Source organism: Mycobacterium sp. SMC-14 (assembly GCF_046250075.1).
GTDB lineage: Bacteria > Actinomycetota > Actinomycetes > Mycobacteriales > Mycobacteriaceae > Mycobacterium.
This window is the reverse complement of the sequence record NZ_CP176429.1, coordinates 1,303,399-1,534,084: the sequence shown is the minus strand read 5'-3', so window position 1 is coordinate 1,534,084 and position 230,686 is coordinate 1,303,399. Positions and strand designations below refer to the sequence as shown.

General features: G+C 67.1%; 185 protein-coding genes, 5 tRNA genes, 3 rRNA genes and 2 pseudogenes (2 of these 195 running past the window's edge). 72 read left to right on the top strand and 123 right to left on the bottom strand.

Translation table 11 applies throughout. The annotated features are described in order from the left end of the window. A protein-coding gene (locus ACKY0W_RS07285) for a nitroreductase family protein (RefSeq protein ID WP_409437003.1) crosses the window boundary here: on the top strand, positions 1-627 show its 3' portion. 114 nt of this gene lie to the left of the window's left edge; 627 of the gene's 741 nt are visible here — the last part of the coding sequence; its start codon lies beyond the left edge, outside the window; it ends in the stop codon at positions 625-627. On the opposite strand, the gene ACKY0W_RS07280 is transcribed toward ACKY0W_RS07285, so the two are convergent. Then, the gene (locus ACKY0W_RS07280; RefSeq protein ID WP_409437002.1) at positions 589-1,419 is read right to left on the bottom strand and encodes an SDR family NAD(P)-dependent oxidoreductase; all 831 of its coding nucleotides are present in this window, start codon (positions 1,417-1,419) and stop codon (positions 589-591) included. The two genes, ACKY0W_RS07285 and ACKY0W_RS07280, sit on opposite strands and share 39 nt — an antisense overlap. Before the next feature lie 114 nt (positions 1,420-1,533). Between ACKY0W_RS07280 and ACKY0W_RS07275 the strand changes: the two genes are divergently transcribed. Further along, on the top strand, positions 1,534-2,112 hold the full coding sequence (locus ACKY0W_RS07275) for a TetR/AcrR family transcriptional regulator (RefSeq protein WP_409437001.1): 579 nt from the start codon (positions 1,534-1,536) through the stop codon (positions 2,110-2,112). 19 nt (positions 2,113-2,131) lie between these two features. Here ACKY0W_RS07275 and ACKY0W_RS07270 read toward each other — a convergent pair whose 3' ends face one another. The 4 genes from ACKY0W_RS07270 to ACKY0W_RS07255 form a co-directional block, all read right to left on the bottom strand. Then, positions 2,132-4,144 (bottom strand): cytochrome c oxidase assembly protein, encoded by a 2,013-nt coding sequence (locus ACKY0W_RS07270; RefSeq protein ID WP_409437000.1) that lies wholly within the window; start codon positions 4,142-4,144, stop codon positions 2,132-2,134. Positions 4,145-4,211: 67 nt separating this feature from the next. After that, the gene (locus tag ACKY0W_RS07265) at positions 4,212-6,566 is read right to left on the bottom strand and encodes a glycerol-3-phosphate 1-O-acyltransferase (RefSeq protein ID WP_409436999.1); all 2,355 of its coding nucleotides are present in this window, start codon (positions 6,564-6,566) and stop codon (positions 4,212-4,214) included. Further along, on the bottom strand, positions 6,563-8,218 hold the full coding sequence (locus ACKY0W_RS07260; protein WP_409436998.1) for an HAD-IB family hydrolase: 1,656 nt from the start codon (positions 8,216-8,218) through the stop codon (positions 6,563-6,565). Before ACKY0W_RS07260 ends, ACKY0W_RS07265 begins: the two co-directional genes overlap by 4 nt. Next, positions 8,215-9,663, bottom strand: coding sequence for a wax ester/triacylglycerol synthase family O-acyltransferase (locus ACKY0W_RS07255; protein ID WP_409436997.1), 1,449 nt, complete (start codon positions 9,661-9,663; stop codon positions 8,215-8,217). Before ACKY0W_RS07255 ends, ACKY0W_RS07260 begins: the two co-directional genes overlap by 4 nt. A gap of 320 nt (positions 9,664-9,983) precedes the next feature. On the opposite strand from ACKY0W_RS07255, the gene ACKY0W_RS07250 reads away from it, so the two are divergent. From ACKY0W_RS07250 to ACKY0W_RS07240, 3 genes are all read left to right on the top strand, one after another. Further along, positions 9,984-10,057: transfer RNA gene (locus ACKY0W_RS07250), tRNA-Arg, on the top strand. Positions 10,058-10,114: 57 nt separating this feature from the next. Beyond that, complete coding sequence (locus tag ACKY0W_RS07245; protein WP_409436996.1) at positions 10,115-10,489, top strand: HNH endonuclease; 375 nt, start codon at positions 10,115-10,117, stop codon at positions 10,487-10,489. A gap of 317 nt (positions 10,490-10,806) precedes the next feature. Next, positions 10,807-11,565 carry an enoyl-CoA hydratase gene (locus tag ACKY0W_RS07240; protein ID WP_409436995.1) on the top strand — a complete coding sequence of 253 codons (759 nt, stop codon included), beginning with the start codon at positions 10,807-10,809 and terminating at the stop codon, positions 11,563-11,565. A 10-nt stretch (positions 11,566-11,575) separates the two neighbouring features. Here ACKY0W_RS07240 and ACKY0W_RS07235 read toward each other — a convergent pair whose 3' ends face one another. The 19 genes and pseudogenes from ACKY0W_RS07235 to ACKY0W_RS07145 all read right to left on the bottom strand — a co-directional run bounded on the left by ACKY0W_RS07235 (position 11,576) and on the right by ACKY0W_RS07145 (position 34,106). Then, entirely contained in the window at positions 11,576-12,763 is a 1,188-nt protein-coding gene (locus ACKY0W_RS07235) for a dihydrolipoamide acetyltransferase family protein (RefSeq protein ID WP_409436994.1), read from the bottom strand. Beyond that, complete coding sequence (locus ACKY0W_RS07230; protein ID WP_409436993.1) at positions 12,760-13,809, bottom strand: alpha-ketoacid dehydrogenase subunit beta; 1,050 nt, start codon at positions 13,807-13,809, stop codon at positions 12,760-12,762. Before ACKY0W_RS07230 ends, ACKY0W_RS07235 begins: the two co-directional genes overlap by 4 nt. Beyond that, complete coding sequence (gene pdhA, locus ACKY0W_RS07225; protein ID WP_409436992.1) at positions 13,809-14,903, bottom strand: pyruvate dehydrogenase (acetyl-transferring) E1 component subunit alpha; 1,095 nt, start codon at positions 14,901-14,903, stop codon at positions 13,809-13,811. The genes ACKY0W_RS07230 and pdhA overlap by 1 nt, the downstream gene beginning before the upstream one ends. A 232-nt stretch (positions 14,904-15,135) precedes the next feature. Then, on the bottom strand, positions 15,136-17,721 hold the full coding sequence (locus ACKY0W_RS07220; RefSeq protein WP_409436991.1) for a multicopper oxidase domain-containing protein: 2,586 nt from the start codon (positions 17,719-17,721) through the stop codon (positions 15,136-15,138). 80 nt (positions 17,722-17,801) lie between these two features. Continuing rightward, entirely contained in the window at positions 17,802-18,863 is a 1,062-nt protein-coding gene (locus ACKY0W_RS07215) for a zinc-binding dehydrogenase (protein ID WP_409436990.1), read from the bottom strand. Between the two features lie 11 nt (positions 18,864-18,874). Beyond that, positions 18,875-20,122 carry a sulfotransferase family protein gene (locus ACKY0W_RS07210; protein ID WP_409436989.1) on the bottom strand — a complete coding sequence of 416 codons (1,248 nt, stop codon included), beginning with the start codon at positions 20,120-20,122 and terminating at the stop codon, positions 18,875-18,877. After that, complete coding sequence (locus ACKY0W_RS07205) at positions 20,119-21,183, bottom strand: DUF1214 domain-containing protein (RefSeq protein WP_409436988.1); 1,065 nt, start codon at positions 21,181-21,183, stop codon at positions 20,119-20,121. The genes ACKY0W_RS07210 and ACKY0W_RS07205 overlap by 4 nt, the downstream gene beginning before the upstream one ends. After that, positions 21,176-21,793 (bottom strand): TetR/AcrR family transcriptional regulator, encoded by a 618-nt coding sequence (locus ACKY0W_RS07200; RefSeq protein WP_409436987.1) that lies wholly within the window; start codon positions 21,791-21,793, stop codon positions 21,176-21,178. The genes ACKY0W_RS07205 and ACKY0W_RS07200 overlap by 8 nt, the downstream gene beginning before the upstream one ends. Before the next feature lie 92 nt (positions 21,794-21,885). Then, on the bottom strand, positions 21,886-22,707 hold the full coding sequence (locus ACKY0W_RS07195; protein ID WP_409436986.1) for a class I SAM-dependent methyltransferase: 822 nt from the start codon (positions 22,705-22,707) through the stop codon (positions 21,886-21,888). Positions 22,708-22,776: 69 nt separating this feature from the next. Further along, positions 22,777-23,700 (bottom strand): ketopantoate reductase family protein, encoded by a 924-nt coding sequence (locus ACKY0W_RS07190; RefSeq protein WP_409436985.1) that lies wholly within the window; start codon positions 23,698-23,700, stop codon positions 22,777-22,779. Positions 23,701-23,704: 4 nt separating this feature from the next. Then, positions 23,705-24,880: an enolase C-terminal domain-like protein gene (locus ACKY0W_RS07185; RefSeq protein WP_409436984.1), complete on the bottom strand. Its 1,176-nt coding sequence runs from the start codon at positions 24,878-24,880 to the stop codon at positions 23,705-23,707. A gap of 23 nt (positions 24,881-24,903) precedes the next feature. Beyond that, positions 24,904-25,701 carry an HpcH/HpaI aldolase/citrate lyase family protein gene (locus tag ACKY0W_RS07180; protein WP_409436983.1) on the bottom strand — a complete coding sequence of 266 codons (798 nt, stop codon included), beginning with the start codon at positions 25,699-25,701 and terminating at the stop codon, positions 24,904-24,906. Further along, positions 25,698-26,284, bottom strand: a pseudogene (locus tag ACKY0W_RS07175) (MaoC family dehydratase). Before ACKY0W_RS07175 ends, ACKY0W_RS07180 begins: the two are co-directional and overlap by 4 nt. Further along, a complete protein-coding gene (locus ACKY0W_RS07170) occupies positions 26,284-27,444 on the bottom strand; it encodes an acyl-CoA dehydrogenase family protein (protein ID WP_406758456.1) in 1,161 nt (386 codons plus the stop codon). The pseudogene ACKY0W_RS07175 and the gene ACKY0W_RS07170 overlap by 1 nt, the downstream one beginning before the upstream one ends. Next, entirely contained in the window at positions 27,441-29,429 is a 1,989-nt protein-coding gene (locus ACKY0W_RS07165; RefSeq protein WP_409436982.1) for an acetyl/propionyl/methylcrotonyl-CoA carboxylase subunit alpha, read from the bottom strand. The genes ACKY0W_RS07170 and ACKY0W_RS07165 overlap by 4 nt, the downstream gene beginning before the upstream one ends. Positions 29,430-29,435: 6 nt before the next feature. After that, a complete protein-coding gene (locus ACKY0W_RS07160; protein ID WP_409436981.1) occupies positions 29,436-31,007 on the bottom strand; it encodes a carboxyl transferase domain-containing protein in 1,572 nt (523 codons plus the stop codon). After that, positions 31,004-31,645 (bottom strand): 3-oxoacid CoA-transferase subunit B, encoded by a 642-nt coding sequence (locus tag ACKY0W_RS07155; protein WP_409436980.1) that lies wholly within the window; start codon positions 31,643-31,645, stop codon positions 31,004-31,006. Before ACKY0W_RS07155 ends, ACKY0W_RS07160 begins: the two co-directional genes overlap by 4 nt. Beyond that, a complete protein-coding gene (locus ACKY0W_RS07150; protein WP_409437678.1) occupies positions 31,642-32,391 on the bottom strand; it encodes a CoA transferase subunit A in 750 nt (249 codons plus the stop codon). The genes ACKY0W_RS07155 and ACKY0W_RS07150 overlap by 4 nt, the downstream gene beginning before the upstream one ends. A gap of 74 nt (positions 32,392-32,465) precedes the next feature. Then, positions 32,466-34,106 carry an AMP-binding protein gene (locus tag ACKY0W_RS07145; protein WP_409436979.1) on the bottom strand — a complete coding sequence of 547 codons (1,641 nt, stop codon included), beginning with the start codon at positions 34,104-34,106 and terminating at the stop codon, positions 32,466-32,468. Positions 34,107-34,207: 101 nt separating this feature from the next. Between ACKY0W_RS07145 and ACKY0W_RS07140 the strand changes: the two genes are divergently transcribed. Together ACKY0W_RS07140 and ACKY0W_RS07135 are read left to right on the top strand one after the other, a co-directional pair. Further along, positions 34,208-34,861 (top strand): TetR/AcrR family transcriptional regulator, encoded by a 654-nt coding sequence (locus tag ACKY0W_RS07140; protein WP_409436978.1) that lies wholly within the window; start codon positions 34,208-34,210, stop codon positions 34,859-34,861. A 66-nt stretch (positions 34,862-34,927) separates the two neighbouring features. Continuing rightward, positions 34,928-35,695, top strand: a complete 768-nt coding sequence (locus tag ACKY0W_RS07135; RefSeq protein WP_409436977.1) for an MmpS family transport accessory protein — start codon at positions 34,928-34,930, stop codon at positions 35,693-35,695. Between the two features lie 42 nt (positions 35,696-35,737). Here the strand turns inward: ACKY0W_RS07135 and ACKY0W_RS07130 are convergent, their stop codons facing one another. Continuing rightward, positions 35,738-37,048, bottom strand: a complete 1,311-nt coding sequence (locus ACKY0W_RS07130) for an MFS transporter (protein WP_409436976.1) — start codon at positions 37,046-37,048, stop codon at positions 35,738-35,740. A gap of 23 nt (positions 37,049-37,071) precedes the next feature. Between ACKY0W_RS07130 and cmrA the strand changes: the two genes are divergently transcribed. Beyond that, a complete protein-coding gene (gene cmrA, locus ACKY0W_RS07125; RefSeq protein WP_409436975.1) occupies positions 37,072-37,878 on the top strand; it encodes a mycolate reductase in 807 nt (268 codons plus the stop codon). Between the two features lie 8 nt (positions 37,879-37,886). Here the strand turns inward: cmrA and ACKY0W_RS07120 are convergent, their stop codons facing one another. Further along, the gene (locus tag ACKY0W_RS07120) at positions 37,887-39,455 is read right to left on the bottom strand and encodes a helicase HerA-like domain-containing protein (RefSeq protein WP_409436974.1); all 1,569 of its coding nucleotides are present in this window, start codon (positions 39,453-39,455) and stop codon (positions 37,887-37,889) included. 75 nt (positions 39,456-39,530) lie between these two features. Here ACKY0W_RS07120 and orn point away from each other — a divergent pair, with 75 nt between their 5' ends. Both orn and ACKY0W_RS07110 read left to right on the top strand, forming a co-directional pair. Then, positions 39,531-40,187 (top strand): oligoribonuclease, encoded by a 657-nt coding sequence (orn, locus tag ACKY0W_RS07115; protein WP_409436973.1) that lies wholly within the window; start codon positions 39,531-39,533, stop codon positions 40,185-40,187. 35 nt (positions 40,188-40,222) lie between these two features. Further along, positions 40,223-40,298 (top strand) — tRNA-His (locus tag ACKY0W_RS07110). A 112-nt stretch (positions 40,299-40,410) separates the two neighbouring features. Here ACKY0W_RS07110 and ACKY0W_RS07105 read toward each other — a convergent pair. Together ACKY0W_RS07105 and ACKY0W_RS07100 are read right to left on the bottom strand one after the other, a co-directional pair. Further along, the gene (locus ACKY0W_RS07105; protein WP_409437677.1) at positions 40,411-41,001 is read right to left on the bottom strand and encodes a class I SAM-dependent methyltransferase; all 591 of its coding nucleotides are present in this window, start codon (positions 40,999-41,001) and stop codon (positions 40,411-40,413) included. A gap of 108 nt (positions 41,002-41,109) precedes the next feature. Continuing rightward, positions 41,110-42,549 (bottom strand): alkaline phosphatase family protein, encoded by a 1,440-nt coding sequence (locus ACKY0W_RS07100; RefSeq protein WP_409436972.1) that lies wholly within the window; start codon positions 42,547-42,549, stop codon positions 41,110-41,112. Positions 42,550-42,797: 248 nt separating this feature from the next. Between ACKY0W_RS07100 and ACKY0W_RS07095 the strand changes: the two genes are divergently transcribed. Next, positions 42,798-43,580 (top strand): hypothetical protein, encoded by a 783-nt coding sequence (locus ACKY0W_RS07095; protein ID WP_409436971.1) that lies wholly within the window; start codon positions 42,798-42,800, stop codon positions 43,578-43,580. Between the two features lie 14 nt (positions 43,581-43,594). On the opposite strand, the gene ACKY0W_RS07090 is transcribed toward ACKY0W_RS07095, so the two are convergent. Further along, entirely contained in the window at positions 43,595-44,824 is a 1,230-nt protein-coding gene (locus ACKY0W_RS07090; protein ID WP_409436970.1) for an Ig-like domain-containing protein, read from the bottom strand. A 154-nt stretch (positions 44,825-44,978) separates the two neighbouring features. On the opposite strand from ACKY0W_RS07090, the gene ACKY0W_RS07085 reads away from it, so the two are divergent. Then, positions 44,979-45,051: transfer RNA gene (locus tag ACKY0W_RS07085), tRNA-Lys, on the top strand. 459 nt (positions 45,052-45,510) lie between these two features. Further along, entirely contained in the window at positions 45,511-46,494 is a 984-nt protein-coding gene (locus tag ACKY0W_RS07080) for a hypothetical protein (RefSeq protein ID WP_409436969.1), read from the top strand. 74 nt (positions 46,495-46,568) lie between these two features. On the opposite strand, the gene ACKY0W_RS07075 is transcribed toward ACKY0W_RS07080, so the two are convergent. Together ACKY0W_RS07075 and ACKY0W_RS07070 are read right to left on the bottom strand one after the other, a co-directional pair. Continuing rightward, the gene (locus ACKY0W_RS07075; RefSeq protein ID WP_409436968.1) at positions 46,569-48,905 is read right to left on the bottom strand and encodes an amino acid permease; all 2,337 of its coding nucleotides are present in this window, start codon (positions 48,903-48,905) and stop codon (positions 46,569-46,571) included. Between the two features lie 65 nt (positions 48,906-48,970). Further along, positions 48,971-49,198 (bottom strand): DUF3618 domain-containing protein, encoded by a 228-nt coding sequence (locus ACKY0W_RS07070; RefSeq protein ID WP_409436967.1) that lies wholly within the window; start codon positions 49,196-49,198, stop codon positions 48,971-48,973. Between the two features lie 92 nt (positions 49,199-49,290). Between ACKY0W_RS07070 and bcp the strand changes: the two genes are divergently transcribed. The 3 genes from bcp to ACKY0W_RS07055 all read left to right on the top strand — a co-directional run bounded on the left by bcp (position 49,291) and on the right by ACKY0W_RS07055 (position 51,476). Further along, positions 49,291-49,764 (top strand): thioredoxin-dependent thiol peroxidase, encoded by a 474-nt coding sequence (gene bcp / locus ACKY0W_RS07065; protein WP_409436966.1) that lies wholly within the window; start codon positions 49,291-49,293, stop codon positions 49,762-49,764. Between the two features lie 41 nt (positions 49,765-49,805). Further along, on the top strand, positions 49,806-50,279 hold the full coding sequence (locus tag ACKY0W_RS07060) for a VOC family protein (protein WP_409436965.1): 474 nt from the start codon (positions 49,806-49,808) through the stop codon (positions 50,277-50,279). Positions 50,280-50,438: 159 nt separating this feature from the next. After that, positions 50,439-51,476 carry a pyridine nucleotide-disulfide oxidoreductase gene (locus ACKY0W_RS07055; protein ID WP_409436964.1) on the top strand — a complete coding sequence of 346 codons (1,038 nt, stop codon included), beginning with the start codon at positions 50,439-50,441 and terminating at the stop codon, positions 51,474-51,476. Positions 51,477-51,488: 12 nt separating this feature from the next. On the opposite strand, the gene ACKY0W_RS07050 is transcribed toward ACKY0W_RS07055, so the two are convergent. The 6 genes from ACKY0W_RS07050 to ACKY0W_RS07025 form a co-directional block, all read right to left on the bottom strand. Further along, positions 51,489-52,433, bottom strand: a complete 945-nt coding sequence (locus ACKY0W_RS07050) for a LysR family transcriptional regulator (RefSeq protein ID WP_409436963.1) — start codon at positions 52,431-52,433, stop codon at positions 51,489-51,491. A 40-nt stretch (positions 52,434-52,473) separates the two neighbouring features. Then, on the bottom strand, positions 52,474-53,268 hold the full coding sequence (locus ACKY0W_RS07045; protein WP_409436962.1) for an aminoglycoside 3'-phosphotransferase: 795 nt from the start codon (positions 53,266-53,268) through the stop codon (positions 52,474-52,476). After that, on the bottom strand, positions 53,268-54,605 hold the full coding sequence (locus tag ACKY0W_RS07040) for a dipeptidase (RefSeq protein ID WP_409436961.1): 1,338 nt from the start codon (positions 54,603-54,605) through the stop codon (positions 53,268-53,270). Before ACKY0W_RS07040 ends, ACKY0W_RS07045 begins: the two co-directional genes overlap by 1 nt. Before the next feature lie 104 nt (positions 54,606-54,709). Next, complete coding sequence (locus ACKY0W_RS07035) at positions 54,710-55,099, bottom strand: holo-ACP synthase (protein WP_409436960.1); 390 nt, start codon at positions 55,097-55,099, stop codon at positions 54,710-54,712. Positions 55,100-55,126: 27 nt separating this feature from the next. Continuing rightward, a complete protein-coding gene (locus ACKY0W_RS07030; RefSeq protein WP_409436959.1) occupies positions 55,127-64,372 on the bottom strand; it encodes a fatty acid synthase subunit beta domain-containing protein in 9,246 nt (3,081 codons plus the stop codon). Between the two features lie 434 nt (positions 64,373-64,806). Beyond that, positions 64,807-65,517, bottom strand: a complete 711-nt coding sequence (locus ACKY0W_RS07025) for a DUF1906 domain-containing protein (protein ID WP_409436958.1) — start codon at positions 65,515-65,517, stop codon at positions 64,807-64,809. Positions 65,518-65,635: 118 nt separating this feature from the next. Between ACKY0W_RS07025 and ACKY0W_RS07020 the strand changes: the two genes are divergently transcribed. Next, entirely contained in the window at positions 65,636-66,892 is a 1,257-nt protein-coding gene (locus tag ACKY0W_RS07020) for an MFS transporter (protein ID WP_409436957.1), read from the top strand. Between the two features lie 5 nt (positions 66,893-66,897). On the opposite strand, the gene ACKY0W_RS07015 is transcribed toward ACKY0W_RS07020, so the two are convergent. Both ACKY0W_RS07015 and ACKY0W_RS07010 read right to left on the bottom strand, forming a co-directional pair. Next, positions 66,898-67,269, bottom strand: coding sequence for a DUF732 domain-containing protein (locus ACKY0W_RS07015; protein ID WP_064890255.1), 372 nt, complete (start codon positions 67,267-67,269; stop codon positions 66,898-66,900). 85 nt (positions 67,270-67,354) lie between these two features. Continuing rightward, a tRNA-Leu gene (locus ACKY0W_RS07010) sits at positions 67,355-67,438 on the bottom strand. A 218-nt stretch (positions 67,439-67,656) separates the two neighbouring features. Here ACKY0W_RS07010 and ACKY0W_RS07005 point away from each other — a divergent pair. Genes ACKY0W_RS07005 through ACKY0W_RS06995 form a run of 3 tightly spaced genes read left to right on the top strand, consistent with a single transcriptional unit; the run spans position 67,657 to position 69,006 of the window. Continuing rightward, entirely contained in the window at positions 67,657-68,262 is a 606-nt protein-coding gene (locus ACKY0W_RS07005; protein ID WP_409436956.1) for a hypothetical protein, read from the top strand. A 34-nt stretch (positions 68,263-68,296) separates the two neighbouring features. Then, positions 68,297-68,668, top strand: a complete 372-nt coding sequence (locus tag ACKY0W_RS07000; protein ID WP_409436955.1) for a hypothetical protein — start codon at positions 68,297-68,299, stop codon at positions 68,666-68,668. Then, positions 68,665-69,006, top strand: coding sequence for a DUF3817 domain-containing protein (locus tag ACKY0W_RS06995; protein ID WP_409436954.1), 342 nt, complete (start codon positions 68,665-68,667; stop codon positions 69,004-69,006). The genes ACKY0W_RS07000 and ACKY0W_RS06995 overlap by 4 nt, the downstream gene beginning before the upstream one ends. A gap of 110 nt (positions 69,007-69,116) precedes the next feature. Here ACKY0W_RS06995 and ACKY0W_RS06990 read toward each other — a convergent pair whose 3' ends face one another. From ACKY0W_RS06990 to clpS, 8 genes are all read right to left on the bottom strand, one after another. Then, complete coding sequence (locus ACKY0W_RS06990; RefSeq protein ID WP_409436953.1) at positions 69,117-69,725, bottom strand: non-canonical purine NTP pyrophosphatase; 609 nt, start codon at positions 69,723-69,725, stop codon at positions 69,117-69,119. 8 nt (positions 69,726-69,733) lie between these two features. Continuing rightward, positions 69,734-70,513 carry a ribonuclease PH gene (gene rph / locus ACKY0W_RS06985; protein ID WP_409436952.1) on the bottom strand — a complete coding sequence of 260 codons (780 nt, stop codon included), beginning with the start codon at positions 70,511-70,513 and terminating at the stop codon, positions 69,734-69,736. Between the two features lie 22 nt (positions 70,514-70,535). Next, on the bottom strand, positions 70,536-71,312 hold the full coding sequence (locus ACKY0W_RS06980; protein ID WP_409436951.1) for a cyclic nucleotide-degrading phosphodiesterase: 777 nt from the start codon (positions 71,310-71,312) through the stop codon (positions 70,536-70,538). Between the two features lie 80 nt (positions 71,313-71,392). Beyond that, complete coding sequence (gene murI / locus ACKY0W_RS06975; RefSeq protein WP_409436950.1) at positions 71,393-72,199, bottom strand: glutamate racemase; 807 nt, start codon at positions 72,197-72,199, stop codon at positions 71,393-71,395. Further along, positions 72,196-72,855, bottom strand: coding sequence for a rhomboid family intramembrane serine protease (locus ACKY0W_RS06970; RefSeq protein ID WP_409436949.1), 660 nt, complete (start codon positions 72,853-72,855; stop codon positions 72,196-72,198). Before ACKY0W_RS06970 ends, murI begins: the two co-directional genes overlap by 4 nt. A 1-nt stretch (position 72,856) precedes the next feature. Beyond that, positions 72,857-73,927, bottom strand: a complete 1,071-nt coding sequence (locus tag ACKY0W_RS06965) for a P1 family peptidase (RefSeq protein ID WP_409437676.1) — start codon at positions 73,925-73,927, stop codon at positions 72,857-72,859. Positions 73,928-73,932: 5 nt separating this feature from the next. Further along, the gene (locus ACKY0W_RS06960; RefSeq protein WP_406760074.1) at positions 73,933-74,520 is read right to left on the bottom strand and encodes a DUF2017 domain-containing protein; all 588 of its coding nucleotides are present in this window, start codon (positions 74,518-74,520) and stop codon (positions 73,933-73,935) included. A gap of 29 nt (positions 74,521-74,549) precedes the next feature. After that, positions 74,550-74,864 carry an ATP-dependent Clp protease adapter ClpS gene (gene clpS, locus ACKY0W_RS06955; RefSeq protein WP_409436948.1) on the bottom strand — a complete coding sequence of 105 codons (315 nt, stop codon included), beginning with the start codon at positions 74,862-74,864 and terminating at the stop codon, positions 74,550-74,552. A 55-nt stretch (positions 74,865-74,919) separates the two neighbouring features. Here clpS and ACKY0W_RS06950 point away from each other — a divergent pair, with 55 nt between their 5' ends. Continuing rightward, a complete protein-coding gene (locus ACKY0W_RS06950; RefSeq protein ID WP_409436947.1) occupies positions 74,920-76,230 on the top strand; it encodes a nicotinate phosphoribosyltransferase in 1,311 nt (436 codons plus the stop codon). Between the two features lie 8 nt (positions 76,231-76,238). On the opposite strand, the gene ACKY0W_RS06945 is transcribed toward ACKY0W_RS06950, so the two are convergent. Further along, positions 76,239-76,502 (bottom strand): YdeI/OmpD-associated family protein, encoded by a 264-nt coding sequence (locus ACKY0W_RS06945; protein ID WP_409436946.1) that lies wholly within the window; start codon positions 76,500-76,502, stop codon positions 76,239-76,241. A 71-nt stretch (positions 76,503-76,573) separates the two neighbouring features. On the opposite strand from ACKY0W_RS06945, the gene ACKY0W_RS06940 reads away from it, so the two are divergent. The 3 genes from ACKY0W_RS06940 to ACKY0W_RS06930 all read left to right on the top strand — a co-directional run bounded on the left by ACKY0W_RS06940 (position 76,574) and on the right by ACKY0W_RS06930 (position 80,615). After that, positions 76,574-76,948: a nuclear transport factor 2 family protein gene (locus tag ACKY0W_RS06940; protein WP_409436945.1), complete on the top strand. Its 375-nt coding sequence runs from the start codon at positions 76,574-76,576 to the stop codon at positions 76,946-76,948. A gap of 44 nt (positions 76,949-76,992) precedes the next feature. Continuing rightward, on the top strand, positions 76,993-78,975 hold the full coding sequence (locus ACKY0W_RS06935; protein ID WP_406760070.1) for an ATP-dependent DNA helicase: 1,983 nt from the start codon (positions 76,993-76,995) through the stop codon (positions 78,973-78,975). A gap of 269 nt (positions 78,976-79,244) precedes the next feature. Beyond that, positions 79,245-80,615 carry a neutral zinc metallopeptidase gene (locus ACKY0W_RS06930; RefSeq protein WP_409436944.1) on the top strand — a complete coding sequence of 457 codons (1,371 nt, stop codon included), beginning with the start codon at positions 79,245-79,247 and terminating at the stop codon, positions 80,613-80,615. A 121-nt stretch (positions 80,616-80,736) separates the two neighbouring features. On the opposite strand, the gene glgP is transcribed toward ACKY0W_RS06930, so the two are convergent. After that, entirely contained in the window at positions 80,737-83,319 is a 2,583-nt protein-coding gene (gene glgP, locus ACKY0W_RS06925; protein ID WP_409436943.1) for an alpha-glucan family phosphorylase, read from the bottom strand. A 121-nt stretch (positions 83,320-83,440) separates the two neighbouring features. Between glgP and ACKY0W_RS06920 the strand changes: the two genes are divergently transcribed. After that, positions 83,441-85,477: an alpha-1,4-glucan--maltose-1-phosphate maltosyltransferase gene (locus ACKY0W_RS06920; RefSeq protein WP_409436942.1), complete on the top strand. Its 2,037-nt coding sequence runs from the start codon at positions 83,441-83,443 to the stop codon at positions 85,475-85,477. After that, positions 85,477-87,693, top strand: a complete 2,217-nt coding sequence (gene glgB / locus ACKY0W_RS06915; RefSeq protein ID WP_409436941.1) for a 1,4-alpha-glucan branching protein GlgB — start codon at positions 85,477-85,479, stop codon at positions 87,691-87,693. Before ACKY0W_RS06920 ends, glgB begins: the two co-directional genes overlap by 1 nt. Positions 87,694-87,707: 14 nt before the next feature. Here glgB and ACKY0W_RS06910 read toward each other — a convergent pair whose 3' ends face one another. Together ACKY0W_RS06910 and ACKY0W_RS06905 are read right to left on the bottom strand one after the other, a co-directional pair. Further along, positions 87,708-88,619 carry a tetratricopeptide repeat protein gene (locus ACKY0W_RS06910; RefSeq protein WP_409436940.1) on the bottom strand — a complete coding sequence of 304 codons (912 nt, stop codon included), beginning with the start codon at positions 88,617-88,619 and terminating at the stop codon, positions 87,708-87,710. 142 nt (positions 88,620-88,761) lie between these two features. After that, positions 88,762-89,943 carry an acetyl-CoA C-acetyltransferase gene (locus ACKY0W_RS06905; protein WP_409436939.1) on the bottom strand — a complete coding sequence of 394 codons (1,182 nt, stop codon included), beginning with the start codon at positions 89,941-89,943 and terminating at the stop codon, positions 88,762-88,764. A gap of 80 nt (positions 89,944-90,023) precedes the next feature. On the opposite strand from ACKY0W_RS06905, the gene mce reads away from it, so the two are divergent. Then, positions 90,024-90,515 (top strand): methylmalonyl-CoA epimerase, encoded by a 492-nt coding sequence (gene mce / locus ACKY0W_RS06900; protein WP_409436938.1) that lies wholly within the window; start codon positions 90,024-90,026, stop codon positions 90,513-90,515. Positions 90,516-90,534: 19 nt separating this feature from the next. On the opposite strand, the gene ACKY0W_RS06895 is transcribed toward mce, so the two are convergent. Genes ACKY0W_RS06895 through nucS form a run of 3 tightly spaced genes read right to left on the bottom strand, consistent with a single transcriptional unit; the run spans position 90,535 to position 92,670 of the window. Beyond that, on the bottom strand, positions 90,535-90,831 hold the full coding sequence (locus ACKY0W_RS06895) for a hypothetical protein (RefSeq protein WP_409436937.1): 297 nt from the start codon (positions 90,829-90,831) through the stop codon (positions 90,535-90,537). Between the two features lie 24 nt (positions 90,832-90,855). Next, on the bottom strand, positions 90,856-91,950 hold the full coding sequence (locus ACKY0W_RS06890) for an NADH:flavin oxidoreductase (RefSeq protein WP_409436936.1): 1,095 nt from the start codon (positions 91,948-91,950) through the stop codon (positions 90,856-90,858). Positions 91,951-91,995: 45 nt separating this feature from the next. After that, on the bottom strand, positions 91,996-92,670 hold the full coding sequence (gene nucS, locus ACKY0W_RS06885) for an endonuclease NucS (RefSeq protein ID WP_409436935.1): 675 nt from the start codon (positions 92,668-92,670) through the stop codon (positions 91,996-91,998). A gap of 47 nt (positions 92,671-92,717) precedes the next feature. Here nucS and ACKY0W_RS06880 point away from each other — a divergent pair, with 47 nt between their 5' ends. Then, entirely contained in the window at positions 92,718-94,322 is a 1,605-nt protein-coding gene (locus tag ACKY0W_RS06880; protein ID WP_409436934.1) for an adenylate/guanylate cyclase domain-containing protein, read from the top strand. Positions 94,323-94,328: 6 nt separating this feature from the next. Here ACKY0W_RS06880 and glsA read toward each other — a convergent pair whose 3' ends face one another. Beyond that, positions 94,329-95,606, bottom strand: coding sequence for a glutaminase A (glsA, locus tag ACKY0W_RS06875; protein WP_409436933.1), 1,278 nt, complete (start codon positions 95,604-95,606; stop codon positions 94,329-94,331). 94 nt (positions 95,607-95,700) lie between these two features. On the opposite strand from glsA, the gene ACKY0W_RS06870 reads away from it, so the two are divergent. Further along, a complete protein-coding gene (locus tag ACKY0W_RS06870; protein WP_409436932.1) occupies positions 95,701-97,197 on the top strand; it encodes an AlkA N-terminal domain-containing protein in 1,497 nt (498 codons plus the stop codon). Next, positions 97,194-97,685: a methylated-DNA--[protein]-cysteine S-methyltransferase gene (locus ACKY0W_RS06865; RefSeq protein ID WP_409436931.1), complete on the top strand. Its 492-nt coding sequence runs from the start codon at positions 97,194-97,196 to the stop codon at positions 97,683-97,685. Before ACKY0W_RS06870 ends, ACKY0W_RS06865 begins: the two co-directional genes overlap by 4 nt. Positions 97,686-97,753: 68 nt before the next feature. Here ACKY0W_RS06865 and ACKY0W_RS06860 read toward each other — a convergent pair whose 3' ends face one another. From ACKY0W_RS06860 to murA, 5 genes are all read right to left on the bottom strand, one after another. Then, on the bottom strand, positions 97,754-98,845 hold the full coding sequence (locus ACKY0W_RS06860) for a PE-PPE domain-containing protein (RefSeq protein ID WP_409436930.1): 1,092 nt from the start codon (positions 98,843-98,845) through the stop codon (positions 97,754-97,756). 281 nt (positions 98,846-99,126) lie between these two features. Continuing rightward, positions 99,127-99,239: ribosomal RNA gene (gene rrf, locus ACKY0W_RS06855) — 5S ribosomal RNA — on the bottom strand. 149 nt (positions 99,240-99,388) lie between these two features. Beyond that, a 23S ribosomal RNA gene (locus ACKY0W_RS06850) occupies positions 99,389-102,507 on the bottom strand. Between the two features lie 357 nt (positions 102,508-102,864). Further along, positions 102,865-104,399, bottom strand: a 16S ribosomal RNA gene (locus tag ACKY0W_RS06845). The 16S, 23S and 5S rRNA genes sit together here, the layout of an rRNA operon. A gap of 276 nt (positions 104,400-104,675) precedes the next feature. Continuing rightward, the gene (gene murA / locus ACKY0W_RS06840) at positions 104,676-105,929 is read right to left on the bottom strand and encodes a UDP-N-acetylglucosamine 1-carboxyvinyltransferase (protein ID WP_409436929.1); all 1,254 of its coding nucleotides are present in this window, start codon (positions 105,927-105,929) and stop codon (positions 104,676-104,678) included. Between the two features lie 99 nt (positions 105,930-106,028). Here murA and ACKY0W_RS06835 point away from each other — a divergent pair, with 99 nt between their 5' ends. After that, positions 106,029-106,619, top strand: a complete 591-nt coding sequence (locus ACKY0W_RS06835; RefSeq protein WP_406760003.1) for a cob(I)yrinic acid a,c-diamide adenosyltransferase — start codon at positions 106,029-106,031, stop codon at positions 106,617-106,619. Positions 106,620-106,643: 24 nt separating this feature from the next. Here the strand turns inward: ACKY0W_RS06835 and ACKY0W_RS06830 are convergent, their stop codons facing one another. The 21 genes from ACKY0W_RS06830 to argS form a co-directional block, all read right to left on the bottom strand. Further along, positions 106,644-107,087 (bottom strand): DUF2550 domain-containing protein, encoded by a 444-nt coding sequence (locus ACKY0W_RS06830; protein ID WP_409436928.1) that lies wholly within the window; start codon positions 107,085-107,087, stop codon positions 106,644-106,646. A 14-nt stretch (positions 107,088-107,101) separates the two neighbouring features. Further along, positions 107,102-107,467: a F0F1 ATP synthase subunit epsilon gene (locus ACKY0W_RS06825; protein WP_409436927.1), complete on the bottom strand. Its 366-nt coding sequence runs from the start codon at positions 107,465-107,467 to the stop codon at positions 107,102-107,104. Between the two features lie 34 nt (positions 107,468-107,501). Further along, on the bottom strand, positions 107,502-108,932 hold the full coding sequence (atpD, locus tag ACKY0W_RS06820) for a F0F1 ATP synthase subunit beta (RefSeq protein ID WP_406760000.1): 1,431 nt from the start codon (positions 108,930-108,932) through the stop codon (positions 107,502-107,504). A 24-nt stretch (positions 108,933-108,956) separates the two neighbouring features. Beyond that, on the bottom strand, positions 108,957-109,880 hold the full coding sequence (locus tag ACKY0W_RS06815) for a F0F1 ATP synthase subunit gamma (RefSeq protein WP_409436926.1): 924 nt from the start codon (positions 109,878-109,880) through the stop codon (positions 108,957-108,959). Between the two features lie 7 nt (positions 109,881-109,887). Next, entirely contained in the window at positions 109,888-111,537 is a 1,650-nt protein-coding gene (gene atpA / locus ACKY0W_RS06810) for a F0F1 ATP synthase subunit alpha (RefSeq protein WP_409436925.1), read from the bottom strand. Between the two features lie 69 nt (positions 111,538-111,606). Continuing rightward, a complete protein-coding gene (locus ACKY0W_RS06805; protein ID WP_409436924.1) occupies positions 111,607-112,944 on the bottom strand; it encodes a F0F1 ATP synthase subunit B/delta in 1,338 nt (445 codons plus the stop codon). Positions 112,945-112,952: 8 nt separating this feature from the next. Further along, a complete protein-coding gene (locus tag ACKY0W_RS06800; RefSeq protein ID WP_406759996.1) occupies positions 112,953-113,474 on the bottom strand; it encodes a F0F1 ATP synthase subunit B in 522 nt (173 codons plus the stop codon). A gap of 9 nt (positions 113,475-113,483) precedes the next feature. Beyond that, entirely contained in the window at positions 113,484-113,744 is a 261-nt protein-coding gene (locus ACKY0W_RS06795; protein WP_019735417.1) for a F0F1 ATP synthase subunit C, read from the bottom strand. 61 nt (positions 113,745-113,805) lie between these two features. Further along, positions 113,806-114,561 carry a F0F1 ATP synthase subunit A gene (gene atpB / locus ACKY0W_RS06790; protein ID WP_406759995.1) on the bottom strand — a complete coding sequence of 252 codons (756 nt, stop codon included), beginning with the start codon at positions 114,559-114,561 and terminating at the stop codon, positions 113,806-113,808. Then, the gene (locus ACKY0W_RS06785; protein WP_046285343.1) at positions 114,554-115,000 is read right to left on the bottom strand and encodes a hypothetical protein; all 447 of its coding nucleotides are present in this window, start codon (positions 114,998-115,000) and stop codon (positions 114,554-114,556) included. Before ACKY0W_RS06785 ends, atpB begins: the two co-directional genes overlap by 8 nt. Positions 115,001-115,115: 115 nt before the next feature. After that, positions 115,116-116,294: a glycosyltransferase family 4 protein gene (locus tag ACKY0W_RS06780; RefSeq protein WP_406782903.1), complete on the bottom strand. Its 1,179-nt coding sequence runs from the start codon at positions 116,292-116,294 to the stop codon at positions 115,116-115,118. Further along, positions 116,291-116,950 (bottom strand): L-threonylcarbamoyladenylate synthase, encoded by a 660-nt coding sequence (locus ACKY0W_RS06775; RefSeq protein WP_409436923.1) that lies wholly within the window; start codon positions 116,948-116,950, stop codon positions 116,291-116,293. Before ACKY0W_RS06775 ends, ACKY0W_RS06780 begins: the two co-directional genes overlap by 4 nt. Continuing rightward, positions 116,947-117,795 (bottom strand): peptide chain release factor N(5)-glutamine methyltransferase, encoded by an 849-nt coding sequence (prmC, locus tag ACKY0W_RS06770; RefSeq protein ID WP_409436922.1) that lies wholly within the window; start codon positions 117,793-117,795, stop codon positions 116,947-116,949. Before prmC ends, ACKY0W_RS06775 begins: the two co-directional genes overlap by 4 nt. A gap of 60 nt (positions 117,796-117,855) precedes the next feature. Further along, positions 117,856-118,932, bottom strand: coding sequence for a peptide chain release factor 1 (gene prfA / locus ACKY0W_RS06765; protein WP_409436921.1), 1,077 nt, complete (start codon positions 118,930-118,932; stop codon positions 117,856-117,858). A gap of 72 nt (positions 118,933-119,004) precedes the next feature. Beyond that, a complete protein-coding gene (rpmE, locus tag ACKY0W_RS06760) occupies positions 119,005-119,247 on the bottom strand; it encodes a 50S ribosomal protein L31 (protein ID WP_024442333.1) in 243 nt (80 codons plus the stop codon). 222 nt (positions 119,248-119,469) lie between these two features. Beyond that, the gene (rho, locus tag ACKY0W_RS06755; RefSeq protein ID WP_409437675.1) at positions 119,470-121,248 is read right to left on the bottom strand and encodes a transcription termination factor Rho; all 1,779 of its coding nucleotides are present in this window, start codon (positions 121,246-121,248) and stop codon (positions 119,470-119,472) included. Between the two features lie 490 nt (positions 121,249-121,738). Next, on the bottom strand, positions 121,739-122,686 hold the full coding sequence (gene thrB, locus ACKY0W_RS06750; RefSeq protein ID WP_409436920.1) for a homoserine kinase: 948 nt from the start codon (positions 122,684-122,686) through the stop codon (positions 121,739-121,741). Then, positions 122,686-123,768 (bottom strand): threonine synthase, encoded by a 1,083-nt coding sequence (thrC, locus tag ACKY0W_RS06745; RefSeq protein WP_409436919.1) that lies wholly within the window; start codon positions 123,766-123,768, stop codon positions 122,686-122,688. The genes thrB and thrC overlap by 1 nt, the downstream gene beginning before the upstream one ends. Next, positions 123,765-125,084 carry a homoserine dehydrogenase gene (locus ACKY0W_RS06740; protein ID WP_409437674.1) on the bottom strand — a complete coding sequence of 440 codons (1,320 nt, stop codon included), beginning with the start codon at positions 125,082-125,084 and terminating at the stop codon, positions 123,765-123,767. Before ACKY0W_RS06740 ends, thrC begins: the two co-directional genes overlap by 4 nt. A gap of 18 nt (positions 125,085-125,102) precedes the next feature. After that, positions 125,103-126,485 (bottom strand): diaminopimelate decarboxylase, encoded by a 1,383-nt coding sequence (gene lysA / locus ACKY0W_RS06735; protein ID WP_409437673.1) that lies wholly within the window; start codon positions 126,483-126,485, stop codon positions 125,103-125,105. Between the two features lie 50 nt (positions 126,486-126,535). Further along, complete coding sequence (argS, locus tag ACKY0W_RS06730; protein WP_409436918.1) at positions 126,536-128,182, bottom strand: arginine--tRNA ligase; 1,647 nt, start codon at positions 128,180-128,182, stop codon at positions 126,536-126,538. 112 nt (positions 128,183-128,294) lie between these two features. Between argS and ACKY0W_RS06725 the strand changes: the two genes are divergently transcribed. From ACKY0W_RS06725 to ACKY0W_RS06710, 4 genes are all read left to right on the top strand, one after another. Further along, positions 128,295-128,367: transfer RNA gene (locus ACKY0W_RS06725), tRNA-Arg, on the top strand. A 318-nt stretch (positions 128,368-128,685) separates the two neighbouring features. Further along, a complete protein-coding gene (locus ACKY0W_RS06720) occupies positions 128,686-129,120 on the top strand; it encodes a hypothetical protein (RefSeq protein ID WP_409436917.1) in 435 nt (144 codons plus the stop codon). 29 nt (positions 129,121-129,149) lie between these two features. Further along, a complete protein-coding gene (locus ACKY0W_RS06715) occupies positions 129,150-129,554 on the top strand; it encodes a LysM peptidoglycan-binding domain-containing protein (RefSeq protein ID WP_409436916.1) in 405 nt (134 codons plus the stop codon). A gap of 231 nt (positions 129,555-129,785) precedes the next feature. Further along, the gene (locus ACKY0W_RS06710; RefSeq protein WP_409436915.1) at positions 129,786-130,235 is read left to right on the top strand and encodes a hypothetical protein; all 450 of its coding nucleotides are present in this window, start codon (positions 129,786-129,788) and stop codon (positions 130,233-130,235) included. A gap of 126 nt (positions 130,236-130,361) precedes the next feature. On the opposite strand, the gene ACKY0W_RS06705 is transcribed toward ACKY0W_RS06710, so the two are convergent. Then, positions 130,362-131,753: a serine/threonine protein kinase gene (locus ACKY0W_RS06705; protein WP_409436914.1), complete on the bottom strand. Its 1,392-nt coding sequence runs from the start codon at positions 131,751-131,753 to the stop codon at positions 130,362-130,364. A gap of 238 nt (positions 131,754-131,991) precedes the next feature. On the opposite strand from ACKY0W_RS06705, the gene ACKY0W_RS06700 reads away from it, so the two are divergent. Further along, a complete protein-coding gene (locus ACKY0W_RS06700) occupies positions 131,992-132,558 on the top strand; it encodes a hypothetical protein (protein WP_409436913.1) in 567 nt (188 codons plus the stop codon). Between the two features lie 3 nt (positions 132,559-132,561). Next, the gene (locus ACKY0W_RS06695; RefSeq protein WP_409436912.1) at positions 132,562-133,419 is read left to right on the top strand and encodes a DUF2971 domain-containing protein; all 858 of its coding nucleotides are present in this window, start codon (positions 132,562-132,564) and stop codon (positions 133,417-133,419) included. 36 nt (positions 133,420-133,455) lie between these two features. On the opposite strand, the gene ACKY0W_RS06690 is transcribed toward ACKY0W_RS06695, so the two are convergent. From ACKY0W_RS06690 to ACKY0W_RS06670, 5 genes are all read right to left on the bottom strand, one after another. After that, complete coding sequence (locus ACKY0W_RS06690; RefSeq protein ID WP_409436911.1) at positions 133,456-133,818, bottom strand: HAD family hydrolase; 363 nt, start codon at positions 133,816-133,818, stop codon at positions 133,456-133,458. 609 nt (positions 133,819-134,427) lie between these two features. Next, on the bottom strand, positions 134,428-136,377 hold the full coding sequence (locus ACKY0W_RS06685; RefSeq protein ID WP_409436910.1) for a M48 family metallopeptidase: 1,950 nt from the start codon (positions 136,375-136,377) through the stop codon (positions 134,428-134,430). 13 nt (positions 136,378-136,390) lie between these two features. Beyond that, complete coding sequence (locus ACKY0W_RS06680; protein ID WP_220696066.1) at positions 136,391-136,993, bottom strand: LemA family protein; 603 nt, start codon at positions 136,991-136,993, stop codon at positions 136,391-136,393. A 290-nt stretch (positions 136,994-137,283) separates the two neighbouring features. Then, the gene (locus tag ACKY0W_RS06675; RefSeq protein ID WP_409436909.1) at positions 137,284-140,961 is read right to left on the bottom strand and encodes a PE family protein; all 3,678 of its coding nucleotides are present in this window, start codon (positions 140,959-140,961) and stop codon (positions 137,284-137,286) included. A 583-nt stretch (positions 140,962-141,544) separates the two neighbouring features. Beyond that, positions 141,545-142,255: a DUF732 domain-containing protein gene (locus ACKY0W_RS06670; RefSeq protein ID WP_409436908.1), complete on the bottom strand. Its 711-nt coding sequence runs from the start codon at positions 142,253-142,255 to the stop codon at positions 141,545-141,547. 253 nt (positions 142,256-142,508) lie between these two features. Here ACKY0W_RS06670 and ACKY0W_RS06665 point away from each other — a divergent pair, with 253 nt between their 5' ends. Continuing rightward, positions 142,509-143,423, top strand: a complete 915-nt coding sequence (locus tag ACKY0W_RS06665; RefSeq protein ID WP_409436907.1) for an LLM class F420-dependent oxidoreductase — start codon at positions 142,509-142,511, stop codon at positions 143,421-143,423. Between the two features lie 67 nt (positions 143,424-143,490). Here the strand turns inward: ACKY0W_RS06665 and ACKY0W_RS06660 are convergent, their stop codons facing one another. Both ACKY0W_RS06660 and ACKY0W_RS06655 read right to left on the bottom strand, forming a co-directional pair. Beyond that, positions 143,491-144,930, bottom strand: a complete 1,440-nt coding sequence (locus ACKY0W_RS06660) for a DUF4185 domain-containing protein (RefSeq protein WP_409436906.1) — start codon at positions 144,928-144,930, stop codon at positions 143,491-143,493. A 131-nt stretch (positions 144,931-145,061) separates the two neighbouring features. Further along, positions 145,062-145,952, bottom strand: a complete 891-nt coding sequence (locus ACKY0W_RS06655; protein ID WP_409437672.1) for an LLM class flavin-dependent oxidoreductase — start codon at positions 145,950-145,952, stop codon at positions 145,062-145,064. Between the two features lie 58 nt (positions 145,953-146,010). Here ACKY0W_RS06655 and ACKY0W_RS06650 point away from each other — a divergent pair, with 58 nt between their 5' ends. Beyond that, on the top strand, positions 146,011-146,394 hold the full coding sequence (locus ACKY0W_RS06650) for a VOC family protein (protein ID WP_409436905.1): 384 nt from the start codon (positions 146,011-146,013) through the stop codon (positions 146,392-146,394). Between the two features lie 4 nt (positions 146,395-146,398). Here ACKY0W_RS06650 and ACKY0W_RS06645 read toward each other — a convergent pair whose 3' ends face one another. The 5 genes from ACKY0W_RS06645 to ACKY0W_RS06625 form a co-directional block, all read right to left on the bottom strand. After that, positions 146,399-146,875 carry an Rrf2 family transcriptional regulator gene (locus ACKY0W_RS06645; protein WP_406760004.1) on the bottom strand — a complete coding sequence of 159 codons (477 nt, stop codon included), beginning with the start codon at positions 146,873-146,875 and terminating at the stop codon, positions 146,399-146,401. Between the two features lie 25 nt (positions 146,876-146,900). After that, positions 146,901-147,629, bottom strand: a complete 729-nt coding sequence (locus tag ACKY0W_RS06640) for a 3'(2'),5'-bisphosphate nucleotidase CysQ (protein ID WP_409436904.1) — start codon at positions 147,627-147,629, stop codon at positions 146,901-146,903. Then, the gene (gene cysC, locus ACKY0W_RS06635) at positions 147,626-149,479 is read right to left on the bottom strand and encodes an adenylyl-sulfate kinase (protein WP_409436903.1); all 1,854 of its coding nucleotides are present in this window, start codon (positions 149,477-149,479) and stop codon (positions 147,626-147,628) included. Before cysC ends, ACKY0W_RS06640 begins: the two co-directional genes overlap by 4 nt. Further along, a complete protein-coding gene (gene cysD, locus ACKY0W_RS06630; protein WP_409436902.1) occupies positions 149,479-150,417 on the bottom strand; it encodes a sulfate adenylyltransferase subunit CysD in 939 nt (312 codons plus the stop codon). The genes cysC and cysD overlap by 1 nt, the downstream gene beginning before the upstream one ends. Positions 150,418-150,653: 236 nt before the next feature. Continuing rightward, positions 150,654-151,145, bottom strand: coding sequence for a beta-class carbonic anhydrase (locus tag ACKY0W_RS06625; RefSeq protein WP_409436901.1), 492 nt, complete (start codon positions 151,143-151,145; stop codon positions 150,654-150,656). A gap of 216 nt (positions 151,146-151,361) precedes the next feature. On the opposite strand from ACKY0W_RS06625, the gene ACKY0W_RS06620 reads away from it, so the two are divergent. The 7 genes and pseudogenes from ACKY0W_RS06620 to ACKY0W_RS06590 all read left to right on the top strand — a co-directional run bounded on the left by ACKY0W_RS06620 (position 151,362) and on the right by ACKY0W_RS06590 (position 158,985). Then, entirely contained in the window at positions 151,362-152,339 is a 978-nt protein-coding gene (locus tag ACKY0W_RS06620; RefSeq protein WP_409436900.1) for an ABC transporter permease, read from the top strand. Further along, on the top strand, positions 152,336-153,220 hold the full coding sequence (locus tag ACKY0W_RS06615; RefSeq protein WP_409436899.1) for an ABC transporter permease: 885 nt from the start codon (positions 152,336-152,338) through the stop codon (positions 153,218-153,220). The genes ACKY0W_RS06620 and ACKY0W_RS06615 overlap by 4 nt, the downstream gene beginning before the upstream one ends. Then, a complete protein-coding gene (locus ACKY0W_RS06610; protein ID WP_409436898.1) occupies positions 153,217-155,037 on the top strand; it encodes a dipeptide ABC transporter ATP-binding protein in 1,821 nt (606 codons plus the stop codon). Before ACKY0W_RS06615 ends, ACKY0W_RS06610 begins: the two co-directional genes overlap by 4 nt. Beyond that, positions 155,034-156,758: an ABC transporter family substrate-binding protein gene (locus ACKY0W_RS06605; RefSeq protein ID WP_409436897.1), complete on the top strand. Its 1,725-nt coding sequence runs from the start codon at positions 155,034-155,036 to the stop codon at positions 156,756-156,758. Before ACKY0W_RS06610 ends, ACKY0W_RS06605 begins: the two co-directional genes overlap by 4 nt. After that, positions 156,758-158,208, top strand: a pseudogene (locus ACKY0W_RS06600) (FAD-dependent monooxygenase). Before ACKY0W_RS06605 ends, ACKY0W_RS06600 begins: the two are co-directional and overlap by 1 nt. 106 nt (positions 158,209-158,314) lie before the next feature. Further along, on the top strand, positions 158,315-158,566 hold the full coding sequence (locus ACKY0W_RS06595) for a FitA-like ribbon-helix-helix domain-containing protein (RefSeq protein WP_406759969.1): 252 nt from the start codon (positions 158,315-158,317) through the stop codon (positions 158,564-158,566). Further along, entirely contained in the window at positions 158,563-158,985 is a 423-nt protein-coding gene (locus tag ACKY0W_RS06590; protein ID WP_409436896.1) for a type II toxin-antitoxin system VapC family toxin, read from the top strand. The genes ACKY0W_RS06595 and ACKY0W_RS06590 overlap by 4 nt, the downstream gene beginning before the upstream one ends. 13 nt (positions 158,986-158,998) lie before the next feature. Here the strand turns inward: ACKY0W_RS06590 and ACKY0W_RS06585 are convergent, their stop codons facing one another. Beyond that, on the bottom strand, positions 158,999-161,614 hold the full coding sequence (locus tag ACKY0W_RS06585) for an AAA family ATPase (RefSeq protein WP_409436895.1): 2,616 nt from the start codon (positions 161,612-161,614) through the stop codon (positions 158,999-159,001). Beyond that, positions 161,611-162,756 carry an exonuclease SbcCD subunit D gene (locus tag ACKY0W_RS06580; RefSeq protein WP_409436894.1) on the bottom strand — a complete coding sequence of 382 codons (1,146 nt, stop codon included), beginning with the start codon at positions 162,754-162,756 and terminating at the stop codon, positions 161,611-161,613. Before ACKY0W_RS06580 ends, ACKY0W_RS06585 begins: the two co-directional genes overlap by 4 nt. A gap of 218 nt (positions 162,757-162,974) precedes the next feature. Between ACKY0W_RS06580 and ACKY0W_RS06575 the strand changes: the two genes are divergently transcribed. Together ACKY0W_RS06575 and ACKY0W_RS06570 are read left to right on the top strand one after the other, a co-directional pair. Beyond that, entirely contained in the window at positions 162,975-163,475 is a 501-nt protein-coding gene (locus ACKY0W_RS06575; protein ID WP_409436893.1) for a SixA phosphatase family protein, read from the top strand. Between the two features lie 70 nt (positions 163,476-163,545). Next, complete coding sequence (locus ACKY0W_RS06570) at positions 163,546-164,016, top strand: MarR family winged helix-turn-helix transcriptional regulator (RefSeq protein WP_409436892.1); 471 nt, start codon at positions 163,546-163,548, stop codon at positions 164,014-164,016. Between the two features lie 102 nt (positions 164,017-164,118). Here ACKY0W_RS06570 and ACKY0W_RS06565 read toward each other — a convergent pair whose 3' ends face one another. From ACKY0W_RS06565 to ACKY0W_RS06555, 3 genes are all read right to left on the bottom strand, one after another. Beyond that, entirely contained in the window at positions 164,119-166,854 is a 2,736-nt protein-coding gene (locus ACKY0W_RS06565; RefSeq protein ID WP_409436891.1) for a PGRS repeat-containing protein, read from the bottom strand. Between the two features lie 73 nt (positions 166,855-166,927). Continuing rightward, entirely contained in the window at positions 166,928-168,079 is a 1,152-nt protein-coding gene (gjpA, locus tag ACKY0W_RS06560) for an outer membrane porin GjpA (protein ID WP_409436890.1), read from the bottom strand. Positions 168,080-168,631: 552 nt separating this feature from the next. Next, positions 168,632-169,804 (bottom strand): acyl-CoA dehydrogenase family protein, encoded by a 1,173-nt coding sequence (locus ACKY0W_RS06555; RefSeq protein ID WP_409436889.1) that lies wholly within the window; start codon positions 169,802-169,804, stop codon positions 168,632-168,634. Positions 169,805-169,940: 136 nt separating this feature from the next. Between ACKY0W_RS06555 and ACKY0W_RS06550 the strand changes: the two genes are divergently transcribed. Both ACKY0W_RS06550 and ACKY0W_RS06545 read left to right on the top strand, forming a co-directional pair. After that, on the top strand, positions 169,941-170,462 hold the full coding sequence (locus ACKY0W_RS06550) for a TetR family transcriptional regulator (protein ID WP_409436888.1): 522 nt from the start codon (positions 169,941-169,943) through the stop codon (positions 170,460-170,462). A gap of 150 nt (positions 170,463-170,612) precedes the next feature. After that, complete coding sequence (locus tag ACKY0W_RS06545; protein ID WP_409436887.1) at positions 170,613-171,101, top strand: MarR family winged helix-turn-helix transcriptional regulator; 489 nt, start codon at positions 170,613-170,615, stop codon at positions 171,099-171,101. 75 nt (positions 171,102-171,176) lie between these two features. Here the strand turns inward: ACKY0W_RS06545 and ACKY0W_RS06540 are convergent, their stop codons facing one another. From ACKY0W_RS06540 to ACKY0W_RS06520, 5 genes are all read right to left on the bottom strand, one after another. Next, positions 171,177-172,973, bottom strand: coding sequence for a fatty acyl-AMP ligase (locus ACKY0W_RS06540; protein ID WP_409436886.1), 1,797 nt, complete (start codon positions 172,971-172,973; stop codon positions 171,177-171,179). Positions 172,974-173,060: 87 nt separating this feature from the next. Beyond that, entirely contained in the window at positions 173,061-176,717 is a 3,657-nt protein-coding gene (locus ACKY0W_RS06535; RefSeq protein WP_409436885.1) for a PGRS repeat-containing protein, read from the bottom strand. A gap of 73 nt (positions 176,718-176,790) precedes the next feature. After that, entirely contained in the window at positions 176,791-177,900 is a 1,110-nt protein-coding gene (gjpA, locus tag ACKY0W_RS06530) for an outer membrane porin GjpA (RefSeq protein ID WP_409436884.1), read from the bottom strand. 574 nt (positions 177,901-178,474) lie between these two features. Next, a complete protein-coding gene (locus ACKY0W_RS06525; RefSeq protein WP_409436883.1) occupies positions 178,475-178,984 on the bottom strand; it encodes a MarR family winged helix-turn-helix transcriptional regulator in 510 nt (169 codons plus the stop codon). A 1,820-nt stretch (positions 178,985-180,804) separates the two neighbouring features. Continuing rightward, positions 180,805-181,299: a MarR family transcriptional regulator gene (locus ACKY0W_RS06520; RefSeq protein ID WP_409436882.1), complete on the bottom strand. Its 495-nt coding sequence runs from the start codon at positions 181,297-181,299 to the stop codon at positions 180,805-180,807. 441 nt (positions 181,300-181,740) lie between these two features. On the opposite strand from ACKY0W_RS06520, the gene ACKY0W_RS06515 reads away from it, so the two are divergent. The 3 genes from ACKY0W_RS06515 to ACKY0W_RS06505 all read left to right on the top strand — a co-directional run bounded on the left by ACKY0W_RS06515 (position 181,741) and on the right by ACKY0W_RS06505 (position 184,048). Then, positions 181,741-182,145, top strand: coding sequence for a TetR/AcrR family transcriptional regulator (locus tag ACKY0W_RS06515; protein ID WP_409436881.1), 405 nt, complete (start codon positions 181,741-181,743; stop codon positions 182,143-182,145). 180 nt (positions 182,146-182,325) lie between these two features. Next, positions 182,326-182,835 carry a MarR family winged helix-turn-helix transcriptional regulator gene (locus ACKY0W_RS06510; protein ID WP_409436880.1) on the top strand — a complete coding sequence of 170 codons (510 nt, stop codon included), beginning with the start codon at positions 182,326-182,328 and terminating at the stop codon, positions 182,833-182,835. Positions 182,836-183,238: 403 nt separating this feature from the next. After that, positions 183,239-184,048, top strand: a complete 810-nt coding sequence (locus ACKY0W_RS06505) for a sulfotransferase family protein (RefSeq protein WP_409436879.1) — start codon at positions 183,239-183,241, stop codon at positions 184,046-184,048. Between the two features lie 333 nt (positions 184,049-184,381). Here ACKY0W_RS06505 and ACKY0W_RS06500 read toward each other — a convergent pair whose 3' ends face one another. From ACKY0W_RS06500 to ACKY0W_RS06480, 5 genes are all read right to left on the bottom strand, one after another. Continuing rightward, a complete protein-coding gene (locus ACKY0W_RS06500) occupies positions 184,382-187,054 on the bottom strand; it encodes a PGRS repeat-containing protein (RefSeq protein ID WP_409436878.1) in 2,673 nt (890 codons plus the stop codon). 184 nt (positions 187,055-187,238) lie between these two features. Then, entirely contained in the window at positions 187,239-188,486 is a 1,248-nt protein-coding gene (gjpA, locus tag ACKY0W_RS06495) for an outer membrane porin GjpA (RefSeq protein WP_409436877.1), read from the bottom strand. A 732-nt stretch (positions 188,487-189,218) separates the two neighbouring features. Continuing rightward, positions 189,219-189,743 (bottom strand): MarR family winged helix-turn-helix transcriptional regulator, encoded by a 525-nt coding sequence (locus ACKY0W_RS06490; RefSeq protein ID WP_409436876.1) that lies wholly within the window; start codon positions 189,741-189,743, stop codon positions 189,219-189,221. A 442-nt stretch (positions 189,744-190,185) separates the two neighbouring features. Continuing rightward, the gene (locus ACKY0W_RS06485; protein WP_409437671.1) at positions 190,186-190,692 is read right to left on the bottom strand and encodes a MarR family winged helix-turn-helix transcriptional regulator; all 507 of its coding nucleotides are present in this window, start codon (positions 190,690-190,692) and stop codon (positions 190,186-190,188) included. A 329-nt stretch (positions 190,693-191,021) separates the two neighbouring features. After that, positions 191,022-191,435: a MarR family winged helix-turn-helix transcriptional regulator gene (locus ACKY0W_RS06480; protein WP_409436875.1), complete on the bottom strand. Its 414-nt coding sequence runs from the start codon at positions 191,433-191,435 to the stop codon at positions 191,022-191,024. A 287-nt stretch (positions 191,436-191,722) separates the two neighbouring features. Here ACKY0W_RS06480 and ACKY0W_RS06475 point away from each other — a divergent pair, with 287 nt between their 5' ends. Genes ACKY0W_RS06475 through ACKY0W_RS06460 form a run of 4 tightly spaced genes read left to right on the top strand, consistent with a single transcriptional unit; the run spans position 191,723 to position 193,200 of the window. Further along, positions 191,723-191,992 carry a hypothetical protein gene (locus ACKY0W_RS06475; RefSeq protein WP_409436874.1) on the top strand — a complete coding sequence of 90 codons (270 nt, stop codon included), beginning with the start codon at positions 191,723-191,725 and terminating at the stop codon, positions 191,990-191,992. Continuing rightward, positions 191,989-192,381, top strand: coding sequence for a type II toxin-antitoxin system VapC family toxin (locus ACKY0W_RS06470; RefSeq protein WP_409436873.1), 393 nt, complete (start codon positions 191,989-191,991; stop codon positions 192,379-192,381). Before ACKY0W_RS06475 ends, ACKY0W_RS06470 begins: the two co-directional genes overlap by 4 nt. Before the next feature lie 58 nt (positions 192,382-192,439). Further along, on the top strand, positions 192,440-192,709 hold the full coding sequence (locus tag ACKY0W_RS06465; RefSeq protein ID WP_409436872.1) for a DUF1778 domain-containing protein: 270 nt from the start codon (positions 192,440-192,442) through the stop codon (positions 192,707-192,709). Then, the gene (locus tag ACKY0W_RS06460) at positions 192,706-193,200 is read left to right on the top strand and encodes a GNAT family N-acetyltransferase (protein WP_409436871.1); all 495 of its coding nucleotides are present in this window, start codon (positions 192,706-192,708) and stop codon (positions 193,198-193,200) included. The genes ACKY0W_RS06465 and ACKY0W_RS06460 overlap by 4 nt, the downstream gene beginning before the upstream one ends. A 17-nt stretch (positions 193,201-193,217) precedes the next feature. Here ACKY0W_RS06460 and ACKY0W_RS06455 read toward each other — a convergent pair whose 3' ends face one another. Beyond that, on the bottom strand, positions 193,218-193,763 hold the full coding sequence (locus tag ACKY0W_RS06455; protein ID WP_409436870.1) for a DUF3558 domain-containing protein: 546 nt from the start codon (positions 193,761-193,763) through the stop codon (positions 193,218-193,220). Further along, a complete protein-coding gene (locus ACKY0W_RS06450) occupies positions 193,760-194,260 on the bottom strand; it encodes a DUF3558 domain-containing protein (RefSeq protein ID WP_046285706.1) in 501 nt (166 codons plus the stop codon). The genes ACKY0W_RS06455 and ACKY0W_RS06450 overlap by 4 nt, the downstream gene beginning before the upstream one ends. 172 nt (positions 194,261-194,432) lie before the next feature. On the opposite strand from ACKY0W_RS06450, the gene ACKY0W_RS06445 reads away from it, so the two are divergent. Both ACKY0W_RS06445 and ACKY0W_RS06440 read left to right on the top strand, forming a co-directional pair. Continuing rightward, entirely contained in the window at positions 194,433-196,181 is a 1,749-nt protein-coding gene (locus ACKY0W_RS06445) for an ABC transporter ATP-binding protein (protein ID WP_409436869.1), read from the top strand. Beyond that, positions 196,178-198,064, top strand: a complete 1,887-nt coding sequence (locus ACKY0W_RS06440; RefSeq protein ID WP_409436868.1) for an ABC transporter ATP-binding protein — start codon at positions 196,178-196,180, stop codon at positions 198,062-198,064. The genes ACKY0W_RS06445 and ACKY0W_RS06440 overlap by 4 nt, the downstream gene beginning before the upstream one ends. Positions 198,065-198,394: 330 nt before the next feature. Here ACKY0W_RS06440 and ACKY0W_RS06435 read toward each other — a convergent pair whose 3' ends face one another. Both ACKY0W_RS06435 and ACKY0W_RS06430 read right to left on the bottom strand, forming a co-directional pair. Then, positions 198,395-199,372, bottom strand: coding sequence for an Acg family FMN-binding oxidoreductase (locus ACKY0W_RS06435; RefSeq protein ID WP_409436867.1), 978 nt, complete (start codon positions 199,370-199,372; stop codon positions 198,395-198,397). A gap of 97 nt (positions 199,373-199,469) precedes the next feature. Next, a complete protein-coding gene (locus ACKY0W_RS06430; RefSeq protein ID WP_409436866.1) occupies positions 199,470-200,582 on the bottom strand; it encodes an adenylate/guanylate cyclase domain-containing protein in 1,113 nt (370 codons plus the stop codon). Positions 200,583-200,614: 32 nt separating this feature from the next. Between ACKY0W_RS06430 and ACKY0W_RS06425 the strand changes: the two genes are divergently transcribed. The 4 genes from ACKY0W_RS06425 to ACKY0W_RS06410 all read left to right on the top strand — a co-directional run bounded on the left by ACKY0W_RS06425 (position 200,615) and on the right by ACKY0W_RS06410 (position 206,826). Beyond that, a complete protein-coding gene (locus ACKY0W_RS06425) occupies positions 200,615-201,766 on the top strand; it encodes a MalY/PatB family protein (RefSeq protein ID WP_409436865.1) in 1,152 nt (383 codons plus the stop codon). A gap of 17 nt (positions 201,767-201,783) precedes the next feature. Continuing rightward, positions 201,784-202,209 (top strand): HIT family protein, encoded by a 426-nt coding sequence (locus ACKY0W_RS06420; RefSeq protein WP_409437670.1) that lies wholly within the window; start codon positions 201,784-201,786, stop codon positions 202,207-202,209. 17 nt (positions 202,210-202,226) lie between these two features. Beyond that, a complete protein-coding gene (locus ACKY0W_RS06415) occupies positions 202,227-202,682 on the top strand; it encodes a nitroreductase family deazaflavin-dependent oxidoreductase (RefSeq protein ID WP_409436864.1) in 456 nt (151 codons plus the stop codon). A 64-nt stretch (positions 202,683-202,746) separates the two neighbouring features. Next, positions 202,747-206,826 carry a PecA family PE domain-processing aspartic protease gene (locus ACKY0W_RS06410; RefSeq protein ID WP_409436863.1) on the top strand — a complete coding sequence of 1,360 codons (4,080 nt, stop codon included), beginning with the start codon at positions 202,747-202,749 and terminating at the stop codon, positions 206,824-206,826. A 4-nt stretch (positions 206,827-206,830) separates the two neighbouring features. Here ACKY0W_RS06410 and ACKY0W_RS06405 read toward each other — a convergent pair whose 3' ends face one another. From ACKY0W_RS06405 to ACKY0W_RS06380, 6 genes are all read right to left on the bottom strand, one after another. Further along, positions 206,831-207,862: an LLM class flavin-dependent oxidoreductase gene (locus ACKY0W_RS06405; protein ID WP_409436862.1), complete on the bottom strand. Its 1,032-nt coding sequence runs from the start codon at positions 207,860-207,862 to the stop codon at positions 206,831-206,833. Positions 207,863-207,883: 21 nt separating this feature from the next. Then, positions 207,884-208,702 carry a uracil-DNA glycosylase gene (locus ACKY0W_RS06400; protein ID WP_409436861.1) on the bottom strand — a complete coding sequence of 273 codons (819 nt, stop codon included), beginning with the start codon at positions 208,700-208,702 and terminating at the stop codon, positions 207,884-207,886. A gap of 67 nt (positions 208,703-208,769) precedes the next feature. Beyond that, positions 208,770-209,207 (bottom strand): MarR family winged helix-turn-helix transcriptional regulator, encoded by a 438-nt coding sequence (locus tag ACKY0W_RS06395; RefSeq protein ID WP_409437669.1) that lies wholly within the window; start codon positions 209,205-209,207, stop codon positions 208,770-208,772. Positions 209,208-209,437: 230 nt separating this feature from the next. Continuing rightward, positions 209,438-209,932 (bottom strand): nucleoside deaminase, encoded by a 495-nt coding sequence (locus ACKY0W_RS06390; protein ID WP_409436860.1) that lies wholly within the window; start codon positions 209,930-209,932, stop codon positions 209,438-209,440. 71 nt (positions 209,933-210,003) lie between these two features. Next, complete coding sequence (gene cynR, locus ACKY0W_RS06385; protein ID WP_409436859.1) at positions 210,004-210,891, bottom strand: transcriptional regulator CynR; 888 nt, start codon at positions 210,889-210,891, stop codon at positions 210,004-210,006. Between the two features lie 92 nt (positions 210,892-210,983). Further along, a complete protein-coding gene (locus ACKY0W_RS06380) occupies positions 210,984-211,874 on the bottom strand; it encodes a helix-turn-helix domain-containing protein (protein WP_409436858.1) in 891 nt (296 codons plus the stop codon). A 162-nt stretch (positions 211,875-212,036) separates the two neighbouring features. Between ACKY0W_RS06380 and ACKY0W_RS06375 the strand changes: the two genes are divergently transcribed. The 5 genes from ACKY0W_RS06375 (at position 212,037) to ACKY0W_RS06355 (ending at position 219,197) form a co-directional block, all read left to right on the top strand. After that, on the top strand, positions 212,037-214,040 hold the full coding sequence (locus tag ACKY0W_RS06375) for a hypothetical protein (protein WP_409436857.1): 2,004 nt from the start codon (positions 212,037-212,039) through the stop codon (positions 214,038-214,040). A 77-nt stretch (positions 214,041-214,117) separates the two neighbouring features. After that, on the top strand, positions 214,118-215,851 hold the full coding sequence (locus ACKY0W_RS06370) for a hypothetical protein (RefSeq protein ID WP_409436856.1): 1,734 nt from the start codon (positions 214,118-214,120) through the stop codon (positions 215,849-215,851). Positions 215,852-215,890: 39 nt separating this feature from the next. After that, positions 215,891-217,258, top strand: a complete 1,368-nt coding sequence (locus ACKY0W_RS06365) for an FAD-binding oxidoreductase (RefSeq protein ID WP_409436855.1) — start codon at positions 215,891-215,893, stop codon at positions 217,256-217,258. A gap of 113 nt (positions 217,259-217,371) precedes the next feature. Continuing rightward, on the top strand, positions 217,372-218,592 hold the full coding sequence (locus tag ACKY0W_RS06360) for a cytochrome P450 (protein WP_409436854.1): 1,221 nt from the start codon (positions 217,372-217,374) through the stop codon (positions 218,590-218,592). Then, a complete protein-coding gene (locus ACKY0W_RS06355; RefSeq protein ID WP_409437668.1) occupies positions 218,592-219,197 on the top strand; it encodes a TetR/AcrR family transcriptional regulator in 606 nt (201 codons plus the stop codon). Before ACKY0W_RS06360 ends, ACKY0W_RS06355 begins: the two co-directional genes overlap by 1 nt. Before the next feature lie 54 nt (positions 219,198-219,251). On the opposite strand, the gene ACKY0W_RS06350 is transcribed toward ACKY0W_RS06355, so the two are convergent. Beyond that, positions 219,252-220,391 (bottom strand): acyltransferase family protein, encoded by a 1,140-nt coding sequence (locus ACKY0W_RS06350; protein WP_409436853.1) that lies wholly within the window; start codon positions 220,389-220,391, stop codon positions 219,252-219,254. Next, on the bottom strand, positions 220,388-222,139 hold the full coding sequence (locus tag ACKY0W_RS06345; RefSeq protein ID WP_409436852.1) for a DEAD/DEAH box helicase: 1,752 nt from the start codon (positions 222,137-222,139) through the stop codon (positions 220,388-220,390). Before ACKY0W_RS06345 ends, ACKY0W_RS06350 begins: the two co-directional genes overlap by 4 nt. Positions 222,140-222,260: 121 nt before the next feature. Here ACKY0W_RS06345 and ACKY0W_RS06340 point away from each other — a divergent pair, with 121 nt between their 5' ends. After that, the gene (locus ACKY0W_RS06340; RefSeq protein WP_409437667.1) at positions 222,261-222,830 is read left to right on the top strand and encodes an LppP/LprE family lipoprotein; all 570 of its coding nucleotides are present in this window, start codon (positions 222,261-222,263) and stop codon (positions 222,828-222,830) included. Between the two features lie 9 nt (positions 222,831-222,839). Here the strand turns inward: ACKY0W_RS06340 and ACKY0W_RS06335 are convergent, their stop codons facing one another. Further along, positions 222,840-224,750 (bottom strand): MFS transporter, encoded by a 1,911-nt coding sequence (locus ACKY0W_RS06335; RefSeq protein ID WP_409437666.1) that lies wholly within the window; start codon positions 224,748-224,750, stop codon positions 222,840-222,842. 297 nt (positions 224,751-225,047) lie between these two features. Here ACKY0W_RS06335 and ACKY0W_RS06330 point away from each other — a divergent pair, with 297 nt between their 5' ends. The 3 genes from ACKY0W_RS06330 (at position 225,048) to ACKY0W_RS06320 (ending at position 230,626) form a co-directional block, all read left to right on the top strand. Then, complete coding sequence (locus ACKY0W_RS06330; protein ID WP_409436851.1) at positions 225,048-225,827, top strand: hypothetical protein; 780 nt, start codon at positions 225,048-225,050, stop codon at positions 225,825-225,827. Between the two features lie 138 nt (positions 225,828-225,965). Further along, the gene (locus tag ACKY0W_RS06325; RefSeq protein ID WP_409436850.1) at positions 225,966-229,664 is read left to right on the top strand and encodes a multifunctional oxoglutarate decarboxylase/oxoglutarate dehydrogenase thiamine pyrophosphate-binding subunit/dihydrolipoyllysine-residue succinyltransferase subunit; all 3,699 of its coding nucleotides are present in this window, start codon (positions 225,966-225,968) and stop codon (positions 229,662-229,664) included. A gap of 137 nt (positions 229,665-229,801) precedes the next feature. Then, positions 229,802-230,626: an SDR family NAD(P)-dependent oxidoreductase gene (locus tag ACKY0W_RS06320; RefSeq protein WP_409436849.1), complete on the top strand. Its 825-nt coding sequence runs from the start codon at positions 229,802-229,804 to the stop codon at positions 230,624-230,626. Positions 230,627-230,632: 6 nt separating this feature from the next. Here ACKY0W_RS06320 and ACKY0W_RS06315 read toward each other — a convergent pair whose 3' ends face one another. Then, a protein-coding gene (locus ACKY0W_RS06315) for a glycine betaine ABC transporter substrate-binding protein (RefSeq protein ID WP_409436848.1) crosses the window boundary here: on the bottom strand, positions 230,633-230,686 show its end. The gene runs 804 nt beyond the window's last position; 54 of the gene's 858 nt are visible here — the last part of the coding sequence; the start codon falls outside the window, past its right edge; the stop codon is at positions 230,633-230,635.

The following is a 230,686-nucleotide window of genomic DNA, read 5'->3' as shown; positions in this document are numbered from 1 at the left end:
CGGCTGCACTTCGACCCTGTCGACGAGGAGCTACTGCGCGAAGTGCTTGCGCTCGCGCTCAAGGCTCCCACCAGTTCGAACAGCCAGGACTGGGCATTTGTCGTGGTCAACGACCCCGGGCAGAAGCGCCGCCTGGTGCGCAGCTACCAACGGGCGTTCAGGCTGTTCGGCTGGTTTGCCCGGCGCGCTGCCACCGATGAGCCGACGCGGCGCCAGTTGTGGGTGTCCGAATGGCAGCGTGAGCATTACCACGAACTGCCCACCCTGGTAGTGGCCTGCTACCGGCGTACCCTCAAGCACCAGCCGGTCGGGTGGCCGCAGATCAGGGTTTCGTCGTTCTACGGTTCGGTCTATCCCGCGGTGCAGAACCTGCTGCTGGCATGCCGAGCCGTGGGCTTGGGCGCCTCATTGCAGACGCTGCCGTTGTGGTTGGTCCGCAGTACGCGCCGCGTGCTGGAGCTGCCGCCCGAGATGGTGCCGGTGTGCATCATCCCGATCGGCTGGGCTCGCGGACGGTACGGCCCGACCCAGCGTCCGCCGATCGAGGAAGTGGTGCACGTCGATCGATTCGGCCACCAGCCGTGGCGATCAGCCCAGCCCGACGAGATCGGCGGAGACACTCCATAGCCCGTCGATGAGCTTGGGGTCGTGGGCTTGCCGATTCTCGCGGCCGTTGGCGCGGTGGCGGTCGAAGTAGACGCCGTTGATCTCGGGGTCGGCGCCGCGGTTGGCCAGTTCGATCAACGGCGTGGCGCCCTGGGCCGGGGTGATGGTCGCGAGGTGGCGCAGCGGGGTGCGGTAGAGCAGGCCCACAAACCACGAGTCTCGACCGAAGCTGGTCGCGACCGGACCGGGATGCACTGCGGCCGAGACTATCCCGTCGCCAGCCCAACGCTGGGCGATGCCGCGGGTGAACAAGATGTTCATCAGCTTGCTGGTCCCGTAGGCCCGCGTCTCAAAGGCACGCCGGCGCCGATAGTCCAGGTCATCGAGGTCGACGTGCCCGAACCGGTTGCCGACGCTGGAGGTGTTCAGCACCAGCGCGCCACCGGCGGCGGCCAGCCGATCGCGCAGCAGGTTGGTCAGCAGGAAGGGCGCGAGGTGGTTGATCCCGAAGTTGGGTTCATGCCCCTGGGCGGTACGCAGACCCGGGGCGAACGTTCCGCCCGCGTTGTTCAGCAGGACATCGATGGCGCCGACCTGTTCGCGGATCTGTTCGGCCAGTGCGCGAACCTGGTCCAGATCGGCGAAATCAGCGGTCAATGCGGTGGCGCCGGCGTCGGCGGCGACCGGCGCCAATTTCTGGGCCGAGCGGCCTACGACAACGAGGTTGACCTCCGGCCCAGCCAAGGCGCGCGCTGCGACGGCGCCGATGCCGTCACTGGCGCCGGTGATCACGATCGTTCGGGGTGAGGTCACTGCAAGGTCTCCTTCGATTCGTCACCGCAAGCCGCCAATGTTAGCGGCGCTTACAGACGCATGCTGCTAACATTAGGAGCTCATGTAAGCGGCGTCAACACGGGGTAGCCACAGATGTCAGCGTCCACCAAGACCTACCACCACGGCGACCTGCCCGGAACCCTGCTACGCGCGGCTATGGATCTCCTTGAGGAAAACGGCGCCACGGAGTTGTCGCTGCGTGCCGCCGCTCGCCGCGCCGGCGTATCGACCGCGGCGCCCTACCGCCATTTCGCCGACCGGAACGCGCTGCTGTCGGCGATCGCCGCGGTGGGCTACCGCGAACTGGCCACCGACCTGGTCGCCGCGCATCCCGCACCGAAGACGGCGAACGACCTCGCTGCGATTGCCATCGCCTACGTCCAGTTCGCGCTCGACCGGCCCGGACTGTTCCGGGTGATGTTCACCGAGCAGTGCGACCCCAGCAACGCCGAGCGGGTGGATGCAGTCACCGCGATCCAGGAGTATCTGAACTCCATTGTGCGGCAGGTGTTTCCGTCAGCTGAGTCAGAGGCGATGGCCATCGCCGTGTGGGGATTGGTGCACGGCCTGGCGTTCCTGCACCTCGACGGCAAGCTCGACACCTCGTCGGCAGAGGTCGTTGCCGACCAGGTGCGCGCGGCGGTGCGCGCCGCAGCCGGTCAGAGCGGCTAGGCGGGTCGTCGCGCTGTGCTCAGTGCTGCACAGTCCCGTCGCGGCGGGCCATCTCGGCCAGCATCGCGTTGTAAGCGGCCAAGTCGGCGTCGTCGTCTCGGTCAGCGGCGCGGTCGAGTCGCTTCGCGGTGCGCCGGTCACTGCGATGCCACTGCACCAGTAGCGCGATCATCACCATGAGCAGGGGCAATTCGCCCGCCGACCAGGTGATGCCGCCGCCCAGGTGCTGGTCGCCGGCCAAGTCGGTGTGCCAGGGCAGACCCAGCGCACCGTAGAACCACTCCCCGAGCACCTTGTGCATCCCCATCAAGAAGACCCCGAAGAAGCCGTGCAGCGGCAGCGAGGCGAACACCACCGCCAGTTTGGCCAGCGGTGAGATGGGCCGGGGGGTGGGATCCACGCCGATCACGACCCAATAGAAGAGGTAGCCGCTGAGGATGAAATGGATGTTCATCGCGAGGTGTCCGGCGTGGCTGCCGGCGATCGAGTCGAACAGGCTGCTGAAGTAGAGCCCGTAAAAGCCGACCACGAAGATCACCGCCGCGATGATCGGGTTGGTGAGGACCCGCGAGACCCGGCTGTGCAGCGCCGCCAGCAGCCATTCCCGCATGCCGGGCGGCTCGCCGCGACCGGCGACCGGCAGCGCGCGTAGCGCCAGCGTTGTCGGCCCGCCGAGCACCAGCAGGATCGGCACCAGCATCGACAGCAGCATGTGCACGGCCATGTGCATGCTGAACATCGCCGGCATGTAGCGACCGGTTCCCGACGAGGTGGCGAACAACAAGGTCAGACAGCCCAGCATCCAGGCGGTCGTGCGGCCCGCCGGCCAGAGGTCGCCACGGCGGCGCAGCCGCACCACACCGGCCAGATACACCCCGGCCAGGACTATCGCGGCGGTACCGAAGACGACGTCGAATCGCCAGTCGAACAGGATCCGCGCCACCGTCGGCGGGCCGGCGAAGTCGTAGCCGATCTTGACCATCGGGACCGACGGGTTGAGCACCGTCGGCGGCGGTGGCGGGGTGCGGCCCAGCCCGACCGCGACGCCGAAGGTGGCCGCGAAGATGACGGCCTCGGTCAGCGCCAGCCGGATGAGTGGGGCGCGCCTGTTCGGGTCTTCCTGCAGCGCGGCCACCCCGCGGCGGCGCTGCCAGGCACCGAGGGCGCCGAGCGCACACAGCGCAACGAACTTAGCCACCACCAGTTGGCCGTACGGGGTGGTCAGCAGGTCGGCAGGGGCCAGCCGAACCAGCGCGTTGAGCACTCCCGACAGGCCCATCGCCACGAAGCACCACAGCGCCACGGTGGAGAATCGCCGTGCTGCCAGGTCGGCGTGTTCTCCGCCGCGAATCGCGTGCACCAGCAGCGCCAGCAGGCCGCCGGCCCACAGGCCCGCGGCGATCAGGTGGATGAGCAGGCTGTTGGTGGCCAGGTCGTGGGACCCGCCGGCGGCCGAATGCCCGGTCAACCCCAACGGGATCAGGGTCAGCAGCGAACCCGCCAGCAGCACCGGTGTCCAGGACCAGCGCAGCACGGGCAGACTCACCAGCATCACCACCCCGGCCAGCAGCGCGGTCCACCGCCAGGCCGACGCGGTGTCGACCAGCCCGGCGAACGACCAGGCCGTCGCCGGGTCGAGGAACTCGGTCAACGGGTGGCCGGAGACATCGGAGATCGTCAGCGGAACCAGCAGCGCGGCGCACAGCGCCCAGGCTCCCGACGCCATGGTGCCCAACCGCAGCGCACGGTAGCCGGCAACATCGAGTACCCCGCTTTGCTGCGGCGGCACCAGGAACGCCGCGAGCAGAAACGATCCCACCGCCAGCACTGCGGCCATCTCGCCGGCCGCCCGCACGAACGGCAGTCCCAGCGTGGTCACCGGTCCTGGGTCGGGCAGACCGGTCGCGGTCAGGGCGTCGGCCAACGACAGCGCCCCGATCCCGGCGGCGATACACCCGGCCAGGATTGCCAACCCGGCCAACATCGGCACCAAGATCGCCGCGCGGCCGCGGGTCGCCGAAAGAGCCGTCATGGCTTCCAGCGTATGGTGCGCGCCCGCCGCGCCGCATACCAGGCGGGCGACGCCGCAGCCCGCCCCGCTACCTGTTCAATCCCCGCCAATGCCGCCGCACCTCCACGTCCCGGGCGGCAAACGCCTCCCGGGCGATGCGGGCGATGTGGTCGGAGTCCTGCAGGATCGCTCGCAGTTCAGCCCGGAACGCCTTGCGGCGGCCTGCCAGATCCGGCGCGGGTTCCAGCAGGCCCTGATCTGCGACCACCTGGCATGCGGTTGCGAACAGCAGGGTGGACACCGATTCACTGCTGCGGACGCGCCCCTGCGCCACGTACTGGCGGCCGACCCCCAGGGCCAACTGCGTCAGTTCGTTCTCGCCGATGTCCTCTGGCGCGTCGCAGAGCACGTCGGCGACGATCGCGTAGGACTCGAAGAACACCCGCAGCATGACGTCGGAGGTCACCGGAGTCTTCTCGGACAGAATGCCGTCGATCTCGGCGCCACCCGCGCCCACCCGCGCCTGCCAGTCACCGAACCAGGACATCTCCTCGGCGATGTTGTCGCGGAACGACGCGGAGTCGGCGAAGTAGAAGTCGAACTTCAGCAGGTCCCGCAGCCGCATCGCCTGCGTCCAGAACGCGTCCAGCCGGTCGCCTTCGCCGCGGCCGGCGTGCGCCAGGGCCAGCTCGACGATCGAGGTCTCAAGGAAGGCGTGGATCACCGAATTGCGGTAGAACGACGCGGCGTGCTCGTCTTCGGGGGCGATCCGCCACACCGACTCCCGCCCCCCGTCGACGCGGGTGACCGGATGCCCGTTGGACAGCGCATCCACCGCCGCGCGTACCCCGTCACGGCTGCGCAGCCGCAACGCGCTGGTGGAGATCGGAGTCTGCTTGCGTTCCAGGTAATCCAGGCCGGCCTGCAGCGAATGGTGAATCTGGTCCAGCGTCAGTGCCAGCCCATGCGTGGTCAGCAACAGCGCCGACACCAGACCGGTCGCGCTGATCGGGGTGACGCGCTGGATCCGCCAGGCCACCTCGATGGCCATCTTCTGCATGGCCAGCCGCTTGGCGTCCGGATCGGTCGCGGTCTGACTGTCGGGGGCACCAAGGTACTGGCGCATCGACACGGCCTCGGGGAAACGCACGTAGATCTTGCCGTAGTTGCGTTCGCCCTGCGCCTTGATGAAGTGGTAGAGCCAGCGGATGCCCTCCGGGGTCTTCTCTCCGCCCCGGGCATAGGCGGCGTACTCGTCGGTCTCGTGCAGCTGATCGAAGCTGATCGAAACGCCCTGCAGGAGAACATCTTCAGTGCGGTCGTCCAGGTAGGCGTCAGCCACGTAGGTCATCAGACCGAGCTTGGGCGGCAGCATCTTGCCGGTGCGCGACCGGGTGCCCTCAATGGACCAGCTCAGATTGAATCGCTTCTCCATCACATAGCCGACGTACTCCTTGAGCACATATTTGTAGAGCGGGTTGTTGCCGATGCTGCGGCGGATGAAGATGACCCCCGAGCGGCGCAGCAATGGCCCCATCAATCCGAACGACAGGTTGATGCCGGCGAAGACGTGGACCGGCGGGAGCCGGTTCTCCTGCATCGCCACCGGCATGACGGCGCCGTCGATGTAGGACCGGTGCGAGAACAGCAGCACCGCGGGATGGTTCTCCAGCGCGGTGCGCAGCGCAGCGACCTGGTATTCGTCGTAGTCGATGTCGGGGTCGAAGCCGCGGCTGAGCATCCTGGTCAAGACGGCGACCATGTCTACCGAGACCCGGCTCCAGCCGGTGGACAGCTCATCGAGCATCTTGCCGGCCTCGTCGACGGTGGCGCCCGGAATGGCTTCCAGTCCCTCGCGAAATCGGGTGGACGCCAAGATCTCCGGTTTCACCAGCCGTGGCGACTTGTACTGCGGGCCCAGGATCCGGTTCTCGGCGCGCTCCAGCGCCAGCACCGCCCGACGCGTGACAAAATGCGCGAAGTCCCGGGGATTCTCGCCGACGGTGTTCTCACTCCACTGACTGCGCAGGTCGGCGACGCTGGCGGGCTCACCGACCACCACGCGGGCCAGCGACGACTCGGTACGCAGGATCTGGCGCTGTTGGCGTTCACTGGGCCGATAAGGATTACGGCCGGGAAGCAAGGCGGCCACCCGCTTCAGTGCAGAGGCTCCGGCACGGGGCATCCAGAAGACCCGCACCGGCAGGATCGACCGCCGCTCGTCGCGTTCGAGGTGCCCCACCAACCGAGCCATCGCCCCGGGTGAGCGCTGCGACGGGTCGAGCTCGAGCAGTTCGATACGGGCGCCGGGCCGGCCGTCCCGGTACCGTTCCAGCCACTCGTGAACGAGGTCAGCCTCCACCGGCGACGACACATAGGCCAAGACCAGCGTGTCAGCGGTTGTGGTGGCCCCCGAGGGGTCAGTGGCCGGTGATGTCGTCACTGCTCCTCCTTTGAGACCGGCGGCTTCTTGGCCGGAGCTTTCTTGGCGGGAGCTTTCTTGACGGCCGCCTTCTTGGCCGGAACTTTTTTGGCCGGAGCCTTTTTCGCCGGCGCCTTTTTCGCCGGCGCCTTCTTGGCGGCCGCCTTCTTGGCCGGGGCAGACGGCTTGGGCGACCAGGCCGGCAACTCGTCGACCGGCCAGTCGGCCAGCGTGTCCAGATACAGCTGGCGGACCTGTTCGATCCGCTCGGGCAGCGAGTCCACCGTCCAGTCCTCGACCGAGATCGCCGGGAAAACCGCGACGTCCACGGTGCCGGGGTGAGCGCTGATCGAGTCCCGGGCGGCGACCACCTCGGCATTGCGGATGATCACCGGCACGATCGGAATCCCGGCCGCCATCGCGAGCCGGAACGGCCCCTTCTTGAAGGGGCCCACCCCGGTGGTGTCCACCCGAGTGCCTTCCGGCGCGATCACCACCGACAGACCCCGCTTGGCGCGTTCCTCGACCTGTTGCAGGGACTCCACGGCCGCCGCCGCGTCGTCGCGGTCGATGAACACCATCTCGGTCAGCTTCCCCAGCGGACCGGCGATCGGGTCTCTCTCCAACTCCCGTTTGCCGACACTGATCCAGTTGTCACGCACCAGTGAGGCAGTGATCACCGGATCGACCTGGTTGCGGTGGTTGAAGATGAACACCGCCGGCCGGGTTGCGGTGAGGTTCTCTTTGCCGATCACGTTGAGCCGCACACCATTGAGGCCCAACAGCACCTGCGGGAACAACGCGGTGAAGAAGTTGACGCCCCGACGCCGGCTGCCACTCAACAGGCCCAGCCCAATCGCTCCGGCGCCCACCGGGACAATCGAGCTGAGTCCGGCCAGGTTCCGCAGTTGGCCGACCACGCCACTGCCGCGGCTGCTGAACTGCAGGATCGGCCAGCCACGCTTGCGGGCCACCGAGGCCATCTTGCCCTCGGGGTTCGTCGGTCGCGGGTTGCCGACCAGATGCATCAGCGCGACATCTTCATCCCCGTCGGCATAGAAGTAACTGTCCTGCAGGTCGATGTCGTGTTCGGCGGCGAACTTCTGCACCGCGGCAGCCTTGCCCGGCCCCCACAGGATCGGTTCGACCACCTCGCCGGTGAGCGCCCCGTCCTCATCGGTCACGAAAGCGTTGGTGAGTGTGTTGGTGATGCCCAGGAACCGCGCCACCGGTTCGACCTGGATGGTCAGCGCCGACGAACTCAGCACCACCGTGTGCCCGCGCGCCTGATGGGCCCGCACCACTTCGCGCATCTCCGGGTAGATGCGTTTGGCGATCTTCTGAACGAACAGCCGCTCACCGATCTCGTCGAGATCGGTGATCGAGCGGCCACGCAGTGCCGACGATGCCGTGGTGATGAGCTGTTCGAACTCGATGCGGCCCAGCTGATGGTTGAGTCCGGCCTGGATCATGCCGAACAACTCCCCCAGCCCCATATCGCGGCTGCGGAAGCGCTCTCGGGTGAGGATGACGGCGGTAAAGCCGGCCACCAGGGTGCCGTCGAGATCGAAGAACGCGCCGATCTTGGGTCCGGGCGGGCTGGCGGCGATCTCGGCCACCGAGCCGGGCAACCGCATGTCGCGCGGCGGCCGAGAATTCGCGTCGCCGGTCATGACTCACCACCGGTGGCGAAGGAGGCCGGCACGCAGCGCGGCGCCGGGTCACCGGCAAGCGCGAGCACTTCGTCGAAGCCCTCCACCAGACACGCGGTGAACAGCTTCTCGTCGCGGACGGCTGCGCGGTCATAGCGGACCGTGATGGTGCACTCACCACCACGGGAGATCAGCACCACCATCATCGCGACGCCCGGCAACGGACCGATTCCGTAGTGCCGCAGCACCTTCGCTCCCGCGATGTAGGTTTCGCCGGGATAGAACGCCACGTTGCTGGCCTGCACGTCGGCACTGACCACCGACTCGGTCATCTTCTCCAGAACCGGAGACGGGACGACGCTCAGCAGTGGAGCGATGGAACCGATCACGTCCATCGCGGGTTCGTCGCGGCGCTGGGTCATCTGCGCCCGGATCCGTTTGATCCGCTCCACCGGGTCGGCCACCCCGACCGGGGCGGCCAGGTTCACCCCGGTGAACCGGTTGCCCCCGGCGGGATCGGCATCGGCGCGCAGGTTCACCGGGATCGCCATCGGCAGGGTGGCGATCGGCACCCCCAATGCCCGGTGGTAGCGCCCGAGCGCCCCGGACAGGGCAGCCAGGTAGGCGTCGTTGATGGATCCGCCGCCGGCCTTGGCGGCCCGGTGCAGGTCCGCCAGCCGGACGTCGATCGCCTGGGTCCGGCTGGTCAGACTGCGTCGGCGCAGCAGCGGCGAGGGTTCGGCGGCCTGGCTCATCACTCGCGCGCCCGACCGGGCGTAGGTGATGGCGCCGGTGACCGCCGACAACGGGTCACGCACGGTGCGGGTCGCCATCGACAGCGCCCCCAACAGCACATCGCGGGTACTGCCGAGCATCGCGATCGGCAGGTGGTTGATGCCGTCGCGCATCAGATCGTTGGCCGACAGGTCCTGCGGTACCGGTTGCGGCGGCATCGACCGGGCTGGCGGATCACGTTCCAAGTCGTAGATCCGGCCGAACATCGCGGCACCCCCGACACCGTCGGTCACCGCATGACTCAGATGCATCAAGGTGGCGGCACGCCCGTCGGCCAGCCCCTCCACCAGCGTCGCCGACCACAGCGGGCGCTGAATGTCCATCGGTGACTGCAGGGCGACCTCGGCCAGATCGAGCACCTCGCGCAAGCCCCCGGGTTCGGGCACCCGGACCCGCCGGACATGAAAATCGAGGTTGAAGTCGGGGTCCACCACCCACCGCGGCGCCGCCGTCGGCAGCGTGGGCACCACCACCTTCTGGCGCAGCCGCAGCACTTTCCGCGAGACGTTCTCGAACAGGCTCCGGAAGCGGTCCCAGTCCGGTGTGGTGTCGAGCAGCTCTAGACCCATGATCCCCGAGCGGGTACGCGGATTGGCCTCCCCGCGGTGCAACAGGTAGTCGAGAGCACCGAGTTCGGTGGGCAGGCCGTCGGCGTCCACGAGGTCACCCACGCCGAACTCCCCATGCCGCAGCGCGGCCCCGCCCTGCCCGGCACACCACGGCTGTCACCACACACCACTCCTGATTCACAGACGTCACGGCCATCATTCAACGCTAATTGCTTACCCAGGGCGACGGGTGTCGATTGGCCCAGATCAGGATCCCTGCCGACAAATCGAAATACTGTGTTGGCCGGTTGAATTGGAAACCGGCGGTTTAGCGAGGCTCGACGAAGGACCGGCGAAGCTGGAAGCGCCGCGTGAGTCCGGTCTGCGGCTTTGCTCGGTCGGCGCGGATCCACCCCTACCAGCGGATAAACTGGACCCGCATTGCCTCCGTAGCTCAGGTGGATAGAGCACATGACTTCTAATCTTGTGGTCGCAGGTTCGAGTCCTGCCGGGGGCGCGTCAGCCGGGGGCGAAGCGCTCGAGCAGAGGCGATCGGCCCGGCTACCGTTACCGGATGCCACCTCGACGCAGGTTTCCGTCTGCCAAAACCTCGGGGGCGGCCCGCGCGCGCTACGCGACGCGACGACGACGACGGCTCGCTCGCGTCGACAATGACCTCACCGCAACCCAGTGGGACACCATCCTCGACGCGTGGGGCGGCTGCGCGTACTGCCAAGTGACGAGCCCGGCATTGCAGCGCGACTGCATTGTTCCGATCTCGCGTGGCGGCCGCTACACCCTCGACAACGTGGTCCCTGCCTGCGCCTCCTGCAACGCAAGCAAACACAACGGCGAGGTCACCGAGTGGCTTCGTCGCAAGAAGCTTGACGAACGCACGTTCCTGCTACGCCACGCGACCATCTTGCGGGCCCTGCACCACAGCGATTAGCACCGGGGATTCGGCAAGCAGCCGGGCTAGCCACTACTCTGGAGCGTCAACGATCAACCAAGGACGATCCGTCAACGCATCGACCGCCGCCGAACAGCGGCGCGTCAGCCGCAGCGGAACTCCAAAAGCCCGGTTCGCATGACATCGCGTCGCGCGGAACGACAAGGAGACCGGGCAAATCGCGAAAGGCAGATCCATGAGCCACGAACGGGCGCTCATCTTCTTCACCATGTTCATGATCGCGATGGTGGGGGTGACCGCAGGGGTCGTCACCTGGATCGGCTGATCGCTCCCCACCGCGGTAGCGTCATCGCCCTATGACACGTCCCGATCTCGTCTTATACAGCGTCACCGACCGCGTAGCGCTGATCACCGTCAACGATCCGGACCGGCGAAACGCCGTCACCGGCGCGATGTCGGTGCAGCTGCGGGCCGCTGTGGAGCGGGCCGAAGCCGACCCCGATGTGCACGCGGTGGTGGTGACCGGCGCGGGCCGGGCGTTCTGCGCCGGCGCTGACCTGTCGGCACTCGGTGTGGCGACTGAGGACGGGCTGTTGGCGCTCTACGACGGTTTCATGGCGGTCGCGCAGTGCACGTTGCCCACGATCGCCGCCGTCAACGGCGCCGCGGTGGGTGCGGGCCTGAACCTGGCCCTGGCTGCCGACGTGCGTATCGCCGGTCCTGCGGCACTGTTCGATGCCCGTTTCCAAAAGTTGGGTCTGCATCCCGGCGGCGGCGCCACCTGGATGTTGCACCGGGCAGTGGGGCCCCAGGTGGCCCGGGCCGCACTGTTGTTCGGCATGCGTTTCGACGCCGAGGCCGCGGTACGGCACGGCTTGGCGCTGCAGATCGACGACGACCCGGTCGCCGCGGCGATGGCGCTGGCCGCCGGGCCGGCGTCGGCACCTCGGCAGGTGGTCTTGGCGACCAAGGCGACGATGCGCGCCACCGCCAGCCCGGGTGCGCTCGAGGGCGACCAACACGAGTTCGCCAAGCAGACCGAGCTGGGTCCGCAGGCGGCCACCGTCGAGTCGCCGGACTTCGCCGCACGGCTGGCCGCGGCGCAGCGCAAGTAGCTGCACCCGCCTAGAGATCCAATAGCGCGATCTCGGGTTGTTCGATCAGATCGCGAAGCGCGCACAGGAATGCGGCGGTCTGCGCGCCGTCGACGACGCGGTGGTCGAATGCGCACGTCAGGGTCAGTTGCGGACGTACGACGACGGTGTCTCCCACCGCCACCGGCCGTGGTTTGAGCGAACCGATTCCCAAGATGGCCGCCTCCGGGTAGTTGATCACCGGAACCCCGTCGTCGAGGCCGAGCGCCCCGAAGTTGGACACCGTGAACGTCGACCCCTGCAACTCGGCCGGCTTGAGTGTGCCGGCCCGCGCCTCGGCGATCAGCCGCGCAACAGTGTCGGCAAGTTCTCGGGTGGTCTTGCGGTGCGCGTCGAACACCACCGGCACCAGCAGGCCGCGGGGAGCGGCCACCCCGAAGCCCAGGTGCACGCCGCGATAGGTGCGGATCATCGGGCCCTCCGGTGCTTCGACCCATGTCGCGTTGAGCACCGGGTGGCGGGACAGGGCGATGACCAGCAGGCGCAGCATCAGCACGAACGGAGTGATCGTCGCGCCGCCCGTCTCGACGAGCCGATCCCGCAACAGCAAAAGGTTGGTGCCGTCGACCTGCACGCTGCCATGCGCGTCGGGGATCCTGCTGCGGGACAGTGTCATCCGCTCGGCCATGGCCACCTGCACCGGGCTGGGCGAACGAAGTTCGTCGTCGGGAGCCGCTTCGCCGGCGGCCGCTCGCACACCATCGGGAGTGATAACACCGTTCGGGCCGGGCGGCACTGCACCCAAGTCGACACCCAACTCAGCGGCAAGTTTGCGCGCCCCCGGCTTCGCCTTGGGCCGTCCGGTCGTGGACGTGCAGGCGCGGCGGCTGGTGTCGAAACTGTCGTCGGCGCCATAGCCGACCAGCACCGGTGCGTGCCCGCCGGGCTCGGCCGGGCGCTCGGCCGATGTACGTGTGTCGATGCGCACCAGCGGTGCCCCGACCGCGAGCACGTCTCCCACCGCGCCGCCCAGCTCAACCACCCGCCCGGCATACGGGCTGGGGATCTCCACTTCGGCTTTGGCCGTCTCCACCGAGCACAGCGCCTGGTTCAGTTCGACCAGATCGCCGACCGCGACGTTCCAAGTGGTCACCGTCACCTCTTCGAGGCCCTCCCCGAGATCGGGGACGCTGAAGGTCTGGACCGTCTCGGTACTCACGGCGCCTCCAACACGCGCTGAACGCAGTCCAGCAGCCGATCGGGGCCGGGCAGCCACAGCCGTTCCAGCCGGGCCGGTGGATAAGGGGTATCGAATCCGCTGGCGCGCAAGACCGGTGCCTCCAGCTCGTAGAACAGTTCCTCCTGTATTCGGGCGGCCAGTTCGGCGCCGTAGCCGAGGTTGCGCGGGCCCTCGTGCAGCACCACGCATCGCCCGGTGCGCCGCACCGACGCCGCGACCGTGTCGAAGTCGAGTGGGACCAGCGAGCGCAGGTCGACCACCTCCAGGCTCCACCCGTGGTGTTGGGCGCCGATCTCGGCCGCGGACAGCGCGGTGGCCACTCCGCCGCCGTAGGTGAGCACCGTGACGTCGGTGCCGGCCCGGCGTACGGCAGCGCACCCGATGCCCGGCGCGGGGTGTTCGGTGTCGACGGGTCCGCGGGCCCAGTACCGCCGCTTGGGCTCCAGGAACATCACCGGGTCGGGGGCGGCGATCGCGTGGCGCAGTAGCCAGTACGCGTCCGACGGGTCGGCGGGCACCACCACCTTCAGTCCGGCGGTGTGCGCCCAGTAGGTCTCGGTGGATTCCGAATGATGCTCGGCCGCACCGATTCCGCCGAACGACGGGATGCGCACGGTGACCGGCATCGATACCGCGCCGCGGGTGCGGGTCCGGTACTTGGCCAGGTGGCTGACCACCTGGTCCAAGGCCGGGTAGCTGAACCCGTCGAATTGGATCTCCGGAACCGGCACGAAGCCACGAATGGCCAACCCGATGGCGATGCCGATCACCGCCGATTCCGCCAGCGGAGTATCGAAACAGCGTTGCTCACCGAAGGTTTCGGCCAGGCCCTCGGTCACCCGGAACACCCCGCCCTGCACGCCGACGTCGGTGCCGAACACCAGGACCTTGGGCTCGACGTCCATCGCATCGCGCAGCGCCCGGTTGAGCGCCGCCACCATGGTCAGCTCCTCGGTGCGGGTGCTGGAGCCGGCCGCCGCAGTGGGGGTCGCTGCGCGGGTCGGCGGTTCGAGGATCTGGGTCATCAGCGCCCCCTGCCCAATTCGGCGCGCAGCGCGGCGCGCTGCTGCTGCAGATCCGGGGTGATGTCGGTGAAGACGGCGGTGAACACCTCGTCGATGTCGGCATCGGCGGCCCCGACGGTGGCGTCTCGCAGCTCGCTGCGTACGCGCTTGGCCCGAGCCTCGACCCGGTCCTCTAACCGCTGCGACCACACGCCGATATTGCGCAGGTAGGTACGGTAGCGCGGGATCGGGTCGAGCGCCGTCCACTGGTCGACTTCGGCGTCGCTGCGGTAGCGGGTCGGATCATCGGAGGTGGTGTGCGGCCCGAGCCGGTAGGTGACGGCCTCGATCAAGCTCGGGCCATCACCGTGTCGCGCCCGCTCGGCGGCTTCGGCCATCACCGCGTAGCAGGCCAGCGGGTCGTTGCCGTCCACCCGGATACCGGGCATGCCGTAGCCGATCGCCTTGTGCGCCAGCGAGACAGCGGCGGTCTGCTTGCTCAGCGGCACGGAGATGGCCCATTGGTTGTTCTGCACGTAGAACACGCACGGGGCACTGAACACGGCGGCGAAATTGAGTGCCTCGTGTACGTCACCCTCGCTGGTGGCGCCGTCGCCGACAAAGGCGACGGTGACGGAATCCTCGGCCAGGCGTTGGGCGGCCATCGCCGCGCCCACCGTGTGCAGTGCCTGGGTACCGATCGGCACCGAGATCGGCGCGCAATTCTTCTCGGTGAACTCCAGCCCGCCGTTCCAGGTTCCGCGCCAAGCGGCCGCGACATGCCACGGCGGGATTCCCCGGGTGACGAAGACGCCCAGCTCGCGGTACTGCGGGAACATCCAGTCGGTCTTGCGCAGGCACGCGGCGGCGCCGACCTGGGCCGCCTCCTGGCCTCGGCACGACGCGTAGAGCCCCAACTCGCCCTGGCGTTGCAGATTGACCAGTTCGGTGTCGAGTTCACGGGTGAGCACCATCAGCTCGTAGAGCCAGCAGAGGGTTTCTTCGGGCAGGTCCCGGCTGTAGCGATTCTCGGCGGTCGGCGCCCCGTCCGGCCCGATCAGCTGCACAGGCTCCAGGGCGACCTGGGGACCGGTAATGCCTGGCAGCTGGCCCATGTGAGCCTCCTTGTGACGCTGATCTCATTATGCCAGCGAATGCACCACACACCGGGATCGCCGCGCTCGGCTGCACCACCTCAGCTGGCGGTGAACGCGTCGACGTCGCAGCTCCGCCCAGCGTGAAGGTAGGTGCACGTTCGGGCTCCGAAAGTGAAGCCAACTTCACGCTCGGCGGGGCGGCTTGGCGGCGGGGTTGGAGGGGCGACCGGGGTCGAGGTACGGGTCTGGGCTAACCCGTCACCTCGAAGACACCGTGCGCCCCGTTCTCGGCATGCCGCATGTCGTGGTCCATGAACGGGTAATGGCCCGGTTCGGGGAAGGTGAGCTCGACGAAGCCGCCCTGGGCGGGCGCCAGATCGAGGACCTGCGATCCGCCCGCCGGGGCCGACAGATCATTGGGCCGCAGCAACCAGGCTCCCTCTTTGTAGACGGTGTCGAACTGGGACCCGACGACGTGGAATGCGATCGAGTCGCTCGGACCGGCGTTGACCACCCAGACGCGCACGCGTTCGCCGGTGCGCGCCGGCAACGGGACGTGCATGTACTGAGCCGCGGTGCCGTTGAACATCCAACCGTCGGGCTGGCCGGCGCGGATGGCCGTGGTTTGGGCGTCGGAATCCGGTGCGCTCGCGTAGAGCTGGGCGCCGACCAGGGCGTACTCCCGGTCCACCGTCGGCAACCCGGGTGGGTCGATGATCACCGCCCCGTACATGCCGTTGGCGATGTGCAGCGCCATGGGCGGGGTACTGCAGTGATAGAGCCAGGCGCCGGCCCGGTGCGCCGTGAACCGGTAGACCAGCCGCTCCCCCGGCGCCAAGGTGCGCATCGGCTGGTCCGGGGCGAGCGCTCCAGCGTGAAAGTCGATTCCGTGGCCCATGGTCGCGTCGTTGATCAATGTGATCTCGAAGGTGTCCCCGACCCTGCCGTGCAGCGTCGGCGCCGGTTCGACGCCGCCGAAGGTCCAGCGGATCTCCCTGCGGCCGGGCGCGATCTCCAGTTCCCGGTCGACGGCGCGTAGTTCCACCCGATGCACGCCCGGGGTCGCCGGTGCGAGCACCGCGTCGCGCGGTGTCCAGCCCGGGGACGGATCGGCGGCCAGGTCCAAAACGGTCGGCGCGGGCAGCCCACCATGCCCCGCGCCGGTGTGCTCATGGCGGGGGGCACCACCGATGGCGTGGATCGTCATCGTCATGCCCGCAGCCCGGTGACCGGGTACGTCGCACCACGCCTCGCGGTCCTGTTGCACCGCACCGAGATCCAGCACCGCGGTCTGGCCGCGGCTCAACCGCGGGGTGTGTTCGCCGGTGTCGACGTACAAGTCGTGCGGCAATCCGTCGATGTTGGTGACTCGCAGCACCAGTCGGGTTCCGGCCGGCACATTGATCACGTCCGGGGAGAACCGCATGTTCTTCAGCGTGACGTCGACGGTGCGTGCCTCCCCGGTGATACCGGCGGCCCCCGAGGGTGCGGGGCCGCCGATCCCGAGCCCCAGCGCGGCGGCCACCGCGGCCACCGCGGCAACGGTGACCGCCCCGGTGACCGCCCGAGAATGCGGCGCGATCGCGTCGATGTCGAGCGGGCCGCGCAGCGCCACGGGCAACGCTAGCCGCAGTGCCAACAGGACGAAGCTGGCGACCGCGACCGCGGCCAGCACCCAGCCGATCAACGGCAGCGGCGGCTGCCACGGCCCGGCGACCAGTGGTACGGCGATGTTGATCGCGCACACCCGGGCCTGCCAGCCCTGATCCAGATAGCCGATGACGGCTTTGCGAACGGGTGGGCCGTTGGCCACCAGGATCGGCAGCAGCTGGCTCAGGGCACCCAACAGGATCTGGGCAACGAATCCGACCGCCAACAGCGGCAGCAGGGTGTTCTCCACGAACGCCGGCAGCACATCGACGGAGCGGCCTGCGATCAGCCGGATCGTCTCGATCAGGACGGCAACACCGAGCCAGGCCGTCGCGCCGACCAGCATCCAGGCCGCGGGCCCGGTGAAGCTGCGCCCCGGCCACAACCCGACGATGGACAAGCCGACTCCGACCGCATAACCCAGCAGTCCTACCGCGGTCAGCCACCAGCTGTTGGTAAGCAGACCGGCAGCCGTGACGGACAGGCCCACCGTCAGCGTCGGCAGCGCGCGTTGGGCCATCGCAAAGCTACGAGGGGTGATCTTCTCCCGGATTGTGGTGGGCCACAGGGTGAACAAGGTGCCCACCACCGTCAGGCCGATCCACCCGTAGAGCATCACGTGCACGTGAGTGGTCCACAGCCGTGCATACCACCGGGCCACACCGAAGGCCATGGCAGCACCGGTCGCCGATCCGGCCAGCAGCGCTGCGATGGCGGCCAGGTAGAAACCGACCAGGTAGTCGAAGCGCGCCGACAGGGCACGCTTCTTCATCGCGATCAACTCGACACCGTGGGCGACGGCGACCACGGCCACGGCCGTGCCACCCATCCCGGTCAGGGCCTCGGTGCCCAAGGCCACTCCGGCCAGGGTCGCGATCGCGGCGAGGTTGAGCACGGACAACTTGGCCACCAGGTGCCATTGCGGCGGGTCGGGAACCCGGCACAGCGTGGTGGTGAAGTGTCCCGACCAGATCACGATCGCGTTGGTGGCCGCGCCGAGCAGCAGCGCGTGCACCGGCAGCCAGATCGGGTGCGCAACGACGTTGTGCGCAACCAGCAACGTGACCGCGACGACCAGCCAGCCCAGCACCACGATGTTGGCGCCGAGGAAGACCAGCCCGCGCGGTCCACCCCGCCGGCGGGGTTTGACGACCGGCGCCGGGGGCGGCGGCCCCAACTCAATCATGTTCGCCAGGCTACGGTGGCCGCGCGCTCAGCCGGAAGTGACCTTAGACATCGAAAGCCATCGGTTTTGATCCGGGCAAGTTACCCGTGATGGCCGGTGCTGACCACCAGGCGGCCGGTGGTCTGGCGGGCGGCCATGCGCTCCAAGGCATTCGGCAGGTCGGTCCAAGGGACCTCTGCACCGACGACGGTACGGATCTTCCCGGTACGCAGCAACTCCAGGATCTTCGCATGGGCTTCCAGTCCCTCCGAGCGTGCCGGCCAGTTGAAGCCCAGGGTGCGCCGGATCGCCACCGGGTCGTTGACATAGACCAGGCATACCCCGCACACGTCGAAGTTGCTGTAGGCGATGGGCCGTGGCGAGAGGTAGTCGCCGTCCTCCAAGGCGATGTCCTGGGCGAACCCGGCCATCAGGTACCGGCCGTTCAAACCCATGGCGCGGAAGGTCTGTACCGCCACGTCCCCGCCGACCGCGTCGAACGCGACGTCGACACCACGGCCGTAGGTCAGTTCCATGACCTGCTCGACCCAGTCACCGTTGCGGTAGTTGATCGCATGGTCGGCGCCGAGTTCCTTGCAGAACGCGACCTTCTCGTCGCTTCCCGCGGTGGCGATCACCCGTGCTCCCAGCGCCTTGCCGAGCACCAAGGCACCGGATCCGGTGCCGCCCGCGGCGGCGTGCACCAGCAGGGTCTCCCCCGGCTGGAGGCGACCACGTTCCCGCAATGCGAACCAGCCCAGGTGGAACGGGTAGTGCAAGGCGGCGCCGTCGACATCGCTGACCCAATCCGGCAGGTCCAGCGCGGTCGCCGCGTCGACGATCGCGTAGGAGGCGTACCCGCCGAAGGCCATCACCGGGATGCCGACGATGCGCCGGCCGACGAGGTGTTCTGCGCCCTGGCCGGCGCTTTCCACGACTCCGACCGTCTCCATGCCGGGTACGAACGGCGGCTGCAATGGCAGCGTCGTGTAGCGGCCACCGATGATGTCGATGTCGTTGAAATTGAGGCAGAACGCGTTTACGGCGACCCGGATTTCGCCGGGTCCGGGCGCGCGCACCTCGACGCTCTGGCGGGCCAGCACTTTGGCCGGGTCACCGAGTCCGGTCGCGACCCAGGCGTCCGCGGTGATCGGTTGATTCATGGTTTCTCCCATTAGTCGTCGACGAATTGGTTTCGGTAGGCGCGCAGTCGGTTTGCCACCTCGTCTGCATCCAGCCCCAGATCCGCCGGCTGGTAGTCGACCGCGCCGTAGCGCCCGCGTGGGTGCTCGACGCAGAACTGCGTCATCGCGTCTTTGGCCCGGGTGTCCAGCGGCTGGCCCGCGAGCTCATAGATGGCGGCGACGGTTCCGTCCTCGTCGGCCATGAAGTCCTCGAACCGCACGTCGACGGACTGCGCCGCCGGCAGCACGTCGCGGTCGCGCAGGCATCCGGTGAGCAGGTCGTCTGCCCGGTCCAGCCAGTACTTCGAGATCTTGACAGGGTCCGGTTGGTCGCAGGCCATACGTGCCGCGTAGCTGATCATGGTGGCCATCGATCGCGTCACCTCAACCGGATCCCGATGGGTGACAACGAAGGTGGCGTCGGGGAAGGTCGCATACAGCGCGGGGAACTGCTCCAGATGCTGCGGCGATTTGAGCACCCAGCGGGTCCCACCGCGTAGCCATTGCAGCGCCTGCAGGGTGCGCTTCATGTATGCGTACGACGCGGTCTGATCGTGTGCCTTGTAGTGCTGCGCGAATGTCGGGAGGTAGTAACTACATTCGAAGAGCATTCCGGAGATGTCGTTGCCCAGCAGCTGGATCTCTTCGTGCGCGTGGTCGACGGTCATGTCATGCATGCGCTTGAACTCGGGCATCGAGGTGTTGATCAGATCCAGGCCGACGGCGCAGCGGTCACGCCTGGCCTGCGGATCGGGTTCGCCCGGTGTGGCAACCGGCTCCATGCTCTCCCAGTACGGCAGGTAGCGCAGTGCCGGGTCGGCGGCGATCAGGTTGTGTAGGTGGGTGGTGCCGGTGCGTGGCAGCCCGCAGATGATGATCGGGCGTTCGATCTCAACGCTCTCGACCTCGGGATTCGCCGCGATCAGATCTTCCAGTCGAAGCCGGTTGACCAGGTGGCCCACCAGTTGTTCGAACGCCATCGCTCGCCCGACGCCGGACAGGCCGGCCTCGGCGACCAGCGATTCGCACAGCACGTCGAGCCGTTCGCGGAACCCGTTGTCGCCCCAGCTGTCCAGGCCTGTTCGTTCGGTTGCGGCCTGCAGCAGAGCTTCCGGCGTGAGTTGCAGGACCGCGCCGTAGCCGGCCAGGCCTTCGCGCATCGGGGCCGCGGCCTCGGGAAAGACCGGGTTGGCGAGGTCTTCAAGCCGGATGGCGCCCGGACGAGTGGCGGCGCTCATGAGGCCAGCTCTGCGACGTCGACGACCCGGCAGCTCAGTGGGTCGGGGGTAGCCTCGGGTAGGAACCAGCGCAGCCAGATCAGGCCTTTGGACCGGCCCGCGGTGGACACCCAGTTCGGATGCCCGGGATCGGATTCGCTGATCACGATCTGCCAGGACCCGTTGGGGGCGTATGTGACGTGTGCGCCGTTGATGGTGACCCGCTCGCGGGTGTAGTCGTAGGTGTGCAGGAACGGATTCCACAGGCACAGATTCCAGAACACACACTCCGGCGATGTTCCTTCGATGACCAGCGCCTGTCCGGGTTCCAGTTCGTAGGCGCCCATCGAATAGGCGGCGTCACCGGCGGCCCAGCCCACGGTGCGGCTGGGAACCGGGTAGGGCTCCTGCAGCACATTGGCCGGCAGCCGCACGGGCGCCATGGCGGCCTGTTCACGAATCCAGGTGCGCGCCGCGCGCATCCGCCGGCTCAGGTCGGCCGGGGTGTCGGGGCGCCGCGGAGTGTCATCGAGCGCCTCGATCTTCCACTGCACGCGCCGATCGGTCCCGGGGTCGGTGAGGTAGTCGCGGGTCAGGATGAACACGGCGTCGGGCTCCAGTTTGAGCCAATTGCCCTGCTGCTCTTTCGCACTGATGACGAATTCGAAGTTACCGTCGGCGTCCGGGCCGAGGTCGCGATCGTTGATGGTGTCGATGATGCGGTCGCTGTAGCGGCCGTCGTCGGGCCCGCCGTAGACGGTCATGGACAGATAGACCGCGTCGCCGCGGTTACCGGTGACCCGGTAGCTGCGGCTCGGGTCGACCGGCGCCAGCTGATAGAAGGCATCCGAATTGTCGCCGCCCCATTTGAGATAGGGACCGATCACGTCGACCAGGATCGGCTTGTCCGCATCGCCCCAGATGTAGGCCTCGGAAGCGACGCGCAGCAGGCTCAACGCCCATCGGTAGCCGTCGAGGACATCGGGCTCCTCCAGCGGCGGATCGGCATTCAATAGGCGCTGCTCGACGGCACGGACCTCGTCGAGCAATTCGCCAAACGCGACCGACAACTCGTCACTCATCCCGGTTCTCCTTCTTTCTCATTCCCTGCAGCAGCAGGGTGCACAGCCTGTCGGCAGCGGCATCGACGGTTTCGGTGGCCAAGACTTGGGCGACGTAGAAGCTGGTACCCACCAATGCGTCATAGGCGATCTCGATATCGATGTCGGCATCGAGCACGCCTTGGTCAATGCCGGCGCTCACCAGAACCCCGAACGCGGTGCGGGTCGTCTCGTCAAGCAGCTGTTGAGTGCGGATGAACAGTTCCGGATCGCGGTGGCGATCGGCCAGGATGCCCAGTGCCGCGGCAGCCACGTCCGGTGCGCGCCAGAACTCGAACACGCCGGCAACGAATTGACGCAGGTCGGCTTCGAAATCGCCCGAGCTGGTCAGCACGTCACCGACCTCGGCGGCACCGAAGACCGCGTCGAACACCAGGTGGGTCTTCGATGGCCAACGCCGGTAGACGGTGGGTCGGCTGACGTCGGCCTCGCGGGCGATCGCCTCGATAGACACCTGGTCGTAGCCGTCGCGGGCCAGCAGCCGCCGGGTGGCCTCGATGATGGCCTGCTCGGTGCGCGGATCACGCGGGCGTCCGCGACCGGCCGGGGCCTGGTCCGGGCTCGCCGTCACTGTGGCATCCGTTGGGAACGACTCACGCCCTAAACAATTACATTACGTAACGTAATTCGTCAATGGGTTGTTGTCCGCCCCGCCTGCGCAGGTCAGAAGGCGTAGCGGTGGTACTGCGACATGTTCGCCACCGCCGGAATCAACGACATCGCCTTGCCCAGGGCCCGGTAGGCGCGCGGCAGTTGGGCGAAGGTCGCCGACTCGAACCAGCGCTCCCATTGCAGGAGCCGGGTGCCCGGCACCGCGGCAAGAATGTCGTCGGGCCCGTTGATCACCCAGTGCAGCGTCGCCCCGGATTTGCGCACCACCGCGTTGGACCATTGCGACTTGATGCCCAGCCAGTTGAAGGCGTCGAACTGCAACTCCCCACCAGGGGCGTGCTCGACGACCCGGCGCAGCAACGCTACGCCGTCCGATTCGGTGAGGTACATGGTCAGGCCTTCGCCCAGCATCAATGTCGGACGGCCGGTGGGGATTTCAGCGAACCACGCCGGGTCGGTGACCGACGCCGCCACCACATGGTTGTGATGTCGCTCGGGAAGCAGCTGCCGGCGCAGGGCGGCGACATCGGGATAGTCGATGTCATACCAGTCGACTCCGTCGCCGGGTTGCAACCGGAAGTAACGGGCGTCGAGCCCGCAGCCCAGGTGCAGCACTACGGCGTCGGGGTTGGCCGCCAGAAATCGGCGGGCCCAGCTGTCGAAGTGCGCCGCACGGGTGGTCACCGACGGTGATCGAGCCGCGGTGATGGTGGTCTTGCTCCAGTCGTAGTCGATACGTTCGACCACGTCCTTGGCGTAGTGATCTCCGAGAATCGGGGCCGGCAGATCGGCATCCAGCGCCTTGGCGTACAGCGTCGCGAGCATGGTCTGCGGGGACCCGCTCAGGTCCACCCGCGCCTTGTCATCGGTCATGCCAATCCACGCTAGCGCCGTCGGAGGAAACCGGGCAGAGCTGAACGCCGGTCGGCGTGGTGTTCAGCCCTAGGGCGTTAACCACTGACGTTCAACCGCTTTGACCAGCGCGGTCAGCGTGGTGTTCACCGGAACCTGCTCCCCCACCTGCGCGGCTGTGCGCACCACGGCGCCGTTGATGACGTCGATCTCGCTGACTCGGCGGGCCAAATGATCCAGCAGCGCAGACGGTTTGGCGTTCGGCATCTGTGCGCCGAAGGCCCGGACATGCGCGACCGGGTCTGCCACATCAATGCCGATTCCGGCGGCGCGGGCCACCGTCCAGGCCTCGGTTGCGGTGGTGCGGCTGACCGGGCCCATGTCTGCGTCGTCCATGACTTGGCCCACGGTCATACCGGTCAGCGCGCACGGCGCGCTGTAGGCGGCGTTGCAGATCAGCTTCTCCCACTGCATTGCGGCGATGTCGGCGACCGCGGCCGCGTCGAATCCCGCCTCCGACCACACCCGAGCGATCTGATCGACAGTCGAAAACGGCAGCGCCGCATAGGCGCCGAATCGGACGGCGCGCATCGCGTTGTGGTGCACATGCCCCGGGGCGGGACGAGAGGCCCCGAATCCGCTGGCGATGCCCACCGCCACCCGGGCTGCGCCGACGATATCGGCGACGATGTCGGCCGACCCGAGTCCGTTCTGGATGGTCAACACCGAGGTGTTCTCGCCGAGCAGCGGCAGTGCCTGATTGGCCCCGGTGGCGACGTCGGCGGCCTTGACCGCCAGCACCACCAGATCCATCGGCTCATCCGGCGCGGTGGTGGCCGCGCGCATGGGAACCACCTGGTCGGGCTGAGGCCCGCTGATCCGCAGGCCGCCCGCGGCGATGGCCTCGACGTGCTGGGGTGACCGGTCCACGGCCAGCACGTCATTGCCGGCCGCCGCCAGCTTGGCGGCGTAGATGGAACCCATGGCGCCGCAACCGATGACCGCGATCTTCATCTGCTCATCCCACCAGGTCGGCGATCACGGCGGCCAGGTCGGGCTTCTCCTCCAGCCCGAAGCCCGGGGCGTCGGTCGGCGCGATGGTGCCCTCGGCCAGCACACAACCCGGCGCGTAGCCGCCGAACGGTGCGAACACCCCGGGGTAGGACTCGCAGCCGCCCAGGCCCAGCGCGACCACGATGTGCAGATTGATCAGGTGGCCGCCGTGCGGGAAGGCGAAACGGCGATCGAAGCCGTGCGCCTCGAGGACCTCGATCATCCGGGCATATTCGGTCAGGCCGTAGCTGAGTCCGGCGTCCATCTGGAAGATGTCGATGCCCGGCCGCATCGCGGCGTAACGAACCAGGTTGGTCGCGTCACGCACCGAGAACAGGTTCTCGCCGGTCGCGATGGCACCGTCGTAGGCCGCGACGACCGCGGCATTCAACGCGAAGTCGAGGGGATCACCGGGCTCTTCGTACCAGCGCAGGCCATAGGGGCTAAGCGCCTTCGCCCACTGCACCGCGTCGGCCTCGTCGAATCGGCCGTTGGCGTCGACCGCGACCCGGGCGCCGCTGCCGACGATGTCGATCACGGCCTCGATGCGCGCCAGGTCCTCGCTCGTCGACGCGCCGCCGATCTTCATCTTGACCGCGTCGTAGCCCATGTCGAGATAGCCGCGGATCTCGCTGCGGAGCCGATCCAGGCCGGCGTCCGAGTCGTCACCCGGGTAGTAGTAGCCGCCGGCGGCATACACCGGGACGGCGGCGGGGACGGTGTCGCGGCCGAAATACCCGGCAATGGTGCGGTAGGCGGGCTCGTCGGCGAGTTTGGCATTGAGGTCCCAGCAGGCCAGCTCCACGGCGGCCGCCGCGCCGGCCCGGTCGCCGTGCCCACCGGGCTTCTCGTCGGCCAGCGCAGCGCCCAGCACCCTCACGGGATCGATCCGGCCGGCGTCGTCAAGCAGCGACTCGGGGTTCGCGCGCAGTACCCGCGGGATCATCCGGTCGGCCAGGATGCCGCTCTGGGCGAATCGGCCGATCGAGTTGAACGCGATCCCGGTCACCGGCTTCCCGTCGCGGATCTGATCGCTGACCACCGCGACCAGTGACACCGTGTGCCGGGAGAAATCCACCAAGGCGTTGGCGACCTCGCCGCGCAGTCGCACCGGTGTCTCGATGATCTGGGTGATGCGCATGCGGTGTCAGTCCTCCTGGTGCGTCAATCCGCTCGCCGCAGGATGGCTTCCGCGTGCCGCAGCACCGGGGAGTCGACCATCTGTCCTTCGAACGCGAACACCCCGCGCTCGGTCTGCGCCGCGGCGAGCACCCTGCGCGCCCAGTCAACCCGTTCCGGGGCGGGCCGATAGGCGTCGCGGACCACCGCGATCTGGCTCGGGTGGATGCACACCGTAGCAGCGAATCCGACCGCGGCGCCATCGAGTGCTTCGGCTTTGAGCCCGTCGAGGTCGCCGATGTTGAGGTAGACGGCGTCCAATGCGGCCCGGCCGAACGTCGATGCGGCCAACAGCACACTCGAGCGCACGTGGCGGGCCACATCGCGATACCGGCCGTCAGCGTGCCGGCTGGAGCCGCCGCCCATCGCCGCGACCAGATCTTCGGCGCCCCACATCATCGCGACGCATTGCTGTGCGGCGGCGATCTGCGCGCAGAACACCGCGCCGCGCGGCGTCTCGATCAGGGCCACCACCTGCCGCGGCGCCAGCGCGGCGACCTGTGCGGCGGATTCGGTCTTGGCCAGCATCACCGTGGTGTAGGCGGTGTCGGCCAGGGCCTCCAGGTCGCGGGCCTGGTCCTCGGTCCCGGCCGGGTTCACCCGCACCACGGTCCGCTCCGGGTCAAGGGGCGTGCTCCGCAGCGCTTCCCGGGCGGCGGGCCGATCCGCCGCAGCCACACCGTCTTCCAGGTCCAGGATCACCACGTCGGCGACCGCGGCCGCTTTGCCGTAGCGCTCCGGGCGATCCGCCGGGCAGAACAGCCAGGCCGGACCGGCGCTCACTGGTCCCCCGCGGGCTTCTTGCGCACCAGCGTGGTGCGTACCGCGCGGGCGACGATGTCGCCGTTCTGGTTACGCCCGACGTGCTCCAACGTCACGATGCCCTCACCGGGACGACTCTTGGACTCCCGCTTGTCGGTGCAGACCGTCTCGGCGTACAGGGTGTCGCCGTGAAACACCGGCTTGGGGAACGACACCTCCGAGAAGCCCAGGTTGGCCACGATGGTGCCCAGCGTCAGCTGCGCCACCGACAGGCCGACCAGCGTGGAGAGGGTGAACATCGAATTCACCAGGCGCTCACCGCGGAAGCCCGGTTGCTGGGCCGCCCACGCCGCATCCAGGTGCAGCGATTGGGTGTTCATAGTCAGCGTGGTGAACAGCACGTTGTCGGCTTCGGTGATGGTCCGCCCGGGCCGGTGGGCGTAGATGGTGCCGATCTCGTACTCCTCGAACCACAGCCCACGCTGCTCGACCGTCTTGCTCACGCCGCTTCCCCTCCGCTCTTTCTGGCGCCGAGTGTGAATCCTGCGACGCGACACGCCGACGCGGCGTCGCAGGATTCACACTCGGCGGAGGACGTCCCCATCACAGCCCCAACGATCGCGCGATGAGCATCAGCTGCACCTCGGTGGTGCCCTCGCCGATCTCGAGGATCTTGCTGTCGCGATAGTGCCGGGCCACCGGGTATTCGTTGATGAACCCGTAGCCGCCGTGGATCTGGGTGGCGTCCCGGGCGTTGTCCATCGCCGCTTCCGAGGAGATCATCTTGGCGATCGCCGCCTCCTTCTTGAACGGCTTGCCCGCCAACATCTTCGCGGCGGCGTCGTAGTAGGCGGTACGGGCGACGTGGGCGCGGGCCTCCATCCGGGCGATCTTGAAGCTGATCGCCTGGTAGGAGCCGATCGTCTGGCCGAACGCCTCACGCTCGCCGGCATATTTCACGCTTTCGTCCACGCAGCCCTGCGCGACCCCGGTAGCGACCGCGGCGATCGCGATACGGCCCTCATCGAGGATGGACAGGAAGTTGGCGTAGCCCCGGCCCTCGTCACCAAGCAGGTTGGCTTGGGGAACGCGGGCGTCGGCGAAGGTGAGCGGGTGGGTGTCCGAGGCGTTCCAGCCGACCTTGTTGTAGGCCGGTTCCACGGTGAATCCCGCTGTGCCGGACGGCACGATGATGGTGGAGATGTCCTTCTTGCCGTCGGGCCGGGTTCCGGTGACGGCAGTGACGGTCACCAGTGAGGTGATGTCGGTGCCGGAATTGGTGATGAACTGCTTGGTGCCGTTGATCACCCACTCGTCGCCGTCGCGGCGCGCGGTGGTCCTGGTGCCGCTGGCATCGGAGCCGGCGCCCGGTTCGGTCAGGCCGAACCCCGCCAGCGTGCGACCGCTCACCAGATCCGGCAGCCAGGTCTGCTTCTGTTCTTCGGAGCCGAACCGGTAGATCGGCATCGCCCCCAGGCCCACCCCGGCCTCCAGGGTCATCGCCACCGACTGGTCGACCTTGCCGAGTTCCTCCAGAGCGAGCGCCAGGGCGAAGTAGTCGCCGCCCATCCCGCCGTACTCCTCGGGGAACGGCAGGCCGAACAGCCCCATCTCCCCCATCTTGGCGATGACTTCGTAGGGGAAGCTGTGCTCTTCGTCGTGCTTGGCCGCCACCGGAGCGACGACGGTGCGGGCGAACTCGGCGACGGTGTCGCGCAGGTCCAGGTAGTGGCTCGGCAGGGTTCCTGCCTCGATGGTGGTCATGATTTCGCTTCCTCGGTCTCTTCCTCCGGGATCAGCCGCGCCAGCACCTGATCCACCTTCACTTGATCGCCCACCGCTACCAACACCTGCACCCGGCCGGAAATCGGGGCGGTCAGGGTGTGCTCCATCTTCATCGCCTCGACCACGACCACCGGATCACCTTCGCCGACAGTCGATTCCGAGGCGGCACTGACAGCGATCACGGTGCCCGGCATCGGGCTGGCGACCTCTGCACTGCGGGCTCCGCCGCCGCGGTGCACACGCACCACTTCAGCCTCTCGCAGCTGCCAGCTTCCGCGTTCGTCGCAGATCCACAGTTGACCGTCGTCCTCGGCGAACAGGTAGCGGCGTTGCCGCCCGGCCACCGTGGCGATCAGCTGGTCGCCTTCGACATGGGCGCTGGCGCTCTGGATCTCGCCGTCACCGATCTGCACCTGCGCGGCGTCGGGCAGACCCCACACCGACACCGTCTCGGTGCGCAGCGGGGTGTGCATCTCGGTACGCACGGGCGCCGCCGCGCCGATTCGCCATCCGCTCGGGGCCGCCCACAAATCCGTGCGGCCGAGCTGGGCCAGCGCCCACTGGCGATAGAGGCCACCGGCGGCCAACACATCGTCGGGGGCGGGCACCGGCGCGAAATCACCCGACCGCGCATCCAGCAGTTCGGTGTCCAGGTCCCCGGCGACCACCCGCTCATCGGCCAGCAGAAACCGCAGGAACTCGACGTTGGTCTGCACGCCGAACACCGCCGTGCCGGCCAGCGCCGCGTCGAGGCGCGCCAGTGCCTGCGCCCGGTCGGCCCCGTGCGCGATCACCTTGGACAGCATCGGGTCGTAGTCGCTGCCGACGACGGTGCCGTCCTGCAACGACGAGTCCACCCGGACCCCGGGACCGGTGGGTTCGTGCACCGCCAGCACCCGCCCGCCGGTAGGCAAGAAGCCGCGAGCCGGGTCCTCGGCATATACCCGGGCCTCCATCGCGTGCCCGGTCAAGGTGATGTCGTCCTGGGTGACGGACAGCTTCTCCCCGGCGGCCACCCGCAGCTGCCACTCGACCAGGTCCAGGCCGGTGATCGCTTCGGTGACGGGGTGTTCCACCTGCAACCGGGTGTTCATCTCCATGAAGAAGAACTCATCGGGGCGATCGGCGGAGACGATGAATTCCACCGTGCCGGCGCCGACGTAGTCCACGCTGCGGGCGGTGTTGCAGGCCGCCGTACCGATCCGATCGCGGGTGGCGGCGTCCAGCAACGGCGACGGAGCCTCCTCTATCACCTTTTGGTGGCGCCGCTGCAGGCTGCATTCGCGTTCGCCGAGATGCACCACATTGCCCTGGGTGTCGGCGAGCACCTGCACCTCGATGTGGCGCGGCCGCAGCACGAAGCGCTCCAAGAACAGCGTGTCATCACCGAACGCCGAGGCCGCCTCGCGTCGCGCGGTGGCCAGTGCCGCACGCAGCTGGGCGGGCTCTTGCACCAGGTGCATGCCTTTGCCGCCGCCGCCGGCCGATGGCTTGATCAGCACCGGGTAGCCGATCTCGCCGGCCGCGGCCACCAGGTCGTCATTGGAAAGACCGGGTTTGGCGATGCCCGGAACCACCGGCACCTCGAAGGCGGTGACGGTGTTCTTCGCCGAGATCTTGTCGCCCATCACCTCGATGGCCCGGGCGGGCGGCCCGATGAAGACCACGCCGGCCCGCTCGCAGGCGGCCGCGAATCCGGCGTTCTCGGAAAGGAATCCGTAGCCCGGATGAATGGCCTGGGCGCCGGTGGCCGCGGCGGCCTCGAGCACCTTGGGTATCGACAGGTAGCTCTCCAGCACCGGTGCGGGCCCCAGGCGCACCGCGGTGTCGGCTTCGCGCACATGGCGCGCCCCGGCGTCGGCGTCGCTGTAGACGGCTACTGATCGAATGCCCATCCGGCGCAGGGTGCGGATCACCCGTACCGCGATCTCACCGCGGTTGGCTATCAATACGGTTTCAAACATCTCCGCTCACATCCGGAATACGCCGTAGGAGACCGGGTCCAAAGGCGCGTTCGAGCAGACCGAAAGCGCCAGGCCCAGCACTGTTCTGGTGTCGGCCGGGTCGATGATCCCGTCGTCCCACAACCGCGCGGTCGAGTAGTACGGGTTGCCCTGCACCTCGTATTGCTCACGGATCGGAGCTTTGAAGGCCTCCTCGTCGGACGCCGACCAGGGCTTGCCGGCGGCATCGAGTTGATCGCCGCGCACGGTGGCCAGCACCGACGCCGCCTGCTCACCACCCATCACCGAGATCCGCGCGTTGGGCCACATCCACAGGAACCGCGGCGAATACGCCCGACCACACATGGAGTAGTTGCCCGCCCCGTAGGAGCCGCCGATCACGACCGTCAGCTTGGGCACCCGCGCGCAGGCCACCGCGGTGACCATCTTGGCTCCGTGCTTGGCGATACCACCGGCCTCGTAGTCGCGGCCGACCATGAACCCGGCGATGTTCTGCAGGAACACCAGTGGGATCGAGCGCTTATCGCACAGTTCGATGAAGTGCGCCCCCTTGAGCGCGGATTCACCGAACAGCACCCCGTTGTTGGCGATGATCCCGACCGGGTGGCCATGGATGCGCGCGAACGCGGTCACCAAGGTTTTGCCGTACTCGGCCTTGAACTCGCTGTACTCGCTGTTGTCGACCAGCCGGACGATCACCTGCCGCACGTCATAGGGCACCCGTGGATCCGGCGGAACTACGTCATAGAGCTCGGCCGGGTCATGCTGAGGCTCAGCGGAGTCGCTGATCTCCCACGGACTTTCGGGGCGCGGCCCGAAGGTCGCGGCGATCTGGCGCACGATGCGCAGCGCGTGCTCGTCGTCGTCCGCCAAATAGTCGGTGACCCCGGAGACCTTGGAGTGCAGGTCGCCGCCGCCGAGTTCTTCGGCGGTCACCACTTCGCCGGTAGCGGCCTTCACCAGCGGCGGTCCGCCCAGGAAGATGGTGCCCTGCTCGCGGACGATGACGGCCTCGTCGCTCATCGCCGGGACGTAGGCGCCGCCGGCGGTGCACGAGCCGAGTACGGCCGCGATCTGCGGAATACCCTGAGCGCTCATGGTCGCCTGGTTGTAGAAGATGCGCCCGAAGTGCTCACGGTCGGGGAAGACTTCGTCCTGGCGTGGCAGGAACGCTCCCCCGGAGTCCACCAGGTACAGACAGGGCAGCCGATTGCCCAGTGCCACCTCTTGGGCGCGCAGGTGCTTTTTGACCGTCACCGGGTAGTAGGTGCCGCCCTTGACGGTGGCGTCATTGGCGACGATCACACATTCGCGACCTGATACCCGACCGATCCCGGTGATGATCCCGGCCCCGGGGCACTCGTTGTCGTACATCCCGTCGGCGGCCAGCGGCGCCAATTCCAGGAAGGGGCTGCCGGGGTCCAGCAACCGGTCGACCCGGTCGCGCGGCAGCAGCTTGCCGCGCGCCACATGGCGCTGCCGGGACTGCTCGTTGCCGCCCAGGGCGGCCGTCGCCAGCTTGGTGTTGAGTTCCGCGACCAGACGACGGTGTTCGTCAGCGAATGCCGGTGCCGTCATGACAGTGCCGAAAGATCCAGCGGAGCGTCGGTTTTCGCGATAACCTCGTCGACGGCGACACCCGGGGCTGTCTCGATCAGCTTCAGACCTTGCTCGGTGACGTCGATGACGGCCAGGTCGGTGATAATCCGGTCGACGCAGCGGGCACCGGTGAGCGGCAACGTGCACTGCTCGACGATCTTGGCGCTGCCGTCTTTGGCGGCGTGTTCCATCATCACGATCACCCGGCGCGCTCCGTGCACCAGGTCCATCGCCCCGCCCATACCTTTGATCATCTTGCCGGGGATCATCCAGTTGGCCAGGTCGCCGGCGGCCGAAACCTGCATGGCGCCCAGGACGGCCACGTCCAGGTGGCCGCCGCGGATGACTCCGAACGACGCCGACGACGAGAAGAACGAGGCGCCGGGCAGGGTGGTCACTGTTTCTTTGCCGGCATTGATCAGGTCGGCGTCGAGGTCTTCGCGCAGCGGGTAGGGGCCGACCCCGAGGATTCCGTTCTCCGAGTGCAGCACCACGCTGACGCCGTCGGGGATGTGGTTGGGAATCAAGGTGGGCAATCCGATGCCCAGGTTGACGTACTGCCCATCGCGCAGCTCGGCGGCCACCCGTGCGGCCAGTTCATCTCTTGTCAGGGTCATGACGCGCGCACCGTCTCCCGCTCGATTCGCTTGATCGGATCAGGCACGTGCACCACGCGGTGCACGAAGACTCCCTGGGTATGTACCTCGGCGGGGCAGATCTCGCCGGGCTCGACCAGGTGCTCGACCTCGGCGATGGTGATCCGGCCTGCCGCAGCGCATTCCGGGTTGAAGTTGGCGGCGGCCTCGCGGTAGACGAGGTTGCCGTGCCGGTCGCCCTTCCAGGCGTGCACCAGTGCGAAGTCGGTGCGGATCGCTCGCTCCAAGACATAGGTTCGGCCGTCGAACTCCCGGGTCTCTTTCGGCGGCGAGGCCACCGCTACCCCGCCGGCCCCGTCGTAGCGCCACGGCAGGCCGCCGTCGGCAACCTGGGTGCCCACACCGGTGGGCGTGTAGAACGCCGGGATGCCGGCGCCGCCGGCACGCAGCCGCTCGGCCAGCGTCCCCTGCGGGGTCAGTTCCACCTCGAGCTCACCGGACAGGAACTGCCGGGCGAACTCCTTGTTCTCACCCACGTAGGAACTGACCGTGCGGCGGATGCGCTTGTGCTCCAAGAGCACTCCCAGCCCGACTCCGTCGACACCGCAGTTGTTGGACACCGTCTCCAGATCGGTGACCCCGAGCCACAGCAGGGCCTCGATCAACGCCTCCGGTATGCCGCAGAGTCCGAACCCGCCTACCGCCAGTGACGCGCCGTCGGTCACGTCGGCCACGGCCTCTGCCGCCGTCGCCACGACCTTATCTATCGCCACGCGCGCCTCCTCATTTCAGTTAATGTTCATTAACTGATGCCAGAGAATACCATTCTCGAGCAGCCTTGTCAGCCGCCGCCCAAATGCTCGATTGCCTGCTGGCGCATCTGGTCCTTGCGGACCTTCCCGGTGACCGTCATCGGGAACTCGGCCACGACCCGCACGTAGCGCGGCACCTTGAAGTGTGCGAGCCGGCCGGTGCAAAACTCCCGCAGCTGCTCGACGGTCAACGGCGGCGCCCCGTCGCGCATCATCACCACCGCCATCAGCTCCTCGCCGTAGGTTTCGTCGGGCACGCCGATGACCTGGGCGTCGCGGATGTCGGGATGGGTGTAGAGGAATTCCTCGATCTCGCGCGGGTAGATGTTCTCCCCGCCGCGGATCACCATGTCCTTGATCCGGCCGGTGATTCGGACGTAGCCGTCGCCATCCATCACGGCCAGATCGCCAGTGTGCATCCAGCCGCCCGCGTCGATGGCCGCCGCGGTCTTGTCCGGGTCATTCCAGTAACCGGTCATCACCGAGTAGCCCCGGGTGCACAGCTCGCCGACCTGCCCACGCGGCACCGTCGCACCGGTGACCGGGTCGGTCAGCTTGATCTCCAGGTGGGGGCCGACCTGCCCGACGGTCTCCACTCGCTGCTCCAGCGAGTCCTCACTGCGGGTTTGGGCCGAGACCGGGGAGGTCTCGGTCATGCCGTAGCAGATCGCGACCCCGGCCATGTGCATGTCGTCGATGACGCGTCGCATCACCTCGGCCGGGCACGGCGATCCCGCCATGATCCCGGTACGCAGGCTGGTCAGGTCATACTCGCCGAAGTCGGCCAGACCGAGTTCGGCGATGAACATGGTGGGCACCCCATAAAGGCTGGTGCACGCCTCATCCTGCACCGCTCGCAGCGTGGCCACCGGGTCGAAGCCGGGACCCGGCAAGACGATGGTCGCGCCGTGACTGGTCGCCGCCAGGCTCCCCATCACCAGACCGAAGCAGTGGTAGAGCGGCACGGGAAGGCAGATCCGGTCCGCTTCGGTGTAGCCGAGCAGCTCACCGACCAGGTAGCCGTTGTTGAGGATGTTGCGATGGCTCAACGTCGCGCCCTTGGGGTAACCCGTTGTACCCGAGGTGTATTGGATATTGATCGGGTCATGGGCACTCAGTGTCGCGGCCACCTGCGCCAGTGCGGTCGCATCGATCGACGTGCCGGCCAGCTCCTGCCACCGGGGACCGCCGATGAACACCACCTCGCGCAGGTCCAGGCATTCGGGGGCCACCTCCCCCAGCATTCCGACGTAGTCGGAGGTCTTGAAACGCGAAGCCGAGATGACCATCGCGGCCCCGGACTGCTTGAGCGCATAGGCCAATTCGTGGGAGCGGTACGCGGGATTGATGTTGACCAGAATCGCGCCGATCTGGGCGGTGGCGTACTGGGTCAACACCCATTCGGCACAGTTGGGCGCCCAAATTCCCACCCGCTCCCCCGTGCCGATACCGGCCTGCAGCAGCCCGGTTGCCAGTCGCCGTACATCGGCTAAGAACTCGGCGTAGCTCCAACGCCGACCCGACGCAATGTCAACCAACGCTTCGTGATCGGGGAAAGTGCTGGCGATCGCCGCGAGTTTGGAGCCGATCGTCGCCTCCAACAGCGCGGGCTCGGCCCCGCCGCGGGCGTAGGACAAGTCGTCCTGTGCCGCGGGTACCGCAGTTGCCATCGAGCCTCCACCGATGTCGCCCGAAGCCAGATGTGTTCCCAGGCGACGGGTGTTACGTTAGTGGCCATTAACTGAGATGTCCACGATGGAGCGGAGGTGCGATGGCTTCTTCGATTCCGAAGTCCATCTCGGCCGACTCGGCGGGCGACGACGAGCCGGCCAACCGGCGCAGCCGGTTGAAGTCCGACCGGCGTAGCCAGTTGCTCGCAGCCGCCGAACGCCTCTTCGCGCAGGGCGGCTACCCCGCAGTGCGGTTGGAGGACATCGGTGCGGCCGCAGGAGTCAGCGGTCCGGCCATTTACCGACACTTCGCAGGCAAAGAAGCACTGCTGGTCGAACTGCTGGTCGGTATCAGCACCCGGTTGCTCGCCGGGGCGCGCGCCGTCGAAGCGGGTGGACAGGGACCGCAGGAAGTGCTGGACGGCTTGGTCGACTTTCACCTTGACTTCGCCCTCGGCGAGCCGGATCTGATCCGTATCCAGGACCGTGACCTAGCACATCTTCCGGCCGCCGCCCAGCGCCAGGTGCGCAGCGCCCAGCGGCAGTATGTCGAGGTGTGGGTGAGCGTGTTGCGCACGCTGCACGCGGGTCTGGCCGAAACCGATGCACGGCTGATGGCCCATGCCGCGTTCGGCTTGCTGAACTCGACCCCGCACAGCATGAAGCCCAACGGCGCCAAGTCAGCGGGCCCGGAGCGGTCGCGAGCGGTGTTGCGGGCGATGACGATCAGCGCGCTGGGCGCGGCCGCAATTTAGGCCGGGCACGCCGACGTCCCGGCCGCCGACGCCCGCCGCAGGTACCCTGCAACCCATGAGGTGGGCATGACCGATCCGTACCGACCGGAGGGCTCTAACCAGCCGTGGCAGCGCGGTGGAACGTCTGAGCCGCCGACTTCCGGCTATCCGCCCTACGTCGACCCGGCCTACGCCGGGCAGCTCCCGACGTACCCGCCCGGCTATCCGCCACAGGCTCCGCACCCCACCGAGCAGCTGCCGCGGCAGCACTGGGAGGCGCCCCAGCCCCCGCCGGGTGGGCCGGTAGGCGGCGGCGAGGGTGGACCGCCGGAGCCCCCACGGTTCCCGAACTGGCTGTTCCTGGTCGCCGGTGCCGCGGTGCTGCTAGTGGTCGGCATGGTCATCGCCCTGGTGATCGCCAATGGCTCGCAACGCAATTCGGCCACCGTCACACCGGTGACCCCGTTGCCGACAGCCCCCAGTACGCCGGTTCCCAAGCGCGTTCCCACCACCACACCCCCGTCGCGGACGCCGGCGCCCAGCACCACACCGACCACGCCTCCGCCGACGACGTCGACCACCGCCGGGGTGCCCGAGACGATTGTCTACAGCGTGAGCGGGACCGGTCGGGCGCTCAGCATCGCCTACATCGATTCCGGCGGTATTTTGCAGACCGAGTTCAATGTGTCCCTGCCGTGGACCAAGCAGGTGACGCTGACGCCGCCGGCGACGACGGCTGCGGCGGTCACGGTGGTCAATTTCGGCGAGCAGGTCACCTGCTCGGTATCGGTGGACGGCGCCCAGGTCCGTCAGCGCACCGGTTCTATTCTCACGGTGTGCGCGGCAGCTGGCTAAGGCGATCGCAAGCGCGGCGAAGTCGGGCGAAGCGGGTCGCCGTCAAACCCTGCGGACCCGCACCGGCAGCAGCGCCAGCAGACCGAGCAGCAGGACGGTGCACAGCCCGCCCATGCCCGCCCGGTCGGTGCCGAAGGCGTCGACGAAGACCGAGAACAGCCATGGCGCCAGGAACGACACCGCCCGACCGGTCATCGTGTAGAGGCCGAACGCCACCCCTTCGAACCCCTCCCGGCCTTCTTGGGCCATCCGCAGCAGCAAGGTGCGCGCCGAGGATTGGGTCGGCCCGATAAACAGACACAGCACCAGCCCGCAGGCCCAGAACGCCCCCGGCCCCGACAGCGTCATCAGCGTGGTGCCGGCAGCGATCATCACGACCAGGGAGCCCACGATGACGGTCTTGGACCCGATCCGGTCGTCGAGCAGGCCACCGGCGATCGCCCCGAGTGCGGCCACCACACTGGCGGCCACCCCGAAGATCAGCACGTCGCCGGCTGAGATGCCGTAGACGTTGACGCCGAGCACCGCGCCGAACGCGAACACCCCGGCCAGTCCGTCGCGGAAGATCGCGCTGGCCACCAGATAGAAGACCAAGTTGCGGTCGCGGTGCCATTCGGCGGTGATGTCGCGCCACAGCCGGCGGTAACCGCCGAAGAAGCCCAGCCGCGGCGCAGGCGGCTCACCCTCGCCGGCCAACCGGTGCGCGGTGAGCAGCAACGGCAACGCGAACACCGTCAGCCAGGCCGCCGCCATCAGCATCGCCACCCGAACGTTGTGGCCGCCTTCGGTGGACAAGCCGAGCAGGCCGCGCGTCGGACCGCTGCCGGCGATGCAGCCCACGTAGACCAGCAGCAGCAACACCACGCTGCCGGCATAGCCGGCCGCCCAGCCGAAGCCGGAGATCCGGCCGGAGTTCTGCGGGGTCGACAGCTGCCGCAGCATGGCGTTGTAGGGCACGCTGGCCAGGTCACCGCACGCGGCGGTGAGCGCCAGCAGCAGCAGGCCCGGAGCCAGATAGGCCGGCTCGTCACGGATCAGGCTCATCGAGGCCGTCAACACCGCCGCGGTACCGGTGAGCACCGCCAGCGTCACGCGACGACGGTGCGGGGCGGCCACCCAGACCCCGATCACCGGCGCCACCGCGGCCACGGTCAGCCCTGAGAGGGCCAGGGTGCGGCCCAGCCAGCTCGCCGGGGACACCTCTCCGGGTAGCTCACGACCGACACTGCTGGTCAGATACACCGAGTAGACGAACGTCACCACGATGGCGCTGACGCCGGCCGCACCGGTGTCCCACAGGGCCCACGCCACGATCCGGGATCGCCCCGGCTTGTCCGCCCCAGGCTCACCCATGACTGGCACTCTACGATTGCCCCATGCCGATTCCTGCTCCCAGCCCAGATGCCCGCGCCGTCGTCACCGGAGCGTCCCAGGGGATCGGTGAGGCGTTGGCCACCGAGCTGGCCGCCCGCGGCCACGCCCTGATCATCACCGCGCGCCGCGAAGACGTGCTCAACGACGTGGCGGCGCGGTTGCGGGACACGTACCGGGTCGCGGTGGAGGTCCGGGCGGTCGACCTGGCCGACCCGCCGGCGCGTGACGCGTTCTGCGCTGAGTTGGCCGAGCGGGACATCTCGGTGCTGTGCGCCAATGCCGGAACCGCGACGTTCGGGCCGATCTCCGGCCTGGACCCGGCAGCGGAGAAGGCTCAGGTGCAGCTGAACGCGGTGGCGGTGCACGACCTGGTCCTGGCGGTGCTACCCGGCATGCTCGAGCGCCACGCCGGCGGCATCTTGATCTCCGGTTCGGCGGCGGGCAACTCACCGATCCCCAACAACGCCACCTACGCCGCGACCAAGGCGTTTGCCAACACGTTCAGCGAGTCACTGCGCGGCGAGCTGCGGGGGTCCGGGGTGCACGTGACCTTGTTGGCGCCCGGGCCGGTGCGCGCCGAGATGCCTGATGCCACCGAGGCCTCGTTGGTCGACCGGCTGATCCCCGACTTCTTGTGGATCTCCACCCAGCACACCGCGAAGCTGTCGCTGGATGCGCTGGCGCGCAACAAGATGCGCGTGGTGCCCGGGATCACCTCCAAGGCCATGTCGATGGCCAGCGGCTACGCGCCACGCGCCATCGTCACGCCGATCGTGGGGGCGGTATACAAAAAGCTCGGCGGGGACTAACGCTCCAGTTACCGCCGACGCCGGCCGGTGCCCATCATGCCCCGGGTGATCTCGCGGCCCATCGCTGTGCCCGCCGAACGGGCAAAGCTCTTGGCCGCCGGGCTGGCGAAGATGCCCTTGATCCAGCGTCCCAGTCGCGTCCACCAGTGCAGCTTCGGCGCCGGCGGCAGCTCGTCGTAGCCCCGGGCGTCCGACGGCGGCGCACTGCCCTCCCCCGATGTGAGCTTGCCGGACAAGATCTCATAGGCCGACTCGCGATCCACCGTCTCGCTGTAGACGGCGTGCAGCGGGCTTGCGGTGGCTGCGGCGGTGATCGCCGCGTCACCGACGGAGGCCATCAGCGATCGCGGTGCCCGCAGCCGCGTCCAGGCGACCGGGGTGGGGGCGCCCTTCTCCGACAGGACGGTGACGATCGCCTCGCCGATCCCCAGCGACGTCAGCGCCGACTCCAGGTCATAGACCTTCGTTTTCGGGTAGGTCCGCACCGTTTTGCTCAGCGCCGCCTGGTCATCGGGGGTGAACGCGCGCAGCGCATGCTGGATCCGGGCGCCCAGCTGCGACAGCACGCTGTTGGGCACATCGGTGGGCAACTGGGTGCAGAAGAACACCCCGACGCCCTTGGAGCGGATCAGCTTCACGGTCTGCTCGACCTGCTGCAAGAACGCCTTCGACGCGTCGGTGAACAGCAGATGCGCCTCGTCGAAGAAGAACACCAGCTTGGGCTTGTCGACGTCGCCGACCTCGGGAAGCAGCGTGAACAGGTCGGCGAGCACCCACATCAAGAAGGTGGAGAACAACACCGGGCGGGCGGCTTGATCGCCCAGTTCCAGCAGCGAGATGATGCCGCGGCCCTGACTGTCGGTGCGCAGCAGGTCCTCCGGTTTGAGCTCCGGCTCACCGAAGAAGGTGTCGCCGCCTTCGGCCTCCAGGTTGACCAGGGCACGCAGGATCACCCCGGCGGTCTGAGCCGATACCCCGCCGAGGTTCTTCAGTTGAGGTTTGCCGGCGTCGCTGGTCAAAAACGTGATGACCGAACGCAAATCCTTCAGGTCCAGCAGCAGGTAGCCATTCTGGTCCGCCCAGTGAAAGATCAGCCCGAGGGTCGATTCCTGGGTGGCATTGAGCCCCAACACCTTCGACAACAGAATGGGTCCGAAGCTGGAAATGGTGGCGCGCACCGGGATTCCCAGACCGCCGGTGCCCAGCGACAGGAACTCCACCGGGAACGCCGTCGGAGTCCAGTCGTCCCCGGTCTCGGTGGCGCGCTGGGTGATCTTGTCGCCGGCCTCCCCCGCCCGCGAGAGCCCGGACAGGTCGCCCTTGACGTCGGCCATCAGCACCGGGACGCCGGCGGCCGACAGCTGCTCGGCGATCACCTGCAAGGTCTTGGTCTTGCCGGTGCCGGTGGCGCCGGCCACCAGACCGTGACGGTTGATGGTGGCCAGCGGAATGCGGACCTGCGCGGAGGCGTCTGCGGTGTCGTCGATGACCACCGTGCCCAATTCGAGGGCCTGGCCGTCGGCGACGTAGCCCGCCGCGATCTGCTGCGCGGCGTTCGCCGCCGACTCGGGACTCACAGGTCACGACATTACTTGGCCGGTCTGTACCGCTGTGCGGCTATGGCGGGGGCGAACGGCTAACGTTGGCTCACTGTGAGTGCTGCACGAGACGAACTCGTCTGGATCGACTGTGAGATGACCGGCCTGGATCTGGGGTCGGACAAGCTCATCGAGATTGCCGCCCTGGTCACCGACGGCGAGCTGAACATCCTGGGCGACGGTATTGACGTGGTGATCCACGCCGACGACGCGGACCTGGACGCGATGAGCCCCGTGGTGACCGCGATGCACACCCGATCGGGCCTGATCGACGAGGTCAGGGCGTCGACGGTCGATCTGGCCACCGCCGAGGCGATGGTGCTCGACTACATCCGCACCCACGTCAAGCAGGCCAAGACGGCGCCGCTCGCGGGCAACTCGATCGGCACCGACCGCGGTTTCCTGGCCCGCGACATGACCGCCCTCAACGACTACCTGCACTACCGGATGATCGACGTCAGCTCGATCAAGGAGTTGTGCCGTCGGTGGTATCCGCGGATCTACTTCGGCCAGCCCGAAAAGGGCCTGGCGCACCGCGCACTGGCCGACATCCAGGAGTCCATCCGGGAATTGAAGTACTACCGCCGCACCGCGTTCGTCGCCCCGCCCGGGCCGTCTACCAGCGACATTGCCGCGATCGCCGGGGAACTGGGGCCGCCGGTGGACGCGCCCGACGATATCGATTCGGTCGCTGAGCGCCCAAGCGGTTAGTATCGACGACGCTGCTTGCTAGTCGGGCAGCAATGGTGGCTGTAGTTCAGTTGGTAGAGCACCAGGTTGTGATCCTGGGTGTCGCGGGTTCGAGTCCCGTCAGCCACCCCAGCAAGTCAGGCCCCCTTTCGAGGGGGCCTGACTCGTTTCTAGGGTTCTAGCCCGACCTTGTGGCACCCGTGTAGTGGGGCGCAACAGCCCCAGTCTGGCGTCACCGCGCAGCCTATGCGCCCCCACCCCGGATGAACTCCACGATGTCACGCCACCGGCTTCCCGTCGCGGACTTGAGCACAAAGCCCCTGGGTTCGAAAAGACCGCGTAGTTCTGCGACGCCGAGTCGATCGGGGTCAAGGAATATCTCCTGGAAGACCAGCCTCCCACCCGGCTTGATCACATTCTGCAAGGACACCGCACATGCGGCTTTGTCCGGAACCTCGCCGAGCACGCTGGCCAGAAATGCAAGATCAAAAGTGCTGTCGGGGAAAGGAAGCCCGTCACTGGCGTCGCCCGAGTGAAATTGCACATTCCGGTAGCCGGCAGCTTCGACTTTTTGCTTCACCTTCTCCAGCATCTGCGGTTGGACATCGAAAAGATCGAGGTGGCCGGTCGTCAGCCGGCGGGCGATCTCGATACTGAAGATCCCCGGACCAGGTCCGATCTCCAGCACTCGTTCACCTCCGCGAAGCGCTAGCTGCCCGACTACGCCACCAGGATTGACAAGGCGTCGGTGAATCGGATTGTCCAGCAGGAAGGCGGCCTGGTGCGGAAAGGGGAAGTCACCGACCCGGCGCACCTGGCGTATCACTGTGTCCATCCACGTTATAGGCATGAAGTTAGGCTACCCTAACTTGATGTCCTACGCCCGCCGTTCCGTTGGGGACACCCGTGGCCAGGGATCAAGCCCTGACCCCGCCCGGACCTGTCAGGCGTCCAGCAGCCAGGGCAGTTCGAATCCCCCTACCGAATGGTCAGGCGCGAACAGGTTGCCGTCGCCGGTAAGGAGCCCCCACGGGTCCGAGAACTCCGAGGCGCCAGGCAGCGGCAGCGGCGGGTCGGTCGGCGCGATGTACCCCGATCCGGTCAGGAACGCAACGCCTCGAGCCAGCGCCACGCTCGTGTCGACCACCAGACCGCCAACGAAATCGTTGATCTGCTGGGCGAATTGGGCCAGTCCACTGATCAGGAAGATGTCTTGATCGACGATCGACTGCAGAAGCTTGTCGATCTCGGTGACAACGAGGTTGAGCCCGTACGGGATGGAGGTGACCACGGTGCGGATGGCCAGTTCGATGTCGTTGCCGATATTGGGGTAGCCGTAATTCGCGAGCGCGGCGAGCAGCGCCTGCTTGAGGTCCGCGGGCGTGACGATGCTGTTCAGGATGGAGGGGTCGTCGGCCATCGAGACACCGTCGAAGTTCGACCGCAGTGGGACGCCGAAGAGCGACAAGATCGTGGGCGTGATGTCCACGGTGGAGTAGTTCAGGTTTTGGCTGCCATCGGTCGCGTGATCGCCGGCTTGATCGAAGATGACGAACGACGATGTCTCGTTGGGCGACTGGAAGCCGTGCCCCAAGATGTCGTGCGACTGCTGATGGCCGTGGTCGGTGGTGATGATGATCGACCAGTCGTCCCCGGTGAGCGCCTTGACCTGCGCCACCGCAGCCAGGATCTGCTGGATGTTGGCGCCCACATTCACGACAGCTTGGGCGTATTCGGCCGACCCGCCACCGAACGCATGCCCGGCCTCGTCGACCTGCACTTGGTAGGAGAACAGGAAGTTGGAGATGTCGTCCGGGTTGTCCGCGGTCGCCAGGATCTGGGCGATGGTCTGCGCGGTGACCAGCGCGTCGGCGTCGGCCCAGTTGGTCTCGAAGGGTACGAAGATGTTGCTGTCGACCGGATAGCCGCCCGCGGCAGCGATGTCGTTGATGTAGTCCCAGTCGGCGATCACCGAGGTGTTGATCTCCGGCTTGTAGTACTCGAGAAGGTTGAACACCGTCGGCCACTGGTTGTACGGGTCGGGGCTGAACAGGTTGTTGGTCACCCCGTGCTTGTCGTCCCACACGCCGGTCAAGATTGTCGACCACGACGGGCCGGAGAAGGTGGTGTGGTTAACCAGGCTCGCAGTTCCGGTAATGCCTTGGTCCATCGCGGTTTTGAAGCCGCTGTCTGAGTTGTAGGCGTACTCCAGGATCTTGTCCAAGTTGGTGCCGTCGGTGCCGATCAGCAGCACGTGTTCGGCGGCAAGCATCCAGTCGGCGGTCAGGGCGGACAGCCCCGTCTGCGTCCCTACCACCGCTCCCGTTCCGGCCACCAGGCCGGCGACGGTCGCTCCACACAGAAACCGCTTGACCTTTGTCACTATTGGATTCCCTCGTCGAAGTTGACCGCCGGCGAAGACTAGCAATTACACAGGAAGCGCTCAGGCGTTTCGATGAATTCACTCCCGTGACCTGCATCGTTACCGGAAACAGCGCCATCGTTGGCCTCGTTCCCTACCGGCACACAGACACTCGCCACAGACCGGCGTTCCGCGTGCCGGGTTGATGTCGAGGTAACGTTTTGGTTACGGTTCCCTGCGTGCTCACGCAAGGACTAGTAGATCTGCGCATGAAATCCTCGGTTCTGGCCGCGACGACTCTGTTGCCGGCCGCTGTGTTCTTGGCTGGCGGCGTCGGTGCCGAGCCGGGAAACAACGACGAACCGCCACCTCCCGCCGCCGCCGATGCGCCGCCTCCCCCCGAGGACGCGCCCCCGCCGCCACCGGAGGACGCACCTCCCCCACCGCCTGAAGACGGGCCACCCCCGCCGCCGGAGGACGTTCCTCCGCCGCCGGAAGACCTGCCGCCTCCGCCTCCAGACGACGCGCCACCCCCACCGCCCGAAGATGGACCGCCTCCGCCGCCGGAGGACATTCCGCCGCCTCCGCAGGACTGGGGACCACCCGCACCCGATCTGGTGACCAACTGGTCCATGCCGGCACCGCACGCGCTGCCGCCGGGGATCGTCAACGAGCACGGCATGCAGGTCAAGACGATTCTCGTTGCGCGCAGCATCAGCGAAGCGTTTCCGCAGATTCACAACATGATCGGGGTACGTCCCGACGGCCAGCGCTGGCATCCCTCCGGCCTGGCCATCGACGTGATGATCCCCAACCCCGGCAGTCCGGAGGGCATCGCGTTGGGAGATCAGATCGTCGACTACGTCCGGCAGAACGCCGGTCGGTTCGCCATGCAGGACGCGATCTGGCGCGGCACCTACTACACGCCGGGCGGGCCCAGTGGTCGCGGCAACGGCCACTACGACCACGTGCACATCACCACGTTCGGCGGGGGTTACCCCAATGGCAACGAGGAATACCTGCGCGAGGAAGGCGGACCGCCCCCGGCCTGACGGCGGCTAGCGCGTCAGCGCACCGGGTCGTTGGCGTTGCCGGCCTGCCATTGGGACCACGGCACATTCCAGTCGCCGAGGCCCTCGTTGCCGGGCAGCAGCGAGCCGATGGTGTTGTTGATCTGCACCACGTCGCCGCGTTTGACGTGGTCGTAGAACCACAGCGCGTTGCTGGGGCTGACGTTTATGCAGCCGTGGCTGGTGTTGGCGTAGCCCTGGGCCCCGACCGACCACGGTGCCGAGTGCACGAAGATGCCGCTGTAGGAGATCTGGGTGGCCCAGTCGACGTCGGTGCGATACCCGTTGGGCGAGTTGACCGGCACGCCGTAGGTCGACGAGTCCATGACGATGTGCGCGAAACGCTCACCGACGATGTAGGTGCCGTTATTGGTCGGGGTGCTTTCCTTGCCCATCGACACGGGCATGGTCTTGGCCACTTCGCCGTTGATGCGCACCACCATCGACTTGGTGTCGTCGTCGACGGTGGCGATCACCTCGTCGCCGATGACGAAGTGACTGGCCGCATTGTCCTGCCCGTACACCCCGTTGCCCAGGTCCACCCCGTAGGTGTTGACCTGCACGTCCACATTGGTTCCGGGCTTCCAGAAGGCCTGCGGCCGCCACCGCACCTCGCGATTGTTCAGCCAGTAGAAGGCGCCCGCCACCGGAGGCTCGGTGGTGATGGTGATCGCTTTCTCGGCCGCCTCGCGGTCAACGATGTTCTCGTCGAACCGAATCGCCACCGGCTGGCCGACTCCGACGACCTCGCCGTCGCGCGGCATCACGTAAGGCATGGTCAGGTTCTGCGGCGAGTGCGTCTGAAATGTCATCTGCCGGCTGGTCACACCACCGAGGCCCAGCGCCTTCGCGTTGACCGTGTACCGCTTGTTGTAGCCCAGCTGCTCGGATGTGGCCCACGTCAGCCCGTCGGCACTGAGCTTGCCGTCCACGACGGCGCCGTACTCGTTGACCATGGTGACCGAATCGAGCACGCCGTCCTCGGCGCTCACCGTCACCGGGGCGTCCACCGCCACGCCGACGGCCTTGTCGGTGACCGACGCGCTGACCTTGGGAACGAGCAGGTCGGCGAAGGGGGTGCCCTTGTCGGTGATGATCTTGGCCGCTTCGGCGTCGGCATTGCTGCCGCACGCACTCACGCTCGCCACCGCGGCGGCAACCACCAGCAATGCCGCTGCCCGGGACCCGAACCCCCGGCAGCGTTGTGCCAAACCAACGTGCCTCATGCTTTTCCCACCTGACCGTGCTGATGCTGCTCGCAGGCAGTCTAGTGGGTAATCGGCACTGCCGCTGTGCCGTCCGAAAGAGCGCTCTGACGTCGCGATTTCGTCTCCCGGCGCGGTGCCTGTTATTGTCTCTTTCGCGGTTCTTGACCGCCCAGCGCCGTTAGCTCAGTTGGTAGAGCAGCTGACTCTTAATCAGCGGGTCCGGGGTTCGAAACCCTGACGGCGCACTTCGCTCAGAGGATATTTTCATCGTCGTTTGCCTATGCGGCATCGCTTCGCGCTATCAAATCGCCCCCGCATCGCCGTACCCGGCGATTGCCCACCCTCGCGTCATCCTCAGGTGCTCCTTAGCCACAACTGACGGCGAGTGCGCTCGCCAGCCATCTCCATTCATATCGCGCCGGGTCACCAGCCGTGGCCCCATACGGGCACGGAATTCGTTCTCCGAGCGCCTACTTGACTCTCGCGTCCGCGAAGATCGCCGCCCCGCAACATTTGCCAGGCCGTCGCTTGCACGTCACGTACCACAGTCCGCACCTGTGACGTTACCTAATGTTCATCTAGGCTTTTCACATTTAGCTCCATAGGTTAGGTTTGCCTATGATAACGTTCGCTCCTCAACTCGCAGGATTCTGTTCCCAAACCCTAGGGTTCAGTACAGCAGGTAGGTATAAGGAGCCACGACCGTGAACTTCGTCTTACAGCCCGATACGACCAGGCTCGGCAACGGCCGACCAACCCGGCTAGCGGCCGCCGGGATCGCGTTGGCGGGAGCGGGCCTTATCGCCGTCAACCCGGTTGCGCCCATGCTGCAGGACACCATTCGGCAACAGGCTGTGCAGTTGACCGGCTGGGAATCGCTGTTCGAGCGGACCAGCGAGAACCTGGCCGCGCTGATGGAGAACTCCAACGTCAACACTCTGCTGGGCCAGTACAGCAGCAACTGGAGCGACTACGCCCAGCTGATCATCGGCATGGAAGACGTCCCGCTGGACGCGCGGGAGGGCATGTCACCTCGCTTCATCACCTCGGGCTTCGCCGGCATCAACGAGGCGCTCGACAAGATGATCGACGGCGACGAGTCCAACCCCGTCCGGTACCCGGGGCTCGAGGTGCTGATGGAACGGATCTCCGACTATATGTCGCAGGGAGACCCCTTCAACGCATTCAACGAGTTCAACATCTGGTACCTCTACGGTATTGAGGAGATGGGCAAGTCCCTGGGCCCGGTGCTGTCCATTCCCGCCCGCGAGATGATGAACCAGTCGAGCCTGCTGAACGAATTCATCGGTCCCCTCGATGGTTGGGCCTTCATCAAGCAGGTCAGCGATGCAATGATGTCGCCGATGATTGGTGCCGTTTACCAACTGACCCAGAACATCACCGCTGCAGCCGGCGGCGACTTAGGGGCGCTGTTCAACCTGCCCGCTGACGTGCTGAACACCGTGCTCAACGGGTACATCGTGCCCGAGACCGAGGACGTCTTCACGGGCATACTCACCGAAGATGGCATCTTCGACCTGCTGCTGAACCAGTGGCCGGCCCGCGCAGCCGAGGCCCTCACTGTGGGCACCGCGGACCTGCCGGTCAACGCCGTGGAGGTGCCGGACCTCGGTGCGGCCGGAACTGACCTGTTGGACGGCGGTTTGTGGGACGCCTTGGGCTTCTAGACCTATCGATTCCTGAATATGTAGAACGCAACGGCGGCCGGGAGGGACCCTCAGTCCCTCCCGGCCGTTTCGTCTTATTGCGACGGCGCCGACTCCTCCGTCTCTTTGACGATCCGGTAGCTGGGGTCGGTCATGTACACCGGCCCGGTGCCGTTGCGTCGAGCCTTGCCTGTGAGCGCTACCACGTCACCCGGGCCGATGTCGGTGCCCCGTCCCGCATGAAAAGTCGCGCGCAGCTCTCCGGTTCCGTCGCCGACCACCGCGACGCGGACCGGCTTGCCGCGACTGATGCTGTCATCGACCTCGTTGACCCGGCCCTCGATGGTGGACAGGTGACCGACGATGAGGGCGTCCACCGCGATGGCGTCCGGTGGCGGCGCGGGATGCTCGTAGCGGTCCACGTCCTGCTGGTCGTGGCGCGCCACCCACTGCTGGATCTTCCCCACCTCGCGCAGAAGGCGCTGTTCGAACAGATCCGGAAACGCCTGCCGCACACGCGACTGCACGTCGTAGGGCACGATCGTTGCCGCCGCGTCGGGGACCTGGCTCACGGCCTTGGCGATCTTGTCGGCGGTGCGATCGTGCAGCAGCCGACCCAGCAGCGGCGCGTACGTGCGTCGGGGCAACAACACGGTCACGTGGCAGTCCGGATATTGGGCCCGCGCGGTGTCGACCAGTTGCTGGGCGGTGCGCGTCAGCCGGCGGTCCGGGCAGTCGACCACCCGCAGCGGTGTATCGAGTCCGTAGTACTCCCAGCGCTGCTGCAGCAGCGCGGCGTGCACGGCGTCGACCACCAGGTGCACCGCGACGAGGTCGTCGGCGTAGAGCCCTCTGCCGTAGCGCAGGGCTTCGAGCACCGCTAGATCCAGCGAATGCACGAACACCATTACGCGGTGACGGGCGTATTTGACGACGTCGGGCCGGTCGGTGCGGAATCGCTCCAGGATCGCGGCCTCGGCCCGGTATTCCCGGTTGAGCCGGATCAGCACCACCACCAGCAGCGGGAACACAACCACCACCAGCCAGGCTCCCTCGGTGAACTTCGCCACCGCGAAGATCCCCACCACCACGGTGGACAGCAACCCTGCCGAGAAATTGATGACGAGCTTGTAGCGCCAACCCGATTCCCGATGCGTCACATGATGTTTGGCCATCCCGTAGCCGGCCATCGCAAATCCGGTGAACACCCCGATCGCGTAGAACGGCACCAGCGCGTTGACCGAACCGCCGGTGACCACCAGCAGTGTCACCGCCAAGACAGTGAGCACGATGATCCCGTTGGAAAAGACCAGCCGGTGCCCGCGCTTGGTCAACTGGCGGGGCAGGAATCGGTCTTCGGCGACGAAGCTGGCCAGCATCGGAAACCCGTTGAAGCTGGTGTTCGCTCCGGTGAACAGGATTAATGCTGTCGCCGTCTGCACCAGCACGTAAAAGACCTGGCCCACCCAGCCACCGCCGAACACCGCCCGGGCCACCTCGGACAGCACCGAGGGATACCCGACCGCGTACGGCGGGGTGTGGGTGCGGTAGGCCAGGTAGGTGACCCCGGCCAGCAGGAAACCCAGAATGCACGCCATCGTGGTGAGCACTCGTCGGGCGTTCACACCCTGCGGTTTTTGGAAGACGCTGACGGTGTTGGAGATCGCTTCCACACCGGTCAGTGACGACCCGCCGTTGGCGAAGGCACGCAGCACCACCAGGACGGTCGCCCCCATGATCAGCCCGTTGCCCTGGTGCACCGGCACCGCTCCGGGAAGGTGCTCTGCGTCGTAAACCGGTAAGCCCCAGAAGATCTCGCGCGCCACACCGGTGACGATCATCAGCCCGAGCATGGCTATAAAGAAATACGTCGGTATCGCGAACGTGCGGCCGGCTTCGCGCACACCGCGCAGGTTCGCGTAGCACATCACGATCACCACGGCGACGGTGATCTCCAGGCTGTAGGGGCCTAGTGGGCGGATCGCCGAGACGACGGCGACGGTGCCGGCCGCGGATTGCACCGCGACAGTCACCACATAATCGATCAGCAGCGCCGCGGCGGCGACCTGCGCCACCCGGGGCCCGAAGTTCTCCCGCGAGACGATGTAGGAACCGCCGGCCCGGGTGTAGGTCATCACCACCTGGCGATACGACGCGGTGACCAACACCAGGATCAGCAGCACCACGCCGGTGATGGGCAGCAGCAGCGCGAAGGCGGCCAGGCCCGCGAACGGCAGCAACTCGATCAGGATCTCCTCGACGCCATAGGCGTTTGAGGAGATCGCGTCGGGTGAAAGTACTCCTAGTGCAACCGGATTCGACAGCCGCTCGGAACGCAGCGCACCGGTGACCAGCGGCCGTCCCAGTACCAGCCGCTTGAGCGTGTAGCCGATCGGGTCAGGCCGCGGCGCCGGGGGCTGTTGGGCGCGCACCGCAACATCTTCGTCCCGGCAGCCTCACGCCACCAGACCCAATTTTCGCGTCGGCGCGCGGGGACCTAACGGTTGCGGATTCGGCGAATCGTCAGGATGAGGATCAGTCCACCGACACCGGCCAGCGACGCTATCACCGCAGGTTGGGTGACGATCTCGACCGCCCGGGCCTTGGCGCGGTCGGCCAGCCGACGGGGGTTGGCCCGGTCCGCGAGAATATCGACCGTCGACGCCAGCTGCTCGCGGGCCTGATCGATGTCCTTCTTGATCGTGTCGGGATCGCGTTCCGCCACTGTCGTCCTCCCTGTCCGATGCTGCCCCTGTCGAACTACCCTAGAGCAGCCGGGGTTCGTCTCATGCCCCGGCGAGCAGAAAGGGGCAGTTGTTGACCGACACCGCACGCCTGGCGCCCGGCGATGAAGCGCCCGCGTTCAGTCTTCCCGACGCCGACGGCAACACCGTGTCACTGGCCGACTACCGGGGACGACGGGTCGTCGTCTACTTCTACCCGGCCGCCTCGACGCCGGGCTGCACCAAGCAGGCCTGCGACTTCCGGGACAACCTGCGAGAGTTCAACGACGCCGGCCTCGACGTCGTCGGCATCTCCCCCGACAAGCCCGCCAAACTGGCCAAATTCCGCGACACCGAGGAATTGACCTTCCCGCTGCTGTCCGACCCGGACCGGTCGGTGTTGGCGGCCTGGGGCGCCTACGGCGAGAAGAAGATGTACGGCAAGACCGTGCAGGGCGTCATTCGCTCGACGTTCGTCGTCGACGAGCAGGGCAAGATCGCCGAGGCCCAGTACAACGTGCGGGCCACCGGGCACGTCGCGAAACTGCGGCGCGATCTGTCGGTCTGACCCCTGAGGTCGCTCTTCCGCCGACCGAGAAGGAGCAGCGCATGCCGGTCATCCGGACGAGTTTGTGGTTCGACACCCAGGCGCTGGAAGCTGCCGAGTACTACGTGTCGATATTTCCCAATTCGAAGGTCACCGATACCTCCTACTGGGGCGCGGAGAACCCCGAGCGCGACGGCAGCCCACTGGAGGTGTTGTTCGAGCTCGACGGGCGGCCGTTCTCCGCGATCAACGGCGGACCGAACTTCACGTTGGACGAGGCCATCTCGATCCAGGTCTACTGCGCCGACCAGGCCGAGGTCGACCACTACTGGGAAGCGTTGAGCGCTGGCGGCAAGGAAGTCCAGTGCGGCTGGCTCACCGACCGCTACGGATTGTCCTGGCAGATCATCCCGCAACGGCTGTCGGAGTTGATGACCGATCCAGACCCAGAGCGGGTGCTGCGGGCCAAGCAAGCCATGTACACGATGGTCAAGCTCGACATCGCCGCGCTGGAAGCGGCAGCCGAAGGGCGTTGACCACGACTCACAATCAGACCTTGTGACCTGACAAGAACAACCCCTCTAGCCACGGACCGCCGTCGGGCGGAGCATTGTGCCAACGGTCGGGATTGGGTGGCGCCTCCGATCGAGCGACCAAGGCGGCGCGCTACTCCTACTCTGTTGGAAGGCAGGAAGATGACTGAGCACAGCTGGGCAGTGATCGGAGCAGGTCCCGCAGGTATCGCCGCGGTGGGCCGGCTGCTCGACCATGGCGTCCCCGAAAACCAGATCGCCTGGATCGACCCCGACTTTGCCGCCGGCGATATCGGCACCAAATGGCGCGCCGTCCCAGGCAACACCCATGTGTCGCTCTTCCTCGACTACTTGAACGGCTCCCCGTCGTTCCGATTTTCCGAAGCGCCCCACTTTGAGCTGACCGACATCGATCCCGGTCACACCTGCCCGCTCGGCCTCGTCGCCGATCCGTTGGTATGGATCTCCCAACACCTGACCCAGCGCGTCACCGCCATTCGCGCGGTGGCCACCGAGCTCACCCTGCGCAACCGCCGGTGGCTGGTGCGCACCCCGGACGCCGAGATCGAAGCGAAGAACATGATTCTGGCCGTCGGTTCGATTCCCAAGACGCTTCAGCATCCGCACCTGGAAGAGATTCCGATCGAGGTGGCACTGAACCCCGACAAGCTCGGTCAGCTGGCATTGGACGACGCCACGGTGGCGGTCTTCGGCTCGTCACACTCATCCATGGTGGCACTGCCCAACCTGTTGAACACACGTGCCCGCAAGGTCGTCAACTTCTATCGGAGCCCAACCAAATACGCTGTCTACCTGGGTGATCAGATTCTGTTCGACGACACTGGCCTGAAGGGAAATGCCGCAACATGGGCCCGGGAGAACATCGACGGGGCCTATCCCGAGCGCTTGGAACGGTATCGGGTGGACGACAAGGAGTTCTCCGAGCAGCTCCAAGCCTGTAGCCATGTTGTCTACACCGTCGGGTTCACCCGCCGGCAACTCCCCGCGACCCCGCAGTGGGGGGATCTGGAATACGACCCGGTGAACGGGATCCTGGCTCCGGGGCTGTTCGGGGTCGGGATTGCGTTCCCCGAGTACGGAATCGACTCGTTCGGATCCGGGCAGTATCGGATCGGACTCATCAAGTTCATGCAGCGGCTCAACAGCGCGCTGCCGCTGTGGTTGCAGTACGGCACGTAGCTTCGGCGTACGTCAGCGTGGCGGGTTGGCGCCGCCGATGTGACTCAACAGGTCCCGGACCACTCCGGCCGGCGGCGTCCGCCCGCCGGTCCAGATCGCCCTGAGATCACGATGCAGGTCCAATTCCGGTACCGCGACGCAGCGAAGCCGGCCGACCGCAAGGTCATCGGCGACCGCCAGCCTGCTCATCACCGCCGGCCCGGCCCCCGCCAGCACGGCACCACGCACGGCGACCGAAGAAGACAACTCCAACGCCGGACGCACCTGTTCTACCTCGTGGCCCAAGACCGTGCGCAATGCCGACGTCAGTGAGTCACGGGTGCCCGACCCCTGTTCGCGCACGACCAGCGGGGTCTGGCTGAGTTCGCCGGCGGTAACGCCTTTGGAGCGACGCACCCACTTGTGGTCGGGCGGCACGATCACCACGAGGTCGTCGTGCGCCACAACACGGCTTCGAATACCGGTCAAGGCCCCCGGACTCTCGATGAAGCCCAGGTCCGCCGAGCCGCCTCGGACGCTCGAAATAGCCTGCTCGCTGTTAGTGGCGGTCAGGATGACCTCCGGTGCCTCACGCCCGGTTCGCGTGGCGGCGGTCTGCAGTGACACGATCCAGCGGGGCATCAACTGTTCGGCGACCGTCAGACTGGCAACCACCTTCATCTTCTTGCGGCTCGCAGCCCGCAACGAAGCCAGTCCGGCATCGACGTGACCAGCGACGTCCAGCAGCTGATCTGCCCATTCCGCCACGACCGCACCGGCCGAAGTCAACTGCGAACCACGCGCGCTGCGGGCCACAAGGCGCACACCGGTCTGAGCCTCCATCGCCGACAGGCGTGCCGAAACCGCCTGCTGCGTCAGCCCCAATTCCCGCCCCGCGGCACCAAGGCTGCCGGTTCTGGCGATAGCCACCAACATCTCGAACGCCGGCAGATCGGGCATGCGGGGGCTGAGCGCCATCAGTCCATGCAATCACAAGTCGCCCTTGTGAGCCCGCCAATCAAGGACCGAGGGTCCACAGCAGCCGGTAGTAGTCGATGCGCTCCTGGTCTCTTCGGATTCCGTACGCATCGAGCAGCACATCAGTCCAGTCGGCACCGAAGTTCCACTCGGTACTCCAGGTCGCCACTGCCAGATCGGCCCAGCGATCGGCAATCCCCAGTTCGCCGAGGTCGACGTGGCCCGTGGGGTGTCCGTCGTCGTTCAGCAACGTGTTCGGCGCGCAGGCGTCGCCGTGGCACACCACCAGCCGATCAACCGGGGGCGGATCGGCTACTCGCTGCAACGCTTGCGCGACGGTGAGACCGGCGAACTCCGCGGGCCACTCCGCCGGATTCAGTTGCCCGGACCGACGATTGGCGTCCGCAGCCCGCCTCTCGGCGCGCCAGTCGAACGGGCAGGCCGCCACCGGCAGGACATCGTGCAGAGCCCGCAGTCCCCGCCCGATTCCCGTCACTGCCGGGAGAGGGTCGGCGATCCACCGCGCTGCGACCGCATTGGTGCCGGGCAGTGCCGCGGTGACCAGCCACTGCCCCTCGTCGTTGCGGCCGTGATCGAGCACTTCCGGCACCGGCGTGTAGCCGAGCGCCCACTGCAGGCGCGCCACCTCCGCGGATAGGTCGATACCGCTGTCGTGCGGCGACCACTTGATGAAGCGGCGCCCGGCGGCGCGGCCGACTTCGAAAGTGGTGCCGCCGACCTCGTTGAGCCACACCGGGTGTGGAATGTCGGCTCCGGCCAACTGACGTACGGCATCGGGCACGGTCTGCGGCAACTGCGGCGGGCCAGCGATCATCAGGCGGACTGATCGCCCAGCTTCGCCAGCAACAGCGCCTCGGCAGTAGCGGCGCGTTCCAGCACCCCCAGGTGCAAGCTCTCATTGATGCTGTGAGCCTGGGTGCCCGGATCCTCCACCCCGGTGACCAGGATGGTCGCCTGCGGGTAGGCGGCGGCGAACTCCGCGATAAACGGGATCGAACCGCCCATGCCCATATCGATGGGCTCGACGCCCCACGCCTGGGCGAACGCGGCCCGCGCTTTGTCATACACCGGACCGCTGGCGTCGATGGCATAGGGCTGGCCGATGTCGCCCGGCGTGACGGTCACGTGCGCTCCCCACGGGGCATGGTGCCGCAGGTGTGCGGTGAGCGCCTCCAGGTGGGCGGCGGCGTCGCCACCGGGCGCCACTCGCATGCTGACCTTGGCGCGGGCCCGTGGGATCAGCGTGTTCGACGAGGCGGCGATGCTCGTGGTGTCGATACCGATGACGGTGATCGCCGGTTTGGCCCACATCCGTTGCGGCACAGAACCGGAGCCCATCTCGGCCACGCCGTCCAGGAGCCCGGTGTCGGCACGTACGCGCTCAGGCGGGTAATCGACTGGTGCCGCGGTGCTTTCGTGAAGGCCGGCGACTGCGACGTTGCCGTCGTCGTCGTGCAGACTCGCCAGCAGCCGCACCAGGACGGTCAGCGCGTCAGGCACCACCCCACCCCACAGGCCCGAGTGCAGACCGTGGTCCAGCGTGGCGACTTCCACCACACAGTCGGCCAGCCCCCGCAGCGACACTGTCAGCGACGGAATCTCGGTGCTCCAGTTGTCGGAGTCGGCGATCACGATCACGTCGGCGCTCAGCGCCTCCCGGTGCGCGGCGAGCAGTGCCCCCAACGACGGTGAACCGGACTCCTCCTCGCCTTCGACGAAAACCGTCACACCGACCGGCGGCCGGCCACCGTGCGCCCGGAACGCCGCCAGATGTGTTGCGATACCGGCCTTGTCGTCGGCAGTACCGCGACCGTAGAGGCGTCCGTCGCGTTCGGTGGGCTCGAACGGCGGTGAATCCCACTGTCCCGCGTCACCCTCGGGCTGCACATCGTGGTGGGCATACAGCAGCACGGTCGGAGCGCCAGGCGGTGGCGGATAGTGCGCGATCACCGCCGGCGCACCGCCTTCGGCGACGATCTGCACCTGCGGAAAACCCGCCTGGCTCAGCAGATCTGCGACACGCTGGGCGCTGCGGTGCACCTCGGAGCGTCGCGCCGGGTCCGCCCACACCGACTCGATGCGCACCAGATCCTCCAGGTCAGCCCGCACCGACGGCAGGATGTCGCGGACTCGCTGCACCAGATCGCTCATGACGTCGAGGTTAGCGGCTATCCCGCCCGTCGCGAGCGTGCGCAGATGTACGTCCATGCGCGGCGTGTTGCCGTGCAAACACGCACCCTCGCGCAATAGACACGTCAGATCTCGAGGATGGCGACGGCCGCGGCGGTATCGGCCTCGTGAGTCAGCGACACGTGGATCGTCACCTCGGCCAGATGTTGCGCGATCTCACCGGAGAGGCGCACCTTCGGGCGCCCCCAGGTGTCGGTGACCACCTCGATGTCGCGGTGAATCGCCTCCGGAAGCACCGGTTTCTGCGCGAAACGCGAACCCGACCACGCCTTGATCACCGCCTCCTTGGCCGCCCACCGGGCCGCCAGGTGCCGCGCCGCCGACGAACTCTTGTCCGAGGCGTCGCGACGCTCCCCGGGGGTGAACGTCTCAGCGAACACCGTCCCGGGTTGGTCGACCTGTTCGGCAAAGTCGGGAATCGACACCAGGTCGATCCCGACACCAACGATGCTCACGCGTCCAAACCTACAGACCGCACGTGCTCAGCCGATGTAAACATCGCCGTCGCCCAGCCGTGCCGCCGGGTTGAGCAGCATCGCCGACTCTTGGCGCTTCTCCGACGTGTCGTGGTCGAACCGCCGGTCGGCGGGCCGCTCGTACATCGGCGTGCCCCCGGCGATCGCCGAGGCGAGGCGCCGCTGACCGGCCAGCACCCGGGAGCTGGCCTGCTCCTCGTACGTCGCGCGCTGACTCGGGTCCAGCGCGGCCAGGAAGGCCGCCGGGTGCACCAGCGCGACCAGACCGGACACGTGGCCGAAGCCCAGGCTGGTGACCAACCCGGCCTTGAGCGGGAACTTCTCCCCCAGCTCCAGCGTCTCGCGCACCCACACCAGGTGGCCGGCGGTCGCCAGCTCGTCGTCGACACAGTCCAGGCTGCGGTTGGGCGGGATGACCCCGTCCCGCAGCACCTGGCACAGGCCCATCATCTGGAAGACCGCCGCGCCGCCCTTGGCGTGCCCGGTGAGGCTCTTCTGGCTGATCACGAACAGGGGCGCACCGTCGGAGCGGCCCAGCGAGTCGGCCAGCCGCTCGTGCAGCTCGGTCTCGTTGGGGTCATTCGCCAGCGTCGAGGTGTCGTGCTTGGAGACCACCGCGATGTCATCAGCGCCCACACCCAGCTTGGCCAGCGAACGGGCCAGCATCGAGTCCTTGCCGCCCCGACCCGCGCCCAGGGCACCCAGGCCAGGAGCCGGGATCGAGGTGTGCACGCCGTCGGCGAAGCTCTGCGCGTAGGCCACCACCGCCAGGACCGGCAGGCCCATCTTGGCGGCCAGGTCGCCGCGGGCCAGCAGAATGGTGCCACCGCCCTGGGCCTCGACGAAGCCCAGCCGCCGCCGGTCGTTGGCGCGGGAGAACTTCGAGTCGCTGATGCCCTTGGCCCGCATCATCTCGGTGTCGGCGGTAGCCGCCATGTCACCGAAGCCGATGATGGCCTCCAGGGTCAGGTCGTCGTAGCCGCCGGTGACCACCAGCTCGGCCTTGCCCAGCCGGATCTTGTCGACGCCCTCCTCGACCGAGACCGCCGCCGTGGCACACGCCGCCACCGGGTGGATCATCGAGCCGTAGGAACCGACGTAGCTCTGGACCACGTGCGCGGCAACGACATTGGGCAGCACTTCCTGCAGGATGTCGTTCGGCTTGGCCCGACCGAGCAGGTTGCCGTGGTACATGGTCTGCATCGAGGTCATGCCGCCCATGCCGGTGCCCTGCGTGCTGGCAACCAGCGACGGGTGCACCCAGCGCAGCAACTCGGTCGGGGTGAAGCCCGCCGACAGGAACGCATCGACGGTCGCGACGATGTTCCACAGCGCCACCCGGTCAATGGAGGTGGCCATGTCCTGGCTGATCCCCCACACCGTCGGGTCGAACCCGGTCGGGATCTGAGCACCCACAGTGCGCGACAGCTTGCTCTTGCGCGGAACCCGAATCTCGGTGCCCGCCTTGCGGATCACCTGCCAGTCCGAGGAGTCCGGCACCGGGCGCACCACAGTGTGCTCGGGGTCGAACTCGACGAACGCCCGCGCGTCGGCCTCGCTGGAGACCACGAACGAGAAGTCCTTGTCCAGGAACACACTGACCAACAGCGGCGAGGCGTGGTCGGGGTCGATCGCGCCGTCATCGACGAACTCGCGCACACCGACTCGTTCCACCACGGCGTCGTGGTAGCGCTCCACCAGTTCGGCCTCGTCGACCAGCTCACCGGTCGCGGTGTCATACCAACCCGGGGTCGGGTCGTCCTCCCACTTGACCAGCCCGGTGGTCCAGGCCAACTCCAGCACCCCGGCGGCCGACAGCTCGCCGGCAACCTCCATCTCGAAGCGGGTGCGCGACGACCCGAGCGGGCCCAGCTCGGCGCCACCGACGATAACCACCAGATCGGCCGGGTCGACGTCGAGGTCGTCCCAGACCGGCGGCGGGGCCGGGGTGTGGCCACGCGGCGGGCTCGGCAGGGCCGCAATGGTGTTGCCGGCATCCTCGGCGTCCTCGTCGGCTGCCGCGTCGGATGTCATCTCCTCGCGAGCCCGGGCGGCCAGCTCGGCCATGTCCAGGTTCGCCTCGGCCAGGCCACCGGTCAGGTCAGCCTCGATCGGTGTGTTGGCCGCAGCCACCTTGGACTCGACATTGCACAGGCCGAGCAGCATGGCCGCCATCTGCTCGGTCGAGTAGGTGGTGACACCGGCCTCCTCGACCGCATCGACGATGACGTCGTTGTGACCCATCAACCCGGTGCCGCGGGTCCAACCGATCAGGGCGTGCGCGAGGCTGACCCGAGATGCCCACGAGGACTCGGCCTTCCAGCGCGACACCAGCGCGTCCAGCGAAGCCTTGGCCTCGCCGTAGGCGCCGTCACCGCCGAACATGCCGCGGTTGGGCGAGCCGGGCAGCACCACGTGCAGCCGGGAGGCGATGTCACGTTCGGCGCCGATCTTCGACAGGCCGCCGATAAGCCGCTGCACTGCCCACAGCAGCACCTTCATCTCCATCTCGGCGCGCGCACCGGCCTCCGACAGATCGCCGGTGACTCGCGGAGCCGCGAACGGGAACAGCAGCGTCGGAGTCTGCGCATCCTTGAGGTGAATCGACTGCGGGCCAAGGCTTTCGGTCTGCTCAGTACCGACCCACTCAACCAGCGCATCGATGTCGGCGTAGGAGGCCATGTTGGCGGGCACCACCCACAGCGCCGCACCGAACCGAGCGTGGTCGCGGTAAAGGTTGCGGTAGAAGCTCAGCCGCTCATCGTCAAGTCGAGACGTGGTGGCGATGACGGTCGCACCGCCGTCGAGCAGCTGCCCGACCACCGACGCCGCGATCGAGCCCTTGGAGGCACCGGTCACCACCGCCACCTCGTCGCTGTAGCGGCCACGGCCCGGGTTCTCCGCACCGGCGGCGATCCGCGCGTACAACGAGCCGTGAATCTGCCGGCCGGAGGCCAGCGACCGGGCCTGCCACCAGGACGCCTGGGTCGCGACCACGTGGCCGGCACCCTCGAATCGCTCGGCGAGACGAGGCCAGTCGGCGTCGATGTCGCCTTCGTCGACCAGCCACAGCTTGACCAGGTCTTCGCGAGCACTGGCCCAACGGTCGTCGAACAGCACCGCCTTGCGCCCGTCGAACGTCGGCGCCACCAGACGCGGCCAGTCCGAACCCAATTCGGCGCTCACCAGGTCGATCAGCTCACTGTCGGTGGCGCCCGCCGGGACCGCGGCCACATCTTCGCTGAACCCGAGTTGGCCCAACACCAACCGGGCGGCTGAGGCGAGCACACCGTCACGTCCGGTGATCGCACTGGTGAACTCGCCCAGCGCGGCGGCATCCACCGTCGCACCGCCGCCACCGCCTGCCGACGGCAGGCTCACCGCGACGCCGCGTCGTGCGGCGACAGCCTGAATGGCCGCATCGATGACCTTGTCGACAGCCGCGCCGTCGGCCAGCGCACCCTCGTGCAGCCCGCCCAGGGCGCCGCCCCGGACACTGGTGCCTTCGCGGGTTCCCAACGCCACCTCGACAGTGACGTGCTTGGCCCAGCCGTCACCGAGCTCCCAAGCCTTCTTGACCCGCTCGGCAATGGCGCCGGGCCGCTTGCCGGACGGTCCGAGAATGGTGCGGAGCTGGTCGTTGATCGCGTCGGTCAGCACCGGGCCGTAGGGCTTGTAGGTGCGTGCCAGCTTGGTCACCTGCGACTTCAGCCCGGACAGGTCAGCCTCGGCAGCACCGTCGATGGCGCCCAGGTTCAGCTCCGAACCCAGGTCCACCAGCAGCTGGTTACGCCGCGAGGACGCACCATCGGTGATGGACTCGATGGAGTCCAGCGCCTCGATCTGGTCGATGCGCATCTTGGCGCTCAGCGCGATCAACGCGCAGGTGGCGTCGGCGGCGTCGAACGCGATGTCGTCGGGGCGCGGGGCACCCGTCGGCCCAGAAGGCACAGCCGGCGCGGCGGGCGCCGGGGCGGTCGCCTCGGCCGGAGCACCTTCCGCGGAAGCCTCAGCCGGGGCCTCGTCCTCCTCCGGCTCCGGCTCGGGGTCGGTGTCGGTGGCGAACAGCACCGCTGCGTCCCGCTCGGCGTTGAGCACTTCCACGGTGCTGTGGGCGTACTCGGGCAGCTTGAGCGTGTTCGTTGCCAGCCCGGCGACCGTCGGAGCGGTCTTCACACCGATCTCGACAAACCGCTCCACGCCCAACCCACCGGCCGCCTGCTCGATGAACAGCAGGTCCTGGGTCTCGATCCAGCGCACCGGGCTGGCGAACTGCCAGGCCAGCAACTCGATCACGATCTTGCGGCACAGCTCGCTCGGCTTCTCGTTACGCCAGGTGTCGTAGTCGGCCAGGATCTCGTCGAGCGGCTCGGCCGGCACCAGGTCACGAATCTCTTGGACGAACTCTCGATCCAAGGTGAACGGCTTGGGCACCAGGTTGGGGATGTAGCGTCCGACGATCAGCTCGGGGTCGGTGTCACGCGGCATGACCCGCTCCAGCGAACGCCGGAAGTCATCGACGCCGATGCGGAGCACCTCGGAGTGGAACGGCACATCGATCCCGGGCACCAGGATGAATGACCGCTTGCCACCGGAGATCTCGCGGCGCCGCTCGACCTCGGCCTCCAGTGCCTCCAGGCCGGCCACCGTGCCGGCGATCGCGTACTGCGAGCCGCGCAGGTTGAAGTTGACGATCTGCAGAAATTCCCCAGTGCGCTCGGCGATCTCGGCGACAAACGCAGTGACGTCGGCGTCGTCGAGGTCGATCTGCGATGGCCGGATGGCGGCCAGCCGGTAGTTCGACCGCCCCATGGCGTCACGCGGCACGATGTCGTGCATCTTGGAGCCACGGTGGAACACCACCTCCAGCAACGCCTCCAGCTCGTAGACGTCACTGACACAAGCCAGCGCGGTGTACTCGCCGACGGAGTGACCACAGGCGATCGCGCCCTCGACGAAGGCACCCTGCTCGCGCATCTCGGCAACCTGCGCGGCGGCCACAGTGGCCATCGCCACCTGGGTGAACTGCGTCAGATACAGCACACCCTCGGGGTGCTGGTAGTGCACGCCGGAGGCGATCAGGCTGGTCGGGTTGTCACGCACCACGTGCAGCACCGAGAAGCCCAGGGTGTCGCGGGTGAAGGCGTCCGCGGAGTCCCAGACCTTGCGGGCGGCCTTGGACCGGGCCCGGACGTCCATACCCATGCCCTTGTGCTGGATGCCCTGACCGGGGAAGGCGTAGACGGTCTTGGGGGCGGTCAGCCGGGCGGTCGCCGACATCACCAGGTCCGAGCCGATCCGTGCGCTGACTTCCAGAACCTCTGCGCCCAGGTCGATTCCGACCCGGTCCACGCGGAAGTCGACGTCATCGCCGGGCTTGACCATGCCGAGGAAGCGCGCGGTCCAGCCCACCAGCCGCGCCGGTGGGCGAGCCTGGCCGTCGGTGGCGGTCACCACGTGCTGTGCCGCGGCCGAGAGCCACATACCGTGCACGATGGGCGATTCCAGGCCGGCCAGCAGTGCCGCGGCCCGGTCTGTGTGAATCGGGTTGTAGTCGCCGGAGACCGCCGCGAACGGACGCATGTCCACCGGTGCGGTCACGGTGACGTCGCGCCGACGGCGACGCGGAGTGTCCGTGGCGTTGTCGGAGACCGCGCCGCCGGCCCGGACCGGGTCGGCCAGTTCCGCGGCGCCGGTGCGCCCGCGGATCGCGAAGCGCTCCTCCAGGGTGGCCAGCACGGTGCCATCGGCAGCGGCAACCGTGACGGACACCGGGACGACGCGGCCGACCTCGGTGTCGGTGGCCGCCAGCGCCGTTGCGGTGACGGTCAATTCAGCCGGTTGCGCCGGCAGCGCGGCAAGCAGATGCGCCGCGTGGTCCAAGTGCACCAAGGACAGCAGGCCCTCGACGACCGGGAACCCGGCATCGGTGGTCGCGGAGCCGATGGCGGCGAAAACCGCCGGCCAGCACCGCCCGACCAGTGCGTCGGGGACCGTAGACAGTCCCGGCGCCAGCGGTGCGCCGAACGTTGCGGTCACTCCGGTGTGGTCGGCGACCTGCTCGGGGTTCCATGCCACGGTGACGGTGGCAGTGCCGTCGTGCACCGGCGGCAGGGCCTCCGGGCCGTCGACACCGGCGGCGATGGCCAGCACCGCGCGCATCGCGGCTGCGGCGTCCTCGGTGGACACCAGCGGGGTGGCTCCGTCGACGACCGTTGCCGGGACGGTGAAGCGAATGTTGATCCAGACACCGGACAGCGGCACGCTGAGCACCACGTTGGCTTCCGAGGCGACCTCCAGGCGTGCCCCGGTCGACGGGTGCGTGGCGGTGCGGTTCTCGTGCACCTGCCACTCGGCGGGGTCGGCGATCCGGTGCACGGGGTTGGTGGCGGTGCGACCGGCCCACAGCACGTCGGGGGCGTCAAGCAGCACGGCCAGCGGGCCGGTGACATCGGTACGGCCCTGACGGCGCGCGGAGACCGGGGTGGGCTCCACACCGGTGGCGAGCACCTGTTCGACTGCCGTCTGCTCGAAGCGGTCCAGCAGCTCACCGACCGGCTCGTCGACCCGGGTGATACCGGCGACGGCAGTGATGCCCGGAATGATGCAGACCTGCTCGGCCGTGTAGCGGGCGTCGTGTGCCTGCCACAGCGAATCGCTGCGCCACCAACGGCGAACGTCCTTGTCGATCACCGGCACGAAGTTGACCGGCTTGCCCGGCGTCTTGCAGAGCTGGGTGAAAAACGGCGCGTCGGCCGGGTGCAGGCGAACCGTCTCGGCCTCAGGGTAGCGAGCCAGCAGAGCCGCGATGGCCTCTTCGGGGCGCTCCAGGATCGACTGTGCCCCTTCGGAATCGGTGAACAGCGTCTCGATCGGGCCGGACTCGAGTTCGTTGAGCCGCGCTTCGGCGCGCTGCAGCATCGAACCGAACCGCTCCCGCCAGGTGTCGGCCAACCACGGGCTGTCCGGTGAGGCGGTGTCCGCGGTCGAGTCGCCTGCACCGATGGCCAGTTCCACATAGCGGCGCAGCCACTGCGCGTACGTCATCTCAGTGACATCACCGAAATAGGGCTTGGCGGTGTCGGCGAGCGCGGCGATGATCTCGTCGCGACGCGCTGCGACGGCCTCGCCGTCACCGGCGACCTCGTCGAGCAGCCGGCCGCAACGTGAGGCGACGTTATCGATCTCGTGGATGTCGGCGCCGAGCTGGCTGCGCGAGGAAGCCATGCCGCCCTGCGCTTTTCCTGCGCCGATCCAGTGGTCGGTGCCCGTGGTGTCGACCAGCATCTGCTTCACTGCCGGCGACGTGGTGGCCTCCAGGGTGGCCATCGCCGCGGTACCGACCAGGATGCCGTCCACGGGCATCAGCGGGAAGCCGTGCTGCTGCGACCACCGGCCGGACAGGTATTCCGCGGCCTGCTCTGGGGTGCCGATGCCACCGCCGACGCACAGGGTGATGTTGGGCTGCGAACGCAGCTCGGAGTAGGTCGCCAACAACAGGTCGTCGAGGTCCTCCCAGGAGTGGTGACCGCCGGCGCGGCCGCCCTCGACGTGCGCGATCACCGGCGTGGTGGGAACCTCGGCGGCGATGCGGATCACCGACCGGATCTGCTCGACGGTGCCGGGCTTGAACACCACGTGGCTGATTCCGGATTCATTGAGCTCGGCGATCAGCTCAACGGCCTCTTCCAGCTCGGGAATACCGGCACTGATCACCAGCCCGTCGAACGGGGCGCCGGACTGACGCGCCTTCTGCACCAACCGCTTTCCGCCGACCTGCAACTTCCACAGGTAGGGGTCCAGGAACAGCGAGTTGAACTGAACGGTACGACCCGGCTCGAGCAGCGTCGTCAGCTCCGCAACCCGGTCGTTGAAGATCTCCTCGGTGACCTGGCCACCGCCGGCCAGCTCAGACCAGTGCCCGGCGTTGGCGGCCGCGGCGACGATCTTGGCGTCGACGGTGGTAGGCGTCATGCCGGCCAGCAGGATCGGCGAGCGGCCGGTCAGCCGGGTGAACTTGGTGTCGAGCTTGACCCGGCCGTCGGGCAGCGCGACCACCGACGGGGCGTAGCTCGTCCAAGGCCGAGCGACCTCCGGGACGGCGCCGATCGTGAACAGGTTGCGCTGACCACCGCGGGTGGCCACCGGCACGATCCCGATGCCCAGGCCGCGGATCACCGGCGCGGTCAGCCGGGTCAGGATGTCGCCGGGTCCGAGATCCAGAATCCAGCGGGCACCCGCGTCGTGCAGCGTGGTGACCTCGTCGACCCAGTCGACCTCACCCACCAGGATCGAGTCGGCCAGCTGGCGGGTCAACTCGACATCGAGGCCCACCTTGGCGGCCCACTGCGCAACGATCTCGATGCCGTCGGACAGCCGCGGCGAGTGGAAACCGACCTCGACCTGGACCGGCTCGAAGACCGGAGCGAAGACCGCGCCGCCACGCAGCTTGTTCTTGCGCTCGGCGGCCTCCTTCTCCGCGATCTGCTCGCAGTACAGCTCGAAACGGGACAGCTGTTCGGGGGTTCCGGTGATGACCACCGCACGGCGACCATTGCGGATGGACAGCACCGGCGGAAGCACCGTGCGCACGTCCTGGGTGAACTCGTCCAACAGTTGCCGGATCCGCTCCGGGTCGACATTGCTGATCGCCACCATCGGAGGACGGTCACCCAGTACCGAGATTCCCCGACGGCGGGCCACCAGTGTTCCGGCGGCGCCCAACAGCTGGGCGATCGCAAGCAACTGCACGTCGGTCGCGCCGCCGGCCTTCAGCGCCTCGACGCCCAGGATGCCCTGCGAGTGCCCGGCCGCGGCGACGGGCGGGGTCGCCGAAAGATCCAGGCCCTGACGCTCCAGCGCCCGCATCGCCGCCATCTGGGTCAACAGCACGCCCGGCACTGACACAGCGGCCGAGGTCAGCTGCTTGGCCGACGGGATCGGGTCCTCGGCGGCCAGCGCCCGCACCCATTGCAGCGGCTCGAAGCCGATGGGCCGGACCACGACAAGTTCCTTGGCGATCGGCTCGAGCAGCAGGTCGGCCTCACCGGCCAACGTGGCCAGCTCCGTCTCGATGCCGGCCGAGGACACCAGCTCTTCGAGCGACTCCAACCAGGCACTGCCCTGTCCGCCGAAGGCGACCGCGTACGGCTCGCCGGCCGTCAACCGATCCACCAGAGCGGACGAGGCACTGGCGAACCGCCCCGCGCCTGCCCCCTCGGCGGAAACCCGGTCGTGTTCGTGGATCGTCACGGTATGTATCTCCCCTGCCCTGGTTAATGTCACGTCTTCATCGACGGCTGCCGGAATCACCGGCCCATCTGCGGGTTCTCGCGTGTTCGCGGCCGCGCTACAGCCGTAAGAGTGTCATAAGAACCTGTGCCGTTTCCGCAGCAAATTGGTTACTGGTGAGTTCTACGCTCGGGTAACCCAGCCCCGGTTATCACGGGGCTCCACGGCGCGCGTAAGCATCCGGGACAAACGTCCTGCATGCGTGGGGTTACGGTCGAGTAGCCATAACGGCGCAGATCAAGGCTGCATTGTTATCGAATCGTTATGTTTAGATCAGCCGGGCCAACTGGCTTTGGGGCCGCCTGAGGCTCCGACCTCGAACGAGTGCGGCGATCCCAGCTGTTCCCAGCCTCATTCGGCGCCAGTTTGCTGGCATAACGGCGACCGGACAGCCGTCAGACCCACTGCCCGAACTGCGGCTGCAGGATCTCGTTAATGTCCACTCCCACGCCGCCGACGGTGCGCCGATCGATCTCGACCTGATGCAAGTTGGCCGCTGGATGCGCGACGCCGCCGGGTGAACCGTAGTTGTGTTGCCAGAAGCAGGAGCCCAGACCGTCCTGCAGCGCCCACTCGATGGTCTTGGAGTTGGCGTAGACGCCGGTGCGCTCCGGCCCGATCACCGACTGCCATCCCCGCAGGTAAGGAGCGACCTGCTCCTTGTACTGCTCGTAGGACGGGTTGTCGTCGATCGAGGCGTAGATCGGCGCACCGTCTGGTCCGCCGGCCGCCGTGTGCAACTGTGCGCCACGTTTGGCGTGGTCCACGCCGGCGTCCTGGCCGCCCAGCCAGTCTGCGGTCGCCTGCTTTCCGAACTGGTAGCAGGAGACGAGCGTGAGCCCGTTCTCCTGCAGGTCACGCGCCTCGGCCAGCTGTATCGGCTTGCCGAGCATCCAGTCAGCGCCGGGCCGACGGTCCGACACATAGCGGATAGCGCCCGCAGCGCCGGACGCCTTGATCGCGGCGGCCGACAAAACTCCTGCCGAATAATCCAGCAGAATCCCCAGCGGCGCCGCCTCGGCTGCCGCGGCGAGCAGCGCCGAGACCCCGGCCGCAGCGGGCACCGTCGCGGCGAGTTTGAACACGTCACGCCGTGAAATCACCACGCGACACAGACTAGGACAGACTTCGGCGCGGTTTTGGCCGGTCACCGGCGAAAACCGCGCCGAAATCGTGTGCGACCATAGCCCGTGTCCTGCAATAGACAGACAAGGTAGGCCGCAATTGCGTCCCTGGATCGTGTGGGGCACCGGCCTGCTGTCCTATTTGGTAGCCGTGCTGGACCGAACCACCTTCGGAGTCTCGGGCCTCGACGCCGCCGATCGCTTCCACGCCGGCCCGAGCACCCTGTCGTCGTTCGTGATCGTGCAGTTGATCGTCTACGCCGCCATGCAGATTCCGGCCGGAGTGCTGTTGGACCGCTTCGGCCCCCGGGCGATGATCACCACCGGCGTCCTGGTGCTCTCGGCCGCCCAACTGACGCTGTCGCTGACCCATTCGCTTCCCACCGCGGTCGGCGCGTACGGCGTCATCGGCCTGGGCGACTCGTTCATCTTCATCTCGGTCATCCGGCTGCTTCCTAATTGGTTTGCCCCGGAGCGCGTTCCACTGCTCACCCAGCTGACCGGTATCTGCGGTCAGTTCGGCCAGTTCCTCTCGGCGGTGCCGTTCTTGGCAATTCTGCTGCACGGCGGCTGGACGGCTGCCTATCTCTCGGCGGCCGGACTGGGCCTGTTCGCGGGTGCTTTGACACTCGCGGTGACCCGCGACACCCCGCCGGGGACCCCGGCCGCTGTACACGCGCGGACCTTCCGTGATGCATTCGGTGAGATCAAAACCGTGTGGTCGCGGCCAGGGACCAAGGCGGGTTTCTTCACTCATATGGGCAATGCGTTCTCGCCCGGCGTGTTCGCGCTGATGTGGGGGGTGCCCTATCTGACCACCGCGCAGGGCCTTTCGCGCGGCATGGCGGGTGCGGCGCTGACGCTGTCGGTGCTGCCCTTCATCGTGGTCGGGCTGCTGGTCGGAACAATCTCGGGGCGCTGGCCGGGGCACCGGTCGCGCGTGGCGCTGACCATGATGGCGCTGATCGCGGTGACCTGGACGGTGCTGTTGGCGTTGCCGCACCCCGCGCCGCACTGGTTGTTGGTCGTACTGATCCTGGTGATCTCGGCGGGCCAGCCGGTATCGATGCTGGCCTTTGACTTCGCCCGCACCTACAACCCGCCGGCCGCGCTGGGCACCGCGCAGGGCATGGTCAACACCGGCGGCTTCATCGCCACCCTGCTCATCATGCAGGCGATGGGGATGGTTATCGCCACGGCTGGCGGCTATTCATTCGCGGCGTTCCGGCTGGCGTGGACGTTGCAGTACGTCGTTTGGGCGGTGGCCGCTGTCGGCGTGGTGATCTACGCACGCAAGGCCCGAGACTCCGAGACGTTCGGGGAAACGCCCATACCCGTGACCGTGTCCGAGCGTTGAACGAATCAGCGCCCCGGTACACGTAGATAAGGATCCGGCAACTGCGGGCAATAGGCATCCCGAGCCGCGTTGATGATGGCGTGCGCTTCGGCGGGTGAGACTTGCAGGTTCGCGATGACCGAGACGGGCACCAGCCGGGGCGAATCGCTCAGCGCCACGCAGACCGAGTGGCCCTCCTGCACCATCAGACTGCGCAGCGGCTCACACTTGATACTGCCGCAGACCTGCTTGGCGTAGTCGGGGTGCAGCCCCTGTTGCTGCAGTTCGTCGAAGAACACCTGGTCCTCACTGCTGGGATCAGCTGAGGACGCGGGAACAGGCCCCACGACGCCCGCCAGCACCGCACTGAACACCGTTGCGACCAGTCGTCGGTTCATGATGCTGCACCAATCCAGTGGGGACTTCGATGTCCATTCTGGCACCGCCGTGCGCTGATGACACGGGGAAATCGGGTCGAAATTGTGCGGGCGGAGGGACTCGAACCCTCACGCTCTTTCGAGCAATGGCACCTAAAGCCATCATGTCTGCCAATTCCATCACGCCCGCGGACGTACGAATCGTACCGGGCCAGCCGACCGAAAAATCTGTCGGTGTTCCGAACTACGTTGGGATACAACGGGCGGAAAGGCGGGACCATGCGACCCACCGAGGAGTTCGACGCTGTACAGCGACTTATCGCGGCGGGCCTCAACGACTGTGCTATCGCACGACAGACCTCTATTCCTCGACGCACCGTTCGGGACTGGAGATGCCGGCCGCAAGTCTTGCGCCGCCAATCTTCCACTTCCTCGCGTTGCGTCCACGACTTTGCCAGCCTGCCCCCGAACGGTTACAGCTATCTGCTCGGCCTCTACCTAGGTGACGGCTGCATCTCCCGGTACGGCCGAGTATGGCGTCTCAGAATCACTCTCGATGCCCAGCACCCGGACATCATCGAGCGGTGCAAGAGGACGATCGACGCAGTTACGCCAGGGCAGCACGCGGCAGCGTACTCGCGTTCCGACAATTGCGCCGAGGACTACCTGTATTCCAAGCACTGGCCGTGCCTCTTCCCGCAGCACGGTCCCGGCAAGAAGCACCACCGGCCGATCCGGCTGGAACCGTGGCAGCGAGCCTTGGTCAACCAGGCAACCGAGGAGTTCATCCGCGGCCTGATCGACAGCGACGGCTGCCGAGTGGTGGCCAACGACCGCGGCGTGCGCAGTGTGCGCTACCACTTCTCCAACCGGTCCGATGACATCCGCGGCCTGTACTGCGCTGCCCTGGATCTCCTCGGAATTCCATGGACGCAGAACAGCAGGTATGAGATCGCCGTCTACCGGAAGGCCGCTACCGCGCGGCTCGACGAGTTCGTCGGCCCGAAGTCCTGACGGCATTCCGGACCGGGCGCGGTACCGTCATGGGGTGTCCACTACACGGCGTCGGAGACCTGCACTGGTTGTGCTGGTGATCGTCGCCGCCAGCGCATGCCTGGGACTGGGCTGGTGGCAGTGGAGCCGGTTCCAAGAGGTCAACGGCACCTTCCAGAATCTCGGCTACGCGCTGCAGTGGCCGCTGTTCGCCTGGTTCTGCGTGTACGCCTACCGCAAGTTCGTCCGCTACGAAGAAGAGCCGCCCGAGCTGCACCCCGAAGACACGGTGACCGAGATACCCGCTGAACTGCTGCCGGAGCGCCCCGCGTCCGCCGCCCCCACCGATGACCCCGCCATGCGGGAGTACAACGCCTATCTGGCCGAGCTCTCCGAGAATGACCGACAGAACAGGAACACCGCATGACCTCCTCCCCCGCCCAGGCCGCTCCCGCCGAGAAGATCCGCAGCGCACTGCTGCCCTACCGGGTGCTGGCATGGACGACGGGTATCTGGCTGATCGCGTTGTGCTACGAGATCGTGGTGCGTTACGTGGTCAAGGTGGACAATCCGCCGACCTGGATCGGCGTGGTGCACGGCTGGGTGTACTTCGCCTACCTGCTGGCCACCTTCAACCTGGCGGTCAAGGTCCGCTGGCCGCTCGGCAAGACCATCGGGGTGTTGCTGTCCGGGACCATTCCCCTGCTCGGCATCATCGTCGAGCACTTTCAGTCCCGAAACATCAAGGCCCAGTTCAACCTCTGAGGCCCCGCACCTGCGCACAGCGTGAAGTTAGCTTGACGTTCGACCACTCAGAGTGAAGGCAGCTTCACGTTCGGCAGAGGGTTGACGGTCTCTCAGGCCCCGCGGCGGCGTTACCCCAGCGAACGCAGCGCCGGCAGAAGCAACTCCAGCGCCCGGCCGCGGTGCGACGCGGCGTCCTTCTCGGCCGGGCTCAGCTGCGCGGCGGTGCGCTCGGTGCCCGCCGGGACGAACACCGGGTCGTAGCCGAACCCGCCGTCGCCGTGCGGTTCGGCAGCGATGCTGCCCGCCCACTCGCCGCGCACCACCACCTCGTGCTCGGCTCCGTTACCCCATACCAGCGCGCACGCGGACACGAACGCCGCGCCGCGCCGCTCGTCGGGCACGTCGCGCAGCTGCGCCAACAACAGCGCGGTGTTGGCCGCGTCGTCGCCGTGACTGCCCGACCAGCGCGCCGACAACACTCCCGGCATACCGTTGAGTGCAGCGACGGTCAGGCCCGAATCATCTGCGACGCAAGGCAATCCGGTCGCCGCGTAGCCGTCACGCGCTTTAGCCAGGGCGTTCCCCTCGAACGTCGCGGCAGTTTCCGGCGCTTCGGGATACGGTGGCACGTCATCGAGCGAAACCAGCTGCACGCCCGAGACTCCGGCGTGCTCCAGTACCCGGCTCAGTTCGGCCAGCTTCTTGCGGTTGCGGCTGGCCACCAACAGTTGCGTCACCGACGTGGTCAGCTGCCGAACGCCTTCTTCGGCGCCGGCCCCTCCGGCAGCACCCCCGGATACGGCAGTGCCAGCGCATCGCGCTGCACCACGAACAGCTTCTCGCAGGCGGCCAGGGCCGCGTCGAGCATCTTGTCCAGGGTCGAGCGCGGGAACGTCGCACCCTCGCCGGTGCCCTGGATCTCGACCAGTGTTCCGGTGTCGGTGGCGACGACGTTCATGTCGACCTCGGCGCGCGAGTCCTCCTCGTAGGGGAGGTCGACGCGGACCCTGCCGTCGACCACGCCGACGCTGACCGCCGAGATCGCGCACGACAGCGGGCGGGGGTCAGACAACCTACCGGCGGCCGACAGGTAGGTGACCGCATCGGCGAGCGCCACGTAGGCGCCGGTGATCGCCGCGGTGCGGGTGCCGCCGTCGGCCTGCAGTACGTCGCAGTCGATCGCGATGGTGTTCTCCCCCAGCGCGGCCAGGTCGATGCAGGCGCGCAGCGAGCGACCCACCAGCCGGCTGATCTCCTGGGTGCGCCCGCCGACGCGGCCCTTGACCGATTCGCGATCCGAGCGGGTGTGGGTGGCGGCGGGCAGCATGGCGTACTCGGCGGTCAGCCAACCGCGACCGGAGCCCTTCCGCCAGCGCGGAACACCTTCGGTGACACTGGCCGTGCACATGACCCGGGTGTTGCCGAATTCGACCAGAACCGATCCGGCCGGGTTGGCGGTGAAACCACGGGTGATGACGACCGGGCGCAGCTCGTCGTCGAGGCGACCGTCTTCTCGTTTGGACACGCGACAACCCTAGCGGGTCAGATCACGACTTCGTGATGTCGAACGACTCGTCGCACACCACGGCGTGCACCGGGCCGTCGAACTCCGCCTTGGCCTCCCCGATCACGTCCTCGCGCGAGGTCCAGGGCGGGATATGCGTCAGCAGCAGTTGTCCGACACCCGCGGCCGCGGCGATGCGCCCGGCCTCGGTTCCCGACAGGTGCAGGTTGGGCGGGCGGTTGGCCTCATGGGTCCACGACGCCTCACACAAGAACACGTCGGCGCCGCGCGCCAACTCGATCACCGCATCGCAGTAGCCGGTGTCCGCGCTGTAGACCAGCAACGCGCCGGACGGATCGGTGATCCGCATCCCGTAGGACTCGGTCGGATGCGACACCAGACCGGGCTGCACACGCAGTTCCCCGAACGCGACCGGCTCACCGTCCACCCAGGCGCGGACGTCGAAGATGTCGGTGATGTCGTCGATCTCGCCACCGTAGGGCGATGACGCTGCGCCCATCCGCGACCAGGTGTCGCTGGGCCCATAGAGCAGGCCCTTGGCGAACGGTTTGATCGCTACCGACGGGTGGTAGCGGCGCCAGACGAACAGCCCGGGCAGATCCAGGCAGTGGTCGGCATGCAAGTGCGACAACAGCACATGCACCGAGCCCGGATCGACATGGCGTTGCAGGGCGCCGAGAACCCCACCTCCGAAGTCGATTACCAGCGGCGGCGAGTCCGGCGCCTGCAACAGGTAACCCGATGCCGGCGAGTCCGGACCCACCACACTGCCGGAGCAGCCCAGCACGGTCAGTCGCACGTTCCCTACTGTGCCATGTTCGCCGCGAGCATGACGAAGACACCGGCGCTTTGCTCACTATTCGTCATCGAAATCACCGACTAGCGCAATGGGGCGTGGCGGTGGACGGGTCCGACACCGGTGATGGCCGGTCCCAAAAACCGGGTAGCCAGGTCAGCAAACGCCTCCGGATCACCGGTGGCTTCGAAGACCCGCGTTGCCGGGGCAGCCTCATGTGGCCGTAGGAGGTCGCGTTCGGTGAGCACCCGCAACAGTTCCTTGGCGGTCTCTTCGGCGCTGGACACCAGCGTCACCTGCTCACCCATCGCGAGCTGGATCAATCCCGACAACAGCGGGTAATGCGTGCAGCCCAACACCAGGGTGTCGACCCCGGCGCGTTGCAGTGGCTCCAGATACCCCTCGGCCAGTCCCAACACCTGCCGGCCACTGGTGATCCCGCGCTCGACGAAGTCGACAAAGCGTGGGCAGGCCACCGCGGTGATCTCGGTGTCACGGGCGGCGGCGAACGCATCCTGGTAGGCGTGACTGGCGATGGTCGCCTGGGTCCCGATCACCCCGATGCGGCCGTTGCGGGTGGTTGCTACCGCCCGGCGCACCGCCGGCAGGATCACCTCGATGACCGGCACGTCGTAGCGTTCCCGCGCATCGCGCAGGCACGCCGCCGATGCGGTGTTGCAGGCGATCACCAACGCCTTGATGCCACGCGCGACCAGGTCGTCCCCGATGGCCAGGGCGTGCGCACGGACCTCGGGGATGCTCAGCGGGCCGTAGGGGCCGTTGCCGGTATCGCCGACGTAGATGATGTCCTCGTCGGGCAACTGGTCGATGATCGATCGGGCCACGGTCAGCCCGCCGACACCGGAGTCGAAGATTCCGATCGGGCTCACGCGGCTGCCCCCCGCCGAAGCTTCCGGGCCTTACGTTCGGGACCCGCCAGCCAATAGGCGGCCAGCACCCCGGCGAGCGCCCCGCACAGGTGGCCCTGCCAAGACACCCCACCGCACACGTTCAACACCGGTACCGCTCCCCACAGAATGCCGCCATAGAGGAACAGCACCACGACCCCGACCAGGATCTGCCAGATCCGCCGGGTGAACCACCCGAACACCACCAGGAAGGCCAGCCACCCAAAGATCAGGCCGGAGGCACCGATGTGGTCCGTCGGCCCGCACGATGACCCGACGTTGCCGATCAACCATGTCCCCAGTCCCCCGACAATCCAGATGGTCGCGGTGGCCAGCACAAACCGGGACAGCCCGGTCAACGTCAACAAGAAGCCCAGCACCAGCGCGGGGCCGGTGTTGGCCAACAGGTGCGCCCAGTTCGCGTGCAGCAGCGGGGCGAACAGCACCCCCCACAGGCCGTCGGTCTCCAGCGGCCGGATGCCGTTGTGGTCCAACCGGTGTCCGCCGACCTGATCCACGGCTTCGACCAGGTAGAGCAGCCCGACGAACGCGATGATGGTGGCCCCGCCGGTGCGCCAGAGGGATTTCTCCTCGGGCGGCGGTGCCGATGCTGCCGCACCGCGGGGCGTCATGCCCATCTCACGGCCTTCCCGAACGGTCACCGGGCCGGTCGGCGAATGCGCCCGGCACAGTGCCCCGGTAGGTCGGGATCCCGGCCACCGGATCGGCACACAGCAACCCCGACAGCACCGCCCGGGCCAGGGTATCCGCCGCCGCGGCGCCGACCGCCGCGACCAAGCCCGTCTCCGGGGACATCGCAGCCGGTGTTCCCGGCAGCGGCGCAACCTCGATGGTCCCGGTCGACAACGCGAACACCGTGTCGCCGTCCACCGGAGTGTGCGAGGGCCGGATGGTGCGGGCCAGCCCGTCCTGCGCGGCGATCGCCACGCGCCGGCAGCCCGCCGGGCTGAGCGCGGCGTCGGTGGCCACCACGGCGATGGTGGTGTTGAGCGCCAGGGTTTTAGGCTCCAGCCCGGCGAGGATCGCCAACTGTTCGGACGGCGGCGCCGTCAGACCGAATTCTTCGATGAGCAGCGTCGACCAAGGCAGACCGGTGGTGGGGTCGATGAGTTCGCCGGTGGGGTTCACCACCACGATCGCGCCCACGGTGACCACGTCGTCCCCGAGTTCGAGCGTCATCGACGCGGTTCCCACGCCACCCTTGAAGACCCCGGCGCGCGCCCCCGCTCCGGCGCCTACGCTGCCCGACGCAGGATGTTCACCGTCAGGACCGGCGGCCGCGTCCGCGGCCGCGTAGCCGAATTCGGCGGTGGGCCGTCGATCCCAGCCACCCACCGGCAGGTCGAAGATGACCGCGGCCGGCACGATCGGCACCACGCCGCCGTCCAGCGCCACGCCACGGCCCTGCTCCTCCAACCAGGTCATCACGCCGTCGGCGGTGGCCAGTCCGTAGGCACTGCCGCCGGAGAGCACCACCGCGTCCACCCAGCGCACGCTGTTGGCCGGGTCAAGCAGGTCGGTCTCGCGGGTGCCCGGCGCCCCACCGCGACCGTCGACGGCACCGACCGTCCCGGGTGGTGCCAGAACGACGGTGACGCCGGTGGCCCAGCCCGAGCCCAGTGTCGCGTCCGGATCGATCCGCTGGTGGTGGCCCACCCGGATGCCGGCGACATCGGTGATCGAACCCATCCCTGTCATCGCCTGGACCTTCCCATCAGGGCGACCACCAGGAATTCCTGCAGCACGGTGAGCCACTGATACACGTTGAGCTGACCAGCCATTGGATCACCCGCCGCCAGCTGATCGGGGCCATCGGGGCCGATCTTGAGCACGGCGCCCAGCGCGAGGCGGATGTCGTTGACCGCGGCGATCCACGCGTTGGCCTGCTCTTCGGTCAACTCGAAACGGCCGCCCTGTTCGGGGACCGTGGCCAGCACTTGTTGTGCCGCGCCACGTTTGGCGTCGATGATCCCCGGTTCGTGCAGACTGCGCAGCGCTGCGTTCAGGCCGCCCGCGTCGACGCCCGAGCCGTCCTCACCGCCTTCGGCACGGTAGAAATCCGGCAACAGCCGGCGTGTCGTGGCGTCTTCGGGCGTTCGGGTGTTGCCGGTTCGTATCCCGGTGATCTGTTCAAGTTCGTCTGGTGGAGAAGAGGACTCCCGTGCATCGAGCATCCCGACGATCGAGCCGACCAGGTTCCGGAGCAGCGCGGCCTCGTGAAGGGCCAGCGCAGACCGGAAGCGGGGCCCGTCGTCGGTCTCTACCCGCTTCCATTTCTGCACGGTGAAGTCCGGTTCCCTTCGGTTGAGTCTTAGCGGTCCTGCTGCAGGGTCGCCCACAACCCGGCGGCATGCAGCTTGGACACGTCGACCTCCATCGACTCACGGCTTCCCGCCGACACCACCGCCTTGCCCTCGTGGTGCACCTGCAGCATCAGCTTGGTCGCGTGCTGCTCGCTGTAGCCGAACAGCTTCTGGAAGATGTAGGTCACGTAGGTCATCAGGTTGACCGGGTCGTCCCAGACGATGGTCACCCACGGGGACGCCGTCTCTTCGACCGGTTCGGCGTGCCGCTGTCCGGTGCCCTGCGGTTTCACCGGGGCGGACGTCGGTGCTGACGTGGCCATACCGGTCAGGATACCGAGCCGAGGTGAGGTGCAGTCCAGCCGATACGGTTGGGTGGTGAACTCTCCGGCCCGGTGCGGCGGGCTGCTCACCGACAAATACGAGCTGACCATGCTCGCCGCGGCGCTGCGCGACGGCACGGCCGGTCGGCGGGTCGGCTTTGAAATGTTCACCCGCCGCCTGCCCGAGGCGCGCCGCTATGGGGTGGTCGCCGGCACCGACCGGTTTCTGCAGGCCCTGGCCGGGTTCACCTTCGACGACGCCGCGCTGGATCTGCTCTCGGGGTTCCTGGATCGCGCGACCGTGAATTTCCTGGCGGATTTCCGCTTCCGCGGCGACATCGACGGCTACCCCGAAGGCGAGCTGTATTTCGCCGGGTCCCCGGTGCTCGGCGTGCAGGGCAGCTTCGCTGAGTGCGTCGTGCTGGAGACACTGTTGCTGTCGATCTTCAACCACGACACCGCGATCGCCTCGGCGGCCGCTCGCATGGCCAACGCAGCCGGCGGACGACCACTGATCGAAATGGGCTCACGGCGCACTCACGAGCAAGCCGCCGTGGCCGCGGCCCGGGCCGCCTACCTGGCGGGGTTTGCCGGAACCTCCAATCTGGAGGCGCACCGCCGCTTCGGTGTGCCGGTGCTGGGCACCAGCGCACATGCTTTCACCCTGTTACATACCGGCGCCGACGGCGAGTTGGCGGCGTTCCGCGCCCAGGTCGCCGCCCAAGGCGTCGACACCACGCTGCTGGTGGACACCTATGACGTCACCACCGGGGTGGCCAACGCCGTCGCGGCGGCCGGACCGGGACTCGGCGCGGTCCGCATCGACTCCGGGGAGTTGGCGGCGTTGGCCCATCAGGTCCGTGACCAGCTGGACCGGCTGGGTGCCACCGTCACCAAGATCGTGGTCTCCGGTGATCTCGACGAATACGGCATCGCGGCGCTGCGGGCCGCGCCGGTCGACAGTTACGGCGTCGGCACCGCGTTGGTGACCGGCTCAGGAGTGCCCGCGGCCGGGTTCGTCTACAAACTGGTCGAGGTGGACGGCAAGCCCGTGCACAAGCGCAGCACCGGCAAAGAGTCGCAGGGCGGACTCAAACAGGCGCTACGGGTCGCCCGCGAGAGCGGGATCGTCACCGAGGAGGTCATCTACCCGGCCGGTCGCCCACCAGCAGTGGACGCGCGGGCCCGGACATTGACCGTTCCGCTGGTACGCGGCGGTGACGTGGTGACCCCCACCGGGGCGACGGCGCTGGCCGCGGCACGCGAGCGCGTGGTGGCCGGGCTGCACAGCCTGCCGTGGGAGGGGCTCAAACTCGCGCACGGCGAGCCGGCGATCCCGACGCGGCTGGTTCCCGGTGGTGACTGAGCGCCGTACTACTTGCCGTTGCGTTCCCGGTGCTTGCATCCGGGCCAGCAGCACGGGCGGCGCATGCCTTCTTCGAGCTCCTCGCGCGTGCGGCGGATCCGTCGCTCGCGGGTCACCTGCTGCTTGGCGTCCTCGACCCAGCAGATGAACTCGTTGCGCGCCAAGGGCGTAATGTCCAGCCACGCAGCCAATGCCGCGGCACTGACGGTCAGCCCGTCACGCAGGTCATCGGGAAGTTCATGCACCGCCCCGCCGGGCAACCGCTCGGTCATCGTTTCAGGGTAGCGGCAGCTGCCGGAAAATCGGTGGGGCACGAACGCCGATACGGCTACCGTGCGCCAGCATGGATATCGATGCGGCAACATTCAGCCAGGAGTGGGTGCGGGCCTGGAATAACCACGACGTGGACGCAGTCCTAGAGCACTTTCACGACGACGCGGAATTCACCTCCCCGGTGGCCGCGCAGATGTATCCCGAGACGGCCGGGGTGATCCTCGGCAAGGCCGCGTTGCGCCACTATTGGTCCGGCGCTCTGCAGCGCATGCCGGATCTGCATTTCGTCGTCGAAGACGTATACCGCGGTATCGACACCATCGTCATCAACTACCGCAATCAGAACGGCGGACTCGTCAACGAGGTTCTGCGATTCGCCCACGACGGCTTGGTCATCGAGGGGCACGGAACCTATCTGGTGGCCCGGTCCGCCGCCACGGGCTGACGGATGAGCGCGCAGATCGCCAAGCGGGCTACCGTGTGCACACCATGGCTGACCCGTCCGTATCCGAGCTGCTCGCCGCCGCGGTAGCCGCACTGGGCGGCAGCGAACGCGAGGGCCAGGTGCGCATGGCCGAGGCGGTAGCGCGCTGCTTCGACACCGGCGAGCATCTGGCGGTGCAGGCCGGCACCGGTACCGGCAAGTCGCTGGCCTACCTGGTTCCGGCGATCGCGCGGGCGCTGGCCGACGAAGACCCGGTCGTGGTGTCTACCGCGACCATCGCCCTGCAGCGCCAGCTCGTCGACCGTGACCTGCCGCGTCTGGCCGGTGCCCTGGAAAAGGTGTTGCCCCGGCGTCCTACCTTCGCACTGCTCAAAGGCCGACGGAATTACCTGTGTCTGAACAAGGTCCACAGCGGCATAGCCGAAGAGTCCGACAACGAGCCGCAGGCCGAGCTGTTCGATCCGTTCGCGGCAAGCGCCCTGGGCCGCGACGTTCAGCGACTCACCGCGTGGGCGGAAGACACCGACACCGGCGACCGTGACGACCTCAAACCCGGTGTACCGGAACGGTCCTGGTCCCAAGTCAGCGTGTCGGCGCGGGAATGCGTGGGCGCCGTGCGCTGCGAGTACGGCACGGACTGCTTCGCCGAGCGGGCCCGCGCCGTCGCTGCCGAGGCCGACGTCGTCGTCACCAACCATGCGCTGTTGGCCATCGACGCCATCTCCGACACCACCGTGCTGCCCGAGCATCACCTGCTGGTGATCGACGAGGCACACGAGCTCGCCGACCGGGTGACCTCGGTGGCGACCGCCGAGTTGAGCGCGACCATGCTCAGCGTCGCGGTGCGTCGCGTCGGCCGGCTGGTCTCCCCCGAGCTGGTCCAGCGGCTCGACGCCGCATCGCTGACGTTCGGCTCGGCGATTCACGACGGCACTCCCGGCCGGATGGATCACCTCGACGACGAGCTGGCCACCTATCTGGCCGCCCTGCGCGATGCCGCCGGCGCGGCCCGCGCGGCCATCGACACCGCACCCGCCGATCCCAAGGCCGCGGCCGCGCGCAAGGAATCCGTCGCCGCGTTGACCGAGATCGCCGACACCGCGGCCCGGATCCTGACCTCGTTCGAGCCGGCCATCCCCGACCGCTACGACGTGGTCTGGCTCAGCCACGAAGACAACCGGGGCTCGGTCAGGGCGGTGTTGCGGGTGGCACCGCTGTCGGTGGCGGGCCTGCTGCGCGAGCGACTGTTCGCTCGCGCGACGACGGTGCTGACCTCGGCAACGCTGACGGTGGGCGGCTCCTTCGACGCGATGGCCGGCGACTGGGGTCTGCGGCGCGGCGAGGATCCGCAGGCCGCGCGCTGGCGGGGACTCGATGTCGGCTCGCCGTTTGCGCACGCCAAGGCGGGCATCCTCTACGTCGCCGCGCACCTGCCGCCACCCGGACGCGACGGCACCGGCACCGCCGAACAACTCGACGAGATCACCGCGCTGATCACCGCGGCCGGTGGCCGAACCCTAGGCCTGTTCTCGTCGATGCGGGCGGCACGTGCGGCGGCCGAAGCGATGCGCGAGCGCCTCGACACCCCGGTGCTGTGCCAGGGCGAGGACACCACCGGCGCGCTGGTCGAGCAGTTTGCCGATGACGCCGAGACCTCGCTGTTCGGCACGCTGTCGCTGTGGCAGGGCGTCGACGTACCGGGACCGTCACTGTCGCTGGTCCTCATCGACCGCATCCCGTTCCCGCGACCCGATGATCCGCTGCTGACCGCTCGGCAGCGCGCCATCACCGCGCGCGGCGGCAACGGCTTCATGGCGGTGGCCGCCAACCACGCCGCCCTGCTGCTGGCCCAGGGCGCGGGCCGGCTGCTGCGCGGGAACGACGACCGGGGCGTGGTGGCGGTACTCGACTCCCGGATGGCCACCGCCCGCTACGCCGGTTATCTACGGGCCTCACTGCCGCCGTTCTGGGGCACCACCGACACCGCGAAGGTGCAGCTGGCGCTACAGCGGCTGCGCGGCGCCTGAGCGCACTATCGTGATACCCCATGCGCCTTGCCCGCCGACGGCACCGTGTTAATGCGGCGGCCCCAGCTTCGCCTCTCCTTCGTCGAGGCTCGCTGAACCGCCGGGTTAATGCGGCGGCCCCAGCTTCGCCTCTCCTTCGTCGAGGCTCGCTGAACCGCCGCGTTTATGCGCCGGCCCCAGCTTCGCCTCTCCTTCGTCGAGGCTCGCTGAACCGCCGGGTTCTCGCCACCGCCTGCACGCTGGTGTTATTGCTGAGCGGGTGCGCCCGGATGCTCGACGGCAACCCGGTGTCGGTCTTCGCCGACCCGTTCCGGGTGGGCGGCCTGCAGGCCGTCGACGGGCCCACCGGGCTGCGCCCTGACGCGCCGCCGCCGACCCGGGAGGTCAACGGGACCGACGGCGGGCGCATCGATCAGCTGGCCGCCCAGTCGGTCAGCGACCTTGAGGCGTTTTGGACCACGACCTATCCCAACACCTTCGACGGTGAGTTCAAGCCGGCGAAATCCCTGCTGTCCTGGGATCCGGCGCAACTACGCGGAAAGTTCTGTGACAGTAGGACTTTCCTGCTGGTCAATGCCGCCTACTGCTATCTGGACAACACCATCGGCTGGGATCGCCGGCTGCTGCTGCCCGCGCTGCGCAGCGCCTATGGCGACATGGCGATCACGATGGTGCTCGCCCACGAGTACGGCCACGCGATCGCCCGGACCGCCGGTATCACCAAGCGGCGCCAGACCCCGACACTGGTGGCCGAGCAACAGGCCGACTGCCTGGCCGGTGTCTACCTGCGCTGGGTGGCGCAGGGCGATTCCCCCCGGTTCACGCTGAGCACCGGCGACGGTCTCAACAGCGTGTTGGCCGCGATGCTGGCGCTGCGCGATCCGTTGCTCGGCCCCGACGAGACGATCGGCAACAACGAGCATGGCTCGGCCTTCGAGCGGATCTCAGCGTTCCAGTTCGGGTTCACCGACGGCGCCGGGTCATGCCAGGCCATCGATGCCAAGGAGATCGAGCGGCGGCGCGGCGAATTGCCCGTTCAGCTGCAACAGGACGAGACCGGCGAGGTGCCCGTCAGCGAGGAATCGGTGCAACTGGTCCTCGACGCGATGAACATTGCGTTCACGCCGGCCCAGCCACCGAAACTCACCTTCGACACCGCGGCGGCATCGTCGTGCTCGGACGCCCGCCCCAGCCCGCCGGCCTCGTATTGCCCGGCGACCAACACCATCGCGGTCGACCTGCCGGCCCTGCAGACCATGGGCACCCCCAGCAAGGACCAGAAGTTGGCGACGCTGACCGGCGACAACACTGCCTATTCGGCGCTGATCTCGCGGTACCTGCAGCGCGTGCAGATCGAGCACGGCGGGCTGGTGCTCGACAATGCCGCGGCCGCGCTGCGCACGGCATGCCTCACGGGGGTGGCCACCACTCGGCTATCCCAGGGCGTCACCACCTCCAACGGCGGCAGGATCGCCTTGACGGCGGGTGATCTGGACGAAGCGGTCGCCGGGCTGCTGACCAACGGCCTGGCCGCCGGCGACATCAACGGCGAATCGGTGCCGGCCGGGTTCTCTCGCATCGATGCCTACCGCACCGGGGTGCTCGGCGATTTCGATCGCTGCCTGGCCCGCTTCCCGTGATCCCGCGTTCTCCGCGGGCCGGCGAACCTTTCAGATTGCACTGAAGGTCGTCGATTTCGACGAATCGCAGCCCTGAGCGCAATCTCACCGACGGGAAAGCTCACGCCGCCCCCTGCCGGCCTCAGGCCAACGTGACCAGTCCCAGCTCCGCGTCACCGGACAGCAACGGATGGCACGGCAGCACCCGCACGGTGTAGCCCACCGATCCGGCGACCGGTAGCCGACTGGTCGTGGAGAACACTTCCGTGCCGTCAGCGTCGGTGTGAGCGTGCGACATTGCCACCGTGACCGGCTCCAGCAGGGTGTCACCGGAATCCACCCGGCCCAGCACCGCCTGCACCACCACCTCGTCCGGCCGCAGCCCGGCCAGCCGCACCGAGGCGGTCAGCGTCAGCTCCGAACCCAACCAGGGCGCGTCGGGCAACCCGGTGCTGTCGACGTCGGTGATCTGGATGTGCGGCCAGGCCGCTTCGGCTCGGCGCCGGTAGTCGGCCAGCTGACGTGCCGCGCCGTAGGGCACGCCGTCGATCGGCTCGCAGGTGCGCCGCACCGACTGAGCGGCCGGGGCGTAACACTGCTCCACGTAGTCGTGCACCATCCGCGACGCCAGCACCTTCGGTCCCAGCGTCTGCAGCGTGTGGTGCACCATCTCCATCCAGCGCGGCGGCACGCCCCGGTCGTCGCGTTCATAGAACCTCGGTACCACCGATGACGCCAGCAGGTCGTAGAGCGCCGCGGCTTCCAGATCGTCACGCCGATTCTCGTCGGCGACGCCGTCCGCGGTGGGAATCGCCCAGCCGTTCTGGCCGTCGAACCACTCATCCCACCAGCCGTCACGAATCGACAGGTTCAGCCCGCCGTTGAGCGCGCTCTTCATTCCCGAGGTACCGCAGGCTTCCAACGGGCGCAGCGGATTGTTCAGCCAGACATCGCATCCGGAGTAGAGGCGCCGCGCCATCGACATGTCGTAGTCGGGCAGGAATGCGATGCGGTGCCGCACCTCCGGGCGGTCGGCGAACCGCACCACCTGCTGAATCAGCGCCTTGCCGTCGTTGTCGGCCGGATGGGACTTGCCGGCAACGATCAGCTGGACAGGGCGCTGCTCATCGAGCAGCAGCTGCTCCAGTCGGTCGGGATCACGCAGCATCAGCGTCAACCGCTTGTACGTCGGCACCCGGCGGGCGAAGCCGATGGTCAACACGTCGGGGTCGAATGCCGTGGCGATCCAGCCCAACTCGGCCTCCGAGGAGCCGCGTTCCAACCCCGACTGCAACAGCCGCAACCGGACCTCGTCGACGAGCAGCGCCCGCAGCTGCGAGCGGATGGACCACAGCGACACCGGATCGACCTGCTGAAGACGCTGCCAGGCCGCCGGCTCGCTGAACGAGTCGGGAGCAGCCACGTCGCGACTGAGCTGCAGCCACGGCGGCGCGGCCCAACTCGGCGCGTGCACCCCGTTGGTGATCGAGCCGATCGGCACTTCGTCGCCGTCGAACCCGGGCCACAGGTCGTTGAACATGACCCGGCTGACCCGGCCGTGCAACCGGGAGACACCGTTGGCGCGCTGCGCCAGCCGCAGGCCCATATGGGCCATGTTGAACATGCCGGGATCGTGTTCCACGCCCAGTTCCATGATCCGCTGGGTGGGCACGCCGGCGACCAGGGCGTCAACACTGTCGTCGAAGTAGCGGCGCACCATGTCGGCGGGGAATCGGTCGATTCCGGCCGGGACCGGGGTGTGGGTGGTGAACACCGTCGCCGAACGGACCACGGCCAGCGCGGTGTCGAAATCCAGGCCCTGTTCAGCGATCAGCTCACGGATGCGTTCGACGCCGAGGAACCCCGCATGCCCCTCGTTCATGTGAAAGACCTCGGGAGCGGGCATGCCCTGCAAACGGGTGAATTCGCGGATCGCCCGCACGCCGCCGATCCCCGCCAGGATCTCCTGCCGGATCCGGTGCTCCTGGTCGCCGCCGTACAACCGGTCGGTGATTCCGCGCAGCTGGTGCGGGTTCTCGCCGATGTCGGAATCCAGCAGCAGCAACGGCACTCGACCGACCTGCGCCACCCAGATCCGGGCCCGTAGCCGACCGGCACCCGGCAATGCGACGTCGATCAGCACCGGTCGGCCGTCCGTATCGACCAGCAGCCGCAACGGCAGCCCCTGCGGGTCCAGTGCCGGATAGGTCTCGCACTGCCAGCCGTCGGCGGTCAGCGCTTGACGAAAATACCCGGACCGGTAATACAGCCCCACCGCAATCAACGGCACGCCCAGATCCGACGCCGACTTGAGGTGATCCCCGGCCAAGATCCCCAGGCCGCCCGAGTAGTTGGGCAGAGCTTCGGCGACACCGAACTCCATCGAGAAGTAGGCGATCGCCGTCGGCAGCGCCGCCCCGCCGTCCTGCTGGTGCTGGTACCACCTCGGCCTGGTCAAGTACGCCGTGAGGTCGGCAGACAACGCGTCAAGCCGGCCGGTGAACTCCTGATCGGCGGCCAGCTCCTCGAGCCGCGCGGGGCTGACCGCCCCCAGCAGCGCTACGGGGTCACGGCCACACCCGTCCCACAATTCGGGGTCGATGGCGGCGAACAGTTCCTGAGTCGGCTGCTCCCACGACCAGCGCAGGTTCATCGACAGCTGCTCGAGTGCCAGCAGCCTCTGGGGCAGGTGGGCGCGAACGGTGAACCGGCGGAGGGCCTTCACTGTCGCCACCTTACCGAAGCTGAGGCTGGCGAGATTCGGTTGTGAACACCTCGCTCGGTTCCGGTCGGCGTCGCCGGACGGTTAACGTGGGCGCATAGGGCCCGACGACGAACGGAGTGTTGTGGCTGGCCGAGTCGAGGTCGACGATGTCGAACCGGTCGTCTCATGCGGCCGTTACCCGGCCAAGGCCGTGGTCGGTGAGACCGTGCCGGTCAAGGCCACGGTCTGGCGTGAAGGCCACGAGGCCGTCGCGGCGACGTTGGCGGTGCGCTACGTGGGGCTCCGCTACCCGCTACCCGGCGATCCCCCGCCCGCGGCCACGACCGGCTCGGCGCTGCAGCTGCCCATGCATACCGGGTTCGACGCCTACGTGTTTCACGGCGCCTTCACTCCCGACGCCGTCGGCTTGTGGACTTTCCGCGTCGAGGGCTGGGGGGATCCGCTGCAGAGCTGGCGACACGCGGTGACCGCCAAGCTCGACGCCGGCCAGGCCGCAGCCGAGCTGTCCAATGATCTGTTGATCGGCGCCGCGTTGTTCGACCGCGCCGCAGCCGGGGTGCCGTCCGCACAGCGTGAACCGGTGCTGGCGGCGGCCGCCGCGTTGCGTGCCCCAGGCGATCCGGTGTCGCGGGCGGCGCCGGCGCTGTCTGCCGAACTCGACGAGCTGCTGGCCCGTTATCCACTGCGTGACCTGGTCACCCCCAGCGTCGAGTATCAGGTCTGGGTGGATCGGCCGTTGGCACGCCGCGGTGCCTGGTACGAGATGTTCCCGCGCTCTACCGGCGGCTGGGATGCCGAGGGCCGGCCAGTGCACGGCACGTTCGCCACCGCGGCCGCAGCACTGCCCCGGATCGCGGAGATGGGTTTCGACGTGGTGTATCTGCCACCGGTCCACCCCATCGGCCGGGTACATCGCAAGGGCCGCAACAACTCCGCGACCGCCGAACCCGGCGATGTGGGTTCACCGTGGGCCATCGGCAGCACCGAGGGCGGCCACGACGCGGTGCATCCGGAACTGGGCGACGTCGGCGACTTCGACGCCTTCGTCGCGGCGGCGCACCGGCTCGACTTGGAGGTCGCGCTGGACCTGGCGCTGCAGTGCGCACCGGATCACCCCTGGGCCACCCGGCATCGGGAATGGTTCACCGAGCTACCTGATGGCACCATCGCCTACGCGGAGAACCCACCGAAGAAGTACCAGGACATCTACCCGCTGAACTTCGACAACGATCCGGCCGGCCTGTACGCGGAAGTGCTGCGGGTCGTCCGGTTCTGGATGGAACACGGGGTGAAGATCTTTCGGGTCGACAACCCGCACACCAAGCCCCCTGACTTCTGGCTCTGGTTGATCGCCGCCGTCAAGAACATCGACCCGGATGTGCTGTTTCTGTCCGAGGCTTTCACCCCACCGGCGCGCCAGTACGGACTGGCCAAGCTGGGATTCACCCAGTCCTATTCGTACTTCACCTGGCGGACAACGAAGTCCGAGCTCACCGAGTTCGGCCGGCAGATCGCCGAGCTCGCCGACTTCCGCCGACCGAATCTGTTCGTCAACACCCCCGACATCCTGCACGCCAGCCTGCAGCACGGCGGCCCCGGGATGTTCGCCATTCGTGCGGTACTGGCGGCGACGTTGGGCCCGGCGTGGGGCGTGTACTCCGGATTCGAGTTGTTCGAGGACCGTGCAGTGCACGAGGGCAGCGAGGAGTACCTCGATTCGGAGAAGTACGAGCTTCGGCCCCGCGACTTCGCCGGCGCTGTAGCCGAAGGACGCTCCCTGGAGCCGTTCATCGTCCGGCTCAACGAGATTCGACGCCTGCATCCGGCTTTCAACCAGCTGCGCACCGTGCACTTCCATCATGTCGACAATGACGCGTTGCTGGCCTACAGCAAGTTCGACCCAGCTACCGGTGACACCGTGCTGGTGGTCGTCACGCTGAACCCGTTCGGCGCCGAGCAGGCGACACTGCACCTGGACATGTGGGCACTGGGAATGCCTGATTACCAACGCTTCTGGGTGCGTGACCAGATCAGCGGCGAGGACTACAACTGGGGCCAGGACAATTACGTGCGCCTGGACCCGGCACGAGCGGTCGCTCACATCGTCACCATGCCGCCGATCAACGCCGGTGCCCGCATCGAGCAGCTGCGCCGCTGATGAGCACGATGACCCGACACCTGGCGCCCCATCCTGCCGACCTGGCCCGGCTGCGCGCCGGTGAACACCACGATCCGCACGCCATCCTGGGCGCTCACGAATACGGCAAGACCACCGTCATCCGGGCGCTGCGCCCGCGCGCTCGGCGCGTAGTGCTGCTCGTCGGTACTGAACGCTTCGTCATGCGCGACCTGGGCTCCGGGTTGTTCGCGGCGGCACTGCCGTTCACCGGACTCATCGATTACCGGCTCGAGGTGCACTACCCGGACACGGCTGAGTTCGCCGAGCCCACCGGCGTGCAGACGGTCGCCGACGGGTACCGGTTTGCGCCAACCCTGGGCGAGTTCGACCTCTATCTGTTCGCCGAGGGACGCCACGAACGTCTCTGGGAGGTGATGGGGGCTCAGCACCGCAGCTTCACCACTCCCGACGGCGAGGTGTCCGGCGCGTCCTTCGCGGTGTGGGCACCCAACGCCACCGGGGTGAGTCTGATCGGTGATTTCAACGGCTGGGCCGGTGACGACACCCCGCTGCGGTCGTTGGGCTCCTCCGGCATCTGGGAGGTGTTCTGGCCCGACTTCCCCACCGCCGGGCTCTACAAGTTCCGTGTCCACGGGGCCGACGGCACCGTCACCGAGCGGGCCGATCCGTTTGCCTACGCCACCGAGGTGCCGCCGCGCACCGCATCGATGGTGACGATCAGCGACTACACCTGGAACGACGCCGACTGGATGGCCCAACGCGCCACGCGCGACCCGGTCAGCGAGCCGATGAGCACCTACGAGGTCCATCTGGGCTCGTGGCGTCCGGGGCTCACCTACCGCCAGCTGGCGGTCGAACTGACCGAATATGTTGTCCAGCAGGGCTTCACCCATGTCGAGCTGCTGCCGATAGCGGAGCATCCGTTCGGCGGGTCGTGGGGATATCAGGTGACGTCGTACTACGCGCCGACTGCGCGGTTCGGCACCCCCGACGACTTCCGGGCGCTGGTCGACGCGCTGCACGGTGCCGGTATCGGCGTCATCGTGGACTGGGTGCCGGCGCACTTCCCCAAGGACGACTGGGCACTGGGCCGATTCGACGGGACTCCGCTCTACGAGCACTCCGATCCGCGCCGCGGTGAGCAACTCGACTGGGGCACCTACGTCTTCGACTTCGGCCGCCCGGAGGTCCGCAACTTCCTGGTCGCCAACGCGCTGTATTGGCTGACCGAGTTTCACGTGGACGGGCTGCGGGTGGACGCCGTCGCATCGATGCTCTACCTGGACTATTCGCGCCCGCACGGCGGGTGGACCCCCAACATCCACGGCGGTCGCGAGAACCTGGAGGCGGCGCAGTTCCTGCAGGAGTTGAACGCGACCACCCACCGGATCGCGCCCGGCATCGTGACCATCGCCGAGGAGTCCACCTCGTGGCCGGGAGTGACTCGGGACACCAGCCTTGGCGGACTGGGATTTTCGATGAAATGGAACATGGGCTGGATGCATGACACCCTGGCCTACCTCGGCCACGATCCTGTCCACCGCAGCTACCACCACCACAACATGACGTTCTCGATGCTGTACGCGTTCAGCGAGAACTACGTGCTGCCGGTCAGCCATGACGAGGTGGTGCACGGCAAGGGCACCCTGTGGTCCAGGATGCCCGGCGATGACCACCACAAGGCTGCCGGCCTGCGCGCCCTGCTGGCCTACCAGTGGGCGCATCCCGGCAAGCAATTGCTGTTCATGGGCCAGGAATTCGGCCAGCGCGCCGAGTGGTGCAACGAACGCGGCGTCGACTGGTTCCAGCTCGACCCCGAGAGTGAGCCCGACGGCTACTCCCCCGGCATCCTGCGCCTGGTCAGCGACCTCAACGCCCACTACCGCGCGCTGCCCGCCTTGTGGACCCAGGACGCCGACCCGCGGGGCTACTCCTGGATCGATGCCAACGACTCGGCCAACAACGTGCTGAGCTTCCTGCGCTACGGCACCGACGGGTCAGTGCTGGCCTGTGTGTTCAATTTCGCCGGCGTCACCCACGCCGATTACCACCTGGGGTTGCCCCGGGCCGGCCGCTGGCGTGAGGTGCTCAACACCGATGCGGTCGGCTACCGCGGTTTTGGCGCGGGCAATCTGGGCGGAGTCTTGGCCACCGAAGATCCGTGGCATGGCCGTCCGGCCTCCGCGGTGCTGGTGCTACCGGCCCTATCGGCCGTGTGGCTGGCGCCCGAATAGCGGGGCCCGCTGGGTCAGTACAGCGCGTTGGCCAGGCTGCGCCGGCCGGCGACGACCTCCGGGTCGGCGGGGTCGAACAGCTCGAACAGCTCCACCAGCCGGCTCCGCACCGCGGTCCGCTCGTCACCGACGGTCCGTCGCACCAATGCGATCAGCCGGTCGAAGGCCGCGGTCACGTCCTGGTTGAGGATCTGCACGTCGGCCGCGGCGAAGGCCGCCTCGACGTTGCCCGGATCGGCGTCGGCCTGCGCCGGCGCATCGGGTTGCCGACCGGTAGCGCGTTCCAGGAAGGTGAGCTGACGCAGCGCCCCCTTGGCTTCGACGTGGTTGGGGTCGGTCTCCAGCAACGCCTGATAAGAGGCGCGCGCCGCGGGAAAGTCACCGGCGTCGAGTTGATCGCGGGCTTGCGCCAATACTGGGTCCACCTGCTCGGGCTCCTCAGCGTCGCCGCCGCCGGCAAGCTTGCCTGCGGTGGCCGACACCAGCGAGTCCACCCAGCGCCGCAGCTGGTCGGGCGGCTGGGGCCCCTGAAAGCTGGTGATCGGTTGGCCGGCGGCCAGCGCGATCACAGTCGGAACCGCATCCACGCCGAACACCTGCGCCACCCGCGGGGCGACGTCGACATTGACGGTCGCCAGCGACCACTTGGGCGCACCCTCGGCGTTGTCCTCCTGGGCCAGTGCGGCGAGGGAATCGGCCAGCTGGATGCAGGCCTCACTGCGCGGCGACCACAGCAGCACCACCACGGGCACCTGGTTGGACCGGACCAGCACCTCGTCTTCGAAGTTGGCCTCGGTGATCTCGGTGGCGCCCGGCGGGGCCGGGGCGTTACCGGCGGCACCGCCGGATTGTGCCGGCTTCTTGAGGCCGGACAGGTCCACTGCTCCGGCCAAGGCCGGGCCGATGGGGGGTCGAGGACGCGTCACGCAGTCAAGTCTGTCACGCCGTCCTCCCGGCGCCGCCGACGGCCGTTTTCCCGCCCCACCGCCCCGCTATGACCAAGATCACACTGGGGTGGCGCGGCGCGGAAACGAGCGGGCCAGCAACCTACGCAACCGTAGGGACGCGCTACCCCGCGCGCAGGATCAGTGCGTCGCCCTGGCCACCGGCACCGCAGAGCGCGGCCACCGCGTAGCCCGAACCACGTCGCTTGAGCTCGAGAGCGGCGTGCAGCGTGATGCGTGCCCCGGACATCCCGATCGGGTGGCCCACGGCGATCGCGCCACCGTGCACGTTGACGACGTCGGGGTTCACGCCGAGTTCCCGGGTCGAGGCCAGCGAGACCGCGGCGAACGCCTCGTTGATCTCCAGCACGTCGAGTTGGTCGACCGTGATGCCCTCGCGGGCGATGGCCTTCTTGATCGCGTTGGCCGGCTGGGATTGCAGGGTCGAATCCGGCCCGGCCACGACGCCGTGCGCCCCGATCTCGCACAGCCAGTCCAGACCCAGTTCCTGCGCCTTGGCCTTGCTCATCACCACCACGGCGGCGGCACCGTCGGAGATCTGCGACGACGAGCCGGCGGTGATGGTGCCGTCCTTACGGAACGCTGGCTTGAGACCACCCAGCGAATCCGCGGTGGTGTTGGCCCGGATGCCCTCGTCCTCGGTGAACTCCAGCGGATCCCCCTTACGCTGCGGGATCTTGACCGGCACCACCTCGTCGGCGAAAACGCCGTCCTTCCACGCCGCGGCGGCCTTGCGGTGCGATTCGGCCGCGAACTCGTCCTGCTCTGCGCGGGTGAACTTGTCCTCGTCGTTGCGCTGCTCGGTGAGGGCACCCATCGGCTGGTCGGTGAAGACGTCGTGCAGACCGTCGTAGGCCAGATGGTCGCGTACCGTCACGTCGCCGTACTTGTAGCCCGACCGGCTGTCCAGCAGCAGGTGCGGAGCCTTGCTCATGGACTCCTGCCCGCCAGCCACCACCACGTCGAATTCGCCGGCGCGAATCAGCTGGTCAGCCATGGCGATGGCGTTGATTCCCGACAGGCACATCTTGTTTATGGTCAGCGTCGGCACGTCCCAGCCGATGCCCGCGCCCACCGCCGCCTGCCGGGCCGGCATCTGGCCGGCTCCCGCGGTGAGCACCTGGCCCATGATCACGTACTGCACCAGCGACGCCGGTACCTGCGCCTTCTCCAGCGCCCCCGCGATGGCGACGGCCCCCAGGTCGCTGCCGGAGAAATCCTTCAGCGAACCCATCAGCCGGCCGATCGGGGTCCGAGCCCCAGCAACGATCACCGATGTCGTCATGACTACCTCCCGGGCGGGTATGAGGGGCCGATCTTCCGGTCGGCGCAGCACGATGTTTCCGCTCAGGTTACCGTTACGTTATGACGACCGAATCCGTCGCTGACCCCTGTGAGGCACGCCCCGCCCTGGCCTCGGCCTTGGTGACGGCGATCGACCACGTCGGTGTCGCGGTCCCGGACCTGGAAGTGGCCAAGAAGTGGTACCACGACAAACTCGGGATGATCGTGCTGCACGAAGAGGTCAACGAGGAGCAGGGCATCGTCGAGGCGATGCTTGCGGTGCGCGGCGCCCCGGTCGGCAGCGCCCAGATTCAGCTGATGGCCCCGATCGACGAGTCGTCGACGATCGCGAAATTCCTGGACAAGCGCGGCCCCGGCCTGCAGCAGTTGGCCTACCGGACCAGCGACATCGACGCGCTCTCCGAGCGGCTGCGTGAGCAGGGCGTCCGGCTGCTCTACGAGGTAGCGCGACGCGGCACATCGAACTCGCGGATCAACTTCATCCACCCCAAGGACGCCGGCGGGGTGCTGGTCGAGCTGGTCGAGCCCGCCGCGAACGCGGAAGCGCACTGAGCTTTATGGGTCGGGGCTACTAGGACCACTTGCGGGTCGGGCCCCGGTTGTTGCGGTTGACCCAACACGGGGTATGCCAATGCCGTCGGTCTTCGACCGCAGAATCACCCGAGTCAGCGAGCCAGGTCACCACGTGCGCTATGCCGCAACGGATTTCGTGATCGCACCCCGGACACCGGTAGACCTTCACGGCCCGCGGGCCGGCAATGGGCAAGACGACGTATTCGTAGCCGTCGGGGCCGGTCTCCACGCGCCGTTGCAGCGGCAGCGGCCGTAGCGGCTGTTGCCGACGCGACGGACTGCGGCGACGAGCCATGCCGATCAGCCTAGTGACCCCCCATCAGGCCAGTTTGGACAGCGCGGCCGCCGCGTCGTAGCCGCCGAACCCGTCCAGCTGGCCGTCACGTAGCCGATTCACCCATGCCGGGTCGGCGAGCAGCGCGCGCCCGATGGCCACCGCGTCGAACTCCCCGGCGTCGAACTGTTCGACCAGCCGGTCGACCGGTGCGGGCGCAATCACCTCACCACGCTTCTCGCTGCGGAACTGTGTCTCCAGCCCGACCGACCCGACCGCGATGACCGGCACCCCGGTCACCTTCTTGGTCCACCCAGCGAGGCTCAACTCACCGTCATGATCGGGGAACCCGGGGGCATAGTGCCTGCGCGTCGACGGGTGCAGGGCATCCACGCCGGCCTCGACCAGCGGCGTGAGCAGTTCCTGCAACTGGGTCGGGTCCTCGGCGATCGATGCCGCGTAGTCGGTGCCCTTCCACTGCGAGAAGCGGAAGATGATCGGATAGTCCGGGCCGACCGCAGCGCGCACCGCGGCAACCACCTCGGCCGGGAAACGTGTGCGAGCGGCCAGCGATCCGCCGTAGCCGTCAGTACGTCGATTCGTGCGCTCCCAGAAGAATTCATCGAGCAGGTAGCCGTGGGCACCATGAATCTCCACCGCGTCGAAGCCGAGGTCTCGTGCGGTGGCGGCACTGGTGGCGTACAGCTGTGCGGTTTCGGCGAGTTCCTCGGTTCGCAGTGCGCGGCCCCGCGGTTCCCCGTGCCCGTCGATACCCGACGGGCCGACGGGTTCCACGCCGTCGTCATCGCGGCGCTCAATCCCCTGGTGCCACAACTGCGCGGCGATCGTTGCACCCTCGGCGTGGACACTGTCGACGACACGGCGCCATCCGGCGAGCACCTGGTCGCCGGCGAGCGTCGGCACGCTGACCGGGAATCCCGCAGCCGGGTCGGGCAACCGGATGCCCTCGGTGATGATCAGCCCCACACCGCCCGCGGCACGGCGGCGGTAGTACTCGGCCACATCGCTACCCGGAATACCGCCCGGCGAAGCCTGACGGGTCATCGGCGCCATAGCGAACCGATTGGGAACGGTCAGCGAGCGGATCGTCAGCGGCTGGAAAAGATCATCGAGTGCCATGCGGTCCTGCAACGCACGACGGAGCGCTGCTATTCCGGCAAGCGATCAGAACAGCCGGAATTCGTCGCTGTCCATGCCGCGCATCGCGTCATAATCCAGTGTCAGGCAACGAATACCGCGGTCGGTGGCCAGCGTGCGGGCCTGCGGCTTGATCTGCTGAGCGGCGAACACGCCGCTGACCGGCGCGAGCAGACTGTCGCGGTTGAGCAGCTCCAGGTATCGGGTGAGCTGTTCCACACCATCGATCTCGCCGCGCCGCTTGATCTCCACCGCGACCGCGCGCCCGTTTTCGTCGCGACACAACAGGTCAACCGGACCGATCGCGGTCATGTATTCGCGGCGCACCAGGGAGTAGCCCTCGCCGAGCAGCTCGACATGCTCGGCGAGCAGCGCCTGCAGTTGTGCCTCGACGCCGTCTTTCACCAGGCCGGGGTCGACACCCAGCTCGTGGCTGGAGTCGTGCTCGATCTCCTCGATGGTGATCCGCAGCTGGTCGCCGGTCTTGTTGTTCGCCACCACCCAGACCGGCAACTCACCGCCGGTCTCCTCGGTGAGGCGGCAGGGCGGACTCATCCAGTTCAGCGGCTTATAGGCACGGTCGTCGGCGTGCACGCTGACCGAACCGTCGGCCTTCAAGAGCAGCAGTCGCCGGGCAGAGGGTAGGTGCGCGGTGAGCCGGCCGACATAGTCGACGGTGCACTGGGCGATTACGAGTCGCATCCGATCCACCTTAAAGGCCCGCGCCGAGCAATTATTCTTACGCCACGATGAAGCCGACAAAGACGACCGCGCAACGCCTGGGCCGCGCGCTGGAGATGCTCACGCGTCAGAGCGGTCGGCTGCCCGAGACACCCGAATACGGCTCCTGGCTGTTAGGCCAGGTGTCGGAAAGCCAATACCTGCGCCGGATCCGTATTCAGTTCATCTTGACCATCGTCATGGTGGGGACGAACCTGCTCGGTGTCGCCGTGGATGTCCTGCTGGTGACGGTGGCCTTTCCGGTGCCCAATGTGTTCACCGACGCCCCAATGTGGCTGACCTTCGGGCTGGTGCCGGCCTACGTGGTGATCGCGGTGGTCGCCGGCACCTATGGAATCACCCGGCGCACCATCAAGAAATTGCGTTGGGCCATCAAGGAACAGCCGCCGACGCGCGACGACGAACGCAACGCCTTCCTCACCCCGTGGCGAGTTGCGCAGGTGGTGCTGGCCCTGTGGGGCGTCGCCACGGTGTTGTTCACCGTGCTCTACGGCATACACGACAAGATCTTCATCCCGATCATCGGCTTCACGATGAGCGTGTGCGGCATTCTCGTGGCTACCGCCTGCTATCTGTTCACCGAGTTCGCGTTGCGGCCGGTGGCCGCACAGGCGCTGGCCGCCGGCCCCCCGCCGCGGCGAATCCTGTCGGGCATCATGGGCCGGACCATGATGGTCTGGCTGCTCACCTCGGGCGTCCCCATTTTGGGGATCGGCCTGACGGCCTTGTTTGCGGTGCTGCTGAAGAACCTGACGTTGACGCAGTTCGGCATCGCCGTGTTGATCGCCTCGGTGACGACGCTGGTTTTCGGGTTCCTGCTGATGCTGATCCTGTCCTGGCTCACCGCAACGCCGGTGCGCGTGGTGCGCGCGGCTCTGCGGCGCGTCGAACAGGGCAATCTGCAAGGCGACCTGGTGGTGTTCGACGGAACCGAACTCGGTGAGCTGCAGAGCGGTTTCAACGCGATGGTGCACGGGCTGCGCGAGCGGGAACGCGTACGCGACCTGTTCGGCCGCCACGTCGGGCGTGAGGTGGCCGCCGCCGCGGAACGCGATCAGATTCAACTCGGCGGCGAAGAGCGCCATGTCGCAGTCATTTTCGTCGATATCGTCGGCTCGACGCAGATCGTGACCGCCAAGCCGGCTACCGAGGTCGTCACCCTGCTGAACCGGTTCTTCGCCGTCGTCGTCGACGAAGTCGACCGCCATCAGGGACTGATCAACAAGTTCGAGGGCGACGCCACCCTGGCGATCTTCGGCGCCCCGAACCACCTCGACCAGCCCGAGGACAACGCGTTGGCCGCGGCCCGGGGCATCCTGTACCGCCTGGCCGCCGAGGTGCCGGAGATCCGGGCGGGCATCGGTGTGGCGGCCGGTCAGGTCGTGGCCGGAAACGTCGGCGCCAAAGAACGTTTCGAGTACACCGTGATCGGAGAGCCGGTCAACGAGGCCGCCCGGCTGTGCGAATTGGCAAAGACCCAACCGCTGCCAGTGTTGACGACGGCCAAAACCATGTACGCGGCCAGCATCAGCGAGCAGGCCCATTGGGTGGTGGGCGATTCGATCGTGTTGCGCGGCTACGAAATGCCCACGGTGTTGGCCAGCCCGCTGTAACGCAAACTACTCCCCCGCCCACGTCTCGGTGGCCGCCAGCGCATCCTCGACCGTGGCGAACACCAGCCCGGCATAGGCCGCCGGGTCGGGCGTCACCGATCCGTTGGGATCGACGAGCAGACCCTGCTTGTCCAGTGCCCGCAACTCCTCGGAGAGCCCCGCAAGCAGGCCGCGTGCCGGCTCGCTGATCGTGTGCAGCCGCGAGACGTCGAGGATCGCGGTGTCGAATTCGACACATTCACGGGTTGCCGTGCGGGCCACCTGTTCGGCCCCGGCGAACAGCAGGTCGCCGTGCACCTCGTAGACCCGAACGCCAGGCCGTGGCGTGTACACCCCACGAATCGCCGCATGAGCCTCACTGCTCACCGTCAGGAAGTGCAGGCCGAGCTGATGGGAAAGGCTGCGGCACACCAGCATCCCACGCACGCTGTTGCCCTTGGCGTCGATCCGCGGCGAATAGACGCCGATTCCGAGCTGTCCGGGCAGCACCGCCACGATGCCACCGGCCACACCGCTCTTGGCCGGCATCCCGACCGCACTGACCCACGCGCCGGCGGCGTCGTACATACCGCAGGTCACCATGACCGACAGCGTGCGGCGCACCACCGCGGCATCGGTCACCTGCCGCCCGGTCAGTGGGTTGAGGCCGCCGCGCGCCAGCGTCGCCGCCATCCGGGCCAGATCGGTGCTGGTGACCTTCAGCGAACACTGGCGGATATAGAGGTCCAGGGCATCGTCGGGGTCGGCACCCAGCGCGCCGAAACTGTCCAGCAGATAAGCGATCCCGCGGTTGCGGCTGCCGCTCGCCCGCTCGGACTGGTACACGGCCTCGTCGAAGTCCAGGCTGCGTCCGGCGCAGGCGCTGAAGAACTCCCGAACAAGACCGAACCGGTCCTCGACGGTCTTCCCGGGAATCAAGGAGCAAGCCACGATGGCGCCGGCATTGATCATGGGGTTCTTCGGGACATTGGTGACCTGATCGACGCTGATCTTGTTGAAGCCCTCACCGGAGGGTTCCACGCCGATCCGCGCGTCGACGTCCGCTTGGCCCAGCTGATCGAGGGCGAGCGCGTAGGTGAACGGCTTGGAGATGGACTGCATGGTGAATTGCACGTCGGCGTCGCCGGATTCGTAGACGTAGCCGTCGGACGAGGACAATGCCAGGCCGAACCCCGTGGGATCGACTTCGGCCAATTCCGGAATGTAGCTCGCCAGGGCCCCCTGATTCGCCCCGGCATGCTCGGCAAGAATCCCGTCCAAATACCGCTGTACCAGTGCCGCCACGCACCGATGCTAGCCCGCAGCCTCGTTAACGGCCCGGCACTGTCGTGTCGCTTTCCCGCTAGTGTCGTCGGCCGCCGCGTGTCATCGTGGAAATGTGCATGACGACTTCGACCGCTGCTATCGCGCCGTGAAGTCCAAGGACGCCCGATTCGACGGCTGGTTCATCACCGCGGTGCTCACGACGGGGATCTATTGCCGGCCCAGTTGCCCGGCACGCACGCCGCTGCCGCTGAATGTGGAGTTCTACCCCACCGCCGCCGCAGCGCAGCGAGCCGGTTTCCGCGCCTGTAAGCGTTGCCGCCCAGACGCCGCGGCGGGTTCTCCGGAATGGAACGTCCGCGGCGACGTCGTGGGGCGGGCCATGCGCCTGATCGCCGACGGCACGGTCGATCGGGAGGGAGTGAGCGGGCTTGCCGGACACCTCGGCTACTCGGCCCGCCAGCTGCAGCGATTGCTCCAGGCCGAGGTCGGGGCCGGCCCCCTGGCACTGGCCCGCGCACAGCGCACGCAGACCGCCCGCGTCCTGATCGAGACCACCGACCTGCCTCTGAGTGACGTCGCATTCGCCGCCGGCTTCGCCAGTATCCGGCAGTTCAACGACACGATCCGTGCCGTGTGCGCCACGACGCCGACGGTGTTGCGCAGCAATGCCGCCGCGCGGTCACGAGCCCCCTCCGATCGCGGTCCGGGCGCCCTGTCGCTGCGCCTGCCGGTGCGCACCCCGTTCGCATTCGAGGGCGTATTCGGGCACCTGGCGGCTTGTGCGGTACCCGGTTGCGAGGAGGTACGCGACGGCGCCTACCGGCGCACCCTGCGGCTGCCGCACGGCAACGGCATCGTCAGCCTGCGCCCGGCGCCCGACCACGTCAGCTGCCGACTCGTGCTCGACGACTTCCGCGATCTCACGGCCGCGATCACCCGCTGTCGACGGCTGCTGGACCTCGATGCTGATCCCGAAGCCGTCGTCGAAGCCCTCACGGCCGATCCCGATCTGGCGCCGCTAGTGGCCAAGGCGCCGGGACAGCGCATTCCGCGTACCGTCGACGAAGCCGAGCTCGCGGTACGGGTGGTGCTCAGCCAGCAGGTGTCGACCAAGGCGGCACGCACTCACGCACACCGATTGGTGCTTGCCCACGGACAACGACTCGACGATCCAGACGGCGGGCTCACGCATGTCTTTCCCTCGGTGGAACGCCTCGCCGACATCGATCCCGATCAGCTCGCCCTTCCCCTAGCCCGCCGGCGAACGCTGCTCACCCTGGTCGCGGGATTGGCCGACGGCACCCTCGGTCTGAGTGCGGGCTGCGACTGGGAACAGGCGCGCCACGACCTGATGGCGCTGCCGGGAATCGGAGCCTGGACCGCCGAGGTCATCGCCATGCGCGGCTTGGGCGACCCCGACGCGTTTCCCGTCACCGACCTCGGTGTACAGGTGGCCGCCCGCCGGTACGGCCTGCCTGACACCCCGCAAGCCCTGATCCAGCGCAGTACACGCTGGCGGCCGTGGCGCTCCTACGCCACCCAGCATCTGTGGGCCAGCCTCGATCACGCCGTGAACGACTGGCCCCCGGCCTCGAAGGAGATCGCATGACCACTCAGCGCATCATCGACAGCCCGATCGGTCCGCTGACCCTGGCGGGCAACGGCGGCAAGCTCAGTCATCTCTTGATGCTGGATCATTCGCACGCCCCCAGCCGGACCGGCTGGATTCGCGATGACACCGCGTTTCCGGATGTGGTGGAGCAACTCGCGGCCTACTTCGCCGGCGACCTCACCGAATTCGACCTGGCCTATGAGATGGCCGGCACCGACTTTCAACGCCGGGTGTGGACGGCCCTACTGACGATCCCGTACGGCCAGACCCGCTCCTACGGACAGCTGGCCAGCCAGATCGGGTCGCCGACCGCCTCGCGCGCCGTCGGGCTCGCCAACGGCCGCAACCCGATCTCGATCATCGTCCCGTGCCACCGCGTCATCGGAAGCAACGGCAGCCTCACCGGCTACGGCGGCGGCATCGACCGCAAGCGCGCACTGCTGGGCCTCGAGCAGCAGCACAGCCACGCCACGCTCTTTGACTGACCGTGAAACGAGCCGGGGCCGGAACCCCACACGGGTGGTTCCGGCCCCGAATCTCGGGTAACAGCTTCCTAGCCGATGATGTCGATCGGGTCGGGCATCGGGAACACATCTTGGTTCGTGAACGCCGCCAAGAAATTGGACAGGCCGGTCAGCGCCTCCTCCAGCGACGGATGCGGCGAATCGAGGTAGCCCGCGAGGTACCCCTCGTTGACGATTCCGGCCAACGACGGGTGGTCCTGAAGGGAGTAGAGCGTGTAGGTGTCCAGGTCGAACCAGCTGGAGATGGAATTGCTGATCCCGTCAAGCGTTGCCTTGCCCAGCGCGGTGAGCAGGTCACCGAAGTCGATGTTGGGCGGGAAGAGGCCACCACCAGCAGGCCACTCGTCGACGTCTCCCGGCGGCCAGCCGTGGTCGATGCTGCCGTAGCCGAGGTTCACCAGGATCCGGGTGACGGGCTCCAGCAGTTCGTAGAGCGGCATTCCGATGATCGGGAGTAACTGCAGCGGTGCCAGCAGCGGCAGGATCTCGGACGGGATCATGTGGAAAGTGGTCAGCGAGTCAGGATCGGCGACCGGCAGTTCGATGGCGTTCGCAATCTGCTCCGGGGTCGCACTCAAATACACCGAGTGCCCATAGATGAAACCGAGCGCGGAGTTGAGCTGCGACAGTGGATTGTCGTAAATCGGCTTGACCCCGACCGGGTCGTATTCGTAGTTGTAGGCATCGGTGTAGTAGCCGTCGAGATCGACCCGGGCGGCGCCCATGGAACCGATCGTCACGAACCGGACGAGGTCACTGGACACGTCGTTCTCTTCCAACCAATTCACCAGATTGGCCGCAATCCCCCCACTCTGGGAGTAGCCGAACACCACGATCGGGTTGTTGGCATCCACCGTGCCGGCGTTAAGCCGCTCAGCGATCGCGTTCTCCAGCGCCCGCAGACCGACCGCACTCGAAGTCTCACTGACGTTCTCCGGCCCCCACTGCGATACCAGGTTGCCGGTGAATCCATGTGGCGCCAAGAAGAGTTCGTTGACGGCATCCAGATAGGTCTGCGGTGGCTGCGGAATACCCGTACCACCCATGATGAGCGCATCTCCGCCCCCGAGCGACGTACCGTTGCCGGTCAGGACAAACGCCGGCGACTGGGCATACGCCACGGGTGCGACAACAGGGGCACCCGCGAAGACACTGGCAGCAGCAACAGTGGCAACAAGCGGTAAGCAAGCGTTAACTCGCACGCGGTTCCTCCCTATAAAGATCCTTAATTGAACCTTAACGGTAACCCTCAGGAGTGACCCACGCAATAGATTCCGCGGCAACTCTTGACACGTGTCAGCGCCGGCAGATGAACTCGATGCGCAGCCGACGACGTCGGCCAACCTGGTGCACAAATGCCTGTGCCCCCCAATTTCTTGGGGGGCACAGGTCTTAATGTTGTGTTCGGCGGTGTCCTACTTTTCCACCCGTGTGGGCAGTATCATCGGCGCTGACAGGCTTAGCTTCCGGGTTCGGGATGGGACCGGGCGTTTCCCTGTCGCTATTTCCGCCGTAACTCTATTTTCTTTTTCCTTGCGGGGGGTGGACCTGTCCCCTTGTGTTGGGGGTTCCACCGGTGTCACCACGTTTGTGTTTGGTGGTGGGGTGTGGGTCTTTAAGTATTTTGTGGTGTGGTTGCGGGCAACACATGATTTGTTTCTTTGTGTTGTAAGTTTTCGGCCGGTTAGTGCCAGTTCCCTGCACACCTTGCGGTGCTTCTAGGTCTGGTCTATCGATCCCGTGGTCTGCGGGGGGCCTTATCCCTCTAAAAGGGTGAGAATCCTGGTCTTGGAGTAGGTTTCCCGCTTAGATGCTTTCAGCGGTTATCCTGTCCGAACGTAGCCATCCAGCCGTGCTCCTGGTGGAACAACTGGTATACCAGAGGTTCGTCCGTCCCGGTCCTCTCGTACTAGGGACAGGTTTCCTCAAGATTCTGACGCGCGCGGCGGATAGAGACCGAACTGTCTCACGACGTTCTAAACCCAGCTCGCGTGCCGCTTTAATGGGCGAACAGCCCAACCCTTGGGACCTGCTCCAGCCCCAGGATGCGACGAGCCGACATCGAGGTGCCAAACCATCCCGTCGATATGGACTCTTGGGGAAGATCAGCCTGTTATCCCCGGGGTACCTTTTATCCGTTGAGCGACACCCCTTCCACTCGGGGGTGCCGGATCACTAGTCCCGACTTTCGTCCCTGTTTGACGTGTCAGTCTTACAGTCAAGCTCCCTTGTGCACTTACACTCAACACCTGATTGCCGTCCAGGTTGAGGGAACCTTTGGGCGCCTCCGTTACATTTTAGGAGGCAACCGCCCCAGTTAAACTACCCACCAGGCACTGTCCCTGAACCAGCTTCATGGTTCGAAGTTAGAGGTCCAATACGATCAGAGTGGTATTTCAACAACGACTCCACCCACACTGGCGTGCGAGTTTCACAGTCTCCCACCTATCCTACACAAACCGCATCGAACATCAATACCAAGCTATAGTGAAGGTCCCGGGGTCTTTTCGTCCTGCCGCGCGTAACGAGCATCTTTACTCGTAATGCAATTTCGCCGAGTCTATGGTTGAGACAGTTGAGAAGTCGTTACGCCATTCGTGCAGGTCGGAACTTACCCGACAAGGAATTTCGCTACCTTAGGATGGTTATAGTTACCACCGCCGTTTACTGGGGCTTAAATTCTCAGCTTCACCCCGAAGGGTTAACCGGTCCTCTTAACCTTCCAGCACCGGGCAGGCGTCAGTCCGTATACATCGTCTTGCGACTTCGCACGGACCTGTGTTTTTAGTAAACAGTCGCTTCTCACTGGTTTCTGCGACCCCCTCCCGCTGCCGGCCGCGAAGGCCATGACGGTATGAGGGTCCCCCTTCTCCCGAAGTTACGGGGGTATTTTGCCGAGTTCCTTAACCATAGTTCACTCGTACGCCTTGGTATTCTCTACCTGACCACCTGTGTTGGTTTGGGGTACGGGCCGTGTATGTGCTCGCTAGAGGCTTTTCTTGGCAGCATAGGATCACCGAATTCGCCGCAAACGGCTATGCATCACCTCTCGGAATATATGCCAGACGGATTTGCCTATCTGACTTCCTACGGGCTTGCCCCAGTATTACCACTGACTGGTACGGCTACCTTCCTGCGTCACCCCATCGCTTGACTACTACCCACCCGGGTCCCACGCAGCCGGTCATCGTCGCACCCCGAAGGGATTAATCGACCACCATTTGGGTGGTTAGCAGAATGGATTCATCAGGGACGCCCACACACGGGTACGGGAATATCAACCCGTTGTCCATCGACTACGCCTGTCGGCCTCGCCTTAGGTCCCGACTCACCCTGGGAGGACTGGCCTGGCCCAGGAACCCTTGGTCTTTCGGCGGGCAAGGTTCTCACTTGCCTCATCGCTACTCATGCCTGCATTCTCACTCCCACACCCTCCACCACTAGATCACTCTGTGGCTTCACCGGATGCAGGACGCTCCCCTACCCAATACTTACGTATTGCCGCGGCTTCGGCGGTGTGCTTGAGCCCCGCTACATTATCGGCGCACAATCACTTGACCAGTGAGCTATTACGCACTCTTTCAAGGGTGGCTGCTTCTAAGCCAACCTCCTGGTTGTCTAAGCGACTGCACATCCTTTTCCACTTAGCACACGCTTTGGGGCCTTAGCCGGCGATCTGGGCTGTTTCCCTCTCGACGCACGGAGCTTATCCCCCGCCGTCTCACTGCCACGCTTACACTCACCGGCATTCGGAGTTTGGCTGACGTCAGTAACCTAGTAGGGCCCATCGGCCATCCAGTAGCTCTACCTCCGGTGAGAAACACGCAACGCTGCACCTAAATGCATTTCGGGGAGAACCAGCTATCACGGAGTTTGATTGGCCTTTCACCCCTACCCACAACTCATCCCCTCAGTCTTCAACCTAAGTGGGTTCGGGCCTCCACGCGGTCTTACCCGCGCTTCACCCTGGCCATGGGTAGATCACTCCGCTTCGGGTCCACAACACGCCACTACACCAACCCCAACGGATTGGATACGCCCTATTCAGACTCGCTTTCGCTGCGGCTACCCCACACGGGTTAACCTCGCGACGTGCCGGTGACTCGCAGGCTCATTCTTCAAAAGGCACGCCATCACCCCACCAAAAGGAGGGCTCTGACGGATTGTAGGCACATGGTTTCAGGTACTATTTCACTCCCCTCCCGGGGTACTTTTCACCATTCCCTCACGGTACTAATCCGCTATCGGTCATCGAGTAGTATTCAGGCTTACCGGGTGGTCCCGGCAGATTCACAGCAGATTCCACGGGCCCGCTGCTACTCGGGAAACATCACAAGACAGGTATCGGGTTTTCACGTACCGGGCTCTCACCGTCTACGGCAGGCCATCCCAAGCCACTTCCGCTAACCACAACACTTTTTCACTGTCCTCCAGGCGAGTAGACCCAGACATGACACTCCCACAACCCCGCACACACAATCCCTACCCGGTATCACATGCATACGGTTTAGCCATCCTCCGCTTTCGCTCGCCACTACTCACGGAATCACATTTTGTTTTCTCTTCCTACGGGTACTGAGATGTTTCACTTCCCCGCGTTACCTCCCCACCGGCTATACATTCACCGGAGGGTGACACGACATCACTCGTGCCGGGTTTCCCCATTCGGACATCCTCGGATCCACGCTAGGTTGGCAGCTCCCCGAGGCATATCGCAGCCTCCTACGTCCTTCATCGGCTCTCGATGCCAAGGCATCCACCATGCGCCCTTAAACACTTACAAATCACAAAAACCAAGAAACAAAAATTGCAAAACAAACAAGACCAAAGCCTCGCTTGTTAGATGCTCGCAACCACTATCCACAAAACAAACACCACACCCCACCACCAAGATGGAGCGACAACACGCCCACCCCCACAAAAGGGAGCGAAAACCGGCCTGTTGCCTCAGGACCCAACAGTGTGCCCAGCCAAAACCGGCCACCAGAAGCACAAAGCCCCTGGCGGTTGGTGATCAAAGAAGTTGTTGTTCGAAAAAACAATCTGCACCACCGACAACCCACTACAGGCGCCGGCGAAAAATATCCCAACCGCACTACTCCCACATGGTGTGGGGACGGGGGAAAATGGTGCTCCTTAGAAAGGAGGTGATCCAGCCGCACCTTCCGGTACGGCTACCTTGTTACGACTTCGTCCCAATCGCCGATCCCACCTTCGACGGCTCCCTCCACAAGGGTTAGGCCACCGGCTTCGGGTGTTACCGACTTTCATGACGTGACGGGCGGTGTGTACAAGGCCCGGGAACGTATTCACCGCAGCGTTGCTGATCTGCGATTACTAGCGACTCCGACTTCATGGGGTCGAGTTGCAGACCCCAATCCGAACTGAGACCGGCTTTAAAGGATTCGCTAACCCTCACGGGATCGCAGCCCTTTGTACCGGCCATTGTAGCATGTGTGAAGCCCTGGACATAAGGGGCATGATGACTTGACGTCATCCCCACCTTCCTCCGAGTTGACCCCGGCAGTCTCTCACGAGTCCCCACCATAACGTGCTGGCAACATGAGACAAGGGTTGCGCTCGTTGCGGGACTTAACCCAACATCTCACGACACGAGCTGACGACAGCCATGCACCACCTGCACACAGGCCACAAGGGAACCGATATCTCTACCGGCGTCCTGTGCATGTCAAACCCAGGTAAGGTTCTTCGCGTTGCATCGAATTAATCCACATGCTCCGCCGCTTGTGCGGGCCCCCGTCAATTCCTTTGAGTTTTAGCCTTGCGGCCGTACTCCCCAGGCGGGGTACTTAATGCGTTAGCTACGGCACGGATCCCTAAAGGAAGGAAACCCACACCTAGTACCCACCGTTTACGGCGTGGACTACCAGGGTATCTAATCCTGTTCGCTCCCCACGCTTTCGCTCCTCAGCGTCAGTTACTGCCCAGAGACCCGCCTTCGCCACCGGTGTTCCTCCTGATATCTGCGCATTCCACCGCTACACCAGGAATTCCAGTCTCCCCTACAGTACTCCAGTCTGCCCGTATCGCCCGCACGCCCACAGTTAAGCTGTGAGTTTTCACGGACAACGTGACAAACCACCTACGAGCTCTTTACGCCCAGTAATTCCGGACAACGCTCGCACCCTACGTATTACCGCGGCTGCTGGCACGTAGTTGGCCGGTGCTTCTTCTGTACCTACCGTCACCCCAAGAAAAATCCCGGAGCTTCGCCGATACTGAAAGAGGTTTACAACCCGAAGGCCGTCATCCCCCACGCGGCGTCGCTGCATCAGGCTTGCGCCCATTGTGCAATATTCCCCACTGCTGCCTCCCGTAGGAGTCTGGGCCGTATCTCAGTCCCAGTGTGGCCGGACACCCTCTCAGGCCGGCTACCCGTCGTCGCCTTGGTAGGCCATTACCCCACCAACAAGCTGATAGGCCGCGGGCCCATCCCACACCGCAAAAGCTTTCCACCACACACCATGAAGCGCGTGGTCCTATTCGGTATTAGACCCAGTTTCCCAGGCTTATCCCAAAGTGCAGGGCAGATCACCCACGTGTTACTCACCCGTTCGCCACTCGAGTACCCCCGAAAGGGCCTTTCCGTTCGACTTGCATGTGTTAAGCACGCCGCCAGCGTTCGTCCTGAGCCAGGATCAAACTCTCCAAACAAAAACCATTTGGAAACAATCCCAAAACATCAGTCAAAAACTGACATCAAAAAAATGCCACACCCCCAACACGGGGCGCCAAAGGCATGGCAAAAACAACAACAAACAAAAACCACCAAACACACTATTGAGTTCTCAAACAACACGCCGCCTGGCTTCAGGCAACCCCGCTACTATACTCCGTACTTGGAGCTGAGTCAACTCCGAGTTTTTCGGGGCTTCCGGAAGGACTTCCAGACTGTCGGTAGTTCCGCGGTCCGCGTCCCTCCGGCTCGACCTATATTACACGTTCTATCTCAGCGCCCAAATCGCCTAGATATTCCACGAACAACGGGTAGCCGCGATCGATGTGAAAGACGTCGTGGACCTCGGTCTCACCATCTGCGACCAGGCCCGCAAGGACCAGTCCGGCGCCGGCACGGATGTCGGAGGCCCAAACCGGAGCACTGGAGAGCTGCGGCAGCCCACGCACCACCGCATGGTGACCGTCGGTGCGGGCATCGGCCCCCAACCGGATCATCTCCTCGACGAACCGGAATCTGGCTTCGAAGACGTTCTCGGTGATCATCGACGTACCGTCCGCGATCGCCGCGAGGCCGATCGCCATCGGCTGCAGGTCCGTCGGGAATCCGGGAAATGGCAAGGTCGCCACGTTCACGGCCTTGGGCCGCTCGTATTGCACCACCCGGAACCCGTTGTCGGACTGGGTGACGGTCGCCCCCGCATCGTGCAACTTGTGCAGTACGAGCTGCAGGTGCGCCGGGTCCACGCCCGTGACCGCGATGTCGCCGCGGGTCATCACCGCGGCGATTGCCCAGGTCGCGGCCACGATCCGGTCGCCGATCACTTCATGTTCGGTGGGATGCAGACGCGGTACCCCGGTGATCTTCAACGTCGGGGAGCCCGCACCTTCGATCTGCGCGCCCATCTGGTTGAGCATCGTGCACAGATCAGCGACGTCGGGTTCACGCGCCGCGTTGTGGATGGTCGTGACGCCCTCGGCCAGGACCGCGGCCATCAAGATGTTCTCGGTGGCGCCGACCGACGGAAACTCCAACTGAATCTCGGCGCCGCGCAGCTTCTCGGCGTGCGCGACCACGCAACCATGCTCGATATTGCAGGTGGCGCCCAGCTGACGTAGGCCGGCCTGGTGCATGTCGAGCGGGCGCGACCCGATCGCGTCGCCGCCCGGTAGCGCGACCTTCGCCTGCAGACAGCGGCCCACCAAGGGGCCGAGCACACACACCGAAGCCCGGAACTGCCGCACCGCGGCGAAGTCCGCGTCGTACTTGGGTTCGTCCGGCGAGGTGATGCGCACCGTGGTGCCGTCGAGCTCGACGTTGGCACCCAGGCCGCGCAGCACCTCAGCCATCAACGGCACGTCCAGAATGTCCGGGCAGTTGGTGATGGTGCTGGTGCCCTCCGCCAACAAGGCCGCCGCCATCAGCTTCAGGACGCTGTTCTTAGCGCCACCGACGGCGACCTCACCGGACAATCGGTTACCGCCGGTAACCACGAAACGCTCACCCACTCGCGTCAGTGTAGTGACGACGCGAGCGCCATCCCGACCAATCCGGGCTCCTGCCGAACCGGGGATTGCAGTGGTTCCCTCCCCCGGTACGGTTTGACTATGGCGGTGCACATCACTCGCGTTTACACCCGTACCGGCGACGACGGGACGACAGGCCTCAGCGATTTCTCTCGCGTGCCCAAGACCGATCCGAGGCTGGTGGCCTATGCCGATGTCGAGGAGGCCAACGCGGCGATCGGTGTCGCGATCGCGCTTGGCGACCCCGCCGAGACGGTGAGCGCCACGCTGCTGCACATCCAGAACGACCTGTTCGACGCGGGCGCAGACTTGGCCACACCGGTCGCCGAGAATCCGAAGTACCCGCCGCTGCGGATCACCGCCGACTACGTCGACCGGGTAGAGGCCTGGTGTGACGAATACAACGAACAGCTGCCCCCGCTCAACTCGTTCATCCTGCCGGGTGGCTCACCACTGTCGGCATTGCTGCACGTGGCCCGAACCGCGGTGCGCCGGGCCGAGCGCTCGGCCTGGGCTGCCCTCGACGCCTATCCGGACGGGGTGTCGGTGCTGCCGGCGAAGTACCTGAATCGCTTGTCGGACTTGATGTTTGTGCTGTGCCGCGTGGCCAACGCCGACGGCGACGTGCTCTGGAAGCCCGGCGGCGAACGCACCGACGGTCCCGAAAAGTAGTACGCGCCAACGGCGTCGGATCGCTCAGTAGCTCTGGCGCCGGGCCCGGGGCGACGGGCGTGCCTCCAGCCAGGACAGGAACGCGGTCCGCGCGCCGCGGTCCAGCGCTATCTCGAAGCCGGCGCGGTGGTCCTGACTGACGTCGCAGAGTTCCAGCACCACGATCTCGTCAGTCATGATGTCGAATTCGTCGCCCCGGGGCGCGCGGCGCGCCACCACGTCCACGCCACGTCGGCTCAGCCGACGATCCGGCCACAACCGCACGCTGGAAAGACGGTAGAAGGCGGCTTCACCGCCCCGATAGCGGACGACGCCGTGACGCCAGCCATGGCCGCCGACCGCCGGAAGGTCCCGCATGATCGCCGCGGTGCCGCCCTGGCGCAGCTTCCACAGCCGATAGCTCAGCGCGACAACGGCGCTGAGGAGAACAACGACAAGCACGACCATGCCGATCATGGGCGTGCTCATCGTCTTCAGACCTACTAGTCGATCACACCCAGGGCGCGCAGCCTGGCCCGTCCCTGTGCGGCCATCTTCGGGTCGCCGGACTGGGCCTCGTGCCGCGCGGTCGCTTCGTCGATCTCTGCGGCGAAGTCGACCGCCTCGGCCAGGATGCTGACGCCCTCGTCGGTCACCGACAGGAAACCGCCGTGCACGGCAAGCCGCAGCTCACCCTCCTCGACGCGGTCCACCCGCACCATGGCGTCATCGACGAGCTCGGCGACCACCGGGATGTGCCCCGGCAAGATGCCGATCTCACCAACGGTGGTCCGGGTGAAGATGAACGTGGCCTTGCCCGACCACACCTTGCGATCGACCGCGACGATGTCGACGTCAAGCTCTGCCATTACCCACCGCCTTTCGTCATCACAGGATTCCGGGTCACAGCTTGGCGCCCAGGCTCTCGGCCTTCTTGGCCAGGTCGTCGAGGCCACCGATCAGGAAGAACGCCTGCTCGGGCAGGTGGTCGAAGTCACCCTTGGTCAGGCGGTCGAAGGCCTCGATGGTCTCCTTCAGCGGCACCGTCGAGCCGGGCTGGCCGGTGAACTGCTCGGCAGCCATCATGTTCTGGCTCAGGAACCGCTCGATACGCCGTGCCCGGCCGACCAGCTGCTTGTCCTCTTCGGAGAGCTCGTCGATACCGAGGATGGCGATGATGTCCTGCAGGTCCTTGTAACGCTGCAGGACCCGGATGACCTCCTGGGCGACACGGTAGTGGTCTTCACCGACGATGGCCGGGTCCAGAATGGTCGAGCTGGAGGCCAGCGGGTCCACGGCCGGGAAGATGCCCTTGGAGAACACCGCACGGGACAGCTCGGTGGTGGCGTCCAGGTGCGCGAACGTGGTCGCCGGCGCCGGGTCGGTGTAGTCGTCGGCGGGCACGTACACGGCCTGCATCGAGGTGATGGACCGACCGCGGGTCGAGGTGATCCGCTCCTGCAGCTCACCCATCTCGTCGGCCAGCGTGGGCTGGTAACCCACGGCCGAAGGCATACGGCCCAGCAGGGTCGAAACCTCGGAGCCGGCCTGGGTGAACCGGAAGATGTTGTCGATGAACAGCAGCACGTCCTGGCCCGCCTCGTCGCGGAACCACTCGGCCATGGTCAGGGCCGACAGGGCCACCCGCATACGCGTGCCCGGCGGCTCGTCCATCTGGCCGAACACCAAGGCGGTGTCCTTGAGCACGTTGGCGTCCTCGAGCTCGACCCACAGGTCGTTGCCCTCACGGGTGCGCTCCCCCACGCCGGCGAACACCGAGGTGCCACCGAAGTTGCGGGCGATACGGTTGATCATCTCCTGGATCAGCACGGTCTTGCCCACGCCGGCACCACCGAACAGAGCGATCTTGCCGCCACGCACGTACGGGGTGAGCAGGTCCACGACCTTCAGACCGGTCTCGAGCATCTCGGTGCGCGGTTCCAGCTCGTTGAAGGCCGGGGGCTTCCGGTGGATGCCCCAGTGCTCGAAGTCCTCGCCGTAACCCGGCTTGTCGAGGCAGTGGCCCAGCGCGTTGAACACGTGGCCCTTGACCTCGTGCCCCACCGGCACCGAGATCGCGGCACCGGTGTCGGTGACCGCGGTGCCACGCACCAGGCCGTCGGTGGGCTGCATCGAAATGGTGCGGACCAGGTTGTCACCCAAGTGCTGGGCGACCTCGAGGGTCAGCGTCTTGGCCAGCTCCGAGAAGGAGATCTCCGCGTGCAGAGCGTTGAACAGCTCGGGCACCGCGCCCCGGGGGAACTCGACGTCGACGACGGGGCCGGTTACGCGCACCACGCGGCCGGCGGTTGTCTTGTCAGCGGTAACAGTCATTATCTTCTTCGCTTCCTTGGGGACTTACCGGGCGGCGTCGGCGAGGGCATTCGCACCGCCAACGATTTCGCTGATTTCCTGGGTGATCTGAGCCTGGCGCTCGCGGTTGGCCTCAAGGGTCAACGCTTTGATCAAGTCGTCGGCGTTGTCGGTCGCCGACTTCATCGCGCGCTGGCGCGAAGCCAGCTCCGAGGCCGCCGAGTCGAGCAGCGCGGCATACACGCGGGTGGTCAGATACCGCGGCAGCAGCGAGTCGAACAGCGTCGTGGCGTCCGGCTCGAAGGAGTACAGGGTCTTCGGCCCGGTCTCCTCACCCACGTATTCCACCAGCATCGGGGCGATCCGACGCGCCTCGGCCGACTGCGACAGCATCGAGCGGAAGTCGGTCGACACGATGTGCAGTTCGTCGACGCCCAGGACCCCGTCGGTGCCCGGGTGGTCGCCGTCGTCGTCGACGCCGGCCAGGAATGCCTCGACCAGAGTGGAGGCGATCGTGGCGGCGTTCTCGTACGTCGGCTGCTCGGAGAATCCGGTCCAGGAGTCGGTGACCGCCCAGTTCCGGAACGAGTAGTAGGCCAGTGCCTTGCGGCCGACCACGTAGAGCACCGGGTCCTTGCCCTCCGAGCGCAGCAGAGAGAACAGTTCCTCTGCCCGGCGGAAGACGTTGGCGTTGTAGCCGCCACACAGACCACGGTCGGACGACACCACCAGAACACCCGCCCGCTTGGGCTCGCTGCGCTCGACCAGCAACGGGTGGTCCAGGGCCGCCTCGGCGGCCAGAGTGGTGAGCAACCGGGTGATCTCGTCGGCGTACGGCCGTGCCGTTTCCAGCCGAGTCTGCGCCCGGCCGATACGCGAGGTGGCGATCAGCTCCTGGGCCTTGGTGATCTTCTTGATCGACCCGGCTGAGCGGATTCGCCCGCGTAGTTCGCGAAGTGTGGCTGCCATAGCGGCGTTACTTCTTCTTCGCCGGCGCGGCCTTGTGGACCTGCACCGCTTCCTTGCCGAGCTTGTCCTCGTCGAGCGCGTCGACGTGCTCGTCGGGGACCACCGAGCTGCCGTCCGAAGCGGCGAAGCCCTTCTTGAACTGGTTGATCACGGCAACCAGCTTCTCGTTGGCCTCATCCGACAGCTTCTTGGACTCACGGATCCCGGTCAGGATGTCGTTCTCCGCGGCCCGGATGTGGTCCAGCAGCTCCGATTCGAAGCGGCCCACGTCCTCAACCGGCACCGAGTCCAGGTGGCCTTCGGTACCCAGGAAGATCGAGACCACCTGCTCCTCGACGGGCAGCGGTGCGTACTGGGGCTGCTTGAGCAGCTCCACCAGGCGTGCGCCACGCTCCAGCTGCGCCTTGCTGGTGGCGTCCAGGTCGGAGGCGAAAGCTGCGAAGGCCTCCAGCTCGCGATACTGGGACAGGTCCAGACGCAGCGAGCCGGCCACCTCCTTCATCGCCTTGATCTGGGCGGCGCCACCGACGCGGGACACCGACACACCGACGTTGATGGCCGGGCGAACACCCTGGTTGAACAGGTCGCTCTCCAGGAAGCACTGGCCGTCGGTGATCGAGATGACGTTGGTCGGGATGTAGGCCGAGATGTCGTTGGCCTTGGTCTCGATGATCGGCAGACCGGTCAGCGAACCACCGCCCAGCTCATCGGAGAGCTTCGCGCAACGCTCCAGCAGACGCGAGTGCAGGTAGAACACGTCGCCCGGGTAGGCCTCGCGGCCCGGCGGGCGGCGCAGCAGCAGCGAGATGGCGCGGTAGGCCTCGGCCTGCTTGGTCAGGTCGTCGAACACGATCAGCACGTGCTTGCCCGAGTACATCCAGTGCTGGGCGATCGCCGAGCCGGTGTAGGGGGCCAGCCACTTGAAGCCGGCGGAGTCCGAGGCGGGCGCGGCGACGATCGTGGTGTAGTCCATGGCGCCGCCCTCTTCCAGCGCGCGACGCACGCTGGCGATGGTGGTGCCCTTCTGGCCGATCGCGACGTAGACGCAGCGAACCTGCTGGTTCGGGTCGCCGGTCTCCCAGTTCTTGCGCTGGTTGAGGATGGTGTCCACACAGAGTGCGGTCTTGCCGGTCTTGCGGTCGCCGATGACGAGCTGACGCTGGCCGCGGCCGATCGGCGTCATGGCGTCGACGGCCTTGATGCCGGTCTGCAGCGGCTCGGACACGCTCTGACGCTGAACCACCGAGGGGGCCTGCATCTCGAGCGGACGGCGGGTCTCGGCTTCGATCTCGCCCCGCGCGTCGATGGGCTGTCCCAGCGGGTTGACGACGCGACCGAGGAAGCCGTCGCCGACCGGCACCGAGAGCACCTCACCGGTGCGCTTGACCTGCTGGCCCTCTTCGATGTTCTCGAAGTTGCCCAGGATGACCGCACCGACGTTGTGCTCGTCGAGGTTCAGGGCCACGCCCAGCACCCCGCCGGGGAACTCGAGGAGCTCCTGGGTCATCACCGAAGGAAGGCCCTCGACGTGTGCGATGCCGTCGCCGGCGTCGATGACGGTGCCGACCTCCTCGCGCGCGGTGTCGGCGCTGAAGGAGCTCACGTACTCCTCGATCGCCCCCTGAATGTCGTCAGAGGAGATTGTCAACTCTGCCATGGCTTTTCGTCTTCCTGCCTTCGAATGGGTTTTGGGCTCTGAGGCCGGTTAGGCCCTGGTCGGTCTTGATCAGTCGGGCAATTGCGTCTTGGCCGCGGCGAGACGCGACGACAGCGTGCCGTCGATCACCTCATCGCCGACCGAGATCGTCAGCCCGCCCAGCAGTGCCGGGTCGACGCCGACCTGCACGCGGACCGGGTGGCTGTAGATCCGGCTCAGGACGGTGTTCAGCCGGGTGCGCTGGGCATCGCTGAGCTCGGCGGCCGCACCGACGTGCGCCACCAGCTCGCCGCGACGTGCCACTGCTATCTGAGCAAGCTCGGTGATCGCCTGATGTGCGGACTGGCCACGCAGCAGCCGTACGGTCTGCTCGAGCAGCGCCACCGTGATCGGGTTGGCACCACTGCCACCGCCGATGACATTGCTCAGCAACCCGACCCGGCCAGCGGCCGGGGTCGCGGTGTCCCCGAGCAGGATGTCCAGACGGGGCTGGGCGTCGAGCACGCGGGAGAACCGGAACAGCTGGTCCTCCACCTCGTCGACGGTGCCCGCACTCTCTGCCGACAGCAGCAGTGCCTGCCGGGCGACGTGCTCGACGGCGGTGACCAGGTCCTCGCCATTGGACCACCGGGCCGAAGCGGCGTCGGTCACCAGCGTCAGTGCGCCGGCACCGATCTTGTCGGCGAACAGCCGCTGCACCAGACGCACCTTCGGCGCGGCGTCGTCGGTCGGCACGGTCAGATGCCGGGTGATCACGCTCTCGCGCTCCAGCAGTTCGGCGACCGCGGTCAGGTCACCGGCCAGCGCGGCCAAGCCCTGCTGGTCAAGGCCGCCGGCCACTTCGCTGAACTTGTCCAGCACGCCGGCCAACGCCTGGCGGCTCGCCGAACGCATCCGCACCAGGATCGGTGATTCGACCTCAACGGACTTCGGCGCCATGGCGTCGAGCTCGTCGAGGAACCGGTCCACCGTGGCCGACTGCCGCTGCGGATCGGCGACGTGCGCGCGAACCAGTTCGCCCGCCCGCTGCACCGCTTCGGCACCCAAGCCGGACCGCAGCTCACGGATGAGTTGCGCCCGCATCAGACCGACCTGCTGCCCGCCGGTGGCCTTCACGCGCTCAGCGTCGGCACCGGCCTGGCTACGCAGTTGCTCGGCGATCCGCTCGGCGTCCGAGCGGGCCTCCGCGGTCACCCGCTGCGCCTCGGCGGTGGCGTTTGCCAGTGCCGTGGAGTGCGCCTGACCGGCTTCGGTCAGACGAGCGGCGGCGGCTGCCGCCTCCTCCAGCTGCTTGCGCACCGACTCCTGCTGGTCGGCCATCAGCTTGCGTACCGGTGGCACGACGAACTTGACCAGCAGCCACACGATGATGGCAAAGCCGACCAGCTGCCCGATGAAAATCGACATCTCTGTTGCTACCGCCCCGTACTCGCCGCGGAAAGTGCCTCGGCGTCAACGCCGAGGATCCGGCCGGCCAGGGTGGCGGACAGTGTCTCCACCCGGGCCTGCAGCTGGTCACTCACCGCATCGCCTTCTTGCTTGAGCTTGTCGGTGGCGGCCTGCAATGTCGAGGCCACCTCCGCCTCGGCCGCCGACCGCTGCTCGTCGATCACCTTGCGACCCTCGGCACGAGCTTCGTCCCGTGCCGTGCTGGCCTCAAGGCGCGCCGCCGCCATCTGCTTCTCGTAGTCGGCATCGGCCGCCGCGAACTGCTCGGCGGACTCCCGATTGTCGGCGAGAGTCTTGGTGACCATGTTCTCGCGCTCCCGCAGCACCTTCATGATCGGCGGCACCACGAAGGTACTGATCACGCCGAGCACGATCAGGAAGATCGCGAGCACGACGAAGAAGGTGCCGTCGGGAATGAGGAAGCTCTTCTTCGGGCCTTCCTCAGCCGCCTCGCTCAAAGCGAGGACAGCAACGCTCATGTCACCCATCTTTGTGCGTTACTGCTGTGCGGCGATCGGGGTGGCGAAGACGAACAACGCCATGAAGGCCAGGTTGATGAAGTAGGCCGCTTCGACCAGACCAACCGTGATGAAGAACGGGGTGAACAGGCGACCCTGAGCTTCGGGCTGACGAGCGATACCGGCGATCAGCGCGTTACCGGCGATACCGTCACCGATACCGGCGCCGATGGCACCGCCGCCCATGATGAGACCGCCGCCGATGAGGGCACCAAGTCCGATCAGATTGGGATCTGCCATTTCATTCCTCCTTGCTAGCTGGTAGTGCTCTACCAGGTCTGATGTGGTCGTGCAGGTGGTACTAGTGGTGGTCTTCTTCGAGCTCCATGGCCTGGCTGAAGTACAGGATGGTCAGCAGCGCGAAGATGAACGCCTGGATCAGTCCGACGAACAGGTCGAAGGTCTTCCAGATCGCGTTCGGCGCGACCATGAAGACCGGCCCGAGCAGCGCGATCAGGCTGACCAGGATGCCGCCGGCGAAGATGTTGCCGAACAGACGCAGGGACAGCGAGACCGGCTTGGCGATCTCTTCGACCAGGTTGATCGGCGCCAGGATCGCGACGTGGCCCTTGAGCACCCGCAGCGGGTGGCCGATGAAGCCGCGGCGCCAGAAGCCGGCCAGGTGGTAACCGCAGAACACCAGCAGGGCCAGCGCGAGCACGAAGTTGATGTCGGCGGCGGCAGAGGAAATCAACTCATGGATTCCGTGCTCGTCGGAGTACTGCACCGGCAGCACCGACAGCCAGTTACAGACCAGGATGAAGATGAAGATCGTCACCGCCAGCGGCAGCACGAACGGGGCGATCTTCATCCCGATGGCGCCCTCGATCTGGTTGCGCATCTGAATGGTGATCGCCTCGAAGAACAGCTGCACCCCGCCCGGGACGCCGCTCGAGGTGACCTTGGCGCGCAGGAACAGCGCCAGGGCGATCACGATCACCGCCGCGATCGCGGTGGAGGTGATGGTGTCGATGTTGACCTCACCGACCAGCGGCCACACCGCGGTCTCGTGGTGGCCGACCTCGATGGCTCCCTCAGCCAGGATCGACTCAGTCATTTTCCGTCCCTTCAGCGCCCGACTCTGACGCTTGCGCGCGGAGCTTTTTTACCACTGGCAGCATGGTGGTCAGCACCAGCACTACCTCGAACAAGGCCAATCCGAACAGCGCGCCGAGGCCCTCTGGACGGAACTGGTAAGCGATAGCCAGGCCGATCGCGCTGATGACCAGCAGACGAGACGCCGAGTTCAGCGCCATCTTCTTCTTCAGCGGATGGTCGGAGGCGGTGATCTTCAGCGCCGATCGGCGAATCAGCAGGGCGTTGCCCAGACCGAGCGCCAGGCCCAGCCCGAAGAACACTCCGAACAGCGGCCGGCCGAACTGAGCAGCCGCGGCGATTGCGGCAGCGGTCAGAGCGACACAGATCAGTGACAGCCGAATCGGCTGGAACACCACCGACGGCAACACCAACGGCGCATCCTGCGCTGGTGTCGTCACCGCCTCACCCCAATCTGAATCTGCCCTGCGTCACTGTCGTGAAGTCGCCCGCCGAGCGTATCGGATGCCCGAACGCACTGTGGAACCACCTACAACACCATCTTAGACGGTGCTACTACCGCGCGTCGTAGGGGTCGTCTTCGGGGCTGCCGCCCCGGCGTAGCAACGGGATGAGCGTAACGACAATCGCGATGAGCATCGCACCCAACATCACCGCCCCGGTGTAGCGCGGGTCGAAGAAGATGGTGCCGGCCGCCCCGAACGCGACGATCGCGGTCCACAAGTAGATCAGCAGCACCACCCGGCGATCCGAATGGCCGATCTGCAGTAACCGGTGGTGCAGGTGCATCTTGTCCGGGCTGAAGGGACTGAGCCCAGCCCGAGTACGACGGATGATCGCCAGCAGCACGTCCAGGGCCGGCACACACATCACGGCCGCCACCAGCAGAAACGGTGACAGCAGCGCGAAGACGTCGCGCGCGCCGTAGGCGGTCTGCGAGATCGGCCCGGCCGCGGTGGTGGACGCCGCGGCCAGCATCAGCCCGATCAGCATCGAGCCGGAGTCACCCATGAAGATCTTCGCGGGGCTGAAATTGTGCGGCAGGAATCCGAGACAAGCGCCGGCCAAGACCACCGAGATCAACGCCGGCGGGTAGAACAGCACGTCGCCGCCGTGGTCCTGCAGCACGCCGACGGAGAACATGCAGATCGCCAGCGCGGTGATCAGTCCCAGGCCGGCGGCCAGCCCGTCGAGGCCGTCGACGAAGTTCATGGCGTTGACGATCGAGACCGTCAACGCCAGCGTGAGCAGGATCGACGACACCTGATCGAGCACCACGGTGCCGACGCCGCCGATCGGGATGTAGAGCACGCTCCAGGCCACGCCCATGGTGACCAGCACGCTGGCCGCAGTGATCTGACCGGCGAATTTTGTCAGGGCGTCCAGGCCCCACTTGTCGTCGAGCAGACCGATTCCCATGATGACCCCGCCGGCCAGCACCACCGCCGGCATCCCGGTGGAATAGACGAAGCCGCGCGTGAGCGCCGGCAGCTGCGAGGCCAGGAAGATCCCCGCGACGATCCCGACGTACATCGCCAGCCCACCCATTCGCGGTGTCGGCTGCACATGGACATCGCGTTCGCGCGGGTAGGCGACCGCACCGATCCGGGTGGCCATCCAGCGAACGGGTCCGGTGGTGAAGTAGGTGATGATCGCGGCGGTCAGTCCGACCAGCGCCAGCTCCCGCAACGGCACGCCGGCACCACGGTCGGCCAACGCCAGCAGGCTGGTCACGGTGTTCCCGTCAGGGAGTCCGGATCCAGCCCCAGCACGGCGCCGATCTGTTCGGCCGAGACCGGTCCGCTCCGGACGATACGCGGCGCGGGACCGGTGAGATCCACGATCGTCGACGCCGCGCCCTGTTCGGCCGGGCCCGCGTCGAGATAGACGTCGACGGACTCCCCCAGTTGGCTTTGCGCTTCGCCGGCCTCGACCGCGGGCGCCCCACCGGAGACGTTGGCGCTGGACACCGCCATCGGGCCCACCGCCTTGAGGACCTCCAGGGCCACCGGGTGCAGCGGCATGCGCACCATGACGGTGCCGCGGGCCTCGCCGAGATCCCACTGCAGCGACGGCGCCTGGGTGACGATCAGGCTGAGCGCACCCGGCCAGAAGGCCCGGATCAGCTCACGGGCGGTGTCGGGCACGATCAGGGCCAGCCCGTCGATGGAGTTCCACGACCCGACCAGCACCCCCACCGGCATGTCGCGGCCGCGTCGTTTGGCTGCCAGCAGCGCAGTCACCCCGGCAGCGTTGAACGCGTCGGCGCCGATGCCGTAGACCGTGTCGGTCGGCAGCACCACCAGTCGACCACCGCGCACGGCGTCGATCGCCGCCGTGATCCCGGCCGTACGCTGGTCAGCGTCGCTGCAGTCGAAAACCTCTGTCATGGTTGACCGTTCCTGATCGCCGTCACGAACCGGAGCCGCCCAGTCAGGTCGGGCCGGGACACTACCTCGTCGAAAAATCCAGTACCGCTAACGGTTTGGACAGTGGCCGTCGGTGTGGTGTCGTCGTGCTCAACGGCGAACAACCCACCGGGGCGCAGCAGTCGCGCGGCGAGGTCGGCCAGCGGGGTGATCACCGACATTCCGTCGGGGCCGCCGAACAGAGCGTGTTCCGGATCATGCTCAGCCACTTCAGGATCCAGTTCCGCACCCTCGGGGATATAGGGCGGGTTGCTGACCATCAAGTCGACCCGACCGGCAAGCTCCGACAGCAGCCCCGGCGTGGTCACGTCGGCATGAATCAGCTCCACGGGCGTACCCGCGCAGTTGCGCCGCGCATAATCCAACGCCGCCTCAGAGTCCTCCACCGCGAAGACCCGTGCAGCGGGAAAACTGCGGGACAATGCGACCGCCAGCGCACCGGAACCGGTGCAGGCGTCGACGATCACCGGCTGCGATCCGAACGGTTGGGCCGCAGCCTGTTTCAGAACCCAGTCGAGCATGGCCTCGGTCTCCGGCCGCGGGGTGAACACCCCGGGACCGACCTGCAGCAGGACCGGGCCGAACGCCGCGGTGCCGATCAGGTGCTGCAGCGGGATCCGGGAACTGCGTGCGGCGACCAATTGGCGGTAACGCCCGAAGAATTCGTCATCGGGTGGATCCAACAGCGCCAGCCGGCCACGATCGGTGCCGGCCGCATGGGCGGCGAGCTCTTCGGCGTCGAAGCGGGCGGAATCGATACCGGCATCAGCGAAAAGCGCTGCAGCGGAATCGATCGCGTCCCTCATTCGGCTGCGCTCGATGGTCCGCCTCCTCCTCATCGCTTCGCTCTGCATCGTCGCCGGTGGCTATGCCGTCCCCTGTAACCGGGTTTCCTTATCGGCGGCCGCCAGCGCGTCGAACATCGGATCGAGATCCCCGTCGAGGACCTGGTCGAGGTTGTGCGCCTTGTAGCCGATGCGGTGGTCGGTAATCCGGTTCTCCGGGAAGTTGTAGGTGCGGATGCGCTCGCTGCGGTCCACGGTACGGATCTGACTGGCCCGATCGGCCGAGGCGTCGGCCTGCGCCTGCTCCTCGGCCACCGCCTGCAGCCGAGCCGCCAAGACCTGCAACGCACGGGCCTTGTTCTGCAGCTGGGACCGCTCGTTCTGGCAGGTCACCACGATCCCGGTCGGCAGGTGGGTGATCCGCACCGCGGAGTCGGTGGTGTTGACGCCCTGGCCACCCTTGCCGGAGGACCGGTAGACGTCGATGCGCAGGTCCGACTCGTCGATGGCCACCTCGCCGACCTCTTCGGGCTCGGGGTAGACCAGCACGCCGGCCGCCGAGGTGTGGACCCGGCCCTGCGATTCGGTGACCGGTACCCGCTGCACGCGGTGCACACCGCCCTCGAACTTCATCCGCGACCACACGCCGTCGGCGGACTCGCCCTTGCTCGCGATGGTCAAGGTGGCGTCCTTGTAGCCGCCGAGGTCAGAGGTGGTCTCGTCGAGGACCGTCACCTTCCACCCCTGACGCTCCGCGTAGCGGATGTACATCCGGGCCAGGTCGGCGGCGAACAGCGCCGACTCCTCGCCGCCCTCGCCGGATTTGACCTCGAGCACGATGTCGTCGGCGTCGTGCGGGTCGCGGGGCGCCAGCATGTCGGTGAGCGCAGTGTCCAGCTCGGCGACGCGCGCCTCCAGGTCCGGGATCTCGGCGGCGAACGACGCGTCGTCGGCGGCCAGTTCACGGGCGGCCTCAAGGTCGCCGCGGGCCGACTCGAGCTTGCGGTGGGTGGCGATGATGGGCGCCAGCTGGGCGAAGCGCCGACCGGCCCGACGCGCCTCGGCCGGATCGTTGTGCAGTTCGGGATCGGACAGCTGCGTTTCCAGGGCGGCGTGCTCGGCCAACAGGGCGTCGATCCCCTGAACACTTTGGGTCATCTCACCTCCATCCCCGAACGCAAGCCGACGCCCGGGTGACGTGCTGGCACGTTCCGGGCGTCGGTGAGGGAGCTACTTGTCGTCGGCTGCAGCTGCTGCGGCACCGGCGTTGCGCTTGCCGTAGCGCTTCTCGAAGCGCGCGACCCGGCCGCCGCTGTCGAGGATCTTCTGCTTGCCGGTGTAGAACGGGTGGCACTGCGAGCAGACCTCGACCACGATGTGGCCGCTCTCCTTGGTGCTACGGGTGGTGAAGGTGTTGCCACAACCGCAGACCACGGTGGTCTCGCCGTAGGCGGGGTGAATGCCAGTCTTCATGGTGTCCTCTTCAATCGTGGGCCGCCGGGTCGCCCGCCCTGTGGGGCGGACGTGAACCGGAACCTGAGGTTTTCGATTATGCCAGCTACGCTGTCGCCCCCCAAAACGCCGGGAGGGTTATGCGTATTCCGCTGCCGTCACCCGTCGAGATTGCCGTCAGGGTTGTGATCGCGGGGCAATCACAGCCCTGACCGCCATTTCAGCGGTGGGTGGCAGCGCCGATCAGTCGTTGTCCATTCCCGGCGTGGTCTTGGACACCTGGACCAGGAACTCGTAGTTGTTCTTGGTCTTGCGCAGCTGACTCATCAACAGGTCGATGGCCTGATGCGAATCCAGGCCGGACAGCAGCCGGCGCAGCTTGTGCACGATCGCGAACTCGTCCGGCGAGAGCAGCAGCTCGTCCTTACGGGTGCCCGACGGGTTGACGTCGACGGCCGGGAACACCCGGCGCTCGGCGATCTTGCGGTCCAGCTTGAGCTCGGCGTTGCCGGTGCCCTTGAACTCCTCGAAGATCACCGTGTCACCGGTGGAGCCGGTCTCCACCATCGCGGTGGCGATGATGGTCAGCGAGCCGCCGTCCTCGATGTTGCGGGCCGCGCCCAGGAACCGCTTGGGCGGGTAGAGCGCGGTGGAGTCCACACCACCGGACAGGATGCGGCCCGACGCCGGGGAGGCGTTGTTGTAGGCACGACCCAGCCGGGTGATCGAGTCCAGCAGCACGACCACGTCCTTGCCCTGCTCGACCAGGCGCTTGGCCCGCTCGATGGCCAGCTCGGCGGCCTGGGTGTGGTCTGACGGCGGCCGGTCGAAGGTCGAGGCGATGACCTCACCCTTGACCGAGCGCTGCATGTCGGTGACTTCTTCGGGACGCTCGTCGACCAGCACCACCATCAGGTGGCACTCGGGGTTGTTGCGGGTGATCGCGTTGGCGATGTCCTGCATGATCGTGGTCTTACCGGCCTTGGGCGGCGACACGATCAGCGCACGCTGCCCCTTGCCGATCGGCATGATCAGGTCGATGACGCGGGTGGTCAGCTTCTCCCCCGAGGTCTCCAACCGCAGCCGCTGGTTCGGGTACAGCGGGGTCAGCTTGGTGAAGTCCGGACGGTTCCGGGCCTCTTCGACCGGGCCGCCGTTGACCGAGTCCAACCGCACCAGCGGGTTGAACTTCTGGCGCTGGTTGGGCTGGTCGCCGTCCCGGGCCACCCGCACCGCGCCGGTCACCGCGTCGCCACGGCGCAGCCCGTTCTTGCGGACCATGTTCATCGAGACGTAGACGTCGTTAGGTCCGGCCAGGTAGCCGGAGGTGCGCACGAACGCGTAGTTGTCCAGCACGTCGAGGATGCCGGCGACCGGCTGGACGACGTCGTCTTCACGCAGCTCGGCATCGCCGCGTTCGCCACCGCCGCCTTCGCCGCCACGTTCGCCACGGCGACGTCGGTCCCGGAAGCGGCGACCGCGCCGGCCACCACGTCCTTCGTCGTCGTCGCCACCGCCGCGGTTGGACTGGTCGCCGCCCTGGTCGTCGTTCTTGGACTGTGCGGCGTCGTCGGATTTGGCGTCGGCCTTGGGCTCGCCTTTGGCGCCCTCGCGCTCACGCCGCCCACCGGACTGCTCGGCCTTGTCGGCCTTGTCGTCGTTCCGGCCCTGCTTACGCGACTCGCCCTGGGTCTCGGCCTCGGCAGGCTTGTCCTGCTCTGCCGGCTTCTCGGGCTCGCCGCCGTTGGCTGCGGGTGAGCCGGTCGCGCGGCTGGCGCCGCGGCGTTCGCGGCGCGGCGGTGCCGCGGGGGCGTCCGCCTCGTTGGCCGGGGCGGGCTCGGCACCGTTGGCCGCGCCGTTGGCGGGCTGCTCGGCGCTGGGCTGTGTCTTCGGCGCTTCGGCACCACTGCCGCCGTTGCCGGAGACCTCGCGGATGGCGGCGATCAGTTCGCTCTTGCGCATCCCGGAGGAGCCCTTGACACCGACGCGGTTGGCCAGCGCCCGCAGTTCGGGCAGCACCATCGCCGACAGCGAGCTGTCGGAGGGTGCGGATGCGGCGCCGTTGTCAGGCGCCGAAGCGGGAGCGGACTCGGTGGTGGCCGGCGCCGAGGCGGTCTCCGGGGCGGACGGCGCGGCGTCACTACCGCCGGCGGCTACGTCCTGGCTGGTCTCGGAAGTACTCGGGGGGTTCGGCAGCGATTCCTGGTCGGTGCTGCCTTCAGCCGTGAAGAGGTCCGTTTCGGTCACGGATTTCCTTTCTTCCCTCGTCGGTTTTCTCACGCGAGGGGCTTGGTTGCATTCAGCGGACTCGCCGAGTGCGTGTCACCGTCGACTGTTTAACGGTGTAGCCCGTATCGACGGCGTCGTAACACAAACCGTCAGCTACGGGAAGAATTTGGTGGCATCCCGGTTGACATCGCAGTCTGATTCAGGTGCTGATGCCGCGAATGCGGGACGGGACCGAGGATAGCCCGCTTCTGTGCTGGACGCAACAGATACTGCGCGGCGCGCCTCAACCCGGTACCGCCACCCCGGAGTTCCACTTGACCGCGGCGCCGACCGGCATCTCGGTGACGTTGAACACACGCGCCTCGGGGGAATCGAGCACCGCAGCGGGCAGTTGGGCCGCTGTGGTCAACGCGATCACCGCAGGTCCGGCGCCAGAAAGCACGGCCGCGATGCCGTGGCGACGGAGCAACTGCAGGAACGCCGCCGACTCCGGCTGCGCGGCGCCACGCTGCGGCTGGTGCAGCACGTCCTCGGTGGCCGCCAACAGCAGATCGGGCCGCTCGGTCAGTGCCACCACCAGCAGCGCGGCTCGGCTGACATTGAACCGTGCATCGCGGTGGCTGACCTGCTCGGGCAACAAGGCCCGCGTCTCGGCAGTCGACGAGCGCAATTGCGGGATCGCCGGGAACAGGTGGATGTCGGGGTGCAGCCGCAGCGGCGCCGCCGCGTAATCGACGTTGCCGTCGGCGACGTTGGCGGTCCAGGAAACCACCGCGCCACCCAGTACGGCGGCGGCGGCGTTGTCGGGGTGGCCCTCGAACTCCGAGGCCAGCTGGATCAGCTGGGATTCGGACAGGCCGGGCCGATCAATTTGCGCGACAAGGCCGTTGACCACGGCCAGTCCGCCGACCACCGCGGCCGCCGACGAGCCCAGGCCACGCTGATGCGGAATCGCATTACGGCAACGCACCACCATCCCGGGAGCCTCGACACCAGCCTCGCGCATGCCGCGCAGGATGCCTTGCACCACAAGGTGATCCGGGGTGAGAGGAACCTGACCGGCACCCTCCCCCTCGACCTGCACCACCAGGCCGGACTCGACGGTCTCGACGATCACCTCGTCGTAGAGGCCCAGTGCCAGGCCCAGGCTGTCGAAGCCGGGGCCCAGGTTGGCGCTCGACGCCGCAACCGCGACGCTGGCCGTCAACCCGGTAGGCAACAACTGGACCACTAGGCCAGCCCCAATTCGGCGACCACGGTGGCCGCGTCGACGGGAACCGCGGTCACCTCGGGCATGTCCTTCAGCGCGGTGTCGGGGTCTTTGAGCCCGTTGCCGGTCACGGTGCAGACGACGGTCGAACCGCGCGGCACCCAGCCGTCCTCCACCGACTTGAGCAGCCCGGCGATGCTGGCCGCCGAGGCCGGCTCGACGAACACGCCTTCGGACTGAGCGACCAGGTGGTAGGCAGCGAGAATCTCCTCGTCGGTAGCGGCCAGGAATCGGCCACCGGAGTCCTGCTGCGCCTCGACGGCCTGCGACCAGGACGCCGGCGAACCGATGCGGATAGCGGTGGCGATGGTCTCCGGGTTCTTGACCGGCTCGCCCAGCACCAGCGGCGCCGCACCGGCGGCCTGGGTGCCCAGCATCTTCGGCAGCTTTTCGGTCAGGCCGTCGGCGAAGTACTCGCGGTAGCCCCTCCAGTATGCGGTGATGTTGCCGGCGTTACCGACCGGCAGCGAGTGGATGTCGGGCGCGGTGCCCAGTGCGTCGACGATCTCGAAGGCCGCGGTCTTCTGGCCTTCGATGCGCACCGGGTTCACCGAGTTCACCAGCGAGATGGTCGGGAAGTCGGTGGCCATCTTGCGAGCCAGTTCCAGACAGTCGTCGAAGTTGCCGTCGATCTGAATGATCTTGGCGCCGTGCATGACTGCCTGCGCGAGCTTGCCCATCGCGATCTTGCCCTGCGGGATCAGCACCGCACAGGTGATACCGGCCCGGGCGGCGTACGCGGCCGCCGATGCCGAGGTGTTGCCGGTCGAGGCGCACAGCACCGCCTTTTGGCCGCGGGCCACCGCGTCGGTGACCGCCATCGTCATCCCGCGGTCCTTGAACGAGCCGGTCGGGTTGAGCCCCTCGACCTTCAGGTGCACCGTGCAGCCGGTCTGCTCGGAGATCCGCTTGGCGTGGATCAGCGGGGTGCCGCCCTCGTGCAGGGTGACGGCCGTCCAGTCGTCGCCGATGGGAAGCCGATCGCGGTAGGCGCCGATCAGGCCGGGCCAGGGGCGGTGGATCGGTGTCCGGGTGGAGCTCACTGGTCTGTTCCTTCCAGTCGTAGCACGCTGGCGATCCGCTGGACTGCGTCCAGGTCAGCCAGCGCCGCAACGGTTTTCGACAATGCTGCGTCGGCAGCTCGGTGGGTGACCACCACGATTCGAGCGCCGATCAGTTGGCCGTCGTCGTCGGCCACGCCCTCCTGGCGCACCTCGGCGATGCTGACGCCGTGGGCGGCGAACTCGGCTGCCACGGTGGACAGCACGCCAGGCTTGTCGGCGACGTCCATGCTCACGTAGTAGCGGGTCTGCACGTCCCCGATCGGGGCGATGGCCAGCTGGGCGTACTTGGACTCGCGCGGTCCGCGCCCGCCCTGCACCCGGTTGCGAGCGGCCATCACCAGATCACCGGTGACCGCCGATGCGGTCGGTGCGCCACCGGCGCCCTGGCCGTAGAACATCAGCCGGCCGGCCGCCTCGGCTTCGACCACCACCGCGTTGAAGGCTCCGTTGACGGTGGCCAGCGGGTGGGTCAGCGGCACCAGCGCCGGGTAGACCCGGGCCGAAACCCGCTGTTGCCCATCGCCGGTGGTGATGCGCTCGCAGATCGCCAGCAGTTTGATCGTGCAACCCAACGCCCGGGCCGTGGTGATGTCCGCCGGGCTGATGCTGGTGATGCCCTCGCGGTGGACGTCGTCGGCCGTCACCCGGGTGTGAAAGGCGATCGATGCCAGGATCGCGGCCTTGGCGGCGGCGTCGTAGCCCTCCACGTCAGCGGTCGGATCGGCCTCGGCGTAGCCCAGCGCACTCGCATCGGCCAGCGCGGCGGTGTAGTCCGCGCCGGTGGAGTCCATTTCGGACAGGATGTAGTTGGTGGTGCCGTTGACGATGCCCGCCACCCGCAACACGGTGTCGCCGGCCAGCGACTGGGTCAGCGGCCGGATGACGGGGATCGCGCCGGCGACGGCAGCCTCGAAGTACAGGTCTACACGCGCGTTCTCGGCGGCCTCGGCGAGTTCCCCGGTGGACCGCGACAGCAGGGCCTTGTTGGCGGTCACGACGGATTTGCCGTGCGCGATCGCCGACAGGATCGCCTTGCGGGCCGGCTCGACCGGGCCCATCAGTTCCACGACGATGTCGACGTCGCTGCGCGACACCAGGCTGTCGATGTCGTCGGTGAGCAACTCCTCGGGCACGCCACGGTCGGCCGCCACCCGGCGCACCCCGACCCCGCGCAGCACCAGTGGCGCACCGATGCGGGCGGCCAGATCATCAGCGCTCGACTCGAGGATGCGGACGACTTCGCTGCCGACGTTGCCCAAGCCGAGAACTGCCACCCCTACCGGGGCCCCGGACATCTGCGAACCGGACATTTTCTACCCCACCTCCAGGCTGATCAGGTCTTCGACGGTCTCCCGGCGCAGCATAAGGCGGGCCTTCCCGTCACGTACCGCCACCACCGCCGGGCGGGTGAGCAGGTTGTACCGGCTCGACATCGAGTAACAGTAGGCGCCGGTGGCGGCCACGGCGATCAGGTCGCCGGGAACCATGCCTTCGGGCACCCAGGTGTCGCGGACGATGATGTCGCCGCTCTCGCAGTGCTTGCCGACGATGCGCCCCAGCTCGGGCAGCGCCCCTGCTTCTCCAAGGCCCGGCAGGCCTCGCGAGACCAGTCGCACGTCGTAGTGCGCGTCGTAGAGCGCCGGACGGATGTTGTCGCTCATGCCGCCGTCGACGCTGACGTAGCGGCGATGTCCGGTGGCGCTGACGGCGACGTCCTTGACGGTGCCGACCTCATAGAGCGTGATGGTGCCCGGTCCGGCGATGGCACGACCGGGCTCGACGACCAATTGCGGAGTGGGCAGGCCCACGGCCGCGGACTCGTCGCGCACGATCGCGGCCAGTTTGGTGGCCAGCTCGGCCATCGGCGGCGGGTCGTCCTGCGGCTGATACGAGATGCCCAGTCCCCCACCCAGGTCGATGACCGAGAGCTGCGCGGTCTTGTCGACGCCGAACTCGGCGACCACGTCGCGCAGCAACCCGATGACGCGGTGGGCGGCGATTTCGAAGCCGGCGACGTCGAAGATCTGCGAGCCGATGTGGCTGTGCAGGCCGATCAACCGCAGATGGTCGGTGGCGAACACGCGCCGGATGGCGTCCATGGCCGCACCGCTGGCCAGCGACAGCCCGAACTTCTGGTCTTCGTGGGCGGTCGAGATGAACTCGTGGGTGTGGGCCTCCACGCCGACGGTGACGCGCACCAGCACGTCCTGCACGACACCGGCCGCGGCCGCGACGGCGTCGAGGCGGTCGATCTCGATCAGCGAGTCGACGACGATGTGGCCGACTCCGGCGTTGACCGCGGTCTCCAGTTCTGCGACCGACTTATTGTTGCCGTGCAAGGTGATCCGCTGTGCGGGGAAGCCGGCGTGCAGCGCCACAGCCAGCTCACCCCCGGTGGCGACGTCCAGGCACAGGCCCTCTTGGTCGATCCAGCGCGCGATCTCGCTGCACAGGAAGGCTTTGGCGGCGTAGTGCACGTTGTCGCCCCCGCCGAACGCGGCGGCGATCTCACGGCAGCGGCCCCGGAAGTCGTCCTCGTCGATGACGAACAGCGGGGTGCCGTATTCGGCGGCCAGGTCGGTCACCTTGACCCCGGCGATCTGGGTCACGCCGTCGTCACCGCGAACGGTGTTGCGCGGCCAGACGTTCGGCGCCAGTTGCAGCAGCTGCTGCGGAGTCTGGGGCCGCGGCGGCAGACCGTCGTGCTGGATCTCTTCGGCGTGGCGAGGGCCCGCGGGGTGGACGTTCACATGCGCTCCGGTGCACTCACGCCGAGGATGCTCAGCCCGTTGGCGATCACCTGGCGGGTGGCCTGACACAGCGCGAGCCGCGCGGCGTGCAGGTCGCCAGGTTCCTCATCGCCTTGGGGCAGCACCCGGCAGCTGTCGTAGAACCGGTGGTAGTCACCGGCGAGGTCTTCCAGGTAGCGGCAGACCCGGTGCGGTTCCCGCAGTGCGGCAGCGGTTTCCAGCACCCGGGGGAACTCTCCCAAGTTGCGGATCAGCGCGCCTTCCTTGTCGTGGCTCAGCAGCCCGAGGTTGGCGGTGTCCGGGGCCAGGCCCAGCTCGGCCGCGTTGCGGGCCAGCGCCGAGAGCCGGGCGTGCGCGTATTGCACGTAGTAGACCGGGTTTTCGTTGCTCGCCGAAGACCACAGCGCCAGGTCGATGTCGATGGGGCTGTCCACCGAGGAGCGGGTCAGGCTGTAGCGGGCGGCGTCCACGCCGATGGCCTCGACCAGGTCGTCGAGGGTGATGACGGTGCCGGCGCGCTTGCTCATCTTGACAGGCTGGCCGTCGCGCACCAGGTTGACCATCTGGCCGATCAGCACCTCGACGGTGGCCGGGTCGTCGCCGAAGGCGGCCGCGGCGGCCTTGAGTCGGGCGATGTAGCCGTGGTGGTCGGCGCCGAGCATGTAGATGCACAGGTTGAAGCCGCGCTCGCGCTTGTCCAGGTAGTAGGCCAAGTCGCCGGCGATGTAGGCGGGCTTGCCGTCGCTCTTGATGACGACGCGGTCCTTGTCGTCGCCGTAGGCGCTGGTGCGCAGCCAAGTGGCGCCGTCTTTTTCGTAGATGTTGTCGTTGGCACGCAGCCGCTCGATGGCCTGCTCGACGCGGCCGGAGGTGTGCATCGAGTCTTCGTGGGTGAAGACGTCGAAGTCGGTGCCGAACTCGTGCAGCGACTTCTTGATGTGGGTGAACATCAGGTCGACGCCGATCTCGCGGAACGTCTCCTGCGCGTCCGCGCTGTTCAGCGCGTCCGGAGCCTTGGCCTGGATTTGGGCCGCGATGTCGGAGATGTAGGCGCCGGCGTAGCCGTCCTCGGGGGCCGGCTCGCCCTTGGCGGCGGCGATCAGTGAGTTGGCGAACCGGTCGATCTGGGCGCCGTGGTCGTTGAAGTAGTACTCGCGGGTGACCGCGGCGCCCTGGGTGCTCAGCAGGCGGCCCAGGGCGTCGCCGACCGCGGCCCAGCGGGTGCCACCGATGTGGATGGGGCCGGTGGGATTGGCCGAGACGAACTCCAGGTTGACGTTGAGGCCGTCGAACTCGCGGGAGTGGCCGTAGTCGGCGCCCGCGGCGATGACGTTGGCGACCACCGCGCCCTGCGCGGAAGCCTCGATGCGCAGGTTCACAAAGCCCGGCCCGGCGATCTCGGCCGCAGCGATCCCGTCGGCCTGCGCCAACGCCTCTGCCAGCCAAACGGCCAGCTCGCGCGGGTTGACGCCCACCTTCTTACCCAGCTGCAGGGCCAGGTTGGTGGCGTAATCGCCGTGTTCGGGGTTGCGCGGCCGCTCGACTGTCACCGTCGCGGGCAGCGCGGCGGTGTCCAGGTCGTGCTCGGCCAGCACCGCGGCGGCGGTGTTCTTGAGCAATTCGGCCAGATCGGCGGGGGTCACGAGGCCCCATCCTATGGTCTTACGTGGTCAGGCCCCGAATCCGTCCGGTTCTTAAGTCCGGCCATTGATGCGCTAGTCTGTCAAAGCCCATGTGGCGCCGCATCACGCGAGCGCCCCCGTAGCTCAGGGGATAGAGCGTCCGCCTCCGGAGCGGAAGGCCGCAGGTTCGAATCCTGCCGGGGGCACTATCGCTTCTTCGCAGCTAGAGTTGCATTTTCTCCCGCGACCGGCTCATTCGTGCCCTCCCTGTGCCCCTTTAGTTGCCACGGGGTCTGACCAGCGAAGCTCCTTACAGCTGGGGAATCTGGTTCTGCACGATGCCCTTGCGCTCACCCGCGTCCGACGTTGTCGGCGTCAACGCGGCACCAATCGAGGCATTAGCTTCCGGACTCGAAGCTGCCGAGCATGCAACGATTGGCCTGCTAAATGTTGGGGCGAGGTGGTAAAAGTCATCCGCCGACGGTTGTTCCGCTGGTGGGACGCGGACGAAGGGGGATTTCGCTTTGAGTCGCCATGCACGCATCTCGCCGAGGCGGCGGAAGCTGACCGTCTGGTTGATCTGTACCGTGCTTGCCGCTGTCGTCCCGTTGCTTTTTCTTTGGGTCGATCTGTTGACAGGAGACGAGGCGCATGGCCTTTCCAACGTGCTGGCTTCTGGGGAGTTGATTCTTATCTCGGGAGTCCTGGCATTCGGTTCGCTTGGCGAGCTTTACGGCGACAAGGCTAAGAATGGAAAGGAACGAGATCGCGATCTTGAGTTCGGGCTGGTGATATCGGCAGTGTTGCTGATTTTCTCGGTGGGATGGCTATATCCGCTGGTCCGAGATGGGGGGACCGCTGCCGTCTGGTGGTCGCTAGGCGCTTTGGCCATCAGTGTTCTTCATGGGGGTTGTACGATTGGAACTAATCCTAGCTACCGCGAAAGTGTTTCACGATGAACCATCCGCTAGTGCCCATGCTAGGAATTTTGCTGTCCGGGGTCATCACCGTGACGGTCGCGGTGATGGCAGCCAGCCGCTCGCGCCGCGACAGCAGCCGACCCAGTCCGACTGTCGGTGCCGACGCTCCTGCCAGCCTGCGTCCGGCCTCAACTGGGCGTAGGCACACAGTGGTCGCGGGTGAGTCGCTTTGGTCGATCGCCGAGCACTACTACGGTGACGGTAGCCGGTTCAGGGAGATTGCTGCCGCCAACAATATTCCCAATCCGGAATCGATCACCATCATGGCGGCAAAGCGACCGGCGAGACATCTCGCCCTCATCACGACCGAGGGTGGCCTGTCTGTTGAGGCGGCGTCGATGCAGGACCTCGAGGAAATTCACGCAGCTTTGGAGTCCGCGATGTCAGCCATGGACCCTCGCCACCGCCCTTGAAGCTCTGAGTCGGCACGTCTTAGCAGGTCGCTCAATTGCTCGTGCCCCGTCCGAATTGGACCCATCGTTGAAACCCTTGCGGATTGGGCGTTCAGAAGCGGCGGGACGGGCACCTGCCCGACTGCATTGATTTGTGCGCGGGTCCCGTCCCCTACCCAATTCGGCCCCGACATGTTCACACAGGTAACCTAACCGGGCGAGGTGCGAGAACCCGCAGCAAGGGGAATGCAGGTGACCAATCCAGCAGAAGAGGGCCGACTGATGGGGGCTGCGCTGGCAGCGGCAACCTCAGCCGCTGATCGCCTGCAACTCAAGTCGTTCCCGCTTGGCTACAACACCATGAAGACCGTGAAGATAATGACGGGCACGGGTCTTCCTCCCACAGTTGTGTTTCACCTCGGCCGAATCGACCAGCTCTCATTGGCCACCCAGGACTTCGCATCGGAAGCCGCTGCGGAGGCGCACCTCAGCGAGCTGGCCACGCTGCCTCGCTGGCGTCTCGACCTCACGGGCGATCCCCAAGTGCGCGAAGAACAAAGCCCAGACAAGCCGTTCACTACGTTCGTGGACGTCGCGACAGGTGAGGAATTCTCCGTCAGGGTGGTTGATCTCGAAGCCGCCACGAGCGTCTATGTCCACGCCGCCGAACCGCCGTCTGCCAACTGGCACCGAGACGGGTAGGAAGGCTCCTGCGGGCCGCTCTAGATGTTGCATCAAAGAAACCTGGGGAACCCGTAGAGATCAAGATTGGCAGTCTCGGCCGCTGGCTTGGTCGGCCTGAGGGACGGGGTCTTGCCGCCCCCCTCACTAGCCGTTTGCATCCAGGGGGCGAGCTAAGACGCGAAACGCAAACGGCGGTCCGCTCTCAGATACGCGAGGAGTCCAGGCGCTGCCTCGGGGACGGTCTGCGAATCGAGATACCCAAGGCATGAGTTCGATCGCTCCGCTCATCCACTCGACACGGCTGTCGTTGTCGCACGCCACGAGCCTTAGCCAATATGTCTCCTGCGGCCCAAGTGTAGCGCCGGTACTCGACGGTAGGTACAACACCTCTAGGGCCTGACGCGGGGCTGTCAGCTCCCGAAACCATTGTTCGACAACATCTTCAGGCTCGTCCGAGGGTACCTCGTCACCTCCCTCTATCAGGGTGACCTCCATCCGCCCCGACCCTGCTTGCCTCGCGACCCTAATATCTACTCGTTCCAGCACGGCGGATTCAGCGACGAAGTACGAGTGAGCGAGGTCGTAATCCTTGGGCGGATCTCCGTGTCCGGTCTTCGCGGATCGCGAACCGCTCTCGTAGCAGGTGTCGTTTGGTCCGAAGTTATCAGCGAGGACCGTGCGGCCTTCCTCCCTTATTCCAGAGTGCTCTTTTAGTTTCGCCAACGCCCAGTCGACGCCCTCCAGAAGCTCTGTCACCGACCAACGGCTTCCGGGGTTTGCTCGCACGGATCGATCGATGAGCACTCGGACATATTGGCGTGCATACGGATCGGCGAAAGACAGGGCATCCGGGTTGAAGTCCTCCCGCGACATGACCCGCCTGTCACGGCCAGCGGTGCCCATCCAATAGAGCAGCTTGCCGAGGCTGTAGACATCGCTGGGTGGCCCGCACGCGTCCTCGCTGCCAGCTTCACACTCGGGCGCGGTGAAGTTTCGGTTGCCGAGCGCCTCCATTGCGCTGGTAAGGCCACCACTCGGTTCGTCGTCATCGGCGGCGCAGATACCGAAGTCGACCAGGAAGGACTTGCCTTCGTCGTTCACGGTCACGTTGTTCGGTTTAATGTCGCGGTGCACGACGCCTCCCGCGTGCGCGTCGCGGACGGCAACCACGATCCCCCTAAAACGCTCAAGGAGGGCAACCGGATCGGCTGCGTCGGGCACGTCGTGGAGGTTCTTCCCGACGTAGGGCGTTACAAAGTACATTCGCCCTTCGCGAGGCGGCCGCGTGACCTGGGGGACGTGCGGCGAGCGGACTCGTTCGAGAGCAGCGATCTCGCGCTCGAAGCGGGCGAGACGTTTGGACCGTCCCCGACGATCCGACGGCGAGTGATCATGAAGCTCCTTGAGAACCCAATCATCGCTGCCCGTTTTCGATTCGCGAACTCTGTAGGCCGCGCCCTGCCCACCTTCGCCAAGTCCCCTGACGACTACCCAGCGGTCATCGAAGACGTAACCACGTCGCCTGCGTCTGCCCATACACCAAGGATATGATCCATCACTCCCCGGCTCGGTAACCCGCAAGCACTGACTGGACCGCTGCGGACCGCCCACGTAGAAGCGCTTCTATTCCTGGCAACTTTCATGTCGCCATGTGGTGGTGTCGCCGTACTTGGTTCTAGGCCACGACTCTCTCCGTCGCTTGACGCACCTCTGTCATGTGTGCACCCAGCGTGTCGTGTGCACGTAGCTTCGGCTTTCCTGACACCCTTGGCGGGTGAACACTCCGATTTGGGTGCCGTTGGTCGTCGCCGCGCTCGGCTTCGTTGGCACACTTGGCGGTGCGCTCGGCGGCGTGGTTATCACCCAGCGAAGCGCCAACAAACGAGAGCGCGAAAGCCGCGCAGACGAGGTGGGTAGGGAACGCGCGCGCTGGGCACGCGAGGACGAGGCACGGACATTTGAGCAGCGCCGCGAGGCGTACATCGCTTTCTACGAGGCGCTCGGCCAGGCGCTGGGAACCGTGAACTCCTTCTTTCACTCAGACGCGGACTTATCCAGGTTGCCGTTGCCGCGAGGATGGGAACTTCCCCTCTACTACAGCCTGCAACGAGTTGAGATTTATGGGTCCGAATCGATTGTCGCGCTTGCGCAAAGGGCCTTCGAGATAACCGAGGTCTGGGGCGGCACTTTGCATCGATCGCCTACTGATCCGGATACGGTAATTCACGCCGAAGATCTTAGCTACGAAGCTGACGGATCACCCATGGCATTCATTGCGGCAGTTCGCAAAGAACTACGCATACCGGAAGTTCAACGGAACGAGTCTAATTCACGGAGCTAAATCATGACGGATCCCAAAGATCCAGACCGAAGGTGCAGGCTGTATCACTACACAAGTACCTTAGGGCTTCAGGGCATCTTGCGGACGAGATCACTGTGGGCTACAGATGCGGCCTTCCTCAACGATTGGCAAGAGATCCATTACGGCGCTGAGCCTTTGATGGACAGGATGAAGAATTACCTGACGGATTATCCACCATCCCCGCCGATCGCAGTGACAAATGAGCAGGGAGTCCGATCGACGATTATGAAGTCCGCTCTGGATGCCCTAGAGAAATCTGTCTCGGCCGATCGGGGGGCTCATCCGGCGTATGTGGACTCCGCAACTTACGTCGCTTGCCTCAGCGAAAGCCATGACGACCTCGGGCAGTGGCGAGGCTATGGACAGCACGGGTACGCGATCGGCTTTAGGAAAGAGGACTTACGCGTCGCGGCTCCGCTCCTGGGCCAAGTTGCGTACGGCGATTCAGCGGTCAGAGACCTCTGCAACGACGTCATGCATTATTTCGAGACACGGCGACTGGGTGCCCATCCGGGGACCTACGGGTACTTCGATGCTTTGAATAGAATCATGCCGCACCTCGCGCTCGTGAAGCACGACGCCTTTAAGAACGAGCTTGAGTGGCGGCTTGTCTTAACTCCGAAACCAGAATTCCCCCCGGAGGTGAAAACCCGGGTCAACTCTTCGCGGCTTGTCCCCTACGTTGAAGTCCCTTTTGGCGAATCCTGCATTGCGGAAATCGTCATAGGCCCAGGTGGAGATTTTCACTCTGAACGTGCCGTTCGAATGTTGTTGCGGGAAAACGGATATAACCCCAATGAGCTGGAGATCACCCAATCTCGGGCGCCTTATCGTGGGTGACCAGCGGCTGAACCGGACTGGGCAACAAGCACCCTGTCAATGCCAAAGTCCCTGGGGTTGGGCCTGCTCGACCTCGTCGGCTGCGACCGTGATCGCAAAGTAGTCGCCGAGTCCTGACGAGTTCAGCGCAGCGGTAAGCATGAATCGAGGGCTGTTGGTCGCAACGGCGATCGGCACCCGGCCATGCAGATTCTCGAGAAGCCGCCTGGCACCCGGCAGGGGCGCAACCCCGGCCGACAGCTCCGCCTCGACGCGGGGCAGCAGGTCGGCCTGCAGCCGAGGACCGCCGCCAGGGATCCCGAAATACTCGGCCATATTGGCGCACGCCGCATCCAGAGTCCGCCCGATCAAGATATCTTTCTCGGCAGGACCAAAGCCGAACCCGCAATCGGCGAACAAGGCCGCCTCCGCCCGCGACCATCAGCTCTCCGTATCGAGCAGCGGTCCGTCACAGTCAAAGACGATCGCGCTCACATGCCGGGGAAGTGCCATGGCCCAGACGCTAACGGCGGGAGCCCGCGCCCGCAGCCACTTCCCGTTGCGTCCCGCACCGCCGGCAACCTACGGCGTGCCGCCCGCCCGGAGCACCCCCGATGCCACCCGTGTTTCCAGACGACGCCCCGCCCGGAGTGCGGGCACCACCCGGGTGCCCGGCCCCGAGCGAATCGCCGCCGGCACCGGAAGCACCGCCAGGGTGGCCGCCGGGGGCGGCCGTTGCCGCCGTTGCCGCCGCCAACGGTCGCAGCGCGTGCCATGCGTGACATGCGTCCCACCGAAGCTGCAGCTCGCGCAGCGCAACGCATCGTTGCTGCCGTTGCTGCCGTTACTTCGCTAATACCAAGAGACCGAAGATCCGGTCAACTAGTCACTCGCGCCCGCGGATCATTCCAAGCAGCTGCGCAAGACAGCACGAAAGGCCAGACAAACACATCCCGCATATATCGCCGTGACGTCATCGTCAGGTACATCACCGACCTGGGTCCGCTCGGCTTGCTCGACCGATGACAGTCAGCCCAACAGCGCAGGCAGGGGAACGTGCATCAAGCAGCACGCCGCACGGAGTAACTCAGCCTCCGACGCTGTCACGGTACCGTCGTGCAGCACCGCTTCCACCATCGCTTCGACGAGTGCCTGCTTCGCCCTCGGATCCAAAGCGTCGAGGGCAGCCCAGCCCTCGTCGAGGGTCTGCTGCCAGCTCAAGCGGCGCGGGTTCTCGGGCCTCGCGGTATCACCGTAAAGTCGTTGCAGCGCAATGTCCAAAGTCTGTGCCGCCACGTTTTGGTCGGCGCCCCCCGCGACCGCGAGAGTCGCCAGCAGGGTCGTCACCACCGGACGCACACCGGTGAGCGAATCGCTGCCCACCTTGCTCCGGCGAGCCGGGTCGTTGGTATCGAGCAGGTAAACCCAGACAAGGCGGGTCAGGCAGTATTCGAACATCGTCACCTTCTCGTCGGCGACGGCGAGCGCATTGAGCACCGCGATGAGCGCGTCCTGTTCGGCACGAGAGTGGGTGGCGATCTGCGGCAAGGCAAGCGCGACGACCGGGAGCCGAAGTTCGCGCGGCAGCGCGCACATCCGGTCGGCGAGCGCGGCGGCTTCCCGCGCCTGCGTCGGCCCCAGAAGCTCGGTCACCGAGGCGAGCTGGCGGGCGTGCAGACCCCCGCTCGACGGCGCGAGGAGCAACGCGATGACGGCCGCGGGGGCCGTGGTGGGCTGGCTGGCCAGCGCGCGGACATCGTCAGGAATCCGCGCATGCAGTGCCGCGCCGTACTTCAGGTCAGCCGGAGTGAAAGTTCCTGCACGAGCCACGATTTGCTCGGGGCTGGTGCGCCAGCCGGCATTGGGGAATTGCTCTGGTGCGGGGGTCTGACGGCCGAGCGCCGTTCCGGCAGGGGCGAAACCTGCGGCGACGTCCTCGGCCAGGCCGTCGGGTGCCTGATTGGCGTACCGCTGCTGTAGTTCGGCGATTTCCCCGGGGTCGAAGTCTGGGTTGAGCGCCCTGATCCGGTCGGTGAGTGGCGGATGCGTCGCAAACAACGACGTGAACGACCATCGCACGCCTTCTCCGAACAGCATGTGGCTAACCTCGGCCGCATTGCGGGAGTTACGCAGCTGCGAACCAGTCGGTATGCCGCCAATCTTCTTCAATGCGCCTTCGAGGCCGTCAGTCTGGCGCGTGAACTGCACCGCCGACGCGTCGGCCAGCCACTCCCGTTGCCGTGCTACCGCAGCCTTGATCACGTTGGCGAAGAACACGCCGACGTAGCCGAGCACCATCATCGCGAACGCGAACGCAACGAGGGGCAGCGCGCGCTTGCTGTCACTCCCGCGACCGCCGAACTGCAGTACACGCAAGCCGATCATTCCGATCAGCAGAATTCCGCTGAGTAGTCCGATGAGTCGAACGTTCAGCCGCATATCACCGTTGAGGATGTGGCTGAACTCGTGAGCGATCACACCCTGCAATTCATCACGGTTTAGTTGCGCCAGGGCTCCCCCTGTCACCGCGATGGCAGCATCGGCAGGCGTGAAACCTGCGGCGAAAGCGTTGATTCCGGGTTCACCCGACATGACGAACAAACGTGGCGCAGGCACGCCGGAAGCCAGCGACATCTCCTCGACGATGTTGACGTACCTACGCAACTGCGGGTCGGTCGTCGTCGGGTCCACGGGCACCGCGCCGACGGCCGCGGCGACAGCGGCACCCCCGCGGCGCAGCGAAATCGTCTTGAACAGCGTTCCACCTGCGATGACCAAAAGCGTGATCGCGGTGACGACGATGACGATCGCAAGAATCGATGACGCGTCGATCCCGTAGTAATCCTTTGAGAGATAGACGAAGGCAATCACCGCGGCGGCATCGATCGCCGCGACCAACGCCATCACCGCAGCCCCGAAGAGAAGCACCAGCTTCAGCGTGGTTCCCTTGGCGGCCCGCTGGTGCTCGAAGAAGTTCATGGCCGCCGGTCGGTCAGAACTGAACCTTCGGCGCGTCCCGCATCTCCGGGTGTTCCGGCGGGATCTCAAGCAGGGCGGCCGGAGCAAAGTTGAATATGCCGGCATAGACATTGCCGGGGAACGTCTCACGCCGGTTGTTGTAGCTCATCACCGCGTCGTTGTAGGCCTGGCGGGCGAACGCGACCTTGTTTTCCGTGGAGGTCAGTTCCTCCGACAGTTGCATCATGTTCTGGTTCGCCTTGAGGTCGGGATACTGCTCGACCACCAGGTTGAGCCGGCTCAGCGCGCCGTTGAGCTCCTGCTGCCCCTGGGCCAACTGCTGCATCGCCGCCGGGTCGCCGGGATTGGCCTGGGCAGCGGCAAGGCCGTTCATCGCGGCGCCACGCGCATTGACGACAGCCTCCAAGGTCTGGCGCTCATGCGACAGGTACGCCTTGGCGGTTTCGATCAGGTTGGGAATGAGGTCGAAGCGACGCCGCAACTGAACGTCGATCTGGGCGAAGGCGTTCTTGTACGCGTTGCGCGCCCGAACCAGCCCGTTGTAGCCCGCGATCACCAACACCGCGAGGAGCAGAAATATGACCACGACGACGATGAGTCCGATGGTGAGCTCCACGAGGCATACCTCCAAAGAGTCGGCCTAACCGCAGTCGTGCGGTTTTCGGCGAAGCGTAACCGCTGAAAGGCCAGCGCAGGTCCGTTCGGAGGCTTCAGCCGCTTCGCTCCGACTGCTCGCCGTATCCGAGTCGGATGAGGCCTCGGGGGCCTCACCGGCACCCGGCGCATCCCCTTGCTCCTAGGGGGCAGCGCCGCCGGGACTGGAGGCACGCCCGTAGCCAACTAAAGATCCACATTCCTAGTTCGCGGAGAGCCCAAATCAACCCGCGCTGCACCGTCGCCGGGCTCCTACGGAGTGCCGCCGACGCCGCCCGGAGCGCCCCCGATGCCACCCGTGAGTCCGGACGGAGCGCCGCCTGGAGTACCGCTACCGCCTGGGTGCCCGGCATCCAGGGAATCGCCGCCGGCACCGGAAGCACCACCGTAGCCACCGGGGTTGCCGTTGCCGCCCTTGCCGCCGACACCGCCGTCACCACCCGAGCCGCTGGCACTGTCGCCTCCGGCGCCACCGATTCCGCCGAGTCCACCAGTTTCGCCTCCCTGAGTCGCATTGCCGCCGTTGCCGCCACGGCCCCCGTCCCCGCCGTCGGCCGTGCCGGTACTGATGCCCCCTGCGCCGCCGGCGCCGCCATCGCCGCCGCCCCCGAAGCTGTGGCCCGTGCCGCCGTGGCCACCGTCCGCACCATTGGCGGCGATCCCACTCTGGCTACCGCCCCCGGCACCGCCGGCACCACCGGCTCCCCCGAGGAACATGCCGTCGGCGCCATCACCGGCCGCACCGGCGGCACCCCCGTTGCCGGTGACACTGTTGCCACCCGCTCCGCCATGGCCGCCGGCACCGCCGTTGCTGGTGCCGGTGCTGCCGTCAGCGCCCGCGCCGCCGCTACCTCCGTTGCCGCTGACACTGTTTCCACCCGCACCTCCGGCGCCACCGGAGCCATAGCCGTGCCCATCGGAGGGGTCGCTGCCGCCGGCACCCGCGGCACCGCCGTCACCCCCGGCCCCACCGTTGTCGGCTCCACCGCTGTCGCCGCCGTCGCCGCCGGCTCCGCCACTGCCGCCGGAACGGCTGCCGCCCCCGCCCTGACCACCATCGGCGCCATCGGCGACGTGCCCGCTCTGGCTGCTGCCCCCGGCGCCGCCGGCACCACCGTTGCCCCCGTAGTAGCCGCCGTCGGCGCCGTCGCCGGCTGTCCCGGCGGCACCACCGTTGCCACTGACACTGTTCCCGCCCGAACCGCCGGAACCGCCGCCGCCACCTTCGCCGCCGGGGCCACCATGAGCGCCGTCGGCACCGGTCCCGCCGGCCCCGCCGTTGCCGCTGACAGCGCTGCCACCAGCACCGCCGGAACCACCGGAACCGCCGGTGCCCCCATAGGCGTCAACCGCCCGCCCCACACCGCCGTTGCCCCCGGCACCACCGTCGGCGGTGCCACCGCTGTTACCCCCGGCGCCACCGGCACCGCCCGAACCCCCGCTCCAGCCGCCGATGCCGCCGTTGCCGCCATCGGCGCCGCGGGCGCCGAGCCCACTCTGACTGCTTCCCCCGGCGCCCCCGGCGCCACCATTGCCGCCGAAACCACCAGTGAGATCGCCGTCGGCGCCGTTGCCGGCTACACCTGCGGCGCCACCGCGACCGCTGATGCTGTTGCCGCCGGCACCACCGGCACCACCATCGCCTCCAGCGCCACCCGCGGCGCCATCAGCGCCGGCACCACCGGCACCACCGTTTCCACTGACGCTGCTTCCACCGGTGCCACCGGCACCGCCGGTGCCGCCGCGACCGTCGGTTGGATCGCTGGCCGCGCTTGCATGTCCACCGTTTCCGCCGGCACCACCATTGGCGGCGCCACCACTGTTTCCACCGGCTCCGCCCGCGCCACCCGTACCGGAGTAGGTGCCGGTGCCCCCGCTACCGCCGTCGGCGCCTGCGGCGGCGATACCACTCTGGCTGCTTCCCCCAGCGCCGCCCGCGCCACCGTTACCGCCACCGTCGACGCCATTGCCGCCATTGCCGGCTTTGCCTGCGGCGCCGCCGTTGCCGCTGACGCTGTTTCCGCCAGCCCCGCCGGCACCGCCCGCACTGCCTGTGCCAACGCCGGCCGTGCCGTCCGAGCCTGCGCCACCGGCGCCGCCATTACCGCTGACGCTGTCCCCGCCGGCGCCGCCATCGCCACCGACGCCCGCCAGTCCACTGTTCTGGGTGGCCTCGCCGCCAGCTCCGCCGTTACCGCCGGCGCCACCATTGGCGGAGCCACTGCTCTCACCGCCAGCACCACCATGGCCGCCTGCCCCTGCTGCGTAGATGGCATCGCCGCCCCGGCCGCCGTCGGCTCCAATGCCGGCAGTGCCGCTCTGGCTTGCGCCACCGGCTCCCCCTGAACCGCCGGCCCCGCCGAAGAGGCCCAAACCATCCAGATACCGGCTGTTGCCGCCGTTGCCGCCCAACCCTCCAGCACCACCACTACCGCTGATGGTATTGCCGCCAACCCCGCCGTCACCGCCGGCACCGGCCGCTATGCCGCGACCGCCCTCGCCGCCCGCACCACCGGCACCGGCGTTGCCTGCGGCACTGTCGCCGCCGGCGCCGCCGAGACCACCCGCACCGGCGATGGGGGCAATGGGCAGCGCTACCCCACTGAGTTCGGTGTCTCCCCCGAGTCCGCCGACGCCACCCGCACCGCCGGCAACAGCACCTGTACCGCCATTACCTCCGGCACCTCCGACGCCGCCATCCACATCCGTACCGATGCCTCCGACGCCCCCGTTGCCGCCGTTGCCACCGGTACCGGCACCGCCGGCGCCACCGTTGCCACCGGCGCCGCCGTTGCCGGCTGCGGAACCGACCACATCGAAGCCGTCACCACCGAGTCCGCCGTTGCCGCCATGAGCGACCGCGCCGGCCACGCCCCCGCCGCCACCCGCCGCGCCTGCATTGCCGGCATCCCCACCATCGCCGCCGACGCCGCCGTGGATGAATTCGGCCGTGCCGTCAGCCCCGCTACCACCTGCTCCGCCGGCGCCGGCAGCTCCACCATCGCCTGCCTGGCCGTTCGCACCGACCACACCGGCCACCGCGCCCTGCCCGGCCGCACCGCCCGCGCCGCCGGTGCCGCCCGTGCCGCCATCGCCGCCGTTGCCGCCGTTTCCTCCGGCGCCGTCGCTCGTACCGGCGACGCCGGTGGCCCCGGTCGCGCCGTCACCGCCTTCGCCTCCGACTCCACCGACGCCGCCGTTTCCGCCGCTGCCACCCGTGCCGGACAGCAGTCCGCCCCTGCCGCCAGCCCCACCGGTTCCACCGATACCGCCGTTGCCGCCGAGGGTTCCGCTGCTGCCGGCCAGGACTCCGTCGACCCCGCTGGTCCCGGCCAGCCCGGAACCGCCATCGCCGCCGTCACCACCGGATCCCCACAGCCAGTTACCTGCGCCGCCAACGCCACCGGCACCACCCAAGCCGCCGGCACCGCCGTCACCGCCGTCGCCGAACGCCCAGCCGCCGGCACCACCCGACCCGCCGTCGCCCCCGTCGTAGCCCTCGCCGCCGGTACCGCCGGTACCCCACATCCCGGCCATCCCGCCGGCATAGCCGGCCAGATGGTCAACTGTCCCGGCGGCACCGATACCGCCGTCACCGGTCAGGAATCCGCCGTCGCCCAGGTCGCCGATGCCCGGCAGCCAGCCGAAGAGCGAGTCGTTGGTGCCGGTGAAAAAGTCCACCCCGTCGCCGATCATGACGCGGCCGAACAGATTCACCGAGGCGTCGTTGAGCCAGTCCAGCAGCGGATCATTCGACGTGTCCAGCGCCGGTGAACTCTCCGGCAGGGCTGCGGCCCACCACCCCCACGGGTCTGCGGCCGCCGAATCGCCAGGACCAACGCCTCCGAACAAGTCGAGCAGCGGCGCGATCAGGTCGTCGAAATCTGCCCTCGCAGACGGGGCCGACGCCGGCGACAGCCCCATCGCCATGGCCGCACCGACTGCCGAGGCCGCCCCCACAGCCCGTCGAGAAGCCCTACGCCTGCTTGCCCTGTCCCCACCTCTGCCGATCATCTCGGCCCTCCCCGCAATCACGGAACCCCACCGTTGGGCACCTCGACGAAACCGCTGATTCTGATAAGAAGCTATGCGTCCGTTGGCGCCCTGCGCATCAGGGAAAACCCTTGCAATTCCCGACTACCGACGTGGGTTCCCTGGGCGTCAGCTGGCAAAGCGATGCCGCGCTCCTTCGCTCTGAGCGCAATTCACCACAGGCGGCGGATCTCAGCCGTCGGGTCGATCAAGTGACTATTCGCCTTGGTTTCCAGATTCCCGACTTCGCTTACGGCACCGACGTTTCGACCTTGTTGTCACCGCATACGGCGAGGCCAGTTGGCGCTACCCGGTAGCGCGGGGCCAGTTTGTACCGTTCGGTTTCGCTTCGGTCATCACCGCGAGCAGCTTTGCCCTGGTGTACCTGACCGCCTACTACACCGCCCAGTGCCAGCCGTTGCGGCGTGAGCGGTGAAGCGCCCCGTCGGGGTGCCCTATTTCATCGTTGCTAACGATCAACTCAGCGCCCGGCGCCCGGGCAGTAGGACTCGATTGCCGCTCGGGCGACCTTTACAGCTTCTGCCCGCTTGATTGACGGGGTTGACCTACCGCCATTGCTCTGCGCGATGTTGTCCACGACCTGGTCGGGAGTCCACCCCAATTGCGTCAAACGCCAGCAGGTTTCGCGGCCCTGGCTTACCAGGCCGGAAGGATTGCTCACCGTGTAGCCGAGGCCCGCCATTCGGTCCAGGTAGGCCACATCGGCCGGATCGGTGATGCCTGGGTATCTCGACGAGGGCGGTTGGGCTGCCGGCGGTGCGGCAACCACAGCCGAGGGCCGTTGCTGGACGGTGACTGGCGGGGGATGCATAACAGTGACCGGGGGCGGCTGCGTGACGGTCACAGTCACCGGTGGCGGCTGGATGACCGTCACCGTGGCCGGCGGGGCCGCACCGACAGTGGTCGTCGGCGGGGACGCCGCAACCGTCGTGGTTGCCGGGAGGGAGGGTAGGGAAACGAGTCCCGACGGCCCCATGTTGAACCAGATCATCGTGACGGCGGTTACCGCGACCATGGACGACAGGAGGGCAGCAATCGGCAGGTAGCGCAGCCCCGGCGGCGCCTGCGTTGTTTCGATGAGTTCGTCGCCCGGTTCATCCTCAGACCAGGCTTCGGCGATGACCTCGTTGCCGACGGTTAGGGCGGCTTCGGCAGGATCATCGGTGGTCACTTCGTGCTCCGCATTTCCTTTTCCCGCACCTAATGCGTCCATTCCGGCATGGAATCTACCTCGACGATAACGCAGACGACTTATCGAACGAATGCAGCGATCCAGAAGACCTTTTCACGTCACCGCGGCGGTAGGCGGCTCTGGCCACCGCCGACCCGACGAGTGAGCGCCGCGGAAAGTTCATCACCTGAACTGCTTTCGCGGAGAGCACAAACCGCCGCAATATTCCGTTAGCACCCCTAAGCTCAGCCACGTGACGATTCGCCTTGGCTTCCAGATCCCCGACTTCTCCTACCGCACCGACGTTTCGGAGCTGTTCCCCACGGTCATCGCACGGGCCCGCGAGGCCGAGGCGGCCGGGTTCGACGCGGTGTTCGTGATGGACCACTTCTACCAACTACCGATGCTGGGCTCCCCCGACCAGCCCATGCTCGAGGCGTACACCACCCTCGGCGCGTTGGCGCAGGCGACCGAACGGGTGCAGCTGGGCACGCTGGTCACCGGCAACACCTACCGCAACCCGGCCCTGTTGGCCAAGATCATCACCACCCTCGATGTGATCAGCGCCGGGCGCGCGGTGCTGGGCATCGGCACCGGGTGGTTCGAGCTCGAACACGACCAGTTGGGTTTCGAGTTCGGCACCTTCACCGACCGGTTCAATCGGCTCGACGAGGCGCTGCAGATCATCCTGCCGATGATCAAAGGTGAGCGGCCCACCGTCGAGGGCAAGTGGTACCGCACCCGCGAGGCGATGGCCGAACCCCGCTTTCGTGATCACATTCCGCTGCTGATCGGCGGCAGTGGCGAGAAGAAGACGATCCCCCTGGCGGCACGTCACTTCGACCACCTCAACCTGATCATCGGATTCGATGAGGCGAAGGCGAAGATGGACGTGGTCCGCCGCAGCTGCGAGGACGTCGGCCGCGACCCGGCCACGCTGGAAACCACCCAGTTGATCACCGTGCTGCCCGGCGACTTCCCCGCCGATCAGCTCCCCGATGCAATCAAGCAGCGGACGGTGACCGGCACCCCCGAAGCGATCGCCGAGCAGATCAAGACCAAGGTGCTCGATGCCGGCGTCGGCGGGGTGACCATGAATATCCCCGGCTACACCCCCGGTGTGATCACCGAGGTCGGTGCGGCGTTGCGGGCGGTGCTGGACGACTGACGACAAGTGAAGTCAGCCGACGTCGCCGACTTCACTTAAACGGCCAAGTGAAGTTAGACCCGCGGCCTCAGCCCAACACCGTGTGCATCAGCATCACGTCGTAGGCGTTCCACAGCGACAGCGTGAAGTACACATCCTTGCCCGTCGACCACGGGTGCACGTACGGCGCGTAGATGCCGCCGGGAATCTGGCCGGTGGGGATCAGTGTCTGCTCGGCGCTCCACGGCCCCTGCGGCGTGGGCGCGGTGCGGGCCACGACGTCATTGCCGCCGTTGCCGTACAGCGCCAGATACTGCCGCAGGTAGGTGTTGTACTGCACCGACATCTCGCCCACCGGGCCGGGGATCACTGGCGTGGCCGCGGCCGGGTTGGCGGGCACCCAGGATCCGCTGTCGCCGTTCCAGTACTGGTACTTGGTGAGGTCGGGAATGGCGCGCTCGGGCACCCGCGACAGGTACGCCGCGCCGCCGCGGCCGGACGGGGTTCCGTAGGAGTACAGGTAGCCGTCATTGCCGCGCAGGTAGGCACCCATCTGGAATTTCTCGTTGCCGGGGACGAAGTGCGCCCGTGGGACGTTCTCCGGCGACGTCGAACGCACCGTCCCCGGGTAGACGCCCCAGGTTTCGCCGTTGTCGTTGGAGACCGCGATCGCCGAGTAGTTGGTGGACCACTCGCCGTCGCGCCCCCATTGCTTGATGGACATGAAGTTCATGTACTGGTTGCCGGCGATCCCGATGGCGGCGGTGGGGATCATGCCTTCCTGCTGCGGAGCCAGCTGCACAGCGGGCAGGATCTGCTTGGAGAAGTTCGCTTGCCGCAGTGGCGAACCCGAGTACTTGTTGCCCACGGCTCCGGGGCCAATGGTGATCCCGTCGGCGAGGTTGTTGTCATTGCTGCGGAACAGCACGTTCTGCCGCCACTGCTTGCCCTGGACGCGGCAGTAGCCGAAGGTGTCGCCGAACGCGTAGAGGATCTGACGGTTTCCGGGATCGCCGTTGTCCCAAGGGATGCCGAGGTCGGTACCGGAGATGCCGAAGCGTTGCAGGGTTTGGTTGGGACTGTTGGGCCCGGTCATCCACTCCACCAGCGACGTCTGGGCACCGGCGATCGCGCCGCCGGCGTCGGCGGTCGACAGACCCGGATCTGCGCCGGCGTTCGGCGCGGGCTGGACTGGTTGGGCGACGTTCGGCACGGCTTGACCGCCGGGAACTGGGGCCGGCGGTACCACCGCGCCCTGCTGCCGAATCGTGCCGTTCGGATTGATCAGTGCGGCGATCAGCGGGCCCAGTTTGGGCAGTGGCGCTTGATCGTTGGTGCCGCGGGGCCGACGCCCGGTCGGCAGCTGGCCGGCCCCGGTGGTCGGTGAGCCCGGCGGCGGGTCGATGTTGGCTTCGGGGGCGTTGCAGGTGGCCGCGCTCGCCTGCGGCGCGAACTCGGTGGCGGCAACCATCCCCAGGACGACCACCGGCACCATCGCCGCCGAGACGATTCGACGCGTCGCCGACATGTCACACCTTTCCCAGGACCCGGTCCCGGGCCTCGCACCACTGTGACGATAGTGATTTCTGGGACTTCTGTGGCTGCCCGAGGACGATAGAGACGCATCCGTGACGGTGTCGCAACCAGCGGATTGCCCGCTCAGTCGGCCGGGCTGACCTCGGCAATCACGTCGGCCACGCTCCGCAGTTGGCCCAGGTCAGAGCTGGTCGGGATCAGATGAACCTCGTCGGTGCCCACCGCCGCGAACCGGCGCAGCACGTCGGCCAGCTCATCCTCGCTGCCGGCCCAACCGGTGGTGGGCGCCATCGCCTCGACATACTCGGCGGGAATCCAGTTCATGTAGCGCAGCAGGTGCCGGCGCACCTGATCGCGGGCTTCGTCACGATCCCCCAGGGCGAACCAGAACGACGTCGCCAGATACGGCTTGGCCCGGCCCGCCTGCCGCCAGGCGTCACGCGCGACGTCGAACAGCTCGTTCTGTTTGGCGACGTCAAGATCCAAGGTGATGCCGGCCAGGCCTTCGGCCCAAGTGGCCGCACTGCGCAAGGTCTTGGGGCCGGTCGTGCCGACCACCAGCGGCGGCCCGCCGGGCTGGGTCGGCGCCGGACCGACCGGCAGCACCGACTCGGTGATCTTCTCCCCCGCCCAGACGCGTCGCATGATCGCGACAGCCTCGGCCAACTCGCCCATCTTCTGCGTCGCCGGATCGGCGCCGACCGCGCGGTAGTCCTCCTCGCGGCCACCCACGCCGAGCCCGACGGTGAGCCGGCCCTGGCTCAGCATGTCGGCGGTGGCCAGCGACTTGGCCAGCATGACGGGGTCGTGCAGTTGCGGGACGATCACCGTGGTCACCAGGCGCACCCGCTCGGTCCACGCCGACAGCGCCCCCAGCAGGGTCAGGCTGTCGGGGTTGGTGAACGCGATCCGCTCACCCCAGGCCAGCGACGAGAACGGCCCGTCGTCAACGGTGCGCGCCCAGTACCGCAGCAGCGTTGCGTCCAGGTTCGGTTCCATCACCGGCATGGTCATTCCCACCTGCATGACCGCGATTGTGGCACGAGCGGCGTTCGCGGCCGACACTTGAGGAATGGGCATTTCGTTCAACCACACGATCGTGGCCGCACACGACAAGCAGGCGTCGGCAGCGTTTCTGGCCGAGCTGTTCGGACTGCCGGCGCCGCAGCCGTTCGGCCACTTCCAGGTCGTCGCACTCGATCACCAGGCCAGCCTCGATTACGCCGACGTGCCCCCTGACGAGCCGATCCGGCCGCAGCACTACGCGTTTCTGGTCGCCGAGTCCGACTTCGACGCGATCTACGCCAAGATCTCCGAGCGTGGCCTGGAGCACTGGGCCGATCCGCGGGGCGAACACCCGGGCGAGATCAACCACAACGACGGCGGGCGCGGCGTGTACTTCCGCGATCCCGGCGGTCACTACATGGAGATCCTCACCCGGCCGTACGGGGGCTAGCCGCCTAACCCGGCGAATGGCCGCGCTGGCGCTCCTGGGTGCGGTAGTCGGTGGCGAGTTCGGCGACATGCGCGGGCAGATCGCCCGACGCCACGTCGGCCAGGCTGGTCTGCTCGAGCACCGAGCGCATGCTGGCCCGCAAGGCCCTCCACACATCGGTCAACGCGGCCGTCGGGCCGGCATACGGCAGATCGCCCATGCCGATGTCACGAACACTGGCCAGCGGGCCGTCGATGCAGCGCAACACGTCGGCGACGCTGATCGCGGTGGCCGCCCGGGCCAGCTCATAGCCGCCGTCGCGACCACGCTGGCTGCGCACCAGCCGGTCGGTCCGCAGATCGGACAGGATGTCGACGAGGAACTGCGCCGGAATGCCCTGCGCGGACGCTATCTCGTCGGTCTTGACCAGGGCGCCGGGCTCGGCGGTGGCCAGTTGGACCATCGCTCGCACCGCGTACTCCGCCTTGGCCGACATGCGCATTGCGAGCATTCTTCCATCTGGCGGCTCAACCGATTGCCGCGAGCACCGCTTGCGCGTATTCGGGGCGGCACACCACCAGGTCAGGAAGCAACGGGTCGGGCCGGTTGTAGACCAGCGGTGACCCGTCGATGCGCGAGGTGTGCAGGCCGGCGGCCCGGGCCACCGCCACCGGTGCGGCCGAGTCCCACTCGTACTGTCCGCCGGCGTGCACGTAGACATCGGTGGTGCCCGCCACGACGGAGGCCACCTTCACCCCCGCCGAGCCCATCGGCACCAGCACGCCGTCCAGGCGCTCGCGAACCGCTTCGGCGATAGCGGGCGGACGGCTGCGCGACACCGCGATGCGGGGCGCGCCGGCGTAGGCGGGCGGCGCGGGTACCGACGGGGTGGCCAGCGTGACGTCTCGTGCGGGCAGGGCCACCGCGCCGGCGGTCAGGTCACCGGATTGCCACAGCGCCACATGCACGGCCCAGTCGTCGCGGCCGAGCTCGCTGAACTCTCGGGTGCCGTCCAGTGGGTCGACGATCCACACCCGCTCGGCACTGAGCCGGACCGGGTTGTCGGCGCCCTCCTCGGACAGCACCGCGTCATCGGGCCGCTCGCTGGCCAGTGCGGCCATCAGGAAGTCATGCGAGCGCTGGTCGCCGGCGGCCTTGCGCTCCGCTTCGCTGGCATCGGCCAGTTCCTCGCGGACGCGCAGCAGCAACCGGCCCGCCTCGGCGGCCAGGTGCGCGGCCAGCTGGTGATCGTTCACTTGCGGGAATCGATCGCCGCGATGACCTGGCGGGCCTGCTGGTCGACACTGTTCTGCGAGCTCAACCGCACATCGGGATTCCGTGGCCGCTGATAGGGGCTGTCGATACCGGTGAAGTGCGTGATCAGGCCCGCGCGTGCCTTTGCGTAGAGCCCCTTGGGGTCTCGCTGCTCGCACTCCTCCAACGAGGTGTCGCAGAAGACCTCGACGAAGTCGAACCCGGCGTCGGTGTGCACCTGGCGGGCCAGCTGGCGATGCTCGATCAGCGGGCTGATCGCCGGCACCAGCACGATCTGGCCGGAGTCGGCCAGCAAGGTGGCCACGTGCGCCAGCCGGCGCAGGTTCTCGGCGCGGTCGGCCATCGAGAAACCCAGGTCGGCGTTGAGGCCGTGCCGCAGGTTGTCGCCGTCGAGAACGTAAGCCGGCGTTCCCCTTTCGAGCAACAGCTGCTCGACACGCATCGCCACCGATGACTTGCCCGCGCCGGACAGGCCGGTCAGCCACACGGTGCGACCCTTGGACAACCGGTCGGTCGCGGTGACCAGCGACTCGTGCCGCACCGTGTTGGGGCTCGCCACCCGCGGCGAGACGTCGCGCAGCACCATGCCGGCGGCCACGGTTCCGTTGGTGGCGTGGTCGATCAGGATGAACGAACCGGTGGCATCGTTGCGGGTGAACTCGTCGAGCATCAACGGCACCTGGGCGCGCAGCGAGACGCGGCCGAGCTCGTTGAGCTTCAACGTGTTCGCGTCCTTGTCGCGGTGCAAGGTGTTGACGTCGAGGCGGTAGTCCAGCGCCATCACCTTCACCCGGGTGGTCCGGGTGGTGTGCTTGATGATGTAGTCGTTGCCCGGCTGCAGCGTCGCACCGTCGGCCATCCAACACACGGTGGCGTCGAAGTCCTGGACCACGCGCGGTTGGTTGTTGGTGCGGGCGATCATGTCGCCGCGGGAGATGTCGATGTCATCGGCGAGGCTCACCGAGACCGCCATCGGCGGAAACGCTTCGGCCACTGCCCCGTTGGGGCCCTCGATCGAGGCGATCCGGCTCGGCTTGCCTGAGGGCAGCACCACGACGTCGTCGCCGGGACGCAGCACACCGCTGGCCACCGTGCCGGCGTAGCTGCGGTGATCGGCGTGCTCGTGGGTCTGCGGGCGGATGACGTACTGCACCGGGAACCGCACGTCGACCAGGTTGCGGTCACCGGCGATGTAGACCTCTTCGAGGTGGCTCAGCAGCGCCGGACCGTCGTAGAACGGGGTCTTGTCGGACTTGGTCACCACGTTGTCGCCGAGCAGCGCCGAGATCGGGATGGTCGTCACGTCGTGCACGTCCAGGCGGGTGGCGAACGAATGGAAGTCGTCGCGGATCGCCTCGAATTTCTCGGCATCCCAGTCGATCAGGTCCATCTTGTTGACGGCCAGCACGATGTGGCGGATTCCCAGCAGCGACGCCAGGAAGGTGTGCCGACGGGACTGCTCCTGCAGCCCGTGCCGCGCGTCGACCAGCACGATCGCCAGCTGGGCGGTCGAGGCGCCGGTCACCATGTTGCGGGTGTACTGGATGTGCCCCGGAGTATCAGCGATGATGAATTTCCGCTTGGGCGTGGCGAAATAGCGGTAGGCGACATCGATGGTGATGCCCTGCTCGCGCTCGGCACGCAGACCGTCGGTGACCAGCGCCAGGTCGGTGTAGTCGTGGCCGCGCTCCCGGGAGGTGCGCTCCACCGAGGCCAGCTGGTCCTCCATGACGGCCTTGGAGTCGAACAGCAGCCGTCCGATCAGCGTGGACTTGCCGTCATCGACCGATCCGGCCGTGGCGATACGAAGCAGCGTGGTTGCCGCACCCATCAGAAATACCCCTGCCTCTTGCGGTCTTCCATGCCTGCTTCGGAGATCCGGTCGTCGGCGCGGGTCGCGCCGCGCTCGGTCAGCCGCGACACCGCGGTCTCGTCGATCACCTCTTGCACGGTGACCGCCGTGGACTCCACACAACCCGTGCACGTGACGTCGCCGACGGTGCGGAACCGGACCGAGGTCTCGAAAACCTCTTCACCATCGACGGGGCGCAGGAACTCGTGGTCGGCCAGCAGCATGCCATCGCGCCGGAACACCTTGCGCTGGTGCGCGAAATAGATTGACGGCAAGGCGATTTCCTCGGCGCCGATGTAGGACCAGATGTCGAACTCGGTCCAGTTCGACAGCGGGAACGCCCGGATGTGCTCACCGGCCCGATGCCGGCCGTTGTAGAGGTTCCACAGCTCGGGCCGTTGGGCCTTGGGGTCCCACTGACCGAACTCGTCGCGGAAGCTGAACACCCGCTCCTTGGCGCGGGCCTTCTCCTCGTCGCGGCGGGCACCGCCGAATGCGGCGTCGAACTTGTTCTCACGGATCGCCCGCAGCAGGGTGACGGTCTGCAGCGGGTTACGGGACGGACCGTCGTCGACCACCCGCCCGGCGTCGATGTCGTCTTGCACCGACGCGACCACCAGCCGCACCCCGGTCTGGGCGACGAGCTCGTCGCGCGCGGCGATGACCTCTTCGAAGTTGTGGCCGGTGTCGACGTGCATCACCGGGAACGGCAGCCGGCCCGGCGCGAACGCCTTGACTGCCAGATGCAGCATGACGATGGAGTCCTTGCCGCCGGAGAACAGCAGCACCGGACGCTCGAACTCCGCCGCCACCTCCCGGATGATGTGGATGGCCTCGGCCTCCAGGGTGCGCAGATGCGTGAGCTGATAATGCCCGGCCGTGGAGGCCTCCGGGGGCGCGGTGACGTTACTGGTCATGACTTCCTTGCCAGAGATACCCGATAATCTTGGTGAGACTTACCATATTTATTGGTTATAGCCGGCTATGCAACCAGCCGCACTGTGTCGCTGTCAATGTGATCTACGCGGCCCGGCCGCCTTCGCGCGCCTCCCCCCCTTGCGCGAGCGTGCGTGTCTGTACGCCGACACGCCGCTCAGGCACGGACATCTGCGCACCCTCGCCGGGGATCAGCGCCTCCCCGGAGAGGGAGCAGCTACAGGCTGACTTCGTTGAGCCTGCCGGTGGCGACGTCGAACACGAACCCGCGCAGCGACGTGGTCGCCGTGATGAACGGGCTGGCCTTGACCCGCCGCAATGACTGGCGGACGTCCTCGACCGGATCCGGGAATGCCTCGGCCGACCAGGTCGGGCGGATGCCGGTCTCTTCCAGAATGGAGCGCTTGAAGTCGTCGTCGGTGAAGGTGAGCATTCCGCAGTCGGTGTGGTGGATCAGGATGATCTCGCGGGTGCCCAACAGCCGTTGGCTGATCGCCAGGGAGCGGATCGCATCGTCGGAGATCACGCCCCCGGCGTTGCGGATCGCGTGCGCCTCGCCCTCGTTGAGCCCCAGCACCCGGTAGACGTCGAGGCGGGCGTCCATGCAGGCGACGACCGCGACGTGCTTGCTCGGCGGCATGGGCAGCGGACCCTTGAAGGTCTTCGCGTATTCGGCGTTGTTCGCCAAGTAGTCATCGGTGACGGTCACGGGTCTTCTCCTCTGTCGCGGTGCAGCGCAGCCTAGTGAACGAACCCGGGGAGATCACGGGTAAAAATCACGCAAAAAATCGTCTCCCGACGTCCGCCTGCCCCGCCGCGAGCGTGCGTAGATGTACAGATCTCCCCGGTGTGTCGCGGACAGACACGCACGCTCGCGGTGGAGGGAACGGGGTGGGGGTCCGCGGCACCCTCTACCCTTTTGGCCATGACGCGGTTTCTGGCCGGCCGGGCGCTGAACTACCTGGTGCTGCTGGGTCTCGCATCGTTTCTGACGTTCTGCCTGACCTCGTTGGCCTTCGCGCCGCTGGACAGCCTGATGCAGCGCAACCCGCGTCCGCCGCAGGCGGTGATCGACGCCAAGGCCACCGAACTGGGCCTGGACAAGCCGATTCCGCTGCGTTACGCGCACTGGGCCACCCACGCCGTGCGCGGCGACTTCGGGGTCACCGTCACCGGCCAGCCGGTCTCGGGAGAACTGGGCCGGCGCATCGGGGTCAGCCTGCGACTGCTGGTCGTCGGTTCACTGGCCGGCACCATGATCGGCGTGGTGGCCGGCGCCTGGGGCGCGGTGCGCCAGTACCGAATATCCGACCGGGTCATCACCATGGCGGCGCTGCTGGTGCTCTCGGTGCCGACCTTTGTCCTGGCCAACCTGGTGATCCTCAGCGCACTGCGGGTGAACTGGGCGCTGGGCGCTCAACTGTTCGACTACACCGGGGAGACCTCCCCCGGGCTGGTCACCGGCTTCTGGCCCGGGCTGGCCGATCGGCTGCAGCACCTGGTGTTGCCGTCGCTGACCCTGGCGCTGGGCGCGGCCGCCAGCTTCAGCCGCTACCAGCGCAACGCGATGCTCGACGTGCTCGGGCAGGACTTCATCCGCACCGCGCGGGCCAAAGGCCTGACCCGCCGCCGGGCCCTGTTCAAACACGGGCTGCGGACCGCGCTGATCCCGATGGCGACACTGTTCGCCTACGGGGTGGCCGGCCTGGTCACCGGCGCGGTGTTCGTCGAGAAGATCTTCGGCTGGCACGGCATGGGCGAATGGGTGGTGCAGGGCGTGGCGACCCAGGACACCAATATCGTCGCGGCCATCACGGTGTTCTCCGGTGCGGTGGTGCTGCTGGCCGGGCTGCTCTCCGACGTCATCTACGCGATGCTCGACCCGCGGGTGCGGGTCTCATGACAAGCGCCGAGATCGAGTTCGCTTCGCGCCGCACCCTGGTGCTGCGCCGATTCCTGCGCAGCCGCAGCGCCGTCGCCGCGCTGGCCCTGCTGGCGGTGATGTTCGTCGGCTGCTACACGCTGCCGGGCCTGCTGCCCTACTCCTACACCGACCTCGACTACGACGCGCTGCTGGTTCCGCCGGGCGCCCGACACTGGTTGGGCACCAACGCTTTGGGCCAGGACCTGCTGGCACAGATCCTGCGCGGCATGCAGAAATCGATGCTGATCGGAGTGTGCGTGGCGCTGATCTCCACGGTGATCGCCGCGACCGTCGGAGCGATCTCGGGCTATTTCGGCGGATGGCGCGACCGGGTGCTGATGTGGCTGGTCGACCTGCTGCTGGTGGTGCCGGCCTTCATCCTGATCGCGATCATCACTCCGCGCACCAAGAACAGCGGCAACATCGCGCTGCTGGTGCTGTTGCTGGCCGGGTTCAGCTGGATGATCAGCGCCCGCATGGTGCGCGGGCTGACCATGAGCCTGCGGGAACGCGAATTCATCCGGGCGGCACGCTATATGGGCGTGTCCAGCCGACGCATCATCATCGACCATGTGGTGCCCAACGTGGCGTCCATCTTGATCATCGACACCGCACTGAACGTCGCGGTGGCGATCCTGGCCGAAACCGGTTTGAGCTACCTGGGTTTCGGCATCCAACCGCCCGACGTCTCGCTGGGCACCCTGATCGCCGACGGCACCGCCTCGGCCATCACCTTCCCGTGGGTCTTCCTGTTCCCGGCCGGGGTGTTGATCACCATCCTGGTCTGCGCCAACCTCGCCGGCGACGGCCTGCGTGACGCGCTGGACCCCGATGCCGCGACGCTGCGGGACCGCCGATGAGCACCCTGCTGGAAGTCTCCGACCTGGCCGTGACGTTCGGCACCGGCCCCGACGCGGTGCGTGCGGTGCGCGGCATCAGCTACCACGTCGACGCCGGCGAAGTGGTGGCGATGGTCGGCGAATCGGGTTCGGGAAAATCCGCGGCGGCGATGGCCGTGATGGGGCTGCTGCCCGAGCATGCGCAGGTGTCCGGTTCGGTGCGGCTGGCCGGCACGCAGCTGATCGGGCTGGGCGACACCGCCATGTCGAAGTTCCGCGGCGCCTCGATCGGGATGGTGTTCCAGGACCCGATGTCGGCCCTGACACCGGTGTACACCGTGGGCGATCAGATCGCCGAGGCCATCGAGGTGCACCAGCCCCGGGTAGGCCGCGCCGCGGCGCGCCGGCGTGCGGTCGAGCTGCTGGAACTGGTCGGGATCGCCAGGCCCGAGCAGCGGGCGCGGGCGTTTCCGCACGAGCTGTCCGGCGGTGAGCGGCAACGGGTGGTGATCGCCATCGCGATCGCCTGCGACCCGGACCTGCTGATCTGCGACGAGCCCACCACCGCGTTGGACGTCACCGTGCAGGCGCAGATCCTTGAGGTCCTCAAGACCGCGCGGGACGTGACCGGCGCCGGGGTGCTGATCATCACCCACGACCTGGGGGTGGTCGCCGAATTCGCCGACCGGGCACTGGTGATGTACGCCGGCCGGGTGGTCGAGTCCGCACCGGTCGAGGTCTTGTACTCCGACCGCCGGATGCCCTACACGGTCGGACTCTTGGGTTCGGTGCCCCGCCTGGACGCCCCGCAGGGCACCCGGTTGGTGCCGATCCCGGGCGCACCACCGTCATTGACAGCCGGGGTCGATGCCGGTTGTCCCTTCGCCCCGCGCTGCCCATTGGCCGCCGACGACTGCCTGGCCGCTGAGCCGGACCTGCTGAGCGTCGGAGAGAACCATTGGGCGGCATGCATTCACACCGATCAGGTGATCGGGCGCAGCGCCGCCGACATCTACGGCGTGCGCACCGAAGTGGCGGCCGCGGTCTCCGGCGAGTCCCCCACCGTGCTGCGGGTCCGCGACCTGGTCAAGACCTATCCGCTGACCAAGGGCGTGCTGCGCCGGCGCGCCGGTGAGGTGCGCGCCGTCGACGGCGTGAGCTTCGAGTTGCAGCAGGGCCGCACGCTGGGCATCGTCGGCGAATCCGGCTCGGGCAAATCCACTACCTTGCACCAGATCCTGGAGCTGGCCGCGCCGCAGTCCGGGTCGATCGAAGTGCTCGGCACCGACGTCGCGGCGTTGAAGCGGGACGGCCGTCGCGCCCTGCGGCGTGATCTGCAAGTGGTGTTCCAGGATCCGGTCGCTTCCCTGGATCCGCGACTGCCGGTCTTCGAACTGCTGGCAGAGCCCCTGCGTGCCAACGGCTCCGACAAGGCCGCCATCCATGCCCGGGTCGCCGAACTCCTGGAGCTGGTGGGGCTGCGCCGCGGCGACGCGCTGCGCTACCCCTCGGAGTTCTCCGGCGGGCAGAAGCAGCGGATCGGCATCGCCCGGGCCCTGGCGTTGCAGCCGAAGATCCTCGCGCTCGACGAGCCGGTGTCCGCCCTCGACGTGTCGATTCAGGCCGGCATCATCAACCTGCTGCTCGATCTGCAGCAGCAACTCGGACTGTCGTACCTGTTTGTGTCGCATGACCTTTCGGTGGTCAAGCACCTGGCGCACCGGGTCGCGGTGATGTTCGCCGGGGCGATCGTCGAACAGGGCGAGGCCGATCAGGTCTTCGGCAATCCGCAACACGACTACACCCGGCGCCTGCTGGCCGCGGTGCCGCGCTCATGAATAGGACATTGACTCTGCGCTCACGGCGAGGTTGTGTGAGAAGAGGCCGCCCTGGACGCAGAGTCAACGGGGTGGTGGCCGCCGTGTTAGCTGCCGGCTTGGCGCTCAGCGGGTGCGCGGCAGTCGATATCACCGCGCCCGAGGGCACCGCGACGGTCGGGACCGCCAGCGACATCAACCCGCAGGCCCCGGCGAAGCTGCGCGACGGCGGCAACCTGCGGCTGTCCATGACGCAGTTCCCGCCGAACTTCAACCCGCTGCACATCGATGGAAACCTGGCCGAGAACGCCGCCATGCTCAAGGCCACCATGCCGCGGGCGTTCACCATCGGGCCGGACGGCTCGGCGACGGTGGACACCGACTACTTCACCAGTGTGGAGCTGACCGGCACCAACCCCCAGGTGGTCACCTACACGATCAACCCGAAAGCGGTGTGGAGCGACGGGACACCGCTCACCTGGAAAGACATCGCCAGCCAGATCCATGCCACCAGCGGCGCCGACAGCGGTTATGCGATCGCGACCACCAATGGCGCTGAGCGGGTCGCCTCGGTGACCCGTGGTGTCGACGACCGGCAGGCCGTGATGCGCTTCGCCAAACCCTACGCGGAGTGGCGGGGCATGTTCGCGGGCAACTCGATGCTGTTGCCGGCCAGCATGACCGGCGACCCGCAGACCTTCAACAAGGCTCAGCTGAGCAAGCCGGGTCCCTCGGCCGGGCCGTTCGTGCTGTCGACGCTGGATCGCACCAGCCAGCGGATCACCTTGACCCGCAACCCCGCCTGGTGGGGAGCCCGACCGAAGCTGGACACCATCACCTACCTGGTGCTCGACGAGGCCGCCCGGATGCCGGCGCTGCAGAACCACACCATCGACGCCACCGGGGTGGCCACCCTGGATCAGTTGACGATCGCGCGCCGCACCGAGGGCATCGCGATCCGGCGGGCACCGACACCGGCCTGGAACCACTTCACCTTCAACGGCGCGCCGGGCGCCATCTTGTCCGACAAGGCGCTGCGGCTGGCGGTCATGCGCGGGATCGATCGGTCCACGATCGCCAAGGTCACCCAGCGCGGCCTGACCGCCGACCCGGTTCCGCTGAACAACCATATCTACGTCGCCGGCCAGGAGGGCTACCAGGACAACAGCGCGGTGGTGGCCTACGACCCCGAGCGTGCCGCCCGCGAACTCGACGAGCTCGGCTGGAGGTTGCACGGGAAGTTCCGGGAGAAGGACGGTCGCCCGCTGGTGATCCGCCACCTGTTCTACGATGCGTCGAGCACGCGGCAGTTCGCCCAAGTGGCGCAGCACAACCTGGCCCAGATCGGGGTCAAGCTGCAGCTGGATGCCAAGGCCGGTGGCGGCTTCTTCACCGACTACGTCAACGTCGGCGACTTCGACATCGCCCAATTCAGTTGGGTCGGTGACGCATTCCCGCTGGCTGGGCTGAACCAGATCTCCGCGTCCTACGGGGAGGCCAACTTCGGCAAGATCGGCAGCCCGGCGATCGACGCCAAGATCGAGGAGACGCTGGAGGCGCTCGATCCGGTGGTGGCCCGAGCGCGGGCCAACGAGGTCGATAGCCTGCTGTGGGCCGAGGGATTCAGCCTGCCGCTGATTCAGACCACCGGCAATGTGGCGGTGCGCAGTTCGCTGGCGAACTTCGGGGCGCCGGGGCTGGCGGATCTGGACTACACCGTGATCGGATTCATGAAGGACTGATGGCCGGACATCAAGTGGTGATCGTCGGGGCCGGCCCGACCGGGTTGATGCTGGCGGGCGAGCTGGCCTTGGCGGGGGTCGACGTCGCGATCGTCGAGCGACGCGACGGCCATGACCTGATCGGGTCACGGGCGGGCGGTATCACCCCGCGCACCATCGAGATCCTCGATCAGCGGGGAATCGTCGACCGGTTCCTGGCGCAGGGGCGCATCGGCCAGATCTGCCATTTCGCGTGGATCATGTTGGACATCAGCGATTTGCCGACCCGGCACAACTACACCGTCGGCCTGCCGCAGTACCGCATCGAGCGCACCCTCGCCGACTGGGTCAGCGAGCTGGGCGTGCGGATCTACCACGGCCGCGACGTGATCGGCTTCGCGCAGGATGACTGTGGCGTCGACGTCGAACTCTCCGACGGCACCACGCTGCGCGCCGAGTACCTGGTCGGGTGCGACGGCGGGCGCAGCCAGATCCGCAAGATGGCCGGGATCGATTTTCCCGGTTGGGACCCGACGGCCATCTGCCTGATCACCGAGGCCGATCTGACCGAGGAGCCGCCCTGCACCGCGACGACGTCGGCATCCACTCGTTCTTCCGCCTCGAAGCCGACGGGCCGGTACGGGTGATGGTGACCGCACCGGAGCTGGAGTCCGGCGAGGAGCCGACCCCGGACGATGTCAGCCAAGCCCTGATCTCGCGGCGCGGTACCGACTACGGGTTGCACAATGTCCGCTGGGTCCGCCGGTTCACCGATGTGACCAGGCAGGCCGAGCGCTACCGCGATCGGCGGGTGTTGCTGGCCGGCGATGCCGCACACGTGCATTCCCCGGCGGGCGGGCAGGGCCTCAACACCGGTGTGCAAGATGCGGTGAACCTCGGCTGGAAGCTGGCCCAGGTGCTCGCCGGAACCTCACCCGAGGGCCTTTTGGACAGCTACCACGCCGAGCGTCATCCGGTCGGCGCCCGCGTACTGCACAACACCCTGGCCCAGGGCACGCTGCTGGAACCCGGCCCCCGTGTGGACGCCCTGCGGGACATCATGGCCGAACTGCTGAGCCTGGACGAGCCGCGCCGGCGGATCGCGTCGATGATGTGCGGCTTGGACATTCACTACGACCTGGGCGACGGACATCCCCTGCTGGGTCGAAGGATGCCTGACCTGGAGGTGTCCACGCCGGCCGGGACAATTGCGGTTTTCTCGCTGCTGCATGACGGGCGCGGTGCCCTGGTGAACTTCGGTGCCCCTTGGGATTTCGACATCACCCCGTGGGCTGACCGGGTGGCAGCGCTCGATGCCGACTACGACGGCCCGTGGGAGTTGCCGGTCCTGGGCACCGTAGCGGCGCCCGATGCCGTGCTGATCCGACCGGACGGTCACGTCGCGTGGGTCGGCGATGGGTCCGCCGCCGGATTGAGCGACGCCCTGGCCACCTGGTTCGGTGCCCGCTGACGCAGCACTGAACTGTGCAATGCCGTCGGTGAACCGATGATCGGTGAGGTTCTCGGCGCCAAAGAAGCGAGGTGACCATCTGGTGATAGCACGATATCATTCTGACGTGGCTCAGATACTGATCCGTCAGCTTGATGACGACGTCAAACAAAAGCTGGTCCAGCGCGCCCGCCGACACGGCCGCAGTACCGAAGAGGAGGTGCGCGAGATCCTGCGCAACGCGGTCCGAGACGCCGACGAGCCGCCAGCTCGACTCGGCTCACGAATCTCGGCTCGATTCGCCAAAGTCGGTCTCGACGGGGAGATCGATGAGCTGCGCGGACATCCTGTGCGCCCGGCGGAGTTCGGCGACCAGTGATCCTGCTCGACACCAACGTGATCTCCGCGCTGATGCAGCAGCGGCCAGACGACGTGGTGGTGCGGTGGCTCGACGGCCTGCCCGCCGAGTCGATCTGGACGACATCCGTCACAGTCTTCGAGGTGTGGACCGGACTGGAACCACTCGAGCCAAGCCAGCGTCGTCGGCGCCTCGAGCTGGCATTCACGCAACTGCTCGCCGAGGACCTCGATGGTCGCGTGCAGACATTCGATCAGCCGGCCGCGGTGGCCGCTGCCGGCCTCGCGGCGCGGGGCAGTCGCGAGGGCCGCCCCGTCGAGGTGCGTGATGTCCAGATCGCTGGAATCGCCGTCGCCAGAAAGGCGGCGCTTGCCACCCGCAATATCCGGCATTTCCGAGACCTCGGCGTCGAGTTGATCAATCCGTGGGCCAGCCAGTAATACTCCGGATTAGCTAAGCGGTCAGGTCGATGCGGTGGGCGTCGGTGACGCTGCGGTAGCGATCCGGGCTGCAGGTCAACACGATCACTTGGCCGTTCGAACCGACCGCGTCGAACACCGCGCCCATCTTCTCCAACCGGTCCGGGTCGGTGAAGCCGAGTGCGTCGTCGATCACCACCGGGACGCTGTCCTCCTTGGCCACCAGCGCCGCCCCGGCCAGCCGGGTCAGGATGCCCAACTGTTCCTTGGCGCCACCGGACAGCGACTCATAGGGCACGGTGCGCCCACCAAGGGTGCGTGCGCAGATCTTCAGGTCGGTGTCGACGTCGACTTCGAAATCGGCACCGAACACATGTGCTCCCAGTCGCTGGATCTCGGCGCGGAACGGCTCGACGTAGCGGCGCCGGGTGTCGTCGCGGTGGCGGATCATGGTGGACCGCAGCAGCGCCGCCGCCCGCGCCCGGCGGCCGATCCGATCGTGTTCGGCCGCAGCGTGTTCCCGCGTGGTCTGTGCCGCGTCGAGCTGGCCCCGCCGCCCCTGGGTGCCGAACACGGCAAGCTCGACCTCCACCTCGTGCAGCGCGCGGGCGGTCTCGGCGTGCCGGGCCCGCAGCGCCTGCGCAGCGGTGTCCGCTTCGGCCAGTTCGGCGTCGATCGCCTCGGGGGCGGCGGCTCCCAGCTGGTCGGACAAGTCCGCCACGCGCTGCTCAGCGGTGCGCAAAGCCTGCGCGTTGGACTCGGCGGCGGCCGCCAGCTCGTCATCGCTGACCGTTGCCCGCTGTGCGGCAAGACGCTGGCTGACCGCCTCCAGCTCACCGCGCTGCGCCGCCACCTTGTCGCGCAACAGCGCGAGCCGCGTGGCAGCTTCCGTGCGGCGGGCCGTCGTATCCTGCGCGGCGCGGCGCAGGGCTTCGCAGTCGATGCCAGCCTGCGCCCGTAGGGCCTCGGCCGCGTCACGGTCGGCGCGGGCCTGCTCGGGAGTGATCCCGGCGGGGACCTCGCCCTGCTCGGCGCGCAGCCGCGTCAGCCGGGTACGCAGCGCGTCGGTCTCCTCGTCACCGCGCAACGCAGCCAGGGTGGCGGCCAACTGGTCGCGGCTGCCTTGGAGTTCGCGGCGCCGTTGGTCGGCGTGGCGCGCCTGCGCCAGATCGGTCACGCCGGCCGCCGCCAGGGCATCGGCAAGTTCGGCTTGTGCCGCAGCATGTTTGACATTGGCCTCACGAGCACTGTCGCCAGGGCGGACACGCACCCGCAGCAGGCCGGGCACGTCGACCTCAAGACCGTCGGTGACGGTGGCCGACCAGCTCTGGCCGGCGGGCAGCGCCGTGGGTTCGCCGGCGATCACCAGGTCGATGTCGGCGATCGCGGCGAGCTCCAGTGTCGCCGAGATCGCCGCCAGCGACGCCTCGCTCCGATCGCAGGCCGCCGACGCTTCTTCGATCCGGCGCAGCGTCGGCTCGGTCACGACGATCTGCGCCAACTGCGCCGCCACCTCGGCTAGCTGGCATTCGGTGGCGTCGAGCCGGGCGAGCCGGTCAGCGAGCCGATCCGCCTCTTCGCGAGCGGCGAGTTGGTCGACAATGCGACGGGCGGATGCGGCGCGTTCGGTGGCGGCGTCCACGGCTTGCGCGGCATCGGTGGCAGCGGTGTCGGCCGCGGCGGCGTCGGTATCGACGATGCCCTGCGCCTGGACGGCACCGTCGATCTCGTTGTCCAGCAGGCTGATCGCGGCCGCCCGGGATTCGAGTTCGCCGCGCTGCCGGATCCGCTCGGCGTGGGCGCTGTCCGTGGCGGCACCAGTGGCTTTGGCCGCGGTGGCCACCAACTGCGCGTCCCGAAGCCGGCCGCGCAACTCCGCGATCGCGGCGCCGGCGGCCTGCGCTGCGCTGTGCCGGGAGTCCGCGCCGGCTTGCTCGTCGGTCAACCTCGCCAACTGCTCGGACAGCTCGGCGTGCCGGTGCACCCGGTCGTCCACTTCGGCGAGCAACTCCGCACACCGCGCCACCTCGGCGTCGGCGGCGGCCAGCGCGGCAATGGCAGCGGCCCACTCCCCGGTAGGACGCCCGGTCCCTCTGAAGTAGCGTGCGAACTCGGCGTCGATGCGCTCGATGAGCACGGGCTCGGTTCCACTGGGGGTGGCGGTGTCACCGGCGGCGACATCCAGCGCCCGCGACAGCGCATCGCATCCGGACAAGTCCACCGCCGCCGTCGAAGACGCCTGCAACACCCGCTGGGCCTGCCAGAGGCCGGTGTCCATGGTCTCGTCCAACATGGCGCGGACCCGCTCGTGCGCCTCGTCGCCGGTGAGCTGCTCGCGGCGCGGCTCGACGATCGTCAGTTGCGTCCGGGGGGCCTTGTGGAAGCGTTTGTGATAGACGAAACGGTAAGGGCCGGTGCTGATTTCCGCGGTAACCTCGGCACCGACATCAGCGTAGGTGGGTTTGACCTGTTTGACGTCCTTCTTGGCGGAGCGGTCCTTGGACTCCAGCAACAGATCCAGCGCCTCGATCATCGAGGACTTGCCGATCTCGTTGGCGCCGGACACCACCACCACACCGTGGTCGGGGAAGTCGACCTCTCGGTGCGCCACACCGCGGTAATTGGTCAGCTCCAACCGGTGCAGTCTCATGCCACTCCCCGATCGATCAGGCGCAGCAGCAGCGCCAGCGCGGCGTGGGCGTCGTCGGCAGCACCGGTGTCGACACCTCGGGCGGCGGCGACCAGTTCGTCGACCGCGTCGGCGGCGAAACCGCCGATGCCGAGGTCGGAGAATTCGCCGTCGGCCGGGACCACCACCAGGTGGGTATGACGTTTCCAGGTGCCCACCCAGGCGAACAGCCGCGAATACCGGTCCAGACAGACGTCGAGGGCGGCCCGGTCGGTGACGCTGAGTGAACCCGTCAGCGCCAGCTGAACGACGGTGCGTTCCTTGTCCGGCAGCTGGTCGAGGTTGATATCCAGATCGGTGACGTCACGTCCGGTGTCGAGCTGGCGGTGCAGCGTCAGGAAACGCCATCGACCGACGTGGCGCGAGTCCACACTCACGGCGCCGTCGGCCTCATCGATGTCGACCACCAGCACGTGGCCGGGGTCGGATTCGATGTCGTCGAAGTTGGTGACTTCGGGCGAACCGGAATACCAGATGCGACCCGTTTCCCCGACCTGGGTTCGAGAGTGCTTGTCCCCCAAGGCGACATAGTGGATGGCTCCGCGAGACAGGGCGTCGTGCAAGGCAGTCATCCGGATCAGCGCCGGGTTGTTCGGATCGGGGTCCAGCACGTCGACACCGCCGTGAGCGACCAGGACCCGGATAGTGCCATCGGCGGCCAGGCCGTCCAGTGCGGCGGCCGCCAGGTCGGTCGTGGGGCGCTTGGATCGCCACGGCGCGGCGACGATCTCGAGGCCGGGGCGGACCTGATACACGCCGGCGGTGTCGAGCACCACCACGTTGTCCGGGCACTCGGCGGTGAACAACGCGCTGATGTAGACGGATGCGGCATCGAGTGGATCGTGGTTTCCGGGGAGCAGATAGACCGGCACCCCGATGCTGCGCATGGCCTCCAGGGACTGACTGATGACCTCGGGGGCGAGTTGGTTGTCCTCGAACACGTCGCCGGCGACGACCACGAACTCCGCGCCCGTCTTCGTAGCCAGCGCTCCCAGCCCGGCCACCGCGTCGCGTCGGGCCGCCGAGTAACGCGGCTGGGCGTCGCCGGCCAGGAAGTGCCGGGTCATGCCGAGCTGCCAATCGGCGGTGTGCACGAATCGCATGTCGGTCCTGACCCTTTCCGCCGGGCCGGCGGCCGGGCATCGCGAGTGTATGGCCGGTCACCGACAAGCCCGCGGACCTCGATCGGCAGGTCCGCAAACCCGAACCTCGCGTCGTACTCGTGCGCCACATCCGACACTTCAGCACCACGGGGATCGCGGTGAGATCGTTGTGAATCGGATAGCGCGGCCGATATCGGCCACCCCCTACCCTGGAGCGGGTGAGCACTCACCGCACCCTGATCCTGCTGCGGCACGCCAAGTCGGACTATCCGCCCGGGGCGACCGACCACGAACGTCCGTTGGCGACGCGCGGGATCCGTGAGGCCGGGCTGGCCGGGGACTGGCTGCGTGCCCACGAACCAGCCGTCGATGCGGTGCTGTGCTCGACTGCCGCTCGCGCCCTGGCGACCTACGAGCGGACGGCGCTGGCCGCACCGGTGCGCTATGTCGACGATCTCTACGACGCGACGCCCGGAACCGTGATCGCGACGATCAACACCGTCCCCGACGACGTCCACACGCTGCTGGTGATCGGCCACGAGCCGGCGATGTCGAGTGTCGCGCTGGGACTGGCCGGACCAGGCACCGAGGCCGCCGTGGCCCAACGGATCTCGGAGAAGTACCCGACGTCGGGAATCGCCGTTCTTCACGTCACCGGCAGTTGGGCGGACGTGGAACTGGGATCGGCCGCGCTGGTGGATTTTCACGTGCCGCGGTAAGTCACCGATTCGCGAAATCGGCTGACTGGAAACCGATGTCGGGCTAACATCGCCTGATGGCGAGCGTGCGATGAGCCATCCTCGATGTAGTGGCTGCGAACTCGATGCTGACGAATACAACTCGTGGCAAAGTTATCTGGAAACCACGCTGCGAATGACCGCGATGCTTGACCAGCGGTTGAACGAAGCACACCAACTCTCACTGATCGAGGTGGACGTCCTTGCCGTCTTGGGCGAATCCCCCACCGGCCGAATTCAAATGGGCGACCTTCCCAAATCGCTGCCATCACTTCCGAGCCGGTTCACCAGACATATCCGTCGACTCGAAGAGCATGGCCTGTTGCAGCGGAGCGTCGATCCCTGGGATCGCCGCCGGGTGATGCTGACCATCACAACCAAGGGGCGAGAAGCTGTGGAACAGGCCATGACCACCTACGCAGATTCGGTCCGGGTCCACTTTATCGGTCCGTTGAGTCGGCCGCAGGTATCGGAGATCGCCGATGCCTGTGAGCAGATCACAAGCCCCCTGAAGCGTTCCTAGAGAACGTCATTCCCGAGATGTTCCCGCATTATCTTGCGCCGCATGACCGACCGCGGTCGCCGAGTCCGTGATGGACCCGACGACCGCGATTGACCCCTCGGCTCAGGTGCCCGGCTGACCGTTGGCCCCGGTAGCCCCGGTGCCGCCCGGCGTGCCGCCCGGGCTGCCGGCGCCGCCACCAGCGCCGCCTGTGCCGCCGGTGCCCGGGCTTCCGGGTGTCCCAGCCTTTCCGGTGCCAGTGGGGACACCGCTGTTCCCGGCGTTTCCGCCGGTTCCACCGACGCCGCCGTCTCCGCCATTGCCGCCGGTCCCATCGGCGCCACTGGTGCTGGCCCCGCCGGCACCACCGGCGCCGCCGACTCCGCCAACGCCACCCGCGGCACCATTACCGCCGTCGAGGCCGTTGCCGTCGTCATCGACGCGGCCATTCCCGCCGGCGCCACCGGTACCGCCCATACCGCCGGTACCACCCTTACCGCCGGCGCCACCGTCACCGGCCTGGGCGGTGCCACCGGCCCCGCCGGCGCCACCGGTGCCGCCGGTGTACCCGACGGTCCCGTCGCCACCGGCCTCCTTCGGGAAACTGCTGCCGATGTTGCCGCTGCCACCCATACCGCCGGCGCCACCGTTACCGCCGTTACCGGCGTCCACACTGCCGGCCGCATTGCCGCCGGCACCACCGGCACCGCCGTTGCCGGGGGTGTTGAACTGGGCCATCCCACCGGCACCACCGTTACCCCCGTTACCAGCCTGGCTGGTCAGGCCGAGGGTGTTGGTGGGCATCGCCACACCGCCGCTGTTGCCACCGGCACCGCCGGCGCCGCCGTCACCGCCGACACCGGTGACATTGGCACCGAGCCCGGTACTGGCCGAGCCACCAGCACCACCGTTGCCGCCGTTGCCGCCGCTCGCGCTGCCGTTACCGCCGGCACCACCGTTACCGCCGGCCAGGCCGTCTTTGCCCGTGACGGCGCCACCACCGGCACCGCCGTTGCCGCCGTTGCCGCCGACGCCGACGGTCCCGTTGGCGGTGGGGCCGTTGCCGCCGGCGCCGCCATTACCTCCGAGCCCGCCGCTTTGGCCGTAGCCGCCGTTACTGCCGCCGGCGCCGCCGGCGCCGCCGTTGCCGCCCATACCGAAGACGGTCCCGGCCGCGAACTGGTCACCGTTGACGTCCTTCCAACCGGACGCGGCGCCACCCGCGCCGCCGTTACCCCCGTCACCGGCGCCGGCCGACGAACCGCCGGCGCCACCATTGCCGCCGGCGTAGGAGCCGGTGCCGCCGTTACCGCCGTTGCCGCTGACGCCGCCGAAGTTGGCGCCGCCGCCGTTACCGCCGGCGCCGCCGGTGGCCTTGATGCTCTGGTCGGCCGCACCGTTACCGCCGTTGCCGCCGTTGCCGCCGTGACCGTTGACGCCGCTGGTGTTGGCCAGTCCCGTGCCGCCGCCGTCACCGCCCCGCCCGCCGTCGCCGGCAAGGCCGTTGCCGCCGGCGCCGCCATTGCCGCCGTTGCCGCTATTGGCGGTTCCTGCCGCAGCGCCGCCACCGGCGGAGCCGCCGCTACCGCCGTCACCTCCGCGACCACCGTTGATGCCGTCGCCGCCGGCGCCGCCGTTACCGCCGTGACCGCCGCTGACCCCGTCGTAGGGGTTGCCGCCAACCGTCCCCGCCCCGTAGCCGCCGGATCCTCCCCGGCCGCCGTCGCCGAGGTAGTCGCCGGTGACCGGGTCCTTGAAGCCGTCGCCGCCGGCGGCGCCGTTCCCGCCGACGCCGACCGCTCCGGTATTGCCCGCGTGTCCGTACAGTGCGGAGCCGTAGACGCCCGTGGAGGCCCGCGCACCGGCCTCGCCGCTGTAGCCACCGGCACCACCACTTCCGCCGTTGCCGCCAGTGACGTTCTCGGCGTTCCCGGCAGCGCCGGCGCCACCGTTGCCCGCGGCACCGGCATTGCCGCCATCGCCACCGCTGCCGAACATGTACCCGCTGCGGCCACCGGCACCACCGTTGCCGGCGCTTCCGCCGGCGCCGCCGGCGCCGGGATTGGTTGTCGCGCTCCAGGATCCGGCGGCACCGTCGACCCCGTTGCCACCGACACCGCCGACGCCGCCATTGCCGAAGAACCAGGCCGCCGAGAAGCCGCCGTCACCACCGTCACCACCGGCGCCGCCCGCGCCGATACCGGCTCCACCAGCACCGCCGGTGCCGCCGTTGCCCATGAAGATGCCACCGGCCCCGCCGTCGCCGCCGTCACCATTGCCGAAGCCGTCGCCGCCTGCGCCGCCGTTGCCGATCATGCCGATGGCGTTGCCACCGTTGCCGCCGTCGACTCCGGCCGTGTCGCTGTCCCAGCCCGCGCCGCCGTCGCCGAACCACAGGCCGCCCGCGCCGCCATCGGGGTTCTCCGCGGTGCCGGCCGCGCCGTCGCCGATCAGGTAGACCCCGGCGATGTCGTTGATCCAACCGTTGACCATCGAGCCCAGGTCACTGTTGATCCACAACTCCAGGCCGGTGTGCAGCGGTGTGTAGAACCATTGGTCGATGATGCTGGCCATGTCGAAGCCGCCACCGGCGGCAACGCCGGGCTCCAGAGCCGCCGCCACACCGTCGGAGCCGGTGAGCCAGTCCAGACCGTTGGCCCACCAGTCGGCGCCGCCATCGGCCGGTGATGGGTCGAAGAACAAGTCGAACAGACTGTCCAGCCCGAAGTCGTCGGCCTGGGCGGCCGGCGCACTGATCATCGGCGCCATCCCGAATGCCAGGAACGCACCCACCGCGCTGCCGGCACCGATCACCCGCTTACCGCGACGGCCACTTCGGCTGCTGCTGTGCTGAGTCATGTGCGAACACCTCTCCTGTGTGAAAGCAGTGCTATCGAGTAGTTGGGTCTGGGATCGAGTCACGGAGTCGAAATCAGCTGAAGAGTCCGAAGAAGTCGCCCAGCCAGTCGGTGGACAGGCTCGAACCCGGGTCGGTGTCGCTGATGTCGGGGGGTGGAACGTCCGGAATGTCGGGTAGGTCGATCCCGGCACCGGGTGGAGTGACCACGACGGGTCCCTTTCCGTCCCAACCGGATCCGAGCAGCGCACCGATGGTCTGGTCCCAGGCCAGCCACGCTCCGATCGGACCGATCGCCTGGCTGGCGATGCTCAGGCTGCCGAGCAGGGGCACGCCACCCAGGTCGAGGCCGATGCTGTTGAATATCGAACCGCCCACTGCGGGAACCGAATCGACGACCTGCCCGCCGGTGCCCAGCACCTCGTAGGGGCCGACGGCCACTGAGCCCGGGGTGAACAACCCGCCGAACGCGATGTCGAGATGTTCCATGCTCAGCCCCGGTGGGAAGAATCCGGCGTGGTTGATCAGCGGCAGCAATGAATCCAGGCTCAGTGTCGCGCCGTTGAAGAACGCTCCGGACATGTTGGCCAGGGTGTCGGTGAAACTGTCGTTCGCTTCGATGCTGTTGAGCAGCGCCACCCACGGGCTGATGCCCGGGCCGATCATGCCCATGATCATCCCGCTCAGCGGCGACGACAGGAAGTTGACGATCGGTGTCACCATCGCGGGGTCGATACCGGCCGGCAGGAACTGCGGCAGCAGCTGCACCAGCCCGATGTGGCCGAGAAGGTCGGTGACGCCGTTCCCCGAGCTGAGCATGTGGTTATGCACGGTCGCAACGGTTTCGTCGGACGCACCCCCCAGCGAGTAGCCGGTCAGCACCTTCTCCAGGTTGTCCTGCATCTGCGCCATGACACTGTTGAGGTTCGTGGGGTCGTCGAACACCTGCTGCCAGAAGTCGCCCTGGTTGGCCAGGAACTGCTGGAAGCCGACATTCGGCGCCAGGTAGTAGTTCTGCAGAAGCCGGGACACGTTGTCCGAGGTTTCGTTCCACACGTCCTGCCAGGTCCCGATCAGGCTGCCCACGATGCCGCCGTCGGCGGTCAGCGCCACATCCCGGACGACGGAGACTTCTGCCACCGGGGTGGCCACCGGGGTGACCGCGACCAAGCCGCTCCCGACCATCACGATGCCGGCGGTGACGTAGGGGCGAAGAGTTTGCTGCACGACCGTCTCCTTATGTTGTGCTCCGCATATCGCGTAAGCCCGACACATCTCGACGGTCGCCCTGTCCGGCAACTGCCGACATGAACAAGGCGAAAGCTACTCCGGATAAACTTGTGATGTCCAGGGAAAAATGAATATTTCCTTATCCATTTTTCGCCTAGCCAGTGGCGGCAATCACATGTTTTACACATTACAGCACGTCAATAGACGTTTTAGATCCTGTGCGGCTAATGATTTTGACGGATGTCGACAGGAGCGAAGCTACCGGCAAGTAACCTAAATCGTCTGGTCGTGACCAGATCCACTCCCCCGCCAGGCTGGAGTCGGCGTCCCGCGCGAAACCCCTCTACCTGGAATTATGGACTTACCACGTCACACGAGCCAAGTAACTGCTGAGAAAGGAAAGTCGGGTTGCCGGACCCGAACCTTGAGCCGCCCACAGGCGAGACCCTGGCCATTGACGGTGCCCCCACCTCCGCCGCCCCCCCCAGTCTCCGACGTCGGAAAAGTTAGCTGGCGCCGTGGACCGATGGCAGCGATCGCGGAGCGGCCTCAGATCATCGCCCGCAACGCCGGCGACGGTTCCACCCCCATGACCGTCAAGGCACTGGAGTGATAGATGGTCCCCGGGGTCTGGATGGCGTGCCCCAACCCGACGTGGGCGTCGCGCCAGAAGCGCTGCAGCGGATTGTTCCGGCGCGCGGCATTGCCCCCGGACCGGGCGAAGATCGCGTCAGCGGCCGCGACGGCCCGCCAGGCGCAGCGAATCTGGTTGCGCCGCACCAGCGAGCGATCTTCAAAGCTGATCTCCTTGCCGGCGTCGGCCAGGTCGTACATTCTGCTGATGCCATCCAGGAGTTGCACACGTGAGGCCGCGATCTCCGCGGCCGCTTCGGAGATGGCGTAGAGCACGTACGGGTCGTCTTTGATCTTGGTGCCGGTGGCGGCCACCCGGTCGCGCTGGTAATCCAGGTGCGCCGCCAGGGCGCCTTCGGTGATCCCGATGAGCGCGGCGGTGATCCCGAGCGGGAACATGGTCCAGAACGGCAGTTTGTAGACCGTCTCATCGCGCCCGGCCGCTTCGGCGGCGCTGGCACCGGAGGCGACGTGCTCGAAGTCGATGGTGCGGTAGTCCGGGATGAAGGCGCCGTCGACGATGATGTCTTTGCTGCCGGTGCCCGACAGGCCGATGACGTCCCAGGAGTCCTCGACGATGGTGTAGTCAGCCCGCGGCAGCACGACATGCAGCACCTTCGGCGGTCCGTCGACGCCACCGACGCGCGCGCCCAGGAAGATCCAGCTGCAGTGATCGGTGCCCGAGGAGAAGTTCCACCGCCCGGTCAACCGATAGCCACCCTCGACCGGGGTCGCAACACCTTGTGCGGCATAGGGAGACGCGATCCAGGTGTCGGGATCCTCGGCCCAGATTTCGGCTTGCAGCCGACGGTCCATCAGCGCCATCTCCCAGGGATGCACTCCCCCGACGCCGCAGACCCAGCCGGTGGAGCCGCAGTGCTTGGCCACCGCCATGACCGCCTCGGCGAAATCGCGCGGGTGCGCGGCGTAACCGCCGAAGTCCGTCGGCTGCAACATCCGCATCACGCCGGCTTCGCGGATCAGCGCGACCGACTGCTCGGAGAGCTTGCCCAGCCGTTCGCTGTCTTCCGCGGTATCGGCCAACTGGGCGGCGATCTTCTCGACGCGCTCGATGACTTCGTGCGCCATAACCGGCACCTCCTGCTCTGCGGAACCCCCGGCGGGATCCGTTGGTGTCAGTACCGTACCTCCGATTTGTCCAACTGGTCAATCCATATGGTCAATCCATTTGTGCAATGGGTTCCCACCTGGCTAACCTGCCCCCATGGGCAATCGTGAGGATCTGCTGGAGGGCGCCAAGCGCTGCCTCGTCGAACGAGGCTGGGCCAATACCACGGTGCGCGACATCGCCGCGGCGGCCGGTGTCAGCCATGCCGCCATCGGCTATCACTTCGGCAGCCGCGAACGCCTGCTGGTGCAGGCCCTCTTCGAAGAGCTCGACGAACTCGACGCTCGCATGTCCCCCGACGGACAGCCGGCAGCCACGGCGGTGGAGCGATGGCAGGCGGTGCTCGAGTCCTTCACCACCGACAAGGCGCTGTGGACATCGCATCTGGAAGCGATCGTACAAGCCCAACGCAACGACGAACTGCGCGCGCGCCTCGCCGAAGGACAACAACGCGCGCGCACCGAGCTGGGCGGCTCGCTCGCACTGGCAGTGGTGCTGGGCATGATGATCCAGTCACTCATCGACCCCGACAGCACGCCGACAGCGACGCAGGCGGTCGCAGAGATCCGCGAACTGGCCAACGGCCTCACGCGCACCGCGCCGCGACAACCGTCGTGAGTCGGGTGAGCGGCACCGCGCGCCAACCGAATCGGGCGGTACTGACCGATTTTCCCGCGCGGCACTGAGAATTTGTCGTCGCCGGCATCAATTTCGAAGTTCTTGAGCGAAATTGATGCCGAAACGCAAACTGTCACATAGGATTGCCCCATGATTGGGCGCAACGTCCGGCGGACCGCCAGCGCCATGCCGGGCCTCGACATCGCTGAGCATCGGTCCTGGCAGAATTTCTTGACGACCACCATGGGCATGTTCGGGGCCTTGAATCGGAAATTGATGGACGCACACCAGTTGACGCTGGCCGATGTGAAAATCCTGGCTATCCTGCGTGATTCACCTGCCGACGGTGCCAGAATGGGCGATCTCGCTGAGGCGCTGCTGTCACACCCAAGCCGGATAACCAGGCACATCAGTCGACTTGAAGGCGAAGGGCTGGTACTGCGAACTCCACGTCCGGGTGACCGACGTGTGGTGGTAGCCACCAGCACCGACAAGGGCCGAAAGATGTTGCAAAAAGCCAACGTTACCTATGCCGAGGCGGTTCGATCCGAGTTCCTCGGGCACCTGTCACGACCGCAGATCGCAGCGTTGGGCGAGAGCTGCCGACAGATCGGCGCAGCATTCACCGATCCCGAGTAGTAGGCAGCAATTTCGAGCGGTAGGAACGATTCGGGCCGCCGTCGGTCTCGGCAGCAGTCCGATTTGACGGGATGCCTAGCGAACTAATGATTGTTGGAAGATGTTGGCCACAGCGGCCTGCTCCAGGATCCCGACCGGGGCGGGCTGCCGCGGTGCGTGCCATTCGGCCACCGTCGGACAGCCACGATCGAGGAACTGTTGCCGACACAGGCCGCGCTGGACTTTGCCGCTGGAGGTGATGGGAATGCTCCGCGGCTGCACCAGGACTATCGAGTCCGCCTGAATCCCATGGTGCGAGGCGAGCGCGGCCTGCACTGCGTTCACCATCTCGTTGAGATCGCCTTCGGTGACTCGTTCGCGATCCACCTCCTGCACCATAACGAGCTGGGCGGCACCCGATTCCGGTGTGACCGCAAAGACCGCACTGCGCCCCGAGAGAAACGCGGGGTGACATCCCTGCACGGTGACTTCGATGTCGTTCGGGTAGTAGTTGGCACCGCCGATCACGACGAGATCTTTGTAGCGCCCGGTGATGTACAGGTCGCCGTTCGAAAGGAAACCCAGATCGCCGGTGCGCAGGAACGGGCCCTCCCCCGTCTCAGCGATATGCGCCGCGAAGGTTCGCGCGGTTTTCTCCGGGTCGCCGAGGTAGCCTCGCGCGACACTGGGACCGGCAACCCAGATCTCACCGACTTCATCAATGCCGCTGCGCCGGTGGGTTTCCGGGTCGACGATGGCGAGTTGTTGTCCGCCGCGGGGCTTTCCGCAACCGACCAACGTCACGGTGGTGGGCGCATCCGGCGCGCCGTCGACAACACGGTCGGATTCCAATGCAACCCGGTCCACATGCCGCACCACCGGGAGCTCGGAGTCCGAGTCTCCGGTAACCAGCAGCGTCGCCTCAGCTAGCCCATACACCGGCCGAAACGCCTCCAACCGAAAACCCGCCGGAGCAAACGCCTCCGCAAAAGCCCGCATCGTCTCCATCCGCACCGGCTCAGCACCGTTCATCACCACCGCCAGCCGCGACAGATCCAGTGCCGCCCGCTCCGCCGGCGTGCTGCGCTGCACACAGATCTCAAAAGCGAAATTCGGTGCCACGGTATAAGTGCCGCGGTTGCGCGAAATCGCCTCCAACCACGCCATCGGCCGCTTCATCAACGCGCTCGGCGACATCAACACCGTCGTGTAACCCAAGTAAATCGTCTGCAGCACACCACCGATAAGACCCATATCGTGATGCGGCGGCAACCACAACACCGCAACCTGCTGATCATCCCCAGGCCAGGACTGGCGAATCGCGCCCAGATTGTGCATCAAATTCGCATGCGTAACGACCACACCATTGGGTGCCGTAGTCGAACCCGAGGTGTACTGCACCAACGCAGTAGCGTCGGCGTCGATATCCGGTACCACCCAGGCGTCGGCGTCGGCAGCGGGCGCATCGGTGCTCAACCACCGCACCGGCTGCCCATTGCTCAACTCGACCACCGTGTCCACCATCGCCTTGACCTTGCCCGGCGTCTCCGGGGCCGCAATCGCAAAACCCGCCCGCGCATCCGGAATCACCGACGACAACCGCGGCGCCAACCGCTCATGCACCGGCACCGCCACCGCACCCGCAAACAAACACCCAAAGAAACCAACAATCGCATCCAAACCCGGACGACAAAACACCAACACCCGCTGACCCGCCGCACCCTGGGCCTGCAGGCTGGCCGCGATCGACCTGGCCTTAACGTCCAGGTCGCGGTAAGTCAGCCGGCTCTCTTCCTCGCCGTCACCGTTGTAGGAGAAATTGAACGCCACCTTGTTCCCATAACGGTCGGCTTGCCGCCGCAATAAGTCGACCAGGGTGATCGCGGTGGACATGATCTCCTCACCTTTCTCGGATACGACCACGGTCGCCGGGCCATTGCGGACCCGGCGACCGTGATCAGTGATCTATCGCGGCCGGTCTCAGGGGATAACCTGACCGGGCTGGCCGGGGGTGCCGGTATCGCCGTCACTGCCGGTCTGGCCCGCGGGGCTGCCGGTCCCGGCCGCACCGCCAAGGCCACCGGCCTGCGCCGCCCCGGCGGCCCCGCCGCGGCTGGTCCCGTCGCCGCCGTTGCCGCCGTTACCAGAGTTACCGCCAGCACCGCCGTTACCGCCAGCGGCGCCGTTGGTGCCGGTACCGCCAACGCCACCGGGATTGCCGGCCCTGCCGAGGCCACCCTTGCCGCCGGTGGTACCGCTTCCGCCGTCACCGCCGTTACCGCTGTTACCGCTGTTACCGCCGTTCCCTGCCGTGTTCCCGGCGCCGACACCGTTTCCTCCAGCGCCACCGTGGCCGCCCAGGCCGCCGTTTAGCCCCTTGCCTCCGGTACCGACAGTGACATCGGCACCGTTGGCACCCTCACCGCCTTTACCGCCATTGCCGCCGTTACCGCCATTGGCGTTACCACCCGTGCCGTCGCCGCCCTTACCGCCATCGCCTCCAGCGCCGCTCGCCGGGCCGTCACCGCCGTCACCGCCATCACCGCCATCGGCATTGTTGGTGCCGTTACCGCCCGCGCCGCCGTTGCCGCCCTTGCCGATAGACGTAGAATTGGTGCCGCTACCATCGCTGCCATCGCCACCGGCACCACCGTTACCGGCACTGTTGTCGGGACCTGCGCCATTGCCGCCGTTGCCGCCGTTGCCGCCGTTGCCGCCGTAACCGTCGTTGCCGGCCATACCCGACCCGCCGTCGGTGCCGGATTCGCTCGCACCGCCTTGGCCACCACTACCGGCGGCTCCAGCCGCACCGGCGTTACCACCGGCACCGCCGTCGTACCCCGCCCCGCCACTGTCGGTGCCACCATTACCACCATTACCACCATCACCGGCTAACCCGCCGGTGCCACCGGTGCCGCCGAGGCCGCCGTTGCCGGTACCCGACGTGCCGCCTTGACCACCTTGACCACCTTGACCGCCAGTGCCGCCGGCAGATCCGTCGCCGCCGGCTCCAGTCGCGGAGTTGGCGCCGTCGGCGCCCTTGGCCCCGACACCGCCGGCACCGCCTTGGCCGCCAGTGCCACCGGCGCCGTCAAGGGCGTCGTTACCGTCGGCGCCTGACGTGCCGCTGGTGCTGGCACCGCCTTGGCCGGCGGTACCGGCGGCACCTCCGGCGCCACCGACGCCCCCGAGGCCGCCGGTGCCGCCATTGCCGGTGCTGTCGGTCCCGCCGGTGCCGCCGGCGCCGCCGAGGCCGCCGGTGCCGCCGGTGCCGGCGTTACCGCCGCGACCGCCATCGCCCGTGTTGGAGGCACCACCATGGCCGCCGTTGCCTCCGGCACCTCCGGTGCCGCCGTTGCTTGCAGTGCCGCCGAGTGCATCCGCCTGGCTCCCGCCGCTATTCCCCGAAGTACCGCCGGCACCCGTTAAGCCGCCACCTCCGACACCGCCATTACCACCATTACCACCATTACCGGCGTTACCGGCGCCACCGTCGCCGCCGGTGCCGCCGACGCTAGCGTTCGCGCCTCCTGTGCCTCCGTTGCCTCCGTTGCCTCCGTGGCTGGAGATATTGAGGGTGTTCGTGGGAGCTAGCGTCGCGGCCGTGCTGTCGCCACCGGCACCACCGGCACCACCCGGTGAATCATCGCCCTGGGCGCCGCCGCCACCACCATCACCGCCGGAACCACCGACGGCGGTCCCGTCGCCACCGGCACCACCGGCGCCGCCGGCCCCGAGCCCGCTTAAACCGCCATTGCCGCCGTTACCGCCGACGCTGACGCCGATAGTGGCGCCGTCGCCCCCAGCACCGCCGTCGCCGCCAGAACCCGCGGTCCCCGCGACGGTGAACCCAACGCCACCACCACTGCCACCATTGCCACCGACGCTGTAGACCGTGCCCGGGTTGTCGGTGAAGACGACACCGTCGACGTCTTTCCAGCCGGTACCGGTGCCGCCGTTACCACCGTTGCCACCATCACCGCCGGTACCCGAGCCGTTAATGGGCATGCTGCCCCCGGTGCCGCCGTTACCGCCGGCGGCGTGCGAACCGGCGAGCAGTCCACCGCCAGCACCGACCGTACCGTTACCGCCGTTGCCGCCGTCGCCGCCGGCACCGGCGTGCCCACCGGTGGTGCCGCCGCCAGCGCCTCCGTTACCACCAACACCGCCGAAGGTCTGGATGGTGTTGTCGGCAGTGCCACCGTTGCCGCCATCGCCACCGAGACCGCCGTTGCCGGCGGTACCGATGTTGTTGGCACCGCCCGTGCCGCCGACACCGCCATTACCGGCGACACCTTGGACACCGACGGCACCGCTGGCATCACCGCCCTTACCGCCAGTACCACCGACACCGCCGGTGTTGAAGCCGCCGGCCGCACCGCCGACACCACCCGCGCCGGCGTTGCCGCCCTTGGCGATTCCGGCGCCTCCGTCACCACCGGTTCCGCCGTTGCCGGCGTCCGTGCCAGCGCTTTGCCCACCGGCACCGCCGACGCCGCCGTTGCCTCCGGTCAAGCCCTGACCACCGGTCCCACCCGTACCACCGTCACCGGGGGTGCCGGCGATGGAGCTGCCGCCGACCGGCCCGGCCTCTCCGCCCGCCCCGCCGGCGCCACCGGTACCGCCGTTGCCGAGGAAGTCGCCGTTGACGTTCTTGAACGCATCACCGCCGGCGCCACCTTCGCCGCCCGTGGCGCCGACACCGGTCTGGCCGTGCTGCCAGAAGTTGGATCCGGCCGCGCCACCGTTACCGCCAGCAGCGCCGTTGCCGCCATTGATGTGATCGACCGTGCCGGCGGCACCGTCTCCCCCGACACCGGCCGTTCCGCCATCGCCGCCGTTGCCGTACTGAGCGCCGCCGCGGCCGCCGGCCCCACCGTTACCGCCGGCACTGCCGTTACCATTGCCACCATTGGTGTAGCTACCGGCGACTCCGTTACCGCCGTCGCCACCAACGCCGCCGTTGCCGAAGAACCAGCCCACCGCAGCCCCGCCGTCACCACCGTTGCCACCAGCTATGCCTAGGGCCCCGGCGCCGGCGGCGCCACCGGCGCCACCGTTGCCCATCCACAGGGCACCGGCACCTCCAGCGCCGCCATCAGCACCGATGCCACCCGCGCCGCCGTCACCACCATTGCCGAAGAACCCGAGAGCAGCCCCGCCGTCACCACCGTCAGCGCCGGCAATGTCACTGTTCCAGCCATCCCCGCCGTCACCGAACCACAAGCCGCCGTCGCCACCATCGGGATTGACCATGGTCCCATCCAGGCCATTGCCGATCAGATACATCCCGGAGAAGTCATTGATGCTGTTGTTGATCAACTCACCGAACGGGTTGGTGATCCACCACTGCATGCCGGCGTGCAGCGGCTCATAGAACCACTGCCCGATAAAGCTCGACATGTCGAAATTGGACCCAAGGGCAGCACCCGGATCGAAGTCGGGGGGCGGCGCAACATCGGCCGAGTTGAACATGTCATTGAGCCACCCGAAATCGATCAAGTCCTCGAAGTCGGCCTGCGCCTGCGGGGCAGCAGCCAACGGGCTCATCCCGAACGCCAAGAACGCAGCGACCGCACTGCCTGCGCCGGCCACCCGATGACGGCGCGACTGGCTGCTGGTGTGACGACGATTCATTTGCTAACACCTCTCCTGTAAAAAAAGTCTTGGTTGGCAAGTTGAAATTTGTTGGTGGAGTTGATGCGCCCGGTCAACCGTCCAGCCCGTCGGCCGGGAAAAAGTCACTGAACAAATCGTCGAAGTTAGTGGGGAAGTCGATGTCAGTCCCGGGTGGCATCGCAGGCACGTCGTACGGACCGGACTTGCCGTTCCAGGTGCCCCAGCCGAGCTGGCTGCCAATGACTTGATCCAGTCCCAGCCAGGCCCCCAACGGGCCGACCGCGTCACTGTCGAGCTGCAGCGTGTTGATGACCGGAACACCAGTAAAGGTGATACCGACGCTGTTGAAGATCGAGCCACCCACAGCGGGCACCGAGCCGACTGAGTTGCCGGCGTCGTCGACCACGTTGTAGGGGTTTACCTGGACGTGGCCGCCCGGACTGAGCAGCCCGCCGAAAGCAATGTCCAAATGGGTCATCGCCATGTCTCCCGGGAAAAGACCCAGGCCGTTGATCATCGGGGTCAGGCTGGACAGGTCGAGAGTCGCGCCGTTCAACAAGCCGTTGAGCGGACTGGCCATGATCTGGCCGAAGCTGTCGCCGTCGATGATGCTGTTCAGCAGCGCCACCCACGGGCTGATGCCGGGCCCCAGCGAGCCCATGATGACGCCGCCCCACGGCGAAGCCAAGAAGTTGATGATCGGCATGATCGAGTCCGCCTGATCGGGCGGCAAGTAACCCGCGATCTGACCGAACATCGTGCTGTGACCACCAGTAGCGGTGCCATCCATGGTGTGGTGAACCACCGCATCCACGGTGTCCTGGTTGGCGTTCAGCAGCGTGATGGCAGACATCGCCGCTTGCCAGTTCTCCTGCAGGTCGTTGGTGACCTGGGTGAGGTTCGCCGGGTCGTCGATGACCTGCTGCGCGTAGCCCGAGAGGTTGGCCATCAGCTGCTGGAACGCCACGCCGGGAGCCAGATAGAAGGACTGGGTGAGCGTGTTGACGTTGTCCGTCGAGGTACCGAGGACCTGCAGCCACGGGTCGAGCAGATTGCCGAGTGGACTGCCGTCGGCCGCGAGGCCGACGTCGATGAAGCTGTTGCCGCCGGGCAGTGGCGCGGCCGCCGGTGTGACTGCGACGAGGCCGGCGCCCACGATCGCGACACCGGCGGTGGCGTAGGGACGAAGTGCTAACGGCATTGCCATCTCCTCAGAGCTCACCTTCAGTTCAACGGGTACAAGGTTCGAGAGACCTTTATGTGGGTCGAAATGAGAAATTACCTCAGAAGAACTCAGGTTCCTACAGGTTTCGGGCGCGGTTGAATGATCCGTTCGCGACTGGCGATTCCCCGCAATCCAATAATGAACCAAAATAGCTGATCAATCCACCTCGCCAGGGGCTCCAGCAACGTATACTTGCGGTCGACACAATTGCATTTAGAAATATTCTGGAAATTGATTAGAACACGTTCATAAATCTGGTTATGGCGGGGACGGGGCGCTGCTTAGGCGTTTGAGCTGCTCATATCGACCAAAAGAGGATTTGACACGCGTCGAGTATGTGACGGATCGTTGCGTCCAAGATGCCGACCTGACGGCCTCTGCTTGGCAAACCACTGCAGCACTCGTCGACAGTGCGCACGTAAGGCACGAGTAATTGGCGAAAAACGCCACAGCCAGCGGCGCAGCGCGCCTGCACATTTGCCGCAGGCCGGGAGCTAGCCGTCGTATTGAAGTAATATTTAGATAAGCGAACAGGAGGAACTAACCGGGCTCAGAGCAGCTCGAACCCTGGCGGCTCCGCAGCCTTCGCCCGCTGAGTGATCCGACGACACCCGTCGCTCATCGCGATCATCTGCCGACGCGACATCTGATCGAGGTAGTACCTGCGGACATCCTGGGCATACGCCTCCGCGGCAGGCTTGACCTTCGCCCGCCCCTGGCGGGTGATGACCGCGACCACACCTCGCAAATCCATCGTGCTGCGGGCGCGGCGCACCAACCCTTGCGACTCCAGCCGCCGAACCTGTTGGCTGATCCGACTGCGATTGACCATCAACTCCTGTGCCAAGTCACCCATCCGCGCCCACCCACCAGGCTCCCTGTTAAGGATGTCCAGCAGCAAGAAGTCGAACAGCGTGAGCTGGTTCTCCGCGAGAAGTCGCCGGCTCAGCACGTCGACCAGTCGCGCCGATGCGTTCAAGAACTCTTGCCAACACTCCTGCTCCAAGTCATCGAGCCCCGGCAAGCGATTCGTCGGCGGCCCGGCAGTCGTCTCCTCCACGGCGGGGGACGGTATCCAACATGGTTGTTCCACACGAGAGGAAACGCTGGCAAATTCAATTGTCACCGCAAATCCACCACCCAACGGTGGCGATCGGCAATCTTCGAGTCGGCGACGTTGCGCTGGTCATAGACTTCTCGATCCCGTAGCAGAAAATTTTCAGACTGAACTACCTAGTTCACGACAAAAGCTACTCGCGAGTAGCTTTTCGTAACGCGTTCCCTCGCAAGCACTAGATAGCTAGATGTTTGTTTTTTGAGTATTACACGGTGCTCAGATGCAGTAAAGGGGCAAATATCTAGTTTGCTGAATAACGTCGTTATTGCAACACGTTTCAGGTCGCTCGACGGGTGACGGCACAGGCGTGCCGAGAGCCGTCTTGGCAAACCCGTTGAAGGAGAGTCGCCCACAGAGAACAACAAACACCGTTTCGTCGTGCACGCCCGCGGCGCCGCATCATCCCAGCAAACTCACCGCCAGCGCACCCGGGCCAAACTTCACCGGCCATGGGAGCAGGGTTCTGGTACCCATGCTCCATAACCGTCACCGTTGCCGCGCTCACCGACTGGATTGGGGTGCCGACTTAGGCTCGTTTGGAATCGTCCGGCAGGCACTCCAACGGCGGAGCATTGACTGCGCGGCAGGTGTCGAACAGGGCGTGCATCTGCCCGCGCGATAAACCGAGTTATACGCGCAAATCGTCAACGCGTCGGTCGTCAATGCGCCGATGGGCTGTGCGCATCCGGTACACGCAACACGCCGGAGCGCGCCCCACCGGGCTGGGGACCGAGTGCACATCGGCACGTTCCGGGCGTGCGTTCTGCGTTGCCACCCGGCCTCGCGTCAACTCCAGGACGTCAGCCCGTTCGATCACCGCGGAGCCCCGCGATCTGATCTGAGCCGGCAGACGATGGCAGCAACACGTCGAAGATCGTGAACTTATGTGCCTCAAGGAGTTTGGTGTCCATCTTGGCTGATCGACTTTCGGCCAGCCGGGGTACCTCTACCAGTATCGGCGTCGACCTCTGCGGAGTCCCGGCACCTACCTCGCCGGAGGCTCCAGAGTCATCGCATCCATGACAACAGGGGCCAGGCGATGCGTTGACCGACCCGTCGGCAAACAGGATTCAAATACAGCGATACTCAGGAATTCATCAGACTAGCGCCAACCGGCGACGTTCCGCGGCGGTCTTTGCCAGGTCATTTTCCTATTGATTTTACGTTTGTATCAATTTTGCTGTGAACTACCTGCTTAAAAGCCGAATGCCGACCTGAGTGCCATTCACTGCGCATGCTATCAACGCATTTGCGCAGCTAGTCGCCACGTTTTGCACACAGACCACGCGATAAGACGTCGTATTTCGCAGTTCATAGTTGTTACCGAGTCTGCCAGTGACGCAATGGCCCCTCGCGCGCACGGCTTCCGCGCGCACCGGTTGAGCGATCACCGCAAAGCTCGCCGCTCGCGGCCAGGGCTGCATGTTTGCCTCAGAAATCTGGTGGGAACCAACGCCCTCCGCGTGGCATCAAAGGGGCCGTAGCTACCGGGCTCTGGGATATGCTTCGGGCCCCGATTTGTCGCCTAACGCCGGCGTCAGCCGACTCCCTCTTGCCTGTCATCGGAGCCGGTGGGGGCGTAGCTGTTCGGCCGGCAAAGCGCTCGTCGACGTCTTCGCAACCGTCGGACGTGCTGCACTCCCACCGCCACCGGACGGGTCAAACAACTACTCAGAGATGGGCGCTATGGTCGCGATCGCTTAGCCGCCGGAACGGCTTTGGCGCCCGACTGACTCCAGCTGACTATGTTGCCTGGCGCCGACTCACCCGCGGGCGCGCCGCTCAGGAGAGCCTTTCACGCCGGAAGTGTTGAGCGAACCGTTGATCCGCCGGCAGCCGTCCACCAGGCTGACCATGTGCTCGTGCTGAAGGTAGTCCAGGTATTGGGCGCGGACCTCCCGCGCATAGGTCTCCAGCACCGCGTTCAGATGCATATGACCCTCACTGGTGATCCGGAGCAACATGCCGCGCGCGTCGCGCCGGTTCGGACTACGAGTGATCCAGCCCAGCCCTTCTAGTCGGCGGATCTGGGTGGTCAACTGCCCCTTCGACACCCACAGTGATCGAGCCAAGGCACAGAGCCGATGGCTCCGGCGATCCGGCCTGTTGAGCAGCTCCAGCAGCAGCACGTCGCGAATGGAGATGTTATGGGCGTCCATCAACGACTCGTTAAGCCCTGCCAGCACATTGAGCGAGCAGTTCAGAAATTGTTGCCAGGCACGCTGCTCGATCCCGTCGAGCCCGGGTAACGGCAGCATGGGCTGGAGTTTGTGTATTGCGTCCACGGCGCGCGACGCTAGCCGAGACGGGGTCGGCCGTGCTGCCAAATTTCAGCAATGCTCAGTTTTCCTCGCGGATTCATCGTGGCAAGAATGACATTCAGCGAAGGCTGGTTCGTCCGGATTGCTCTGGTCAGCGAGATACTCTGGGTCCCAACACAACACTTCCAACTAGAACTAGTTGGTTCAGAATGAAAACCTCGTGTCGTCTCACCAGTTGCTGTCCACCGCGGGCGTCGATTCCGTCAGCTTGAGCGCCATCGAAGCGCGTCGATCTGAGGTGTCTGAGGCTTCCGCGCTGGGCGGGCGGCGATGTCTCCGGACAAGCCGAATTCGTCGCCAACCGCGGAGTCGTTCGTCGGGTCGCCAAACCATGAAGGGTCGCTGACGAACTGACCGTTCCCGAACGCGTCGGCCAGCGTGCCAGCACCGGATTCGGATATCGAAGGCGCCAAGCGCTGCCTCATCGAACGGGGCTGGGCAAATACGACGGTGCGCGACATCGCCGCAGCGGCCGGCGTCAGCCACGCCGCGATCGGCTATCACTTCGGCAGCCGCGAACGCCTACTGGTACAGGCCCTCTTCGAAGAACTCGACGAACTCGACGCCCGCATGTCCCCCGACGGGCAGTCAGCGGCCACAGCCGTGCAACGCTGGCAGGCGGTGCTCGAGTCCTTCACCACCGACAAAGCACTATGGACCTCGCACCTGGAAGCCATCGTGCAAGCCCAACGCAACGACGAACTGCGCGCACGCCTCGCCGAAGGCCAACAACGGCAAGCGGAAATCTCGGCGCAAGTAATGCTTCTGCAGCAGGGGCCATAAGCCGAGTTATTTTAATGAACACCAAGAGAACTCGGCTCCGCCTCCCACGCAAGACACGCAGGTCGCTAACAGCACTCCCACAGTAATCGTTGCACTACTTAGCAATTCGCACTCTACCGCCGCAAAAAGTGTTTCAAACTGTCGCTATTCATTGGGTGCAGTGACGCGTATTGTCGCCACATGGACAGCTTCATTTCTGGTCCAATCGATGGTGCTGCAATGGAATTGAGCCTCGCCGAGCAGAAGTCGTGGCAGAACTATCTGGCAGCGGTTCTGCACATGAACACGACGCTAAACCGACAGCTGACCACTACCCATCAGTTGTCGCTAGCCGATGTCCAGCTGCTGGAGCTGCTCGCCAACGCGCCAGATGGAAACATCCAAATGGGCCAACTGGCAGTCGCTTCGATGGCCCTACCCAGCAGGCTGACCAGGCAGGTACGACGCCTGGAAGGCGACGGCCTGGTGGAGCGCACAACGAGTCCCCATGACCGCCGCCGAGTCCTGGCCGCCATCACCGAAACAGCGCGAACGTTGATGGAAGAAGCCATGGTTACCTACGCCAATGAAGTACGGACCTACTTCTTGAGTCCGTTGACTCGGCCGCAGGTTGCGGCCGTGGCGACGACTTGCGGGCAGATCGACGAGGCGCTAAGGCGGTCTATGCGTCCAGCCGGGGACCAGCTCTGATCAGTTGCATGAACCACCAACAGCCTCAGACGCGTATGACTTCCGTGGCCGGGGCATCGCTCACGGCGAAAAAATTTACCCTGCGAAGTGATGATTTCGTTTTGAAGCAATTCCCGAATTGGGGCGCTTACTATCGACCCATAGCCGGATCGAAGAACAGCGTCGAACTACGGTAATGACAGTTGAGATGCCGGGCGGCGATCTCGTCGCATGTCGATATTTTGCGAATAGCTCTGCCCCGGTGGAGTGTCGGAGCTGGCGAAGATCCTCGTCTGATCGGCCATAGTCCCGGATTCTCCGCCGGGGCCTACCGCCACGTGCACAAGGACGTTCGGCTGACTTCAACTGACTCGCGTGATCCGACGCGGGATGACGCGGCAGACGCTAAAGGACACGATTCTCCATGACATCCATTCATTTCATCTCCGGACTGCCACGCTCGGGGTCTACTCTGCTGGCCGCGTTGCTGCGCCAGAATCCCCGATTCGAAGCTGGAATGTCGGGCCCGTTGGCCGGCCTGTTCGGCGCCCTGCTGGGCGAGATGAGTGCCCGCAACGAGTTCTCGGTGTTTATCGACGACGCCACGCGCCAGCGCATGTTGCATGGGTTGTTCGACAGCTTCTACGCTGAGTGCCCGGCAGACGTCATCTTTGACACCAACCGCAGCTGGTGCGCCTGGATGCCCGCAATTGCTCAGCTCTTTCCCGATGCGAAAGTCATCGCGTGCGTGCGCGACATGCCGTGGATCCTCGACAGCATCGAGCGCCTCATCCAGCACAACGTCTTCACCCCGTCATCGATCTTCAACTTCCAACCCGGTGGCACCGTTTACACCCGGGCCAACGGTGTCGCAGCGCAGAACGGCATGGTGGGTGCGCCCTACGACTCGCTCAAGCAGGCGTGCTTCGGTGCGCAACGCGATCGGCTGCTGCTCGTGCAATACGAGACATTGACCACCGATCCGGCCAAGACCGTGCACGCCATCTATCAGTTTCTCGGCGAGCCGGCCTTCGAACACGACTTCGACCACACCGACTACGACGTGTCCGAGTTCGACGAGCGAGCCGGCACCCCGGGACTGCACACCGTGCGCGGCACGGTCAAGGCCGAGCCGCGCGAGAGCTTGCTACCGCCGGATCTGTTCAATCGCTTTGTCAACGACGCATTTTGGCGCGACCCGAATAGGATTGCCGCAGGACTGCAGATCGTGTAAGCGCGTGCGGGTTGCCACGAAAAGGCCCGGGGCCCAAACTCGCCCCGGCCGGTCCGCGGCAGCCCGGATATCCCGACTCGCAGGCCTTCGAAACCGTCCCACCGCGACACTCTCGTGCTCGGCAATGCTGAGTTAACGCAAGGGACCGGACTGGCCAATACCGCAGTGGCCGAATGGGGGCCGGCACTTCACCCCACTCGGAGAGTGCCGGAGCAACGGCCACGCAAGACAGCGGAACTCCTGAATTCACGACGAACACCTGAACGTCGACAGCCTCTGGCCGCCGGACGATAGCGACGCCCGGCGGCCGTGGCCTTAGAGATACTGTCGGTCTTACGTTCCGGGCTGGCCGTCGGCGCCCGGCTGACCGTCGGCGCCCGGCTGGCCGTCGGGGTTGCCGGTGCCGCCGGCTACGCCGGTGCCGCCATCTCCGCCAGCCCCGCCCGTACCGGGTGTGCCACTACCGGTGGGGGTTCCACCGTTGCCCCCAGTGCCGCCGTCACCGCCAGCCCCGCCGTCACCGCCTGCTCCCTCGGCGCCGTGTGTGCCGCTGGTGCTGGTCCCGCCTGCACCGCCGATCCCGCCAGTTCCGCCAGCTGCGCCGGTCCCGCCTGCACCGCCGCCAAGGCCGTTCCCTGCACTGTCGACACCGCCAGTCCCCCCGGTACCGCCGGCGCCGCCGGCTCCGCCCATCCCACCGGCGCCACCGGCACCGCCGCTGCCGGAATCCGAAGTGCCACCGGCACCACCTTGGCCACCGCTGCCAGCGCTAGCGCCCGTACCGCCGGCGCCGCCCGGCTGCCCAGGTACCCCGCCGAGGCCGTTAAACCCGGCGCTGCCCGCCCCGCCTGCGCCACCGGCACCGCCTTTGCCACCGTCGATACCGTTGATCCCGTTGCCTCCGCCACCGCCAGCACCGCCGGCACCGCCGGGGGCCGTTCCGCCGGCGAACTGGTAACCGAATCCGCCTGCGCCGCCGTTACCCCCGGCCCCGGCGTGGCTGGGACCGGTGATGCCCGAGGGTGCACCCGCCGGCGTCGCAACACCCCCACTGTTGCCGCCGGCACCACCGAGTCCGCCGTCACCCGCGATGCCGCTGAAACTGAGACCGCCGGCACCGCCGGCACCGCCGTTGCCGGCGGACGCCGTGCCGGCGCCGCCGATCCCGCCGTCTCCGCCGACACCACCGGTCCCACTCCCGGTTTGACCTGCGAAGCCACCTCCGGCGCCGCCAGCGCCGCCGTTGCCGCCCACGCTGACTATGCCGCTGCCGGTCGCGCCGTCCGCCCCGACTCCCCCGGCCCCGCCGACGCCGCCGACGCCGCCGGCGCCTGTATATCCACCTTGGCCACCGCGACCGCCATTGCCGCCTTTGCTGAAGACGGTGCCGCCGTCGTTCCACCCGGTGCTAGCGCCCCCGGCACCCCCGGCGCCGCCCGCGCCACCCGATGACGTGCCCGCGCCACCGCTGCCGCCTGTACCCCCGTCGCCGCCGTTCCCGCCGGCGAACGAGCCGCAACCTCCGGCGCCGCCGGCGCCCGCGGCAGTTGTCTGGCCACTCACGCTGATACCGCCGCCGCCGCCCTTACCGCCGTTCCCACCGAAGGTTTGGACGTTTGGATTGTCGGTGGCCCCATTACCGCCAGCGCCCCCGTCGCCGGCGGCACCGGCGGCACCGCTGTCACTGCGGCCAGCGACGCCACCGTTGCCGCCGTTGCCGGCATGACCGGCGCTGGCATCACCACCCCGGCCACCGGAACCGCCAGCGCCCCCGGTGTTGTCGCCCAGGGAGGCGGCGCCGGTACCGCCATTGCCGCCATTGCCGCCGCCGTTAAGGCCGGCACCGCCGTCGCCGCCTGAGGCGCCGGATCCGCCCTGCGTACCGGCCCCTCCGCTGCCGCCGTTACCACCCGTGCCGCCATTGCCGAGGAACGCCCCCGTGATGGGGTCTCGGTAGCCGTCACCCCCGGCGCCGGCATTGCCGCCGTCACCGCCGTTGCCGGTCTGTCCCGCAATCCCGTAGGAGCCGAAGGTCTTGGCGCCGCCAGCGCCGCCAGTACCGCCAGTACCGCCACGGCCGAAGACAGCGGAGTTGCTGCCACCGTTGAGGTGATCGATGGTGCCATTGGCAGCGTTGCCGCCGAGGCCACCAGTGCCGCCGTTGCCGCCGTTGCCGGCGTCGCCGATGAGGAATCCGCTTCTGCCGCCGGCCCCGCCGACCCCGCCATTGCCGCCCCCCTGTCCAGCGCCGGTGCTGGTGCCGCCGGCACCAAAGGCACCTGCTTTTCCATCTGCACCGCTACCTCCGGCACCTCCGGCGCCGCCGTTGCCGAACAGCCATCCAGCAGCGTCGCCGCCAGTACCGCCGCGCCCGCCCGCTGTGGCGAAAGTAGAGCTGGTGCCCGGCGTGGTGGCGGCACCGCCGGCGCCGCCGTCACCGCCGTTGCCCATGAAGGCGCCACCGTTGCCACCGGCCCCCCCGAGTGCACCGGCCCCACCGTCGCCACCGGCGCCGCCGTCACCGATCCATCCACCGGCACCGCCGGCGCCACCGGCAACAGTGGCATCGGCGCTGGCGTCGTAGCCCGCGCCGCCGTCACCGAACCACAACCCGCCATCGGTGCCGTTGGGGTTGTCGGCTGTTCCAGCGGTGCCGTCCCCGATTAGGAACAGGCCGGACCACTGGTTGATGGCGTCGTCGACCTGCTCACCAAACGGGCTGTTGATCCACGCCTCCAGACCGATGTGGATCGGGGTGTAGATCCACTGGTCAAATATGCTCGACCACTCCACGATTGGATCGCTGGCCGCTGCCGCGCCGACGAATTCGAGAAAAGACGATGCCCCCGCGCCGTCGCCGGCAAACGTGGGATCAACGGTGGTGACTAGCGAGCTCAGATCCGCCCCCAGCGTGGGATCAATGCTTGAGAACACATTGATGACGGGATCGAGAACCAGATCGAGTTCGTCCGCCCGGGCCGACGGTGCGGCCGCCAACGGGGTCATCCCGAATGCTAAGAACGCTCCGATCGCGCTCCCGCCTCCGGCCATCCGCACACCAGGCCGTGGCGCGTACTTCCCGCGACGGGAACGCTGACCGCTGTTGTGACGAAGACTCATATTGGAAATACCTTTCCTTAGGAACGGGCCCCTGCACGGGGTAAGGATTTATAGATAGAAACTGGCTCGATCAAAAGCCCAGTGCGGCAACGACGTCTTGCACAAGGCCCGACAAATCGGTCGCCTCGGCGCCAGCGGCACCGGCGTCGAACACATCGGCGGGAATGACAGGGAGGTCGACTCCGGCCAAAGGTGCACCTGATCCGTCCCAGCCGAGCAGCGAGGCGATGGTCTGCGCCAAGCCCTCCCACGTTCCGAGCGGGCCGATCGCCTGGCTGTCTGCAGAAATGCTCCCAAGGACTGGAACACCGCCGAGCGCAAGGCCGAGACTGTTGAAAATCGAGCCCCCGACGGCGGGAATTTCGCCTTCGCCCACTTCGTAGGGGCCCGCCATAACGCTGCCGGTGCTGAGCAGACCGCCGAACGCGATGTCCAGCTCCGTCATACCCAAGCCTGGCGGGAAAAACCCCGCTCCGTTGATTGCCGGTAACAAGCTATCGAGGTTCAGGTCAGCACCGTTGAAGACGGCGCCGACCATACTGGCTAGGGTTTCGTTCCAGCCGTCGCCAGCATTAATGCTATTCAGCAGTGCGATCCAAGGGCTGATCCAGGGCCCGAGCCCACCCATGATGATGCCGCTCGCCGGCGACGCCATGAAGTCGATGATCGGGGTGATCATCGGGGCCTGATCAGCCGGCAAGAACGAGGGAAGTATCGAAAAGAGCTGTCCGTGCCCCGACCCCAGCAAGCCCGGAGTTCCGTCGAGAGTGTGCTCGGTGACCGTGGCCGTGGTGGCGGATGTCGCGTTCTGCAGGGCGTAGCCGGTCACCACGGCGGCTAGGTTGTCTTGGATCTGCGTGTTCACCTCAGTGACTGTGTTGCTCGTCGGGTCGTTGAAGAAGTCCTGCCAGTAGCCGGACATGTTGGCGATCATCTGCTGTAGACCCACGCCTGGGGCCAGGAAGAAGTTGTTCATGAGCGTCGTGGCGTTCTCCGACGCACCGTTGTACTGATCGATCCACGGGGCCAGCAGATCGGGCAAGCCGCCACCCGCGGCCAGCGCCACCTCCCGAATCGTGTTGATGTCCGGCAACGGCGCCACCACCGGCGTGGCCGCGAACAAGCCGGCCCCAACGATGGCAACGCCAACCGTGGCGTAGGGACGTAGGGTGTGCCGCACGGCGGTCTCCTTAGTGTTGGTCGTGTTGTGGTGCTCGCCCTCGGCGGGCACCGGAAGCTTGGGGTCGGCGCACCGCCGATGGTGAAAGTTGGCGCTATGCAAGCGCCGAATCCCGCTTATGCGGTGCTGACGAGCCATCCGTGTTCCCTTCTTGCGGACTTAGCCGGAGTCAAATCTGTTGTGCTGCCGGGACGTCCGGGACGTCGTTGTCCCGGCCCGCCCAGCCTTCGACGGCCGCACCGACGCCGGGAAGGCGGCGCCGGTGCGTACTACCGACCTCGCCGTTTCAGCAGGGACGAAGAGGGGTTGGAGCTGTCTCCGTAGCGCCCTTCGGCGAGAGCGAGCCAAAATTTACCTGGCACGAACCTGAATCACATATAGGTTTGTGCCACTTTTTCAAATTCATAACGACCGAATCCAGGATCGCAATCATCCTGACGGTTATATCGCCTGTTCAGCCGCGCCGATAGGCAGGGCCAGCAAACACAATTAAGCGGTTTAGTATTTCAACGCAAAATTACCGACCGGTAACTATAGCGAATTCGGATAACCTTCGTTATCCAACAATCAGCCGCATCCAAAAGAGCTCTTCACCTGCACTGACTTGATCGTCGACCCGAACCTGGCCTCACTGCTGGGCTACCAGTTACCGCAACAAGTTATCAACTATATGGTTATTGACAGGCAAATTAAGGAAAGGGCCATCTATTTTCGCCCTGAAACAAATTTGTGGAGACGATATCGCGATGAATCACCCATACGCTGCGAAAACACGTGGAAGTCCATCGAATGCCCGAGATTCGACTACCTAAGAAATAACGCAATCAATGGCAGGCCGACGGGCCCTGCCACAGACGGCCACCACCCAGATCAGCCCCTGGACTGCCAGCTCCTGCGCCGCTTGGACTTCGCAGACGCCTTCAGCGGCACGCTGATCCGCCGGCAGCTGTCCCCCAGCGCGATCATCTGCGGGCGTGAGATGGGAGCGAGGTAGTACGAGCGCACCGACTGGAGGTAGGTCCGAGCTGCCGGTCGCACCACCGCCCGGCCCTCGCGGGTGATGCTGGCCAGCACCCCGCGTCCGTCGGTGCGGCTGCGACTGCGACGCACCAAGCCCTGCGATTCCATCCGCCGCATCAGCTCGGTCAGCCGGCTCGGTGCGAGCACCAGCGCGTGGGCCAGATCGCCCATGCGCGCCGAGCCATCGGCCGAGCGAGCGAGCGCGTCCAACACCAGGAAATCGAACAGGCTCAGGCTGTGCCGTGCGAGCAGTTGGCGGTTCACCGTCGACAACAACAGCGCCGACGATTCCAGGAACGCCTGCCAACACTGTTGCTCGATCTCATCGAGACCCGGCAGGTGATGCGCTGGGGTCTCGGCACCGTCGTCCTCCACGGCGGGCGACGGTATCCAACGGCATGGCCGGATCTGCGGAGAAACTTCGGCAAACTCCGCCGTCGCCGCGGATCCATCGACGGAAAACGACGGAGGGCAATGTTTCGGTGGTGATAAGACACTGGTCATGAGCCACTTCGATCCCGGCCAGAAAACGGCCTAATTGAACTATCTAGTTCAAGGCGAAAGCTACTCCCGAGTAGGTTTTATAACGCGTTCTATCGCGATCCTGGGATAGCCGAACCCCGTGCCAGACAGCCTAAACCTCAGCTCATGCTTGGTAAAGACCCAATTTGTGCATTTGCCGCATGTCCTAGCAATGCAACGTGTACTAATTAGCTACCCATAGACGCGTAATTCACTCCGCAAACACCGGTCAGCAAGATCGTGGCACGTCCAAAAACCTACGCAGCCCACTGTCGCCCGGGGGCAAGGACACCGCTCAGCGAGCGACTCTGAGCCCCTTGCGGCGCCCATTCGTGCTGAGCGAGTCGTTGATCCGCCGGCAGCTGTCGACCAGATTGACCATTTGCTCGTGCCTGAGTTGATTGAGGTAGTGCACCCGGATCCCATGCGCGTAGGTCTCCATCACCGCATGTAGACGGGTGTGCCCCGCACTGGTGATCCGGGGCAGAATGCCGCGTGGATCCCCTGGGCTCGGGCTGCGGGTGATCCAACCGTGGCCTTCCAACCGGCGGATCTGGGTGGACAACTGCCCCTGCGTCACACCAAGCGTCTCCGCCAGCACACACAGCCGGTGCTCCCGGCGCTTGGGCCTGCTCAGCAGCTCCAACAGGAGGACGTCACGTATCGAGAGATCATGTGCGCCCTTGAGGCATACATTCACTGCGTCAACGACATTCAGCGAGCAGGCCAGGAACTGTTGCCAGCAGTGTTGCTCGATTCCATCGAGCCCAGGGAGCCAGGCAATTGCCTGGAGTTCATGCATCTCGTCCACGGCGCGCAAGATTATCGAAGGATGCGCCCCAGAAACGGAGAACACGTGTCAATTCAGGCATCTCGTCACGAATTCACCCCGGCGGGAATGGAGTTCAGCAAAGGCCGCCTCGACATGATTAAGCTGGTCAGCGACTTATTCTGACTCCTGTCAGATAACCATCGCACTGTACTAATTCGTTCAAACGGAAACTAATCAGCTTCGTTCGACCGGAAACTAGTTGGTTCGATAGCGGAACAATGAGACAAACCGCCAGTTCATCGCCATGGGCGCCAGCCTGACCGCGCGACACGCGTCGGCACTGCGGCAAGAACAGTCGCCTACTCCGTGCGTCCGACCCGTTCGATGTGCGCATGGCTGTCCAGCACCGTGTGTAGACGCGCGTAGCCCTCGCTGGTGATCCGGGGCAGAATGCCGCGCCGGTCACGCTGGCATGGACTCCGGGTGACCAGACCGCGCTCCTCCAACCGACGGACCTGGCCGGCCAACGCACCCGGCGACACTCCCAGCGTCTGCGCCAGCACGCAGATGCGATGTGCCCGCCGGTCCGGCCTGCTGAGCAGCTCCAACAGCAGGACGTCGCGAACGGTGACGCCGTGCGCACCGCGCAGGCGCACGTCCAGTGCCGCCATCAGATTGGCCGAGCCACCGAGAGGCAGTTTCCAGAACTGTCGCTCGATTCCGTCCCGTCGAGGTGGCCCGGGCAATGGCTGGATTCCGGGTGTCTCGTCCACGGCGCGGGACGCTAGCGAGCGACAGATCCGCCGCGCAGGCAAAAGTGCGGGACACACAGCTTGTCGCGTGGATATGTCTGGGCGCCAAAGGTGTTCAGCAATGCACCGACCGACTAGACTTCGCAGGTCAGCGAGATGTCCTGGCCCACAACAGAAAACTTTCACTTCGAACCACCTAGTTCAAAGAGGAAGCGTCAGACTCGCCGTAGTTCCTGCCACGAGGCACAGGAGCGATCCACTTAGTTAAGGAAGTGCAACACCTTTGCTCACGGTGTTACACTTGTTCGATGCCGACCGCCCACCGTCGTCACGCCATCACCGAAACCGACGACATCGGCAAGGCGCTGGAGGTCGCGCGCCACACCTGGCCGGATCTCGCCGACAAACCCGGTGCACTGTTACGTCAGCTCATTCTCCTCGGTCGCAATACGCTTGTGCATGATGCCAGCCACGCGACGGTCAGCCGGCGACGCGCTGTCGAGGAAACAGCTGGCGCTCTGGCCGGCGTCTATGGACCTGATTACTTGCGCGACCTGCGGGAGGACTGGCCCGAGTGATCGTCCTGGATGCCAGCGTCTTGATCGGACATTTCGAACCCGCGGACGCACATCACGCTCAGGCCACCGAGCTGTTGAAGTCGCACATCCTCGAACCGTTCGCTGCCAGCGTTCTCACTCTCGCGGAGGTCTATGTCGGCGCTGCGCGGGCCGGCCAGGCGGATCGACTGCGGCGACTACTCACCCGGCTCCAGGTCGAAAGCCTGGACCTTCCGGCGGAAGCCGCTGCACGCCTCGGCGAACTACGGGCATCCACCGGATTGAAGATGCCGGACTGCTGTGTGCTCTATGCAGCCGAGCAACAGGGGGCGGCGCTCGCTACGTTCGACGCCACGCTCGCCGCTCGCGCGTCGGCTCTGGGTGTGGTGGTCGCGGGCCGCCGGCCGTAACAGGTCGCGCCAGTCAGGTGGCACCCACCTGTACGTCAATTCGGCGTACATTCTTGGCATGGAGACAAAGACCGGTCGCTGGAACCTGCGTGTTACGGCAGCGCAAGACGCGGTGGTGCGGCGCGTGCTCGACGCAACGGGCGAATCACTCAACGATTACGTGGTGCGTCACGCCATCCAGGCCGCCGAACACGACCTCGCCGACCGGAGGGTATTCGCCCTGGATGACACCGCCTGGGCTGACCTTCAGCAGCTGCTCGACCGTCCACCAATCCCCAAACCCGAGTTGGCGCGCCTGCTGGCTGACCCGTCGATTCTGGAACGGTGAACTACGAGGGCCCGATCCTGCTCGGCGCCGATCACCTGCTCGAAGACTTCGACTGCGGCAGTGCCGCACTCAACGAGTGGCTCCGGACGAAGGCGCTCAGCAACCAGCGCGAAGGCGGCAGCCGCGCCTGGGTCGTCCTCGACGGCCGGCGGGTCGTGGCCTTCTATGCCTCCAGCACCGCGGTGCTGCTGCGCAGTCATGCAACCAAACGCGCAGCCCGCAATCAGCCGGACCCACTACCAGCCGTGCTGCTCGGCAGGCTGGCCGTCGACACGGCATTTCAGGGGCGTGGTCTTGCCGCCGCCCTGCTGAAGCACTTCGTCCTCAAATCGCTGGAGATCGCGGAGGCTACGGGCGTTCGACTGCTGCTGGTGCATGCGAAGTACGATGCCGCCCAACGCTTCTACGTCAAGTACGGTTTCGAACCCTCCGTTGTCGACGACATGACGCTGCTGCTTCTCGTCAAGGATGTCCGCCACGGATTCTCCTGAACCCGCTCGATCCCGGGCTACGAGTTAGTCGCGAGCGTCAGCTCCATCAGCTTCAAAGCCTGCTCGCACGCGTCGATCCCGGGCGCCTGCGGGTTGACCCACCAGCCGACCACCCCTGCAGCGTCGCTGGCGACCCCGCAGGAACCGTTGGGATCCGACGGCCGCATCACGATCGACGGCACGCCCACGATGGTCTTGTTCTCGATCTGGTACTTCAAGAATTCGGCGACCTTGCGTTCGTTGTCCAGGCTGCCCTGCTCGAACCAGAACCGGGTGATGTCGATCAGCCCGGCCGGGTTGGCCGCCTGCCAACGGCAGATGGCGCCGACGAAGGTGCTCTGGATGTCGAGCGGGTCCGCACCCACCGTCTTGGCCAAGATGTCGGTGGTCAGCACCTCGCACTCCTTGAGCAGGTTCGGGTACTGCCGCTCGGAGTTGTTGTTGCGCTTGGTGTCGCCCGCGCCGGCCTTGACCGCGGTGCCGCCCACCTCACGCGAGCAACCCGTCAAGCTGGTCAACACTGCCAACACCGCGATCGCGCTGGCAACTACCCGGCGGCTCATTTCGAGTTCGCAATCGACTGGCGGGTCAGCTCTTTGGCGACGTCGCACGGATCCGGGAACGGCTTCTGAGCGAAGCTCACCGACCACTCGATGAAGTCATCTTTGAATTGGATGCCGACCTCACACAGGTTGTCGCCCATCGTCGGGGCGGTGCCGATCGCGATGAAACCGCTGTGGCCGTCGATGTTGATGTCTTCCACGGAAGTCCGCGACACCTCTTCGGTCTTGCGCTCGCGACCGATGGGGCTGCCGCGATACCAGGAGAAGGAGAAGTGCGGGCCCATGATCCCGCCCCGCAGCAGCCACTGGCAGCCCACCGAGTTCTGTGCGGTGCTGATCAACCCGGACACCCGAGTCAGGTTGGCCATCGTCTCGTCACTGATACCACCGCACTGCGGGAACGACGGGCCGTGATTGCTCTGCTCGGCCGTCGGCGACGCAGACTGGCTGCCGCCCTGGGCTTCAGGCGAGTCGGAGTCAGAACATCCGCCGACCATCGGAATCAGGGCAGCGGCCGCCAGGGCCGGGACCGTCAGTTTGAGCCGCACACGATGCACTGTAGCGGCACCGCCGCCCGTCAACCACGACACAGCGGTGACCAGTCGGTTTGTGTCGCCGCGTATCGGCACAGCAACGCCGCGACCGCACGGATGTGCGACAGTAGGCCCCATGCTTCTGGCGCTGCTGCGCTGCTACCTGCGGCCCTACCGCTGGCCGGTCGCCGCGGTGATGGCACTGCAACTGATCAGCACGCTGGCTTCGCTGTACCTGCCAACCGTCAACGCCACGATCATCGACGACGGTGTGGTCCGCGGCGACACCGCGATCATCATCCGGCTGGGCGCGGTGATGCTCGGCGTCACCGGCCTGCAGATGCTGTGCGCCATCGCCGCGGTCTACTTCGGCGCGCGCACCGGGACCGGCTTCGGACGCGACCTGCGCCGGGCGGTGTTCGCCCAGGTGATCCGGTTCTCCGAACGCGAAACCACCCGCTTCGGGGCGCCGACCCTGCTGACCCGCACCACCAACGACGTCCGCCAGATCCAGCTGATCGTGCAGCTGGGCGCCAGCACGCTGGTCACCGCGCCCATCATGTGCGTCGGTGGGGTACTGATGGCGGTGCACCAGGACGCGGGACTGGCCTGGCTGCTGGCCGTCAGCGTGCCGGTGCTGGCGCTGGCCAACTACCTGATCGTGTCGCGGATGCTGCCGCTGTTCCGCCGCATGCAGATGCTGATCGACAACATCAATCGGGTGCTGCGCGACCAACTCACCGGCATCCGGGTGATCCGCGCCTTCGCCCGCGAGCCTTTCGAGCGCGACCGGTTCGCCCAGGCCAACACGGCCCTGTCGGACGCCTCGCTGACCGTCGGGAACCTGCAGGTACTGATGCTGCCGACCACCACCCTGATCATCAACACCTCCAGCGTTGCGTTGATCTGGTTCGGCGCGCTGCGCATCGACGCCGGAGCGATGCAGGTCGGGTCGCTGATCGCGTTCCTGTCCTATTTCATGCAGATCCTGATGGCCGTGCTGATGGCCACAATGGTGCTGGCGATCCTGCCGCGCGCCGCCGTCTGCGCCGAGCGGATCACCGCGGTGCTGTCCACCGAGCCGACCATCAGCGCCCCGGATCGGCCGGTGTCGCCGTCCTCGCCCAGCGGCGAGATTCGCCTGCACGGTGTCGGCTTCCGTTACCCCGGCGCCGATCGATCGGTGCTTTCCGAGGTGTCCTTGACCGCCCTGCCCGGCACCACCACCGCGGTGGTCGGCTCCACTGGCTCGGGCAAGTCCACCCTGGTGTCGCTGATCTGCCGGTTGCGCGACGTGACCGACGGCGCGGTGCTCATCGACGGCGTGGACGTGCGCGACCGCGACCCCGAGGAGCTGTGGTCGGGCATCGGCCTGGTGCCCCAGCGCGGATATCTGTTCTCCGGCACCGTGGCCGACAACCTGCGCTACGGCGCCCCGGCGGGGGCCACCGTCAGCGACGAGCAGATGTGGGCGGCACTGCGGGTGGCCGCCGCCGACGACTTCGTGACGGCCCACCCCGACGGGCTGGCGATGCCGGTGGCCCAGGGCGGGATCAACCTGTCCGGCGGGCAGCGGCAACGGCTCGCGATCGCCCGGGCGGTGATCCGGCGACCCTCGATCTATCTGTTCGACGACGCGTTCTCGGCCCTGGACACCTCCACCGACGCCCGGGTCCGCGCGGCCCTGCGCGAGGTGGCCGCCGACGCGACGGTGATCATCGTGGCGCAGCGGATCTCGACGGTTACCCAGGCAGATCAGGTGATCGTCCTCGACGACGGCCGGGTGGTCGGCACCGGAACCCACGGCGAGCTGCTGGCCGACTGCCCCACCTACACCGAGTTCGCCGAGTCCCAGTCGGTGACTGCCGGGGCCGGTGGCCTGTGACCGCACCGGTGGCGGCTCCGACGGTACGGGCCGGCGATTTCTGGTCGACCGCGCTGCGCCTGGCCCGCCGGATGGGCCCGCAGCGCCGGTTGGTCGCGGCGGTCATCAGTCTGTCGCTGGGCGGTATCGCGCTGGGTGTTGCCGGGCCGCGAATTCTCGGCCATGCCACCGATCTGGTGTTCAACGGCATCATCGGCCGCGGACTGCCGGCGGGAATCACCAAGCAGCAAGCCATTGACGAAGCCCGCGCCGCCGGCCGGGGCACCTACGCCGAGATGCTGTCGCGGATGGACGTGATACCGGGTGCCGGTATCGACTTCGCCGCGGTGGCGCGCACGCTGGCGCTGGCGATGGGCCTGTATCTGATTGCGGCGCTGATGGTCTGGACGCAGGCACGGTTGCTCAACGTGATCCTGCAGCGCACCATGCGGGCGCTGCGCCGCGACGTCGAAGACAAATTGCACCGGCTGCCGCTGCGGTACTTCGACACTGCGCGGCGCGGGGAGCTCTTGAGCCGGGTCACCAACGATGTCGACAACACCGCGACATCGGTGTCGATGACGGTCAGTCAACTGTTCTCCTCGGTGCTGACCGTGCTGGTGGTGCTGGCGATGATGCTGTCCATCTCGCCGCTGCTGGCCGTGATCACCATGGCCGGCGTCCCGGTGACGCTGCTGGCGGTCCGGTCGATCACCCGGCGCTCACAACGGCTGTTCGCCGCGCAGTGGGCGACCACCGGGCAACTGGGTGCCCACCTGGAGGAGACCTACAGCGGCTTCACCCTGGTGCGGACGTTCGGCCACCGCGACTGGGCACAGCAGCGGTTTGACGACTGCAACGACGAGTTGTACCGGGCCGGATTCGGGGCCCAGTTCTTCTCCGGGCTGATCGCACCGGCGACCGGGCTGATCGCCAACCTCGGCTACGTCGCAGTCGCGGTCATCGGCGGAATCCAGGTGGCCACCGGACAGATCACGCTGGGCAGCATTCAGGCGTTCATCGCCTACGTCCGCCAGTTCAACCAACCGTTGGGGAATCTGGCCTCGATGTTCAACGCCCTGCAGTCCGGTGCCGCCAGCGCCGAGCGGGTGTTTGCCTTCCTCGACGAACCCGAAGAACCCCCGGCCCCGCCGACGCCGCTGTGGCTCGACCAATCCGGTCCGCGCGGCCGGGTGGAGTTCCGCGACGTCAGCTTCGGCTACCGGCCCGGCGCGCCGGTGATCGAGGACCTGTCGCTGAGCGTGGCACCGGGCGCCGTGGTGGCCATCGTCGGCCCCACCGGGGCCGGCAAGACGACCCTGGTCAACCTGCTGATGCGGTTCTACGACGTGGACCGTGGGCAGATCCTGATCGACGGCGTGGACATCACCGGCGTGGACCGCTGCACCCTGCGCTCGTCGATCGGCATGGTGCTGCAGGACACCTGGCTGTTCACCGGAACGATCGCCGAGAACATCGGCTACGGCCGGCCCGGCGCGACCGAGGACGAGATCATCGAGGCGGCCCGCGCCGCGCATGTCGACCCCTTCGTGCGGACCTTGCCGGAGGGGTATGGCACCCGGGTCAACGACGACGGCGGGGCCATCAGCGCCGGCGAAAAGCAGCTGATCACGATCGCCCGGGCGTTTCTGGCCCAGCCGCAACTGCTCATCCTCGACGAGGCCACCAGTTCGGTGGACACCCGCACCGAGCTGCTGATCCAGCGGGCGATGCGCGAGTTGCGCCGAGGACGCACCAGTTTCATTATCGCCCACCGGCTTTCGACGATCCGCGACGCCGACCTGATCCTGGTGATGCAGGCCGGCCGGATCGTCGAGCAGGGCACCCACACCGAATTGCTGGCCCTCCGCGGGGCATATTGGGCGATGGCCGAGGGCAGCTGAAATCGGCTGGAAATTCAGCCAAGATCAACCATTGCCGACCGATGGCCGCAAGCGTAGATTCGACTGCGAAGCAGGCTCGGACATGACCGTAATCCGAAGAGCTGGACAAGAGGGTGAAAGCCAGCCGCGCTGGAAGTGTAGACGCTCCCCTGTCAGTCCGGGCCTGCCCTAATTTCCCGGTGGCGGCCCCAATCCGGAACCACATGAATAGTTGCCCGGCTTTGAGCATCAAGCCTCAACGGGGCTGGTTCAACGCACCCGCGTGCGTCGCTCAAAGCCGGGCAACTTTCCTGTCCCCCGGGCGCCGCCAAGCCCCCCGGGGGTCGCCAATCAGAGCTTCAGGTGCAGCACATCGGCCAGCGGCCGCCGTGGCGTTGGCACCGGGGGCTTCTCCAACGCCGGCGCGCCCCCGACGCGAACCAGCACCTGAGGCAGGTCGCCGCCGCCGACCAGTCCGGCCAGCAGCGCCCGACCGGCGGGCACCTCGGTCAAATGCGTTACCGGACAGGTCGACAAGCCGGCCATCGTGCATTCCAGCAGCACCGTCGAAAGCGCCTCGCCGCAGGCCAGCGCATCCCCCGGCTCGTCACTGGCGGTCGCCAACAGCACGATCTTCGAATGGTCGTCGCCGACTTCGATGCGTCGTTCCCGGTTGTGGGTGACCGGGAAGGCCCGCCCGATGTCCACCCGGTCACTTTCGGCGGCCGAGACCAGCGCGCTCTCCGGGATCCCGTCGGAAACCTCGAACGGCGCTGTCCACCAGCCGAGTTCAGCATGATACGACGAGTCGTACAGACGCAGCGCCTCGGTGAGCTCGGAGGCCTCGGCCAGCTTGGAGCGCAGCTCGTCGGGGAGCACACTCAGCCGTACCGGCCCGGTCACCGTGTCGGACAGCACGGTCTCGAAGGGCTCCCAGTTGCTCGGCGCCATGAACGGCAGTCGATCGGTGTGCCGCGTCAGAATCGCACCGGCGCGATAGCGATCCAGCTCGGTGACCCGGTCTGCGGCCAGGAATCCGATGGAGGCCAAGTGCTCCGGATGCGCGGCATCCGGGAACCGTTCGACCTCGGATGTCCAGCCGGCCGCGGCCATCGCGACCCGCAGGTGATCCAGCACCGCGCCGCAACTGATCAACGCCTCCCGGGCCGACTGGTCGCCGTGCACGCCACGGGTCGGATCCAGACACAGGTCCAGCCGGCCACCGTCGGCCACCCATCGCCACGGCTGGCTGTTGTGCAACGACGGCGCCCGGCAAGCCAACCGCACCGCTTCGGTCAGAACCTCGTAATCCACGGTCGTGTCCAACATCAGCCACCTCCCACGGGTCTGTCACCTTCAGGCTCCCAGCCCGTATCCAGGCGCAAAAGAGGCGTTAGTCACCGGCCGGTCGGCGTTGGACCCCGCGTCAGTCCTCGGCGCGGTGCCGGACGCGGAACAGATTCACCTCGCTCTTGATGCCCTTGAGGTGACGTCCGCCGGCGAACGACCACCCGAAGGCGTCAGATTCGGCCAACGCCACCCGCACCGGCTCAGCGACCAGCACGGTGCCCGGCCGGGCGACCCCGGTGATTCGGCTCGCGGTGTTCACCGGGCTGCCGAACCAGTCCCCGACCCGGCTCACTGCCTCCCCGGACGCGACGCCGGCACGAAGCCGAGGCAGGGTGTCGTCGGCCTGGGCCGCCTCGACCAGCCGCAGCACCGCATCAACCAGCGGCGCCGGCTCCGGGCAGACGAACATCACCGCGTCGCCGATGGTCTTGATGAACCGCACCGGAGGAACGGCGATCTCGCGCCCCAGCACGGTCAGGCGCTCGGCGAGCTGCACCAGGTCTTCTGGCGGCACCATCTCCCCGAGCCGGGTGAAGCCGACCAGGTCGGCGAACGCCACGGTGATCTGGCGCGCTCCCGGCAGCGGTGCGCCCGCCAAGCGCTCGCCGGCGGTGACGGCGTCGATGTCGAGCTGGTGACGCAGCTGCACCATCAACATGTCCTGGACGAAAGGGCCCAACATCGGCGCCAGCCCGGCCACCAGGTCCCGTGACCGCTGGGCGATCTGCAGCTCGGTAACGCCCGGTTCGCCGATCGCGGACAATACCGTGAAGCGCATGAATTCCGCGGTGTGCGCCAGCCCGTCGGCCAGCAGGCGAGCGGTCTGCAGGGCCTGCTCGGCATCGATGCCGGCATCGATGAAGCGGCGCGCATGCATGGCGATGCTCGCATCGGCGCGCATCTGCGCCGGGGCATCCGGATCGTCCATCCAGGGCAGCCCGACCGCCCGCTGCAGGCGCTGCAACTGTTCGAGGTCGACTCCACTGGATTCGCTGATCTCGCGCGCCGAGACGTAGGTGCCGTCGTCACCGACCAGCCGTCGCGACGCCAACAGCATCGGTGAGGGGTTCCCGCGGATCTCTTCGGCGGTGATGCCCTGTCCCAGCAGCCATTCGATCAGTTCGGCACGCTCGGCACGCGCAGTGCCGTCCAGCCCGTCCAGCAGGTCTTCGATCTCGGGGTCCCCCACACCGCAAACGTATCTCGCGGCAGACTGTCGGGGTGGCTGAAGTCTTTGATGCGCTGACCCCCGCCCAACTCCGCGCCCGGGGCACCATCAAGTGGAATCACTTCGGCCCCGACGTGCTGGCGCTGTGGATCGCCGAGATGGACTTTCCCACCGCCCCCGCGGTGCTGGACGGAGTGCGCGCCTGCGTGGCCAACGAGGAGTTCGGCTATCCGGCGCTGGGCTCCGATGCGTTGCCAGTGGCGCTCACGCAGTGGTGCGAACGCCGCTATGGCTGGCCCATCCAGCCGGAATGGGTGCGGGTGGTGCCCGACGTCCTCAAGGGCATGGAGGTGGTGATCGAGTTCCTCACCCGCCCGGAGAGCCCGGTGGTTCTGCCGGTGCCGGCCTACATGCCGTTCTTCGACCTGCTGACCGTGACCGGCCGCCAACGCATCGAAATCCCGATGACACAGCAGGATTCGGGTCGTTATCTGATGGACCTAGAGGCCCTGGACGCCGCGTTCACCGCGGGCGCCGGGTCGCTGATCCTGTGTAACCCGAACAACCCGCTGGGCACCGCGTTCACCGCCGAGGAACTCAGCGCGATCGTGGACATCGCCGCGCGCCACGGCGCCCGGGTGATCGCCGACGAGATCCACGCCCCGCTGGTCTACGACCGGCCCCACGTCGCGGCCGCCTCGGTGTCACCGGCCGCCGCCGACACCGTCATCACACTGATGTCGGCCTCCAAGGGCTGGAACCTGCCCGGGCTGATGTGCGCCCAGGTGATCCTGTCCAATCCGCGCGACGCTGTCGCCTGGGACCGGATCAACATGCTGCACACGATGGGCGCCGCCACCGTCGGTATCAGCGCCAACCTCGCCGCCTACTCCCGCGGCGGGCCGTGGCTGGACGCCCTACTGGCCTACCTACGGGGCAACCGCGACCACCTCAGCCGAGCGCTGCCCGCAGCGCTGCCGGGCCTGCGGGTCAGCCATCCCGAGGCCACCTACCTGGCTTGGCTCGATTTCCGGGCGCTGGGATTGCCCGCCGAGCCGGCCGAGATCCTGCTGGCCGACGCGCGGGTGGCACTGAGCCCGGGTATCCCGTTCGGCGGCGGACGGGGATTCGCGCGGCTGAACTTCGCGACCACCCGGGCGATCCTGGACCAGGCGATCGAGGCGATGGCCGGTGCGCTGACGTGATCGCTAACGTGGCGGGCATGTCCTGCGTGTTCTGCGCCGTCGTCGCCGGTGACGCACCGGCGGTACGGGTTTTCGAAGACGACGAGTATTTGGCTTTTCTCGACATCCGGCCATTCACCCGCGGTCACACCCTGGTGATCCCCAAACAACACTTCGTGGACCTGACCGACACCCCGGCAGCCACCCTGGCCGGCATGCTCACCGTCGGGCAGCGGATCGCCCAGGCCGCACGCACCTCCGGGCTGCACGCCGACGGCAACAACCTGGTGATCAACGACGGCCGGGCGGCGTTTCAGAGCGTGTTCCACATCCACCTGCACGTGGTTCCGCGGCGTGACGGCGACCGGCTGTCTTTCGCCAAAGGCCTGCTGGTGCGCCGCGATCCCGACCGCGAGGGCACCGGGGCGATCCTGCGGGCGGCGCTGGCGAGCAGCGACAGCTGACGGGCAGACTCGAGGGTATGGACCATCTATCCCCGATCGAAATGGTGGGCGTCCGGGCGCTCAGCCTGCACAACCTGATCTACCAACGGACCAACGGCTGGATCGGCCACAAGGTGCCGGGCCTGCCGCCCAACCTGTTGCTGCACACCGTCGGGGCGAAAACCGGCCAGCCACGCACCTCGACGCTGACCTACGCCCGCGACGGCGACACGTACCTGATCGTCGCGTCGATGGGCGGCGCGCCCCGCTCCCCCGGCTGGTACCACAACCTCAAAGCCAACCCGGACGTGGAGATCAACATCGGGCCGAAGCGTCTACGGGCCACTGCTCAGCCGGTGCTGCCCGATGACCCGGACTACGCCCGGCTGTGGCGCCTGGTCAACGCCAACAATGCGGATCGCTACAACGGCTACCAGCGCCGCACATCCCGGCCGATCCCGGTTGTGGCATTGACCCCGCTGCCGTCTGCCTGACGCCCCCGTCAGTTAGTCTTCTCTAACTTTTGCTCAGGTAGCACTCAGCTAGTACTTTGGGGCGATGAGTCGTCAGGGCGGGCCTGGTAAGTCGAAGTCAGCACGCCGGCGCCTGGCGGGAGCCGGAGCGGCGGTCGGCACTTTCCTGGCCGTCGGGCTCACACCCGCAACCCCCTCGGCACACGCCGACGGGATGGACTTCGACTGGTTGATCGACATGTTCACGCCGGTCGCCGGCGTGGCCGCGGATAGCAGCGCCCTCGACTCCGCGGCATGGTTTGACCAGCTCTTCTACGACCCGTTCCACACGTCCATCGACAACTGGATCAACAGCGACTTCGGGTCGATGGTCAACGGCTGGATCAACACCGCCGCCGGCCAGATCCTGATCGGTAACGGTGCTGACGGCACCGCAGAAAACCCGAACGGCGGCGCCGGCGGCCTGTGGTTCGGCGACGGCGGAGACGGGTTCGACCAGAGCGCCGCCGGGGTGGCCGGCGGCAACGGCGGAGCTGCCGGCATGTTCGGTGACGGCGGTGCCGGCGGCGACGGTGGGGCCGGCGCGGCAGGCGGCATCGGCGGGGCCGGCGGGTCGTTCATGGGCAACGGCGGTTCCGGCGGCGCCGGCGGAATCGGTATCAACGGCGACGCCGCCGGTGTTGGCGGTGCTGGGGGCGACGCCGTCGCCTGGCTGTTCGGCAACGGCGGCGCCGGGGGCGTCGGCGGAGCGGGATTTGTCGGTGCGACCGGCGCCCTGGGCGCAACCGGTGGCACGGGCGGCGGCGGAGGCGCAGGCGGGACGAGTCTGTCAACGCTGTACGGAGATGGCGGCCGGGGCGGCAACGGCGGCGCCGGCGGGGCCGGCGGCAACGGCGGGGCCGGTACGGATGGCCACACCGGAGACTTCGCCATCAATGGCGGCACGGGCGGCAACGGCAGCGACGGCGGATACGGCGGAAGCGGCGGCCAGGGCGGCAACGGCGGGGCCGGCGGCGCATCAGGTAACGGCACTGCCGGAGCAAACGGCGATGGCGGCGCCGGTGGTCGAGGCGGCGCGGCCGGTGTGGGCGGTACCGGCGGAACCGGAGCGGCGGGCACCGCCACCCACCTGGACGGCGGCACGGGCGGCGACGGCGGCAACGCCGGCGCAGCAGGAAATGGCGGGGCCGGCGGGATGGCCGGGGCCGGTGGCCTGGCGGGCAGCGGATCGCAAGGTGCTGCCGGCGCGGTCGGACTGGCCGGGCGCAGCGGAGGCAACGGCGGCGACGGCGGGGCGGGCTTTGCCGCCACCACCGGAGCTGCCGGTACCGGCGGCACCGGAGGTAACGGCGGCAACGGCGGCGTGTACGGCGACGGCGGCCACGGCGGCGCGGGCGGCGCGGGCGGGCTCGGTGCCCACGGCGGCAATGGGTCCGGGAATGGTGTCGCCGGTGATTCCGGCGGTATCGGCGGCACCGGCGGGAACGGCGGCGTAGGCGGTGCGGGCGGAACCCTCGGTGGCGATGCCGGCAACGGCGGCGCCGGCGGCAGCGGGGGCAGCGGCGGCACCGGCGGCAGCGGATCCAACGGTGCCAACAGCAGCGTTGCCGGCGGCAACGGCAGCAATGGCGGTAACGGCGGAACCGGCGGGAACGGGGGCACCGGTGGCAATGGCGGCGCGGGCGGCACCGCCGCACACGGCGACGCGGGACTTCAGGGTGCGGCCGGGAACGGCGGCAAAGGCGGGACCAGCGGTGATGCCGGCAACGGCGGCAACGGCGGCGACGGCAATGCGGCCCATCCGGATGGCGGTCGCGGCGGCAACGCCGGCCTGGGCGGCTACGGCGGCAGCGGCGGCACCAGCGGCACAGGCGGCACTAACGGCACCGGCGGGATGGGCGGTGACGGGTCCGCGACCCCCCACACCGGAAACGGCGGCAACGGAGGCAACGGCTACAACGCCGTCACCCCGGGCGCCGATGGCGGCAACGGCGGCGCCGGTGGGATCGGCAGCCTGCACGGCAACGGAGGCAACGGCGGCGCCGGCGGCAACGGCGCGACCGGCGCCAATGGCAATCCGGTGGTTAACAACGGCAACGCCGGAGACGGCGGCAACGGCGGCAAGGGTGGTGCCGGCGGCAACTCGCTCGGCGACGGGAACGGCGGCAACGGCGGCGCCGGCGGCAAGGCCGGCGACGGCGGTCGCGGCGTGGACCAGAGCCAGCTGCCCCCCAGCGCGACCCTGCCCGGCAGCGGCGGCAACGGTGGAGCGGGTGGGATCGGCGGCGTCGGCGGCAGCAGCGCCTACGCACAGGGGCCTGGCACCGGTAATGGTGGCGCCGGCGGCGCGGGTGGGGCCGGTGGCAACGGCGGCGGCAACGGCATCGCCACGCTGGACGTGGCCAACAACGTGCAATACGGCAGCGGCGGGGCCGGCGGGGCCGGCGGCGTCGGCGGCAACGGCGGGCTGGGTTACGGCGGTGCGCTGGGCGGCGGCACCGGCTTCGACGGCGGCAACGGCGGCGCCGGCGGCAGTGGCGGCGCGGGTGGTTCGGCCTACGCCGGCAACGCCGCCGCGGGTGAGCACGGCAGGTTCGGCACCAACGGTGACGGCGGCGCCGGTGGCGGTGGCGGTACCGGTGGCGGCGGCGGCACCGGTGGAGCGGGCGACGACAGTGCCGGCGGCACCGGAGGCAACGGAGGCAACGGCGGGGCGGCCGGTAACGGCGGGGCACCCGGCTCCGGGCTCTACGCCCAGCCCGGGATCAACAAGGCACCGGTCGGAATCGGTGGTGACGGCGGGAAGGGCGGGGCCGCTGGCGCCGGCGGATCCGGCGGCAAGGGCGATACCGGGTTCAACGGCGGCACCGGCGGAAACGGCGGCGTCGGCGGCGGCGGTGCCAACGGCGGGAGCGCCACCGGCAGCTACTACGCGCAGGGCTCCAGCGGTGGTGACGGCGGAAACGGCGGTGCCGGCGGTAACGCCGGAGCGGGCGGCGCCGGCGGTTTGGGTGCCCACGCGGGCAACGGCGGTAACGCCGGCGCGGGCGGCCACGGCGGTAACGGTGGCGACGGCGGAGACGCCACGCTGACCGGGACCAACGTGCACGGTGGGGCGGCCGGCGACGGCGGCGACGGTGGAGCGGCAGGAGCGGTGGCCGCCGGGGGCGCCGGGGCGCGCGGTGGTGACGGCGGCGACGGCGGTGACGGCGGTCTTGGCGGAGCGGTCGGCAGCAACGGTGCCAACGGCGCGGGGGGTTCAGGCGGCGCCGGTTCCGGCGGGTTGGCCTCCGGCGACCGGGGCGGCCCCGAAGGTCCGGTCAATGTCACCATCCCGCTGTACCTGCAAAGCGGCGGCATCAGCCCGATCGTCTACATCTCGATCAACGGTGGCCCGCCGGTCCCGGTCCAGATCGACACCGGCTCCACCGGCCTGACGATTCTGAACAGTGCCGTCGGCAACCCCGGCGGCCTCGGCAACGTGCTGCTCTCCGGCAATGCCAGCTACGCCGGCCTGGGCGGGAACAGCTACGGCTACCAGACCTACAGCACCACCGTGGGATTCTGCGACAAGCTTGCCTGCTCAGGAGACATCGTCACCGACCCGACCGGAGTCAACGTGGTCACTTCCGGGTCGAACGCACTGATGACGCAGTACTTCAACCAGTACGGCATCGTCGGAGTCCTGGGCGTCGGCCCGAACAACGGCTATGCCGGCACGTCGACGATCATCTCGGCGCTGCCCGGTGCGCTCAACCAGGGCGTGCTCATCGACGAGCAGACCGGCCAAGTAATTTTCGGACCGAACCCGCTCGACCCCGAGACCTCCGTCTCCGGATCGCCCTACGTGGACACGATGATCTCCATCAACGGCGCTCCCCCGGTGGCGGTCACGACCTCTATCGACTCCGGCGGCATGTACGGCAGCATTCCGCAGTCGCTGTTCCCGCAGCTCGGTGTCGGTTCGCAGGTGCCGGCCGGGACGGTGATCTCGGTGTACAACGCCGACGGCAGCACCCTGCTGTACTCCTACACCACCACGAACAACGGTCCGTATGTGACATCCGGCGGGGCGGCCAACAGCGGCTACTACCCGTTCTCGGTGAACCCGGTCTACATCGACTACCGGCCCAGCGGTTTCGGGGCGACCATCATCAGCCGCTAAGGCCCTACAGCAGCTCTTTGGCCAGCAGCTCGCAGGTGCGTTCCCGGCCGGGCGCGGTGGCCGGGTCGGTGCCGCGATACGCCGAGGCGACCGGATTGATCATCACCTCGTCGACGGCGAAGTGCTCCGCCAGCGCTGCGAGCTGTTCGGCCGCTTCGGCAGGTGTGCCAACGACCGCGCGCCGCAGCCCGCTGTCGATGATGCGTTGTTCGGAGTCGGAGACCGCCGCCGCCTGCGCGTCCTCGACCAGGTCAACGGCGCCCAGCGGACGCCCGGTCCGCAACCGGGCCATCATCTGCAGGTTAGGCAACATCAATGCCGTTGCCTCGTCACGGGTTTCGGCGACCGACGCGTTGACGGTCAGAAACGTCTTCGGCGCCGCACACACCTCGCTCGGAGTGAAATTCTCCCGGTAGTAGGCCAGCGCCTCCTCGGTGCCCTGACCGGAGAAGTGGTGGGCGAACACGTACGGCAGCCCCTTGGCCGCGGCCAGCCGCGCCGAGTACATGCTCGATCCCAGCAGCCACAACCGCGGCTCGCCGGTGGCGGCCGGGGTGGCCTTGAGCAGGTAGTCGCCGTCCCTCAGCTGAACCTGGACTCCGCGGCTGCTCATCATCGCCCGTACGTGGTCGAGATAGTCCGGGAAGTTCGCGATGTCCTCGTCGCCGCGGCCGGAGCGCAGCATGACGGAGGTGACCGGGTCGGATCCGGGCGCCCGCCCGATCCCCAAATCGATGCGCCCGGGTGCGGCGGCCTCCAACAGCGCGAACTGTTCGGCGACGGCCAGGGGGGCGTGGTTGGGCAGCATCACACCGCCCGAACCGAGCCGCACCCGCGACGTCTGCGCGGCGAGGTACGCCAGCAGTACCGGCGGGCTGGTGGCCCCCACCGAGGGCATGTTGTGGTGCTCGGCCACCCAGTATCTGGCGAATCCGAGGCGGTCGGCAGTCTGGGCCAACCGGACCGTGGCCGCCAGCGCCTCGGCGGTGGACTGGTCAGTACGGACCGGGACGAGATCAAGAACGGAAAGACGCACGTTGCTACTCAACACCGGAACTCAGCCGGATAGTCCCGCCAGCCCCGCGGCCTGCGCAAAGATGTCGTCCAGCATGGCCGGGGTCAGCCGACCGGTGAACATGTTCTGCTGACTGGGGTGATAGCAGCCCAGCAGCCGCAGCGCCGGGCCCAGTTGGGCGAGCGCGCCGTGGCCGAACTTCGGTTTGGGCTTGGGCACGAGGTCGGCGGCAATCCGCAGCGCGATCTGCCAGGCGAAGCCGCCCAGCGCGATCATCACCCGCACGTGTGGAGCGATCAGCTGCCATTCGGTGTCGATCCAGGGCGCGCAGGTGTTGCGCTCGAGGGTGGTCGGAGCGTTGTCCGGCGGGGCGCAGCGCACCGGGGCGATGATCCGGATGTCGTTGGCGTGCAACCCATCCGCGGCGTCAATGCTGGTGGGCTGGTTGACCAGCCCGGCCCGGTACAGCGCGGCGTACAGCTGGTCGCCGGATCGATCGCCGGTGAACATCCGGCCGGTGCGGTTGGCTCCGTTGGCCGCCGGGGCCAATCCGACGATCACGATCTTGGGCTGCGGCGAGCCCCAGCCAGGGACCGGCCGGCCCCAGTAAGGCTGGTCGGCGAAGGATCTTCGCTTTGTGGCCGCGACCTGTTCGCGCCACGTCACCAGTCGCGGACAGGCGCGGCAGACGCTGATCAGCGCGTCGAGTTCGTCGATCGACTCGGCTTGGGCAGCCAGCTGCACCACCCGTGCGGCGTCGACGGCCTGCGGCGTGGCCGGAGTTGCCGGGTCGCCGGGCCATCCTGCCCCGGGAGGCACCGGGGAGTCGAACGGCTGACCGGTGCGGGGATGGTTGAGCATTGGTCTACTGTGCACGCTCCGGCGACTCGATGCCCAGTCCGGCACGGCGCGGGCGTGCGGAGTCGGGTCAGCAGGAACGCGGATCGGAGCTCTCCAACAAGTTGGCGCGGATTTGTGCGTACGCGTGCGTGAAGAGGTCCACGTCACGCGCACTGAGCAGGTCGAAAAGGTTGCGGCGCAACGTGTCAGCGTGCCCACCCGAAACCGACTCCAATTTCGCCTGCCCTGAGTCGGTCAGCTCCGCGAACAATCCGCGCTTGTCCTCCTCGCACCCGACGCGGCGCAGCCAGCCCGCCCTGGCCAATCGGCTCACCGCCCCGGCGGTCCCGCCACGGGTCGTTACCGCCGCCTCGGTGATCTCACCCATCCGCAATCGGCGTTGCCGCGCTTCGGACAACAGCACCAATACCTCAAAATCGGCGAAGGTGATCCCTCCGTCGGCGAACAGCTGAAAATCCAGTTCCCGCAGCAACAGCCGAGTGCTGTCCAGTAACCCGCGCCACATGCGCTGCTCGGCGTCACTCAGCCATCGGTTCTCGTCCGTCACTACAACCCGTCCTCTATGGTTGATCTAATAACTAGTACGACCGGAGATGGCACGGGCTCCAGGTGTCGGCATCTGAAATCATTGTCACTGCGCGTGCAGGGATTCTGGCTAGATTGGGCTTGACTGTGACGCAGACATACCCGCATCTGCCCGTTTTATTATAGTTGTTATCACAACTAGTTTGCGGGTTAGTTTCGAGCGTTGACCAATCCGGCACGCCGCCCGTTGCGCTGCCGCCACAACCGGTAGACCTCGACCGCTGCGTCGCGGGAGTCGTGCCGCATCGGCAACCGCCGCCGCTCCCAGGGCTTGGCGAACTCGTCGTAGAAGGTGTTGAGCTCGAAGTACTTTCGGTCGTCGACGTAATACGGCTCGTAGGCCTCGCGAGTGGTCAAGAAGACGACCTCGTCCGGCGAGCAGTAATACAGCGCACCCAGGCACATCGGACACGGCAGCGCCAGGATGTAGATGGTGGCCCCGGTCAGGTGCTCGGTGCCCAGCGCGGTGCACGCCTGCCGAATGGCGAGGATCTCCGCGTGCGCGGTGGGGTCGTTGGTCTGAGCGACCCGATTCGCGCTTTCGGCCAGAATCGCACCGTCCTTGACGATGACCGTGGCGAACGGGCGCCCGCCCTGCTCGACGTTGCGGCGAGCAAGCTCAATGGTGTGTTGCGCGAAGTCCATGTCAGCTCCCAGGCTGCCGCACCCCCGCTATTGAGTCCAATACTTGTATTCGATGAATGCGATAGATGTCATCAATCGAATTCGTGCGCGATCTCCGCCAGCATCCGGGTGAATGCCTGCGCGGCCGCCGAGCGGTAGGCCGCGCCGCGCACCAGCGCCACCACGGTTCGGGTGGGCAGCGGCGGGACGAGCGGTACCGAATGCACGTGGCGACGCTCACGGGTGATCGCATCGGGCAGCACCGTGGCCAGTGCGCCACCACCTATAGAGGCCAACAGCGCGCTGATCGAATCGGCTTCGACCACGATCCGGGGCGCGACGCCCTGATCGGAGAAGTAGGCGTCGATCTGCAGACGGGTGGCGAAACCGGTGTTGAGCAGGACCAACGGCTCGCGGGCCAGCCGGGCGACCGGCAGCGGTGTCGCGCGCGCCGCAAAGGGGTGGACCGAGCCGACTACCAGCGTCAGAGTCTCGGCGAACAGCGCGGTGTGATCGATCCCGTCGGCATGCGGGCCCGCGAAGGCGATACCGAGGTCCAGTCGGTCGGCGAGCAGGTCGGCCTCGATGCGGTCTTGGGTGTCCTCGCGGACCGAGAGGGTGATGCCCGGATGCGCGGTGTGGAACCGGTGTACCAGCGGCCCGATCAGGTAGGCGGTGAATGTCGGCGTCATCGCCACCCGCAGATGCCCGCGCGACAGGTCTTGCACGTCGTGAACCGCACGTTCGCCGGCATCGAGATCGCGCAGCGCCAACCGGGCATGCTCGGCATACGCCTCGCCGGCATCGGTCAGCCGTACCGTGCGGCCCGAGCGATCCAGCAGCTCCACCGCCAGCGCGCGCTCCAGTTGCTTGATCTGCTGCGAGAGCGTCGGCTGGGAGATGTGCAGCGCCTCGGCCGCGCGGGTGAAATTCCCGTGCTCGGCCACCGCCAGCAGATACCGGATGTGGCGCAGCTCCATCGACCGACTATAGGCGTGACCAATCGAGATTATGGGGATTGCGCCTTGGACGCTATTGCCAGTGGTCGGGCAGGTGGCCGCCGAGCCAGCGGCTAGGACGACAGTTGCTCTGCCGTCTCCCGGATTTCGCGGATGTAGCGGTCCCGGTCGGCGGCGCTCACCTCTCGACGCAGCGGCCCTAACTGCAGCTCATAGGTCGCCTCGCCCCGGTAAAACACCGGCGCGGTCAGATAGCTGACCGACAACGCCGCCGGGGTCGCCAGTTGCGCTGCGGTATAGGGGCTTCCGTTGACGCCGGTGAGCAACTCGAAGACCCGCTGGCGCAAGGCGCTCCGCCGGGGATGCTCATCCAGCAGCTCGACCACCTCGGCGAGCACGTCGAGCGCTTCCAGACCCGGGCCGCCCAGGCCGAATACCATGACTCCGTTTCGCTCTACCTGCGCCAGCACGTCCTCGAGCACCTCTCGGCTGACGCCCTGCGCCGAATCCAGCCAGGCCTGGCGCGCCTGCGCATCACGATGGGCGATCACCGCGGCGCCGACCGGCGCGATCAGCGGCAGCCGAACACCGACTCCGACTCCCGCCGGAATGCGCCCCCGCCCCCGCACCAACGTCAGAAAGCTCAACTCCGAGGTTCCCACCAGGGCAAGCCCCGCCCCGCAACCGGCGCGCTCTGCCATCTGTTCGATCAGGTGCGTGCTCTCGGTCGACAGCGGCCACAGCCGACGGACGGTGTCTGCGACTCCGATCAGTCCGGGCCCCAGGGTGTACTTGCGGTCGCTGCGGCGGGCCACCCAGCCGGCCTGCTCCAATGCCAGCAGGATCGACGTCACGGTGGCCCGGTTCAGTTCGAGCCGTGAAGCGATCGAGGCCACCGAGCTGGGCTGCGACTGGGCGGCCAGCAACCCCACGATGGCAACGACCCGGTCGGTCGGCGGTGAGCCCGGTCGCTTCTCGTCGTCTCGTCCGGCGGGGCCGCCCATCGCCCTCCTTGTGCCTGGCTGTTCGGAAGTTCACCGATCGTACGGGCGACCACTCCGGTTCTTGCACTGGCGTCCACCCGGCGGTAGCGTCCCGTCTCACCGTATCTTCAGTTGTCATTCATATGACAAATAGTTGTCATATCAGGCCCGAAGAGGAGCCCCATGGCCATCGGAAGAGCTGAAAGATCGTGTCGTGCGCCGGCCGCGGCCGGGCTGACCTCGGCCGTGGTGGCCGCCATGGCGGCCGCCGCGGCCGGGCTGACCTCGGCCGTGGTGGCCGCCATGGCGGCGATCACCATCCAGCCGGCCCCCGTCGCACGGTCGATTCCGGTGGCCTTGACGGCGGTCTCGGCAGCCGTGCAGCAGGCGATCGACGATCTGCTGGCGGTCATGCACCAGGCAGCCGCCGACGACGCAGCACTGCCCTTTGCAACGCCGGACGGCGTCGCCATGCTGATGACCGGACTGCAGAATACGAACTACGAATTGCTGATGGCTGGGGTCTCCCGTGTCACCGAGCTTTTCGACGGCTGGTTTTTCCAGTCGCCGGAAGTGATAGCCGGCGACGCCGCCGATCCACGGCAGTACTTCCAATTCTTCACGCCCGACATCTACTACCACGCGACCGCCGGCCTTGCCCCGGGCGCGACCTACGAGCTCACCGGCACGCTGGGCGGCGGAACCGAAGCCTTCGCCATCGCCACCGAACAGATCACCGGTTCGCAGGCCGTCAGCAAAGAGAGCCTGGAACTGGGCTCCAATCTGGTGGTCAACCCCGACGGCACGTTCACCGTCTATATCGGCCCCAACGCGCCCAGTGGCGCGGTCAATTTCATCGACGATGACAGCGCCACCATTCAAGGCGCCGCCTCCCTGCTGGTCCGCGACGTGCTGGGCGACTGGGCCAAGGGCCCCAGCAACATCAGCATCCACTGCGTTGCCGACTGCCCGCCGTTCTTCGCCATCCCCGAAGGCGGATTCTTTCCCAGCGACGACACGACGACTCCACCGCAGATCACCTCCATCGACGATGCGCTGACCACACTGTTCAGTGCCTTCGCCAAGATCGCCGGGCCGTTCAACACCCAGAACATGGGGCTCGCCCAAATCGCCGGAATCGGGGAGCCCGCCAACACCATGAGTCCGCTGGCAACCGAGACCAGCCTGTTCGCGACGGGGTTGCCCAGCGCGGACGTCTCCGCGGGGAACTTCGATCTGGCCCCCGGTGAGGCGCTGATCGTGAAGGTCCCTGACGTGGCGGCCGCCTACAGCGGCATCGAGCTGATGAACGTCTACGGCGCGGCGCTTCCCTTCACCCTGGCGCAGACCACCCTGAACAACACAACCGCCTACCAGGCCGCCGACGGCTACACCTACTACGTGGTCAGCGCCACCAACCCCGGGGTGGCGAACTGGCTGGACACCGGCGGCGTCGCCAACGGCGAGATCTTCGCGCGCTTCGAGAATCTCACCGCCGGAACCGATCCCACCGGATTGGAGGTGACGACGCAGGTGGTGCCGGTAGCCGATATCGCCGACTACCTGCCTGCAGACACGCCGACCGTCAGCGCAGCCGAATACGCCGCCGACATGACCCAGCGAGTGCTGTCCTACGACTACGCGCTGGACGTGTCGCGAATGCACGCACAACCGGCCTGGTTGATACAGGAACTGTTGTTCTCCGGCCTCAAGGGGCTGATCGGAGCTGACAATTACGCGGCGGTGTTCGGTGAGGAGCCGTCCACCCCGCTGGCGATGCGATTCACCGACGCGCTGAGCCCGAACTGGGACGCCGTCTGGCACGGGTTCACCACCGACCCCTTCGGCACCCTGACCGCGGTCGCCAACAACCTGCCGCTGCTGTGGAACGACATCAGCCTGCCGTTCCAGTTGGCAGCGGCGCAATCCGTGCTGTCGCTGCTTTTGCCCGGGGAAGCCGGCTCGCTGCTCAATGACGCGCTGTTCGACCCGAACAGCGGGATCATCGCCGGGCTGCTCAATGCCCGCGACGACCTGGCGACCACAGTCCTGACCGCCAACGACGCCTGGCCGACCGCGGTGAGCGACCAGGCCGCTCAGCAGTGGGCGAATATGGACGATTTGATCCAGCAGGCCCCGACCATGGATCTGGGCTCGTGGTTCTCGACACTGCTCGACGCCGGCTGAAGCAGTTCGACACACGGCCCGGCATCCGCCCTTACACTTCCCGCAGGCGACCAGCATCTGCGACGGGACGGACCGGAATGCGAAGGTACCGAAGGCATGCCGCTCTGACGCTGGCCGCGGTGACCGCGGCCGGAGCAACCAGCTGCTCACTGCTGCACCGCGAGCACGTCCCGGACCACACTGCCACTGCGCCATCCTCGTCAGCGCCGGCGCCTTCGGAGTCGCCGTCGGCGGTGCTCGGCCCCGATGGCGCAACCGTGCAGATCATCCTCGACGGGATGCGAGTAACCGCGACCGCTCCGGCCGGCGTCGGGGATCCCGGTGTGCCACTCACGATCTCCGGCGGACCGCAACCCCCTGGCCAACCCTTTGCCGCCGCGGTGGCCGCCAGCGCCCCCGCGACGATCACGCTGGGAGACGGCCTGCAACCCAAGGCCCCGATCGAACTGCGATTCGACCTTACGGCCAATCCGGACCTGGCCGGAAAGTTCAGCGATTCGGTGAAGCCGGTCATTCACACGGTCTCCGGAACCGACGGTTCGGTGACCGACCTACTGCCGGCCACCTGGGATCCGGCGACCCGCACCGTCAGCGCCACCACCGATCACCTGTCGCTCTTCGAGGTAGTGGCCGCGGACCTGGGCAAAGTGGTCGACACCATCACCGGCGTGCTGCTGCCCGGGGCCGACAAGTCCGATACGGCCTGTACCGGCGGCGGCCAGTTGACCATCGGCTCCATGTCCTACACGCTCAGCGCGTCCAACCCTGACGGGCCGGTTACCGGATGTCTGCGCGACGTCGGCACCGGGAGTGTGGGCGTCGACTTCGCCAACAGCAGCAGCCAGTTCTATGGCATCACGTCCGCGCCCCCCGGAACCTTCACCAATCCGACACCGCTGAACAGCAACGACCAACTCGCCGTCTGGTTGTTCGGCGACAAGAACGGCCTACTCACGCCCGGCACCGGCGGGCAGCTCGCCCTACCGGCCGGCACCACCAGCGCCACCATCAAAGCAGATGCTAATCCGGTTGCACTGCAACTCAATTCAATCCTTACCGGGATAGCGATGCTCGGAATCGACGGCGATCAGCTCGTCACTGTCTTCCAGAACAGCAGGTCAGCCTGGGACTGTGCCGTCAGCGCGCTGAATGCGGCCCAGTTGCCTCAGGACGCCTACCAGGCGCGCGACCAGTACGGAAACGTCGCCCAATGCCTGCTGGCCGGGATCGGAGCCGCCGGCGGGCCGATCAGCGGGGTGGCAGGCGCCGACCCCAAGTATCTGAGCGATGTGGTGCACCGGACCGGCGTGGCGCTCTCGCTGGTGACCACCCTGCCCAACCAGTTCTTTGCCAACATCGCCGGCGCGATCGGCGAGGTGACCGGCAAGAATCACCTGCAGTTCACCCTGTCCGGCCAAAGTACTATTACCGCGGCGACGGTGCCGGGCACCTTGCAGTTGAGTGTGTTTCACTCGCGTACGAACCCCGGTGATACCGGAGTTGAGCTGGGACCCAACCATTTCCAGCTCAGCAAGGCCAAGCACGACGGCACCTACTGGGTGGACCTGGGCCTGCGCTGGAAAACCAGCAACGGCAAGGGGTTGTATTCCTACTGCACCGAGCAGACGAAAATACTCGACAGCGGCGGTGGACTGGTGCTTCAACGAAAGCAGCGACTGGCGACCTGCGACGGAGGCGGCGGGTGGGACTTTCAGCTCACCAAGCCCGGCACCTACACCTACGTCGTCGACCTGCAGGGCGAGCCCAGCGGCTCAACCCATGGCGAGCAGCAGTTCACCATCGATCCGTAGTGGTAGGACCGGACACCACAGCTCCGTAGGATCGCCTGCGTGAACACCGACTCGCTGAGCCAGCTCATAGCCGATCTCCCCGAGGGCATGGTGGTCACCGATCCGACGATCACCGCGGGATACCGGCAGGACAACGCGCTGGACCCGACCGCGGGCCAGCCCCTGGCGGTGGTGCGCCCACTGCGCACCGAAGAAGTGCAGACGGTCATGCGCTGGGCCAGCGCCCACCGGGTGCCGGTGGTGACTCGCGGTGCGGGCACCGGCCTGTCCGGCGGGGCAACGGCCATCGACGGCGGCATTGTGCTGTGCACCGAGAAGATGCGCGACATCACCGTCGACCCCGTCACCCGCACCGCGGTCTGCCAGCCGGGACTGTTCAACGCCGAGGTGAAGAAGGCCGTCGCCGCCTACGGACTGTGGTACCCGCCGGACCCGTCGTCGTTCGAGATCTGCAGCATCGGCGGCAACATCGCCACCAACGCCGGCGGCCTGTGCTGCGTCAAGTACGGTGTGACCACCGACTACGTGCTAGGACTGCAGGTGGTGCTGGCCGACGGCACCGCGGTGCGCCTGGGTGGGCCTCGCCTCAAGGACGTCGCCGGACTCTCGTTGACCAAGTTGTTCGTCGGCAGCGAAGGCACCCTCGGGGTGGTCACCGAGGTAACCCTGCGCCTGCTACCGGCTCAGCCGAAATCGGCTGTGGTAGTAGCCACTTTCGACTCGGTGACCGCCGCGGCCGAGGCGGTGCTCGACGTGTCCGGGCGGCTGCGCCCGTCGATGCTGGAGTTCATGGACGCAGCGGCGATCAACGCCGTGGAAGACCAACTGCGCATGGGCCTGGACCGCGAGGCCGCGGCCATGCTGGTGGCGGCCTCCGACGAGCGCGGCCACGCAGGCGCCGAGGATGTCGAGCTGATGGCCCAGGTGTTCACCGAGCACCATGCCAAGGAGGTGTTCTCCACCGACGACCCTGTCGAGGCCGAAGGCTTCGTGGCGGCCCGGCGGTTCTGTATCCCGGCAGTCGAAGCGAAGGGCCCGCTGCTCCTGGAGGACGTGGGGGTGCCGGTGCCGCGACTGGCGGAGCTGATCACCGGTATCGAGAACATCGCCACCGAGCGCCAACTACTGATCTCGGTGATCGCGCACGCCGGCGACGGCAACACGCACCCGCTGATCGTGCACGACCCGAGTGACCCCGACCATGTGCGGCGCGCCGATCTCGCCTACGGCGAGATCATGGATCTGGCCCTGGCGCTGGGCGGCACCATCACCGGCGAACACGGCGTGGGGCGGTTGAAGCGGCCTTGGCTGGGCGAGCAGCTGGGACCCGATGTGATGGCGCTGAACCAGCGGGTCAAGGCCGCGCTCGACCCGCTGAACATCCTCAACCCGGGTTCGGGGATCTAGGCCCCAGCCAGCCCTCCCCGAGTGTGAATCTGCCGACGCTCCCCCGGCGCGTCGCGTCGTGGATTTCACACTCGGCCATTGACACCGACAGGATATTGTCGTATCAATGAGACATGACGACCACGATGTCTCATCCGAAATTTGAGCTCGGCAACGCCGAAACCTGGCCCAACCCCTGGCCGATGTACGCCGCACTGCGCGACCACGACCCGGTCCACCACGTCGTCCCGGAGAACGCGCCCAACCAGGACTACTACGTCTTGTCTCGGCATGCCGACATCTGGGCGGCCGCCGCCGACCACGAGACGTTCTCCTCCGCACAGGGACTGACCGTCAACTACGGCGAGCTGGAGATGATCGGACTGGCCGACAACCCGCCGATGGTGATGCAGGATCCGCCGGTACACACCGAGTTTCGCAAGCTGGTGGCCCGCGGCTTCATGCCGCGGCAGGTGGAGTTGCTGGAGCCCAAGGTGCGCGAGTTCGTCGTCGAGCGCCTCGAGCGGCTGCAGGCCAACGGCGGCGGTGACATCGTCGCCGAGCTGTTCAAGCCGCTGCCGTCGATGGTGGTCGCGCACTATCTGGGTGTGCCGGAAGAGGACCGCAGCCAGTTCGATCGCTGGACCGAAGCGATTGTCGCGGCCACCGTCAGCGAGGACGGGGTCGCCTCGGCCGGGGACGCGATCGGCGAGATGATGGGCTACTTCACCGGGCTCATCGAACGCCGCCGCACCGACCCGCAGGATGACACCGTCTCGCACCTGGTGGCAGCCGGAATGGGCGCCGACGGTGACATCAATGGGTTGCTGTCGGTACTGGCCTTCGCCTTCACCATGGTCACCGGCGGCAACGACACCACGACCGGAATGCTCGGCGGCTCAGTGCAATTGTTGCAGCGCTCCCCCGACCAACGTCAGCTTCTCGTCGACAATCCCGAGCTGATCCGCGACGCCGTCGAGGAGTTGCTGCGGCTGACCTCCCCCGTGCAGGGGCTGGCCCGCACCACCACCCGCGACGTCACCATCGGCGACACCACGATTCCGGCGGACCGCAAGGTATTGCTGCTGTACGGCTCGGGCAACCGCGACGAACGCCAGTTCGGGCCGGACGCCGCAGAACTCAACGTTCGGCGCAAGCCGCACCAGATCCTCACCTTCAGCTACGGCGCGCACCACTGCATCGGCAACCAGGCGGCGAAGATGCAGGCCCGCGTGGCGCTGGAAGAGCTGCTGGCCCGCTGCCCGAACTACGCGGTCGACGAATCCGGGATCGTCTGGGCCGGAGGCAATTACGTACGGCGCCCACTGTCGGTGCCCTTCACCGTCGGATCGTGATGGCCGGGCGGGCCTGGCTGTCCGATCAGCGCGGCGAGTTGGCCGCCGAGAAGATTCTCGACGCGGCCGAGAAGCTGTTCGCCGAACAAGACCCGGGTTCGGTGGGCATGAACGAGATTGCCCGCGCCGCAGGCTGCTCTCGGGCCACGCTGTATCGCTACTTCGAGAGCCGAGACGCACTGCACACCGCCTACGTGCACCGGTGGGCCAATGCGCTCTATCACGAGTTGACCCGGCGCCTGGCCGGCGTCGACGACCCGGCAGAGCGACTGGTCGCCGGGATCACCGAATCGCTGGCCCTGGTACGCGGCAACCCGGCACTGGTGTCGTGGTTCGCCGAGACCGGACCGCCGATCGGTGCCGCGATGGCCTCGCAGTCCGACGTCATCACCGTGATGGTCGCGTCATTCCTGTCCGCATTGGGTACCGGCGACGGCGACGTGGTTCAGCAACGCGCCCGGTGGGTGGTGCGGGTGGTGACGTCGATGCTGAGCTTCCCCGGCCGCGACGCCGACGACGAGCGGGAAATGCTGACGCAGTTCGTGGTACCGGTGGTCGTTGCGCCGGAGCGACTCAGGCCGGCGCCGGTCGGCTCAGAGGAATAGGAGAGTGCCTATGGGTCCGGCCGGGAATGCGCCCATGGATCCGGCCGGGACGGCTCAACTCCGCACCCGGGTGAGCCGGTGCAGCAGCCAGGAGACGGGCACCGTGACCACCATGGTGACCACGAACAGCGCCAGCATCGACCCGGTATAGACCGGGGTGCGCAGCACCTCCACCATCACCACCTCCATCAGCACTAGGTGCACCAGGAAGATCTCGTAGGAGATCTCCCCGAGCCACACCATCGGCCGGCTCGCCAGAAGCTGTGCGTACCAGCCGCGATTGCCCAACGCCAGCGGCGCAACCATCAAGGCGGCGATCACGGCGTAGAACCCTGCCTTGACCAGGGCCTCCGACAGTTTGGTCGGTGACGTGGTGGGTTCCCCGGCGATCGGTGTGGCAGCGATGAGATAACAGATGAGCGCCAACGGAATCGCCACGAAGCCGTAGCAGCGCACGCCCATCGCCTGCAGCACCGTCAGCATCATGCCGGCGACGAACCAGGCCAGATAACCCGGAAGCCACAGTCGGGCACCGTCGGGCAGAAAGTCGGTGGTGTGTACCAGCGTCAACCAGGCCGGTGTGATCGCTGCTGCCGCCGCCAGCCCGGCCAACAACAGCCCCGGCCGCCACTGCCGTCGGCATAGCCAGACCACTGTTGCATAGGCCAACAGCGGTAGGACCACATAGAAGGCGACTTCAACTGCGAGGCTCCACATCTGGGTGAGTCCCTGGTGCAGGTAACCGAACATGTAGTTGTCGGTGTAGATCTGGGTCAGCGTCAGGTTTCGCAACAACCCGATCCAGTTGTGGCCGGGGTTCGGGCCCGCCGTGCGGTAGTGATAGATCACGTAGGCCAACAGCACCGTGACGACATAGGCGGGCATGATGCGCCGCACCCGGTGCCAGGCGTAGCGCCGCACCGACGGGTCCGGCCGCCCGAATGCGGCGGCCCGCACCCACGGCCGGAACAACAGGTAACCGGAGAGCACGAAGAAGATCGGCACCCCGATCTCCATCCGGGAACCCAGCAACCCCGCGTAGCCGTGGGTGTACTTGCCGGTGGTGTAGGCCGCATGGGTTCCGACCACCAGGATCGCGGCGACCGCGCGCACGCCGGTCAGCGACGCGACCCGATCCACTCCAGCGACCTGCTCGAGCCCGCCCTGGGCGACCTCGTCGCGCGGCAAGGTCATTCGGTCCGTTTCCGGAACCCACCTTCGCCGCGACGATCAGGCTTACCGGACGGCCGCTCGCGGCGCAGGTTGATCAGCTGGCCCTGAATTCGGGTCTGTTCCAACGCCTTGAGGGTATTGCCGGAGAGTTTGCCCGGTAGCTCGACCAGCGAGTGGTCCACCTTGATGCTGATGTTGCCGAAATCGCTGCGGTGCAAGCCACCCTCGTTGGCCAGCGCCCCGACGATGGCGCCCGGGTTGACCTTGTGGCGTTTGCCGACCGAGATCCGGTAGGTGGCGAACCCGTCCTTCGGGGGGCCCTTGCGGTCGCCTTTGCGGTCGTCGCGCCCGCCGTCGCGATCCGGCTTGGCGCGTTCGCGGCGCTTGTCCGGCGGCGGTTCCACCATCAGGAACGCCTCACCGTCGCGGGACTGCAGCGCCAGTGCGGCGGCAATGTCGGCCATCGGCACGTTGTGCTCGCGGCTGTAGTCCTCGACCAGGCGGCGGAACAATTCGATGCCCGACGCGCTGAGGTGGTTGGTGATCGCGTCGGCGAACTTGGCGACCCGCTGAGCATTGACGTCGTCGACGCTGGGCAGCTCCGCTTCGACCAGCTTCTGCCGAGTCACCTTCTCGATCAACCGGAGCAGATGGCGTTCCCTCGGGTTGACGAACAGCAGTGCGGTTCCCGAGCGCCCGGCCCGCCCGGTGCGGCCGATCCGGTGCACATAGGCCTCGGGGTCGTTGGGAATGTCGTAGTTGACCACGTGGGAGATGCGTTCGACATCGAGCCCGCGGGCGGCGACATCGGTGGCGACCAGGATGTCGATGTTGCCGTTCTTCAGTGCGGTGATGGTCCGTTCCCGCTGCGCCTGCGCGATGTCACCGTTGATCGCCGCCGCGGAAAACCCTCGGGCGCGCAGCTTTTCGGCGACCTCTTCGGTGGCCTGCTTGGTGCGGACGAAGACGATCATCGCCTCGAAGGGTTCGACTTCGAGCACCCGGGTCAGGGCGTCCATCTTGCGCGGCCCGGCGACCTCGATGTAGCGCTGGGTGATGTTCTCCGCCGTGGTGGTTTTCGCCTTGACGGTGACTTCCACCGGGTCGTGCAGGTAGCGGCTGGTGATGCGGCGAATGGCCGAGGGCATGGTCGCCGAGAACAGGGCGACCTGCTTGTACTCGGGGGTGTCGGCCAGGATGCGCTCGACGTCCTCGGCGAATCCCATCTGCAGCATCTCGTCGGCCTCGTCGAGCACCAGGTAATCCAGGTGCGACAAGTCCAGGCTGCCGCGTTCCAGATGGTCGATGACCCGGCCGGGCGTACCGACCACGACCTGCGCGCCGCGCTTGAGCCCGGAAAGCTGCACGGTGTAGGACGCGCCGCCGTAGATCGGCAGCACGTTGATCCGGGGCAGATGCGCACCGTAGCGCCCGAACGCCTCGGCGACCTGCAGAGCCAACTCGCGGGTGGGCGCGAGCACCAGCGCCTGGGTGGCTTTGCTGGTGGTGTCGATGCGCGACAGGATCGGAATAGCGAACGCGGCGGTCTTGCCGGTCCCGGTCTGCGCCAGCCCGACCACGTCGGAACCCTCCAGCAGGGCCGGGATGGTGGCAGCCTGAATCGCCGAGGGCGTCTCATAGCCGACGTCGACGACGGCCTTCAGCACCGAGGGATGGATCTGCAGGTCGGCGAAAGTTGGGTTGGGCGGGTCAACGAGGGACCCAGTGGTGTCCGGGAACGGCTCAGCGGGGGCATCAGGCGAGGTCATAGCGTTTAGCAGTCTACGGGCAAAGCGGCCCACCTACCGCCACTGTTGATCGCCGGCAGTGGCAGACCCGACATCGGTGGTCGGCCACGCCTCCCCGGGCGGCCGGCCGGGCGGCGGTACGGTGCCCGGTGTGCCAGGTGCCGCCAAACCGTCCGTAGCGATCGCCGCGCTGGCCGCAGCTCTGCTGGCCGGTTGCGGCTCGGGCGACTCCACCGTCGCCAAGACCCCGGAGAACACCAGCCCCGCCGCCGCACCACCTGAGGCGCCTGCCGCCACGGCGTCGGCGCCGTCGAGCAGCCCGGCCCCCGCCGATCCGTGTGCGGTCAACCTGGCCGCCCCGGCGATCGCCAAGGCCGTCTCCGAGTTGCCCCACGACCCGCGCAGCAAGCAACCGTGGAGCCCGGAGCCGCTGGCCGGCAACTACAGCACCTGCGCCGACATCTCGGCGGTGATCGTCAAGGCCAACACCAACGCAGAACACCCGAGTACGCGCGCGGTGCTGTTCCATCTCGGTGAGTTCCTTCCCCAAGCGGTGCCGGACACCTACGGATTCAGCGGCATCGACATGGCGCAGTCCACCGGCGACACGGTGGCCCTGCGAAACGCCAGCGGCATACCGGGGTTGGCCGGGATCGTGAAATTCCACTGGAACGGCACCGGGGTGGACATCGTCGGCAACACCACCCGGTAGCCGGTCGCTTTAGAACCAGCTGTCGCGCCGCGAGTGCCGGCCGATGGCGTCGGTGTCGTCGGGATCCTCCCGATAGTGCCGATTTCGGCGGGTCGGACTGTTGCCGGTGATCCCGAATTTGGCCAGCACGTCAGGCACCGCAGTCCCGTTGGCCAGCGGACGAAAATCGCGCCGCCCCGCATCGACATCAAAGCCGTTGTGGTGCAGTGATATCGGTTCGGGCTCGGCAATCACCGCCGGCGCCGCCCGGGGGATCTCGACGGTCAGCGGCTCGGTGGCGGGTTCCTGCGGACGACGGGCCCCAGGGGCCCTGGGCGCGACGACGACCGTGATCGGCTCGGTCCGTTTGTCGACATCGCGGTCGGCAGTCAGGGTGTGGAAGTGTCGGGGCAGGCTGACGCGTTCGGGGACCCTGGCGTTGCCGGGGAGGTCGTCGAATTCGTCGGGGTCACCGATGTCGTCGAAATCATCGAAGTCGTCAAAATCGCGGGCGTGGTCAATCCGCCCGCCCGTGCGGCGGGCCGGGTCGATGACATAGCCGACCATGAACAGCGCGGCGACCACGCCGAACAGCGCGACGAATGCCGGCAACAGCGTCGCCTCCGACATCGCCGCCGCGAACGGCTCGTGCAGGAATTCGGGCAGCTGCAGGACCGCCGAAGCATGCTCGGGGCGCAGACCGCCCGGCATCGGCGGTAGGTCGGCCGCGATCCTCGACGTCATGAACGCTGCCATGCCCGCGCTGCCCAGCACCGCCCCGACCTGGCGCGTCGCGTTGTAGACCCCGGAACCGGCACCGGCCAGATGCGGCGGAAGGTTGCGGGTGGCGGTGGCCGCCAGCGGCGACCAGATGAACGCCATTCCGACCCCGATCACCGCGAACGGCAGCACCAGCCGCCAGATGGGGGTCAGCGGTGTCATCTCGATGGACAGCCAGGTGAGCCCGATCGCCAGCACCGAAAAGCCGAATCCGACCACCGCCCGGGGATGGGCGCGGTCGACGATCCTTCCCACCACCGGGGCCAGCGCTCCACTGGCGATCGCCATCGGGGCGGTCAGCAGGGCGGACCGAGTCGGAGACATCTCGCAGACCGCCTGCGCATAGAACATCACCGGCAGCACCATCCCGGTGACGGCGAAGCCGATGACGGCCACTCCGATGTTGGCCAGCCCGAAATCGAGGTCGCGGAAGATGTGCAGCGGTACCAACGGCTCGCCGTGGGTGACCGCCTGCCAGTAGACGAAGGCCGCCATGCAGCCGATGCCGCCGAGAATCAGCGCCCAGATCCACGGCGCCCACCCCTGCGACTCGCCCTCCTGCAGAGCGAAGACCAGCAGAAACATCCCGACCCCCGACAGTGTCACGCCGAGAAGGTCGAAACGATGACGGTGCACCGGCAGTTCGGGGATCAACACGATGGCCAGGACCAGGCCGATGGCGCCGATCGGGACGTTGACGAAGAAGATCCACTCCCAGCCCAGCCGGTCCACCAGCACGCCGCCGGCCAGCGGCCCGATCAGCGTCGCAACCCCGGCGGTGGCTCCCCACACACTCATGGCCGCACCACGCCGTTGCGGAGGGAAGGTGCGGGTAATCACCGTCAGGGTTTGCGGGGTCAGCAGGGCGGCGCCGACGCCCTGGACCGCCCGGGCGGTGATCAGCATCTCGATGCCGCCCGCCAGGCCGCACCACAACGATGCCGCGGTGAACACCGCCAGCCCGATCAGGTACAGGTTCTTGGGCCCGAACTGGTCACCGAGACGACCGGCGACCAGCAGCGGTACCGCGTAGCCCAGCAGGTAGGCACTGGTAACCCAGATCACCGTGTCGTAGCCGATGTCGAGCGCCGCCATGATGCTCGGATTGGCGACCGCCACGATCGTGGAATCCACCAGGATCACGAAGAAGCCGAGCATCATCGCCCACAGGGCGTTCCAGGGGTTGACCGGATCAGCCGAGCGCGCCGGACCGGAACGTGCGCTAACTGCGCGTTCCGGATCGTCATACGTGCTGCTCAAGCGCCGCCCCTCCCATCGCTGCGCTGTGCTGTTCGGGGCACCAGGCCACCTCATCCGACGCTACGGACAGATGATGCCGGGAACAACTCGGATCGCCGTGGCGCTGTTCGCTGCGGAGTGCGGTCACAACCGGTGAAACGGGTAAACAATCACCAGCGCGTTAGCCTGAACACCACCGAGTCGAAACGGGAGGCAACCATGGGCATCTTTCGACGGCGACGGCCGGCGCAGGCTCCGGCGCCGACCTTCGACGAGGAGAAGCCCACCATGCCGGCCCGGGTGTTGGCACGGGTCATCGAGCGCAGCGAACGGGTGCAGGGTCCGGCGGTGCGGGCCTACGTGGAACGGCTGCGCCGAAGTGATCCCGATGCCGACCCGGCACAGGTCATCGCGAAGCTGGAGAAGCGATTCCTGGCAGCGGCGACGGCCAGCGGCGCCGCGGTGGGCGCCACCGCGGCGGTGCCGGCGATCGGCACCCTGATGGCACTGTCCGCGGTTGCCGGGGAGACCGCGGTCTTTCTGGAGGCCACCGCGTTCTTCGTGCTGTCCGTCGCCGAGGTCCACGGCATTCCGGTGGACAACCGGGACCGGCGCCGCGCGCTGGTGCTGGCGGTGTTGGTGGGCGACCAGGGCAAGGGCGCGCTCGCCGACCTGCTCGGCCCGGGCCGCACCAGCGGCGCGTGGCTCGCCGAAGGTTCTGCGGGTGTCGCCGCGCTACCGCTTCCGGCGGTCAAGGAGTTGAACTCGCGGCTGCTGCGGTACTTCGTCAAGCGCTTCACCCTGCGTCGCGGGGCGCTGGCGTTCGGCAAGCTGTTGCCCGTCGGCCTGGGGGCGCTGATCGGCGCCATCGGGAACCGCCTGATGGGCAAAAAGATCATCGGCAACGCCCGCACGGCGTTCGGTACCCCGGCCCGCCGTTGGCCGGTGAACTTGCACCTGGTGCCGGCCCTGCACGACGGTGACGCCCACTCCGCATAGCCGTCGGCGGGGTCGGGACCGGCGGACAATCGGCCGCGCGCCTGGCGGAATATCTCCGAGGGGCTAGCCTTTGTAAGGCAGGCGGGCGCGGGCGCAAGTGCCACGCCGAACGACCAGGAATCGAGGCGAGAAGCTGTCGTGAGCGGTATCAGTTCACCCTTCGGTCAGAACGAGTGGCTAGTCGAGGAGATGTACCGCAAATTCCGCGAGGATCCCTCCTCTGTGGATCCGAGCTGGCACGAGTTCCTGGCCGACTACTCCCCCGACGCACAACGCGGTGACGGCGCGACCAGACCGGCTGCCCCCGCGCCTGCAGCTCCCGCCCCCGCGGCACCGGCCGCAGCTGCCCCGGCTGCTCCGGCCCCAGCCGCCAAGCCGGCCCCGGCGCCGGCGGCCCCGGCCGCCAAGCCCGCCGCCTCCCAAGCTCCCGCGCCGCTCGCCGACGACGAGCTGCAGGTGTTGCGTGGGGCCGCGGCGGCGGTAGTCAAGAACATGTCCACCTCGCTGGAGGTACCGACGGCCACCAGCGTGCGTGCCGTGCCGGCCAAGTTGATGATCGACAACCGCGTCGTCATCAACAACCAGCTCAAGCGGACCCGCGGCGGCAAGATCTCCTTCACCCACCTGCTGGGTTACGCGATCGTGCAGGCGGTCAAGCAGTTCCCCAACATGAATCGGCATTTCGCCGAGGTCGACGGCAAGCCGAACGCCGTCACACCGGCCCACACCAACCTTGGGCTGGCCATCGACCTGCAGGGCGCCGGCGGCAAGCGCTCCCTGGTGGTCGCCGCCATCAAGGGCTCGGAATCACTGCGCTTCGCGCAGTTCGTCGACGCCTACGAAGACATCGTGCGCCGGGCCCGGGACGGCAAGCTGACCGCCGAGGACTTCGCCGGCGTGACGATCTCGCTGACCAACCCCGGCACCATCGGCACCGTGCACTCGGTGCCGAGGCTGATGGCCGGGCAGGGCGCGATCATCGGCGTGGGCGCCATGGAGTACCCCGCCGAGTTCCAGGGCGCCAGCGAGCAGCGCATCGCCGAGCTCGGGGTGGGCAAGGTGATCACCCTGACCTCGACCTATGACCACCGCATCATCCAGGGCGCGGAATCGGGCGACTTCCTGCGCACCGTGCACGAGATGCTGCTGTCGGACGCGTTCTGGGACGAGATCTTCTTCGAACTGTCCATCCCCTACGAGCCGGTGCGCTGGCGCACGGACAACCCGGACTCGGTCGTCGACAAGAACGCCCGCGTGGTCGAGCTGATCGCCGCCTACCGCAACCGCGGCCATCTGATGGCCGACATCGACCCGCTGCGCCTGGACAACACCCGGTTCCGCAGCCACCCCGACCTGGACGTGCAGAGTCACGGCCTGACGTTGTGGGATCTGGACCGGGAATTCAAAGTCGAGGGCCTGCCCGGCGGCGACATCCGCAAGCTGCGCGAGATCCTGTCGGTCCTGCGTGACGCCTACTGCCGCCACGTCGGCGTGGAGTACACCCACATCCTCGAGCCCGAGCAGCAGCAGTGGCTGCAGGAGCGCGTCGAGGTCAAGCACGTCAAACCGACTGTGGCGCAGCAGAAGTACATTCTGAGCAAGCTCAATGCCGCCGAAGCGTTCGAGAGCTTCCTGCAGACCAAGTACGTCGGCCAGAAGCGGTTCTCCCTCGAAGGCGCCGAGACCGTCATCCCGATGATGGACGCGGCCATCGACCAGTGCGCCGAGCACGGCCTCGACGAGGTCGTCATCGGGATGCCGCACCGCGGCCGGCTCAACGTGTTGGCCAACATCGTCGGCAAGCCCTACTCGCAGATCTTCACCGAGTTCGAGGGCAACCTCAATCCTGCCGAGGCGCACGGCTCCGGCGACGTCAAGTACCACCTGGGTGCCACCGGGGTGTACCTGCAGATGTTCGGCGACAACGACATTCAGGTGTCGCTGACCGCCAACCCGTCACACCTGGAGGCCGTCGACCCGGTGCTCGAGGGGCTGGTCCGGTCGCGTCAGGACCTGCTGGGGCGGGGCGCGCTGGGCACCGACGAAGACCCGCCGTTCTCGGTGGTGCCGATGATGCTGCACGGCGACGCCGCGTTTGCCGGCCAGGGCGTGGTGGCCGAGACGCTGAACATGGCACTGCTGCCCGGCTACCGGGTCGGCGGCACCATCCACATCGTGGTGAACAACCAGATCGGTTTCACCACGGCGCCGGATTACTCGCGTTCCAGCGAGTACTGCACCGATGTGGCCAAGATGATCGGCGCGCCGATCTTCCACGTCAACGGTGACGACCCGGAAGCCTGCGACTGGGTGGCCCGCCTGGCGGTGGACTTCCGGCAGAAGTTCCACAAGGACGTCATCATCGACATGCTGTGCTACCGCCGTCGCGGGCACAACGAGGGCGACGACCCGTCGATGACCAACCCGTACATGTACGACGTGATCGGCACCAAGAGCGGTGTTCGCAAGAGCTACACCGAAGACCTGATCGGCCGCGGGGACATCTCGCTGAAGGAGGCCGAGGACGCGCTGCGCGACTACCACGGCCAGCTGGAGCGGGTGTTCAACGAGATCCGCGAGCTGGAGAAGCATGCCGCGCTGCCCAGTGAGTCGGTGGAGTCCGAGCAGCAGGTCCCCAAGGGCCTGAACACCGCGGTCGACAAGGCGATGCTCGCCCGCATCGGCGACGCGTTCATGGCGATCCCCGAGGGCTTCACCGTGCACCCGCGCGTCCTTCCGGTGCTCGAGCGACGCCGCGAGATGGCCTACGAGGGCAAGGTGGACTGGGCGTTCGGCGAGCTGCTGGCACTGGGCTCGCTGGTCGCCGAAGGCAAGCTGATCCGGCTGTCCGGACAGGACACCCGCCGCGGCACCTTCTCGCAGCGCCACTCGGTGATCATCGACCAGGCCAACGGTGCGGAGTTCAGCCCGTTGCAGCTGCTGGCCACCAACGCCGACGGCACCCCGACCGGCGGCAAGTTCCTGGTCTATGACTCGCCGCTGTCCGAGTTCGCCGCCGTCGGCTTCGAATACGGCTACACCGTCGGCAACCCGGAAGCCCTGGTGCTGTGGGAGGCGCAGTTCGGCGACTTTGTCAACGGCGCACAGTCGATCATCGACGAGTTCATCAGCTCCGGCGAGGCCAAGTGGGGCCAGCTGTCCAACGTGGTGCTGCTGCTGCCGCACGGCCACGAGGGCCAGGGACCGGACCACACCTCCGGGCGCATCGAGCGGTTCCTGCAGCTGTGGGCGGAGGGCTCGATGACGATTGCGATGCCCTCGACTCCGTCGAACTACTTCCACCTGCTGCGCCGCCACGCACTCGACGGGATCCAGCGACCGTTGATCGTGTTCACCCCCAAGTCGATGCTGCGCAACAAGGCGGCGATCAGCGACGTCAAGGACTTCACCGACGTCAAGTTCCGCTCGGTGCTCGAAGAACCCACCTACGAGGACGGCGTGGGCGACCGCAGCAAGGTCACCCGGGTGTTGATGACCAGCGGCAAGCTCTACTACGAGCTGGTCGCCCGCAAGGCCAAGGACGGCCGTGACGACATCGCGATCGTGCGGATCGAACAGCTGGCCCCGCTGCCCAAGCGCCGCCTCGCCGCAACCCTGGACCGCTACCCGAACGCGCAGCAGTTCTTCTGGGTGCAGGAGGAGCCGGCCAACCAGGGCGCGTGGCCACGGTTCGGCCTGGAGCTGCCGGAGCTGCTGCCGGAGAAGCTGACCGGGGTCAAGCGGATCTCGCGGCGGGCGATGTCGGCACCGTCGTCGGGGTCGTCGAAGGTGCACGCGGTCGAGCAGCAGGAGATCATCGACTCGGCATTCGGCTAGATCCTCGCGAGGGTGCGTGTTTGTACGCAACACGCCGCGTGATTCGGTACAACTGCGCACATTCGCCGAGGCCGATCAACCCGGTACCGGCGGTACCGGATAAGCTCGGGTGTTCCACCGACCGCTGGGGAGAGCACATGCAGGGATTCGCCGGGAAAGTCGCCGTCGTCACCGGTGCCGGTTCGGGTATCGGTCAGGCGCTGGCCATCGAGCTGGCCCGCGCGGGAGCGCAGCTGGCGATCAGTGACGTCGACACCGAGGGGCTCGCTCAGACCGAGCGCCGGCTGGCCGCACTAGGCGTGCGGGTCAAGGTCGACCGCCTCGACGTCACCGAGCGGGAAGCGTTCCTGGCCTACGCCGAAGAGGTCAAGGAGCACTTCGGCAAGGTCAACCAGATCTACAACAACGCCGGCATCGCGTTCAGCGGCGACGTCGAGATCAGCCCGTTCAAGGACATCGAGCGGGTGATGGACGTCGACTTCTGGGGCGTGGTCAACGGCACCAAGGCCTTCCTGCCGCACCTGATCGAATCCGGCGACGGACACGTCATCAACATCTCCAGTTTGTTCGGGCTGCTGTCCATGCCCGGCCAGGCCGCCTACAACGCGGCGAAGTTCGCGGTCCGCGGCTTCACCGAGGCGCTGAACCAGGAGATGGCCATCAACAAGCACCCGGTCAAGGTGACCACGGTGCACCCGGGCGGCATCAAGACCGCCATCGCCCGCAACGCCACCGTCGCCGAAGGTCTGGACGCCGCAGCCATGGCCGACTTCTTCGATCGGCGGCTGGCCTCCACCACCGCCGAAGAGGCCGCCCGAGTGATCCTCGACGGCGTCAGCAAGAACCGGGCCCGTGTGCTGATCGGAAACGACGCGCGGATTTTGGACCTGCTGGTGCGCATCTTGGGCTCGCGCTACCAACGCCTGTTCTCGTTCGGCATCCCCAAACTCAGGCCACAGTAGGCCCGGCTATCTGCCCAGCGGGTGCTCGTCCAAGAAGGCATCGACGACGACCTGCGGGTC

Bases quoted from the DNA above. Each gene is read 5' to 3' on its own strand.
- ACKY0W_RS07275 (WP_409437001.1), top strand. From the start codon at position 1,534: ATGTCAGCGTCCACCAAGACCTACCACCACGGCGACCTGCCCGGAACC.
- ACKY0W_RS07270 (WP_409437000.1), bottom strand. From the start codon at position 4,144: ATGACGGCTCTTTCGGCGACCCGCGGCCGCGCGGCGATCTTGGTGCCG.
- ACKY0W_RS07260 (WP_409436998.1), bottom strand. From the start codon at position 8,218: ATGACCGGCGACGCGAATTCTCGGCCGCCGCGCGACATGCGGTTGCCC.
- ACKY0W_RS07245 (WP_409436996.1), top strand. From the start codon at position 10,115: ATGCCACCTCGACGCAGGTTTCCGTCTGCCAAAACCTCGGGGGCGGCC.
- ACKY0W_RS07240 (WP_409436995.1), top strand. From the start codon at position 10,807: ATGACACGTCCCGATCTCGTCTTATACAGCGTCACCGACCGCGTAGCG.
- ACKY0W_RS07230 (WP_409436993.1), bottom strand. From the start codon at position 13,809: ATGACCCAGATCCTCGAACCGCCGACCCGCGCAGCGACCCCCACTGCG.
- pdhA (WP_409436992.1), bottom strand. From the start codon at position 14,903: ATGGGCCAGCTGCCAGGCATTACCGGTCCCCAGGTCGCCCTGGAGCCT.
- ACKY0W_RS07220 (WP_409436991.1), bottom strand. From the start codon at position 17,721: ATGATTGAGTTGGGGCCGCCGCCCCCGGCGCCGGTCGTCAAACCCCGC.
- ACKY0W_RS07215 (WP_409436990.1), bottom strand. From the start codon at position 18,863: ATGAATCAACCGATCACCGCGGACGCCTGGGTCGCGACCGGACTCGGT.
- ACKY0W_RS07210 (WP_409436989.1), bottom strand. From the start codon at position 20,122: ATGAGCGCCGCCACTCGTCCGGGCGCCATCCGGCTTGAAGACCTCGCC.
- ACKY0W_RS07205 (WP_409436988.1), bottom strand. From the start codon at position 21,183: ATGAGTGACGAGTTGTCGGTCGCGTTTGGCGAATTGCTCGACGAGGTC.
- ACKY0W_RS07195 (WP_409436986.1), bottom strand. From the start codon at position 22,707: ATGACCGATGACAAGGCGCGGGTGGACCTGAGCGGGTCCCCGCAGACC.
- ACKY0W_RS07190 (WP_409436985.1), bottom strand. From the start codon at position 23,700: ATGAAGATCGCGGTCATCGGTTGCGGCGCCATGGGTTCCATCTACGCC.
- ACKY0W_RS07185 (WP_409436984.1), bottom strand. From the start codon at position 24,880: ATGCGCATCACCCAGATCATCGAGACACCGGTGCGACTGCGCGGCGAG.
- ACKY0W_RS07170 (WP_406758456.1), bottom strand. From the start codon at position 27,444: ATGACCACCATCGAGGCAGGAACCCTGCCGAGCCACTACCTGGACCTG.
- ACKY0W_RS07165 (WP_409436982.1), bottom strand. From the start codon at position 29,429: ATGTTTGAAACCGTATTGATAGCCAACCGCGGTGAGATCGCGGTACGG.
- ACKY0W_RS07160 (WP_409436981.1), bottom strand. From the start codon at position 31,007: ATGACGGCACCGGCATTCGCTGACGAACACCGTCGTCTGGTCGCGGAA.
- ACKY0W_RS07155 (WP_409436980.1), bottom strand. From the start codon at position 31,645: ATGACCCTGACAAGAGATGAACTGGCCGCACGGGTGGCCGCCGAGCTG.
- ACKY0W_RS07145 (WP_409436979.1), bottom strand. From the start codon at position 34,106: ATGGCAACTGCGGTACCCGCGGCACAGGACGACTTGTCCTACGCCCGC.
- ACKY0W_RS07140 (WP_409436978.1), top strand. From the start codon at position 34,208: ATGGCTTCTTCGATTCCGAAGTCCATCTCGGCCGACTCGGCGGGCGAC.
- ACKY0W_RS07135 (WP_409436977.1), top strand. From the start codon at position 34,928: ATGACCGATCCGTACCGACCGGAGGGCTCTAACCAGCCGTGGCAGCGC.
- ACKY0W_RS07130 (WP_409436976.1), bottom strand. From the start codon at position 37,048: ATGGGTGAGCCTGGGGCGGACAAGCCGGGGCGATCCCGGATCGTGGCG.
- cmrA (WP_409436975.1), top strand. From the start codon at position 37,072: ATGCCGATTCCTGCTCCCAGCCCAGATGCCCGCGCCGTCGTCACCGGA.
- ACKY0W_RS07105 (WP_409437677.1), bottom strand. From the start codon at position 41,001: ATGGACACAGTGATACGCCAGGTGCGCCGGGTCGGTGACTTCCCCTTT.
- ACKY0W_RS07095 (WP_409436971.1), top strand. From the start codon at position 42,798: ATGAAATCCTCGGTTCTGGCCGCGACGACTCTGTTGCCGGCCGCTGTG.
- ACKY0W_RS07090 (WP_409436970.1), bottom strand. From the start codon at position 44,824: ATGAGGCACGTTGGTTTGGCACAACGCTGCCGGGGGTTCGGGTCCCGG.
- ACKY0W_RS07060 (WP_409436965.1), top strand. From the start codon at position 49,806: ATGCCGGTCATCCGGACGAGTTTGTGGTTCGACACCCAGGCGCTGGAA.
- ACKY0W_RS07055 (WP_409436964.1), top strand. From the start codon at position 50,439: ATGACTGAGCACAGCTGGGCAGTGATCGGAGCAGGTCCCGCAGGTATC.
- ACKY0W_RS07050 (WP_409436963.1), bottom strand. From the start codon at position 52,433: ATGGCGCTCAGCCCCCGCATGCCCGATCTGCCGGCGTTCGAGATGTTG.
- ACKY0W_RS07045 (WP_409436962.1), bottom strand. From the start codon at position 53,268: ATGATCGCTGGCCCGCCGCAGTTGCCGCAGACCGTGCCCGATGCCGTA.
- ACKY0W_RS07040 (WP_409436961.1), bottom strand. From the start codon at position 54,605: ATGAGCGATCTGGTGCAGCGAGTCCGCGACATCCTGCCGTCGGTGCGG.
- ACKY0W_RS07015 (WP_064890255.1), bottom strand. From the start codon at position 67,269: ATGAACCGACGACTGGTCGCAACGGTGTTCAGTGCGGTGCTGGCGGGC.
- ACKY0W_RS06995 (WP_409436954.1), top strand. From the start codon at position 68,665: ATGACCTCCTCCCCCGCCCAGGCCGCTCCCGCCGAGAAGATCCGCAGC.
- ACKY0W_RS06970 (WP_409436949.1), bottom strand. From the start codon at position 72,855: ATGGGCATGACGCCCCGCGGTGCGGCAGCATCGGCACCGCCGCCCGAG.
- ACKY0W_RS06965 (WP_409437676.1), bottom strand. From the start codon at position 73,927: ATGGGTTCGATCACCGATGTCGCCGGCATCCGGGTGGGCCACCACCAG.
- clpS (WP_409436948.1), bottom strand. From the start codon at position 74,864: ATGGCCACGTCAGCACCGACGTCCGCCCCGGTGAAACCGCAGGGCACC.
- ACKY0W_RS06945 (WP_409436946.1), bottom strand. From the start codon at position 76,502: ATGACCGAGCGGTTGCCCGGCGGGGCGGTGCATGAACTTCCCGATGAC.
- ACKY0W_RS06940 (WP_409436945.1), top strand. From the start codon at position 76,574: ATGGATATCGATGCGGCAACATTCAGCCAGGAGTGGGTGCGGGCCTGG.
- ACKY0W_RS06935 (WP_406760070.1), top strand. From the start codon at position 76,993: ATGGCTGACCCGTCCGTATCCGAGCTGCTCGCCGCCGCGGTAGCCGCA.
- ACKY0W_RS06930 (WP_409436944.1), top strand. From the start codon at position 79,245: ATGCTCGACGGCAACCCGGTGTCGGTCTTCGCCGACCCGTTCCGGGTG.
- glgB (WP_409436941.1), top strand. From the start codon at position 85,477: ATGAGCACGATGACCCGACACCTGGCGCCCCATCCTGCCGACCTGGCC.
- ACKY0W_RS06905 (WP_409436939.1), bottom strand. From the start codon at position 89,943: ATGACGACATCGGTGATCGTTGCTGGGGCTCGGACCCCGATCGGCCGG.
- mce (WP_409436938.1), top strand. From the start codon at position 90,024: ATGACGACCGAATCCGTCGCTGACCCCTGTGAGGCACGCCCCGCCCTG.
- ACKY0W_RS06895 (WP_409436937.1), bottom strand. From the start codon at position 90,831: ATGGCTCGTCGCCGCAGTCCGTCGCGTCGGCAACAGCCGCTACGGCCG.
- ACKY0W_RS06890 (WP_409436936.1), bottom strand. From the start codon at position 91,950: ATGGCACTCGATGATCTTTTCCAGCCGCTGACGATCCGCTCGCTGACC.
- nucS (WP_409436935.1), bottom strand. From the start codon at position 92,670: ATGCGACTCGTAATCGCCCAGTGCACCGTCGACTATGTCGGCCGGCTC.
- ACKY0W_RS06880 (WP_409436934.1), top strand. From the start codon at position 92,718: ATGAAGCCGACAAAGACGACCGCGCAACGCCTGGGCCGCGCGCTGGAG.
- ACKY0W_RS06865 (WP_409436931.1), top strand. From the start codon at position 97,194: ATGACCACTCAGCGCATCATCGACAGCCCGATCGGTCCGCTGACCCTG.
- ACKY0W_RS06835 (WP_406760003.1), top strand. From the start codon at position 106,029: ATGGCGGTGCACATCACTCGCGTTTACACCCGTACCGGCGACGACGGG.
- ACKY0W_RS06830 (WP_409436928.1), bottom strand. From the start codon at position 107,087: ATGAGCACGCCCATGATCGGCATGGTCGTGCTTGTCGTTGTTCTCCTC.
- ACKY0W_RS06825 (WP_409436927.1), bottom strand. From the start codon at position 107,467: ATGGCAGAGCTTGACGTCGACATCGTCGCGGTCGATCGCAAGGTGTGG.
- atpD (WP_406760000.1), bottom strand. From the start codon at position 108,932: ATGACTGTTACCGCTGACAAGACAACCGCCGGCCGCGTGGTGCGCGTA.
- ACKY0W_RS06815 (WP_409436926.1), bottom strand. From the start codon at position 109,880: ATGGCAGCCACACTTCGCGAACTACGCGGGCGAATCCGCTCAGCCGGG.
- atpA (WP_409436925.1), bottom strand. From the start codon at position 111,537: ATGGCAGAGTTGACAATCTCCTCTGACGACATTCAGGGGGCGATCGAG.
- ACKY0W_RS06805 (WP_409436924.1), bottom strand. From the start codon at position 112,944: ATGTCGATTTTCATCGGGCAGCTGGTCGGCTTTGCCATCATCGTGTGG.
- ACKY0W_RS06800 (WP_406759996.1), bottom strand. From the start codon at position 113,474: ATGGGTGACATGAGCGTTGCTGTCCTCGCTTTGAGCGAGGCGGCTGAG.
- ACKY0W_RS06795 (WP_019735417.1), bottom strand. From the start codon at position 113,744: ATGGCAGATCCCAATCTGATCGGACTTGGTGCCCTCATCGGCGGCGGT.
- atpB (WP_406759995.1), bottom strand. From the start codon at position 114,561: ATGACTGAGTCGATCCTGGCTGAGGGAGCCATCGAGGTCGGCCACCAC.
- ACKY0W_RS06775 (WP_409436923.1), bottom strand. From the start codon at position 116,950: ATGACAGAGGTTTTCGACTGCAGCGACGCTGACCAGCGTACGGCCGGG.
- prmC (WP_409436922.1), bottom strand. From the start codon at position 117,795: ATGAGGGACGCGATCGATTCCGCTGCAGCGCTTTTCGCTGATGCCGGT.
- prfA (WP_409436921.1), bottom strand. From the start codon at position 118,932: ATGACCCAAAGTGTTCAGGGGATCGACGCCCTGTTGGCCGAGCACGCC.
- rpmE (WP_024442333.1), bottom strand. From the start codon at position 119,247: ATGAAGACTGGCATTCACCCCGCCTACGGCGAGACCACCGTGGTCTGC.
- rho (WP_409437675.1), bottom strand. From the start codon at position 121,248: ATGGTGCTGCCCGAACTGCGGGCGCTGGCCAACCGCGTCGGTGTCAAG.
- ACKY0W_RS06740 (WP_409437674.1), bottom strand. From the start codon at position 125,084: ATGTCCGGGGCCCCGGTAGGGGTGGCAGTTCTCGGCTTGGGCAACGTC.
- ACKY0W_RS06705 (WP_409436914.1), bottom strand. From the start codon at position 131,753: ATGGGCAGACGCAGGCGACGTGGTTACGTCTTCGATGACCGCTGGGTA.
- ACKY0W_RS06695 (WP_409436912.1), top strand. From the start codon at position 132,562: ATGACGGATCCCAAAGATCCAGACCGAAGGTGCAGGCTGTATCACTAC.
- ACKY0W_RS06685 (WP_409436910.1), bottom strand. From the start codon at position 136,377: ATGAACTTCTTCGAGCACCAGCGGGCCGCCAAGGGAACCACGCTGAAG.
- ACKY0W_RS06675 (WP_409436909.1), bottom strand. From the start codon at position 140,961: ATGGCGATGGGGCTGTCGCCGGCGTCGGCCCCGTCTGCGAGGGCAGAT.
- ACKY0W_RS06660 (WP_409436906.1), bottom strand. From the start codon at position 144,930: ATGTCGGCGACGCGTCGAATCGTCTCGGCGGCGATGGTGCCGGTGGTC.
- ACKY0W_RS06655 (WP_409437672.1), bottom strand. From the start codon at position 145,952: ATGACCATGCCGGTGATGGAACCGAACCTGGACGCAACGCTGCTGCGG.
- ACKY0W_RS06650 (WP_409436905.1), top strand. From the start codon at position 146,011: ATGGGCATTTCGTTCAACCACACGATCGTGGCCGCACACGACAAGCAG.
- ACKY0W_RS06645 (WP_406760004.1), bottom strand. From the start codon at position 146,875: ATGCGCATGTCGGCCAAGGCGGAGTACGCGGTGCGAGCGATGGTCCAA.
- cysC (WP_409436903.1), bottom strand. From the start codon at position 149,479: ATGGGTGCGGCAACCACGCTGCTTCGTATCGCCACGGCCGGATCGGTC.
- cysD (WP_409436902.1), bottom strand. From the start codon at position 150,417: ATGACCAGTAACGTCACCGCGCCCCCGGAGGCCTCCACGGCCGGGCAT.
- ACKY0W_RS06620 (WP_409436900.1), top strand. From the start codon at position 151,362: ATGACGCGGTTTCTGGCCGGCCGGGCGCTGAACTACCTGGTGCTGCTG.
- ACKY0W_RS06615 (WP_409436899.1), top strand. From the start codon at position 152,336: ATGACAAGCGCCGAGATCGAGTTCGCTTCGCGCCGCACCCTGGTGCTG.
- ACKY0W_RS06610 (WP_409436898.1), top strand. From the start codon at position 153,217: ATGAGCACCCTGCTGGAAGTCTCCGACCTGGCCGTGACGTTCGGCACC.
- ACKY0W_RS06605 (WP_409436897.1), top strand. From the start codon at position 155,034: ATGAATAGGACATTGACTCTGCGCTCACGGCGAGGTTGTGTGAGAAGA.
- ACKY0W_RS06585 (WP_409436895.1), bottom strand. From the start codon at position 161,614: ATGAGACTGCACCGGTTGGAGCTGACCAATTACCGCGGTGTGGCGCAC.
- ACKY0W_RS06580 (WP_409436894.1), bottom strand. From the start codon at position 162,756: ATGCGATTCGTGCACACCGCCGATTGGCAGCTCGGCATGACCCGGCAC.
- ACKY0W_RS06570 (WP_409436892.1), top strand. From the start codon at position 163,546: ATGAGCCATCCTCGATGTAGTGGCTGCGAACTCGATGCTGACGAATAC.
- ACKY0W_RS06565 (WP_409436891.1), bottom strand. From the start codon at position 166,854: ATGACTCAGCACAGCAGCAGCCGAAGTGGCCGTCGCGGTAAGCGGGTG.
- ACKY0W_RS06555 (WP_409436889.1), bottom strand. From the start codon at position 169,804: ATGGCGCACGAAGTCATCGAGCGCGTCGAGAAGATCGCCGCCCAGTTG.
- ACKY0W_RS06550 (WP_409436888.1), top strand. From the start codon at position 169,941: ATGGGCAATCGTGAGGATCTGCTGGAGGGCGCCAAGCGCTGCCTCGTC.
- ACKY0W_RS06545 (WP_409436887.1), top strand. From the start codon at position 170,613: ATGATTGGGCGCAACGTCCGGCGGACCGCCAGCGCCATGCCGGGCCTC.
- ACKY0W_RS06540 (WP_409436886.1), bottom strand. From the start codon at position 172,973: ATGTCCACCGCGATCACCCTGGTCGACTTATTGCGGCGGCAAGCCGAC.
- ACKY0W_RS06535 (WP_409436885.1), bottom strand. From the start codon at position 176,717: ATGAATCGTCGTCACACCAGCAGCCAGTCGCGCCGTCATCGGGTGGCC.
- gjpA (WP_409436884.1), bottom strand. From the start codon at position 177,900: ATGCCGTTAGCACTTCGTCCCTACGCCACCGCCGGTGTCGCGATCGTG.
- ACKY0W_RS06520 (WP_409436882.1), bottom strand. From the start codon at position 181,299: ATGCTGCCGTTACCCGGGCTCGACGGGATCGAGCAGCGTGCCTGGCAA.
- ACKY0W_RS06510 (WP_409436880.1), top strand. From the start codon at position 182,326: ATGGACAGCTTCATTTCTGGTCCAATCGATGGTGCTGCAATGGAATTG.
- ACKY0W_RS06505 (WP_409436879.1), top strand. From the start codon at position 183,239: ATGACATCCATTCATTTCATCTCCGGACTGCCACGCTCGGGGTCTACT.
- ACKY0W_RS06500 (WP_409436878.1), bottom strand. From the start codon at position 187,054: ATGACCCCGTTGGCGGCCGCACCGTCGGCCCGGGCGGACGAACTCGAT.
- gjpA (WP_409436877.1), bottom strand. From the start codon at position 188,486: ATGGCTCGTCAGCACCGCATAAGCGGGATTCGGCGCTTGCATAGCGCC.
- ACKY0W_RS06485 (WP_409437671.1), bottom strand. From the start codon at position 190,692: ATGCATGAACTCCAGGCAATTGCCTGGCTCCCTGGGCTCGATGGAATC.
- ACKY0W_RS06475 (WP_409436874.1), top strand. From the start codon at position 191,723: ATGCCGACCGCCCACCGTCGTCACGCCATCACCGAAACCGACGACATC.
- ACKY0W_RS06465 (WP_409436872.1), top strand. From the start codon at position 192,440: ATGGAGACAAAGACCGGTCGCTGGAACCTGCGTGTTACGGCAGCGCAA.
- ACKY0W_RS06455 (WP_409436870.1), bottom strand. From the start codon at position 193,763: ATGAGCCGCCGGGTAGTTGCCAGCGCGATCGCGGTGTTGGCAGTGTTG.
- ACKY0W_RS06450 (WP_046285706.1), bottom strand. From the start codon at position 194,260: ATGGTCGGCGGATGTTCTGACTCCGACTCGCCTGAAGCCCAGGGCGGC.
- ACKY0W_RS06445 (WP_409436869.1), top strand. From the start codon at position 194,433: ATGCTTCTGGCGCTGCTGCGCTGCTACCTGCGGCCCTACCGCTGGCCG.
- ACKY0W_RS06435 (WP_409436867.1), bottom strand. From the start codon at position 199,372: ATGTTGGACACGACCGTGGATTACGAGGTTCTGACCGAAGCGGTGCGG.
- ACKY0W_RS06420 (WP_409437670.1), top strand. From the start codon at position 201,784: ATGTCCTGCGTGTTCTGCGCCGTCGTCGCCGGTGACGCACCGGCGGTA.
- ACKY0W_RS06415 (WP_409436864.1), top strand. From the start codon at position 202,227: ATGGACCATCTATCCCCGATCGAAATGGTGGGCGTCCGGGCGCTCAGC.
- ACKY0W_RS06410 (WP_409436863.1), top strand. From the start codon at position 202,747: ATGAGTCGTCAGGGCGGGCCTGGTAAGTCGAAGTCAGCACGCCGGCGC.
- ACKY0W_RS06400 (WP_409436861.1), bottom strand. From the start codon at position 208,702: ATGCTCAACCATCCCCGCACCGGTCAGCCGTTCGACTCCCCGGTGCCT.
- ACKY0W_RS06395 (WP_409437669.1), bottom strand. From the start codon at position 209,207: ATGTGGCGCGGGTTACTGGACAGCACTCGGCTGTTGCTGCGGGAACTG.
- ACKY0W_RS06390 (WP_409436860.1), bottom strand. From the start codon at position 209,932: ATGGACTTCGCGCAACACACCATTGAGCTTGCTCGCCGCAACGTCGAG.
- cynR (WP_409436859.1), bottom strand. From the start codon at position 210,891: ATGGAGCTGCGCCACATCCGGTATCTGCTGGCGGTGGCCGAGCACGGG.
- ACKY0W_RS06380 (WP_409436858.1), bottom strand. From the start codon at position 211,874: ATGGGCGGCCCCGCCGGACGAGACGACGAGAAGCGACCGGGCTCACCG.
- ACKY0W_RS06375 (WP_409436857.1), top strand. From the start codon at position 212,037: ATGGCCATCGGAAGAGCTGAAAGATCGTGTCGTGCGCCGGCCGCGGCC.
- ACKY0W_RS06370 (WP_409436856.1), top strand. From the start codon at position 214,118: ATGCGAAGGTACCGAAGGCATGCCGCTCTGACGCTGGCCGCGGTGACC.
- ACKY0W_RS06360 (WP_409436854.1), top strand. From the start codon at position 217,372: ATGACGACCACGATGTCTCATCCGAAATTTGAGCTCGGCAACGCCGAA.
- ACKY0W_RS06355 (WP_409437668.1), top strand. From the start codon at position 218,592: ATGGCCGGGCGGGCCTGGCTGTCCGATCAGCGCGGCGAGTTGGCCGCC.
- ACKY0W_RS06350 (WP_409436853.1), bottom strand. From the start codon at position 220,391: ATGACCTTGCCGCGCGACGAGGTCGCCCAGGGCGGGCTCGAGCAGGTC.
- ACKY0W_RS06345 (WP_409436852.1), bottom strand. From the start codon at position 222,139: ATGACCTCGCCTGATGCCCCCGCTGAGCCGTTCCCGGACACCACTGGG.
- ACKY0W_RS06335 (WP_409437666.1), bottom strand. From the start codon at position 224,750: ATGATGCTCGGCTTCTTCGTGATCCTGGTGGATTCCACGATCGTGGCG.
- ACKY0W_RS06330 (WP_409436851.1), top strand. From the start codon at position 225,048: ATGGGCATCTTTCGACGGCGACGGCCGGCGCAGGCTCCGGCGCCGACC.
- ACKY0W_RS06320 (WP_409436849.1), top strand. From the start codon at position 229,802: ATGCAGGGATTCGCCGGGAAAGTCGCCGTCGTCACCGGTGCCGGTTCG.